Origin of the sequence: Cognatishimia sp. F0-27, assembly GCF_020667845.1 — a bacterium.
Lineage (GTDB): Bacteria > Pseudomonadota > Alphaproteobacteria > Rhodobacterales > Rhodobacteraceae > JAFMPQ01.
In genome coordinates this window covers 1-230,686 of the sequence record NZ_JAFMPQ010000001.1, presented here as the reverse complement: position 1 = coordinate 230,686, position 230,686 = coordinate 1, and the positions used below count along the sequence as shown (strand labels likewise).

The window sequence follows — 230,686 nt, the reverse complement described above, 5'->3', positions numbered from 1 at the left end:
ATTACCACTTGCCGCTGCGGACCGAACAGGGGTTCATCCTGCGCATTCCGGACGTGTTCGTGTTCGGACAATGGGCGGCGATCACCATCGCCGTGGTGTTCATCTCGATCTACGCCCGGCGCATGTCGCGGGAAATGCACTCCATGTCGGACGCGCTTGCCGCGACGCAAATGGCGCTGGCCCGCGCCCAGAAGCTCAACGATCTTGGCGGCGTGGTTGCGGCGGCGGCGCATGAACTGGGCACACCTCTGGCCACGATCAAGCTGACCTCGTCGGAACTGGCCGAGGAACTGGAAGACCGTCCTGAACTCAGGGAAGACGCGGAGTTGATCCGCGAACAGGCAGACCGGTGCCGCGATATCCTTCGGTCCATGGGGCGTGCAGGCAAGGATGACCTGCACATGCGGCAAGCGCCTTTGGTAGAAGTGATCCGGGAGGCGGCCGAACCGCATGAGGATCGCGGCAAGGAAATCGTGATCGAGGAAACCGCCGGACCCGGTATCGGCATGGCGCAGCCGCATATCTATCGTCAGCCCGAAATCATCCACGGCCTGCGCAACCTCGTTCAGAACGCGGTGGATTTTGCCCGCGCGACAATCTGGATCGAGGTGATGTGGAGCGATGAGCTGATCTCGATCCGCATTGTTGACGATGGTCAGGGGTTCCCGCCGCATCTCATCGGGCGCATTGGCGACCCGTTCGTGCGCAAACGACGCACGGAGACGGACAAGCGCGTGCGTCCCGAATACGAGGGCATGGGGCTTGGGTTGTTTATTGCCAAGACGCTTTTGGAACGCACCGGGGCCGAGCTCAGCTTTGCAAACGGGGTCGGCCCTTATTCCGGCGAACAGGACAGAACCCCGCGTCGCGGGGCCATTGTCGAGGTCGTTTGGCCGCGCAGCAAGATTGTCGCCTCCCAGGAGGAGCGCAGCAGTGGTCTTGGCGAAAACCAGCCGTTCGAAATCTGATCTGTGCGCCGCGGCGGGACGACGGTCGGCGAGCTGGCCGTGCCCGTGTCGCAAAGCGGGCGTGCGACACCGAAACGCCTCCGAGAATGGATGCGGGCCGATGGCGCTGGTCTGCGGTTGAGTGCTTCACAACGCATTACGAATTGTTGCGCTTAATCTCTTTTAACCGTCAGTTAACCATTTCACCCCACGGTTGAGTTACCGTTGTTGGTGAGGATTGTTTGAGGAAGTGCCTGTGCAGGATTTGTTGTTTGTTGGATTGGGTCTTTTGACTGGTTTCGCGGCAATATTGATCGTTTCGAAGTCCTTTCAGATCGGGGCTCCCGCCCGGCCGCAAAGCCCGGCTGCTGATCCGATCGCGATCCTCGTGCGAGGCGACACGGTGGTCGACAGCACCGTCGATGCCGATTCCCTTTTGGGCGAGTCGTCCCTGATCGGATTGGATTGGGCGGCCTTGCGGCTGCTGTTGCTCGACCGGTTCAAGGAAACGCCCGAAGACCTGCCACATATGCCGTTGAGGCTCTGGGCCGGGCAAGATGCGCAGGCGGCGCTGAACTTTCGCCCCGGTGGCGACGGCGTGGTGCATATTTCCATCGACGCACCGGAATTGTCGCACTCATTGAAAACCCGCATGCAATGGGACGAAGCGCGCAACAGCCGCCTGATTTCTGCAACGGAAGAAGCGCCTTTTGCCATGTGGGAAACCGCCGCCGACGGATCGCTGTCCTGGTGCAACGGGGCATACAGGGCTTTGATTGCCGATACCGAGGCGGCACATGGCGCAGGAGAGACGGCGGATGCCGCGCCGCAAGGTGAGGCCGCCGTGTTCACCCTCGCGCCGCCGCCGGACACCGGGGCACGGGCGGAGCGGGTTCATCGGATCGACGCCAAGGGCCGTGACCATTGGTATGAGGTGACAAGCCTTGCCCGCGCCGGAGGGGCCATTCATTTCGCAACCAATATCGACAGCCTCGTCGATGCCGAAATGGCGCAGCGCAAATTCGTCCAGACCCTGACCAAGACCTTTGCCCATTTGCCCATCGGGCTTGCGGTTTTCGATCGGGACAGGCGGCTTGTCCTGTTCAACCCCGCGCTCGTGGATCTCACCAACCTGCGGGCGGATTTCCTGACCGCGCGCCCCAACCTCATGAGCTTTTTCGATCACATGCGGGAAAATCAGACGATGCCGGAGCCCAAGAACTACGGGAACTGGCGCGAGCAACTGTCGGAGGTGATCTCTGCGGCGCATGACGATCGCTATTGCGAAACGTGGAATCTTGCCTCCGGGTTGACCTACAAGATCACCGGACGTCCGCACCCGGATGGCGCCGTGGCGTTTCTTCTGGAAGATATTTCGGCGGAGATTTCATTGACGCGGCGCTTCCGGTCGGAGCTTGAGCTTACGCAATCGGTGATTGATTGCTTCCCGGACAGCGTGGCGGTCTTTTCGCAACTGGGCGTGCTTGCGTTCTCCAATGCGGCATATCGCGATTTCTGGAAATGTGATCCTGACAGTGCCTTTGCGGAAATGACCATTGTCGATGCGACGCGCGATTGGCAAAGTCGTTGTGATCCGTCCCCGATCTGGTCCGAGATCCGCGAATTCGTCTTGACGCTGCTGGATCGGGCGGCCTGGGATGCGCATCTGCGCACCCGTGACGGTCTGGACCTGACCGTCTCGGTGATACCGGTGTCCGCAGGGGCCACCATGGTCCGGTTCAGCGAGACGGTAACGCAGGCCGCACAGACCCAAGATGAGTCACTTGTGACCGTGTAATGGTCTTGAACGGGGGGCGCGGCCGGTGACCGTCGGGTTGCCAAACCGCGCGCTTGGGGGCTGCCGGGGGGCTGACCTCGCGCTTTGGGCTGCCATCGTCAATCTCGCTCTTGCGACTGCGCGGCGCGCCGCTATCCTCGCGCCATGACCGTCGTGAATGCTTCGCCCGATACCCCGCAGAACACGGAGTCCGACCGGCTGCGCTCGGTGCGGGTGACGTTGGGCGCGCCGGAAGACACTGCCGCGCTCGCGCGGGCAATCGGTGCGGCGCTCCATCCCGGCGATACGCTTCTGCTCTCTGGCGGGGTGGGGGCAGGCAAGAGCCATTTTTGCCGTGCCTTGATCCAGTCCTTGCAGGACAGTCCGGAGGATGTGCCATCGCCAACCTTCACGTTGGTGCAGGAATACGAGACGCGGCGCGGGCCGCTTTGGCACGCGGACCTCTACAGGCTCAGCGGCCCGGATGAGGTGATCGAACTGGGGTTGGAGGAGGCCTTTCAAGAGGCGATTTGCCTTGTCGAATGGCCTGACCGGCTGGCCGAGCTTGCACCGGACACGGCGCTCGACCTGATGTTGTCGGACGGCGCAGAACCGGACGCGCGCGTGCTGCTCTTGCGGTGGCATGTGCCCCGCTGGGATGCGTTGATGGCCACGGTGGTTCCGCAATGAGGGGCTTTCTCGATCGTCTTGGGTGGGCCGATGCGCGCCAAACGCCGCTTGCCGGCGATGCCTCCGCGCGGCGCTATTGGCGCCTTTCCGAACCGGGGCGCAGTGCGATCTTGATGGTCGACCCGGGCGGAGACCTGGCGCTCTTTGCGCGCATTGCCAACCACCTGAGCGACCTGGGGCTGTCGGCGCCGCAGATTTACGGGATGGACGCGACCCAGGGACGGATGCTGATAGAAGACCTCGGCGACGGGCTTGTGGCGCGGCTGGCCGCGGATGCGGGGCGGGAAAAAGCGCTCTACCGCACCGCGGTCGATGCTTTGGTGCAGTTGCACAGGCACCCGCCAATGGCAGGGCTTGCCACGGCGACGCCGGACAGGCTGGCTGCGATGATTGCACCGGCTTTCACACATTACGCTCCCGAAGCGCCCGGTCTACGGGGGCTGGAGGAGGCCACCGGAGTGACGCATGATGTCATGGCCGCGCATGCCATGCCGTGCGACGTCATGATCCTGCGCGACTATCACGCGGAGAATATACTCGATTTGCCGGAGCGGAGCGGCGCTGCACGCGCCGGGCTGCTCGATTTTCAAGACGCGATGACAGGGCACAGGGCCTATGATCTGGCTTCGCTGATCCGCGATGCACGGCGCGATCTGCGCCCCGGTATCGCGCAGGATGCGGTGACCCATTACCTCGATCACACCGGGCTTGATGAGGCCCCGTTCCGGGCTGCGCTGGCCGCTCTGTCGGTGCAGCGCAACCTCCGCATTCTGGGGATCTTCGCGCGACTGGCGCAGTCGGGAAAACCGAAATACCTGCAGCTGATCCCGCGGGTCTGGCGCCATATTCAAACCGATCTCGACCATCCGGCCTGCACGCCGTTGCGCCCCGTGGTCGCGGCTTTGCCGCACCCGACCCAAGACCATCTCGATAGCCTGCGCGAGACCCGATGCCGAACCGTGTGACCCCCGATGCGGTTATGCTCTTCGCCGCGGGGTTTGGCACGCGCATGGGGACGCTCACCCGCGAGCGGCCCAAACCGTTGATCCCGGTTGCGGGCCGTGCGCTGCTTGATCACGCGCTGGCGCTGGCAGCGCATGTGCCGACGCGGGTCGTCAACGCGCATTACCACGCCGATCAGATTGCGGCCCATCTGGGTGGCACGGACGTGGACGTGAGCATCGAGGCACCGCAGATCCTCGATACCGGCGGCGGACTGCGTCACGCCTTGCCCAGGCTTGGCGGGGGGCCGGTCTACACGCTCAACACCGATGCGGTGTGGCGCGGGCCGAACCCGCTAAAGCTCCTTGAGGCGGCCTGGGCACCGGAACGGATGGATGCGCTCATGCTCTGCGTGCCGCTGGAACGCGCGGTGGGCCGTCATGGGGGCGGGGACTTTACGCTCGGACCAGAGGGCGACCTGACCCGGCCGGGTCCCATTGTCTATACCGGGGCGCAGATCATCAAGACCGACACGCTGGCGCAAGTCTGCGAAACGGCGTTTTCGCTGACCGTGCTCTGGGCCGAGATGGCCCGGACGCAGCGTCTCAAGGGGTTGGCCTATCCGGGCCATTGGGCCGATGTTGGTCACCCGGAGGGGATCAAGCAGGCCGAGGCGATGCTCGATGGCTGATCCGGTCATGTTCGAGCGGGACGGTCCGAGGCTCTTTGCGTTGCCGCCCGGCGTGGATTTTGCCGAACGGTTGGTCGCGGGGCTGCGCGCACGGTTGACACGGGTGGCGCCACCGGATGCGTCGGAGACAAATGCCGCGCCCGACGCGATGGCCCGGATCGAGATTTACGTCAACACGGACCGCATGGCCCGGCGCTTGCGGCAGGTGTTTGACGCCGGGCCGCCGACGTTGCTGCCACAGATCCGGCTCGTCACCGACCTTGCCGACCCGCTCACCCGCGCGCGCCTGCCGGCACCCGCATCCGGTTTGCGCCGGCGGTTGGAACTCACGCGGCTGGTGCAGAAGCTGCTCGACAACCAGCCAGACCTCGCGGCGCGTTCGGCGCTCTATGACCTGTCCGACAGTCTTGCAGCGCTCATGGAGGAAATGCAGGGAGAAGGCGTGGCGCCGGAGACCATTGCCGCGCTCGACGTGTCCGATCAATCCGGTCATTGGCAACGCGCGCAGCAGTTTTTCTCGATTGTGCAAAGCGTCATGGGGCCGGGGCAGGCACCCGATGTGCAGGGCTTCAATCGCGCGGCCATGGAAGCGCGGCTGGCCGCCTGGGAGACCGATCCGCCCAAGCACCCCATTATCGTCGCTGGCTCCACCGGATCACGAGGCACGACGGCCGCCTTCATGCGCGCGGTCGCCCGCCTGCCGCAGGGCGCGGTGGTGCTGCCGGGGTTCGATTTCGACATGCCGCAAGCTGTCTGGGACCAGCTCGACACCGCGCTCACCGGCGAGGATCACCCGCAATTCCGCTTTGCCCGCCTGATGGACAGCCTGGGCCTTTCGGCACAGCAGGTGGTCCCCTGGGATGAGGCGTCCGCTCCGGCGCCTGCGCGCAACAAGGCGCTGTCTCTCGCGTTGCGCCCGGCGCCCGTCACGCATCAATGGCTGGCCGAAGGCCCGGCCTTGCCGGACCTCGTGGACACCATGGCGGACGTCACGCTGGTGCAGGCGCCAAGCCCGCGCGACGAGGCGCAAGCGATTGCGCTGCGTTTGCGGCAGGCGGCGCATGATGGCACCCGCGCGGCGCTCATCACACCGGACCGCATGCTGACCCGTCAGGTGACGGCCGCGCTCTCGCGGTGGGGCATCATCCCGGATGACAGCGCAGGTATCCCCGCGCAGCTGACGCCGCCGGGCCGGCTTCTGCGCCATGTGGCCACCCTGTTCGAAGCGCCGCTTTCTGCCGAGGCGCTGCTGACGCTGCTCAAGCATCCGCTGACCCACGCGGGGGACCGCGATCACCCGCACGGGCTCAACACCGCTGACCTTGAGCTTTATCTCCGACGCAAAGGCTTGCCCTATCCCACCGTGGACGACCTGCGCGCCTTTGGAACCATGGCCAAGCGTGAGGCGTGGGCCGGGTGGCTGGCGGCGACGGTCTGTGGCCGCGAAGAGGGCGAGACGCTGCCTCTGGAGACATGGGTTGCGCGGCATCACGCGCTGGCCGAGGCTCTGGTTGCGGGCACCGCTGCGGCCGATCCGTCGCCGCTCTGGGACGAGAATGCCGGGCGCACGGTACGCGCTGCATTGGACGGGCTTGCCCGCGAGGCCGATGCCGGTCCTGAGATGACCGCCCGCGACTACGCTGCCCTGTTCGGTGCGATCCTGAGCCGCGAGGAGGTGCGCGACCGGGACGAAGGCCATCCCGATATCCTGATCTGGGGCACGCTCGAAGCGCGTGTCATGGACGCGGAGCTCCTGATCCTGTCCGGTCTGAACGAAGGAAGCTGGCCGGAGTCGCCGCCCGCCGATCCGTGGCTGAACCGCGCGCTGCGCCATCAGGCCGGCCTGTTGTTGCCGGAACGCAGGGTCGGGTTATCGGCGCATGATTTTCAACAGGCGATGGGCGCGCGCCGGGTCTGGCTGACGCGGTCCCTGCGGTCCACCGATGCCGAAACCGTGCCCTCGCGCTGGCTCAATCGCCTGACCAACCTGATGACCGGCCTGCCCGGCAATCGTGGCCCGGAAGCGCTGGCCGAGATGATAGGGCGGGGCGATCATTGGCTGCGTCTTGCGCGGCTCAGTGAACAGGCCGTGCCGGTTCCGCTGGAGCCGCGCCCGTCGCCCGCACCCCCCAAAGCCGCGCGTCCGCTTGAGCTTCCAGTCACGCAGATCAAGACATTGATCCGCGATCCCTACGCCACCTATGTGCGTTACGTCCTGCGGCTGCGTCCGCTCGATCCGTTGATGCGGGCGCCCGATGCGCTGTTGCGCGGAATCCTGACCCACGACATCCTCGAAACCTATGTGCGGCGCACGCTCGACGACCCATCCGCATTGACAGCGCAGGCGCTGATCAACACCGCACGCGAGACGCTGTCGGATCCTCGCAAGCTGCCTTATCCCACCGTGCGCGCGCTTTGGCATTCGCGGATCGCACGGGTGGCCGACTGGTTTGCTCGCACCGAGGCCGCACGCCAGCAGATTGCCCGCCCCGATCCGCGCAATTTCGAAACCAAGGGCGCGGCGCGTATCGACGCGCTGGGCTTCACACTGACGGCCAAGGCTGACCGGATCGATATCGACAGCCGCGGCGGCGCGCATGTGTATGACTACAAAACTGGCAAGCCGCCCACATCGGCCCAGCAGAAGTCCTTCGACAAGCAGCTGCTGCTCGAAGCGGCCATGCTCCTGCGCGGCGGATTCAACGACCTGGCCCCGTCCCATGTCGCGCGGGCGCTGTTCATCGGCATGAAGCCCGGCGACGCCGCGGAGGTGCCCGCGCCCCTTGACGAGGTTTCGCCCGGCGAGGTCTGGGAGCAGTTCGTTTTGCTCATGACCGCTTATGCGGACCCTGCGCGGGGCTATACCGCACGCGCCGCGCTTCTGTCTGACAATGACCGGGCCGATTACGATCACCTGTCCCGGTTCGGTGAATGGGACGTTGCCGCGCCCGCCGTCACGATCCCGCTGACCATGCCCGAGGATCGGGAAACGCCATGACCGATACCCTGCCCCAACCAGATGCGGCCACGCTGGCACAGCTCCGCGCCGCCGAGCCGGACCTCTCCACATGGCTGTCGGCCAATGCGGGTTCCGGCAAGACGCGGGTGCTCACGGACCGGGTCGCGCGGCTGCTTCTGGGAGGGGTGCTGCCGGAGCATATCCTGTGCCTGACATACACCAAGGCTGCGGCAACGGAGATGCAGAACCGGCTCTTCAAGCGTCTTGGCGAATGGGCAATGCTTGATGCCGATGACCTCAGGCGCGCGCTGTCGAAGCTTGGTGTGACGGACGCGCTGACCCGGGAGTATCTCAATCGCGCGCGCACGCTGTTTGCCCGTGCCATCGAAACGCCAGGCGGCCTGCGCATCCAGACAATCCACGCCTTTTGCGCCTCGCTTTTGCGCCGTTTTCCACTGGAGGCGGGGGTCAGTCCGCAATTCACCGAGATGGAAGACCGCGCCGCCGAGCGCCTGCGCGCGGAGATTGCCGATCAGATGGCGGCCGGGCCGGAGGCGGCGCTTGTCACAGGCATCGCGCCCTTCCTCAACGGGGACGACATCGAGCCGCTGACCCGCGCGATCGTTGCCGCGCGCGATGACTTTGCCGCCCGTCCCGATGCGGCGCAGATCCGGGCGGCCTACGGTCTGGCGCCGGATATGGACGCGGCGCAAATGCTGGCCGAGGTGTTCGTCGACCCGATCGTGCCGGAGCTCAAGGCGCTTGTGCCGGCATTGCAGAAAAGCGGCGCGAACGACAAGAAGCTCGCGACCGTCTTTGATGCGCTCACGGGACCGGACCTCGAAACCCAGATCGCCCTAGAGGGGGTCTTTGTATCCGGTGCCAAGACAAAAGATCCGTTCACCCCGAAGATTGGCAAGGTGCCCACCAAGGGTTTCGACAAGATCAGCGATATGACCGTTTTGCGCCCGCGGATCGATGCATTGATGGAGCGCATCGCGGCCGCGCGGGAAACCCGTCTCGCGCTGGCCGCCGCCGAACGGGACATGCGGCTGCATGCCTTCGCGCGGGCGTTCCTGCCGGCTTATGAGCAGGCCAAGCAGGTGCGCGGCTGGCTGGATTTCGACGACCTCATCACCCGTGCGTTGCATCTGCTTTCCGATCCGGTCGTGGCCGAATGGGTGCTTTTTCGGCTCGATGGGGGGATTGATCATATCCTCGTGGACGAAGCGCAGGACACCTCGCCCGTGCAATGGCAGGTCATCGAACGGCTCGCACGGGAGTTCACTTCGGGGCAGGGCGCCAATGCCGAAAAGCGCCGCACGATCTTTGTCGTTGGGGACAAGAAGCAATCGATCTACAGCTTTCAGGGCGCCGACCCGTCGGAATTCGACCGGATGCGTGCCGAGTTTGCCGCCCGGCTCGCGGACAGCGACGCGCCGCTCCAGAACAGTGTTCTGAGTTATTCCTTCCGCTCTGCCGAACCGATCCTGCGGTTGGTGGACACCACGTTTGATGGGGCCAGCGCTTCCGGTTTTGCGCCGGAGGAAAAGCACCGGGCCTTCAAGTCCGCGATGCCCGGGCGCGTCGACCTGTGGCCCGTGGTTGCACCGGACAAGGAGGCCACGGGCGAGGACAATGCGTGGTTCGAGCCCGTCGATCGCATCAGCCCGCAGCATCATTCGGTGGTTCTTGCCCGTCGGATCGCCGCCTATGTGCGCGGGCTGATCGAGAATGGGCACCCCTTGCCGGAAGAGATCGGCCAGACCGGCGATTATGCCCGCCGCCCGGTTACCGCAGGCGATGTGCTCATCCTCGTGCGGTCCCGCGGGCGGTTGTTTCACGAGATCATCCGGGCCTGCAAGGCCGAGGGCCTGCCCTTTGCGGGGGCAGACCGGCTCAAGGTGATGGAAGAACTCGCCGTCCGCGATATCGTCTCGCTCCTGCGATTTCTGGCGACCCCTGAAGACGACCTCGCACTGGCCGAAGCGCTGCGCTCGCCGCTTCTGGGTCTGTCCGAACAGGATCTCTTCGCGCTTGCCCATGGCCGCGCGCCGCGCGCCTACCTTTGGGAACAGCTGCGCAAATCCGAGGCCGCGTATCCGGAGACGGTGGCGATGCTGCGCGATCTGCGCGGTCATGTGGATTTTCTGCGGCCCTATGACCTGATCGAACGGATCCTGACCCGGTTCGATGGGCGTCGCCGGCTCACCGGGCGGCTTGGTCCGCAGGCTCAGGATGGCATTGACGCGCTCCTGTCTCAGGCGTTGGCCTATGAGCGGTCGGATATCCCGTCTCTGACCGGTTTTCTGCAATGGGCGGAAACCGATACGCTGGAGATCAAACGTGCCGCGGACAGCGCTGGTGACCGGTTGCGTGTGATGACGATGCACGGGGCCAAGGGGCTCGAGGCGCCCGTTGTCATCCTGCCGGATTGCGCGCCGCCACGGGGCAATCGTCAGCGCGACCTCTTGCTTGGCGATGCCGAAGGCGCGATGTGGAAGGCGCTCTCCGACGATCAACCGGCCCGCCAGCGCGCGGCCATCGATGCTGCGCAGGATGCCGATACACGCGAGGAAGACCGGCTGCTTTATGTCGGCATGACCCGCGCGGAGAAATGGTTGATCGTGGCGGCCGCGGGTGATCTCGGCAGGTCCGGGACCTCATGGTATGATATGATCGAGCGCGGGATGCAGGCCTCGGGCGCGGTCACCCGGACTTTTGACTGGGGCCGGGGAGAGACCGGCGAAGGGCTTGGACTTGGTGAGACGGACTGGTCCGGCTTGCCACCTGCCGAGGAGATCATCCGCGATACGCCCCCTGCGCAGGAAGGGGACACCGCCGATCCGGTCGCAGACACAGCGCTTCCGGCGCAGTTCACCCGGATGGCTGATCCGCCGGAACCCGCCCGCAAGACCCATGCGCCCTCCGATCTTGGCGGGGCAAAGGCGCTTGCGGGTGCGGATGGCGACACGACCGAGGTGGCAATGGCCCGTGGCACCGCGCTGCATCTCTTGCTGGAATGGCTTGCGCCGCTTGACGCTGAAAACCGCGCGGAGGCTGCCGACCGGCTGATCGCCGCGCCACCCTTTAGCACCGACCCGCATGCGCCAAGCTATGATCTTCTGAAAACCCGTGACGAGGCGCTTGCGGTGTTGGCCTCGCCGGATCTTGCCTTTCTTTTCGGCCCGGACAGCCTGTCGGAAGTGCCCATATCGGCTGAGCTGTCGGGGGTCGGCCGGATACACGGGGTGATCGACAGATTGATCGTCACACCCGAAACCGTGACCGCCGTGGATTTCAAATCCAACCGCACCGTGCCCTCGGAAGCTGCTCTTGTGCCGGAAGGTCTGCTGCGCCAGCTGGGTGCCTACGCGGTCGGGCTGACGCAATTATATCCGGGTCGCAGGATCGAGACCGGTCTGGTCTGGACCGCAACCAGCCACTACATGCCGGTGCCACACGAGCGCGTGACACAAGCGCTGGAGCGGGCCGCCATCTCTTGACGGCGGCGCTTCGCGTCCTTACGTCTTCTCATCTGAAACGCGCTGCCCACGCACAGCTCACTAGACACACACGGCCCGCATGCGCTGGCCGACATTCCTGGAGGTCGCCATGCCCACCGTCGCCGTTACCGATGAAACTTTCGACGCCGAAGTGAAGAATTCCGATATCCCCGTTGTGGTGGATTTCTGGGCCGAATGGTGCGGTCCCTGCAAACAGATCGGTCCGGCTCTGGAAGAGCTTTCCGCCGAATATGAAGGCAAGGTAAAGATCGCCAAGGTGGATGTTGACAACAACCCCAACACGGCGGCCCAGATGGGCGTGCGGGGCATTCCCGCGCTCTTTATCTTCAAGGATGGCGCGCCGGTTTCCAACCGCGCCGGCGCTGCTCCCAAGGCCGCGCTGCAAAGCTGGATTGAAGAGTCGCTCTGAGCGCAGTTTCAAAGCGATCCGTCTAGCGAAACGTCCCGATCTTCGCGTCGGGGCGTTTTTTTGGGTCATCTGGGCCGGAATCTCCGCTTTTCCCAATTCTGAGCGGCGCGCGGAGAGCAAAAGAAAACCGCCCCAAAAGCGCGCGTCATCCGCGCCCTGCAAAGTCCAAAAACGCGCGGAGACGTCTTCTCCCTCTCGCGCCTGGCATTGGAAATCCTGCGGGATATCCCCCCCGTCTGTTCCAAGACCGCTGTGGGGTTGGAGCGGTGCTGTGGCGGGTTTCCGGCCTGTCCTTTGGACCGGGCCTTGGCCACGGCCACTCCGCTGTCTGGACGCTTGGCGGTGCCGCCACCGGAGCCGTGATCTGGCATGAGCGGCGAATGGTCCGCTTTGACGCGAAAAAAGGGCCAGATACCGCCGTAAACGCGCCGCGCCGGGTTCCATCACCGGTGTCGCAAGCGCATTTTCTTTCAGAGGCATTGCCGCTATGCCCAGACCATCGGCTTGTTCAGGCAAGGGCCCGCCCCCATATGGCCCCAAAGACGCGAAGGAAGAGACCACATGGCAGAGCAGGAATTTCCCGGTTGGCACGGCACCACGATCATTGGCGTTCGCAAGGGCGGGCAGGTTGTGATTGCGGGTGACGGTCAGGTGAGCCTCGGGCAAACGGTGATCAAGGGAACGGCGCGCAAGGTGCGGCGGCTCTCTCCCGGTGGGCAAGACGTGGTCTGTGGCTTTGCCGGGTCGACCGCCGATGCCTTTACCCTGCTCGAACGGCTCGAAGCCAAGCTGGAGGCGACACCGGGGCAGTTGCAGCGCGCATCGGTCGAACTTGCAAAGGATTGGCGCACGGACAAATACCTTCAAAAGCTCGAAGCGATGCTGATCGTTACCGACGGCACCGACCTTTTGGTGATCACCGGGGCGGGTGATGTGCTTGAACCCGAGCACGATGTGACCGCCATCGGTTCGGGTGGCAACTTCGCCCTTGCCGCCGCGCGCGGCCTGATGGACACCGACCGGAGCGCGGAAGAGGTGGCGCGCCGCGCCATGGAGATCGCCGCCGACATCTGCGTCTATACCAATGGCAACCTGACCGTGGAAAGCATCTCCGCATGAGCGGGATGGGCTACACACGGCTTGGCAATAGTGGCCTCGTGGTGTCGCGGCTCTGTCTTGGCACGATGACCTTCACCAAGGGGGCGGACTGGATCCCCGGTGTGGCCAAGGTCGATCAGGCCGGTGCGTCGCGTATGGTCGACATGGCGCTCGACGCAGGCGTGAATTTCTTCGACAGCGCGGACGGCTATTCCGCTGGCGAAGCCGAAGAGATGCTCGGCACGGCTCTCAAGGGCAAGCGTGCCGATGCGGTCATCTGCACCAAGGTGGGTTTTCGTCAGAGTGACCGGATGACCGATGCGGGCCTCTCCCGGCACCATTTGCGCGCGTCGGTGGAAGGGTGCCTCAAGCGGCTCGGCACCGATTGGATTGATCTTCTGGTGCTGCACAAGACGGATTTCACGACGCCGCTCGAAGAGACGCTGGGCACGTTGCAAACGCTGATCGACCACGGAAAGCTCCGCTATATCGGCGTCAGCAACTGGCCCGCATGGCAGGTTGCGCAAGCGGTGCAGTTCCAGCGCGACAACGGGTTGGCTTCCTTCACGGCGGGGCAATACCTTTACAATGCCGCGAACCGCGATATCGAGCACGATGTTCTGCGTATGGGTGCCGCGCTGGGTCTTGGGCTGATGGCATGGTCGCCGCTTGCCGGGGGCTTGCTGACCGGGAAATACGATCTGTCCGATCTCGAAAAGGTCGACGGACGCCTCTCAGAAGGCGATTTCCTCCAGATTGGCGCAGAGCAGGCACGGGCCGTTCTTGGCGCGCTGGCCACCGCCGCCGAGGCCCACGGGGCCACATGCGCGCAGGTGGCGCTGGCTTGGATCCTTGCCAAGCAGCGCAGCCACACGGTGATCTTCGGGGCGAGCCGCGAGAGCCAGCTTGAAAAGAGCCTCGCCGCGGGTGCGATCCACCTGCGCGAGGGCGAGGTTGCCGCGATTGACGCGGCGCTGCCACCGGCCCGGCGCTATCCGGAATGGTTCGACGATATGATGACTGACGAGACATATACGAAGGCGTTGACATGACCGACCTGACTCCCCGCGAAATCGTTTCAGAGCTCGACCGCTTCATTATCGGGCAGGCGGATGCCAAGAGGGCGGTGGCCGTGGCACTGCGCAACCGCTGGCGGCGCAAACAGCTCGCCGATGATCTGCGCGACGAGGTCTACCCGAAGAACATCCTGATGATCGGGCCGACCGGCGTCGGCAAGACGGAGATCAGCCGACGCCTTGCCAAGCTGGCGCGCGCGCCCTTCATCAAGGTCGAAGCCACGAAGTTCACCGAGGTTGGTTATGTCGGGCGCGATGTTGAACAGATCGTGCGCGATCTGGTGGATGCCGCCATGATTATGGTGCGCGACCAGATGCGCGACGACGTCAAGGCGCGCGCCCACGAGGCCGCCGAAGAGCGGGTGATCGACGCCATCGCAGGCGACGGTGCCCGCGAGGGAACGCGGGACATGTTCCGGCGCAAGCTGCATGCAGGAGAGCTGGACGGCACCGAGATCGAGCTCGAGATCGCGGATACATCCTCGCCTTTCCCGGCGATGGAAATCCCGGGGCAACCCGGTGCGGGTGGCATGGGTATGATGAATCTCGGCGATCTCTTCGGCAAGGCGTTCTCCGGCCGGACCGTTCGCAAGCGCATGACCATCGCGGACAGCTATGACATCCTGATCGCCGAGGAGGCGGACAAGCTTCTTGACGAAGAGCAGATAAAGCTGGCGGCCCTTGAAGCGGTGGAGCAGAACGGCATCGTCTTTCTGGATGAAATCGACAAGGTCGCGACCCGTCAGGATGCCCGTGGCGGAGACGTATCCCGCGAAGGGGTGCAGCGCGACCTGCTCCCGCTGATCGAGGGCACCACGGTCTCCACCAAGCATGGGCCGGTGAAAACCGACCACATCCTCTTTATTGCATCGGGGGCGTTTCACATCGCCAAACCGTCCGACCTGTTGCCGGAATTGCAGGGGCGGCTGCCGATCCGTGTCAATCTCCGTGCTCTGACAGAGGCTGATTTCGTGCGTATCCTCACGGAAACGGACAACGCGCTGACCCGCCAATACATCGCCCTGATGAAAACGGAGGAGGTCACGGTGACCTTTACGGAGGGCGGGATTTCGTCGCTTGCCAAGATTGCGGCTGAGGTGAACCAGTCGGTCGAGAACATCGGCGCGCGGCGGCTTTATACCGTTATGGAACGCGTTTTCGAAGAGCTCAGCTTCGAGGCCCCGGACCGGGCGGGCGCGGAAATCACGGTGGATGCGGCCTTTGTCGAGGCCCATCTGGGTGAGCTCACGCGTTCGACGGATCTCAGTCGCTACGTGCTCTGACGCGGTTCCGGAAGCCTTGGCTTCAGAACCGGCCGGAAAGGGTCGCGGCGAAATTGGGCCGTGCCCCTTGTCCGTGATGGCTGGCGCAGGATGGATCGGCGCGGTATAGCCCGGAACGTGTTTGCGCCACCATCCAACAGGGGACCCGAAATGAAACGCTCCCGCATCAATGAGATCCTGAGAGAAGGCGACGCCTTCATCCGGTCTTTCGGCTATATCATGCCGCCCTTCGCCTATCTTTCGCCCGAGGCGCTGAAGGCGTCGGATCACGCGCAGATCAAGGCGCGCCGCATGGGGTGGGATATCACGGATTACGGAGCGGAGAACTTCGACGAGATGGGCTTGTTCCTGTTCACCACACGCAACGGGCTCAGTGCGGACCTGGGGCAGAAATCCGCGATGCTTTATGCCGAGAAGATCATGATCTCGCGCGAGCATCAGCTAAGCCCGATGCACCGACATGATCTCAAGGTCGAGGACATCATCAACAAGGGCGGCGGCAAGCTTGTTCTGGAACTGTTCAAATCGGACGCCACCGGTGGCATTGACCGCGACGCCCCCGTCACGGTGATGTGCGATGGCATGCCCCGTCAGCTTGAAGCGGGAGGGCTGCTCAAGCTGGATCCGGGGGAATCGGTGACGCTCTATCCCGACACCTGGCATGCGTTCTGGGGCGAAGGCGGCGATGTGCTGATCGGGGAGGTCTCAACCGTGAATGACGATCTGACCGACAACATCTTCGAGCAACCGATCGGCCGGTTTTCGAATATCGAAGAGGATGAAGCGCCGCTTCACTTGTTGGTGTCGGATTACGACGACAGGCTCTGAGCGCGCATGTCCTGCCTGCGTGGGATTGAGACCGGGGGCTGACCCTCCGAAAACGGATCCCGCGTCGATGGCTGGGGGCGCTGCCCCCAGACCCCCGGGATATTTTCAGCCCAAAGAAACACAGCGCGGCGTCGCGGAGGTGCCGGGTATCGGATCGGTGCGACCGGGTGTCTTTGCGAGGCGGGGCGGCGGCTTGGGCCCTGTGCGCGTGAGGCCGGGAGGCGGGGCGGGGTTATGGGCATTGCCGCCGCGGGAGCGGGCGGGGACCACGGGGCTTTTTCGACCTGGATATGGCCGCCAAAAAGAAACGCCCCGCATTACTGCGGGGCGTTTGCACATCATGGTGAGGTCGGTCAGCCCGTTCAGGCGAACCACCAACGCTCGATCAGGCGCGAGCTGTCCATCTGGAACACGTTGCCGATCGTGCCGGAGTTGGTCAGCTTGGTGGAATGCGCATCGACGTAGTTGGCATACATCGGAACAACCGTGCCGCCCTCTTTCGACATGATCATCTGCATCTCTGTATATTGATCGCGACGCACATTGGTGTCGAGCTCTGCGCGGGCGCTGAGCAGAAGCTCCTGGAAGCGCGCGCTGTCTTTCTCGTCCCACTGGGTGTCATTCCACGGCACACCGGCTTCGTAGGCGGTGGAGAACATCCAGTCCTCAGTGGCGCGGCCCGACCAGTAGCAGGCGCACCAGGCTTTCTTGAGCCAGACATTGGACCAGTAGCCGTCGGCCGGTTCCTGCACGACGTTGATGTCGATGCCGGCGGCTTTCGCGGAGGCCTGATAGAGCTGTGCCGCGTCGACGGCACCCGCGAAGGCTGCGTCGGAGGCGGACAGATCCACCTGAAGCCCGTCGAGACCAGCTTCCTTGAGCAGGGCCGCGGCCTTATCAGGGTCGTAGCTGTTCTGCTCGAGATCGGCGGCGTAATAGGTGTTTGCCGGGCCGATGGGGTGGTCGTTGCCGACCTTGCCGTGGCCTTGCAGGATCTTGTCGACCATTTCCTGACGATTGATGGCGTGCTTGAGCGCCTGGCGCACCTTCAGGTTGCTGTAGGGATCGAGATCCGTGAGCATCGGGAAGGTGTAGTGCTGGTTGCCGGTCACCTCGAAGATGTTGACCATGGGGTTGGCGCGCATCAGCGGCTCGGTCTTGAAATCCACGCGGTTCACGGCATCGACCTGGCCGGTCATCAAGGCGTTCATGCGTGCGGAGGCGTCGTTGATCGCGATGATCTCGACACTGTCGAACCAGCCTGCGCGGCCGTCCTTGTAGTGACCATCGACGCGGCTCAGCAAGGTGCGCACACCGGGGTCGAAGCTTTCGACCTTGTAAAGACCCGTGCCGATGCCGTTGGCAATCGCTTCCTCGATCTGACCGTCGGGGAAAATACACAGGTGATAGTCCGACAGCAGGAACGGGAAATCCGCATTCCCGGCCTTCAACACCATGGTCACTTCATGCTCGCCGGTCTTGGTCATCTCGGCGACGTTCTCGACGATCGGCTTGGCGGCGGATTTTGCGCCTTCGGCGGTGTGCATCTGCAGCGATGCGATTACGTCATCGGCACCAAACGGCTTGCCGTTGTGGAATGTCACGCCGGTCCGAAGCTTGAAGACCCAGGTCTTCGCATCAGCGGAGGCTTCCCAGCTTTCAGCCAGTTCGCCGACCAGTTCGCCATCTGCGGCCACCTCGGTCAGCGTATCAAAAACCGCGCCATGCCCGGCCATGATCATATAGCTGTCGGAGTGAGTCCGGCTGTCCCAGGTGTCCGACGTGTTCGCGCCGGCAAGGCCGAGGCGGAGGGTGCCGCCACGCTGTTGGGCGCGAACCGGCAGGCCGGTTGCCGCAAGCACACCGGCGGCGGCGCCGGTCTTGAGCAGTCCGCGTCTACTGATATTGGTCATTGTCTTCGTCTCCCTAGTGTATCGCGGCTTGCTGCCGCTGTATTGCCGCGCCTGAAAGCGCTTCGATTCCCGATATAGCTTACATAATATCTGACAGCATGACAGGGATGCGTCACATTCTCTTCAGCAAACGCTTCAGGATGGACGCCTCCGGGGTCACGGCGGTCAGCTCATTTTCTCGACAGCCGCATCCCCGATATTGTCCACGCCGCGCTCCTTGAGCAGATTGGTTAGCCAGTCAGGGTCCATTTCCGGCACGGAGGACAGCAACAGGTCGGTATAGGCATGATGTGGCGGCTTGAACATGTCGCGCTTCGGGCCTTGTTCGACCACTTCACCGTTTTTCATCACCACCACCTCGTCGGCGATGGAGCGCACGGTGGCCAGATCATGGGTGATGAACATGTAGCTCAGCTTCAGATCGTCCTGAAGCCGCGCCAGCAAGCGCAGGATGCCCTCGGCCACAAGCTGGTCGAGCGCGGATGTCACCTCGTCGCAGATGATGAATTTCGGTTCAGCCGCCAGCGCGCGGGCGATGCCGATGCGCTGCTTCTGGCCGCCCGAGAGCTCGGAAGGCAGTCGGTCGAAATACTGGTCCGCGGGCAACTCGATCTCGTCGAGCAACTCCTCGACACGTTTGCGTTTCTGTTTGCCGGTCAGCCCCATATAGAACTGCACGGGCCTGCCGATGATCTCGCCGATGGACTTGCGCGGGTTCAACGCGGTATCGGCCATCTGGTAGATCATCTGGACCTGCCTGAGCTGGTCCTTGTTGCGTTTGCGGTAATCGAGCGGCAGGGCTGCGCCATCGAGCTCGATCGCGCCGATCCGTGGCGGCAAAAGCCCGGTGATACAGCGCGCCGTGGTGGATTTTCCGGACCCGGATTCGCCCACGACCGCGACGGTGCGGCCTTCGTGGATGTCAAAGCTCACATCATGCAGCACGTCAATCTTGCCATAGGCGGCCGTCACGTTCTGGACCGAGATGACCGGGGTCGCGCCGGTGTTCACAGGCGGCTTGGCTGGCCGCTGGAACTCCCGCACGGCCCAGAGCGACTTGGTATAGTCCTGTGTCGGGTGCGCGAGCATCGTGCGGGTGTCGGCCTCTTCGACCTCGTCGCCCTTGAGCAAAACCTTGATCCGGTCGGCCATCTGCGCAACCACGGCGAGGTCGTGGGTGATGTAGATCGCGGCAGTGTCGAATTCGTCGACGATCTGGCGGATCGAGGCAAGCACCTCGATTTGGGTGGTCACGTCGAGCGCTGTGGTTGGTTCGTCAAAAATGATCAGATCCGGCCGGCACGCCATCGCCATGGCGGTCATGGCGCGCTGAAGCTGTCCGCCGGAGACCTGATGCGGATAGCGAAAGCCGATTTCCTCGGGATTGGGCAGGCGCAGCTTGCGATAGAGCTCCATTCCGTCCTTGGCGCTCTCGGACCGGCTCATGACACCGTGCTGCACGGGCGCCTCGGTATGTTGATCGATGATCTTGTGAGCCGGGTTGAAGCTGGCGGCGGCGGATTGCGCGACATAGGCGATGCGCTTGCCGAGTAGCTGCCGCTTGGTTTGCGCGCTGGCTCTGAGAACGTCGATCCCGTCAAAATGCACAGAGCCCTGCGAGATGCGGACACCGTCGCGGGTGAACCCCATGGCGGCAAGGCCCAGCGTGGATTTCCCCGCGCCCGATTCACCGATAAGCCCGAGCACCTCGCCCTTGTTCAGCGTCAGGTCGACGCCCTTGATGATCGGGGTCCAGGTCTCGTCGGAGCGGCCTTCCATGTAGATGCCGCGCATTTCGACCAACAGGCGGGACGTGTCGTCTTGCATGTCCTTACTCCTTCAGGCCCGAAGACCGGTAGAGCATCCAGTCCACGACAAAGTTGACCGCCACCGTCAGCAACGCGATGGCCCCTGCGGCCATCAGCGGCAGCGCGGCAGTCAGCGGTGAGAAGGCCGCGAAGTTGATGAATTGCGACAGGTCGCGCACCATGGTGCCCCAATCTGCCAGTGGTGGCTGGATGCCCACACCGAGAAAGCTCAGCGACGCAATCGTCAGGAAGACGAAGCAGAACCGCAATCCGAACTCGGCCAGAAGCGGCGCCGTGGCATTGGGCAGGATCTCCTTGAAGATCAGGTATCCCAGACCCTCGCCGCGCAGTTTGGCGGCCTCGATGTAATCCATCACGACGATGTTCATGCCCACGGCGCGGGCCAGACGGAAAACCCGGGTGCTGTCGATCACAGCGATGATCAAAACCATGTAGACGGTCAGAAGCCATTTCTCGGACCCGGCCCAGGCGCTGGCGATGGTCATCAGGAGCAGCGCGAAGATCAGCGACGGAATCGCCATCAGCACGTCGACCGCACGCGAAAGCACCTGATCCAGCACGCCTTGCAAGGTCGCGGCCAGAAAGCCCAGCGAGCCGCCGAGGAAGAACGCGATCAGCGTGGTGGCAAAGGCGATGCCGACGGTATTCTGCGCGCCGTAGATCAGGCGACTGAGCAGGTCGCGACCGATCTGGTCGGTGCCGAGGATATGGTCCGGATTGCCGCCGGTTGCGGCATTGCCGCCCGGCAGGGCATTGACCTGCTGGAAGATTTCCTCCTGACCGTAGGGGGCGATCACTCCGGCAAAGATCGACACGAACGCATAGATGAGGATCACGAGAATCCCGAAAGAGGCGGTCAGCGGCATCTGGCGAAAGAGCTTCTTGCTCCCCGCCGTGCCTATATTGCGCCCCAGAAGGCGGAACACCCAGGCGGCGATTGCAAAGATGATCAGGCCCTGCACGGCCCAGCGGAAGAAGGTCACACCGGCATCTGGCGTGCCCTGTTCGGTCATGACGGGCTGAAAATAGTAAAAGACCGCGAGGATCGCGAGCGTCACACCAAGGACATACCCAAAGGCCACGGCGAGGGGCATATCGCGGAAGAAGGGCTTGTTCCCGGTTGCTGTCTGTCCGGCAAAGCGAAACACCCAGCCGCCCACGGCAACGGCCGCGAGATAGAGCACAAACCAAACCATACCACTCATTTCGGATGCCTCAGACGCGGGTTCGACAGGATCGACAGGATATCCGCCGTCAGGTTCAACAGGATGTAGGCAGCGGCAAAGATCAGGCAGCAGGCCTGCACCACCGGGATGTCGCGGATCTTGACGCTATCAACGAAGAGCTGACCGATACCGGGATAGACAAAGACCACCTCGACCACGACAACCCCGGTGATCAGGTAGGCAAGGTTGAGCGCGATGACGTTGATGATCGGCGCGAGCGCATTGGGCAAGGCGTGCTTGACGATGACGCGCATCGGGCTGATCCCCTTGAGGCGCGCCATCTCGATATAGGGGCTGGCCAGAAGGTTGATGATCGCGGCCCGGGTCATGCGCATCATGTGCGCCGTAACCACCAGCGTCAGTGTCAGCGCCGGGAGGAGCGTCTTCTGCAAGCGCTCGCTGAAAGGCATTCCGTCATAGATGTTCGAGAGCGATGGCAGGATCGGGTTCAGCACGGCAAGGAACAGGATCAGGATGTAGGCCATGAAGAATTCAGGGCTGGAGATCGAGCTCAGCGTCGAGACATTGGCCGCCTTGTCGAAGGCCGAATTGCGGTAGAGCGCGGCAAGGATACCCAACCCCACCGCGAAGGGCACAGCAATCGCCGCCGTGACCCCGGCAAGGAACATGGTGTTGGCGAAGCGTGGCGCAATCTGTGCGGCAACGGTTGTGCGTGCACCGCTGTCATCCCCGACGAAACTGGCGAAATTCGCCTGTGCGAAACTGTTGCCAAGGTCGCCCTGCAAGGCGCCTCCGAGCCATTGGAAATAGCGTGTGATCGGCGGTTGATCGAGGCCGAGATCCCGGCGGATGGCCGCGACCGCTTCCGGAGTCGCGCCCTGTCCGAGAATGGCTTGGGCAAAATCGCCGGGAAGCATGTTGACCGCGGTGAAAATCACGATCGAGACGATGAAGAGCGTCAGCACGCCGAGGGCAAGACGCTGCAAAATGATTCTGAGAACCGAGTTCACTATCCCTGCAGTCTTGTTGTTATCATTACGGTAACGTTAACGGCTGCTCGGGGGCTGTAAAGCGGCCATTGGACCCGGATGTCGCTTTTTTACAATTTCTGGCGCAAATGCACCGGGAGTCCGGCGTTGAACAGCCGAGACAAATCTTGGCAAGTCGTCCGGGATCGCTCCGGCGCGCTCAGCGAGACAACACGGCAATCTGATCCATGATCCGCACCAACTCGGCGCTGATTCCGGGTTCGGACAGCGCGTGACCGGCATTCCGAATCATCCTCAGATCCGCATCGGGCCAGGCGCGGGCAAGCTCCCAGGCCGCCCGTGGCGGGCATATCATGTCGTATCGCCCCTGCACGATCACGCCGGGGATCCCGTGCAGACGGTCGGTATTGGCAAGGATCCACCCGTCATGCGCAAGGAAACCGGCATTGGTGAAGTAATGGTTCTCCAGCCGGGCAAAGGCGCGGGCATAGTCTCCGGGCGCCTCGCCGCCCTGACCGGACGAATGCACGGACGCGAGCGCGTTTTCCCATGCCGACCAGGCCTGTGCAAACTTGGTCTCGGTGCGCAGGTCACCGGAAAACAACCGCCGGTGATAGGCGGCGATGAGGTCGCCGCGCTCGTCCTCGGGTATGAGATCGCAAAAGCGCGCCCAAGGTTCTGGCCAGAATTGCCCGGCGCCCCCCCCATAGAACCAGTCCAGCTCGGATTGTGTCATCATGAACACGCCGCGCAGCACGAGCCGCGCCGCCCGCTCCGGGTGGCTGATCGCATAGACCAGCGCCAAGGTCGCCCCCCAACTGCCGCCGAACACGATGAAGCGCTCGATGCCGAGGGTCTCGCGAATGCGCTCGATATCGCCGACAAGATCCCACGTGGTGTTGTTGGTCACGCTCGCGTGCGGGCGGGAGCGGCCGCAACCGCGCTGGTCGAACAGGACGACGCGGAAGACGTCCGGGTCAAAATAGCGCCGCATCGCCGGGCTGCACCCGCCACCAGGGCCGCCGTGCAGAACGATCACGGGCACGCCGTCCGGATTTCCGCATTGCTCGACATAAAGCCGATGACCGTCGCCCATGTCGAGCGTGCGCTGGTCGTAAGGATCGATCGGCGGATAGAGATACTGCACTGCGCGCTTTTGGCTCGGGAATTTGTCCATCATCTTTCTATATTGGGTCACAGGCAGGAAAGACCATGGGGAATGTGATGTCGGGGACTGTAGACGCAAGCGAGATTGCGAAATTCGAGGCGATGGCTGCAGAATGGTGGGATCCGAACGGCAAGTTCAAGCCTCTGCACATGCTCAACCCGCTTCGGCTCGACTATATCACGACCCAGATCGCGGGAGAGTTTGACCGAGACCTGACAACACCCCGCCCCTTCGAAGGGCTGCGTCTTCTCGATATCGGCTGTGGCGGCGGGCTCCTCTGCGAGCCGATGACGCGGCTGGGCGCCACCGTGATCGGCGTGGATGCGGCGGAGCGCAATATCCCCGTGGCGCGCGCCCACGCGGCCCAATCCGGGCTGGAGATCGACTATCGCCACACCACTGCCGAGGCCATGGCGGAGTCGGGCGAACAGTTCGACGTGGTGCTGAACATGGAGGTGATCGAGCATGTGGCCGATCCGCTTGCGTATCTGACCGCCTGCCAGGCCCTGCTGCGCCCCGGCGGGCTGCATATTTGCTCGACGATCAACCGCAACCCCAAAAGCTTTGCCATGGCCATCGTGGGGGCAGAATATGTGATGCGCTGGCTGCCCAAAGGCACGCATGAGTGGTCAAAATTCATCACCCCGGAAGAACTCTACCAGCTTATGCGCGATGCAGGTCTGCACCCCGTTGACCGCAAGGGCATGGTGTTCAACCCGATCAGCTGGCAATGGCGCCTGTCCGACCGCGACCTGTCGGTGAACTACGTCACCGCGGCGCTCAAACCATGACACTGGCGGCCATGCGCGTCTGATCAAAAGTGCAACCCGGCCTCCCAAATGGGGCCGCGTCCCGTGTTTCTTTGGGCCGGAAATATCCCGGGGGTCTGGGGGCAGCGCCCCCAGCCGTCGACACGGGCGTTCAGCTGACATCCTTGTAGCTGATTTCCTTGACGTCCTTGCCGGTCTTCCCGCGGCGCACGACCAGCCGGTTGAGCGCGTTGATATAGGCCTTGGCAGAGGCAACCACCGTGTCCGTATCGGCGGACTGTCCGGTGGCGATCATCCCGTCTTCTTCCAGACGGACAGACACGGTGGCCTGCGCGTCCGTGCCTTCGGTCACCGCGTGCACCTGATAGAGCTGGAGCCGCGCGGCATTGGGATGCAGCGCGCGCACCGCCTTGAAGGTGGCATCGACCGGTCCGTCACCCTCGCAGGTGGCCGACACTTCCTTGCCGTCGATCTCCATCTCGAGAACCGCCTGCGCCGGCCCGCCCGTGCCACAGGTCACAGCGAGGTTCACAAGCTGCAACCGGTTGGTGTCGCCATCCGATGTGGCGGTCACAAGCGCAAGGATGTCGTCGTCATAGACCTCCTTCTTGCGGTCGGCGAGCTCCTTGAACCGGACAAACACGTCCTTGAGCTGGTTGTCACCGAGCTCCACACCCATCTGTCTGAGCTTGTCGCGCAACGCCGCACGTCCCGAATGCTTGCCCATGACGAGATTCGTCGCCTGCAGGCCGACATCCTCCGGACGCATGATCTCGAAGGTCTCGGCGTTCTTGAGCATGCCGTCCTGATGGATGCCGCTTTCATGCGCGAAGGCGTTCTTGCCGACGATGGCCTTGTTGAACTGCACCGGGAAGCCCGACACGGTCGAAACGCGCCGCGAGATGTGCATGATCTTCTTGGTATCGACGCCGGTCGTGTAGGGCATGATATCGCCCCGCACCTTGAGCGCCATCACCACCTCTTCGAGCGCGGTGTTGCCGGCGCGCTCGCCAAGACCGTTGATCGTGCATTCGATCTGGCGCGCCCCACCCTCGACCGCGGCCAGCGCGTTGGCGGTCGCCATGCCGAGATCGTTGTGACAATGGGTGGCAAAGATCACGTCATCCGCGCCCGGCACCGTCTCGATCAGCCGCCGGATGAGATCGGCGCTTTCGCGCGGCGCGGTATAGCCGACCGTATCGGGGATGTTGATCGTGCTCGCCCCCGCCTTGATCGCGATTTCGACCACGCGGCAGAGATAATCCCATTCGGTGCGGGTCGCGTCCATCGGCGACCATTGCACATTGTCGCACAGGTTCCGCGCATGGCTCACGGTCTGTTCGATGCGATCGGCCATTTCGTCCTGGGTCAGGTTCGGAATGGCGCGGTGCAACGGCGACGTGCCGATAAAGGTGTGAATGCGCGGCTTGGCGGCGTGTTTCACAGCCTCCCAGCAACGGTCGATATCGGGCAGTTGCGCGCGCGCCAAACCACAGATGACCGCATCCTTGGACCGCTCCGCGATCTCGGAGACGGCGCGGAAGTCGCCTTCGGAGGCGATGGGAAAGCCTGCTTCGATGATGTCCACCCCCATATCGTCAAGCAGCTCCGCGATCTCGAGCTTCTCGTCATGGGTCATGGTTGCGCCGGGCGACTGTTCCCCGTCGCGCAAGGTGGTATCGAAAATGACAACGCGGTTGGCGTCGGCTTGTGCTGATTGAGTCATGGGATTGCTCTTCTTGATGTCTTCTCGCGTGGATGGATCCGGAAAGGCCCCATCGGTGTCACTCTCGGCGCGAACACGTGTCTCCTCTGAGCGGTCGCGCCGGGACGGCCGCGCTCAGAGGCGAATTAGGAGAAGACGGGCGCCCAGCGCAAGGGGCACGCAAGCGCGTGTCGCAGCAGGGATATGGTCAAGCCTCGTCATGTGCAGACCATATCCTCCGATAACAGTTTTGAAAAGACCCCGCTCACGGCTTTGACCCGCTCTCGTTCCGGGGCATAGTTTCACAAAGGGCAAACGGCCCGACACGCAGCGCGCAACGATGCAGATGGCAGGATGGCGATGACACGGATCGGCAAGGCAATGATGCTGGCTCTCGGGCTGATGGGAGGCATGGGGCAAAGCGCAGCGCTGGCCGAGCAGGACAATATCCAGGCCTATTTCTTCGGGAACTCTCTGGTGCATCACGTCGAAAACAGCACGGGCCAGACCAATGTGCCGCACTGGATCGATGCCATGGCCGAAGCCGACGGCCGCCGCTTCGCAGTGGACGGGCAGTGGGGCTTTCTGCGGAATTTCGCAGCCGATGCGGCGCCGACGGCAAAATGGGGATTTCCCGGCGTGCAGGGGGTCTGGTCGCCCGATGACGGCCCGTTTGGCGCAGCGGGATATGACGCGGTCATCGTCACACCGGCCAACTTCATCCAGTATCAGGAACCGGATGTGCCTTATGACGGCGAGAATGCAGGCGGCGACAGCCCGTATTCCGCGGCGTTGCGCCTGTTTGACAGGATCGCGGGCCAAAGCCCCGACAGTAGACTCTACCTCTATGAAGGGTGGGCCGAGATGGCGGGGGTCGTGGCGACGTTTCCGCCGGACGAGGCAGATTTCGAACGCTATCACGCACTCAATGCCGGGTCCTATCATCGCTGGTATCGAACCCTGCTCGACGACATTGCGATCGCGCGACCGGCGCTGGAGATCGAGCTCATTCCGGTGGCTTCGGTTCTTGCGGGGTTGTTTGCCGAGGGCGGGCTGTTGTCGGATCTGGACCCGCGCGCGCTGTATACGGATGACGCGCCGCACGGGACGGAGACGCTCTATTTGCTGGCGGCGATGGTGACATACAGCGCGCTTTACGATGTGGCGCCGCCCTCTGGCTGGACACCGCCGGACGGTATCGCGACCGCCCTGCGCCAGAATTACCCGGCGATTGCAGCAGAGATCTGGCGCGCGGTGCAAAACGCCGGCCCTGCGCAGGTCCGTCCCGCGGCGCGCGCGGCGGCGGAGGAGGGACCGGCCATCGTGACAGCCCCGGACCCGGACTTGGCGGCAGAGGCCGCGGAGGCAGAAGAGGGCGGGGGCAACGCCGATGCGGCGGGCGCGGTGGACAGCGGGGCAGCGGTCGCACCCGGATTGCCGGAGCGCGCGCAGCTTGCCCTGCCGCAACCGGGCATGCGGCCAAGCGGTATCCCGGCGCTCGCGATGGGATTGAACGGGATCTCTGACTGGTCGACGCAGCACCCTTTCCTCGATCTGATGAAATCGTCGCGTGCCTGGGTTGGTCATGTGGGCGATACATGGGGCGCGGTGAGCGCCGAAGAACTGCGCAGCGCAGGGCACGTGAACCCGCAAGGCTGGCCGGTTTCCATGCCGGATGGTGTGCGCGCGCTGGAAGCGGTGTTGTTGACCGATCAGGCGCCCGAGGCGGAGCATCTGCGGGGGCGTTACGTGCTGCGCTACGAGGGTGAAGGCCCGATCCGGCTTGAAGGCCGTGCCAAGCGGGTCCGCTATGAGCCGGGGCGCATCACCTTCGATTACGAACCGGGGCCGGGTCTCGTTGCCATATCGCTGCCAGAGATCCCCAGCGACAATCCGATCCGCAATATCTCCATCGTGAAGTCCGAGCATCTTCCGCTCTACGAGGCGGGGGCGTTGTTCAATCCGTTATGGATTGAGACCGTTCAGGACATGCGCGCCCTGCGCTTCATGGACTGGATGATGACCAATGGTTCGGTGGTCCGGAACTGGCAGGACCGACCGCGCATGGAGGATGCCACGTGGACGGTCTGGGGGGTGCCGCTGGAGGTGATGGTGCGCCTCGCAAACAGGATCGGGGCCGATCCGTGGTTTACCATGCCGCATCAGGCCGATGACGATTATGTCCGGCGTTTTGCCACCCAAGTGCGTGATACGCTCGATCCCGAGCTGAAAGCGTGGGTGGAGTATTCCAACGAGGTCTGGAACTTCCTCTTTCCGCAGGCGCATTGGGCGGCAGCCCAGGCCGAGGCGCTTTGGGGAAAGTCGGATACCGGCTGGATGCAGTATTACGGATTGCGTGCAGCGCAGGTTGCCGATCTGTGGACCGGCGTTTTCGGCGATGAGGCGGATGCCCGCCTGATGCGGGTGGTGAGCACACATACCGGGTGGCCCCAGCTTGAGGAAAGCATCCTGATGGCGCCCTTGGCCTTCCTCCAACTCGGCCGTGCCCCGCAAGAGAGTTTCGATGCCTACGCGGTCACCGGCTATTTCGGCTACGAGATGGGCGGGCCGGAGATGGCGCCGCGTATAAATGACTGGCTCGACCGCTCCGAAGCCGCGGCGCGTGCGGCGGGGGAGGCCGCCGGGCTACGGCGTGTGGCGTTGCGGGAATACGTCAGGGAGCGGCGCTTTGATGCGGCCTTCACCCCGGTGGCCCGGGCGTTGAGCGAGGGTTCGCTGCGGGAACTCGTCGAGGAGGTGTTCCCGTATCATGCCGGGGCAGCCTCTCGTGCCGGGCTGACACTGGTGATGTATGAGGGCGGCACCCATGTCACAGGCGTCGGCACGGCGGTCAATGACGAGCGGCTGACCGCGTTTTTCACCGCGTTCAACTACACGCCGGAGATGGCCAAGCTCTATGAGATCCTCTTGCTGGGCTGGATCAACGCCGGTGGCGTTCTGTTCAACGCCTTTGTCGACGTGGCTCCGGCAACGCAATGGGGCAGCTGGGGCGCGTTGCGCCACCTCAATGACAGCAACCCGCGCTGGGACATGCTCATGGCCTACAACGCCAGCGCGCCGTCCAACTGGGAAGCGCGTCCGCTTTCGGCCTTTGCCAACGGGATCAACCGCGTCGTGACCAGTGGCAACCAGAGGATGATGGGCACCAGCAAGGAAGACCTGCTGATCGGCGGACCGGGCAATGACACGCTGATCGGGTCGGGGGGGGATGATATCTTGCAGGGGGGTGGTGGCTCCGACAGGGCGATCTTGCCGGGAGCGCGGGCGGATTATGCCTTTGAGCGCGATGGCGCGCGGCTGATCGCGCGCGGCCCGAGGGGAACGGTCCGGCTGGCGGGAATCGAAACGCTGGTCTTTGAGGCAACACCCGCGGAGTCCACACCGGTTTCGGAGTTCTGAGAGCGTCGCGCATCACGCGTCACGCCTTGGCTGCTGGCCCTGCGATCCGGTCTGGATCGGGTGATCCCGTGGGAGCCTGCGCCGCTGCGGCGGGGGATGCGTTGCCGATGCGCGTGAGCGGGAGCGGATCGCAATCAACTCTTGGCATGACCTGCGCTTCGAACGGCGCGCGGGCCGTGCCCGGTTAGACCCCGTTTGATCTGCCATGCGCCGCCGTCTCGGGCCGGCGCGCTGCGCCGGGGAAACGGTCGCCGTCTTTACCGTGCGTTTTCTGGCTGGCGGCCTGCTTGCTCCGCCTTGATGCGGGAGATCTCATCAACGAGGAGTTCGGCACCCAGCGCGGAGCGGTAATGCGCAACCACATGGGCGCGCCCGGCTTTCGACAGGCGCTGGAGCCGCTCTGGGTCAGCCGCGAGATCGCGGATGGTGCGCGCAAGGTCGGTCGGCTTCTTGGGTTCGACAAGGATCCCGTTTTCACCGCTGGTGATCAGTTCGCGCACGCCACCGGCATCGGTGCCGATGGTCGGCACCTCCATGGACATGGCTTCCATATAGGCCACACCGAGCGGTTCGTGCCAGCTTGCCAAAACAAAGAGATGCGCCTCTTCGAGTTTGGCCTGAACGGTGCCCGCGTCGATCGCACCAAGAAGCTTGACGTGGTCTTGCAGACGCAGCTTCTTGAGATGGGCTTCAAGTTCCTTGCGGTAGCCGGTGCCGCCATCGTCATCCTCGCCCGCGATCTCGAGCCGGACATCCACACCCTGATCGAGCAATTGGCGCATGGATGACATCACGTCCTGATGGCCCTTGACGATGTTGAGCCGGCCACAGGAAAACAGGCGGATCGGTCGGCCATGTTCGGGGGCGCTGTAGATTTTGCCGCGCTTGAGTACATCCGTGTCGACGCCCATCGGGCGGATCAGGACACGCTCCGGCAGGTCACCTGACAGCGCTTCATTGACTTCCTCAAGCAGCTTCCGGGTGATGACCGTCGCAAAGGCGGCGGCGCGCCATTTGAACCGTTGGCCGGAGCCGTAGTCGGAAAGCGGGCCATGCAGCGTGAGCGAATAGGGCGGGCCGCCCGCGCTGTGCGCGAAACGCGCCACGAGGGCGGCCCGGGCGCAGGAATGCACATGAATGTGGTCAAGCTCGTGCTTGCGTGCATAGCCGAGAAGCGCTTCGGAGGCCGGAATGGCCAGAGCCGCGTCACGTGCAAACCGCACGCCTTCGCGCATGATCCACAAAGGCAGCCCGCGCGGCACGAGTCGGGTGAGCCCGCCGATCATCTCGCCGGGATGCACGCGCCCAAGATAGGTGGTGCGGGCCATGGCCTCGTTCGACCAGTCATGCGCAATCAACCCGGCCGGCGGCTTGCGGGTCGACAGAACATGAACCTCATGCCCCATGGCTTCCAGCGCGCGCAGTTCGCGCCAGAAAAAGATGTGCGTCTGTCCCGGAAATTGCGGGACAAGATATCCGATCCGTAGAGGACGAGTCACGAGGCAGCCCGTTGTTGACCAAAGGATGAGCAGAGCGGCAAATGCCGCTGACAAGCCTAGGCGATTTCATGCTAAGGCCACAGTCGCCTGACAGATCCAACGCGTGAGTAAGGGAAAAATTTCGAGACCTGTGGTTTTACAGGAACGCATTCGCAGGGCCAGAAAGGAACGACCCAACGTCATGCAGCGATTTACGGTGATCATTCCGGCAAACAACGAGGCCGCTCTCATCGCAGGCACCCTCGATGCCGTGCTCTTGTCGGAATGGCGCCGCCCGGATCCGCTGGAGGTGATTGTCAGTGCCAATGCCTGCACAGACGAAACCGTCGGTCTTGCCCGGATGCGCGAACAAGCCTTTGCGGCGCGTGGGTGGCCGCTCAAGGTGCTGAACCGTGACGAGCCCGGCAAGATCGGGGCGCTCAATGCCGCCGACGCGGTCGCAACCGGGGACGCGCGCATTTACCTTGATGCCGACGTGACGGTATCGCCCCCGCTTCTGGCTCAACTTGCCGATCTGCTCGATGTGGCGGAGCCGCGCTATGCCTCCGGGAAGCTGTCGATCATGGCGAAGGGCCCGATTTCGCGGGCCTACGCGCGCATCTGGCGCCGGGTGCCCTTCATGCGGCAAGGTGTGCCGGGGGCGGGGCTGTTTGCCGTCAACGCGGCCGCCCGGGCGCGCTGGGGTCAGTTCCCCGATGTGATCGCAGACGATATCTTCGTGCGCCTGCAATTCGCACCGCCGGAGCGGATCGGCGCGGAAGCACCCTATGATTGGCCGATCGCCGAAGGGTTCGACGCGCTGGTCCGCGTGCGCACGCGGCAGGACCGTGGCGTGATCGAGATCGCGCAACGCTTTCCCGATCTTGAGCATAACGAAGACAAACCGGCCTTCCCCCTGTCCGAGAAAATCCGGCTGGCGAGTTCCGACCCCGTCGGATTTCTGGTCTATACCGGTGTCGCTCTGGCCTCGCGGCTGATGCGGCACCGCTCGGCGGGCTGGAGCCGTGGACGATGAGCGCATTGCGTGACCGCTTTCGCGGTCAATCCCTCTCCGCCCGGGTGTTGCGCTCGTCTGTTCTGACCGTTGGGGGCTTCGGCTTCAGCCAGGTGATCCGCCTGGCTTCGAACCTCATCCTCACGCGGCTCCTTTTTCCCGAAGCGTTCGGCCTGATGGCACTGGTCATGGTGTTTCTGATGGGGCTCGGGCAGTTTTCCGATGTCGGCGTCACGCCGGCGATCCTGCAATCGAAGCGCGGCGACGACCGGGACTTCCTCAATACGGCCTGGACAATCCAGGTGATCCGCGGGTTTGGCCTGTGGCTGGTCGCCTGTGCCGCAGCCTTCCCGATGGCCGCGCTCTATGACGAGCCGATGCTGACGCAGCTTTTGCCCGTTGCGGCGCTGACGCTGGTGATCGCGGGGTTTAAACCAACGCGTATGGATACGGCCAACCGGCACTTGATGCTGGGTCGGGTGACGGTGATCGATGCCTGCGTGCAGGTCATCGGCGTCGCGACGGCCATTGGCCTGGCGTGGCTGACCGGGTCTGTCTGGGCTCTGGTGATCTCCGGGCTTGTGGGCGGTATTGCGGAAATCATCATCAACTCAGTTGGCTTGCCGGGGGAGCGCAACCGCTTCCGCTGGGAAAAACCAGCGGCGCGCGAGCTGATCAATTTTGGCAAATGGGTGTTTCTCGCCACGGTATGCGGGTTTGTGTTTACGCAAGCTGACAAGATCCTGATCGGGAAATACCTGCCGCTGGATATCTTCGGGATCTACAATATCGGCTTTTTCCTGGCCGCCTTTCCGATGTTGCTCGGTGGAATGGTGACGCGCAAGATCCTCATTCCGATCTATCGCGAGACCCCGCCGCGCGAAAGCGCCGCCAATTTTGCACGGTTGCGCAAGATGCGCTTTGCGGTGTCGGCCTTGCTCATCGTGATGGTGGCGATTTTTGCCAGCCTCGGCGTCTGGCTCATCGAGCTGATGTATGACCCGCGCTATGCGCTCGCGGGCCCGATCGTGGTGGTGCTCGCGCTGGCACAGCTCCCGATGGTGATCGTGATGACCTATGATCAGGCCGCGCTGGCCGCCGGCGACTCGCGCGCGTTCTTCGTGCTTGCGGCGGTCCGCGCCGCCCTGATGGTTGTGTGCCTGATTGCCGGTCTCGAATTGGCGGGTCTGATCGGCGCGCTGGTGGGGCAGGGGATGGCCTTTGTGCTTGCCTACCCTGCGGTGGTCTGGCTCGCGCGCCGCATGGGCGCCTGGGACGGTTTGCACGACGCGGTTTTTGCTGTTTTTGGAGCCGCGGCGAGCATTTTGGCCTTATGGCTCAATTGGTCTGCCGTGGTTGACCTTGCGGCACGCGCGGGATGACTCGTATTGGCTCCGCTGTGGCAACAATGCTAAAATAACGACGCTTTGTTTCAGTAACTGCATAAATGCGCGCAAAAAGAGGGGTAACCCTGCCTCTTTTCGCCCCGGTTTCCTAAAAACCGCCGCATTTTATCAGCATTTCCTTTGGTGGACCCCGGTAGGACTCCAAGCGGGTGCAAGAGGAGTGACATGTCCATGACCGATCAGACGAACGGCACGGTGAGCGAGACGGATATCGCGATTGTGGGCATGGCCGCGCATTTGCCTGGCGCTGCGGATATTGCGACCTATTGGCAGAACCTCCGCGACGGCGTGTCTGCCATCCGGCGCTTCTCCGAGGACGCGCTGGAGGATGCCGGTGAGGATTCAGGCCTCATGCGGCACCGCGATTACGTGCCTTTCGGTGCGCCGCTGGATGGGTTCGACATGTTTGACGAGGGCTTTTTTGGCCTCTCGCCGAAAGAAGCTGCCATCATGGACCCGCAGCACCGCCGCTTTCTGGAAACGGCGTGGGAGGCGTTTGAAACTGCTGGTCACGTGCCGGAGAACTTCGAGGGTCCGATTGGCGTGTTTGCCGGCTGCGGCATGGGCAGCTATTTCTATTTCAACGTCTGTTCGAATCCCGACCTGGTCGAAAAGACTGGCATGTTCCTGTTGCGCCATACCGGCAATGACAAGGATTTCCTCGCCACACGGCTGAGCCACGTTCTGGACCTCAAGGGGCCGTCGATCAATCTGCAAACCGCCTGCTCGACCTCCCTGGTGGCAACGCATTACGCCTGTCAGGCCCTGCTTAATGGCGAATGTGACATGGCCCTTGCGGGCGGTGTGACCATCGAGCTGCCGCAGGGGCGCGGGTATCTCTACAAGGAAAACGAGATCCTTTCGCCCGACGGGGCCTGTCATGCCTTCGATCATCGCGCGCAAGGAACCGTCTTTGGTTCCGGCGCCGGGGTTGTGGTGCTGCGCCGGCTGGCCGATGCAATCGCGGATGGCGACCATATCTGGGCGGTGATCAAGGGCTCTGCGGTCAACAATGACGGCGCGGCCAAGGCCGGCTATCTTGCGCCATCCGTGGACGGGCAGGCCAAAGCCGTGGCCGAGGCGCAGGCCGTCGCTGGCGTTACCGCCGACACGGTCGATTACGTCGAATGTCACGGAACCGGCACCTATCTCGGCGATCCGATCGAGGTGGCCGCCCTGACGCAGGCGTTCCGCGAAACATCCGATGCGGTGGATCATTGCCGCATCGGGTCGGTGAAAACCAATATCGGGCATCTCGATACCGCCGCCGGTGTTGCCTCGCTGATCAAGGCAAGCCTTGCGCTGCATCACAAGGAGATGCCGCCCTCCCTGAGCTACGAGGCGCCCAACCCGGCGATCGATTTCGAGGGCTCGCCGTTTTCGGTCAATGACAGGCTGACCCCCTGGACTGCGTCCGCGCATCCACGGCGCGCGGGCGTCAACTCGCTGGGGGTCGGCGGCACCAATGCTCATGTGGTGCTCGAGGAGGCGCCCGCTGTTGCCGCTTCCCAAGGCAGCGACTGGCCCTTCCAGATACTGTCGCTTTCCGCGCGCTCGAAAGCAGCACTCGAAGGCAACGCCGCTGCCTTGGCCGACCACCTGCAAGCCCGGGGCGATCAGTCGCTCGCTGATATTGCCTGGACCTTGAAAACCGGACGGCGGGCTTTCGAAAAGCGCCTCGTCGTGGTCGCTGAAACCCATGCGGAAGCCGCAGACCTCCTGATGTCCGGAAATCCGCGTCGGGTGCATCTGCATGACCGCCTTGAACGGGCCGAAACCGCGTTTCTCTTTCCCGGCGGTGGTGCACAATATGCGGGAATGGCACGTGATCTCTATGAAACCGAGCCGGTCTTTGCCGAGTGGATGGATCGCGGGCTCGATCACCTCGCGACGCTGAGCGATGTCGACATGCGGGCACTGTGGCTCCCGGACGAGGCGGCCACGCAAGAGGCCGACGCGTTGTTGCAGAAACCATCGCTGCAACTGCCGCTGATCATGATCACCGAATACGCATTGGCGCAGCTCTGGATGAGCTGGGGTATCGAACCCGTTGCGCTGTCCGGCCACTCTATGGGCGAGAACACCGCGGCCTGTGTGGCGGGGGTGATGCGGTTCGAGGATTGCATCGGGCTCGTGCATTTGCGCGGACGTCTCTTCGATACGGTTCCAAGGGGCGGGATGCTGTCGGTAGCCCTGCCCGCCGATGCGCTGCGCACGCGTTTGGGCGATGCGCTCGATCTGGGTGCCGTGAACGCGCCGGGGCTGTCGGTTGTTTCGGGGCCGCAGGCGGCGCTTGACCGGTTGCAGGCAACGCTGGAAGCCGAAGATATCGACTGTCAGCGTATCGCCATCGATATCGCGGCCCACAGCCGCATGCTCGATCCCATTCTCGAGGATTTCCGCGCGTATCTGCGCACGATCCCTCTCGCGCCGCCGAAGATCCCGCTGACATCAAACCGCACAGGCGCGATGATGACCGATGCCCAGGCGACCGACCCGGATTACTGGGTCGACCATCTGCGCGGCACTGTCTTGTTCGAAGCCTGTATCGGCGCCCTTGCCAGACCCAATCGGATCCTGCTCGAAGTGGGGCCGGGCAAGGCCCTGACATCGCTGGCCCGCCAGCATGATGCGGTTACGCCCAATCAGGTGCTCTCGTCGCTGCGCCATCCCGAAGACCGGATTGCCGATGACAAGCACATGTTCGAGGTGCTGGGCCGTCTCGACGCGCTTGGTCAGAGTATTGACTGGTCCCAGGTCTGGGGCGACACGACCCGCCGTCGGGTGCCCCTGCCAACCTACGCTTTCCAGCGCGCGCGATACTTCATCGAACCGGGCACGCAGGCGCAGCGGGATGCGCCGCAATATTTGATGCGCGACGACACCATCGAGGACTGGGGGTGGGCACCGCGCTGGCGGCCGCGTTCCGCGCCCATCGAGAGTGACGTGATTGCCGGGCTTGACGAGGCGGAAAAGCAGGTCTGGCTGATGTTCATGGACGAAACCGGTTTGGCGGCGCGCGCCGCTGCCAAGCTGCGCCGGGCCGGGCATGACGTGGTCGAACTGCGCCCGGGCGACATGTTCTCGCGGCTGGCCGACATGCGTTACGTGCTTGCGCCGGAGCGCGGGCGCGAAGGCTATGATCTGTTGTTGCAGGACCTCGCCTTGCAAGGGGTTGTCCCGACCCGGATCGCCCATTTCTGGCTTGTGACGGAAGGGGAAAGCCATCGACCGGGGTCCTCGTTCTTCAATCGCGTGCAGGAGCAGGGCTTTTATTCGCTGATGTTTCTTGCGCAGGCCATGGAAGAGGAAGGGTTGCCCCGGCCGATGCATCTTTGCGTGGTCACGAACGGTGCGGCACGGGTCCATGACGAGGCGTTCACGCATCCTGCCAAATCGACCCTTGCAGGTCCGGCGCGGGTTATTCCGCGCGAACTGCCGGGCGTGACCGTCTCCACGCTCGACATTGTCCTGCCGGCCGCGGAAAGCGGGTCGGTCTTTGCTGCCGCGCGGAGGCGCGCACAGCGCGATGCTGCGCTTGACCGTCTGGCCGACCATGTGCTCGAGGATCTTCTTGCGGAGCCCAACACCGCCATCGCCGCGCTTCGGGACGGCCGCCGGTTCGAAGTGGCGATGAAGCGGTTGCCCCTGGCCACAGCCGCGCCGCAGCCGGAGACGGGTGGTGTCTACCTGATCACCGGCGGCTTTGGCGGGATCGGGCTCAGTCTCGCACGCGATTTTGCATCCCGTGACGGCAAGGTGGTTCTGGTATCACGGAACCCGTTGCCGGACCGCGCCGACTGGCCGAGTTATCTGGCCCGCCATGCCCCGCAGGATCGCACAGCGCGCCGGATCCGCGCGGTGATGGCGCTGGAGGAAACCGGGGCCGAGATCATGGTCGCCGCGGCGGATGTGTGCAATTTCGATCAGATGTCCAAGGTCCGCGAAGCGGCGGAAGCCCGGTTCGGTCCAATCACCGGCGTGGTGCATGGCGCGGGCGTGATCGCAGACGCCCCGCTTCTGGCCAAGACGCCGGCGTCAGTCGAAGATGTCTTCACGCCGAAAATCCACGGCACCGAGGTTATCGGGCGCGTCTTCCCGGATGGCGCCGTGTCATGGATCGCTCTGTTCAGTTCCTCCTCGACGGTCACGGCGCCCGCGGGACAGGTCGACTACGTCGCCGCAAACGAGTTTCTCAACGCGTTTGCGCAGGCGCGCGCCGGGGGCAAGACCCGCGTGGTTGCGATCAACTGGGGCATCTGGAACGAGGTCGGCATGGCCGCCGAAGCGGTGTCATCCCGGCGCGGTGATCTGCCGGAAGTGTCACGCGATCCGGTCGCCCTCCCGATGCTTGACAGTGGAACGTTCGATGCTGAAGGCAACCGCGTCTTCGAGGCCCGTTTCACACATCAGGACTGGTTCATCAACGAACACCGCACCCGCACGGGGGACGCGCTCCTTCCCGGGACGGGTTACCTGACATTGGCCGCCCACGCGCTTGCAGCGCATCACGAACCCGGCGCTTTCGAGATCCGTGACTTGAACTTCCTGCGCCCTCTGCGGGTGGCGGATGCAGGCGCGCGTGATATCCGGGTGCGCCTCAGCCGGTCGGACCAGGGGTACGGCTTTGCCGTTCTCGCCGATGCCACGCTCAACGGCCGCAAGGGCCATGCCCTGACCGCCGAGGCGACCGTGTCCTTGATGCCTCAGGCGCGACCGGAGCCGATTGATCTTGACGCGATCCGCGCCCGTTGCGGCGCCATTCACAAGGCCGAACCGGGCTCGAAACTCGCGGCGGCACAAGCCGTCCTGCTCGAATTCGGCCCTCGTTGGCAGGTGCTCGACAGCACCGCGCTCGGTCAAAGAGAGGGGATTGCGACGCTGTCATTGCCCGCTGAAGCCAGAGGGGATGACTGCCTGATTCACCCGGCGCTCATGGATATCGCGACCGGTTGGGCCATGGGGTTGATCGATGGCTGGCAGCCGACCAATCTCTGGGCGCCGGTGCGCTATGGCCGCGTGCGCGTGCATGCGCCGCTCGGCGATACAGTCGTCAGTTGGGTGCGCAACGCGGCTGACAACACTGCGGCCCGCGAAACCGCGAGCTTTGATGTCACGCTTTGCGCGCCGGACGGCACGGTGCTTGTGGAGATCTCGGGTTTCACGATCAGAAAGCTGGAATCCCTCGACATCTTGCAGGCAATGCCCCGCCTCACCGCCGCGGAGATCGAATTCGACGAGGCCCAGTCGGGTCAGCCACTGTCGCCAGCCGAAGAGCGGCTTGCGCATAATCTCTCGCAGGGGATTCTGCCAGTGGAAGGGGTCGATGCGTTTCACCGCGCGCTTGCGCGTGGCCGTCCGCAGCTTGTCGTGTCCTCCATGGATCTCGACGCGCTCACCCGTCAGACTGCTGCGAGCACTGCGGAGCGTGACAGCTCCCAGAGCTTCGAACGTCCGGAACTCGACAGTGATTTCGTCGCTCCGGAAACCGAGATCGAAAAAACGCTCGCAGGGTTCTGGGAGGAGCTTCTGGGTGTCTCCAACGTTGGCGTCGAAGACAGCTTCTTCGACCTCGGTGGTCATAGCCTGATTGCGGTGCGCCTGTTCGCGATGGTCAAGAAAACCTATCGGGTCGATTTCCCGATTTCTGTCTTGTTCGAAGCGCCGACGATCCGCGCCTGCGCGGCGCTGATTGCCGACCAGGCAGGCATCGCGGACCGCCCCGGAGAAGAAGGTGATACGCCGGTGCAGGCCAAGCCCGAGCGGCGGTTCAAGCATCTTGTCGCGATGCATGACGGCGATGGCGGCCCGCGACAGCCGTTTTTCCTTGTTGCCGGGATGTTCGGGAACGTGCTCAACCTCCGCCATCTTGCGCATCTTCTGGGCGCCGACCGGCCCTTCTACGGGTTACAGGCGCGTGGCCTCTATGGCGGAGAGACGCCACATGACACCATTGAGGAGGCCGCGCGGGACTACATCGCCGAAATGCGGCAGGTCCAGCCGACGGGCCCCTACATGGTCGGCGGCTTCTCCGGCGGCGGCATCACGGCCTACGAGATCGCGCATCAGCTCGAAGCAATGGGTGAGACGGTCTCTCTCGTTGTGATGCTCGATACGCCGCTGCCGCGCCGTCGTCCGCTGTCGCGCGTCGACAGGGCCATCATTCAATGGCACCAAATGCGCGAAAAGGGCCCGCTTTATCCGTTCATCTGGGCCAGGAACCGTGTGCTTTGGGAGTTCACCAAGCGCAAGGGGACGGTCGGCATGACAGACGATGCCGCGGCCTTCCACAACGCCGAGATCGAAGCTGCCTTCTACCGCGCGATTGCGTGCTACGATGCGCGCCCGTGGGATGGCCGGCTGGTTCTGTTCCGGCCGCCTCTTCAGGGGAAATGGACGGTTTCGGGGGGCAAGCTGGTCAGCTCCGAGCGGAGCTATGTCCTGCCAGACAATGACTGGAGCGGAGCGGCTCCGCAGATCGAGGTTCATGAAGTGCCCGGCGATCACGACAGCATGGTGCTGGAGCCCAATGTGCGCGTCCTCGCGGCGATGATGCGCGAGGCCATCACGGGCGCAGAGGCCGCGGCAAGCGGGAAGGGCGCGGTTGTGGATTTCCCCGGTGCCCGCGCGGCGGAATAGCCCATGCCCCGATTGCTCGTTGTGTCCCTGAACTACAAGACCGCGGAGATGACCCTCCGGTCGGTCCGTGCCGCGCTGAAGGCGATGGAGGGGCTCGACGCCGAACTGGTGATCGTCGACAACGCCTCGGGCGATGGCTCGGCCGAGAGGATCGAGGAGGCGCTTGCGCAAGGGCCCTGGGCGCAGGCCGCGCCGGTTCGCCTGATCCGGTCCACGACGAATGGCGGTTTCGGCGCCGGGAACAACATCGGGATCCGTGCGGGCCTGTCCGATGGCAGCGCGCCGGATTATGTCTACCTTCTGAATTCCGACGCGTTTCCCGCGCCCGACGCCATCGCGCGTTTGCTGGATCATCTCGAAGCCCATCCCGAAGCCGGGTTCGCCGGCAGCTATATCCATGGCGAGGAGGGTGATGCCCATGTGACGGCCTTTCGCTTCCCCTCCGTCTGGTCGGAGCTGGAAGGGTCGGTCCGCTTCGGACCCGTAAGCCGCGTTCTGGGTCACAGATCGGTTCCCATCGGCGTGCCAGAGCAAACCAGCCGCGTGGATTGGTTGGCCGGGGCGTCCATCATGATGCGGCAATCGGTGCTCGATCAGATTGGCCTGTTTGACGAGACCTTCTTCTTGTATTTCGAGGAAACGGACCTCTGCCTGCGCGCCGCCCGTGCCGGGCATGAAACCCATTACGTGCGCGACAGTGAAGTGGCGCATATCGGTTCGGTGTCCACGGGCATGAAGAAATGGGCGCGCATTCCCTCCTTCTGGCTCGACAGCCGCTGGCATTATTTTTCCAAGAACCATGGGCGCGCTTACGCGGCACTGGCCACCGTGATGCACGCCGTTGGTGGTGGGCTGTGGCGCATGCGTGTGCTTGTTCAACGCAAAACACCCGCAGATCCGCCGCATTTTCTGCGTGATCTGCTTGTACATGATGGCAAAGCGTTGCTGCGCCCCTTGCCCGGAGTGCGCCAGATGGCGGTTCCGAAGCGGACGCCCGATACGCAAGAGGTAAGAGTGGAGTAAGGTCATGGCCCTGTTTTCCTGCGTTGCGATAGGCAATGAATCCCTTCTCGTTCAATGCTGCGAGGCCGCGCTGGCGCGGGGAAACAGGCTCGATGCGGTTGTGACGCATAACGCCGATATCGCCGATTGGGCGCAGGCGCGGGGTATCCGGGTGGAGCAGCCCGGCGCGGATCTTGCGGCGCGGCTCTCTGATCTGACCTTCGACTGGCTGCTGTCGATCGCGAATCTAACCATCATTCGCGAGGACGTTCTTGCTCTGCCCGCACGCGGCGCCATCAACTTCCATGATGGGCCCTTGCCGCGCCATGCCGGACTGAACGCGCCGATCTGGGCCATGATCGAAGGCGAGACAACACATGGCATCAGCTGGCACCTGATCGAAGGTGGCGTCGATGAGGGCGATATTCTTGTAACGCAAGCCTTTGATATTACGGAAAACGACACGGCGCTGACCCTGAATGCCAAGGCCTACAGCGCGGCCATCGACAGTTTTGACCGGCTGTTGGACCAGCTCGAGTCGGGGGTGCTGTCCCGCACGAAACAAGACCTGAGCGACCGCAGCTATCACGCGCGGACAGATCGCCCCTCGGGGCATGGGATGCTCGATTTCAGACAGCCTGCCGACGCTCTTGCGCGGCTTGTGCGCGCGCTGGACCACGGACCCTATTGGAACCCTCTCGCGATTGCAAAATTCCGAAGCGGTGGCCGGGTTTTCCTCGTCGGACAGGCGGAACAGGTTTCCGGCGATGCTGCGCCGGGCACAATCCTCGGTGTCGATGGCGACAGCCTGACCGTGGCCTGTGGTGACGGGGCGTTGCGGCTATCCGCGCTGCGCGCCAGCGACGGCACGGCGCTTGATCCGGCGGATCTCGGCGGCGTTGAGGCATCGCTCGATGTGACCGATGACGCGGAAATCGAAACCGTGACGAGGCAAAAGGCCGCCATCGCGGCGCATATCGGGTTCTGGCGCAAACGCCTCAAACAGGTTCACCCCGCGCAGCTCGCGATTGCAGCACCCGGGCGCAGCATGGGCGCGCTGCAGACCGTCCCTGTGCCCAGGCCGGTCAGCGTCGGTGAAGCGGCCGTCTGGGCGCTGGACCTGATTGGTGCGGATGGGGGAGACCTCTGCTGGCGCGACCGCGCGCTTGCGGACCTGTCGCAGAGCGGCTGCATCACGCCTTGGGTGCCGATTGCAGTCGAGCCTGTGCAGATGCTGTCCGATATGCAGGCCATGCTTGAAGAGCGCACCGGTGAGGCCGCCGCGCGCAAGGGCTTTGCCATCGATCTGCCATTTCGCGACCCGGAACTCGCTGGTCTGACCCAACCCGAATTGGGCGTCTCGGATGGCGCGGGGCCGGTTCCGGGTTGCGCGTTGACGCTTGAGGTCGGGGCGGAGCCGGTGCTGCATTTCGACAGCGCACGGATTTCGGACGCCATGGCGCGGGCCTTGGTCGCGCGCCTTGAGGCGATTGTGGCGGCGGCGCGACCGAACGCGGCGCTTGCGGACTTGCCGCGCATGGGCGCACAAGAGCGGCACGACGTGCTCGAAAAGTGGAACGATACCGCCCTCGACGTCGACAAGTCGTTGACTATGCATGCCGCCTTCGAGGCGCAGGTTGACCGCACACCGGATGCCAGCGCGCTGGTTTTCGAGGATGCGCGCCTGAGCTATGCCGAACTGGACGCCAAGGCCAACGCGGTTGCGCATGTGCTGCGCGAAACGGGTGTGGGGCCGGGCATGGTTGTGGGCTTGTGCTGCAGCCGGTCCTTCGATCTGGTCGCGGGCGCGCTCGGGATCCTCAAGGCTGGCGGGGCGTATCTCCCGATGGATCCGGCCTATCCTGCGGACCGGCTTGAGCATTTCGTCAAGGACAGCAAGGCCACCGTGATCCTGACCCATGGTGCGGCCCGGTCAAGCGTGCCGGAAACCACGGCCGATACCATTTTGATAGACAGTGATCCGCGCATCGTGGCCGCTCCGCGGGAACGGCTCGATCACACGGCCTCACCCGAGGATCTTGCATATCTGATCTATACCTCCGGCAGCACCGGAAAACCGAAGGGCGTGATGGTCGAACATCGCAACGCCATCAATTTCTTCGCCGGGATGGATGCCCATATTCCGCATCAGGCTGGCGATACCTGGCTGGCGGTGACCTCGCTCAGCTTTGATATTTCCGTGCTCGAACTGTTCTGGACCACGGCACGCGGGTTCACCGTTGTGCTCGCATCCGACGAAGACCGCGCCATGATCTCCAACGGCCCGCTGCCGAAGGGCGGCACGGGCATGGCGTTTTCGATCTATTACTGGGGCAATGACGACGGGGTCGGGCGCGACAAGTATCGCCTCCTGCTCGAGGGTGCAAAATTCGCCGATGACAATGGTTTTGTCGCGGTCTGGACGCCGGAACGGCATTTCCATGCTTTCGGCGGGCCCTATCCCAACCCGTCGGTGACCGGCGCGGCGGTTGCCGGTGTCACGCGGAATATTGGCGTGCGTGGCGGTTCCGTTGTCGCCCCTCTCCACCATCCGGCACGGATCGCCGAGGAATGGGCCGTGATCGACAACCTGACCAACGGGCGCGCCGGCATGGCGATTGCCTCCGGATGGCAGCCGGATGATTTTGTGCTCCGGCCAGAAAATACGCCACCGGCCAACAAGCCCGCGATGATCGAGGCCATCACGACCGTGCGCAAGCTCTGGCGCGGCGAGCCCGTTGCGTTCCCCAAGCAGGACGGTTCCCTGCACGAGGTGATCACCCAGCCGCGACCGGTGTCGAAGGACCTGCCGGTTTGGGTCACGACCGCTGGCAATCCGGAAACATGGAAGGAAGCCGGTCGCCTTGGCTGCAATGTGCTGACGCATCTGCTTGGCCAGTCCATCGACGAGGTGGCCGAAAAGATCACGCTTTATCACGCCGCCTTGCGCGAAGCAGGGCACGACCCGCAGGATTTTGACGTGACGCTCATGTTGCACACCTGCCTTGCAGATACCCGCGAGCAGGCACGCGAAATCGCCCGCGAACCGATGAAGGATTACCTGCGCTCTGCGGCCGGGTTGATCAAGCAATACGCTTGGGCGTTTCCCGCGTTCAAGCGCCCCAAGGGCGTGAGCACGCCCTTTGAACTGGATCTCGGATCGCTGACCGAAGACGAACTGGACGGCATTCTCGATTTCGCGTTCGAGCGTTATTTCAATGACAGTGGCCTGTTCGGAACCATCGAGGATGCCGAGGCGCGCACCGCAGACCTGCATGCCATCGGCGTCACCGAAATCGCCTGCCTGATCGATTACGGCATCGCCGCGGATCAGGTTCTCGAAGGGCTCAAGCCCCTCGCGCAGGTCGTCGCCTCAAGCGCCGGTCCCGTCGCGCTGGAGCCGGACGATTTCTCGATCGCGGCACAGATTCTGCGCCATGAGGTGACGCATCTGCAATGCACGCCATCCATGGCACGCATGTTCGCCATGAACGACGAAGCCCGCGAAGCGCTTCGCCGGGTCAAGCATCTGTATCTCGGCGGCGAGCCGTTGCCCGGTGCATTGGTCGCGGAATACGCCACCATCACCAATGCCACGGTGACCAACATGTATGGGCCGACAGAGACGACCATCTGGTCTTCGGTCGCAGCGGCAACCGCAGGTGCGGGCACTGTTGATCTTGGCCTGCCGATTGCCAATACGCAGCTTTACGTGCTCGACGCGGCGGGCGCGCCGGTGCCGCTGGGCGTCGAGGGGGAACTCTGGATCGGCGGCGACGGTGTCACGCGCGGTTATTGGAACCGGTCCGAACTGACCGGGGAGCGGTTCCGCGAGAATCCGTTCCACGGTGGCCGGATGTATGGGACTGGCGATCTTGTGCGGCGGCGGGAAGATGGACGGATCGACTTTGTTGGCCGCGTCGACCACCAGGTCAAGCTGCGCGGGTTCCGGATTGAACTGGGCGAGATCGAAGCCGCACTCGAAGCGCAGCCTTCCGTCGGGCAAGCCGTTGTGCTTGCACGCGAGGATGCACCGGGCGATGTGCGCCTCGTTGGCTACGTGACGGGGAGCGGGATTGACGAAGGCGCGCTCAAGGCGTCGTTGTCCGAGCAACTGCCGTCATTCATGGTGCCGGTGCGCATCGTCCAACTTGAAGCGTTGCCGCTGACCCCGAACAAGAAGGTGGACCGCAAGGCCCTGCCCGTGCCGGATGCGATGCGCGCCCCGATACCGCCACGGGTATCCGGTGCGCCGCCGACCAGCGCGGCGGAAGCCGACAAAACCAATCCCGCAACAACCGCGCCGCAACCCCGGCATGCGGACCAGAACCCAGAGGCGGAGAGCATCGATATTGCCGCCATCGAGGTTGATATCGCGGCGATCTGGTCCGAGATCCTCGGGCGTGACGGCATTTCCGCGCAGGACAGTTTCTTCGATCTCGGCGGGCACTCTCTCCTGGCGGTTCAGGCGCATCGCGCCATTCGTGAGCGGATGGGCGCCAAGACCCTGTCCATCACGGATATATTCCGCTTCCCCGTTCTGACCGATCTTGCGACGCAGATCGCCGCCAAGGTGACAAAGCGCGCGGCCCCTGTCGCCACGGCGGACTCGGCCCGCGCGCCTGTTCCCGCGCCCGCGCGGGAGCCGGTGGCGCCGACCCCGGCGGTTGCTGCACCAACGCCAGCCACAGGGGGGGTGACGGTTGTTGAATCGGCGCCGATCCTGTCGAATGAAAGGGCCAAGGCGCGCAGTGATGCCATGGCACGTCGCCGCGAAATGCGGGCACGCAGACGCGCGTGACGCCAGACTCCTGTGCCGCCGCGATCGACCGCCTGTCCCGGGATGGATTGTTCTGGGGGATGGCGGAGATCGGCCCCGACTATGGGCTTGTTGAACCGGAAGACCGATTTGTTGCGCGTGCGATCCCTGCGCGCCGGGCGGAGTTTTCCGCAGGTCGGCACGCCGCGCGCCGCGCCCTTGCCGCCTTGGAACGCGGGTATGACGCAATTCCGGCCGGGCCTGATCGGGCGCCGGTCTGGCCGGAAGGCATCTGCGGATCGATCACGCATTCAGGCATTTGGGCGATTGCGTGCATCGGAAGCAGCGTTCGTTGGCGTGGCATCGGCATTGATCTTGAACCGGCCGACCCGCTCGATGGCGACCTGATCGACGAGGTCGCGCAGCCGCACGAATTGGGCGGCTCTCCGGACCGGGCCCGCGCTGCACGCTGTGTTTTCAGCGCCAAGGAAGCGGTATTCAAGGCGCAATACCCGGCAACGGGCCTCATGTTTGGCTTTGACGGGATTTCTGTTGACCTTTCGGCGGGTGAGGCACGTTATACGGAGGCCGTGGGTATGAACCTGTTTCCACCGGGTTGGAAGAACAATCGGTTCAGCCTTTGCCAAGCGGTGCGTGACGACCTGATCCTTTCGCTTTGCGCCGTTCCTACATGAAATCCGCTAATTTTATGAAAATGCGGCGAAAATATGTCCAGAATCCCGTGTTTGGAGACGCAGTGTTTCCATTAAATGCGGTGTTACTCGTGGCAAAATCTGGGCGAATGGCCTAAATTGCGACATGAAGATGGCAAGTTTGGAGCGGTCGCATCCCATTCCGCGGGAACCGGATGCACACTGGACTTCAGGCGCGGCACTTCCGAACGCATTGGGGGCCACTTTGCGGGAGCATTGACATGAACCAGTTTCAATCCATCGGCGAGGTGCTGTCGGCATTGCGTCGCCGGATATGGGTGATCTTGCTTGTCACGGCCATTGGGTGCTGCATCTCGCTTTACGTGGCGCTGAATAGCGTCAAGGTCTACGAGGCCACGGCTGTTGTCCAGATCGAGGATGCCAGCGTGCCAGACCAACTCGCCGGGGCCATGGCGACGGGCAGCGATTCTGCGCGTCGGGTCCGGTTGATCGAACAGCGCTTGATGTCGCGCGATAATCTCGTGAAGATCATGGAAAAGCACGATCTTTTTCGGGAAAATCCGGCATGGACCATCAATGAACGGGTGTTCCAGATGCGACAGGCTGCCCGGATCGAGGAGATCGTAAGTCCCACTCCAACCTTCACCGCGGCGGGCAATGTGCCTTCCGGGCTGCGCATCATGGTGCAGTTGTCCGATCCGCAAAAGGCAGCCGATCTTGCCAATGAACTGATGGCGTCAGTGATCGCGCAATCGCGCAACCGAAGCGTGTCTCGTGTCGAAGGCACTTTGGAGTTCTTCGAGACGGAAGAACGGCGCGTCGGAGAGCAGATTTCTGCATTGGAAGCCGACATTGCGGAGTTCAAGCGCCAGAATGCCGATCAACTCCCGGCAGGGGTGAGCGATCTGAGAGCCCAACTCAGCGACCTTCGGGATGCGGAGCTCGAAATTGACCGTGAAATCGTGTCACTGCGGGCGGATGCCCAGCGGTTGCGGGAAGATGTGCTGGCCCGGCAGGTTGCGCTCTTGAGCGAACAGAAGGCGCTTCTTGGTGAGCGGATCCTGCGCATCGAAGACCAGATTGAGGGGGCGCCGGAGGTTGAGCGCGCCTTGAGCGCCTTGGAGCGGCAGCAGACGCAGCTGCAGGAGCAATATACGGTGATCACGCGCCGAAAGGCCGAGGCGCAGATGGGCCAAATCCTGGAGGATCGGCAACAGACAGACCGGTTTGAAATTCTGGAAACCGCTCTGGTTCCCGAGGCGCCGATCTCGCGCAGCCGCAAACGCACCGCCATCATGGGCGGTGTCGCAAGTGTCATGGCCGGGATCGCGGTCGCGTTTGTGATCGAACTGATGAACCCGGCGCTGCGCTCTGCTGCACAGGTTGAGCGCGCACTGGGCCTGCAGCCTGTGGTGTCCATTCCGGCAATCAAGCGAAAGCGACGCATTGGTGGTCGGGGGCTCGGGATTGGCGTAGCTCTGATTGCCGGGCTGGCAGCTGGTCTCTGGGGGGTGCTTCAGTTGGCCGGAGAAAAAAGCGCGTTGGGAGACCTGTTGGCGCGGTGGCTTCCGAGGTCTGGTGAGGCCAACTGAGCCTCGATGGGCACGCGCAGAGCGTGCCTTCGGATTGCGTGGCAGCATCGCGTCAACCGCGTCAAAGGCCTGTGGTCAGTAACTGTAGCGCCGCAGCTGCGTTTGCTCAGCCTTGTTCAAGACCGTGCCAAGCAAAGGGGTTGATTTCCCCAAACGCCGCTCGACCTCGCGCACCTCTTTTTCCGTGGTGATCCCGCCGCCAATCACAAGGAGCACCCCGTCAAAATTCGGACGGAAGGCGATCACGTCGTCGTAATACAGTGCCGGGGGGAGATCGAAGAGCACAACATCCGGTTCATAGAGTTTCTCGATTCGGTCGAGAGACGTCGTTGTCCGCGGGTCTTGAAGCAGCTCGGACGCGTAGGGTTCGACAACGCTGTTGAAGCCGAAACCAATGTTGTGGCCAGCGTGAAAGCTGTTCTTGCCAAGACGCAAAAGCTGATCTTGTGGGGAGACCGTGCCACGCAGAAGGTCGCCCATGGGTGAGGGCGCGCGCACACCCATCAACCGGTGCAGGTTTGGCCGCCGCATGTCGCAATCCAGCAGAAGCGTACGACAGTTTTCCTGCCTGGAGAGGCTGATCGCGAGATTGGCCGCGGTGAATGTCTTGCCGCAATCCTTGCTTGGCGAGGTTATTGCCACGCGGCGCCAGCCATTGTCTTTCAGCGCTTGGAGCAGGCGCGTTCGAAGAACATCGAAGGCGGTATGCGCGGGATCGTCTCGGCTGGCGGTGATGATCTTGTTCTTTTCCAGATGCTTCAGATCAACAGAAAAGGTCGGCAGCATCTCCCATGCAGCATCCGGATCCGTCGTCGCTTTTCGCTGGGCCACGGGATTGGTCGGGAGGATCGGGTTCGTCAGTGCCAACGGCACGCGCTGACGCTCGGCCTCCTCGGCGCGCTGACGCTCGGCCTCCTCGGCGCGCTGACGCTCGACCTCCTCGGCGCGCTGGCGCGCGGCCTCCTCGGCGCGCTGACGCTCGGCCTCCTCGGCGCGCTGCCGCTCGGCCTCCTCGGCGCGCTGACGCTCGACCTCCTCGGCGCGCTTGCGCTCGGCCTCCTCGGCGCGCTGACGCTCGACCTCCTCGGCGCGCTGGCGCGCGGCCTCCTCGGCGCGCTGACGCGCGGCCTCCTCGGCGCGCTGCCGCTCGGCCTCCTCGGCGCGCTGCCGCTCGGCCTCCTCGGCGCGCTGGCGCGCGGCCTCCTCGGCGCGCTGGCGCGCGGCCTCCTCGGCGCGCTGCCGCTCGGCCTCCTCGGCGCGCTGGCGCGCGGCCTCCTCGGCGCGCTGGCGCTCGACCTCCCCGGCGCGCTGACGCGCGGCCTCCTCGGCGCGCTTGCGCTCGACCTCCTCGGCGCGCTGGCGCGCGGCTTCCTCGGCGCGCTGACGCTCGGCCTCTTCGGCCTTTTGTGTGGTGGTTTGCGAAACGCTGATGTAGCGACGCTTGAAGCGACGGATCTCACTCATGCTGCGATCGCTTTCCCGGCGCAGGCACAACACCGTCACCGCGGTCATGGACTGACCCCGACAGTGTGTGTTGTGATGCGGCGCTCTGCATGGGCTCGCTCATCTCCTGTGGCAAGACGGTTGTCTGTTTACCGCCTTTGAACCAAGCTTTGTTTAACTCCCAAAATCAGGCGACATTACGTCCGATTTGAGAGGAATTGTTTCCATTTCAAGGCGCGTCGTTTTCAGAAACCGAAGAGGTCGGCTTGCGTTATGGCCTTTTCAAGAAAGGCATCCCGATTGCCTTCCGGCGCCCAGCCAAGGTCCGCTTTCGGGCGATCGTTGATGAACGGGGAGAAATGCGCCCGGCTCTTCCAATCGGCGAGCGACGCCCGGATGGCGCCCTTACGCCCCAATGCGTAGCGTTTCAGCCCCCATTTCACGACATCGGCGGCATAAAACGCGTGCAGATTGCCCGGTGACACGTGGATCCTTGCGCCGAGCCTGTCATGGATCGCGTCAAAGTAGTTTCTGGCGGACAGCATACGATCACCCACAAGATTGTAGCTTTGTCCCGTGACGGGTGAATCGATCATCCGCACAAGCCCGTCCGCCACGTCGTCATTGAGCACAAAGGGCAGGATATTTCGCCCATGGCCCCAGATCTTCACGGCACCGGCGCCGTGCCAGCGACCGATACCCCAGTGTTGCAGCGGCCCGCCATGCCCGACCACGATCCCTGGCCGTGCGATGACAACCGGCAGCCCCATTTCGCGATGCATGGCCATCAGGCGCTTTTCGCATTCCGCCTTGGACCGGGCATAAAGGTTGCGGTCGCTCATATCGGCCGCGAACCCGGTGTCCTCGGTGATTTTCCGGGTCGGGTCGGACATGTCGTAGGAGGCGATCGTGCCGGTATATATCAAGCGGTTGACCCCGGCGGCCATGCTCGCTTCCGCGATCCGGACGGCGACGCCCACATCGTTGCGCAGCGCATCTTCCCACGTGGTTTCCAAAGCCTTTGCGAGATTGAAGACCACGTCCATGCCGTGCATCGCCTCGGTCAATGCGTCCTTGTCATGCAGGGAGACCGGGACGGTTTCCACCTGGTCGGGTAAATCAGGGAACGGGCCGGATCGGCCGCGTGACAGCACGCGCACATCGCGGCCGTCGGCCACGAGCCGTCGCGTCAGGGCCCGGCCAATAAAGCCCGTGCCGCCGATCACCATGGCTGTCGGTTTGGGTTTGCGGGTCTGGACGGCCGGTGCGGCGACGTGCCGGGCAGCGCTTGGCAGGGCATCGATCGCCGCGTCAATCGCCGTCATCACGGCGACGGCGCTGTCGGCGGCAAACCGGGGGTCGGGGGCCGTGTCTCGCCGGATCGGACCATAGACCGCGCCCATCATGCCGCGAAAACTCTGACCGTAGGGATTGCGCGTGTTGAGAGAGCGCAACTGCGTCCAGGCGTTCGAAAGACCTTCCCGCCGGTGTTGCCGGGCGAGGTCGAGCTGCCGTCGCAGGGGATTGAGGACAAGATCGGAGGCATTGTCCCGCTCCACCGAGAGTGTGTCATTGGCGTAGTCAAGCCGCGCACGAGCTGAGGAGCCACGCAGGGTTACGGAGCGGTCATCGATGACTTCGACCATGGAAAGCGAGAACGTGACATCGACATGCCCGGCACGCGCGAGGATCCGGAAGCCCTGAGGCCGCATGTCTTGCCCAGGCAGCGCAATGGGTTTGAGCGCTTCGGCAAACCGGATTTCCAGCAGTCCGAACAGATCCTGGGCGAAAGCGAACAGATGGGGCGCCAGTTCGAGCAGAAGGTTTTCGGGGCGGCGCAGAAGCCACAGGTTGTATGGGCCGGATCGCAATGGCGCGAGCGGCAGGGCCCACGTGATTTCGGCCGTTGAGATGCGCCCGTATTCGCCCTTGTAAAGTGCGGCCTTCATCCGTTCATAAGCGGGCAAGCCCAGAAAATTGTGACCCGCGGCAAAGCGCTTGCAGCTCCGCCTGGCCGCATCTGCAATTGCCTCGGTCGCCTTGGCCGACGTGGCGACGGGCTTTTCCACGAGCACATGCAGCCCGGCTTCGAGGCATTGCACCGCGAGCGTTTCGTGATGGTCGGGCGGTGTCAGGACATGCACGGCATCGCAGGTATCGGCCGCGATCAGCGCATCCACCGAGGTGAAGACCTGCGCGCCATGCGCCTCCGCAAGCCCGCGCGCGGCGGTTTCCGAAAGATCGCAGACCGCGCTCACCTGAACGCCATCGGTGGCGGCAAGCGCATCGGCATGCCAGCTTGCTATATATCCGGCTCCGATCAGGCCGACGCGAATGAGGTTTGCCATGAAGGGCCCTCTTACTTGTACTCGATGATACGCATCGGCCCACCGGACAGACGGCGCATGTGAAACCGGGCAAAGCCCAGCATATTGGGCAGCTTTGACAAGGTCAGCAGACGTGCATGGCGCCATGCTTCACCGGCGTTCAGGCCTTCCGCGATCAATCCTTTGGCGGTCCGCGTGTAATTGAGGCCATAGACGAAGAGGACCAAACCGCTCAGCGGCAGGGCAAAGACAAGACCGAGGCCAAAGGCCACCGGAAGCGCAAGACCATAGAACAGAACCCGTTTGCGTTCTGTTACGAAATAGTCGGGATGCAGATGCCCCACCTGGGCAAAGCCATGACCGGTGCGCACCGCCCGCGACCACCATTGCCCGAAGCGCAGCATGGCCGCGTCGTGGCGGGTCATCTTCACAGGGATCCGCTCAAGCGCCCAGCCGGCCTTGCGCAATCGGGTGCAGACCTCGTCGTCTTCTGCGGCGATCACCTGCGGGTTCATCCCCCCCACCGCGCGCCATGCCTCGGCGCGCACCATCATGTCACCGCCGCACGCGTCGATAAGTCCCGCCGGTCGGTGCCATTCCCAATCGCAGAGCTGGTTGTAAAGCGAGGCATCGCGATGGATCTCCGATCGCCATCCCGTGACAAGCGCCAGGGTTGGATCCTCTTGCAGCCGATCCCGTGCGGCTTCGGCGAAGCCGGGTTCGAGCGTGCAATCCCCGTCGATAAACAGCACGAATTGCGGATCCCGCAGCGCGTCAAATCCGGCATTGCGGGCTCGCGCGGCAGAAAAAGGCTGTCTCATGTCGAGCGGCACCACGGTCGCGCCGACATCCTGCGCCGCTGCAACGCTGTCATCGGTCGAGCCCGAATCCACATACACGATCTGGCGTGCCACGCCCGTCACGGACACCAGCGCCGCCTTGAGACGGTCGCCTTCATTGCGACCGATCAGAACCACATCGACCGGGGTCATCGGCGCGGCTCCGGACGTTTTGGCACGGTGGGCGCGCCGTCTTGATATTGCTCGAAGAGCATCGAAAGCCGCGCGGCCTCGGTCTGGATCGCGAAGGCCTCACGCACCCTTGCCTGCCCGGCGGCCCCCATAAGGCGCCGCAGATGAGGATCGGCCAATAGCCGCTGCATCGCCGCCGCAAGCGCCGCGCTGTCACCGGGAGGCACAAGAACGCCGCTTTGGTCCTGTTCCACCAGTTCGGCCACGCCGGCGATGCGCGTACAGACCACGGGCACACCGGAGGCAAGCGCTTCCATCAAGACCACGGGGACGCCTTCTGCGAAACTCGGCAGGACAAACACATCGGCTTCGGCCAGAAGCTCAGCCACCTCCGATTGCGAGCGATAGCCCAGAAAGGAAACCCTGTCCGCCAGCCCCAGACGGGCGCACTCGGCCTCAAGCGCGGCGCGGTCCGGACCGTCCCCCACAAGGCTCACGCGCAGCCCGGGCATGTCGAGGGCATGCAGCGCCTCCAGCAGCACCGGCAAGCCTTTGACCCCCGCAAGCCGCCCGACAAAGACCACATGCTGTCCGGTATGCGGGGCGGTGGCGTAGCGCATCGGATCCACGCCGCAATGCACGATGTGCAATCGGCGCCAGTCGTCCTGATCGGCAAAACACATCAGCTGCGACCGGCAAAATTCAGAAATACAGGCCACGAACCGCGCCCGACGGGTTTTCTCGTCAATGCGCCAATGATGCGGTTCAAAGAAAATATCCGGCCCGTGGATCGTGAAACTGTAGGGGATTCCCGACAGCGCAGAGGCCAGCATGGCCACGGTGCAGGAGGATTTTGCGATATGGTTGTGCAGATGTGTGACGCCGTGCTCTTGCAAATGCGCGGCGAGGATGCCGGCTTCCGCGAAATAAATCAGGTTGTAGAGCCGTCCCATCACGCCTTTGGACGCGGTTTTCCAAGCAAGGCGCAGAGCGGAAGCATAGCGTGCGGGATTGCGCAGCCAGCGCAGATGCGCGCCAAGCAAGGCCAGAGGGCGTTTGGCCGCATCGAGCACCTTGAAGGTGCGGGCGTGCTCTTCGCGTTGCTCCGGACCAACGAGATGCTCCGGGCCCGTGGTGCGGATGGAGCAGGTCAGCACGTCGTGACCCATGGCGCGCAGCGCGGCGACTTCCCTCTGGATGAAGGTGTCCGACGCGCGCGGGTATTCGCCAGTCAGGTAGGCAAGCTTCGGAAGGCTCATCCCGCGTCCTCGATACTGCGTTTCAGCATGGCTTCGAACGGCGCGCGATCCCTGCCGCCGAGCCGGTCCCGTAGCCGGGCGTTGGAGAAGGTCACGGGCATCATGCGGGCGCGCAGGGCGTCTTCGCGCAACAGGCCCGGCATCGATGAGCGCAGAGGGGCAGCAAGGCGCGCGGCGCCAAGCCACAGGGCATAGGGTATCGGAAGCCGCAGGCGCGGCCATCCGCTCGCGGCACGGTGAACACCGGCATAGCGTGCGCGGGTCGGCAGATCGTCATCGAGGACATTCACCGCTTCGACGCCCTCCGGATCGCGGGCCGCAGCGGCCAGCAGCGCATCGGCGAGATGATCCACATGGACCATCGGTAAAGCCCCGTCCGAGGCGACCTCCACGAAGAGTTTGCCAAGCCACAGCCCCATGAGCGCGTGCCAAGTGCGCCCCGGCCCATAGACTGCCCCGGCCCGCATCAGCCAGGCGGGCCGGTTTCGCGCGGCCACGAGCCGCTCCTGTTCGAACTTGCCCGCGCTGTAGGCGTCGCGGGGCGCTGCGGGATCCACAAGCGGGCATCGCTCCGTCACCTCGGACCCGCGATCGAGTTGCATCATGTCGTAAACCGCGATGGAACTCACCAGAACCAGCCGCGCAGAACCCGGTTGCATGGCGTCGAGCAGATGGCTGGTCGCGCGGATCGTGTCGCGGGCGATCGCCTCCTTGTCACCGCCAAGATGGGCTGCGGCGTGGATCACGGCGTCACACTCCGCGATGAGCGGGCGCAGGGCGTCAACGCTTGCAGGATCGTTCAGGTCGAGCTGCGCCGCCGTGATGCCGGGATCGTCGGACCAGCCCTCGGGGCGGTGCCTGCGGTAAAGCGCCGTAACGGCGATGCCATCCGATCGGGCGCGCCGCAGCGCGGCAGAGCCGACAAACCCGTTGGCGCCGGTGATCAGGATTCGTTTCAACGCGCCCATGGCATCGGCTCCATCGCATCGCATCGCGTGGTCATCCTTTGCGCGCCGCCGGTCTCGCCGGCATTCTGCATCGCAAGAGTGACCTCGGTCATGTGCAGGGCAAAGTCGTTGCCCAACCGGCTTGGTCGTCCGGCGCGGATCGCGTCGAGCACTTCGGCCGGGCCAAGCATGAAATTCATCGCGGCCGCCCCCCAGCGTTTGACCTTGGGGTGGGTCGGGCCGCTGAGGCGTATCCGGCGGGGCAGGGGCGACTCCAGGAGGCGCCGCCGGATCGTCATGCGCCGCGCGAAGCGCACCTTGGCCGCATTGTCCCAAGCGGCATCACAGCGCAAGACCCCCTTGTCGCCGATCACACGAATGGAGTGGTCATGCGGCGCGACGATGGAACAGGTCAGACGGGTTGTCGGCCCATGCTCGAAAAACAGCGTCGCAACCGCGAGGTCTGGTGCATAGGGGCCGCCCGTGCCCTTGTCGGGGATCGTTTCGGCGGATGCCGCGACCACGGTGCGCACAGCGCCGAACCAGCTGATCAGCCAGCCGAGGTAATAGCCGGCGTGCTCCAGCGTGCAGCCGACGCGGAATTCATCCTCCGCGGGCCAGGCTGCGCCGGATTCGGAGATCCACTTGTCATAGGCGGCTTGCGGAACAAAACCGTCATCGAGCTCGGCATAGATCGCACGCGGCGCACCGGCGACTCCGGAGCGGATCGCATGGCCCATTGTCTGCGCGGCCTCGCCGAGCGCCGAACAGGGCGCGGAGGCAAGTATCAGTCCTTCTTGTGCGGCCATCTGGTGGAGTGTCTTGGCTTCCGTCACCGTCATCGCCAGAGGTTTTTCGGAATACACATGCCGTCCCGCCAAAAGGCACAGGCGCGTGGTTTCGAAATGCGACGACGGGTTGGTGAGGTTGAGGACAAGCGCGTCCTCTTCGACAAGCGCGTCAAAGGACGCTTTGGCCGGAACACCCCAATGCGCGCAGAAGGCGGCCAGACGCGCGGGGTTGATGTCCCAGACCCCGGCAACCTCGATCCCGTCCATCGCTTGCAGCGACCGCATGTAAAGATCGGCGACAAAGCCGCATCCGAGCAAGCAGATCCTGTTCATACCGGGCTCCGGCTTCGTGACGCGCCGCGAGTGTCGAAAAAAGCCTGTGCGACGGTCGGCATGAATGTGCCGAAACGCACGCACGATTTCCCCGACGCGATGCCGCGCTGTGGCGATTTCTGACCCATTGTCCCGCGCTCTGCGCCCATGACGGTTTTGCCCACCCGTTGTTTCCACGCGCTTCGCTATTGAGCAATGATGGCCACAAATTGACCCAAAGTAAGCAAAGCGTGGAATTATGCCAAAATCAGACAAACCCTTTCCCGTTTTGGTCCGATTGTTGCCTGATTGGCACAACATACTGATGGAAGACACGATAAGACGATCCAATGGAGAATGGACGCTTTATGGAATTTGAGATTGGTGGCCGGGTCATCAGGGTCAACCTGCCAAACTGGGCGACAATGGAGGCGCGCGTGTCGGAGCGGCTTGCGCAGCGCAAGGGCTTCGCACTTGCGACGATCAACCTCGATCATCTCGTGAAGCTGCGCAGCTCGGAAGCGTTCCGGGAAGCCTATGCTGCGCAGGATTTCGTGACGGCGGACGGCAACCCGATAATCTGGATGGCGCGCATGGCCGGACGGCCTGTGTCACTGATCCCCGGGTCTGACGCGATCCTGCCGCTGGCGCGTATCGCGGCCCGGCAGGGTGCGCCCATTGCCTTGGTCGGCTCAACCGATGACACGCTGCGCGCAGCGGCCGGGTTCCTGCAATCCGAAGTGCGCGGTCTCGAAGTGGCGTGCTGCGTTTCACCGCCGATGGGTTTCGATCCGTCCGGCGCAGAGGCGGAACGGATCCTTGCGCAAGTGGCGGCATCCGGGGCGCGCATGTGCTTTGTGGCATTGGGCGCACCCAAGCAGGAAGTCTTTGCCGCGACAGGGCGGCGGGTTACACCGGAGATCGGGTTTGTTTCCATCGGGGCGGGGTTGGACTTCTTTGCGGGCAGTCAGAAACGCGCGCCTGCATGGGTTCGGAAGTTTCAGGTCGAATGGCTGTGGCGCTTGCTCAGCAGTCCCAAGCGTTTGGCGCCGCGCTATGCGCTATGCGCAACGATCCTGCCCGGTCAGATGCTGCGCGCGGTGATGATCCGGTTTCGAACAGGGCGTGCGTAACGCGCGTGCCTCTCTCGCGGAGGGCGATTCGTGCGTTCCGTATTGTCTGACGGGGGTAAAAGCGGAAACGCGTAGGAGATTTGGGCATTTTTGTGCCGAATTGCGATGATGTCGGGCGTCCTGCCCGGGCGCATTAGACGCTGTTTTTAAGACAATTTTTAATTGAAGTCCGGATTGTTCCGGCATGGCGCGACAATCTCGAGACTATGTCAAAAAGGCGTTGATCGCTGTCGCGGTTTGGCCCAAATCTGCCCGTGTTGGTGGGGGCCAACGACCCGGAGCAGCTTTGATGCGCAACTCAGTCCAAGCCTCGACCGTTTCCCATATGGAGATCGCCGTGCCTGTGGTGCGGAGTGTGATGCTCGGTTTTGCGAACGGGTCTCTTCCGGCGGTGAGCGGTTGCGTCCATGCGCCGAGCCGGAATGCGCTGCGCGTAAAGCGGATCAAACCCGCGCTCGCGGGCAAGGCGGTCGATCTCAGCTACAAGGCGGGCAAAGCCCGGCGCGATGCGCCGCCCGTCATCGACACGCATTTGTGCCGTTTTGCGCGCAGCGCGCCTGTCATGAGGTATAACTAACTCTTTTTGCTCTGGAAATTCTCTCTCTCTCTCTCTCTATCGTTTCCAGAGTTCGTTCAGGCCGGGGGGCCGAAGACGAAGGGCCGGGGGGCCCAACCAGACCGGGGCGTGCCGCAGGGCCGCCCCGGTTTTGATTTTGGGGTATCGGTTTGCGATGCGGCAGCGCAGTGGAAATGGCTCGAACCTGCGATGCACAATCCATGCACATCTTATGCACATTCCATGTGTATCGCAGGCGCAGCATTGCTTTTCGCACGCGCAGCAACGGGCCTTTCCCTGCGTCGCCGCCTGGCCATGCGTTGGAGGTGGAAGGTGGAAGGTGGAAGGCGGAGGGCGGCCAAGGCGGAGGCTGTGGTGCCCAGTGCCAAGCCCGGTGTCATGCCCGGCGCCGATGCCCGGCGTGGGGCGCGCATTTCATCGCACGCCCTATCGCCTATGCCCGCGCTGCGCAGGTTATCGCGATTCCGACGGCGTGACCCGTGAGTCGCGCTCCGGTTTGCTTGGCACTGATGGTGTGCCCCGTGCGCTTCGCCGCCGGGGCTGCGCAGGTTATCGCGTCCGGATTGCAGTGCCGGACGTCCTGCCCCGCATGGGCTGAGCGATGCGGGGCGCAGCATTCCTTGTCACAGGCGGCAGGCGGCGCTCTGAATGCCGAGCAAATGCCCAGCCGCGCGTTGCGCGCCCGGCATCAGGCGCGTGATCGGTCGCGGGGGACAGCGCGCCTCTGCGCGGATCAGCCCGCGCCCGGCAGGCCGGTCAATGCGCGGATCATCTCCTTGGCGCTGTCGGAGGACCAATCCGCATCACCGCGGAGCCGCGCGATCTCGTCGCCCTCGGGATTCAGGATCACCGTCACCGGCAGACCCAGCACCGCCATTTCGCGCGCCAGCTTGGACCCGGGGTCGCGGTGCAGCGGCAGATTCTCCACGCCGATCTCCTCGAAGAAGGCTTGCATGGCGGGCGGCGGATTGCGCGTGGTTGCGATGGTCAGAACCTCGAACGTGTCGCCGCCGAACTCTGTCTGCAATTCCGACAGCATCGGCATTTCCTTGCGACAGGGCGCGCACCACGTGGCCCAGAAATTCAGGACAACCCATTTCCCTTCCCATTGGGCAAGGTTGATCGGCTCGCCCTCGAAGGTCGTGAAGTCGTTTGAGCCGGCCTCCTGTGGTTCTGGGTGGAAGACAAGCTTCTTCATGCTTCCATCAAGCGCGGCCTTGGCGGCCTCGATGTCGGCAGAGGCCGGGTTTGCAAGCGCAAGTGCGGCGGTATACAGAGCCGCAAGAACCAATCGTTTCATTTCCCCTCCGAAGGACCGTGCATGTCAAACCCTTCCTCGAACCAGATGTGGGGCGGCCGCTTCGCCGCCGGGCCGGACGCGATCATGGAGGCGATCAACGCCTCGATCGGGTTCGACAAGCGACTTGCGGCGCAAGACATCGCCGGGTCGAGAGCGCACGCCGCCATGCTGGCAGCGCAGGGTATCATCACAGATAGCGACGCCGAGGCGATCGGCAAAGGGCTGCTCGCAGTCTTGTCAGAAATCGAAGCCGGCGACTTCACCTTTTCGACCGCTTTGGAAGACATTCACATGAATGTGGAAGCGCGGCTCAAGGAGATGATCGGCGAACCGGCGGGGCGGCTGCACACGGGGCGGTCGCGCAACGATCAGGTTGCGCTCGATTTCCGCCTTTGGGTGCGCGACCAGTTGAACGCTGCCGAGCACGGGCTTGTGACGCTGATCCAGGCCTGCCTTGGACAGGCGGAGGCCGGGGCCGATTGGGTCATGCCCGGCTTCACGCATCTTCAGACCGCGCAGCCGGTCACATGGGGGCATCACATGATGGCCTATGTGGAGATGTTCGGGCGTGACCTGAGCCGGGTGCGCGACGCGCGCGCGCGGATGAACGAATCGCCGCTGGGCGCGGCGGCGCTGGCGGGCACGGGGTTCAACATCGACCGGCACATGACCGCGGAAGCGCTGGGCTTTGACGGACCGATGGCCAATTCGCTCGACGCGGTCTCCGCACGGGATTTTGCGCTGGAATTCCTCTCGGTCGCCTCGATCAACGCGATGCACCTGTCGCGCTTTGCCGAAGAGCTTGTCATCTGGTCTTCGGCGCAGTTCCGGTTTGTCACCTTGTCGGATCGGTTCTCCACCGGCTCGTCGATCATGCCGCAGAAGAAGAACCCCGACGCGGCGGAGCTGATCCGTGCGAAGATCGGGCGCATCTTCGGGGCCAATGTCGCGTTGATGATGGTGATGAAGGGGCTGCCTCTGGCCTATTCGAAGGACATGCAGGAAGACAAGGAACAGGTGTTCGACGCCGCAGACAACTGGCTTCTGGCGCTGGCCGCGATGGAGGGCATGGTGCGCGACATGAGCGCCAACGTACCCGCGCTCGAAGCGGCGGCCGCCTCGGGCTTTTCCACAGCGACCGATCTGGCGGACTGGCTGGTGCGGGAAACCGGGCTACCATTCCGCGACGCGCATCACGTGACCGGTGCTCTTGTCGCGCTCGCCGAGAAAACGGGGCGGGATCTTCCGGAGCTGACGCTCGAAGAGATGCAGGCAGAACATGGCGCGATCACCAGCGGTATCTTTGATGTGCTGGGCGTGCATAATTCGGTCGCCAGCCGCACGAGCTATGGCGGCACAGCCCCGGTTCGCGTGCGTGAGCAGGTGGCCCGCTGGAAGGAGATCCTTGGATGAAACGCATCATTGCCGCTCTTGCGCTTCTGAGCCTTGCCGCATGCGGCGCCGATGGAGAGCCGGAACGCCCCGAAGCGCCGCCGGGGCCGGGTATCGGCGTTACGATCACGGGCAGCGCCGAAATCGGGGTTGCACGATGAAGCTGCGCTATCTGTGGCTGCTGCTCGCGCTGTGGGGTGCGGTGCATCCGATGTATTATTTCATGTCCTACATGATGGCGAATGACTGGAGCCTCTGGGCGCTGATCGACGCATGGTATGTCAATGACAGCACGCATGGGCTGGTCTGGGATCTGACGATCGCGGCCATCACGCTGACGCTATGGATCCTGTTCGAGACGATCACGCGGCGCAACTGGCTGGCGCTTCTGGCGATCCCGGCGACCTATTGCATCGGGGTCAGCTGCGGGTTGCCGCTCTATCTCTATTTCCGGTCCCGCCCCGTGTGAGCCGGCACCGTCTGCGACCAAGGGGGCATGGCTTTGGTCTTGCCGATCTGAGCCAGTCTGCGTTTACCTTGGCGTGACGGAGGCGATCGCGCGGTATCATGTTGAGACGCTTGTTTTTCACGGGCTGGCTTGCCCTTGCGCCGATGGTGGCGCTGGCGGAGACGATCACGGTGTTTGCCGCGGCGTCGCTGGGCGATGCCCTGTCCGAGGTGGCGGAGGCGTTCGAGGCCGAAACCGGGCATGACGTGGTGGTCTCTGCCGCGGGTTCGTCGGTGCTTGCGCGCCAGATCCAGCAGGGGGCGCCGGCGGATCTTTTCATTTCGGCCAATCCCGACTGGGTGGATGTGCTGCAGGATGCGGGCGACAGCGTTGCCGGCACGCGGGTTGCGCTTCTGGGCAACCGTCTGGTGCTGATCGGACCGGTGACGGACGCCGCGCCGGTGGCACTGACGCCAGCCTATGACCTGCCGGCCCGGCTTGCGGACGGGCGGCTTGCGATGGCCTTGATGCAGGCGGTGCCCGCGGGGATCTACGGGGCCGAGGCGCTGGCGCATCTGGGATGGCTCGACGCGCTGCGGCCGCGCATCGCACAGGTGGACAATGTGCGCGCCGCGCTTGCTCTGGTTGCGCTGGGCGAGGCCCGGTTCGGGATCACATACGCGACGGATGCCCGGGCGGAGCCCCGGGTGTCGGTGGTTGGCCTGTTTCCGCCCGAAAGCCACGCGCCGATCACCTATCCCATGGTGTTGATCCGCGAGACTCCGCAGGCGCGCGCGTTGCACCGCTTTCTTCAGACGCCGTCGGCGGCGGCGGTCTTTGCGGCGCACGGCTTTGCCGTGCTTGCGCGGTAGGCGGGGCGTGGGCATGGCAGGCTGGCTTGGCGAACAGGAATGGATGGCGGTGGCGCTGTCGCTCCGGGTGGCGTTCTGGGCCACGCTTCTGAGCCTGCCGGTGGGGCTTGCCACCGCCTACGTGCTTGCGCGCAAGAGCTTTCCGGGCAAGCAGATCGTGAACGGGCTGGTTCACTTGCCGCTGATCCTGCCGCCGGTGGTGACGGGGTATCTGCTGCTGCTGACCTTCGGGACCAAGGGGCCCATCGGCGGCGCGCTGGAGCAGGTCGGCATCGTGTTGGCGTTTCGCTGGACGGGGGCGGCGCTGGCGGCGGCGGTCATGGCCTTTCCGCTCATGGTGCGCGCCATGCGGCTGTCGCTCGAAGCGGTCGATCCCAAGCTCGAGGAGGCTGCCGCCACGCTTGGGGCGTCGCGGTTCTGGGTGTTCGTGACCGTGACCTTGCCGCTTGTCCTGCCCGGTATTCTGGCCGGGGCGGTGCTTGCCTTCGCAAAGGCGATGGGGGAATTCGGCGCGACGATCACGTTTGTTTCCAATATTCCCGGTCAGACTCAGACCTTGCCCTCGGCGGTCTATGCCTTTCTGCAGGTGCCGGGAGGGGAGAGTGCCGCGATGCGGCTGGTGATTGTCTCCATCGTCATCGCCATGTCCGCGCTGATCCTGTCGGAATGGCTGGCGCGGCGGTTGGCAAGACGGGCGGGTGGCGCATGACGCTTTCGGTTTCCCTGCGCCACCGTCTGGGTGGATTCCTGCTCGATTCAGAGCTCATGGCGCCTGGGGGCGTCACAGGGCTTTTGGGCCGCTCGGGATCGGGCAGGACCACCCGTGCCAAGGCGGTCGCGGGGCTGATCCACCGGAGCCCTGCACCAAGTGCAGCGCACAAGCGGCGTCCATTCGAGAGGGCTGCGATGCGGCTGGTGAGTGTCTCCATCGTCATCGCCATGTCCGCGCTGATCCTGTTGGAATGGCTGGCACGGCGGTTGGCCAGACGGGGGGGTGGCGCATGACGCTTTCGGTCTCCCTGCGCCACCGTCTGGGTGAATTCCTGCTCGATGCGCGCTTCGAGGCGCCTGAGGGCGTCACCGTGCTCTTCGGGCGCTCGGGATCAGGCAAGACCACCATTGCCAACGCGGTCGCGGGGCTGATCCGCCCGGACCACGCCCGGATCGCGGTGAACGACCGGGTTCTTTGCGACAGCGAAGCGGGGGCGTGGTTGCCGCCATCGCGGCGGCGGCTGGGCTACATCTTTCAGGAGGGGCGGCTCTTTCCGCATCTCACGGTGCGGCAGAACCTGCGCTATGGGGCATGGTTCGCGCCGCGGGGCGTGCGGCGTGAAAACCTCGCGCGCGTGGTCGAGCTCCTCGGGATTGGCGGGCTGCTCGACCGGCGCCCCGTCGCCCTGTCGGGTGGCGAAAAGCAACGGGTGGCAATCGGGCGCGCGCTTCTCTCCGCGCCGGACCTGCTTATTGCCGATGAGCCGCTCGCAGCGCTGGACGAGGCCCGCAAGGCAGAGATCCTGCCCTATTTCGAGCGGTTGCGCGACGAGGTGTCGGTCCCGATCCTCTATGTGAGCCATGCGCCGACGGAGGTGGCCCGGCTTGCGACCACGGTGGTGGTCTTGCAGGATGGCAAGACGGTGCGACAGGGCAGTGCGGCCGACATCTTTGGCGACCCGCAGCTGCGCCCGACCGGGGTGCGGGCGGTGGGCGCCGTGCTTGAAGCGCAGGTGGTTGCGCATCACGATGACGGCCTGACGGAACTGGATGCCGGTGGCGCGTCGCTGCTGCTGCCGCGCGTGCCGCAGGCGGTGGGCCAGTCCCTGCGCATCCGGATCCCCGGGCAGGATGTGATCCTGTCGCGCAGCGCGCCGGAAGGGCTTTCCGCGCTGAACAGCTTGCGCGGAACGATCACAGGCATTCGCGCCGGAGACGGGCCGGGGGCGGTGGTTTCGATCGAGACGGCGGCGGGCACGGTGCTGGCGCGCGTCACGCGGCGGTCCGCGCAGGCGCTGGACCTTGGCGTTGGGGTTGAATGCTATGCGATCATCAAGACCCTGGCCATCGCGCCCGAGGATATCGGTGGGCCCCTGCCACATGTCTGAGGCTTGAAGGCGGGCGTGACCCCGCTAGCTCGCCCCCACATGACACGTGCATTATTGATCGGCGACAGCGGCGGCATCGGTTCCGCCCTCCATGCAGCGCTCGACGCGAAGGGCTTTGACATCACGGGGCTGTCGCGCGCGCGCGACGGGTTCGATGTGACGGATGAAACCGCGGTGCAGGATGGGCTTGCGGCGCTTGACGGTCCGTTCGACCTCATGGTCGTGGCGACCGGGGCGCTCGAGATCGACGGGGCCGAGCCGGAAAAGACGCTCAAGGCGCTGGAGCCAAGGGCTTTCCTTGATCAGATGGCGCTGAACGCGCTTGGGCCGGCGCTGGTGCTCAAGCATGGGCTGCGTCTTTTGCCCCGGCGCGACAGGGCCGTCTTCGCGGCACTTTCCGCGCGGGTCGGCAGCATTGGCGACAACCGGCTTGGCGGCTGGTATTCCTATCGCGCTGCGAAATCGGCGCTCAATCAGGTGATGCACGGCGCGGCGGTGGAGCTGGGCCGGTCGCACAAGGCGCTCTGCGTGGCCTGTCTGCATCCCGGCACGGTGGCGACGCCGTTCACGCGGAAATATCTCGACCGTCACCCCTCCGTGCCGCCGCAAGAGGCCGCCGCCAACCTTGTCTCGGTGCTTGAACGGCTTGGCCCGGAGCATTCGGGCGGGTTTTATGATTATGCCTTTCGGGAGATCCCGTGGTGAGCCGGCTTGTCCTGATCCTCGGGGACCAGCTGTCGCCCGACATCGCAGCGCTGAAACAGGCCGACAAGGCGCGCGACGTGGTGGTGATGGCGGAGGTCTCGGACGAGGCGTCTTACGTGCAGCATCACCCCAAGAAAATCGCGCTCATCTTTGCCGCGATGCGCAAATTCGCCGCGCGGCTGCGCGAAGACGGGTGGGACCTGCGCTATACCGAGCTGGATGACACACAGAATGCCGGGTCCATCGTCGGGGAATTGCTGCGCCGTGCGGAGGAGACCGGGGCTTCCGAGGTGATTGCCACGGAGCCGGGGGAGTGGCGGCTGATCGAGGCGCTGAACGACGCGCCGTTGACGGTGACCCAGCATGAGGACGACCGGTTCCTTGCGTCACACGCAATGTTCGAGGGCTGGGCCAAGGGGCGCAAGGCGCTGCGGATGGAGTATTTCTACCGCGAAATGCGCCGCAAGACCGGGCTGTTGATGGAGGGCGATCAACCTGCGGGCGGGCAGTGGAATTTCGACCACGACAATCGCAAACCCGCACCCGACAGCGTCACCCATTCCGGGCCGATGCAGTTCACGCCCGATGCTGAGACCGAAGCGGTGCTCGACCTGGTCGAGGCGCGGTTTGGCAACAGTTTTGGCGTCTTGCGCCCGTTCGATTATGCGGTCGAGCCGGGGCAGGCCAAGCGTGCGCTGAGCCATTTCATCAAATACGCGCTGCCCAAATTCGGCGACTTTCAGGACGCGATGCTGGATGACAACAGGTTTCTCTACCATTCGGTGATCTCGCCTTACATCCATATCGGGCTGCTCGATCCGCTGGAGGTCTGCCGGGCTGCGGAAGAGGCATGGAAAGACGGCGATGCCCCGATCAATGCTGTCGAAGGGTTTATCCGTCAGATCATCGGCTGGCGCGAATATATCCGCGGGATCTATTTCCACGAGGGGGCGGAGTATACCCGGCGCAACGGTCTGAACCATCAGCGCAAGCTGCCGGGTTTTTTCTGGGATGCCGAGACGGATATGCGCTGCGTGGCGCGCACGGTGGAGCAGACGCGCGACGAGGCCTATGCGCATCACATCCAGCGGTTGATGGTGACGGGCAACTTTGCGCTTCTGGCGGGGATCAACCCGGCGGAGGTGCATGAATGGTATCTGCGCGTCTATCTGGACGCGTTTGAATGGGTCGAGGCGCCCAACGTGATCGGCATGAGCCAGTTTGCCGATGGCGGCGTGATCGCGTCGAAGCCCTATGTCAGTTCCGGCAATTACATCAACAAGATGGCGGATTACTGCAAGTCCTGCCGATACAAGGTGAAGGACAAGACGGGCGAGGATGCCTGCCCGTTCAACCTGCTGTACTGGCATTTCATGGAGCGGCACCGCGAGCGGTTCGAGAACAACCCGCGCATGGCGCAGATGTACCGGACATTTGACCGTATGGATGCAGAGCGCCGGGAGACCGTGCTGCGCGAGGCGGAGGCGTTTCTTGACCGGATGAGCAAGGGAGAGCGGGTCTGACCGGACCGCTTGTACGTGGGATGCGAGGGAGGGCATGGCCGGTGCGAGGCGCGCCTGGTCGGGCGCGATGAGCGGGCGTTGGGCGTCTGGTCGGGTGCGACGAGCGGGCGTTGGGCGTCTGGTCGGGTGCGACGAGCGGGCGTTGGGCGTCTGGTCGGGTGCGACGAGCGGGCGTTGGGCGTCTGGTCGGGCGCGACGAGCGGGCGTTGGGCGGGTGGTCGGGCGCGATGAGCGGGCGTTGGGCGTCTGGTCGGGTGCGACGAGCGGGCGTTGGGCGTCTGGTCGGGCGCGACGAGCGGGCGTTGGGCGTCTGGTCGGGCGCGACGAGCGGGCGTTGGGCGGGTGGTCGGGCGCGATGAGCGCGGTGAGAGTGGGCTTATTGCGTAGCAACGCCGAAGCGGGCGAGGATCGCATGCAGCCCGTCGATGAAGCGGGCCTCTGACAGGTCGCGCTCTGCGGTGGCTTGTGCGGCGGCCCCGATGCGGCGTCGCAGCCCGGGATCGTCGCACAGCCGGGTGAGCACCCGGCCCAGCTCGTCGGGCTTGTGCATGTCGACCACGAAGCCATCCTCGCCATCGGTCAGTTCCCCGGCGGATCCGCATTCGTCCGACAGGATCGGGACCGCCCCGTAGGCCATGCCCTCGCGCGGCGCCATGCCGTGCAATTCCCGGAAGCTGGGCAGGACACAGGCATCGGCCGCGGCGTAGAACGCCGCCATGTCCTGAAACGGAACGCGATCGACCAACGTGATCCAGGGCTTTTCCGAAAGCGCCTCCACCCGTTCGCCATGCGCGCGCGACGCGGCTTCGCTGGGTTTCGGCGGCGTGCCGATCAGGGTCAGATGCAACCGATCGGTAAGCCCTGCCTTTTCGATGGTTTCAATCAGGAGCGGCTGGTTTTTGCGCGCCGCGCCAAGCTTGGCCACGCAGAGCAGGTTGAGCTTTCCCTCGACGCGCGGGGCGGGCGTCTCCACCGGAAGCCGCGCCACCGGCAGCGGCAGATAGGTTGCATAGGGATCCCGTGGCCCGTCGCCCCCCGGAACCGGTGTGAAGCGTTGCAGGGGCAGCCCCTTCCAGCGCAGTTCGATCCGGCGCCAGAGCGTCGTGATCTCGGTCAGGGGTTGCTGGTTATACAGCATCATGGGCAGACCGGCGCGGCGGCCCGCACGGGCGACGCGGCGCGAGAGCGCCCATGCGTTGCGGATGAAGATCATGTCCGGGCGGGCGTGGCGGACCGCTGCCTGCACTTCCACCCGACTCGGATAGCGCCCCATCACCTGCGGCGTCACGAGGCTGTGGTCCTCGCCTTTCGCGGCCTCGTTGACCATGATGGTCACATCATGGCCGGCCGCCTGCATGGCGCGCGTCGCGACCCACATGTTGGTGTGGTAGCGCGGAAGAACAAACAGAAGCCGTGCCACAGGCTTACTCTGTCGCGGGGGCGTTGGCGGGGGGCTCTTCCTCGGTGGTCGCCGCGGGCGCGATCTGCGACGCCCCGTTGCGCGACAGGGCGCCGTTGATCCAGTCGCCCGACGCCTGGTCCCCGGAGGCATAGCGCATGGTGCCCTGTCCCTGCCGCTTGCCATTGGCAAAGGCCCCCTCGTAGACATCGCCATTGGCGTAGGTGGCCACGCCCTGCCCGTTGATTTCCCCGCGTTCCCACTCGCCCACATAGCGGAACCCGCCGGGCATGGCGATTTCGCCCTGCCCGTGGCGCTGGCCATCGCGGAACTGGCCGACATAGACGGTACCGTCGGGATAGACCGCGCGCCCGCGGCCATGGCGCTGCCCGTCGCGCCATTCACCCTCGTAGCGATAGCCGTCGGGGTAGGTCATGATGCCCTGACCGTTGTTGCGCGCGTTGGAAAACTCGCCTTCGTAGACCAAGCCATTGGCGTAGCGTGCGATACCGCGGCCTTCGATCACCCCGTCGACCCAGGTGCCTTCATAGGTCGATCCGTCGGGATAGGTGATCCGGCCGGTGCCATTGGCCAGCTCGCTTTGAAACGCGCCTTCGTAGACCGACCCGTCGGGATAGGTGACCCGGCCCTGGCCCTCGATCTGGCCGCTGATCCAGTTGCCGTCATAGCGATAGCCATCGGCCCCGATAAACGTGCCCTGTCCGTGGCGCTGGTCGTTGTTGAAGTCACCCTCGTAGGTGTCGCCATTGGCGTAGGTGACCTTGCCGCGCCCTTCGCGGCGACCGTCCACCAGCTCGCCTTCGTAGATGTCGCCATTGGGCTGGGTGAGCTTCCCGGCGCCGTCGATCTGGCCATCGCGCCATGTGCCTTCATAGATCAGCCCGTCAGGCATGGTGAGCTTGCCGGACCCGTCGCGATCCCCATCGGCAACGCGGCCTTCATAGAGCGAGCCGTCCGGATAGGTGATGGTGGCGTTGCCTTCCTTGATCCCGTTCACCCATTGCCCGTCATAGACATACCCGCCCGGAGAGGTCATCACGCCGCGGCCATGGTGCAGCGCGTTGCGGAACGCCCCTTCGTAGCGCACGCCATTGGCATAGGTGGCGATCCCCTGGCCGGTGATCTTGCCGTCGAGCCATGTGCCCTCATAGGTGCCGCCATCCGCAAAGACGATTCGGCCCACGCCTTCGGGCTTGCCCTTGGCGAACTGGCCTTCGTAGACCGACCCGTTGGGGAAGCGCGCGACCCCGTCGCCCTTGATCTCGCCCTCGACCCAGTCGCCGGTATATTCGTAGCCATTGGGCAGCCGGTAGGTGCCGGTGCCGTGCTGCAGCCCGTCCCGGAACGTGCCCTCGTAGACGCCGCCATCGTCATATTGCTTGGTGAGAACCTCACCGTCGCTTTGGGAAAGGCCGGGCGTGGCGGCGATGGCCAGCGCGATGGCAAGAGAAAGGCCTGCGGATTTCATGCTCTGGGTGCCTGACGTGAAACGTTCATTTCGGGTGCGGGAAGGGTAAAGGACGGGCCGAGCCGGGGCAATCCCCCCAAAGCGCCGGTGGCAGGGCCTCGCGCGCCTTGCGGGGGGCCTGCCGCCGGCGGCACGATGAAAGGCCAGGCGGGCCGGGTACGGGCCGGGTGCGCCGCGGCGTCAGGCGCGATGTTTGGAACGGCATGGATCCGTCCGGGAGGGGACAGTCGCAAAAGGCCCGTGACCTCGCGTGCCGAAGATGCCCCTGGGGCGGCCGCATGTTTGGGTGCGGCGGCACATCGCGGTGCCAAGGGGCCGGCGGGACAGGGGGCATTGGGACTGGGCCAATGGGACTGGGCCGATGGGTTGGGGGCTGATGGGGCAGGGGTCGATGGAACAGGCCACCGGCGCCAAGTACGCAGGGGCAAAGGGGGCCAGCCCCCTTTGGATCCCCCGGGATATTTCCGGCCCAAAGAAACAAGGGCTGCGGCACCCCCGACGCGGCGGCGCGCACTTGCCTGTGCGGGGCGATCCGGCCCGCGCGCGGCGCTGCGCCGGAGGGGCTTGGGGCCGGTGCGGCTTTCCTCTGGCGCGCGATCTGCTATGTCCACGCCAAGGCGATCCCCAAGGAGACAGGACCGATGTCCGATCGATTCCGCATCACGCTGGCGCAGCTCAACCCCGTGGTGGGTGATCTTGCCGGCAATGCCGCCAAGGCCCGCGAGGCCTGGGAGGCAGGCCGCGCCGCCGGGGCCGACCTCGTGGCGTTCCCGGAAATGTTCATCACCGGCTACAACGCGCAGGATCTTGTGGCCAAGCCGGCGTTCCACACGGCTGCGATCCGGATGATCGAGGCGCTGGCGCAGGATTGTGCCGACGGGCCGGCGCTGGCGATTGGCGGGCCATGGGTCGAGGGCACCGAGCTTTTCAACGCCTATCACATCTGCCGGGGCGGCACGGTCACGAGCCGCGTGCTCAAGCATCATCTGCCCAACGAGACCGTTTTCGACGAGGTGCGCATCTTTGACAGCGGTCCCATCGCGGGCCCTTACGTGGTTGGCGATACCCGCATCGGCTCGCCCATCTGCGAGGATGCGTGGCATCCGGACGTGGCCGAAACCCTCGAAGAGACCGGCGCGGAGTTCCTGCTCGTGCCCAACGGCTCGCCCTATTACCGGGGCAAGTTCGAGACCCGGCTGAACCACATGGTTGCCCGGGTGGTCGAGACCGGCTTGCCTCTGATCTATCTCAACATGGTTGGTGGCCAGGACGACCAGGTGTTCGATGGCGGATCCTTTGCCTTGAACCCGGGCGGCCGGATGGCGGTGCAGCTTCCGGTTTTTGACGGCACGATCAGCCATGTGGACCTGCGGCGCGGCGATGGGGGCTGGCGTGTCGAGGACGGGGCGTTTCACGAGCATCCCGATGCGTGGGAGCAGGATTACCGCACGATGGTGACCGCGCTGCGCGACTATTGTGGCAAGACCGGGTTTGGCAAGGTGCTGCTTGGGCTGTCGGGAGGGGTTGATTCGGCGCTTGTTGCGGCCATCGCGGTGGATGCGTTGGGCGCGCAGAATGTGCGCTGCGTGATGCTGCCGTCGGAATACACCTCGTCGCATTCGCTGGAGGATGCGGAGGCCTGCGCCAAGGCTTTGGGGGTTCGCTATGACACGGTGCCCATCGGGCATGCGCGCGCCGCGATCACCGACACGCTGGAGCCGCTGTTTGCCGGCACCGAAGAGGGCCTCACCGAGGAGAACATCCAGTCGCGGCTGCGCGGGCTGCTGCTCATGGCACTGAGCAACAAGTTCGGGGAGATGCTGCTGACCACGGGCAACAAGTCCGAGGTCGCCGTCGGGTATGCCACGATCTATGGCGACATGGCGGGCGGCTACAACCCGATCAAGGATCTGTACAAGACGCGGGTTTTCGAGACCTGCCGCTGGCGCAATGCCAACCACCGGCCGGAGTGGATGAAGGGGCCGGAGGGGGAGGTCATTCCGGAGCGGATCGTGACCAAGCCGCCTTCGGCGGAGCTGCGCGCGGATCAGAAGGACAGCGATTCTCTGCCCGATTACCCGGTGCTGGACGGCATCCTCGATATCCTTGTGGATCGGGACGGCTCGATCGAGGATTGCGTGGCGGCGGGGTTTGAGCGCGCGGATGCGAAACAGGTGGAACGGCTGCTGTATCTGTCGGAATACAAGCGGTTCCAGTCGGCCCCCGGCGCGCGGCTCACCAAGCGCGCCTTCTGGCTCGACCGGCGTTACCCGATTGTGAACCGGTGGCGCGACGACACTTGAGGGTTCGGCGCCGCTGACGTGGGTCCACTTGGGGATGCTCCGAGGTTTGAAGATGCTCTCGGGCTTGAGGGCGTGAAGTCGCTCGAGAGCTTGGCGCGGCTTGAGGGCGTGGCTTGCGGAGGTTGCGCCGCTTGAGGGCGGGAAGTCGAGTGCGGGCGCGGGTCCGCTTGGGGATGCTCTGAGGTTTGAGGGCGTGGCGTGCCTGAGGTCATTGCGCGGCTTGAGGACGTCGCATGGCTTACGGACGTTGCGCCGCTTGCGGACGTGGCGTGGCTTGAGAGCGTGGCGACACGAGGGAGCCTTCTGGCATTGACGGCGCGGTGATGGAGATCAGCGGCGCAGCACGCGGCCGTCGGTGATCAGCAGGCCAGCCGCGATGATGGCAAAGCCGATCCATGCTTCCGGTGTGAGCTGTTCGCCCAGAAACAGCGCGCCGAGGGCAATGGCGCAGGGCGGGATCAGCAGGGTGACAAGCATCAGGTTGGCCGAGCCCGCGCGCGGCAGGATCGCGAAGTAGAGCTGATAGGCAAGCGCGGTCGATACCACCGCGAGGGCCAGCACTGCCGCCCATACGGAACCGGGCAGGGGGCCTTGGGGCACGCCCTCTGTCAGGAGCACGATGGGGAGCATGATCACGGTGCTGGTGCTCAGCATGCCAAATGCGTTCATCAGGGGCGGCTGATCGCCGAGATGCCTTCGCGCCCAGGCGCTGGCGAGCGCATAGCTGAGCGCGGCGCCGAGGATCGCGACCTGGCCGAGGCTGGCGCTGCCTACGCCGCGCAGGGCATCCGGCCCGATGATCACGGCGACGCCGAGCAGACCGAGCACCGCGCCGCCGAGCTTGTGGGCGGTGAACCGTTCATCGACAAAGACCAGCGCCGCCACCACCACGCCGAAAAGGGCGGTTGTGCCGTTGAGGATGGCGGCGAGCCCGCTGCTGATCTGGGTCTGCCCCCAGAAGATCAGCGAAAAGGGGATGGCGTTGTTGAGCACTCCCATCACCGCATAGGTGCGCCAGATCGCCCATCCGCGGGCCATCCGCAGGTTGTGCAGACGCAGCGCGACCAGCAGGACCGGCAGGGCAAGGCTTGTACGCAACAGGACGAGGGTGAAGGGCGGGAGGGCGCGGAGCGCGATTTCCGCCAGAAAGAAGGAGCCGCCCCAGACGAGGGCGAGCAAGAAGAGCAACCCGGTGGTTGCGGCGTCGAGGCGGATCGGGGGCGTGTGCATGAGGCGACCCTACCGCCGTGGCGGGGCGCCGCAATCCGGATGATGCGCATTGGGTCTCGTGGGGCGGTGCGAGGCGACGTGGTCCGGTGTCAGGCGGATGCGGGGCCGTGCGGCCGGTGGCGATGGATGCGACGGGACCTTGCGGGTCAGACCCGTGTCGGGTCGTGCGGTTTCAGGCCCGCGGGTGGTGGAGCGCGGGGCGGGGTTTTGCGCGGTGGGGTTTGAGCTTCGGGGCCCCCGGCCGCGGGGTGCGTGCAGCCTCTGGGTGGTGGTGGCGGTCTATCGCCCGGAGCCACGGGCGTTCGGAGCCGTGGGAGCGGTCCGCGGTGCGACCGGTGTGGGCGCGCGGCTTGGGTGCGCCGGAAGCCTTGGGAAGGCAGCGGCTGTCCATCGTCCCGCAGCGGGGCGCCTGTGGGGGCGGTGCGAAACCGGGGGGTGGGGGCCGCAGGGGGCGCGTTGCCCGCAGTTTGGGACGGCGACTGTTCGCAAGCGTCCGCGGCTATGCGCGCGAGGGGGAAGCCGGTGCCGGCACCCCGGCGCGCAAGCGGTCGCCGTGTCAAGGAAGGGAACACGCTGGGGGTTTCACACCCCCAGACCCCCGTGGGATATTTCTGGCCCAAAGAAACACGGGCGCGGTTGGCCGGGGGGGCGGATGGCTCATGGGGCCGGTGGCGCATGGGCCGGGTCCCGCGCCACAAGCTCCACCGTGTTGCCATCCGGGTCGCGCGTGAAAATGCCGCGCCAGCCGATCCAGTCGAATTCCTGCACCGAGAACGGGATCCCCCTGGCCCGATACCAGTCCATGACGGCGTCCTGCTCCGCGTAGGGCAGGCTGAGCGCAAGGTGATGCAGGGAGGATGGCGCGCCTGTGACCGGGGGTGTTTTGGATCGAAAAAGCGCCAGCACGCAGGTATGCCCCGCCACGCCGTTGTGGAGATGAAAGAAATGGATCCCGTCCCGGTGCCCGTTTTCCACCGTCTCCAGCCCGATCACGTCGCGGTAAAAGCGCACCATGGCGTCAAAGTCGCGACATCGGATCGCGATCTCGCCCAGGCCTTGAACGGTGAAGCTGCGGGTCATTGTGGCTCCTCCTTGCTCGGGCAGGTCCGGGCGGTTGGCGGCGGTCCGGTCCCGTCCGGCCCGGTGGGCGGCTTGTCGCGCCGTGCTCAGGCGCGCTCCACCAGCACGGATCCGACGGAGTAGCCGGCACCGAAGGAGCAAATCACGCCCTTGTCGCCGGGCGAAAGGTCGCCGGAATGTTTGGAGAAGGCAATGATGGAGCCAGCCGAGGAGGTGTTTGCGTAGTCTTGCAGGATATTGGGTTGTTCGGACGGGGCGGGCACGCGGCCGAGCACCTTGCGGCCGATGAAATCGTTCATCGTCTTGTTGGCCTGGTGCAGCCAGAGGCGTTTGAGGTCCTGCGCCTGCCACCCGGCGGCGGCCATGTGATCGAGGATGTGGGCCGAGACCATGGGCAGCACTTCTTTAAAGACCTTGCGCCCGTTCTGCATGAACTGCATGTCCCGGCGGTCCTCCATCTGGTCGCGCGTGCGGCGCAGAAAGCCATTGTTGTTGCGGATGTTGTTGGAGAACGCTGTTGCGCAGCGCGTGCCGTGGATCGTGAAATGGGCGCCGTTTGCCTCTTCGTCCCGTTCGATCAGCACGGCCGTCGCCACGTCGCCGAAGATGAAGTGGCAGTCGCGGTCACGCCATTCGAGATGTCCCGAGCAGATTTCGGGGCTGACCACCAAGGCGCGCCGCACGGAGCCGGACCGGATCATGTCGGCGGCGGCCTGGATCCCGAAGGTGGCCGAAGAGCAGGCCACGTTCATGTCGAAGGCAAGCCCCTGCGCGTTCAAAAGCGCCTGGATCTCGATGGCGATCGCGGGATAGGCGCGTTCATGGTTGGAAGCGGCACAGATCACGAGGTCGACATCCGCGCCGCTGCGTCCGGCCATGCGCAGCGCGCTGTTGCACGCGTCAAGCGCCATTTCCGCCATGATGCCCGGCTCTTCGTCGCGCCGCGCCCGCAGTTTCGGGAACATCCGCGCGGGGTCGAGCACGCCGGTCTTGTCCATCACGTGGCGCTGTTCGATCCCCGAAGCGTTGGTGATGAATGCGGCGGAAGACGGCTGCATCGGTTCGACAGCGCCGTCGGCGATGGCCTCGGCATGCTCGGCATTCCAGCGGTCGGCATAGGCATTGAACGCGACCACCAGTTCGTCATTGGTGATGACGGCGGATGGGGTGAAGACACCGTGACCGGTAATGGCCGGCTGAAACATCGCAGAACTCCGAACAGAATGGGAATACCAAGCCTCAAGCTCTGAGAGAGGTCAAGCGCGACGGAAGGGAACCTGGGCCTGCGTCCGGGGGACCGTGGCTTGGTCGGCGCCGTGTCGAGGGCCGTCTGTTCCCGGTTATCCCGCCGGTTTCCGGCGGTGGGTCTGGAGGTCAGCCTGAGGAGACGGCGCACCAACCGGGACGGGGGCGTAGCCGGGCGCGGGAAGCGCGGTCGGGGGGCGCGTTGCGGGTTGGACCGGGGGCAGGGCGGAGCGCGCCGGGCGGGACACGGGGGGCTGGCCCCGCCGGGCAGCGATCCGGGCGTTCGACGCGCGCGGCATCTGCGGGCCGGCCCGGAACCCGAAGGATCGGAGATCAGGCCGTGACCGGACTCGGAAGCGCATCACCGGACGCGAAGGCGCGCACATTCTCCACCGCCAAAAGCCCCATCGCCGTGCGCACCTCGAGCGCTGCGGTGCCGAGATGCGGCAGGAGGGTGACCGTTTCGAGCGCGCGCAGCCGGGCGGGCACGGCGGGTTCGAACTCATACACATCAAGCCCCGCACCGCCGATTGCACGCGCTTCGAGCGCATCGATCAGAGCATTTTCGTCGACCACATCGCCACGGGAAATGTTGATGAAATGCGCATGGGCCGGCATGGCGTCGAACACGGGCTTGTCGATCAGGTGATGGGTGTCGGCGCCGCCGGGGACAGCCGCGACAAGTATGTCCACGTTTGCGGCGAGCGCCTCTGCAGTGGCGTATCGGGTGGCTGGATAGGGCAGGGTCTTTTCCGACCGCGAGGCGTAGGACACAGACATGCCGAAACCGAAATGGCAGCGATGCGCAATGGCCTGTCCGATCCGGCCCATGCCGACGACACCCAGTCGTTTGCCCGTGACATGCAAACCGAGCATCTGTGTCGGGTGCCATCCCTCCCACGCTCCGGCGCGCACGAGACGCTCGCCTTCGGCGGCGCGCCGCGCGGACATCAGGATCAGCGTCAGGGCGATGTCGGCGGTGGCGTCGGTGACAGCGCCCGGCGTGTTGGTGACCGCTATGCCATGCGCGGCTGCCGCTGCCACGTCGATATGGTTGTATCCGACACCGAAATTGGCAAGCAGCTTGCAGCGCGGCTCTGGCACGGCGGAAAAGATCTCCGCGCGATACAGGTCGCCGAGTGTCGGGATGATCGCGTCGTATTCGGCAAGCGACGCGCGCAGTTCCGCATCGTCAAGTGGCGCCGTCTCTGCGCGGGTCGTGACCTCGGCAAAGGCTTCGGCGGCGGAAACAACGGCGTGGGGCAAAGGGCGGGCAATCAGCAATTTCATGGGGCGACCCCTTTAAGCGTGAACGGGATATGTGTCTTGAAGCGTCGATGACCGGCTGCGGTGATCCTGTTGTCAGCAGAGACGGCCGCCATCCGGCACCGGACCGTCCGGCGTGACCAGAACAACCGCATCGTCCGCGTCATGGATGCCCAGGACGAGCACTTCGGACCGCACCGGGCCAATCTGCCGTGGAGGGAAGTTGACGACGCCGAGCACGCGTTTGCCGGCAAGCGTTTCGGGCGCGTAGTGATCGGTGATCTGGGCGGAGCTTTTGCGGATGCCGATCTTGGGCCCGAAATCGATCCAGAGCTTGATGGCGGGCTTGCGCGCCTCCGGAAAGGGCTCCGCGCGGGTGATGGTTCCCACGCGGATGTCGACGGCGAGGAAATCCGCAAAGGTGATCTCGTCGGAACGCTCAGCCATTGGCCAGATCCCGTGAGCGATCCGCGGCGGCGGCGACGGTATCGCGCATCAGCGGCGGCAGACCCGACTCCGTGTTCATCAACACGGACAACCCGGCCTGCGTTGTGCCGTTTGGAGAGGTCACATTGATGCGCAACTGCTCCGGTGTTTCGGTGGACTTCATGGCGAGCGCGCCCGCGCCCGCGACCGTGGCCTTGGCCAATTCCATGGCAAGGGCCGGGCTGAGTCCTTGCGCTTCGCCGGCCGCCGCAAGGCATTCGATCATGTGGAACACATAGGCCGGGCCCGACCCGGAAACACCCGTTACCGCGTCGATCTGCGCCTCCGTGTCGAGCCGAACAACGGCGCCGATGGCGGAAAGCAGCGTTTCCGTCATGTCGAGATGATGGGCGGTTGCATGCGCGTTGCCGATCATTGCCGTGATCCCCTGGCCGATGGCGGCGGGCGTGTTGGGCATGGCACGGATGATCGGCGCCTCTGCGCCCAGCGTGCGGGACAGGGTGTCAAGCGTTGTTCCGGCTGCAACGGACACAAAGAGCGTTTGGCCATTGCCAAAGCCGCGCAAGCTGGGCAACGCTTCGGTCATCATCTGCGGTTTCACGGCAATCAGGACAACCGCCGGGTCCAGCGGCATGTCGGCGTTGAGATGTGTGTGCTGGTTCTTGACCCAGTCCGAGGGGTTGGGATCGATCACCCAGACCGAAGAGGCCGGCAGCCCGTCCGAGAGCCAGCCTTCGAGCATCGCAGACCCCATCTTGCCGCATCCGAGCAGAACCAGACCGCGATGAGCAAGTTCGGAGATTTTCATGACACGCTCCTTTTGGATTGTTTCGGGCGGGCGTTTGGCCCTGTCGCGGCGACGTTAGAGCGCAATCCGAAAAGTGGGAACCGGTTTTCGGCTGCAATTGCGCGGCACGCCCGAGCGCAATCCGAAAAGTGGGAACCGGTTTTCGGCTGCAATTGCGCGGCACGCCCGAGCGCAATCCGAAAAGTGGGAACCGGTTTTCGGCCCCAATTGCGCGGCACGCCCGAGCGCAATCCGAAAAGTGGGAACCGGTTTTCGGCCCCAATTGCGCGGCACGCCCGAGCGCAATCCGAAAAGTGGGGACCGGTTTTCGGCCCCAATTGCGCGGCACACCCGAGCGCAATCCGCGAAAACGCTTCCCCCTCTTCCGATGCGCCCCGAAGATCAGTCCTAGCCGTCCAAACTCCCCGGGCTCTCAAACCGGTTTGTCCGCCCAGGGGCCAAGGCACTGCGCGATCCTCGGATGTCCGCAGCCCGGTCTGACGACAAAGCCACTTGCCGGGGGCGCCAATAGGCCACCCAATGCCCAAAGAAGAGCGGTGACCCGTTTCTTTGGGCTGAAAATATCCCGGGGGTTTGGGGGCAGCGCCCCCATCCCTTAACAATGGCTCTTTTGACAAAGCGTGATTAAGACAGGTCCCGCCAGACCAGTCCGTCGCGGATGGCGCGCAAAGAGACCCGCGTCAGGCCCGGCCATAAGCCTCGGCAATGGCCACTTTCAGCGCTTCTCGGGCGGAGCGATCGGTCCAGGACATGAGCTGAAACGCCGGGTAGTAGCGCTCTGCGGTCAGGACCGCGTTCTCGATCATCACGTCGATCTGGTCAGCGGTGGCGATATTGCCGCCCGACAGCAACAGCCCGTATTTGTAAACCATGAGCTTCTGCGCTTCCCAGTAGCTGAACGCGCCGGTCCAGCACTGGTCATTGACGAGGTTCAACCCTTCATTGAGGGTCGCCATGCGATCGTCCGGCGGTTCCATCTCGAATGTACAGATCATGCGCAGGGTCTCGTCATAACCGGACCAGGCAAGCGTGATCGAATAGGTGCGCCACTGCCCCTCGACGGCCATGGCGATCTGGTCATCGGCGACGCGGTCGAACTCCCAGTCATTATGCTCGGCGATGTGTTCGACAATGTCGATGGGATGCAGATCTTCGGTGTGAAATTGCTCGGACAGGGCCATGCCGCCACCTCGTTTTTATAGGCTCATCAGGGCTGTCTACCCCCCAGAGCTTGGCTTTTGCTCAAGGACATGCGGGCGTTCCGCGAGCCCTTACCACATATGGTGCCTGTAGCGGCGACTCTCTGTAAAGCGATATTTTCGTGCATGACCCATTAAGTTGTGGATGAATGCGCTGGACGCCCAGAATGTGGAGTCGGATCGTCCATTTGCGGCCACATCGGGCTGGCGGCTTTCTCACGCGGGGCGTTGCTTGCCGCGCCCGGGGGCGGTATCGCTGGTCTGAAACGTCCGAAACGGCCCGTCAGGGGCGGTGAGGGTGTGTGTCTCGGGGAGGAAAGAGCGATGGGCAAGCCCTGTATTATCTGCGTGGCGATCACCGGGTCGGTGCCGACCAAGGCCGACAACCCGGCGGTGCCGATCACCGTGGCCGAGCAGGTGGAAAGCACGCAGGCGGCCTTCGAGGCCGGCGCGTCGATCTGCCATGCCCATGTGCGCAATGACGATGGCAGCACCACGTCCGATCCGGAGCGGTTCGGCCAATTGGTGGAGGGGCTGCGCAAGCATTGCCCGGGCATGATCATTCAGCTGTCGACAGGCGGTCGGTCGGGCGCGGGACAGGCGCGCGGCGGCATGCTGCCGCTGCGGCCCGAGATGGCGTCCCTGTCGGTCGGCTCCAACAATTTCCCGACCCGCGTGTATGAAAACCCGCCTGATCTGGTCGATTGGCTTGCGTCCGAAATGCGGACCCATGACATCAAGCCGGAGATCGAGGCGTTCGACCTCTCTCACATTTTCAAGGCCGCCGAGATGAATCGCGACGGGCGGATTCCGGGGCGGATCTACGTGCAGTTTGTCATGGGGGTCAAAAACGCCATGCCCTGCGACAAGACCGTGTTCGACTTCTACGTGGAGACGACAAAACGGTTGATGCCGGATGCGGATTGGTGCGCTGCGGGGATCGGGCGGCACCAGCTGGAGGTCAATGAATGGGCCATTGCCGCAGGCGGCCATACGCGCACCGGGCTGGAGGACAACATCCGTCTCAACAAGGCGGAACTGGCCCCGTCCAATGCCGCGCTTGTAGCGCGGACCGTCGCGCTGTGTGAGCAATATGAACGCCCGGTGGCCAGCGCCGCGCAAGCGCGGGAGATTCTCGGTTTGCGGGCGGCCTGACAGGCGCGGAGGCGCTTTGCGGCTCCGATCCAGAACCGGAAGGCGCGTGTATCGCCCTCGCTTGGCGCGGGACGCGCGCGGTCCGCGGTCTGCGGATCTGATCCGTTCGGAATGACCAGAAGCGGCGGCGCAGACCGGCGTCTGACGCGCCGAGGGGACATTGAGCGGGCGGTATGGCCTGTGTTTGACGGCGCAGACCGGCGTCTGACGCGCCGCGGGGACATTGAGCGGGCGGTATGGCCTGTGTTTGACGGTGTAGACCGGCGTCTGACGCGCCGCGGGGGCATTGAGCGGACGGTATGGCCTGTGTCTGACGGCGCAAGCCGGCGTCTGACGCGCCGCGGGGACATTGAGCGGGCGGTATGGCCTGTGTTTGACGGTGTGGACCGGCGTCTGACGCGCCGCGGGGGCATTGAGCGGGCGGTATGGCGTGTGTCTGACGGCGCAGACCGGCGTTTGACGCGCCGCGGGGACGATGAGCGGGCGGTATGGCCTGTGTCTGGCGGCGCAGACCCGCGTCTGAAGCGCCGCGGGGGCGTGGCTCAGGCGATGGGCGCGGCAGGGTCGCAGACGGAGAGCACGCCCGGTGCAGCGTCCGGCGGGACCACGCGGAAGCGGCGCTCGGCAAAGATCGTGCCACCCGCGCGGAACTGGAAAACCCACTCTCCCGTGACAAGCTCATGCGGCAGCTCGAAACTGAACAGGTTGAGCGCGGGCGTATCCGGGTCGAGCCATGCATCCCAGCGTTGCACCGTCACGCCGGAGGGGTGGAACACCGGATGACGGACCACGACACGCGCGTCGATCGGCGCCGCATCTTCCGGCAGAACGATACGCACGCCAAAACTGAGACCCATCTCCGCCGGGACCACATCCGTCAAGACATCGAAGGTGCGATCTTGCGGCACGAGGTTGATCAACCCGCTTTCCGTGTCAGGCGCGGCTTCGCGACCCTCCGGGATCAGGCTGCAGATGACGCCATGTTCGATCAGCATCTCTGCTGCCTCGGCCGGCGCCTCCGGTCGCGGCGCCGGCAATTCCACCTGTGCGGCTACCAGTGCCGGCATCACGATCAGCGCTGCAGAGAGAAAACGGGTCCACATGGCACGGGATATAAAAAAGGCCCCAGCGCCACACAAGGCGAAGGGGCCCGATCTTCTCGATTTGGCGCGGATCAGCCGATGGCGCAGGCTTTCACGTCGTCGTCGATATGCGGCACATATTGCGCAAAATTGTCGGCAAACATCTGAACCAGCTTTTCGGCTTGCGCGTCATAGGCCGCCTTGTCTTCCCAGGTCTTGCGCGGGTCCAGCAGGAGATCCGGGACACCGGCAACCGACACAGGAACTTCAAAGCCAAAGTTCGGATCCTTGCGGAACTCGGCTTCGGCGAGCGAGCCATTGAGCGCGGCGGTGAGCAGGTTGCGGGTCGCCTTGATCGGCATACGCTGACCCGTGCCATAGGCCCCACCGGTCCAGCCGGTGTTCACAAGCCAGCAGGTGGCACCATGCTTGGCGATCTTGTCGCGCAGCAGGTTGCCATAGACCTCGGGCCGGCGTGGCATGAACGGTGCGCCGAAGCAGGTCGAGAATGTCGGCTCCGGCTCAGTCACACCGCGCTCCGTTCCGGCAACCTTCGAGGTGAAACCGGAGAGGAAATGATACATGGCCTGCGCCGGTGTCAGCCGTGAAATCGGGGGCAGGACACCGAAGGCATCGCAGGTCAGCATGATGATGTTCTTGGGATGACCGCCAAGCGCCGTCTTGGACGCGTTCGAAATATAGTGCAGCGGGTAGGCGCAGCGCATGTTCGCGGTCAGGCTGTCATCCTCGAAATCGAGCTCATAGGTCTCCTTGTCGTAGACCATGTTCTCGATCACGGTGCCGAACTTCTCGGTCGTGGCATAGATCTCGGGCTCGGCTTCTGCGGAAAGACTGATGGTCTTGGCGTAGCAGCCGCCTTCGAAGTTGAACGTGCCGCGGTCGGACCAGCCATGTTCGTCATCGCCGATCAGCGTGCGGTCAGGGTCGGCGGACAGCGTGGTCTTGCCGGTGCCGGAAAGGCCAAAGAACACCGCGGTGTCGACCGGGTTGCCCGTGGCATGGTTGGCCGAGCAGTGCATCGGCATGATGCCCTTCTCTGGCAGCATGTAATTGAGCAGGGTGAAGACGGATTTCTTGTTCTCGCCCGCGTATTCCGTGCCACCGATCAGGATCAGCTTGCGGTCGAAATTCATGGCGATCACGGTTTCCGAGCGGCAGTTGTGCTTTTCCGGATCTGCCTGAAAGGACGGGCAATTGATGACCGTGAAATCGGCCGTGTAGGTGTCGAGGTCTTCGCGGTCAGGGCGGCGCATCATGTGGCGGATGAAGAGGTTGTGCCAAGCCAGCTCCGAAACGAACCGCACGTCGATGGCATTTGCCGGATCGGCGCCGCCGGTCAGGTCCTGCACGAAATACTCGCGGCCCTTCATATGCTCGATCATGTCGTTGTAGAGCGCGTCAAAACCCTCTTCCGACATGGCGGCATTGTTTTCCCACCAGATGGTGTTGGCCACGCTCTCGGTCTTGACGATGTGCTTGTCCTTGGGGGAGCGGCCGGTGAATTTGCCGGTTTCCACCAGGAAGGCGCCGCCCTTGCCGAGGGCACCCTCACCGCGTTTGAGCGCGGCTTCGATCAGCGCGGGCTCCATGAGGTTGTAATAGACATCGCCCAGACCTTCGATCCCTTGATCCTCAAGTCTGAATTGCGGGTTGACCCGTCCGATTGCCATACGCTCTGCTCCCGTCGCGTTTCGATGCAAGAAAGTTGCGCCCGGATGGGCGCCCACGAACGGGTATTTAACATGAGGCTTCCGCCGGGGAACAGGACGGAAACGCACAGTTAGCGCAACCGGCGGCGCAACCATCTGATGTTTAGCGATAGCATGAGCGATGCAAACGGGTCACGACTGCGTCTTTTTAGTCATTCCTTTGCCAAATCGCGCTCCAATAACCCTCGATTGAAGGCCTGATTCGCAGTTTGAGATTGTTGCAATCGGCGATTTCTCGCATAGTGGCGAAAAAATTCAGGCAACCAGAGCAGTATAAGGATCAGTAAAATGTCCAAGATCGCCCTAGTGGACGATGACAGGAATATCCTGACATCGGTTTCGATGACTCTCGAGGCGGAGGGTTTCGAGGTCGAGACCTATAATGACGGTCAGGCAGCGCTCGACGCGTTCAACAAGCGCATGCCCGACATGGCCGTCTTCGATATCAAGATGCCGCGGATGGACGGCATGGACCTGCTCCAGCGGGTGCGCCAGAAATCGAAGATGCCGGTGATCTTCCTCACCTCCAAGGACGATGAGATCGATGAGGTTCTCGGCCTTCGGATGGGGGCGGATGATTACGTGAAAAAGCCGTTTTCCCAACGGCTTCTGGTCGAGCGTATCCGCGCGCTCCTGCGGCGTCAGGAAGCGGTGGCAGGCGACGCTGCCGGCGATGTGGAAGAAGCCAAGCTGATGGTGCGCGGCTCGCTGTCGATGGACCCGCTGCGCCACGCGGTGAGCTGGAAGGGCAAGGACGTGTCGCTGACGGTGACGGAGTTCCTGCTGCTGCAGGCGCTGGCCCAGAGACCGGGTTTTGTGAAGTCGCGCGACCAGCTCATGGATGTGGCCTATGACGATCAGGTCTATGTGGACGACCGCACGATCGACAGCCACATCAAGCGTCTGCGCAAGAAGATGCGTTCGGTTGACGAGGAATTTTCCGCGATCGAAACATTGTATGGTATCGGGTACCGGTACAACGAAGAGTAGAACATGGCCCTCGCGGAGCGGATCCCGGCAAACGGTGATCAGGCGAACAATCGGGACGACGGCGATGTGGTTCTGGGCGATGACTGGATCGCACCGGACAGCACCGTCGAGCAGGAGCTGCGCGACAGCCGCGCGCGGCGCGGCCTCTTTTCGCTCAATCGTTCGCCGCTGACGCGGAAGATCATCACGTTCAACCTCGTGGCGCTCAACGTGCTCGCCGCGGGGATCCTCTGGCTGAACTCATCCCGGGACACTCTGGCCGTCCAGCGCGTGAATACGCTGCAATCCGAGGTGGAGCTGATCGCGGATGTGTTCGAGGCGCAATTGCCGCTGGCCGCGCCGGCCAACCTTGGCACGGGCGACGGCATCGACGTGTCCGACACGCTTGACGGCATCGACCTGCGCGCTGGCGCGACCCTCATGATTTTCGACACGGCCGGTTTCCTGCTCGGAGAAGCGACGGGCGAGATCGATCCGATCCGCCCGGTGGTGAGCGAGGAGGAGCGCCCGACGCTGATTTCGGATTTCATCGGCACCGTTTGGGACGGGGTCGCAGGCTTGTTCGATCGTTTCGACGAAGGCGAGGCGATGATCCTCGAAGATCGTCTGCGGCGGATGATCGAAGCCGGAGACCCGGTGCAGACCCGTGTCGAGGCCGGGGCCGACGCGGATGGCAAGACGCTCTTTCATGCGCTTTCGCCGATCCAGCAGGGCGACCGTATCCTTGGAACGGTTGCGGTTACATCGACCGCCGAAGAAATCGACGCGGCGGTTGCCGCGGAACGAGAACGCGTCCTGCAGATGTTCGTGATCGCAACGCTGGTGTCCATCGGGTTGAGCCTGGTGCTGGCCTCCACCATCGCCAATCCGATTTCGGATCTGGCCGATGCGGCGGAGATCGGGCGCGACCGCAACCGCCGGCACGTTGCGCCGGGCCGGATCCGCATCCCCGACCTGACCGCGCGCCCCGACGAGATTGGCCGGTTGTCCGGCGCGTTGCGCGGCATGGTCAGCGCGCTTTATGATCGCATCGACAGCAACGAGCAGTTCGCGGCCGATGTGGCGCATGAAATCAAGAACCCGCTGGCGTCGATGCGATCCGCCGTGGGGTCGCTGCGCATGGTGCGCAAGGAAGAGCACCGGACAAAGCTGCTTGAAGTGATCGAACATGACGTGCGCCGGCTCGATCGGCTGGTCAGCGACATCTCCAACGCATCCCGGCTCGACAGCGAATTGGTCAAGGAGGAAGAGCAGAAGTTCAACCTCATCGACATGGTGACCAACATCACGGAGTTTCTCGGGCAGGATGCCCGCACCAAAGGCATCGAGTTCATCACGGATCTGCCCTCGCGACCGATCACGATCAATGGTCTGGAACCGCGGCTCGCACAGGTTTTTGTCAATCTGATCACCAACGCGATCAGCTTTTGTGAGGATGGCGATGCAATCCGCGTCTGGACCCGCCGGCGGGAAAACCGCGTTCTGGTTGTGGTTGAGGATACTGGCCCCGGCATTCCCGAGGAAGCGCTCCAGAAAATCTTCAAACGGTTCTATACCTCGCGCCCGAGTCAGGATTTCGGCAACAATTCCGGTCTCGGTCTCGCCATTTCGAAACAGATCGTCGAGGCGCATGGCGGCGTGATCTGGGCGGAAAACATCCGCCCAACGGAGGCCGATGTGACGTCGGAGCCGCTGGGCGCGCGGTTTGTCGTGGGCCTGCCCATCTGAACCATGCAGGACGCGGCGTCGGTCACGCTCCACGCGAGCACGGTTGCGGCGCCGGATTTGCGACCCGGACAGTCCGGCTGGCGGGCGCTCGTGATCCAGGGACGCTCCGGCAGTGGCAAATCGAGCCTTGCCCTTGCGCTCATGGCGCTTGGCGCGCGGCTTGTGGCCGATGACCGCACCATCATTGATCGCGACGGGACGGACCTCATCGCCCGATGCCCGCCTCCCATCGCCGGTCTGATCGAAGCGCGCGGGCTGGGTGTGCTGTCGGCGCCGATCATCGAAACCGCGCCAGTTGCCGCGTTCCTCGATCTCGACCGCATGGAAACCGACCGTTTGCCGCCCCTGCGCAGCCAATCCGCTCTGGGCATTGCGCGCCCTTTGTTGCACAATTCCGCATCGCAGCATTTTGCAGCAGCGCTCTTGCACTATCTGTCGTATGGGCGGAAGGATTGAGCATGGACCTAGACAGTAAAGAGACCAAGCGACTCGTGCTCGTAACGGGGCCGTCCGGTGCGGGGCGTGCCACGGCGATCAACGTGTTGGAGGATCTCGGCTACGAAGCCATCGACAACATCCCGTTGAGCTTGATCCCGCGCCTCGTGGACGGGTCCGACCTGACGCGGCGACCTCTGGCACTTGGCCTCGATGTGCGGAACCGCGATTTCAGCGGCGAAGGTTTGCTCGAATTGCATGCGGCGCTGGCGGAACGACCGGGATGGGTTCCCGATCTGCTCTATCTCGATTGCGACGAGGCGGTGTTGTCACAGCGCTATTCGGAGACGCGGCGGAGGCATCCGCTTGCGCCCGATGAAACGCCGGTTGCGGGCATCGCGCGCGAGAAGGTGCTGCTAGAGGATGTCCGGGCGCGCGCCGATATCCTGATCGATACCACAGCACTCACGGTTCACGAATTGCGCAGCGCGCTTGAGACATGGTTTGCCACGGACACCGGGGAACGGCTCGCCCTGTCGCTACACTCGTTTTCTTACAAACGTGGCTTGCCGCAAGGTCTCGACATGGTTTTCGACGTGCGGTTCCTGCGCAACCCGCATTGGGAGCCGAGCTTGCGCAGCGCCACCGGTCTGGAAACCCGGGTCGCCCGCTACATCGCGGAGGACGACCGCTACGAGCCCTTCCTGACCCGCGTTCTGGATCTCATTCGCTTCTTGCTGCCGGAAGCGGTGAAAGAGGGCAAGGCCCATTTGTCGATCGGCTTCGGCTGCACCGGAGGGCAGCACCGGTCGGTCGCCCTGACCGAGGCGGTTGCCGACACGCTGGCCAAGGATGGCTGGACAACCTCGATGCGGCATCGGGAACTGGAACGCAGAGGGGTTCCGGGGCTGGATGCAGGGCGCATGAAAAGGACCGGTGCGTGATTGGGATCGTCATTGTTGCCCATGGTCGGTTGGCGCAGGAATATGTGGCTGCGGTCGAACATGTGATCGGAACGCAGCAAGCCATGCGCGCGATTTCCATCGAGGCGGATTGTGACCGCAGCGACAAGCAATCCGAGATCGAAGCCGCCGCCGATGCGGTCGATACCGGTGACGGCGTGGTGGTTGTGACCGATCTTTACGGTGGGTCGCCCTCGAACCTGTCGATCAACGCCTGCAAGCTTGCCGACCGGCGCATCGTCTATGGGGCGAACCTTCCTTTGTTGCTCAAGCTTGCCAAGAGCCGTGATCTGCCTGTTGCGGAGGCGGTCCGCAATGCGCTTGACGCCGGACGCAAATATATTGACAGCCATATCGTCAGCGAAGATACGCGCTGAAAACCGGTTGCCCGACCGTGCCAACGCGGCTTGGCAGGGGTGGCAAAAGGAGTGTGAGACCATGGCCGAGACAACGACGCGCGAATTGCAGATCATCAACGAAAAGGGTCTTCATGCCCGCGCTTCAGCCAAATTTGTCGAGGTTGTCGAAGGGTTTGACGCCAGCGCGGAAGTCATGCGGGACGGGATGTCAGCCTCCGGTGACAGTATCATGGGGCTTTTGATGTTGGCAGCCGCCAAGGGAACCTCTATTGAGGTTAGGACTTCCGGTCCTGATGCGGAGGCCTTGGCCGATGCGCTGGATGCCCTCGTTGCGGACCGGTTCGGGGAGGCGTGCTGACCATCCACGGGGTTGGCGCGACGGGAGTCGACAGGGACGAGACGCGCGCGCATGGTCGAAAGCAGTTACACAATTCCCGCCGCCAAGCGGGAGCCAACGAAGGCTGACGTTCCGTATGACAAGCGGAAGATCAGCTACGCAACGACCTTCACCAACCCCTGGAAAGCCACCGTGATCCGCACCATGGAGTGGATGACGGGCAAGATCTGGTTGCTGCGTGTTGTCCGCAAGTTCGAGCGGATGGGCCCGGCCGAGGGTCAGAAATTCTGGTCGCAGGCGCTGGGCGTCATGGGGATCCGCCTGACCACGCCGCAAGAGCAGATCGCACGCATCCCGGCCAAGGGGCCTGTCATCATCGTGGCCAACCATCCGCACGGTCTGGTCGATGGGATGGTGCTTGCGGAACTCATTGGCCGTGTCCGCGAGGATTACAAGATCCTGACGCGTTCGCTGTTGACCGGGGTTTCCGAAATCGAGGAATTCATGATCCCGGTGCCCTTCCCCCACGAGGACGATGCACGCGAGCAAAGCCTCGAGATGCGTGCCCGGGCCATGCGGCACCTCAAGGACAACGGGGTGATCGTGCTTTTCCCCTCTGGCGTCGTTTCCGCGAGCGAAACATGGTGGGGCCCCGCGATCGAGAAACCGTGGAATCCCTTCACCGCGAAGATGATCCAACGCTCGGGCGCGACGGTGGTGCCGATCTATTTCCCGGGTCAGAATTCCCGCCTTTACCAGATCGCGAACCAGATTTCGGCGACCCTGCGACAGGGTCTTTTGATCCACGAAGTGGTGCATGCCTTTCACAAGCCGCAAAAACCGGTGGTTGGCGAGCCGATCACCCCGGATGAGGTCAAAGCCTTTGACGGCGGCCAGCGCGAATTCGTGACATGGCTGCGCGAGAAATGCCTGAACCTCAAGGAGCGCTGAGGCGGCACGACAGGGAGCGGCGCCGCGCGTGTGAGGACACTCTCAGCGTGTCGGCACCGGCTCTTCACCGCGATAATCGTAGAAGCCGCGCTCGGTCTTGCGGCCCAGCCATCCGGCCTCGACATATTTCGTCAGCAAGGGGCAGGGACGGTATTTTGTATCGGCCAGCCCGTCATGCAGCACGTTCATGATCGCCAGGCAGGTGTCGAGCCCGATGAAGTCCGCAAGCTCCAGAGGGCCCATCGGATGGTTTGCACCAAGCTTCATGGATTGGTCGATGGAGCGCACATTCCCCACGCCTTCATAGAGCGTATAGACCGCTTCGTTGATCATCGGCATGAGGATCCGGTTGACGATGAAGGCCGGGAAATCCTCGGCACTGGCCGCTGTCTTGCCCAGCTTGTTCACCACGGCAAGGCAGGCGTCATATGTCGGCTGATCGGTGGCGATCCCGCGAATCAACTCGACAAGCTGCATCACGGGAACCGGGTTCATGAAGTGGAACCCCATGAATTTCTCCGGGCGGTCCGTGCGGGAGGCAAGACGGGTGATCGAGATTGACGAGGTGTTCGATGTCAGGATGGTCTCGGGCTTGAGCTCCGGCACCAGCGCCTCGAAGATCTTGTGCTTGATCTCTTCGCGCTCTGTTGCGGCTTCGATCACCAGATCGGTCTGGGCCACCTCTGCAAGATGCAGGGTGGGCGAAATCCGGGCCATGGCGGCATCGCGCGCCTCGGCGGAGATCTTCTCGCGGCTGACCTGTCGGTCGAGATTGCGTTGGATGAGCGCCACCGCCTTGTCGAGCGCCGCTTGGTCAATGTCGTTGAGGCGGACGGAATAGCCTGACAGGGCCATGACATGCGCAATGCCATTGCCCATCTGCCCCGCGCCTACAACGCCAATCGTTTCGATTTCCATGACCCACTCCAGAGCTTGCACGCGCGGCAAACATAGGCCCGCCGGACCGGGCTCTGCAAGGCGGTTCCGGAAACTTATAGACGCATTGTCCCTTTAGCGATTCCGCAACGCCTTTGCGCGAATCTGTCCCCGGGTGGATTCAAATATGGTGGGTAACAATGACGCTTCATGCAGGGCGCAGTACGGCGCTTGAATATTATCCTTGCCGCTATGGTGCTTCCCGGGTGCTCTTTCGCGGGCCACGCCGGCACCTCAATGGCGACTATCTTGCATTTGTCGGTGGAACGGAAACCTACGGTCGTTTCGTTGAGGATCCGTTTCCGGCACTGCTCGAAAAACGGCTCGCAAAGGCCTGTGTCAATCTTGGTGCGGTGAATGCCGGGGTGGACCTCTATCTCAACGAGCCCTCAATTCTCGATCTCGCCTCCGAGGCCAATGTGAAAGTGCTTCAGATCATGGGTGCGCATACCATGTCGAACCGATACTATCAGGTGCATCCACGCCGCAATGACCGGTTCCTGCGCGCCTCCGATCCGATGCAGGCGCTCTATCCGGAAGTGGATTTCACCGAGTTTCACTTTGTTCGGCACATGCTGAACACGCTGCAGGAGGTGTCTGCAGAGCGGTTTTCCGAGGTGGTCCGGGAATTGCGCATGGCGTGGACAGCGCGCATGAAATCCATGCTGTCTGTTCTCAAGGGCGACGTCATCCTGCTTTGGTTTGACAGGCACGATATCCCGTCCGCCGCCAACGGGGTGTCCCCCAACGAGCCGCCTTTCATCACGCGCGACATGGTGGATGGTCTCAAGCCGCGTGTTGCCGGGTTGGTCGAGGTCACTGCGTCGCAGGCCGCGCTTCAGGCCGGGACGAAGGGTATGATTTACAACGAGTTCGAAAGCTCGGCGGCCGCAGAGGTGCTTGGCCCCATCGCTCATGAGGAAGTGACGGAGGCCCTTGAGCCGGTCACAAGCGCCATCCTTCAGGCACAATGGAAGAAGGGAGGCGCTGACTGAGCACTCACGCGGGTTTGTGGCAAGCGCGCTTGCCCGAACGAAAACGGCCTGCTCCGTGCGGGGCAGGCCGTTTCAATGCGCATGCGCAAGGCGTGGTTCAGAGCTTCTCGGTCAGTTCCGGGACGGCATCGAAAAGGTCGGCCACAAGCCCGTAATCGGCCACCTGAAAGATCGGGGCCTCTTCGTCCTTGTTGATCGCGACAATGATCTTGCTGTCCTTCATGCCGGCGAGATGCTGGATTGCCCCCGAAATGCCTACGGCAACGTAAAGCTCCGGAGCGACGACCTTGCCGGTCTGACCGACCTGCCAGTCATTCGGCGCAAAACCGGAATCGACCGCCGCGCGGGAAGCACCCACAGCCGCGCCAAGCTTGTCGGCGAGCTTCTCGATCATGGCGAAGTCCTCTTCGGAGCCAACACCACGGCCACCGGACACCACGATCCCCGCAGAGGTCAACTCGGGACGGTCGCTCTCGGCGACCTTGTCCTCGACCCATTCGGAAAGGCCGGGGTCGGCTGCGGCGCCGATCTCTTCGATTGCGGCCGAACCGGTCATCTCTGCGGCGTCAAAGGTGGAGGTCCGCGCGGTGATCACCTTCACGCTGTCGCTGGATTTCACCGTCTGCATGGCGTTACCGGCATAGATCGGACGCTCGAACGTATCCGCATCGACCACGGCGGTGACGTCGGTGATCATCATGACATCCAGCAGCGCGGCCACGCGGGGCAGGATGTTCTTGGCGTCGGTTGTCGCGGGGGCCACGATATGGCTGTAGTCACCGGCCAGCGAGACGATCAGGTCGGCAACCGGCTCCGCGAGGCGATGGCCGTAAAGCTCATGCTCGGCGATCAGCACTTTCGACACGCCCGCGATCTTGGCGGCCTCTTCGCCCGCCGCCTTGGCGGTTGCGCCAGCAGCCAACACGGTGACATCGCCGATCTGCGCCGCCGCGCTTGCGGCTTTGGCGGTGGCGTCCACAGCCAGCGTGCCATCGGTGATTTCGGCAATCAGAAGAACGGCCATCAGACGACTCCCTTTTCTTTCAGTTTCGCCACCAGCTCATCGACGGAGCCAACCATTTCGCCGGCTGCGCGGGTGGGTGGTTCCTCGGTTTTGACGATTTCGAGGCGCGGCGCCACATCGACACCGTAATCGGCAGCCGTCTTTTCATCGAGCGGCTTCTTCTTCGCCTTCATGATGTTCGGCAGCGACGCATAGCGCGGCTCGTTGAGGCGAAGGTCGGTGGAGATGACCGTGGGCATCTTGACCTTGACGGTTTGCAGGCCGCCATCGACTTCGCGGGTCACAACGGCGTGGTCTCCGTCGATATCCACATTGTTGGCATACATCGCCTGGCTCCAGCCAAGCAACGCCGCGACCATCTGGCCGGTCGCGTTCATGTCATTGTCGATGGACTGCTTGCCGCAGAGCACGAGGCCGGGCTGCTCTTCCTCGACGATCTTGGCGAGGATCTTGGCAACCGAGAGCGGTTCGATATCGGTGTGCACATCATCGGCCGCGATCACGAGGATCGCACGGTCCGCCCCCATCGCCAGAGCGGTGCGCAGGGTTTCCTGGCTTTGCTTCACCCCGATGGAAACAGCCACGATCTCGTCGGCCTTGCCGGCTTCCTTGAGGCGGATGGCCTCTTCGACGGCGATTTCGTCGAACGGGTTCATCGACATCTTGACGTTGGCGAGATCAACACCCGATCCATCCGCCTTCACGCGGACTTTCACGTTGTAGTCGATCACACGTTTGACGGGCACAAGTACCTTCATCGGCGTGGTCCTCTCTTAGATTTGCACGGGCGACAACACGCGCGCGCATCATTCCTCGATATGGGTCTTAGCGCGCCGTTCGTGAGGGAAACAGGGCAAAATCGTCACGTTAGCGCCAAAGGACGTCGCGTTTTCCATGGTTCGGCAGCCTATCGGAAATCGCGCGGCGCATTTAGCGGCAAATCCGCCTGAGCGTCTGCCAGTCATCCTCGTTCATGAGGCGTGTTTCCGGAAAGCCCGGCGGGGTTGCGCCACGCGCGTTTTCGATCCGGTCACCAAGCGTGGGATGCGCCATGAAATGCGCCACGATGCCCTCTGCGTCGCCGCCCATCGCGCGGAAGCGTTCGAACATGTCTGCAAGCGCATCGGGCCGCACCTCGGCGCGGATCAGCATCTCTTGCGCAAAGGCATCGGCGGCCGCCTCGGCGTCCTGGCTGTAATGCGCGTCAATCAGCCTTTCGGCGAGAAACAGGACCAGTGCACCGCCGGCAAAATCTCCAAAAATCAGCCCCAGAACCCCGATCGACCCCGCAGAGCGCAGCGCGTGCCGGGTTGGATCGCGGCTGACCACGTGGCCGATCTCATGGGCGATCACGGCGGCAAGCTCCTCGGGCCGTTCAGCGGTGTCGATGAGTCCTTCGAACAGGACCACGTGGCCACCGGGCAAGGCGAACGCGTTGACCAGCTCGTGATCGAGCACGTGCACGGTGATCTCTGGAAGCGGGTCGCTGTTGCGCGTGAGCCGGGCGATCATGCTATCGAGGACCGCACGCCCCTCCGGGTGCCTGCATTCGGGGATCGGGCGCATGCCCGTTTCATCGAGCGCGGCGCGGATTTGCTCCAACGTGACTTCGCCAAGCGCACGCTCGCCTTCGGGCGGAATGAAGCGCGCAAGCTGATCGGCCATCACGGGCACGAGCACAAAAATGATGAGCGCGACAGAGCACAGCGCAGCGCTCGCCCAGCGCAGAATGCGCCATCCATCCACCGCACGCACCCGCTTGTAGGGTTTCGGAAGAGAGGACAGCAATGCGCGATCCGGAAGGATCAGCCGCTCGACCGGATCGTCGGCGCGCCGGAGCACGAGGATGTCCTGCCCGGCTTGATCCGGCACCGCGCGGATTTGATCAAGCGGCCATTCATGGGTGTCGTCTCCGCAGGCGATGATGAGCATGCCGCGGGCGGCGTCGAGGCTGGCTTGAGATGGACGCACTGTTGGGGTGCGCCCGTCGAGGAACTCTCCGGCTGAGGTGAAACCGGTCATAGCGAGGCCCCAACATCCAGCGCGTCGGCAAATCCCTCCGCCTCGGTATGGGCGTCGCGCGCGCGCTGATGGACGCCATTCAGGCTTTCGGCGCCTCGGATCACGAGCCCCGATGCGTAATGCTGAAGCGTCGGCACGGTCACAAGCGCATGGCTTGCTGCGGACCACATCAGGAAGACGCCGAAATACAGCATGAGCGAGAGGGCGATCAGAACCGCGCCGCCGAGATCGTTCAAGGAGAGATCCTGTGGCGAGAGGGTCATCACGGACTCGCCGAGCATGGCCGACAGCGCGATCCCGATGGCCACCATGGGCACAAGCAGGGCAAGCGCCGTGAGACCGTAGCCAAAAACGGTAATCCAGAGGATCCGCCACGGTCTTGCCTGCAGTTCAAGCCGTGCGCCCGCGAGCCGTTTGGTCGCGGTCAGGCGCTTGAGGCTTTCGACGCGGTAGTGAAACAGCCCGTAAAAGAGCGTCAGGCCCGCGCAGAGCGCGATGGTCGATCCCCATCCAGCGAAGCCGAGCGCAATCATCCCCGCCGCTGCAAGACCGAGGCCGGCGCCAAGAAAAAGCGGTTTCATCGCGCCATAGAGCATTGTCCAGCGGCCTCCCTGGCGCAGGCGCGCTGCGCCGAAAAAGGTGCGGTCGGATTTGTATTGCTCCAGCCGGAAGGTCATCAGCGGCCAGAGCAAGCCGCCGGACAGGAGGGTGAGCGCCCAGTATCCAAGCGCCCGAAACGCGTAACCCCAAGCGCCCGGTTCCAGCCCGAAGCGCAGGCCACGCCAGCGGGTGCGCGCCAGAACGTAGCGCCGGGCGCGGTATTGCGCGAAAAACCATAGAGGAATGACGCCAACAAAACTGAGAATGTAGGCGGCCACGTTCCCGTTCAGAACGGCGAAGCTGACAAACATCAGGAGCAGGTTCACGATCCCGATGTAAAAGGCGAGGATGACAACCGCGAAGAGAAATCCGAGCAGCTTTTCGAACGGGTCCCCGACATATTCCAGGGGATGCCCGCCGGGACGGATCGCGGACCAGAACCATCGACGGATGCGGGTTTTCATCCAGAAGCGGTATATCCCGAGGGTCAGGACGGTCAGGAAACCGGATTTGAGCACCAGCCAGAACAGCCGAAGGCGCCGCCCGATGAAACTGGTGCGCAAAACGTCGGGATCATCACCTGTCAGACGCTCTCCGAAACCGGGCGCGGGGGCCGGACGCGGAGCGGCTTCCTCGTGATCCAACCCGCGCGCTCGGGACCATGGCCCGGGGAGGTTTTCGGAAGGGGTGTCCTGGGTCAAACCAATATGTCCGAACGGTCGTGTCGTGATCCTGGCGCCCCGAGCCGTGGTGCAGGCCGCCGGAGGCATGCCGCGACAATGCCGGAAGCGCGAGCCCGGGGCAAGTTGCGGCCGAGCGCTTAGCGCACGATGACATCCGCGTGCCGTGTGGCGATCAGCCTGTCATTACGCCAATGCAGAACGTATCCCCGATACGCGCCAGCAGGCCAGCCCTCAGGGGGCGCGCGGCGCCCGCTGGCGCGAAAGATCCGATCCCGGGGCGCGTCGAGCACGCTTGTGTCACGGAAGATCGGCGTGCCGTCATGCAGGATCGTGAAGTCGATCCGGTCACCGTCCTCTGGCTCGAACGCATAGACATAGAGCACCATCGCATCGGTGCGGGCGATCTCGGTCCGACGGGCGGACCCGTCGCGCACGGCGTTGAATTCCGGCACTGCGTCGGAAAAGCCCGCGGTAAAATACCCGGTGCGGGTGTAAGGGCGGGGATCAATCCAGAGGCTTTCTGGCACCGTCGCCGCCCCCGGAGCGGCGCAGGTCTCTGCCTGCGCCTGCGGATCAAAGGGGGAAATCGTCTGCCCGCCCGGGTCGATCACCGTCAGGTGCAGGTGCGGGTTGTTGGTCAGCCCGCTCAACCCGACGGCTGCGATGGGCGCGCGGGCCTCGACCGTCTGGCCGGGTGCCACGGCGACGGATCCGTTCTTCAGGTGGCAATAAAGCGTCTGATACCCGTTGGCGTGCCGGATGCGCACGGCGTTGCCGCATTCCCGTCCGGCGATATCCGCGCGGGTTTCTGCGGTTGCGGCCTGGTCGGCCATGCCGTCCCGCACGGCTTCGACGCGTCCGCCAGCGGCGGCAAGCACCGCGACACCGGAGTCCATGGCCTCGAAGGTGACCACGGAGATGTCCGTTCCGCTATGACCGTCGCGGGTTTTCAGACCACAGCGATAGTCGAGGGAGCCGGGCCCGGGGTCGATATCGACATAGTCCTCGATAACGCAGGTTTGCCCGGGGACGCAGTCGACCGGCCAATGCAGGAAAGGGTCTGCCTGCGCTGAGAGAGCGCCCGCCAGTGCCGCGACACTGCCTGCACCGACGGATTTCAGGCAGTTGCGCAATCTCCGCGGGATGCGAAACCGCAACGCATGGGTCGAACATGCAAACAGCGCCCGAGGGGCGCTGCTGCGTTCAGTGGGAGAACTTGTGGTCACTCGGCGGTCAGAAGCGGCGGCTTCTTGGACCCCAGCCGCGGGCTGTCCGGCCCGTCGAGCTTCAGTTCGAGCTTGCCATCCTTCACGGCCACTTTCACGACACCCCCTTTGGCCAGCTTGCCGAAGAGAAGCTCCTCCGCGAGCGGTTTCTTGATGTGCTCCTGGATCACGCGACCCAGCGGGCGGGCGCCCATTTTCTCGTCGTAACCACGGTCCGCAAGCCATTCGGCGGCGGGCTTGGTCAGTTCGATGGTCACGTTGCGATCCATGAGCTGCGCCTCAAGCTGAAGCACGAACTTCTCGACCACCTGCAGGATCACCGATTTCGGCAGCGGCTGGAAGCTGATCACAGCATCGAGCCGGTTGCGGAATTCGGGTGTGAACGTCCGCTCGATCGCGGCGGTGTCCTCGCCCTCGCGGCGATCGCGGCCAAAGCCGATTGCCGCCTTGGCCATATCCGCAGCGCCGGCATTGGAGGTCATGATCAGGATCACATTGCGGAAATCCACCGTCCTGCCGTTATGATCGGTCAGCGTGCCGTGATCCATGACCTGAAGCAGGATGTTGTAGACATCCGGGTGCGCCTTCTCGATCTCGTCGAGAAGCAGCACACAATGCGGGTGCTGATCGACGCCATCGGTGAGCTGACCACCCTGATCGAAGCCCACATAGCCCGGGGGCGCACCGATCAGCCGGCTGACCGCGTGCTTCTCCATATATTCGGACATATCGAAGCGCAGCAATTCGACCCCGAGGCTATCGGCCAATTGCTTGGCCACCTCGGTCTTGCCGACACCGGTCGGCCCGGCGAAGAGATAGTTGCCGATGGGCTTCTCCGGTTCGCGCAGCCCGGCGCGCGCCAGCTTGATCGCCGAGCTCAACGCCACGATGGCATCGTCCTGCCCGAAGACCACGCGCTTGAGCGTTGCCTCCAGATCCTTGAGCACTTCGGCATCGTCCTTGGACACGTTCTTGGGCGGGATGCGTGCGATCTTGGCCACGACGGCCTCGATCTCCTTGGTGCCAATGGACTTGCGCCGCTTTGACGCCGCAACAAGGTGCTGTGCCGCGCCGGCTTCGTCGATGACGTCGATCGCCTTGTCAGGCAATTTGCGGTCATTGATGTAGCGCGCGGACAGTTCCACGGCCGTCTTGACCGCATCGGCAGTGTATTTGACCGAGTGGTGATCCTCGAAATACGGCTTGAGCCCCTTGAGGATCTTGATCGTGTCCTCGACCGAAGGCTCGTTCACGTCGATCTTCTGGAAGCGCCGGGACAGGGCCCGATCCTTTTCGAAATGCTGGCGGAATTCCTTGTAGGTGGTGGAACCCATGGTCCGGAGCTTGCCGCCCTGAAGGGCGGGCTTGAGCAGGTTCGATGCATCCATCGCCCCGCCGGAGGTGGCGCCCGCGCCGATCACGGTGTGGATTTCGTCAATGAAGAGAACGGCGTCGGGATGCTCTTCAAGCTCTTGCACAACCGCCTTGAGCCGCTCTTCGAAGTCACCGCGATACCGTGTGCCAGCCAGCAGCGCACCCATGTCGAGCGAATAGATCGTGGTTTCCGACAGGACCTCGGGCGTCTCGCCCGCTACGATCTTGCGCGCAAGACCTTCGGCGATTGCCGTTTTGCCCACGCCGGGATCCCCCACCAGAAGCGGGTTGTTCTTGCGACGGCGGCAGAGCACCTGAATGCAACGCTCCACTTCGGAGTCGCGACCGATCAGCGGGTCAATATCGCCTTCCCGCGATTTCGCGTTCAGATCGACACAGTATTTCGCCAGCGCGGATTCCTTGTCCGACCCGGAGGAGGCCTGCTCCGCCTGCTCCTGCGGTTCGTCATCCTCCGACGCGCCCTGAACCGGGCGGCTTTCGCCATAGGCCGGGTTCTTGGCCACACCATGAGCGATGAAGTTGACCGCGTCGTAGCGGGTCATGTCCTGTTCCTGAAGGAAATAGGCCGCGTTGCTCTCGCGCTCGGCAAAAATGGCAACGAGCACGTTTGCACCCGTGACCTCCGTGCGGCCCGAAGACTGCACATGGATTGCGGCGCGCTGGATCACGCGTTGGAAGGCAGCGGTCGGAACCGCTTCGGACCCTTCGATATCGGTGACGAGGTTGGACAGATCCTCGTCAATGAATTCCACCAGCGTTGTGCGGAGCTCTTCCGTATCGACGCTACAGGCTTTCATCACGCGCTGTGCATCGGGTTCGTCAATCAGCGCCAGCAGGAGATGTTCGAGCGTCGCAAACTCGTGGCTGCGGGAATTTGCGAGCGCCAAAGCTGCGTGAATCGCTTGCTCTAGTGTGTTCGAGAATGAAGGCACTGGCCGTGCTCCTTCCTGTCTGGGCGGATCCGCGAGGATCAGCATTGCCTCATAGTATTAAAGTTTGGTCGATTATCCCCCGGCTTCAAGTTTTTTCTGAACAATTCGCGTTCACATTGACGGTGTGCCGCAGCCCCGCGATGCGCTTTTGATCAGAACCGGTCCTTGCGGCCTCGGATCTCGGCGAAAACCTCTGCGTCTGTGGCGGTTTCCATGCCGAGGCTGCGCTTCACGCCGGGAACACCGGCGCGCAGGAACGGGTTGGTGTGCAATTCTTCGGACAGGGGAACCTGCGCCGTGGGCCGCCCATCGGCCCGGGCCGCATCGACCGCGGTTACCCGAGAGATAAGGCGCGGGTTGTCCGGTTCAATAGTGAGCGCAAACGCGGCGTTGGCCTTGGTGTATTCATGCCCGGAATAAACCATCGTTTCAGGCGGGAGTGCGGCCAATTTGGAAAGGCTCTCCCACATCATGTCGGGCGTGCCTTCGAAAATCCGTCCGCAGCCAAGCGCCATGAGGCTATCAGCGGTAAACACCGCGCCGGCCTTCGGGTAATGGAACGCGATATGACCCAGCGTGTGGCCAGGCACGGCGATCACGTCGCAATGTCCCGCGCCGCTACCGCCCGAAAAGCCGGGGTCCAGTGCCATGGACAGAGGCGGGAGTTTCGCTTCCTCGGCCCGCGGTCCCATGACTGGGCAGTCATATTTCTCACGCAGTTCCGCCACGGCGCCCGTGTGGTCATGGTGATGATGCGTGAGCATAATCACCCCGAGAGACCAGCCGCGCGACTCGAGCGCGTCGACAATCGGACCGGCTTCCGGCGCGTCGATCAGCGCCACGCCATCGGGACCGTTGACCAGATAGGCATAATTGTCCGACAGACAGGGAACGGTCACGATGTCGAGCGATTGGGTCTCGGAAGGCATGGTCATTCCTCGCAGGCTTTGTCAGGATACCCGCAGTCAACCCCATACCGGGCCCGTCCGCAATGCATCTCGATGTCGGATCCCTTCGCGATTTCTACTACCGCAGCGCGCTGGGTCGCGCGGCGCAGAAGGTGATCCGGGACCAGATGACCGCCTTCTGGCCGGCAGAGAAGGCCAAGGGGCGCACGGTGGTGGGCTACGGATTTGCCGCGCCCTTGCTGCGCCCCTATCTTCAGGCGTCGCGGCGGGTCATCGCGTTGATGCCCGCTCCGCAGGGGGTGATGCCGTGGCCGCCCGGTCTGTCCAATGTTTCGGTGCTCAGCGAAGAAACCCAATGGCCTCTGGAAACCGGCCACGTGGATCGGCTCGTTCTGATGCATGGATTGGAAACCTCCGAGCAGCCTTCGGCCTTGCTCGACGAATGCTACCGCGTGTTGGGGCCGGGTGGGCAGGCGCTCTTCATCCTGCCAAACCGATCTGGGCTCTGGGCGCGGTCAGACGCCACGCCCTTCGGATACGGGCGACCCTATTCGCTGTCCCAGCTCGAAACCCAGCTCAAGCGGCATGATTTTGTTCCGGAGGACCATGTTTCCGTCTTGTATCAACCCCCGTCGACGCGTCGCTTCTGGATGAAAACCGCGGGCTTCTGGGAGCAGACCGGCCGCGCAATCCCGGCCATCATGGCCGGTGGGGTGATGATGGTGATCGCCTCCAAGAGGCATCCGCCGCGGCGCCGCGGCGTCGGAGAGGCGGCGCGGGTCCTCAACCCGCTGGACGTGCTCAGCCCGAAACCCGCAAAAAGCGCCAAACCGGTCTGAATTCGGGCACGCAGTCTGACCGGGGCGATGATTCTCAAGGGCGTCGTGTCGTGCCTGCGTCGCGTCGGATGAGCCCGGCGATGCGGCCGGTGTCTCTTTCCGACGAAAAGAATCCGGGGAGGCGTGACGCCCGCGATACTGCCGCGCTGCGGCGGGGCGACTCGTCTAAGCGGTGCCTCGTGCTGGTGTTTTTTGCCAAACTGGGGCGCGCACAAAGTCGCACTCAGAGACAAAGCCCCGAAAACAAGGGGTTTGGGCTCTACGACTTTCGACGTTACCATGTTGCGGGTGCGAAAAGGCTCTGCTACATCCGCCGCGACTTTTGTGTCCCGCGCACCTTGCGGGATGGGACCAGACCCTCGGATGCCCGGTGCTTCTCCGGCGCGTCACGGGGGTCATATATCGGAAGGGTGGACGTGTCTGAATCAGCCTCGATTTCCTCCGGCATTGCCGATCGCTATGCCTCCGCCGTCTTCGAAATCGCGAAGGAGGGGGGTGACCTCTCCACGCTCGAAGGCAATCTGGACGATCTCTCAGCCGCTCTTTCGGACAGCGCTGACCTTCGGGACCTGATCGGATCGCCGGTCTACGGGCGGGACGCCCAGGAAGCCGCAATCGGTGCCGTGGCCGCCAAGATGGGCCTGCTTCCCGCGATGCAGAACGCGCTGCGCCTGATGGCCCAGAAACGCCGGCTGTTCGTTGTGCCGCACATGATCGCGGGTCTGCGCGAGATGATCGCGGAAGAAAAAGGCGAGGTGACCGCAGAAGTGGCCTCCGCCACAGCGCTCAGCGCGGCGCAGCAGAAGAAACTTTCCGAGACGCTCAAGGCCTCCGTGGGCAAGGACGTCAAGATCAAAGCGACCGTTGATGAGAGCCTCATCGGCGGTCTTGTTGTCAAGGTGGGCTCCAAGATGATCGACACGTCGATCCGCGCGAAGCTCAACTCCCTCCAGAATGCAATGAAAGAGGTCGGATAAATGGGTATCCAAGCAGCAGAGATTTCTGCGATCCTGAAGGACCAGATCAAGAACTTCGGGCAGGAAGCCGAAGTTGCCGAGGTGGGCCGCGTGCTCTCCGTTGGTGACGGCATCGCGCGCGTCTACGGCCTCGACAACATTCAGGCCGGTGAGATGGTCGAGTTCCCCGGCGGCATCCAGGGCATGGCGCTGAACCTCGAAACCGACAATGTCGGCGTCGTGATCTTCGGCTCTGACCGGGACATCAAGGAAGGCGACACCGTCAAGCGCACCAACGCGATCGTGGACGTGCCCGCGGGCGACGCTCTGCTTGGTCGCGTTGTGGACGGTCTTGGCAACCCGCTTGACGGCAAGGGCCCGATCGAAACTTCCGAACGCCGCGTTGCGGACGTGAAGGCGCCGGGCATCATCCCGCGTAAATCGGTGCATGAGCCGATGGCGACCGGTCTCAAGGCTGTGGACGCGATGATCCCGATCGGCCGTGGCCAGCGGGAGCTGATCATTGGTGACCGTCAGACCGGCAAGACTGCCGTGGCGCTCGACGCGATCCTGAACCAGAAGTCCTACAACGACGCCGCGGGCGACGACGAGAGCAAGAAGCTCTACTGCGTCTATGTTGCGATCGGCCAGAAGCGCTCCACCGTGGCGCAGCTGGTGAAGAAGCTCGAAGAAACCGGCGCAATCGAATACTCGATCGTCGTGGCGGCAACCGCCTCCGACCCGGCGCCGATGCAGTTCCTCGCACCCTATGCCGCGACCGCGATGGCCGAGCATTTCCGTGACAATGGCCGTCACGCGCTGATCATCTATGATGACCTCTCCAAACAAGCCGTGGCCTATCGCCAGATGTCCCTGCTGCTCCGCCGTCCGCCGGGCCGCGAAGCGTATCCGGGTGACGTTTTCTACCTCCACTCGCGCCTGCTCGAGCGTTCTGCGAAGCTCAACGAAGACAATGGTGGCGGTTCGCTGACGGCGCTGCCGATCATCGAAACCCAGGGCGGCGACGTGTCGGCGTTTATTCCGACCAACGTGATCTCGATCACCGACGGCCAGATCTTCCTCGAGACCGAACTGTTCTTCCAGGGCATCCGCCCCGCTGTGAACACCGGTCTGTCGGTGTCCCGCGTTGGCTCCTCGGCTCAGACCAAGGCGATGTCTTCGGTTGCCGGTCCGGTGAAACTGTCCCTCGCCCAGTATCGCGAGATGGCGGCCTTTGCCCAGTTCGGCTCCGACCTCGACGCCTCGACCCAGCGCTTGCTGAACCGGGGTGCGCGTCTGACCGAGATGATGAAGCAGCCGCAGTATTCGCCGCTCACCAACTCGGAAATCGTCTGCATGATCTTTGCCGGCACCAACGGTTACCTCGACAACCTGCCGGTGAACCGCGTCAAGGAATTCGAAGACGGTCTGCTGAACCACATGCGTGGCAAGCGTCAGGATATCCTCGACTGGATCACCAACGAAGATCCCAAGATCAAGGGTGACGCCGCCGACAAGCTGAAGGCCGCGATTGACGAATTCGCCGCAGACTTCTCTTAAGGAGGTGCGGCAATGCCCAGTCTCAAGGACCTGAAGAACAGGATCGAGTCGGTCAAATCGACCCGCAAGATCACCAAGGCCATGCAAATGGTGGCCGCCGCAAAACTGCGGCGGGCCCAGGATGCGGCGGAGCAGGCCCGGCCCTATGCCGAGCGCTTCAACGCGGTCATGGCCTCGCTCGCCGCATCGGTGGGTGACAGCGCATCCGCGCCCCGGCTTCTCGCCGGGACGGGGTCCGATCAGGTGCAGTTGCTTGTGGTGATGACGTCCGAGCGCGGTTTGTGCGGCGGATTCAACTCCAACATCGTCAAGCTTGCCCGGGTGAAGATCGAAGAGCTTCTGGCAACCGGCAAGACGGTGAAAATCCTGACCGTCGGCAAGAAGGGCCGCGAACAGCTCAAGCGCGAGTATGGCGATCATTTCGTCGGTCACGTGGACATGAGCGAGGTCAAGAAGGTCGGCTACGGCAACGCGCAGGATATCGCGCGCGACGTGCTTGGCCGGTTCGACGCGGGCGAGTTCGACGTGGCAACGATCTTCTTTGCCAAGTTCAACTCGGTGATCAGCCAGGACCCGACCGCGTTGCAGGTCATCCCGGCCGCCTATGACGCGCCCGAAGCGGGCGCCGAGGAGGCGACGACGCTCTATGATTACGAGCCGGACGAAGAGGCGATCCTCGCCGATCTTCTGCCGCGTGGCGTGGCAACACAGATCTTTGCCGCGTTGCTCGAAAACGGGGCGTCGGAGCAGGGCGCGCGGATGTCCGCAATGGATAACGCGACCCGCAACGCTGGCGACATGATCGACCGTCTGACCATCGAGTATAACCGCTCACGTCAGGCCGTGATCACCAACGAGCTGATCGAAATTATTTCGGGCGCCGAGGCGCTCTAAGAGAACCGGAGACATCAACATGGCTAATGCACAAGGCAAAGTCACTCAGGTGATCGGCGCCGTGGTCGACGTGCAGTTCGACGACCACCTGCCCGAGATTCTGAACGCGCTGAACACGGAAAACAACGGGCGGAAGCTCGTCCTCGAAGTGTCGCAGCACCTCGGTGAGAACACGGTGCGTTGCATCGCGATGGACGCGACCGAAGGGCTCGTGCGCGGTCAGATCGTGACCGACACCGGCGCGCCGATCTCGATCCCTGTGGGCAACGCGACCCTTGGTCGGATCCTCAACGTCGTCGGCGAGCCGGTTGACGAGGGTGCGCCCATCGAGGCGGACGAGTTCCGCCCGATCCACGCCGATGCGCCTGCGTTCTCCGAGCAGTCGACCGAAAGCGAAATCCTCGTCACCGGCATCAAGGTGATCGACCTTCTGGCCCCCTACTCCAAGGGCGGCAAGATCGGCCTCTTCGGCGGTGCCGGCGTGGGCAAGACCGTTCTCATCATGGAACTGATCAACAACATCGCAAAGGTGCACTCGGGCTACTCCGTGTTCGCCGGTGTTGGCGAGCGGACCCGCGAAGGCAACGACCTCTACCACGAGATGATCGAATCCAACGTGATCAAGCCCGACAACCTGTCGGAATCGCAGGTGGCGCTGGTCTACGGCCAGATGAACGAGCCTCCGGGTGCGCGTGCCCGTGTGGCGCTGACCGGTCTGACCCTGGCCGAGCAGTTCCGCGACCAGTCCGGGACCGACGTTCTGTTCTTCGTGGACAACATCTTCCGCTTCACGCAGGCGGGCTCCGAGGTGTCGGCCCTTCTTGGCCGTATTCCTTCCGCTGTGGGCTATCAGCCGACGCTCGCGACCGATATGGGCGCGATGCAGGAACGCATCACCTCCACGAAATCCGGTTCTATCACGTCGATCCAGGCCGTTTACGTGCCTGCGGACGACCTCACCGACCCGGCGCCTGCAACGACCTTTGCGCACCTCGATGCCACGACCGTTCTGTCGCGTGCCATCTCCGAGCTGGGCATCTATCCGGCCGTGGACCCGCTCGACAGCTCGTCGCGCCTCATGGACCCGCAGATCGTTGGCGAAGAGCACTACCAGGTGGCGCGTGACGTTCAGGGGATCCTGCAGCGTTACAAGTCGCTCCAGGATATCATCGCGATCCTCGGGATGGACGAACTGTCGGAAGAGGACAAGCTGACCGTTGCGCGTGCACGGAAGATCCAGCGTTTCCTCAGCCAGCCGTTCGACGTGGCGAAGGTGTTCACCGGCTCTGACGGTGTGCAGGTTCCGCTCGAGGACACCATCTCCTCCTTCAAGGCGGTTGTGGCCGGTGAATACGACCACCTGCCCGAGGCGGCCTTCTACATGGTTGGCGGCATTGATGAGGTGAAGGCGAAAGCCGAGAAGCTCGCAGCCGAAGCGGCCTGATCCAGATGCTCTTCCGCCCTGCGGGCGGTCTCGCGACGCCGCCCGCAGGGACGGAGGAGCCAACCCTAGGAGATTGACATGGCAGACATGATGCAATTCGACCTCGTCAGCCCTGAGCGCATGCTCCTGTCGACGAAGGCCAAGTCGGTTCAGATCCCTGGCGCGGATGGTGACATGACGGCCATGCCCGATCATGCCCCGACCATCACGACCCTGCGCCCCGGTATCCTGACCGTGGAAACCGAGACCGGCACCGAGGAGTTCGTGGTCACGGGTGGTTTCGCCGAGATCGGTGAGACATTGTCGGTTCTGGCGGAAAAGGCGCTGCCGCGCGCCGACATGGACCAGGCGACCTATGAAGCTTTGGTCGATGAGGCCCACGAGGCATACAAACAGACCAAGGAAACCTTCAAGAACGAGCCGGGCCCGGTCGATGACGCGGTCAAGCTGCTTCAGGATATGGTTGCCGTGGGCACGCATATCGGTCTGGACCCAAAACAGCCGTCCCTCTGAACCCACAGCCGGCCTGTATCAGAAACCCCGCCTGCATGGCGGGGTTTTTCTGTTTCGGCACATGGCGAAGCAGCTTCGCCGCAAAACCACAAACAGCAAGACGCAGAGCGTCAATTTCGCGATCAAAGACGGCGCGCGACGCCATTCGGGTGACCGGATGCAGCGCGCCACGGGTTCGGCATCCGCGCCGTTTCGTGTTATCGTGCAACGTGCCGCCAAATCCTGGGCAGGCCAGATCAACGGAGACCGTCACGCATGGGAGCGCCATCGCCACCTTTCTCTGTGCCGGTTCAGAATGCCTTCGATGCCTTCCCGGCGCATAGCCGCGCGCCTTTACAGGCTTTGCGCGCGATGATCTTTGAAACGGCGGCTGACATGCCCGAGATCGGTCCGGTCGAGGAAACGCTCAAATGGGGGCAGCCCGCCTATATCACCCCCAAGACCAGGGCGGCCACAACCCTGCGTCTTGGCGTGCCCAAAACCGCGGATTACGCGCTTTTTGTTCCTTGCCAAAGCCGCGTGATTCTCGACGCGCAGGCCCTCTTCGGAGATCTGTTTCGATATGAGGGCACGCGCGGCATTCTGTTTGACGTCGGGCAAGACCCAGACCCGAACGCGCTCCGCCAAGTGATCCGGAGCGCGCTGCGCTACCACCTCAAATCCTAGAGAATGCCTTCGTAAATCGGGCCGAGTGTCTCGGTCTCGAACAGAGACGAAACCGAAGTGCCATTCCAGATGTTCAGGATGGATTGCGCAAAAAGCGGCGCGGTCGGCAAGACGCGGATGTTGGCGGCATTGGCTACCGGCTCGGTGGGTTGGATCGTGTCCGTGAGCACCAGCGATTTCATCACGGAATTTGTCACACGATCCACCGCCGGGCCAGACATGACCCCGTGCGAAATATAGGCATGGACCTCGGTGGCGCCGTGCTCCATCAGCACTTCTGCAGCCTTGCACAGCGTGCCGGCCGTGTCGCAGATATCGTCGACAATGATGCATTTCTTGCCGGTCACATCGCCGATCACGGTCATCTCGGCGATCTCGCCCGGCTTCTCCCGGCGCTTGTCGACAATCGCGAGGGGCGCATTGATCCGCTTGGCCAATTCGCGCGCCCGCGCCACGCCGCCCACGTCCGGAGATACGACCATCACATCGGAAAGCGCGCCAGCAAACTGGTTCAGAATATCGATGGCGAAGATCGGAGAGGCATAGAGGTTGTCCACGGGCATGTCGAAAAAGCCCTGAATCTGCGCGGCGTGCAGGTCCATCGTCAAAACCCGCTCAATCCCGGATTCAGCAACCATGTTGGCCACGAGCTTTGCGGTGATCGGCGTGCGCGCCTTGGTGCGGCGATCCTGGCGGGCATAGCCGAAATAGGGGATCACGGCGGTGATCCGCGCGGCCGATGACCGGCGCAGCGCATCCGCCATGATGAGAAGCTCCATCAGGTTGTCATTGGCGGGGTTCGATGTGGACTGCAGGATGAACATGTCCTCCCCGCGCACGTTTTCGAACACTTCGACAAAGATCTCCTGATCGTTGAAACGTTCCACCCGTGCATCCACCAGCCCGACGGACATGCCACGGTAGAGCGACATGCGCCGCGCGATCGCTTTTGCCAGTGGTTGGTTGGAATTGCCGGCAATCAGCTTGGGTTCGATGACGGTTGGCATGGGAAGGCTCCGGGAGTGTGACGGATTCGTGAACTTGCCGACCGCTTAGCATGGCCCTACGGTTCCGGCCAGAACCAGCACAGGACAGCACCGACATGGCCCATATCGATTACTATTTCGCAACGCTTTCGCCTTTTGCCTATCTGGCGGGCACACGGCTCGAGGAGGTTGCGGCCCGTACCGGTGCGACGATCACCTACAAACCTCTCGATATCGTCGCCTTGTTCGGACGCACGGGCGGCACACCCCCCAAGGACCGGCACCCGTCGCGACAGGCTTACCGCGCGCAGGACCTGCCCCGGCAGGCCCGCAAGCTTGGCATGGAGCTCACCCTCAAGCCGGCGCATTGGCCGACCAATCCGGCGCCGTCCTCCTATGCGATCATCGCGGCGCAGAAAGCCGGTGGCGGCGATCTTGGCGCGCTGTGCCACGGGATCTTGCGGGCCTGCTGGGCCGAAGAAAAGGACATTGCCGAGGACGCGGTCGTGCGCGAATGCCTGACCGCCGCGGGTTTTGACCCGAGCCTTGTCGACAGCGGCCTTCTGGTCGGGGCCGAGACCTACGCCGCCAATCTCGAAGAAGCCGTCGAGCGGGGTGTCTTTGGCGCGCCGTTCTACTTGGTTGACAGTGGCGAGAGCTTCTGGGGACAGGACAAGCTTGATGATCTGGAGGCGCATCTCAAGGGAGAGCTCTGATGCCAAACGCGCTTCGGGGCGGCACGGAGACGTCTTGGCAGGAAATGGGCGCGGGCGCGATGCCCGCGCTCGTTCTGCATTGCGGGCTTGGGCGGGGGGCCATGTGGCGTGGCGTGGCAGCCGGTCTTGCAGAGCGTGCGACCCTGACGGTGCCGGATCTGCCGGGACACGGGAAATCGGGGCCATGGGCGCCGGGCCGCGATGTGCACGATCAGGCGACAGACATGGCGCGGAGCTTTTTTGATAGGCCCATGCACCTGATCGGCCACAGCTTTGGGGGAACGGTGGCTTTGCGTCTCGCGGTGGAGGCGCCCGAAAAGGTCCTCTCCCTGTCGCTTGTGGAACCGGTGCTCTTTGCCGCGGCGCGCAACGATCCGGATTTTGCGGCGCATCGTGCGGCGGAGCAGGGGTTTGCCGCGCTTCATGAGGCCGGCGACGCGGAGGGTGCGGCGCGCGCCTTCAACCGCCGGTGGGGCGACGGCACGCGCTGGGACGGTTTCACGCCACAGGCGCGGGCCATGATGATCGCAAATATGCCCTTTATCCTGAACAGCCGTTCAGCGCTTTGGGACGACATACATGATATCCTGGCTCCGGGCGGGCTCGAACGGATTGCGGCTCCGGTGATGATGATCCGGGGCGCCGGAACGGTGCCCATCGTCGCGGCCATCCATGCGGGGCTGGCGGCGCGGTTGCCGAACGCGGAGGAGGTCGTGATCGACGGGGCGGGACATATGTGTGTTGCCAGTCATCCCGACGCCGTGGCGCAAGCGGTGGCACGCGGGCTCGATCACTCGCGCCGGGCGTCTCTGTCATAGCTGGCCGGGGCGGGCAGGGCCGGTCGCGCAGGCTGCGCCGCCGCATCACGGGAGGGCGGCCGGGCGGCCGGTGCGCCCGGGATGGGCGGTGTGCCCGGCGTGAGGATGTGGCGTAACAGCGCCACCGGATGCGCCTTGAGCGTCAGCCGGGTCGAGACGTAATCCTCGACCACCTCTTCGCCGAGCGTCATGGCGGGCAGATGCGCGGCGGGCTCGTCGATGGCCTCGCCGTCGATATCCTGCGCGAAAAGCGGCAATTCCGGCCCGTTGGAGAGGGCCTTGGATTCCCACAGCGCATCGCGGCGGGTCAGGCCCAGCCCGGCAAAGACATCCGCCTCCGCCAGCTTGGCCAGCAAGGGCGGCGCCAGTCCCGCGCGGCGCCAGACATCGCGCACCGACTGATAGCCATTGCCGCGCGCGGCAGGGATCCATTGGGCATCATCCTCACCGAGCCCCTTGATCTGGCGAAACCCCAGACGCAGGGCAAGCCCGCCGCGCCCGTCGGGTTCCATCACGTTGTCCCAGTAACTCGCATTGATACAGATCGGCCGAACGGTGACGCCATGCTCGCGCGCGTCGCGCACGATCTGCGCCGGGGCGTAGAACCCCATCGGCTGGGAGTTCAGAAGTGCGCAGGCAAAGATGCCGGGATGGTGCCGTTTGATCCACGCCGAGGCATAGACCAGCAGCGCAAAACTCGCCGCATGGCTTTCGGGAAAGCCGTAGGAGCCGAAGCCCTCGATCTGGGCAAAGCAGCGCTCCGCAAACTCGGCGTCATAGCCATTGCGGGCCATGCCGCGCATGAAGAGCGTGCGAAACTCGCTCACGTGACCCTTTTTCTTGAAGGTGGCAAGCGCGCGGCGCAACCGGTCGGCCTGATCCGGGGTGAAGCCCGCGCCGATTATGGCGATCTGCATGGCCTGTTCCTGAAACAGCGGCACGCCCAGCGTCTTGCCGAGCACTTGCCCCAGCGCATCGGAAGGGAAGGAGACCTCTTCCTCGCCATTGCGGCGGCGCAGATAGGGGTGGAGCATGTCGCCCTGGATCGGGCCGGGGCGGATGATCGCCACCTCGATGACCAGATCATAGAAACAGCGCGGGCGCATACGGGGTAGGAAGTTCATCTGCGCGCGGCTTTCGACCTGAAACACCCCGACGCTGTCGGCCTGGCACAGCATGTCATAGACGCGCGGATCCTCCGGCGGCAGCGTCGCGAGCGTGTGGCGGTCCCCGTGATGCGTGGCAATGAGGTCAAACGCCTTGCGGATGCAGGTGAGCATCCCGAGCGAGAGCACATCGACCTTGAGGATGCCGAGGCTGTCGATATCGTCCTTGTCCCAGCAGATGACGGTGCGGCCCTCCATCGTGGCGTTCTCGATCGGGACCAGTTCGTCGAGCCGCCCTTCGGTGATGATGAAGCCGCCCACATGCTGGGACAGGTGGCGCGGGAAGCCGATGATCTCAAAGATCAGCTTCATGGTGAGTTGCAAACGGTGATCGGTTGAATCGAGCCCGATCTCCCGCATGCGCTCGGCTTCCAGCCCGTTGGTGGAGAAAAAGCCCCAGAGCTGTGAAGACAGCGCGCCGATCGTGTCCTTGCTCAGGCCCATGGCGGTGCCGACCTCGCGCACGGCGCGCTTGCCGCGATAATGGATGACCGTGGCACAGAGCCCGGCGCGGTGCCGCCCGTAGCGTTCGTAGATATGCTGGATCACCTCCTCGCGCCGTTCATGTTCGAAATCCACGTCGATATCCGGTGGTTCGTCGCGGGCCTCCGATACAAAGCGCTCAAAGACCATCGTGCCGATCTCCGGGGAGACGGAGGTGACGCCGAGACAGTAGCAGACCACCGAATTGGCCGCCGAGCCGCGCCCCTGACACAGGATGTCGCGGGAGCGGGCAAAGGCGACGATGTCGCGCACGGTGAGGAAATAGGGCTCGTATTTCAGCTTGCCGATCAGCGCCAGTTCATGCGCCAGCAGTTTTTGCACATGCTCCGGCGCGCCCTGCGGATAGCGCCAGCGCAGACCGTCATGGGCGAGTCGCGACAGTCGCTGTGGCGCCGTTTCGCCATCGGTGATCTCGGACGGGTATTCGTAGCGCAGGCTCTGAAGATCGAAGACGCAACTCTCTGCAAGGGCCTGTGCGCGGTCGACGGCGGCGGCCTCCGGGCCCAGAAGGCGACGCATCTCGGCATCCGACCGCAGCCGTTTTTCACCATTGGCCAGCGCCGCCCGGCCCAGGTCGTCGACCCGCTTGCCGGTGCGGATGGCCGTGAGCACATCGGCCAGGGGGCGGCGGCGGCCGTGATGCATCATCGGGCAGGCGGTGGCGACGGTATCGAGCCCGAGGTCACGCGCCAGATCCGCATGGGCGGTCATGCGTGCCGCGTCCTGCCCATCATAGGCGGGCGTCAGCGCGAGGAGGCATGCGGGGAAGCGGCGCGTCAGCCGTTCCGCCTCTGTCCGCCATCCGCTCGCGCCGCGCGTGTTTCGGAGTGCCTGTGGCGGGTGCAGGATCAACCGGAGCCCTGTCAGATCAGGCGGGAGGTCCTTGACGGACAGGTCGCATGTGCCCTTTTCGGCGCGCAGACGCCCTTTGGAAATCAGCCGGCAGAGCAGGGCCCAACCCGCGCGCGTGGCGGCCAATGCCGTGATCTCGATCCCTTCCGCAAAGACCAGCCGCGCCGCAGGGATCAAGCGCGGGACATTGCGGATATCGGCAGAAGGCGGTGCCGGGCAGCCGGGCGGTGCGGGAGGGCCGATGGGGCCATCGCGGGTCTCCAGTGCATCGCGCTCGGCCACATCGCGCGCAATCTCGCGCCCGCGGGTGTGGGCGCGCACGATTCCGGCCACCGAGTTCGTATCGGCGATGGCGATGGCGCTCAGCCCCATCAGCGCCGCACGCTCCATGTACTCCTCGGGGTGGGAGGCCCCGGTGAGAAAGGTGAAATTGGACGTGATCGACAGCTCTGCAAACATGTCCCAGATTATAGTTCATGATTTGTTCTTTTTCGAGTCCTTCCCAGCGGGGTCCTGCGTCCTTCGCACGCCGCGCCGGTGGCAAATGGGCCGCGCCGTATGGTGAGCCGGCCATCAGGGACAGGCCCGCGACGGGCTGATGCGCCGGATTGGGCCCGGCAGGACGGCACGTCACCCGGGCCGAGTTTGCTTGCATATCCGCGCCGGGCCATGCGAGTTTCCCCCTTGAGGAGAGCGCCATGGAAATCGAGACGCAAACCGGTCAGACCGGCACCACCCCTGCGCAATTGCCGCAAACCATGCCGCATGGCACCCGCAATCCGGGCATGGATCTTGACATGGATTGGGTGATGCGCGCGCGGGTCAACCGCTCTGCCGTGGAACGCCGTGCCTCCAGCCTGCCGGGGCGGCGCAGCGTGAAGAAATCGCATCAAGCCGCCTGGCTTGCGCGTGCGATCAGCTGCATCGACCTGACCACGCTGGCGGGTGATGACACGCCGGGGCGGGTGCGCCGTTTATGCGCCAAGGCGCGCCATCCGGTGCGCACCGATCTTCTGGAAGCGCTCGGGCTGCAAGGCCTGACCACGGGTGCGGTCTGCGTCTATCATGACATGATCGAGACTGCGGTCGCTGCGCTGGATGGCAGCGGCATTCCGGTGGCGGCGGTGTCCACGGGGTTTCCTGCCGGGTTGTCTCCCATGTATCTGCGGGTTCAGGAGATCGAGGAAAGCGTCAAGGCGGGCGCGGCCGAGATCGATATCGTCATTTCGCGGCGCAAGGTTCTGATGGGCGACTGGCACGGGCTTTACGACGAGATGCGCGCCTTCCGGGCGGCTTGCGGGGATGCGCATGTCAAGGCGATCCTCGCAACCGGGGAGCTGGGCACGTTGACCAATGTGGCGCGCGCCTCTCTCGTCTGCATGATGGCGGGCGCTGATTTCATCAAGACCTCCACCGGCAAGGAGAGCGTGAATGCCACCTTGCCCGTGAGCCTCGTCATGATCCGGGCGATCCGCGACTACGAGGATCGCACCGGCATTCGCGTCGGATACAAGCCGGCAGGCGGCATCTCCAAGGCCAAGGATGCGCTGACCTACCTCGCTCTGATCAAGGAGGAGCTCGGCGATCCGTGGCTCAGGCCGGAACTCTTCCGGTTCGGGGCCTCGTCCCTGCTCGGCGATATCGAACGGCAGTTGGAGCATCACGTCACCGGCGCATACTCGGCGTCGTGGCGTCATGCGATGAGCTGAGCCGGGGCATGTCGATGCAGAACAACCCCTACATCCTTCTGTTCGGCCTGTTCTTTGCGCTATGGCTGGGGGCCCAAAGCTGGAAGCGGCGCAAGCTGCGCCGGGCTGTGCGCGATCTGCCGACCCGGATGCAGCGTATGCTCGGGCCGGAACCCGATTACGCGCCGCCAGCGGACGGAACGCCAGAGGAGATGCAGGACTACGCACGTCTCTATCGACATGTCGGCCGGGTGCAGCGCGTGCTCTGGGGGGCTGCTGTCCTGTGGCTGGTCTATGTCATTTTCCTTGTCATACGGGAGCAGGTCTCATGACCGTCAAAGAGATTTTCGAGACCATGGACTACGGCGCCGCGCCCGAATCGTCCGAAGATGCGCTGGCGTGGCTTGTGGATCAGGGCTCGCGGTTCGGCCATTTCATCGACGGCGCCTTTACCGCGCCCGGCACAGAGCGCTTCGAGAGCGCGAACCCGGCCAATGGCGAGGTGCTCGCCGAGATCAGTCAAGCCAGCCCAAAAGAGGTAGCGTTGGCCGTGGCCGCCGCGCGCGCGGCGCAACCGGGCTGGGCAGGCTTGGGCGGTCCGGGACGGGCGCGCTATCTTTATGCGCTTGCGCGGCTTTTGCAGAAACACGCGCGGCTGTTCGCGGTGCTCGAAACGCTCGATAACGGAAAGCCCATCCGCGAAAGCCGCGATATCGACATCCCGCTTGCGCAACGGCATTTCTATTATCACGCCGGCATGGCGCAACTCATGGAGCGCGAATTGCCGGGGCGCGCCGCTCTTGGTGTCTGCGGCCAGATCATCCCGTGGAATTTCCCGCTTCTGATGCTGGCATGGAAGGTCGCGCCAGCGCTGGCCATGGGCAATACCGTCGTGCTCAAACCGGCGGAATGGACATCGCTGACGGCCTTGCTGTTTGCCGATCTGTGCCGGCAGGCAGGTCTTCCGAAAGGGGTTGTCAATATTGTGACGGGTGACGGTGCCGTTGGTGCGGCGCTGGTCGAAGCCGATGTGGACAAGATCGCCTTTACCGGTTCGACCGAGGTTGGCCGCAAGATCCGTGAAGCGACCGCGGGGCGCGGTATTGCGTTGACGCTCGAGCTGGGTGGCAAGTCGCCCTATATCGTCATGGAAGACGCCGATATCGACAGTGCGATCGAAGGGCTTGTCGACGCGATCTGGTTCAACGGTGGGCAGGTCTGCTGTGCAGGGTCGCGCTTGCTGGTGCAGGAAGGCATCGCCGAGCGGTTTCACAGCAAGCTCCGGCGGCGGATGGACATGCTGCGCATGGGGGATCCGCTCGACAAGTGTATCGATATCGGCGCAATCGTCTCGCCAGAGCAGCGCGACAGGATCGCCCGGTTGGTCGAGAGCAGCGATGGCACGGTATATCAGCCCGGCACAGGCCCCGTGGAGGGGTGTTTCTTTCCGCCGACCCTTATCACGGGATTGGAGCCGGCATCCCCCTTGATGCAGGAAGAGATTTTTGGCCCGGTCCTCGTGGCGAGCACGTTCCGCACCCCCGAAGAGGCCATCCAGATTGCCAACAACACGCGCTACGGGCTGGCTGCGTCGGTCTGGTCGGAAAACATCAATACGGCGCTCGATATCGCGCCCCGTCTCGTGGCTGGTGTGGTCTGGGTCAACGGCACAAACATGTTCGATGCGGCCGCAGGCTTTGGCGGCCTGCGCGAATCCGGTTTTGGCCGCGAGGGCGGCTGGGAAGGCTTGATGGCCTATACCAGGCCCGAGCAAGCGGCGGAGCCAGCAGCGGCCATCGCGCCGTTCGAGGGCGAGACCAGTGAACCGCAGGCTGTAGACCGGACGGCGAAGCTCTATATCGGGGGCAAGCAGGCCCGGCCCGATGGCGGATATGCGCGTGATATCCATGACGCGACGGGCGTGCTGATCGGGCAGGCCCCGATCGCCAATCGCAAGGATGTGCGCAACGCGGTCGAAGCGGCGCGCGGGGCATCCGCGTGGTCGAAGGCAACCGCGCATAACCGGGCGCAGGTGCTGTATTACATCGCGGAGAACCTCGCCGCCCGGGAAGCGGAGTTTGCCGCACGGATTGATCGCCTTACGGGCGGATCCGGTGGCATGGCCGAGGTGCAGGCATCGGTCGACCGGTTGTTCACCTATGGTGCATGGGCAGACAAGTTTGACGGCGATGTCCGCTCCGTACCGATGCGGGCGGTGGCGCTGGCGATGCGCGAACCCTGCGGTGTAATCGGTGCGCTGTGCCCCGATCCGTTCCCTCTGCTTGGTCTGATCTCGGTGATGGCCCCGGCCATTGCGATGGGCAACCGCGTCGTGCTTGTGGCCTCTGAGCCCTTTCCGCTGGCGGCGACGGATTTCTATCAAGTCCTCGAAACCTCGGATGTGCCGGGTGGCGTGGTCAACATCCTGACCGGCTCCCACGAGGAGCTTGCCCCGACGCTTGCCGCCCATCTCGATGTGGACGCCATCTGGTCGTTTTCTTCGGCACCCGTGTCAGGCGTCATCGAAAAAGCCGCCGCGGGCAATCTGAAGCGGAGTTGGGTGACACACGGGACCGGACGCGACTGGATGGGCGCGGATGGCGACGGGCGCGCCTTTCTGGATGCGGCAACCGAGGTCAAGACCGTGTGGGTGCCTTATGGCGCGTAAGACCGCCGGGGCTGGTTGGTGAGACACCATGGCGCGTAAGGCCCCAGGGGCCTCGTCGCAGAGACAGTGGGCCTGCGCGCATGGCGTGAAATGGCCGCGTCGCGGATGCCCGGGCGCCTTAGTCCTGCCAATAAATGCGACAGCGTGCCGTGGCTATGAGCGTCTTCGAAACCCCGATCATTGAGATTTGATCCGCCCGATGCTATTTATGGAGCATCGTCGCGTTCGCCATGAGCGGGCGCTTTGCAAAAAAGGAGGACGATGTCCTGTCTTCGACAGCTCACGCGGCTACAGCCGCTGACCGGGGAACGCCCATGACGGGCCTGCCCCCGAAATCCCAAGATGGCGCAGCCGTGCTTGCCGCCATTGAAACCATTCTTTCAGACCTCAAGGCCGAAGATGTCGTGCAGATCGATCTGCGGGGCAAGTCATCCGTGTGCGACCACATGATCATCTGCTCCGGGCGTTCCTCGCGACAGGTGGCGGCCCTCGCGGACAAGATCGAGGAGACCCTCAAGCAAGAGCATGGGGTGCTTGCGCGGACCGAAGGCAAGGGAACCGGCGATTGGGTTCTCGTGGATGCCGGTGACGTGGTGATCCATATCTTCCGCCCGGAAGTGCGCGAGTTTTACCAGCTTGAAAAGATGTGGCTTCCGGTTGGCGATCATGTCGGGGCCGTGCCGCAATAACGCGGCGCGTGTCCGGCAACGCTGATGCGCGTTCATCTGTGCGTGGTGGGACGGCTGCGCGCCGGTCCCGAGCGCGATCTTGTCGACGATTATCTCCAGAGGTTCGACCGCACCGGCCGGAGCCTTGGGCTCGGTCCCGCCAAGGTTGTCGAGGTGGAGGATCGCAAGGGAGGCGGCATGGCGTCGGAGGCCACGCTTCTGCGGCGCGCCCTTCCCACAGGCGCTGTCACCTGCATCCTTGATGAGCGCGGGCAGGTGATGCCCTCTCCCAAATTTGCGGACCGATTGAGCCGGTGGCGTGACACGGGCGTATCCGACCTCGCCTTCCTCATCGGCGGGGCCGACGGGCTCGACCCAAGCCTGCGCGATGAGGCGGATTTCGCGCTGTCCTTCGGCGCCATGGTCTGGCCGCATATGCTGGTGCGCGTGATGCTGAGCGAGCAGCTCTATCGTGCCGCCTCCATTCTGGGCGGTGCGCCTTATCATAGGGCGTGACCACCGCGCAGCGTGCGTGTCCGGGGCACAGGGTGTGATCACGGGTGACGCACTCGACACGCCGAAGCGGAAATGCGAGATCGCAAGGCCGCGGCGCTTGGGTTTTGGCAGGCGGGCGGGTAGGTCTTCTGACGATGGCAGGCAAGTCCAAGAAACCGCGCAACACAGCGGCCGCAAAACAGGCGAAACGGCGGTTTCGACCGGTTCGATGGATGCTGCGCTGGGCGGTTCGGCTGGGAGGAATTGCCATGGTGCTTGTTCTGGGCCTCGTGGTGCTTTTCGCGGCGGTCAATCCGCCAACCACGCACACGATCTGGTCCGAGGCGAACCGGCTTGGTGGCGTGCAACGGAATTGGGTTGATGCCGACGATATCGCGCCGGTCATGCTGCGCGCGGCGGTTGCGGCGGAGGATGCCAACTTCTGCACCCACTGGGGGTTCGACATGGATGCGATCCGCGCCGCCATCGACTCCGGTGCGGCCCGTGGCGGCTCTACAATCTCGCAGCAGGTGGTCAAGAACGTGTTCCTCTGGCAGGGGCGTTCCTGGGTGCGCAAGGCGCTTGAAGCCGCGCTGACCCCGGCGGTCGAGGCGATTTGGTCCAAGCGCAGAATACTCGAGGTCTATCTCAATATCGCGGAGTTCGATGAGGGTGTGTTTGGCGTCGAGGCGGCGGCACAGCGCTATTTCGGAACGTCTGCCGCCCGTCTGAGCACGCGACAGGCGTCGCTGCTGGCCTCGGTTCTGCCCAATCCCAAGCAGCGCAATGCGGCCAACCCCACCGCTTTTCTAGACCGTCGCGCGCGCGCCATCGCATCGGGCGCCGCGACCATCGACGCGGATGGCCGTGCCGCCTGTTTTCAGTAGGCGCAGGGTGGCCTGTGGTGCGCGTCACGGTTGAACCGTCGCGCGTTGTGCGGCAAAGAGAACCGGACCCCTGATCGTTCGGAGACCTCATGGCCAAGCTCTATCACGTGCCGCTGTCGCCTTTCTGCCGCAAGGTCCGCCTCAGCCTTGCGGAAAAGAAGATCGAATGCGAACTGATCGAGGAGCGGTATTGGGAAAAAGACGCGGACTTCCTGCGCCGCAATCCCGCCGCCAAGGTTCCGGTGATCCGGATTGACGGAAAAACCATGGCGGAATCAGCCGCAATCTGTGAGTGGATCGAAGAGAAATATCCCGAGCCGCCATTGATGCCGCGCTCCGCCGATGCGCGCTACGAGGTGCGCCGGCTTGTGGGATGGTTCGACGACAAATTCCACAACGAGGTGACCTCGAAACTGCTCTACGAGCGGGTCAACAAGAAGGTGATGAAGGCGGGGTTCCCGGACTCGGGCAATGTGAAATCCGGCGCGAAGGCGATCAAGTATCACCTCGATTACATGGCATGGTTGCTGGATCATCGTCGTTGGCTGGCGGGCGATTCGATGACCCTGGCGGATTTTGCAGCCGCGGCCCATCTTTCGTCTCTGGATTACATCTCAGACGTGGACTGGAATCGCTCCGAGGTGGTGAAGGACTGGTATGCCAAGATCAAGTCGCGCCCGGCCTTCCGCAATATCCTCGCGGATCAGATCCCGGGGTTCCCACCGCCACCGCATTATGCGGATCTCGATTTTTAGGACGGCGGCGCGGCGCTCGCCTGCGGCATCGCCCCGCCCACCGTCCCATTTAGGCGAATCGATCAGGCGGATCCCAATGGCGGCAATCGGAGAAGAGGCGCATTTCTGACCATTGGCACCCCGATGACACGCTCAAGCGGGCGCTTGTTGCGCAGGCCGAGACCGAAGGCTTTGCCGCGTGCCGGATCTGCCGTCCGGATGCCGTGCCGCAGGTGATGGCACGGCTACGGCACTTCGTGGCCGAGGGTCGGCATGGACAGATGGGGTGGATGGCCGAGCGCATGCATTGGCGTGGCGCGCCGGACGTCCTCTGGCCCGAGGCCCGCTCCGTGATCATGCTGGCCGAGAATTACGGGCCGGATCAGAACCCGCTCGCTGATCTGGAGCACAAGACGGCAGCGACAATCTCGGTCTACGCCCGGAACCGGGATTATCATGACGTGGTCAAGAAACGGTTGAAGCGTCTCGGCCGTTGGTTGATCGACGTCTCTCGAAAACGGTGTGGCGTAGAGGCGCAGATCAAGGTCTTTGTGGACACCGCCCCGGTGCCGGAAAAGGCGCTTGCAGAAGCGGCCGGGCTGGGCTGGCAGGGCAAGCACACCAACCTCGTCAGCCGCGAGCTGGGGAGCTGGTTTTTCCTTGGAGCGATTTTCACCACTGTCGAGCTGGAGCCGGATGCGCGCGGACAGGATCATTGCGGCCGGTGCCGGGCGTGCCTTGATGTCTGTCCAACCGACGCTTTCCCCGAACCGTATCAACTCGATGCGCGGCGCTGCATTTCCTACCTCACCATCGAGCACAAGGGGATGGTGGACCCGGCATTGCGCCCGGCGCTGGGCAACCGGATCTATGGCTGTGACGACTGTCTTGCGGTCTGTCCCTGGAACAAATTTGCGGAACGCGCGTCGGAAGTGAAATACCATGCGCGCGAGGATCTGCTCCGCCCGCCCTTGGCGGAGCTTGCGACACTGGACGACGCCGGTTTCCGGGCGCGGTTTGCAGGCTCGCCCATCAAGCGGATCGGGCGCAACCGGTTTGTGCGCAATGTCTGCTATGCGATTGGCAATTCCGGTGAGGGCGCTCTCGTGTCGGTGGTTCAGCCGCTTTGTGACGACGACGATCCGGCCGTGGCAGACGCCGCCCGATGGGCCGTAGGCCGCTTGCGCGCTCCGTCCGGGTAGCCCGCAGGGGTTTCGTCATTGTTGGTGAAGCGGCCCGAAATCAGCAAAGGGCGCCGACAGAGGGAGGCGCCGACGCCCTTTGTTTCGTGCCCGGATCAAAACCGTAGTTGCCGGATACGCTACGTCTTTAAAGATAAGCCGGAATTGGCATCCGGCAAGGCAGCCTGTCATCAAACTCACGCCGATGGGAGACAGATGACAGGTGGCTTGCTTCTTGCGGATGAACGCCCACCTATTGAGGCATGTCGCATCCAAAACGCGGCCCGGATAACCAAGACCGCCATTAAGGAGGACCCGCATGGCCCGATATGAGCGCCGTCCCGAAGTGATCGAGAGCCTCACGCCTGAGCAATACCGCGTCACGCAACAAGACGGCACGGAACGCCCCGGGACGGGCGAATACCTGTCCAACAAGGAACCCGGTATCTATGTGGACATCGTGTCCGGCGAGCCGCTTTTCGCCAGCAGCGACAAATATGAGTCCGGCTGCGGATGGCCAAGCTTCACCAAGCCGATTGAGCCCGCGCATATCAATGAACTGCGCGACACATCGCTGGGTATGATCCGAACGGAAGTGCGCTCGACCCACGGTGACAGTCATCTTGGCCACGTGTTTCCGGACGGCCCCATGGATCGTGGTGGCCTGCGATACTGCATCAATTCCGCGTCCTTGCGCTTTGTGCACCGTGACGACATGGAAGCCGAGGGCTATGGTGCCTATCTCGATCAAGTGGAGGATGTTGCATGAACGGTTTGGAACGCGCAGTGCTCGCCGGTGGATGCTTTTGGGGCATGCAGGACCTGATCCGCAAGCTGGACGGCGTCGAAAAGACCCGCGTCGGCTATACCGGGGGGGACGTGCCAAACGCCACTTACCGCAATCACGGGACGCATGCCGAAGGGATCGAGATCTGGTTCGACCCGGAGCGGATCTCCTACCGCCGGCTTCTGGAGTTCTTCTTTCAGATCCACGATCCGACCACAGTCAATCGACAGGGCAACGACCGCGGCATGAGCTATCGTTCCGCGATCTACTACGTCGACGCGGACCAGAGAGCCTGTGCGCTCGACACAATTGCCGACGTCGAAGCATCGGGCCGGTGGCCGGGCAAGGTCGTGACCGAGGTGGAGCCGGTCGGTGATTTCTGGGAAGCCGAGCCGGAGCATCAGGATTATCTTGAGCGCATCCCGCATGGCTATACCTGTCACTTCCCGCGTGCCGATTGGGTTCTTCCGCGACGCGACGCGGCCGAATAGGGCCAAACGACTTGGCGGGCCTGTGACACGGCCGTTTTCAAAAGAGGCGATCCACCGCGTGTGGGTCGCTTTTTTTTGTGGGAGACTGTCGGTGTGGGTCTTTGAAACCTGTTGTGTTCCCTTGTGCCTTCACCGCACTTGGCGAGCGCATCGTGTTGTGCAAGCGCGGCCACGCAGAGAGCGGTAGAACCTGAGCCTCATCAATCGCGACACGCTGTGGCACCCATCCGCACGGCCCCGAACCTCGGGTTGACGGTCTGGTGTTTCTTTTATGCGGATAAATTGGTAACCAGTCCAAACCAATTTTCAAAAGACACAGGAGCTTTCATGCCGTTTCGCCCCGTGCAATCCGAAAAGCTCGCGCATGCCGTCGTCCGGCAGATTGAACAGCTGATCCTGCGGGGTGTTCTGCGCCCGGGCGATCGGCTTCCGGCGGAACGCGAGCTTTCGGAGCGGCTGGGTGTCTCGCGTCCCTCCTTGCGCGAAGCGGTGGGAGATCTGGAGGCGCGCGGCCTCCTAGAAGCACGCGCCGGGGCGGGAGTCTTTGTGACCGATGTTCTTGGCTCAGCGTTTTCCGACGCGTTGAAGGGACTGTTTGCCGGGCATGACGAGGCGATTTTCGACTATCTCGCCTTCCGTCGGGACATGGAGGGGTTGGCCGCCGAACGGGCCGCCGCTCAGGGAACTGATGGCGACCTCGAGGTGATCAACACGATCTTTGGCAAGATGGAAGCCGCACATGGCAAACGCAATCCGGCGGATGAAGCCAAGCTGGATGCGGATTTTCACCTCGCCATCATCGAAGCGAGCCATAATGTCATCATGCTGCACATGATGCGCTCGATGTACCAACTGCTGCGCGAGGGCGTGTTCTACAACCGGCAGATCATGTTCAAACAGCGCACCACCCGCAGCGCGCTGCTCGATCAGCACCGGGCGATCAATGACGCCCTTCAGGCGCGTGACGGCATCGCGGCGCGCGCTGCTGTTGTGGCGCATCTCAATTTTGTTGAAGACGCGCTGTTCCGAGACCGGCGGGCGGAGGCGCATGACGTGGTTGCACGACAGCGCCTTGAGCGCGAACGTCGCGGTTGAGCGCGCCCACCCGCATGTAAGACACGCGGGTGGGCGGTGTGGATCACTCGCCGGCCAGGATCGAGCCTGGAGGCGTTCCGTCATTCAGCCAGGTTTCGAGCGGTGTCATCGGGTCGAGCGCGGCGGCGTTGATCCCGTCGGGCCCCGGCAGGATGCCGCAATGGTCCAGCCCCGGCACCATGAAGAGCGCAACGTTTCCCTTGAGCGCGTCCTCGCCCCCGGCGGCCTCAGCGGCTTGTTCATACCACGCCACCGTCTTGTAGGGCGTGACGATGGCATCGGCCCAGCCATGCCAGACAATCATCTTGCCACCGGCGTCGCGGAAGGCGGAGATGTCGGGGTTATCGGCATTGTAGAACCCTGCTGATGTCGACATTCTCGCCGGATCGGCCTCGATATCGAAATCACCCGGTGTCCATGTCGGGCCGGGATCGGTGTCATAGGCCATGTAGCGTCCGAAATCCGTGGCGAAAGCGTTGACCAGCCGTCCGCCGCCATCGGCATTGCCGGTCAACCAGAGCCACCAGAACGACTCCGATCCCTCCGGAATGCCGCCGGGGTAGAGCTGCTCTCCGGCAGCGTTGCGCGGGCCTTCCCGCCATTTTGCAAGCGTATCAAGCTGCTGGTTCGAAAGTCCGAGATCACCGTAATTGACGTCGCAGGCACGAGGATCGCCAATTACGCCGTCTTCAGCCCCGTCCACCGCGTCGCATTGCTCCAGCACGGCTGCGCCGATCTTGGCCACATCGTCCGGGCCGAGGATCCAGTTGCCGTCCGCATCGGTATTGGTTTGCATCAGCCATGGATGCTTGACCCCGACCAGCCCGGTGTAATCCATCGCCGGGGCCCCGGAGATGATCCCGTCGAACATCTCGGGATAGCGCTCGGCGGCCACGTGAGCCATGCGCCCACCGGTCGAACAACCCTGAAAGATCGCCTGTTCTGAGGCGGCGCCGTAAAACGCATCGATCATCGCCTGGGCGACGCGGTTTGTTTCCCCGATGGACCGCCAGCCCCAGTCGCGTTCGGCGTGCGGGTTGTGCAGGGCCCAGCCCGCATCGGTGACACCGAGCCCGTGATGGCCGCTGTCGGACGTGGCGGTGGCATATCCGCGCTCCAGCCCGGGGCGCATGGCATTGATCCAGCCGCCGCCGGCATCCGCGCGGCCCAGGACGCCGCAAAAGCCGCCGCACCCGGATTGGTAATATTTGCCGTTCCAACCCTCCATCGGCAGCCGCACCTCGATGGAGATCGCGGGGCGGGCCGTTGCGCGCACCTCGCAATAGGCGGGCAGCGTATCGGAGGCTGGAATGACGCGCGCCGAGCTGACGGTTGTGGTATCGACGACCACGTCGCGCAGCGCGGTGCACGCTGCATCGCTGTTCTGCGCGAAGGCCGGGGCAGCGGTGCAAAGGATGATGGTGCCAAGGGCTGGTAACCGCATGAACGTCTCCTGTTTCGGGGTCAAAGGACCACAACCTTTGCTTGTTTTTCCAAACCAGTAAAGCGTCTTGTCTGCGGAGGTGGCGGGGTTGTCTACAAGATTGGCCGGCGCTGTGGGCCCGCCACGGACCATGAAAAAACCCGGGCACGCAGGGTGCCCGGGTCAGTCGTGTCAAAGGGTGATGGGGGAGAAACCGTCAGCCTTTGGTGAAGTCCGGATAGGCCTCCATGCCCAGCTCGGCCATGTCGAGACCGTTGATCTCGGCCTCTTCGTCGACGCGGATACCCACGGTCGCCTTGAGGATGATCCAGATGACCAGCGAGGTGATGAAGACGAAAGCGCCGATGGATACGATGCCGAGGATCTGTGCGCCCCAGTTGCCGGTGTAGAAGGCAACCGCCAGCGTGCCCCAGATGCCTGCAAAGAGGTGGACCGGGATGGCACCGACAACGTCGTCGATCTTGAGCTTGTCCAGCAGCGGAACGGTGAAGACCACGATCACACCACCCACGGCACCGGTCAGCAGCGAGCCGAAAAGCGACGGGGCAAGCGGTTCGGCAGTGATCGACACGAGACCGGCCAGAGCACCGTTGAGCGTCATGGTGAGGTCAGGCTTCTTGTACATCATCTGCGTCAGGATCAGGGCTGCCACCGCGCCGGCCGCTGCGGCCATGTTGGTGTTGGCGAAGATCCGGGACACGTCGGTCACGTCACCCACGGTGCCCATGGCGAGTTGCGAACCACCGTTGAAGCCAAACCAGCCAAGCCACAGGATGAATGTACCGAGCGTTGCGAGGGCGAGGTTCGAGCCGGGCATCGGGATCGAGCGGCCATCCTTGTAGCGACCGATACGAGGACCGAGGACAATGGCACCTGCGAGGGCTGCAAAGCCACCAGCTGCGTGCACGAGGGTCGAGCCCGCGAAGTCGGAGAAGCCTGCTTCCGAGAGCCAGCCGCCGCCCCACTGCCAGGATGCTTCGATCGGGTAGATGAAGCCCGTGAGCACGACAACGAAGATCAGGAACGGCCACAGCTTGATCCGCTCGGCGAGCGTGCCCGAAACGATCGACGCGGTGGTCGCGCAGAACATCAGCTGGAAGAAGAAGTCCGACCCGGCGGATGCATAGTCGAGTGCTGCATCTTCAGCGGCAAGGCCGACCGGTTCAAGCGAGGTCACGGCGAAAAACGGTCCGAGCCAGCCTTCGATCAGCCATTCGGCCGGATACATGATGCCGAAGCCCACGAGCCAGTACATGATCGCGGCGATGGAGAAGAGCGCGATGTTCTTGGTGAGCTGCATCGTCACGTTCTTGGAGCGCACGAGGCCCGCCTCGAGCATGGCGAAGCCAGCCGCCATCCAGAAAACAAGGAAGCCACCGATCAGGAACAGCAGCGTGGTAAAGATATAGGGGTTGATGTCAGGCGCCGCCGCAGCGTCGTCCTGAGCCAGGCCCAGCGACGGGAGCGCGATCAGCAACGCTGCCGGGGCAAGTGTCTTGAGAAGATGCATGGTTATCCGTTTCCCTAAAGTTTGTCCGGTTCGCGTTTAGATCGCGTCGGCGTCCGTCTCGCCGGTGCGCACCCGCACGGCTTGGCTCACATCGAGAACAAAGATCTTGCCGTCGCCGATCTTGCCCGTTTGAGCGGTGTTTTTGATGGTGTCGACGACCTGGTCGGCCATTGATGCGGCAACCACGATTTCGAGCTTGATCTTGGGCACGAAATTCACCGCATACTCCGCGCCGCGATAGATTTCCGTGTGGCCGGACTGTGACCCGAACCCCTTGATTTCGGTGACCATCATGCCGCGCACCCCGATCCCGGTAAGCGCCTCGCGCACCTCTTCGAGCTTGAACGGCTTGATCGTTGCAATGATCAGTTTCACCTTTGTCCCTTTCGGTTGGCAGGAGCGTCCTGCAGACTGCATGCAGCGACAAAGAGCGGTGAGACGGGCGATGGGGAAGGGTGATGGGCAGAATCCGGTGAGTCTTTTCAAGGCGAATGCATATTTTTTGTGCATAATTTGGGTTACGCCTAATTTTCGGGCATAATATTTGTCACGCGCGCGATGGATGGGATGTCTACATTGTCGCGAAGACGGGGTATCTTATGCCGAAACGACCCTTCGAGAATGAGAGCCAGAGCAGGCGACAGGGCATTTGATGAGCACGTCAGGACGCAAACCCAAGCGCTTGGTCGCGGAGCGCAGAACCGCGCGCAAGCCGGCCAAGGCCAAAACCCCGACAAAACCGAAGCCGGCACGGCGCCGGAAACCGGCTGCGCCCCGGCGGCGTCGCGGCCCAATTGGATGGATAACGGCCCTTATCGGATGGGTGTTGCGTCTGATCGGGCGGACCGTGCTGATCGTGACGGTTGTATGCGCGCTGCTGTTGGGGGCGGCGGTCATCTACGTGCAATCCGACCTCCCGGATGCCGATGCGTTGCTCGACGGGCGCGCGCGCGGATCGGTGACGCTGCTCGACCGTGATCAGACGATTTTTGCGCGCCGCGGCGATCAGTTTGGCGGCGCGGTGACCGCGGGATCTGTCAGCCCACACCTGCGAAACGCGGTGATCGCGACCGAAGACAAGCGCTTCTACTACCATTTCGGAGTGAGCCCGCGCGGCGTCGCCTCGGCTGTCCGGATCAACATGCGTGAAGGCCGGGGCCCGCTTCAGGGGCATGGCGGCTCCACGATTACCCAGCAGACTGCCAAATTGCTCTGCCTCGGCCGGGAATATGATCCGACCGAATGGAAAACCGAGGCCGAGTATATCGCCGATTGCCGGCGCTCGTCGCTGCAACGCAAGGGGTTCGAGGCGATCTATTCCATGGCGATGGAGGCCAAGTATACGAAGGACGAGATCCTCTCGATCTATCTCAACCGCGCCTATATGGGCGGCGGTGCCTACGGCGCCGAGGCCGCCGCTCGGGTGTATTTCTCCAAATCCGCGGCGGATCTGAACCCGGCGGAAGCCGCGATGATCGCGGGTTTGCTCACGGCGCCAAGCCGGCTTGCGCCCACCTCCGATCTTGAGCGGTCACAGCGCCGGGCGGCCACGGTTCTGCGCCTGATGAATGAGCAAGGTTATCTGTCTGACGAAGACACGGCCTACTGGCAGGCCAACCCGGCGGTTCTCTCGGCGGAAGCCAAGGCCGAACCGGGCGGCTATTTTGCGGATTGGGTCATGCAGACGGGGCCTGATTTCCTGACTCGCGACACGACAGAAGACGTCATCATCCGCACGACGCTGGACCGTGGCGTCCAAAAATCCGTCGAAGAGGCGGTGCAACAGGTTTTCTCGGAAAAGGTCCGGTCCGGGTCCAAGGCGCAGGTTGCCGTGGTGGTGATGTCAGCCGATGGCGCGGTGCGCGCGATGGTCGGCGGCCGCGAAACCAATGTCTCGGGCGTGTTCAACCGCGCCACACAGGCCGTGCGTCAGACCGGCTCTGCCTTCAAACCCTTCGTTTTCGCCACGGCTCTGGAGCTCGGATATTCTCCGTATGACCGGGTGATCGACGAGCCATTCTGCATGGATATCCCGGGCTCCGGGCGTTGGTGTCCGGAGAACTATTCCCGCAACTACAGCGGTTCCGTCACACTGACCGAGGCATTGGCGCGGTCGCTGAACGTTCCGGCCGTCAAGATATCGGAATCGGTCGGCCGTGATCTTGTTTTGCAGGTGGCGCGCGACTTCGGGATCACGCGCGAATTGACGGATACGCCATCGCTTGCCCTCGGGGCGGCGGAAGCGACATTGCTGGAAATGACCGGGGCCTATGCAGGGATCTTGAACGGCGGCTCGTCGGTGGAACCGTACGGGTTGATTGATCTCCGCCTCGTGGGGGACAGCGCCGCGCTCATGGGCGCGGGCGGCGGCATCGGCGAGCGTGTGATCAACGAAAGCGCAGCGCGGCAGCTGACATGGATGATGCAATCCGTGCTAACCGAGGGCACCGGCACGCGGGCGCGGCTCGACGGGCGTCCGGCGGCAGGCAAGACCGGCACCAGTCAGGAAGCGCGCGACGCGTGGTTTGTCGGGTTCACGGCGGAATACGTGACCGGGGTGTGGATGGGCTATGACGACAACACGCCCTTGACGGGCGTGACGGGGGGCGGCTTGCCGGCGGAAATCTGGCGCGAGGTGATGACCCGGGTGCTGGACGGTTTGCCCGTGCGACCCTTGCCAGCCGAAGCCCCGCCGGAACTGGCCGCGCCGGATCCCGCACCGCAACCGAGACAGGCACCGCAGCAACGTGACCGCGACCCGGCGGAAAGCCTGCTCAATCAGGTTTTGCGCGACATTCTCGGCGGCGGATGACGCCACAGCCAAGGATGCACATAACCGGGAACACGCCGTCCTGACGGCGCCGCATCTCAGCTTGCGCGCTTGAGATCCGCAATCATCGCGTCGATATCGCCGCGCCGCTTGTCGAGCATGGCGCCCACTTCGGCGCGCTCGGTCAGAAGCATGTTGATGCCTTCGATATACATGTTGATGAATTTCGGTTGTCCCGAGCGATCGGAGATGTGGAACGCCACTTCGAAGGGAGATTGACCGCGAAGAAAGGCGATCGTGGTCACCTCGATGTAATTCTTGCGTTGGCGCACGTCCTGAACCTCGAGCCGCCCGCCAATGAATTCCCGGAACCGCTTGCCGTATTTCCGCGCGACATAGGCGTTGAAGGTTTGCGAGAACGCCCGCCTCTGTGCCGTGGACGCGCGCCGCCCGTCATTGCCCATGGCGTAGGCCGCCACGTAGGACGTGTCGGCGTAGCGCAGAAAGATCTTCTCGAAATCCCCGATCATCGCGTTTTCGGATTTGCCGCTGTCGATGGTTCTGTTGATCTCGCCGACGAGGGAATCGACCATCGTCCGGGCCTGATTCTGGCTCAGCGCGAAAGCGGACGATGCCGGAAAACAAGTCGCCAGCCCCAGGGCAGCCGTGCCGGTGGAGAGAAATTGGCGGCGGGAGAAAGTCGAATATGTCATGGATCAAAATCCTTCGGTATCAAGCGCCAGCGGGTCTTCTTCCACTGCGCCGGTTGTCGTATCGCCAAGATCGAAACGGCGTTTTTGCAAATAGATCAGCCGCAGCTGGTCGTAGCTGTCGGTGCTCTCATACAGCACGGATTCGATGGTATCCGAGAACTGGCCGCGGTCGATGGCAGACGCGCCGGCCTGAATCACGGTTGCGGCCATCCGTGGGCGCGTTTGGAGCACGTAGCCCAGCGGGTCGGTAAAGAGATCCACGACCCGTCCCGCTGCTTCGCGCTCGGTCGAAGGGCCAAGCACAGGGAGTTCGAGATACGCCCCTTCGGGCGCGCCCCAGACATAGAGCGTCTCGCCGAAATCGGTTTCATCGCGCGGCATGCCAAGGCCCGAGGCGACGTCTGCCAACCCTCCAAAGCCCAGCGTCGCATTCACCCCGAAGCGCAAGCTGTTTGTCGTCGCCCGTCCGAGGCGCCCCTGAAGGACCTGATTGACAACCGTTTGCGGCAGAGACAGCGTGTCCGCAACGTTCAGCACCGACACTGTGACGCCTTCGGGCAGCCGCTCCGTCAGACCGGGGCCATCGCCGCGGAAGAGTCGTTCGTCGATGGCGCGATTAAAGGCGTGTACGCGGCGGTTTTCTGCTTCATAGGGGTCGTGAATACCTTGAGGGGCGTCGCCCGGGCCGGGAACCGAACAGGCAGCGAGGCCAAGAGTGACCAGGCAAAGAGCGACGATACGAAAAGAGGAAGTTGTCGAAACGGTCAAGGAACCTGTCCTTCGGGTTGGCACCGGGGGCCGCAAAGCTTGCGTCGCGCCTTACTTAATCTCATTCTCACAGGAACCAAACACAAGCGCGGTATTCCGGACCTTTCGTGTCCGAATCGCGACAGAGTAGTAAACACGCCTATCAATCGGGTGAACGGCGGGCGCATCCTGTCACACCCGGTTTGCAGGGACAAAATGAGGAGGCGGAACTCCGCCCATGGCACTGGATCCAAGAGAGCGCGGCCGCGAAGAGCTGCGCGCCGCGCGTCGAAAAAGCCGACCATATTTCTGGTTCGTTGCGATATTTTCTTTCTTTGTGAACATGTTGATGCTCACAGGGCCAATGTACATGCTGCAGGTCTATGACCGGGTTCTGGGCTCGCGTTCAGTGGAGACGTTGGTCGCGCTCTCGGTTCTCGTCCTGTTTCTCTACGCGATGATGGGCATTCTGGATTACGTGCGCGGGCGCGTCATGGGACGCGTCGCCGCGCGGTTCCAGGCATCCCTTGACCTGCGCGTCTTTGATGCGGTCCTGCGCCGTTCGGCGGTCAAACCCGATCAAATCGCGCGCACGGGCCTTCGAGACCTCGAATCGGTGCAGCGGCTAATGGCCTCACCCGTGCTCATGGCTTTCTTCGACATTCCATGGACGCCGGTCTTCCTCGTCGCGATTTTCATCTTTCATCCGTGGCTGGGTTATCTTGCGATGGCCGGTGGTCTGGTCTTGATCGTTGTGACGGTCGTCAACCAGACCATGACCAAGAACCCGATGGCCAAGGCCAATCAGGCCATCGTGCAGGCCGAGATTACCGCGAACCAGATCCGCGACGAGGCAGAGATGGTGCAGGCGCTTGGTATGCGTGGAAATGCGTTCACCCGCTGGATCGGGGCTCGCAAATCCGCGCTTGGTGGCCAGATCGGGTCCAGCGACCTGACGGGCACGTTCACCGTGATCACCAAGACGTTCCGTCTTTTCCTGCAATCGGCAATGCTTGGCCTCGGTGCGCTTCTCGTGCTCAACGGCGAGCTTAGCCCGGGTGCGATGATCGCGGGGTCCATCCTGATGGGCCGCGCACTTGCGCCCATCGAACTGGCCATCGGCCAATGGGCGGCCGTGACGAGGGCGCGGGAGGGCTGGGCCAATCTCGAGGTTCTTCTCGGCGAGACACCGATCGAAGCGGAACGCACGCAGCTGCCACGCCCGCAAGCAAAGCTCGATGTGCAACAGCTGACAGTGGTGCCGCCGGGCGAACAGCAGGCGTCGTTGCGCCTTGTGAGTTTCAACCTGACCCCGGGGCAGGCGCTTGGCGTGATCGGTCCGTCCGGCTCCGGCAAGTCGACGCTGGCGCGCGCCATCACCGGCGTCTGGCGGCCTGCGGGCGGCAAGATCCGGCTCGACGGGGCCGCGCTCGACCAATACGGACCGGATGTCCTCGGTCAACATATCGGCTACCTGCCACAGCGCGTGACGCTGTTCGACGGCACGATCTCCGAGAATATCGCGCGCCTTGCGCCGCAGCCCGACGATGCCGCCGTGGTCGAAGCGGCCAAGAAAGCGGATGCGCATGAGATGATCCTCAAGCTGCCGGATGGGTACGATACCCGTGTCACAGCAGCTGGCGGGCGTCTTTCGGGCGGACAGATGCAGCGGATCGGTCTGGCGCGTGCGCTTTATGGAGAGCCGGTGCTGCTGGTTCTGGATGAGCCCAACTCGAATCTCGACAACGAGGGCAGTCAGGCCGTCAACAAGGCAATCCGCGAGTTCAAGGAGCAGGGCAAGACCGTCATGATCATGGCGCATCGCCCGGCGGCCATTCAGGAATGCGACATGTTGCTGATGCTCGAAGGTGGTGCCCGCGCGGCCTTTGGTCCGAGGGACGAAGTGCTTAAATCCGTTGTGCAGAACCACAAGCAGATTGCCCAGAATGCAGGGCCAGGGGGTGTGCGATGACGCAACCGGCAAAGACCGGCAGAACGCTGCCGCAGAAAAAGGGCAAGCAGCCGCTTGCAAAGATCGAACCGAAGCAGGTGTCGCCGGCCGAGGCCGCGAAGCAGCGCGCGACGGTGGCCGCCGGGGAGTTTCCGCTCAGCAAATTCATGACTGTCGGTCTGATCGCGCTTCTGATCCTGGTCGGGGGCTTTGGCACATGGGCGGCCACGACCAACATTTCCGGGGCGATCATCGCCTCCGGGCAGATCGAGGTCGATCAGAACCGCCAGGTGGTCCAGCACCCCGATGGCGGTGTGGTTGCGGCGATCCAGGTCGATGAAGGCGACGTGGTGGAGGCCGGTCAGGTGTTGATCCGTCTTGATCCGACGCTGCTTCTGTCGGAACTCACCATCATCGAAGGTCAGTATTTCGAACTTGGGGCGCGCCGTGCGCGGCTCACGGCGGAACGCGACGGCATCGACGAAGTCGTCTTTTCCGATGATGTTGTGGATCGTGCAACGCGCGACCCCGAAGTGGCCGAGCTTGTGGCGGGGCAGCGAAATCTGTTCGAGGCGCGCCGCAGCTCAGTCGCCCGCGAGATCGAACAGCTGCGCAAACGCGCCGATCAGATCATCGATCAGGTCCGTGGGATCGAGGCCCAGCAAACCGCGCTCTCCGAGCAGCTTTCGCTCATTGAAAGCGAACTTGAGGATCAGCAGTCCCTGCTTGATCGTGGCCTGACCCAAGCGGCCCGCGTCACGGGTTTGCAGCGCGAACGCGCGCGGCTTCTGGGCAGCGTGGGCGAGTTGACTGCATCCAAGGCGCAAGCCGAAGGGCGCATCACGGAGATTGATATCGAGATCCTCAAGCTGCAGGAGCGGCGCCGTGAGGATGCCATTACGCAGCTGCGGGACCTGCAATTCCGGGAGCGCGAACTCGCCGAACAGCGTCGCGCGATCAAGGAAAGGCTCACACGGCTCGACATCACGTCGCCTGTCGGCGGGGTGGTCTATGGCCTGACGGTCTTTGCGGAACGGTCGGTGGTCCGGCCCGCCGAACCCGTGCTCTACGTGGTACCACAGGACCGGCCGCTCGTGATCGCGGCACAGGTCGAGACGATCCATGTCGACCAGCTTTTTGTGGGGCAGGAAGTCTCGCTGCGCTTTTCTTCGCTGGATCAACGCACCACCCCCGAGCTGTTTGGTGAAGTCGTGCAGGTTTCGGCGGATGCGTTCGAGGATGAAGCCTCGCGGGTGCGGTATTACCGTGCCGAGGTCGTGTTGAAGGATGGCGAAATCAACCGCCTGCCCTCCGGATCGACGCTGATACCGGGCATGCCGGTCGAGACATTCCTGCGCACCGAGGACAGGACACCGCTGACCTATCTGGTGAAACCGTTCATGGATTACATGTCCAAGGCGTTTCGCGAAAGCTGAGCCGATACATGACGGGGGCGCTGCCCCCATCGCGGCAAGCCGCGATTCCCCCGGAGTATTTTGGGACAGAAGAAACACGGGGGTGGGGTTTTCAAATCTGACGGCGCGTTTTAGCGTCCGGCGGAAAGGGAGGATGTGCCATGAGCCAGAACATCGACGCGCGGCTGGAAGAGCTTGGCCTGAAATTGCCGGAAGCTTCGGCGCCGCTTGCGAATTACGTGCCCTATGTGCAGACCGGAAACCTAGTGCATGTCTCGGGCCAGATCGCCATGCGGGACGGCGCGATGATCACCGGCAAAGTGGGTGTCGATCTCAGCGTGGAGGACGGGGCGGCGGCGGCGCAGCAATGCGCGCTCAGCCTGCTCGCACAAGTGCGTGCGGCCTGTGGTGGTGACCTTGGACGTCTCAAACGCGTGGTCAAGCTTGTCGGCTTCGTCAACTCCGCTTCGGATTTCACGGAGCAGGCCAAGGTGATCAATGGCGCTTCCGACACGATGGTCGCGGTTCTCGGCGAAGCGGGGCGCCATGCACGGTCCGCGGTGTCGGCGGGGGCGTTGCCGTTCAATGTTGCGGTTGAAATCGAAGGTATTTTCGAGATCTCCTGATGCCTGCCTTGCCTGCCGTCTTCCTCGAGCGCGCCATTGCGCATCGCGCCTATCACGACTTGTCAGCCGGACGACCGGAAAACTCGCGGGCGGCCATCCGCGCCGCGATCGGGGCAGGCTATGGGATCGAGATCGATCTGCAACTGAGTGCTGATGGCAAGGCCATGGTGTTTCACGACTACGATCTCGGCCGCCTGACCGGGGCGCGTGGGGCTGTCCGGCTTCGCGCGGCGGAGGACCTTGGGGAGATCGCGCTTTTGGGCGGAGATGAAGGCATTCCGACCTTGTCAGAATGCCTGTCCATCGTCGGCGGTGCCGTGCCGCTTCTGATCGAGCTGAAGGATCAGGATGGCGCCATGGGCCCTGCCATCGGCCCGCTGGAGGCGGATGTGGCCCTCTGTCTCGCAGGCTATGACGGGCCGGTTGCGGTCATGTCGTTCAACCCGTATTCGGTGGCCCGGATGCAAGAGCTGTTGCCCGAGGTGCCGCGCGGCCTGACCACGAGCGCCTTTCTGGCCGGGGACTGGCCAACCGTGCCCGCAGATCGCCGGGACGCCCTGCGGGCGATCCCGGATTTCGAGAGAGTTGGCGCGAGTTTCATTAGCCATGCCGCCCGCGACCTCGATGCCCAGTCCGTGGCCCGGGTGAAGGCGGCGGGATATCCCGTCCTGTGCTGGACCATCCGATCACCCGAGGAAGAGCGCGCGGCGCGTGCCATTGCGGATCAGATCACCTTTGAGGGCTACGCGGCCTGACGTCACGATGTTGGCGTAGCCCGTCGCTACGGTTGTCGGCAGGCCCCGGGAAAGGCGTGCAATTTTCCCAAGACCCGGGCGTTGCGGCGCTTGAACCGACCCTCAATCGGGCCAAGTAACAGCGCATCATGTCCGACACATCGCAAACAGATACACTCGAGGTCAACGTCCTGTCGTCGCTTGACGCCATCACCGAAGAGGCGTGGGATGCCTGCGCCTGTCCGGAAGTTGCCGATGGCGGGCCGCCGCATGACCCTTTCACGACCTATCGGTTTCTCAAGGCATTGGAAGACAGCGGTTCCGTCGGGCCCGGCACCGGCTGGGACGGCCATTACCTGGCGGCCGAGGCGGCAGGAAAGACCATCGCGGTCGCGCCGCTCTATGCCAAGGGTCATAGTCAGGGCGAATACATCTTCGATCACAGCTGGGCTCATGCGTATGAGCGGGCCGGCGGGCGGTATTACCCGAAGCTTCAGATCGCGGTGCCGTTCACGCCGGCGACGGGGCGGCGCTTTCTCACGGCACCGGACCACGCGCTCGACGGCATGTCGGCGCTAATCCAGGGTGCGGTGCAGCTTGCGTCCAACAACGGGCTGAGTTCCCTGCATGCAACATTCTGCACGGAAGCCGAGGCCGTGGCGGGCGAGAAGATGGGGCTTCTTCGGCGGATTACGCAGCAGTTTCACTGGCTCAACAACGATTATGCAGATTTTGACGGGTTCCTGGCGTCGCTCAGTTCGCGCAAGCGCAAGGCCATCCGAAAGGAGCGCGCCCGGGCACAGGCGTTCGGAGGGGAGATCGTCACCCTGACCGGCGCCGACATCGAGCCCGAACATTGGGACGCGTTCTGGCGCTTCTATCAGGATACCGGCGCGCGGAAATGGGGACAGCCCTATCTCACACGGACCTTCTTCGATATCGCGCAGGAGCGTCTGCGGGACGACATCGCCCTTGTCATGTGCCGGCGCGAGGGCCGCTGGGTGGCGGGGGCGTTGAATTTCATCGGTCGCGAAACGCTGTTTGGGCGGTATTGGGGTTGCGTGGAGCATCATCCCTGCCTGCATTTCGAAGTGTGCTACTATCAGGCAATCGACTTTGCCATTGCCCGCGGGATGGCGCGGGTCGAGGCCGGCGCGCAAGGTGAACACAAGCTCGCGCGGGGCTATCTGCCAACGCAAACGCACTCCCTGCATTACTTCCCCGAACCGGGATTTGCAGACGCAGTGGCGCGCTATCTGGAGGCCGAGCGGGAAGCAGTGGACGAGGAAATCGAGATCCTGACCGCTTACGGACCGTTTCGCAAGGAAACACCACAGGAGCAGGAATAATGATCACAGCGAGGAACTGTCATGAGTGAGAAGCTTTCGGAGGCCGCGCGCAAATCCGTGCTGGAGCCCCTGTTCGAAACTGGCTGGGCGGTGCTCGACGATCGCGATGCCATCACCAAGACCTATCAGTTCGACGATTTCGTCGAGGCGTTTGGCTGGATGGCGCGGGTGGCACTGTTTGCCGAGAAATGGAACCACCATCCGGAATGGTTCAACGTCTACAAGACCGTCACGGTGACCCTGACGACGCATGATGTGGGCGGGTTGTCGTCGCTTGATGCCAAGCTTGCGCGCAAGATGGATGCGCTGGCCGCGCGCTGAGCGGCAACGACCTCGACCCCGGCAAGCTGCCCCTTTTGGATGACAGGGGAAAGGATCCGTATCAAAAAAGGCCAGGCGCGCTGCCTGGCCTTTGGCGTTGGTGCGGCGCGCGGACCGGTCAGAGCGTGGCGAGCAGCGCCTCGCCGCCCGATACCTCGCAAACGCCGGGCCCTTCTTCGACATGCAGAACATTGACCGTGCCGTCCTCGACGATCATGGCATAGCGGCGCGACCGGTCGATCAACCCAACGGGCGGGGCGGAAAACTCCATGCCGACCGCTTTGGTGAATGCCGCCTGCGGGTCGGCCAACATCGTGATGCCTGCGGCCGTGGCGCCTGTGGAGTCGCCCCAGGCGGCCAAAACGAAGGGATCATTGACGGAGAGGCAGAAGATGTCTTCCACGCCCTTGTCCATGAACTGGTCTTTCGTGCGCATGAAACTCGGAACATGCGCCGTGGTGCAGGTCCCGGTATAGGCACCGGGCAAGGCAAAGATCACGACGCGGCGTCCTTGGGTCAGGGACGACAGGGCAACGGTCTCCGGCCCGTCCGATCCCATGCGGATCAGGTCGGCGTCGGGAAGCTTGTCGCCTTGAGAGATTGTCATGTAGGTCGCTCCTCTTGGAATTGCGTTTATGTCCTCTTGGGTTATAGGGTTCGACCGCAAAAGGGAAAGCGGGGGCGCAAGATGACCGATGTGATCGTTGTCGGGGGCGGGCAGGCGGCAGCGTCCTGTGTGGCCCGTCTGAGGAGCCGCGGTTTTGATGGGGCGGTGACCCTGATCGGCGATGAGCCGGTGCCGCCCTACCAGCGCCCGCCCTTGTCCAAGGCCTATCTGATGGGCGAGATGTCGCTCGATCGGCTGCTTCTGCGCCCCGAAAGCTTCTATGAGGAGGCCGGTATCGACCTGCGCACGGGATTGCGCGTGGAGGCCATCGATCGGGCGGAGCGTGTGATCGTCGCGGGTGCGGAACGGCTGCGCTACGACCATCTTGTGTTGACCACTGGAAGCACGCCACGGCGGTTGCCGGCCGCAATTGGCGGCGCGCTTGAGAATGTCTTTACCGTGCGCGGGCTGGCGGATGTGGACATGATGGCGCCGCGGATGGTCGAGGGACGGCATGTGCTGGTGATTGGCGGCGGCTATATTGGCCTTGAAGCGGCAGCCGTTGCCGTGAAGCGGGGCCTCAGGGTCACCTTGGTCGAAGCCGCGCCGCGTATTCTCGGGCGGGTGGCGTGCGAACAGACCGCCGCCTATTTCCGGGACTTGCACCGCAGCCACGGCGTCGATCTGCGCGAAGGTGTCGGCGTCGACCGTCTGATCGGGCGTGACGGGGACCCATCCGGACCGGTGGACCGCGCGGTGCTGTCGGACGACTCCGCACTGCACGTGGATCTTGTCGTGGTGGGCGTGGGGATCGTTCCGGAAACCGGGCTTGCCGAAGCGGCGGGGCTGGTCATCGACAACGGCATTGCCGTGGATGCGCAGGGGCGTAGCTCGGATCCGAGCATCTGGGCCGCAGGCGACTGCGCATCCTTTCCGGGGCCGTCGGGACGCATGCGGCTCGAATCTGTCGGCAATGCCATCGACATGGGCGAACTCGTTGCGGACAACATCCTCGGTGCCGGGCGCAGCTATGTTGCCAAACCTTGGTTCTGGTCTGACCAATATGATGTGAAGCTTCAGATTGCAGGGCTCAGTGCAGGGTTTGATCGGGTCGTGGCTCGACAGGACGGCGGAACGTCGTTCTGGTATTATGCCGGACCGTCGCTCCTCGCGCTCGACGCCATGAATGATCCGCGCGCGTATATGGTGGGCAAGCGGCTCATTGAGGCGGGCAAGAGCCCGGATCCCGAGGCCATCGCCGATCCGGAGACCGACCTCAAGGCGCTGTTGAAGGCATGATGCGGCCATGAGGATTGTGGCGGGGGCGTTTCGCGGCAGACGTCTGGCCAGCGTCGGCAAGGGCGACGCGGCGGCGCATCTGCGCCCGACAACAGACCGTGTGCGCGAAGCGCTGTTCAACGCGCTGCAGGGCGGCCGCTTTGGCGATCCGATCACCGATGCGCATGTGCTGGATCTTTTCGCCGGGACCGGTGCGCTTGGTCTTGAAGCGCTGTCGCGCGGGGCGGCGGACGTGGTTTTCGTCGATGACGGACGGGCGGCGCAGGCGCTTTTGCGCGAAAACATCGCGATGCTTGATGTGGCGGGCGTCACCCGTGTTCTGAACCGGTCTGCGCTGCGCTTGCCCGCGGCGCAGAAGGGTTGCACGCTGGTTTTCCTCGATCCACCCTATGGCAAGGGTCTTGGCGCGCGGGCCCTGTCCGCGGCTCGGGCAGGTGGCTGGGTCGCGCCGGGCGCGTTGATCGTCTGGGAGGAGAATGCGCCGCAACCGGCGCCCGAGGGCTTTGTGCTGTTGGACAGCCGCCGATATGGCGACACAACGGTTACGCTTCTGGAGGCGGGATAGAACGGCGTCTGCGCGCCGCGCGGCCCGGATCTGAAGCGGCTCCGCACACGAGACGCGAGCACGGCCGCTTTGGGCCGCGCCGGTGCGCGCAGCGGACCGGTGCGGATTCGGACGCACGCTTGCCCGGCCCTTTCCCATCGCGCTAAGGTGTCGGCATGAGCGACACAGCCCTCCCTCAGACGCGTCTTCTGCACGCCTCCGAACGACCCGCGATGCGCGATGCCTCGGTCGAGCGCCGGGCTCCGCCTCCACCGCATTCCGGCCCGGTGCTGCTGTCGGACTGTGTCACGCCGGTGGGCGGCGAAACGCTTTTGTCACTGCTCTGGCGCCGGTGGGACACGCGCGCGGCAAAGACGGTATTGGACAAAGGCCCATCCAGATCGTAGTGTCACATTCGCATATATGAATGACGTCCGCGTTTTGGGAGGAAACCAGCCATGCCGACCCCACGTCCGTCTCGCCGAGACATTCTGACAATGGCCGCTGCGGCCCCGGCGCTGACCTTGCCGGTGGCTGCGCAATCGGCGGTTCTGGCCGCGCCGGGCAGCCAGAGCAACGCCGGTTACATGCGCTTCACGCTCGGCGATGCCGCCATCACCATCGTCTCGGACGGTGCGCTGGTCCTGCCCACGAGCGGTCTGGGCGTGAATGCCGATCCGGAAGAGGTGCAAGCCTTCCTGACGCGCTACTTCTTGTCGCCCGAAGAGAACTACTCCCACACCAACCATATGGTGATCGAACTGGGGGATGCGGTGGTTCTGGTCGATGTGGGCTCCGGCAACCGCTTTGTGGATACCGCGGGTCGCCTGATGGACAACCTCTCGGCCGCGGGGATCGACCCCGACGCCATCACGCACGTGCTCATCACCCATGCCCACCCGGATCACATCTGGGGTATCCGCGACGATTTTGACGAGGCGATCCTGCCGGATGCGGCCTATTTCATGGGCCGCGCGGAGCATGACTTCTGGATGGCCGATGGCCGCGTCTCCAGCATGCCGACAGAATTGCAGCAATTTGCCGTGGGTGCGGTCAACTCGATCTCCGTCGAAGGGGCCGAATGGACGTTGCTTGACGATGGTCAGGAGATTGCGCCGGGTATTCGTGTGATCGCAAGTCCGGGGCATACCCCGGGTCACATGTCCGTGGTCGTGGAGTCCAACGGGGCGCAACTGATGGCGCTGGGCGACGCACTCACCCACGCGTGGATGAACTTTGATCGTCCCGATTGGGTCAACGCGTTTGACATGGATGCGGAGCAAACGGTGGCTTCCCGCAAACGGCTTCTCGACATGGCCGCAGCGGACCGGATCGCCGTTCTTGGCTATCACTTTCCGTTCCCCGGGGTCGGTCACGTCATGGCCGAAGGTGACGCTTATCGGTTCGTGCCCTCGGTCTGGCGCTGGTAACATCGCCGGCGCTGATTGCTGCGTGTCCGCTGTCTGTCCGGCGTTGGCAAGCGCACCGGCGCGCCGGCGCAATCCAGCACAACCGCGGCCCCCGGCCCGATCGTGCCGGGGGCCGCTCAGCCCGTCCGCGTCGCGCGTATCATGGCCGCACGGTGCGATGCCAGAAGGTGCACAAGCGCTCCAAACGCGGCGACGCCCGCCGCCGCGCCGAGGCTGATCAGACCAAACCGATCGAGGATCGCTCCGCCAAGAGCGGAGCCGAGGGCAACGCCCACATAGATCGCCGCCGCGTTGAGCGCAAAGAGAACCCCGGCCTGATCCGGGGCCAGCGACAGGATGCGCAGTTGCTGCGCCGCGGTGAAGGACCATCCGGCCAGAGACCACACAAAGACCAGCCCCATCAGCGTCCCATTTTCGAAGGGCAGGGCGGAGAACACGGGCATCAGCACAATCTGTGCGATGCAAAGCAGAGCCAGCGTCCGGATCGACCCGATCCTGTCCGTCATCCAACCGCCCAGCAAATTGCCGACAACCGCCGCAACGCCAAAGATCAGCATGACCAGCGTGATCCCGTCACGTCCATAGCCCATGGTTTCCGCCAGGAGCGGCGCAAGAAAGGTATAGAGCACATAGATCGCCCCGAGAAAGGAGGCGGTGAAGAGCACGGCGCCCATCTTCACCGGATCGACCAGGACACGCCCCAGATCGCCCAATGTGCTTGGCGGAAAGCGCAAGCCCTGTGGCACCCGGGTCCAGACCAGCCACAGACAGGGCAGCGACAGCAAGGCCACGATGAAGAACGCAGCCCGCCACCCGAATGTATAGGCCAGCCAGCTTCCTGCCGGGATGCCCAGGACCTGTGCCAACGTGATCCCGAAAAACACCGCCGCAAGGGCCCGGCCCCGCGTTTCGGGCGGCGCGAGTGCTGTGGCTATGGCGGCCGCAACGGGTGTGACAAGGCCGGCGCCTGCAGCGGCGAAGACGCGCGCGGCGTAAAGCAACCAGATGTTGTTGCTCAACGCCGCCACGAGGCTGGCCGCGCCGAAGATGGCCAGACCCCAGAACAAGACACGCCGCCGACCCAACTGCCCTGTTGTCGCCACCAAGAGCGGCGACAGCACCGCGTAAGACAGGGCATAGGCGGTCAGCAACCCGCCCGCGGTTGAGATCGACACGGCAAGCCCATCAGCCAGCGGCTCGATGATCGAGATGATCACAAACGCGCCCATGCCGATGACAAAATTGCAGGCCGACAGGATGCCAATGACGGGGCGCGTCGAGGCGGAGAGGGGTGCGGACATGAAATCTTTCTTTCACAGGGTGGGCAAAGGGTAGCGTGTTTCACCCAAAGGCACAGTGCTCTGGGCACCGTGGGATGCCCGCTCCTCTGACGCCGAACCGGACAAACTGCAACCCGGCAAGCCGAGCGCAGACCCTGTGCGCATCGGCCTGCGCCCGTCAACCCTGCCGAATGCGGTGGCGCGCATCAGCGCGGGCGCGCAGCACCGCCACCGTGCGTGTCGAAAGCAAGGCCGTCGAGATCGCGGATATAGGCCTCGAAGAAATCCGTGAATGTCTCGACCAGCGGCGGCAGTTGCTCATAGGGGGGATAGAACAGGGTCAGCCAAAGGGTCGGCAAGGCCCAGTCCGTCAGGATCGGTTCCAACGCGCCCTCGGAAACGGCGCGGCTCACAATGAAATCCGGCAGAACACAGATCCCGCCACCGGAACGCGCGTGTTCTGCGAGGAAATCGCCATTGTTCGAAACGACCGCACTGCCCGCGCGCACAAGACGCCGCGCGGTGCCCTTGCTGAATTCCCACGTCTCAGCGGCCCCGCTGCTTGAATAGGAGAGGGTATGTGCGGGGTCGATCTCCTCCGGCCGCGTCGGGCGGGGAATGCGCTCGAAGAGCATCGGCGCCGCAAAGGCATGCCGCGGGACCTCGCAGATCTTGCGCCAGATCGTGGAGCGGTCAGCAGGCGGCCCGGAAATGCGGATCGCAAGGTCGCAATCCTCTTTGATGATGTCGACAAAAGCGTCGGTCAGCATGACCTCTACCGACACGAGCGGATAGGCGAGGCGGAAACTCTCGATCAGTTGGGGCATCAACCGCACCCCCATGGACAGTGGCGCATTGATCCTCAGGCGTCCGTGGTCTGGTCGGTTGGCGCGGGCAAGCTCCTCCGTGGCCTGGTCAAACGCGGCCAGAAGCGGCGTGTAGCGCGTGGCCACGGCGGTGCCCGCCGTGGTGAGAGACACCTTGCGCGTTGTGCGCACCAGCAATTGCTGGCCGAGATCCTCTTCTAGCCGGGCAATGATCCGCGTGACCGACGCGGGCGTCATACGCAGGGAGCGGGCGGCTTTCGAAAAGCTGCTGAGCGCGGCCACTTCAAGAAACACGCGGATGGGCTTGAGATCGTCCATGATGTTATTATTGCCACTATTGCAATAGTGAATGCCATATCTTTTCTATTCCCGATAATGATGCTGCGCCCTATCTTTCGTCTAATGCAAGACGAAACGCCGCCAAGGCGGAAAGGAACACGATCATGATCACCGATATCAAAGGTCTGCACCACGTCACCTCCATGGCGGCGGATGCAAATGAAAACAATGCCTTCTTTACCAAGACGCTGGGAATGCGCCGGGTCAAGAAAACGGTCAATTTCGATGCGCCCGAAGTCTACCACCTGTATTATGGGGACGAGATCGGCACACCGGGGTCGGTCATGACCTATTTCCCGTTCGGCCAGATGCCGCGCGGCCAACGCGGAACCGGCGAAGTTGGTGTGACCGAATTCGCCGTGCCGAAAGGCAGCTTGCCTTTCTGGCAGGAGCGTCTTTCCCAGCATGGTGTCACCGGGCTGGCGCAGGGCACGGCATTTGGGGAAACACGGCTTCAGTTCGATGGCCCGGACGGCGATGGTTTTGCGCTTGTGGAATCCGAGGAGCGGGGCCGCGAGGCCTGGACCGGCAACGGCGTCGGCAGCGACACCGGTGTTCTGGGGTTCCGCGGCGCGCGTTTCACGCTGCGGGATGCGGACGCAACCGGCGAACTGCTGACCTACATGGGCTACCAGAAAGCCGAAAGCGACGGCGCGGTGACGCGCTACGTGATCGAAGGTGGCAATGCCGCGGATACGATCGACCTCGAACAGATCGCCGATGCTCCGGCCGCGGGGCAAGGTGCCGGTTCGGTCCATCACATCGCGTTTGCCGTTGAGGACAGGGCGGCCCAGCTGCGTGTGCGCGAGGCACTCATGGCGACAGGCTATCAGGTCACGCCGGTGATCGACCGCGACTATTTCTGGGCGATCTATTTCCGCACCCCGGGTGGCGTGTTGTTCGAGATCGCCACCAACGAACCCGGCTTTGACCGCGACGAGGATACCGCGCATCTCGGGGAGGCGCTCAAGCTGCCCACCCGCTACGAGCCGCACCGCGCCAAAATCGAAGGATTGCTGCCGGAAATCGCGGCATGAGCCCGGTCATCGAAGCTACGAAGCTGTATCAGGGGCTGGTCTCGGCCCCTGATCCGGGGCGTCCGGTGGTGTTTGCCTTCCACGGAACCGGTGGGAACGAGCATCAGTTTGCCGGTCTCGCACGGCAGCTTGTGCCCGGTGGCGGGGTGATCAGCCCGCGTGGCGACGTGTCGGAGCATGGGGCGGCGCGGTTCTTTCGCCGGACCGGCGAAGGCGTCTACGACATGGAGGATCTTGCCCGCCGGACGACCCAGATGATCGCCTTTGTCGAAGCGCACCGGGCCGCATATCCGGACAGCCCGGTTTATGGCTTTGGTTATTCGAACGGGGCAAACATCCTCGCCTCGGTCGTTCTGCAGCGTCCGGACCTTTTTGACCGCGTCGGACTTCTGCATCCGTTGATCCCATGGACACCGGAGCCCGTGCCGGCCATGTCGGGCAAGCCGGTGCTGATCACCGCAGGCCGGCGCGATCCCATCACGCCTTGGACCATGAGCGCGGAGTTGGTGTCATGGTTCGAAGCGCAGGGCGCTGTGGTGACGACGGTCGTTCACGAAGGGGGACATGAGCTGCGTGAAGAAGAGATCGCGGCGCTGGCCCAGCTGCTGTCCTGAAACCAGAACAGGGGGCTGCGGACCCCTTGTTCGCACTGTTGCACGCGTGCGCCTGATGATCAGCGAAGGCTCAGTTTTCCGCCCATGTCGGGTGGAAGCGGTTTGCGGGTGAGAGGGTGAAGATCTCCACCCCGTCCTCGGTCACACCGACCGAATGCTCGAACTGCGCGGAAAGAGACTTGTCGCGCGTGACCGCGGTCCAGTCATCGCCAAGCACCTTCGTCTCAGCCCGGCCGAGATTGACCATCGGCTCGATGGTAAAGAACATGCCTTCTTCAAGCTCGGGGCCGGTGCCGGGACGTCCATAATGCAGCACATTGGGCGGCGCGTGGAACACACGCCCCAGCCCGTGACCGCAAAAGTCGCGAACCACGGACATGCGGTTTGCTTCGACATAGCTTTGGATCGCATGTCCGATGTCGCCAAACGTGTTTCCCGGCTTCACCGCTGCGATCCCCTTCATCAGCGATTCATGGGTGACATCGATCAACCGTTCCGCCTTGCGCGGGAGACGCCCGGCCACATACATGCGCGAGGTGTCTCCGAACCATCCATCAACGATGACCGTGACGTCGATGTTGAGAATGTCGCCATCCTTGAGCTTCTTGTCGCCGGGAATCCCGTGGCAGACCACGTGGTTCACGCTGATACAGCTGGCGTGCTGATAGCCCTTGTATCCGATGGTCGCCGAGGTGGCACCCGCCTGCTCGACGCGATTGCGGATAAAATCGTCGAGCGCGCCGGTGGTCTGGCCGACCTCGACGAGATCCGCGACCTCGTCGAGGATTTGCGCGGCAAGCGCACCGGCGGCGCGCATCCCGGCGAAATCCTCGCGCTGATACAATCTGATGCCATCTCTGGTCAGACGGCCACTCTCTTCATGCTTCACGGCATTCCGCTCCGTCGTCTAAAGCCCAGCGCATATGTAGACTGTTGTATGCCATTTTGCCAGTGTTACAGGCTGCGTCACGCTGCTCCAATGGATTCATGGAAAACGCCCCGATTTCAAGGCATCCCTAGCAACGCTCTGATTTGTCAGTTTTTTCTTGCGCATTGACTGTCCGGATTTTCTGACAGCCTTGCGGTATGCGATTGTCGGTGAGGCCGTGCACCACCCGTCGCCATGTGCCCGGGCCGGCGCGCTTGGCGGCCTCTTCAGCGCAGAACTTTGCGAGCAGGTTGTGCGGGCCTTGGCGGAAGGCGCGTCGCGCCTTAGGCTCATGGGGTCTGACAAGAGCCTCGCGCCCGGATCGGCGCGCTCGCCCGTTCAAGAAGGAACAAGAAGGAAAAGGCCATGAGAATGATGATCATGGGAGCGATGAGACTGACGCCGGGCGTGCTGGCCCTGATGGCGCTTGTCGGCCAGGTGCTCCCCGCCGCTGCGGACGAAGCGTGCGAGGCGCGCATCCGGGCGATGTTTGACGGCGGGCCCCTCGACCCGTTTGTGCGTCCGGCCCATGAATACACCAACACGGTCAGCGCGGCCGACGGCACGGAAAAATATCGCTTTCTGGTGCGTATGGTGTCTCCGGTGCAGTCCGTGGCGGGGATTGTCGGGCAGGGGCCATTTTCCATGGTAATCGGGTCCGATAGCTGGACCGGACCATCCATCGACGGGCCGTGGACCGCGGCGAATAACGCCCTGCCAGAGGACCACATGGCCCATCAGCGCAGCCTGCATGAACAGCAGACCGCGAACCTTGAGCGTATGTCCTGCGAAGGGATGGTTGATCTGGACGATGCGCCGCATGACGTCGTGCGCTTTTTCACCAAGACCGATCCCAATCCGGATATGGGCGACGCGTGGTTTGGGTCAGACCACCGGGTCTTTATCGACCCCGAGACCAACCGCGTGATGCGATGGGAAATGACGCAATTCGTCAATTCCTTCTCGGATGGCGTGAGCGACGATCGGCACGTGTTGGTCTATCGCTACGATGACGCGATCCGAATAGAGCGCCCCTGAGCGGGTCTTTGGAGACCCTCGTCACCGTGACTGGCCGCCATGGCGTGGTGGCACCGCGCCCTTTGGCACCAGGCGCTCACCTCGTCGCCTGAAGCAGGTTGGCGGCCCCGAACTGATCGATGTCCAGCGCAATTGGAGCCCGGATCGTGACACCCTCGGGCGAAAGCGCGCAGCCAATGGCGCAAACCTCCACCCCCGCGGCAAGCGCCGCGCGCATTCCTGACGCGTAGGCCGGGTCGAGATCCTCGGCAAGGCGCATCACGTCCGTGTCGTCACGCATCACCACAAAAGCGAGCACGGCCCGGTGACCGAGCCGCGCCATGGCCGCCAGATCGCCCAGATGTTTCAACCCGCGCGCGGTGACGCTGTCTGGAAATTCGGCCTGCCCGCGGCGCCGCGAAAGTGTCACGGACTTGACCTCAAGGTAGAGGTCCGGCCGCCCCTCGGCACTCAGGAGGAAGTCGATCCGCGACCCTTCGGAATAGCGCACTTCCGGACGCACCGAGCCATAGGCGGCGAATGCCTCGATCGTGCGAGCCTCCAGCGCCTCGCGCATCACCCGGTTGGCCGCGCCTGTGTCCACTCCGATCGTCGCCGACCCGACCTGCGCAAGCCGCCAAGCATAGTCTAGCTTCTTTCTGGGGTCGTCATTGGGCTCCAGCCAAACCTTGGTCTCCGGGTCGGCCAGACCGATCATCGAGCCGGGATTGGCCACATGGGCCACAACCTCACGCCCGTCGGCCAGACGACAGTCGGCCAGAAAGCGTTTGTAGCGGCGGATCAGCCGTGCCGGCACAAGGGGTGTTTGAAAGCGCATGGCGCGCGGCCTATACCTCTGCTCAGGCTGGTTCAAGGCGCGTCCGCATGCCGCGATGCCTGAGTGACGACAACCGAAAGGAAAAGAGATGTCCAATCCCACAGCAGCGATGCTTGTCATCGGGGATGAAATCCTGTCCGGGCGGACACGGGATGCAAACATGCATCATCTGGCGCAGGAATTCACCAAGCATGGCATCGACCTGCGCGAAGTGCGGATTGTCTCGGATGATCGCGCGGCGATTGTCTCGGCGCTGAATGCGCTGCGCGCAGCCCATGACACGGTTGTCACCTCCGGCGGGATCGGGCCAACCCATGACGACATCACGGCCGATTGCGTGGCCGAAGCCTTCGGTGTGACGATCGACGTGCGTGACGATGCCCGCGCGCTCTTGCAGGCGCATTACGACCGCCAGGGCTCTGAGTTGAACGAAGCGCGCCTGCGCATGGCGCGTATCCCCGAGGGCGCGTCCCTGATCGACAATCCGGTGTCCATCGCGCCGGGGTTCAGCCTTGAAAACGTCCATGTGATGGCTGGCGTGCCGTCCGTGTTCCAGGCCATGGTGGCATCGGTCCTGCCGACACTGACCGGGGGCGCGCCGCTGCTGTCGCAAACGCTGCGCATCGAACGCGGGGAAGGCGATATTGCCGGGCCACTGGGGAAACTGGCCGACCGGTATCCGACGCTCTCCATAGGCTCCTACCCGTATCAGAAAAACGGGGTTTTCGGGTCCAATGTCGTGGTGCGCGGCGCCGACGGCGCAGAGGTGGACCGGGCGATCACCGAATTGGCCAGCCTGTTTTCCTGAACGCGGGCGCAGCGCATCCAAGGCCGAAAGGGGACCCGTGGCGCAGCTCCGGCGCCGTTTGCGCGTGGCTTCGGGCATCGCTGTGCATGGACAAGAGCCATCCGCTCGCGTCATAACCGTTGCAATGACACAGGCACCTGCACCATCACGCCGATCCGGGCCGTCGCTGCCACGTCTGATGCGGGCGATATCGGAGACGTGGCCCGCAGCGGCCACGGTCGCCGCTGGTCCGTGGCTTTTGCGCGAGGGGCGCGGGGGCGGCAAACGGGTCTCTGCGGCCACCGCGGTCTCGGATTGGCGCGAGGAAGACATCGGCGCCGCCGAGGAGGCGATGCGCCTGATGGGGCAAACACCGCTTTTTTGCCTGATGCCTGAGGAAACCCGGCTGGATGCCTATCTTGCCGCGCGGGGTTACCGCGTGGTCGATCCGGTCAATCTCTGGATCTCTCCGACCTTCGCGCTCACCGAGCGGCCCTTGCCCCCGGTTACGGCATTCACGGTCTGGGAACCGCTCGCGATCATGCGCGAACTTTGGGAAGACGCGGGCATCGGCGATGCACGGCAAGCGGTTATGGCGCGCGTCAAGGGGCCGAAAACCGGCCTGTTCGGACGGGTCAGCGATGCCCCCGCGGGAACTGGTTTTGTCGCCTTGAGCGGCGACATCGCCGTGGTTCATGCGCTTGAAATCGCGCCGGAGCATCGCAAGAAGGGTCTCGGCGGTTGGATGATGCGCGCTGCTGCGATGTGGGCGGCTGGCCATCGAGCGGATTGGCTGGCGGTGCTGTGCACCGAGGAGAATGCCGGGGCGAACGCGCTCTACGAGTCGCTGGGCATGGTGCTTGCCGGCCACTACCATTACCGTGTGCTGGAGCCCTGAACGGTGCCGGCTTCCCTGTCGGGCCAGCCCTTGGGGCATGATGCCCTTCGCGCGCTCCTTGCGGGTCTTGCCCTCCGGCGCGCTTCTTCCAACCTGCAACGAAATGATGGCCAAACGTGAAAGAGACGAGCAAACCCACAGCCCTTGACCTGCCCATGGTCGATCCACTGCCGCCGGAGACGCAGAAATACTTCGACATCTGCGAGGAAAAGCTCGGGATGATCCCGAACGTTCTCAAGGCTTACGCCTTTGACATTGCCAAGCTCAACGCGTTCACGACGATCTACAACGAGCTTATGCTGGCAGACAGCGGTCTGACCAAGCTTGAGCGTGAGATGATCGCCGTTGTCGTGTCGGCCCAGAACCGGTGCTATTATTGTCTGACCGCCCATGGGGCCGCTGTGCGCGAATTGTCCGGTGACCCAAAGCTGGGGGAGATGCTGGTGATGAACTGGCGCGTGGCCGATCTCAGCCATCGCCACCGGGCCATGCTCGGTTTTGCAGAGAAAATGACCCGGAGTTCCGCCGATGTCGCCGAATTCGACCGCGAAGCGCTCCGCGACGCGGGATTTTCGGAGCCTGATATCTGGGATATCGCCAATGTTGCGGGGTTCTTCAACATGACCAACCGGGTCGCGAGCGCGACGGATATGCGCCCCAACGATGAATATCACGCACAGGCGCGCTGACCCCTTGCAGGTGCGGCAGGCTTATCCTCTTGGGGCTGCCCGGTCCGTGCGACGCTTCTGCGCGCTTTCAGGCGTGATGCTGTCGCTCGGTGTCCATGCGGCCGCGGCGCTTGATCTCAGTGTCCCGTCGGGGGCGCGCAAGACTGCGGAGATTGCGGCCAATCCGGGTGTCTATGCGTTGCCCACGGGGGCATGGGAGGAAGAGCTTGGCCTGCCCACCCTTCGGGTCGAAGGCGGCGTGCGTATGCAGGCCTTTCGCCTCGAAGGCAGCGGGTTCACCACCTTTCAGCTTGTGGAGCCGCTGCGTGATCAGATCACCGGCGCGGGCTACCGGGTCCTGCTCGACTGTCCGGACACCAGCTGTGGCGGGTTCGATTTCCGCTTTGCCACGCAGGTGCTGCCGCCGCCCGACATGTATGTCCAGCTCAGCGATTATCATTTCCTGTCGGCTGTCGAGGACGCGACTGGCGCCGTCGTGAGTGTTCTTGCAAGCCGCGACGGCCAGACAGGATACATCCAGATCACCCGGGTGAACCCCTTGGGCATGCCGGGCACAACGGCCGCCGATGCAACGCCGCTAGCGCCTGCCGCGGCACCGGTGTCGCCAGTGATGACGGGTGCCCTTGCGGAAATGCTTGAAACACTGGGGCACGCTGTGCTCAGCGGCGTCGAGTTTGGCTCCGGCTCCACCGAACTTGTCGAAGGCACGATCCCGGTTCTCGAAGAGCTGGCGGCGTATCTCAAGGCCAATCCGCAGCGGCGCGTGCTGTTTGTCGGGCACACGGACGCGACCGGATCTCTTGAGGCAAACGAAGCCGTGTCCCTGCGCCGCGCGGCGGCGGTCACACGCTACATGCGCGAACGCCACGGTATCCCGGAAAGCCAGATCGGGGCCGAGGGGGTCGGCTATCTCGCGCCTGTGGCGTCGAACCTCTCCGCAGAGGGCCGCGAAGCCAACCGGCGCGTCGAGGTTGTTCTGGTCTCGACCGAATGACGCGCTGCGCGTCTCTTCCCGGGGCATTCTTTCGCTTCGGTGCCATCGGGCCGATGCGCGTTGTTGGGGCGCAGAGCCTTGCAAACGCCCAAGATCGCAGGCCGGAAGACGGTTTCTTTGCTGCAACGGTGTCAAACGACCATGAAAGGTCGGTTTTGGGCTTGCTCGCTTTGCGGCCGCCTATACATGCGCCCTTGCGTCGTAGAGATCGGCGCGCTCCGCGTTCCGCCCAGCCTGACACCGAGTTCAAAGAGCCCTGCCATGTCCGATCTGTCGATTGCCGAAGCAATGCCTGATCCCGAGCCCGAGCTGCGGCTGCGCGATTGCCCGGACTGGGTCTATCTGCTTCAGGAATTCGACACGTTGTACCGGTACGGCTCCGCCGGTGGCAGCGCGCTGATCCGCGCGCACCGCAAACGGGTGCGCGACCGACTGTCCGCGACGATGGCCGACAACCCGCCGATCTTGCATCGCGAGGCCCAGAGCAAGCCGGTCACGGCCCATTTCCCCCGCGCGCTGGATCTTGGCGAACGTGCGGCGATGCAGGGCATGGCGCGCGCGCTGCGCGAGGTTCGCGATGTGCTGCATTGGGAATACGGGTACGAGAAGATGCCCAAGGCGCTGGCCCGCAAATATGCCTATTGTGAAATCCTCGGACCCAAGGGGCCAATTCAGTGCGACAGGCTGATCCTTGGCTTTGTGCTCTTTGCCCCCAACACCACCTATCCGCAGCATGCCCATACCGAGATCGAAGAGAGCTACGTCTCCATTTCCGGCGCATGGTCGGAAAACAACGCCGCCGTCTACGCGCCGGGATCCCTCATCTTGAACCGGTCCGGCGACGAGCATCGGATCACGACCGGTGATCGGGATCCCTGCTTGTTGGCTTATGCCTGGACGGGACCGGAAGACCGACTCGCAGCGCCGGGGATGACCTTGCGGTCCGGGCGGCGCGGCAGCACAAGCCGCCCGCCCGCGTGATCGCCTACTCGCCGAAGGGATTGGCGAGAAGCGTGCCGTCATTGGCGTCGTGAAATGGCCTTGCATAGGCAAAATAGAGCGCGCCGGGCCAGACCGTGTCAAAGAAGTCAGCGGCCTGTGCGTCCCCGATGAGCGTGGGCAGCGTGTCCCACATGACCGATTGCGCCCGGGCGTAGCCGATCCAAACGCCGCCCTCGCGGAAAAAGGCATCGCGGATCTCTTCGAGTTGCGGCGCGCCGACCGTGCCCGTCCGCATGTCCACCCAGCTGGTGGCCAGATCGATCCGCGCAAGGCGGTTGTCGCGTTCGGCAATGCGGTGCTGTTGCGCGATCATCAGCGTTTCGATGGCCGTTTGCTCTTCATCTGACAGGGCATGGCGGCGCATGAAATCGCTCCAGCGCGCCATCATCCGCAAGCGCAAAAGGTAGAGCGGGGCGATTTCGAGCGCTCCCTGCGCTGCCGGTCGCCAACCGCTCCGCCCTTGTTCCGGGCGCAGCCCGCCGTCTAGGCCAAGCCGCTCGTGATCCAAACGCTCCGAGAGCCGCTCGACCAGGCTGGGAGGTGCAAGGCCCAGCGTCGCGCCCGCTTCTGTCTGCATCTCGCGAGGGCGTTCGATCAGCGACGCCGGCTCGCGGATACCGCTATCCGCCAAACCGTCCCCGGCAAACATCTCCGCGCGCATCCCCTCATGCCCAATGCCCAGAGCGTCCGGTTGAGCGGGTCTTCGAGCGCCGCTGTCCTCTGATACGACAATGGTGCCCTCTGCCGCGAACAAGGGACGCGCGTGGCCATAGTCCCGGATAAGAGGCTGCAAGGCGGGATCCGCCCCTGTACCGCTGCCCTCGGCCTCGGCATTGCAATTGGTCAATGTGATGGCGCAGTAATCGGCCGCTTGAGTGCCATAAGCCTTGCAGGCGACCTCCGCGCCCACGCCTGCAGGGGTCGAGACCGTGATCGACCGCCCTGCCGTCACCGTAACGCCGCCCGAGATTATGGGCGTCTCGAAGTTGCGTGTTTCTGAAAACCCACTGCTCGTGGAGGAAGACACACCGGAAACACCGTGCATGCAGCGGCCCATCCCGCGGATCCGCGCTTGCTTGCGGCAATTGTCGGTATATGCATGCGTGACGTCGAAAAAATCCTCGGGCGTGCAGGCCCAGGTCGACCAAAGGACCCGATAACGGAAACCCTCCAGCAGCGTTTCCAGCGTTTGCCCGTGGCAGGCCTTGCCGTTGGCCAACTCGCGGTTGTAAAACGCCTGCCGATTGGCACGGCAGTTGGTGGTCAGCGTATTGGCGCGTCGCAGGCATTCCTTGTTGACGGCGGCGCATTGCGCCAGCGTTGGTGGCTCTGGCGCATCTTCACCGCCATCGCCTTGTCCACCGCCCGGCGGTGGGCCGCCATCGTCCCCGGGCGTGCCGTCAATGGGATCGTCATTGGAGAAGTCATAGCCGCAGGTCGGCTCACCATTTTCGTTTTCTGGCTCGATTTCGTCCCAACCCGCGCCGCAGGCGCAAGCATTCGACCCGTCCTGGCGCGGGATCACATCCTGCCCGATACCGGTGCACCAGTCTGAATGACCGTCGATGATGATCTCTTCGCCGATGGGGTTGTTGTCATCTGCCTTTGCGTGAGGGGCGGTCAAAAGGACCGCACAGGCAAGCGAAAAACAATGCAAGAATGGGGGCCTGAAAAATCTCATGGCCGGTCTCCAATGCTGATAAAAAATATGCTGTCGTTGAGCGCCCGAAATTGGCGCAGCACGTTCAGCATAGCACAGGATCGGGTGTGAGGCAAAACCCGCCGGGAAGACCCAATCGCGCGCGAGGTGCAGACAGGGCGCGCTTCCGGTTTCTTCTGTCCGGAAATACTCAATCCGCCGGTGACACGGGGGCGCCGCGTTTGACGGGCGTGTTCGGTGTGTTTGGCGATCAACAAAAAGCGCTCCGGATCCACGATCCGGAGCGTGCAAGATGTGCCACAAGAACGGCAGAGGGATGTCTTACCAGCTGTGCGGGCCTTTTTCGGCAAAGGAATGCACAAGGAAATCGATGAAGGCGCGCACCTTGGGCTGTGTGAACCGGCCCGGCGGGTAGACCGCATAGATGCCTTGCGTCTCTACGGGAAGGTCGGGGATCGCATCTTCGACCAACCCGGCCTCCATGGCTTCGTGATAAAGATACGAGGGCAAATACGCGATACCCAGCCCGGCAATGCAGGCGTTCAGAAGCGACTGCCCGTCATTCACGGAAAGCCATCCTGCAGTGCGGACCTGCCGCTTTTCACCGGACGGTGCGGTCAGCTTCCAGACATTGCCGGAAGCCTGGTTGGAATAATGCAGCAGCTTGTGTTCGTTCAGATCGTCGATCCGCGCGGGTCTGCCGTATTGTTCGAAATAGCTCGGGGCCGCGATCATCCGCTTGGTGGTCTCGGTCAGCTTGCGGGCGCGCAGGGTGCTGTCTTCCAGCTCACCGATGCGGATCGCCATGTCGAACCCTTCGGAAATCAATTCCACATAGCGGTTGTTGAGCACCATATTGACCGTGATGTCCGAGAACTCCGCAAGGAAATCGCCCAGAACGGGGCTGAGATGATTGACGCCGAAATCCGTCGCGACCGAAATCCGCAACAGGCCTGAGGGCGCTGATTGCATCGAGGTTACAAGCGCGTCGGCTTCGCCGGCATCGTTGAGCACGCGCCGGGCGCGATCGTAATAGGCAAGACCGATTTCCGTGGGTGAGACGCGTCGCGTCGTTCGGTTGAGCAACCGTGCACCAAGGCGCGCTTCGAGCGATGACACATGTTTGGAAACCGCTGATTTGGAGATCCCCATCTTCTTGGCTGCATCGGTAAACCCGCCTTGGTCCACCACGGTGGCAAAAGCTTCCATTTCGGTCAGGCGGTCCATCTGCATCTCCTGCAAGTCATTACTTGGCATTGGATATCGCGCGCAATCACGGCGCAAATCGGGCAGGGAGAGGACAATTGCGAGAAATCAACCCGCGCTGTTTGCGGGCTGGAAACAGCGCAGGTCGGAAAACCGGTCCTGACAGAATTTCCGGATGCGCAAGAGCCAAGACCCGACCTAAAGGCGGGAGACGCATTCCCCGCGGGGCAAGACCTATCGCCTGTCCCCTTGCGCCATTTGGACAATCCGCGCGTAGGTGTCCTGATGCTCCGGCGCGATTTGGGCCGTTGGTGCGCCTGCGGCTGCGGCCAGTTTCTGCTGCAACACCAGAAACCGGTCCGAGACCACGGACCCCACGGCGGGTTGAACCGGCGGGCGCAGAGCCTCTGACAAGGGCACAAATGTTACGCCGGCCTCGATCAGTTTTCCGAAATAGTCCGATGCGACATCGGCAAAGAACGCCACGTTGTGACCAAGGGCAATGCCGACGATTTCTTCGCCAAACCACGCTTGTGCAGCCGCATGGTCATGACGGTGCTGGGCGACGGCGAAATCGAGAAAACTCTCGATGACAAATTCTCTGGCCCTTGTGTCGCCGGCTTCCGTCGCGCGCAGATAGGCCCGGTTCCATGCCCATTCATAGGTCCAGGATGTGACATCGACAGGGATCCAACGCTCCGCCTCAAGATAGGCATTGACCCGATCCAGCTTGTCTTGCGTCTCGCCCCAGTGGCAGAGCGGATGCCGGAAAAGGCGCATCGGCGCGCGCGTCAGCCACGGTGCGAGCAGGCGTTCGGCCTCGGCGATATCCGCTATGAAGGCGTCTGCCGTCACGTCGGGCAATTGGCGGTGGGCATGGGTGTGATTGGCAACGTGATGCCCGTCATTGACCCAGTCCTCAAGGATTGCGGCGCAGTCCGGGTGTTCGGCCAGCGGCCAGCTGTTGCAGAACGCGTAAACGCCCGAAATCCCGTGCGTGGCGAGCGCCTCGCGGATGGACCGGACGATACCCGCCGCACAATAGCCTGTGGGCGGATAGGACTGCGGCCAAAGTGGAAGGTCGTCCATGGTGAAGGCAAGTTTCATCTGGCACGACCTTTGCTGGCGGTATTCAATGTCCGGCCGCATCAGCCTTTCGGCTGTGGTTTGACAAGTCAAGCGGCGCCCGCCCATGGTGCCGCAAGCCGTCAGGATTGGCGCCTTTTCCATACGGCCCGCTTGCAGGCTCATGCATAATCCGCTCGCTTGAACTGGGCAGACAGGCTTTACGTGTTATCCTTTCTATTGCGTCAGGCTTTGCAGGGCGCAGTTTCTGGGAGGAAGACATGATTTTTCGAAGTGCAATGACGGCGGCGCTCTTGAGCGCCCTGGCGGTGCCGGTTCTCGCTGAAGGCCACCGCACGCCGGCCCCTGAAGGGGCCATGGTCTATTTCATCGGGTTGGAAGACGGCCAGACGGTCTCCGCGCCCGTGATGGTGAATTTTGGTCTTTCGGGAATGGGGGTCGCACCCGCAGGCACCGAGAAGGAAAACACCGGCCACCACCATATCCTCGTGAACCGGGCGCCCTTTGGCGAAATGGATGGCGATGAGGAAGCCATGTCAGACGGTCTGCCTGCCGATGACATGCACAGGCATTTTGGTGGTGGCCAGACCGAAGTGATGCTCGATCTCGGGCCGGGCCAGCACACGCTGCAGCTTGTTCTCGGAGATGCGTTCCACGTTCCGCATGACCCGCCGATCGTGTCCGAGCAGATTACCATCACGGTCGAGTGATCGAGACGGTCACCGGATCGGTTTGCGTGTGACGGACCCGGCCGCCAAAAAAAGCGCCGCCCCGGAGGGGGCGGCGCAGATCTGACGCGATAGATGGACACTCTGCGCCCGATGGCGCTTACGCGGCCTTGCGCGCGTGTGTGCCTTCTTCGACCTCTTCCACGATCTTGGACACGAAGTCCTTGAGATCGTTGGGGTTGCGGCTCGTGACAATACCGCGGTCGGTCGCCACTGGCTGATCGACGAATTTGGCGCCGGCGTTGATCATATCCGTCTTGATCGAGTGATAGGACGTCATCTCGCGCCCCTCGACGATGCCTGCCTCGATCAAGAGCCATGGGGCATGGCACACGGCAGCGATGATTTTCCCGTGGTCAAAGAAGCCCTTAATCAGTGCGATGGCATCCTTGTCCACCCGGAGCAGGTCCGGATTGATCTGACCGCCGGGAAGCACGAGCGCGTCGTAGTCGCCAACCTTTGCATCGGCGATCTTGAGATCGGCCTCGGCGTCACGCCCCCAGTCGCTGCCTTCCCATCCCTTGATGGCCTTGCCGTCAAGCGTGGCGACATGCACGTCGGCGCCCTTGGCGCGCAACTGGTCGCGCGGAAACTCCAGCTCCGATTGCTCGAACCCATGGGTGGCGATGATCAGGATCTTGGCGTTTTCGATCGTCGGCATTGTATGTCCTCCGTCTTGTGTTGGGCGGCGGGTCATCCCCGCCTGCTTGAAGGACCAACGGAGTCAGGCGCGGGGGTGTTCCACGAAATCTCGAATTCCTGCGCGGCACAAAGGGGCCTGCCGCGATCTGGAGACGCGCGGACTCCGCCCGAAGACATCGCGATGGGGTGTTCGGAAGAACCGGGGCGCTGCCCCGGACCCCGGAGTATTTGGAGACAGAAGAAACAGGGGCGCCGTGTTGGGTCCGACAGGCTCCGCGATCTCGTGTCAAAGGCTGGCGGCGAGGCGCACACCCTGATCGATGGCGCGTTTGGCGTCGAGTTCTGCGGCCACATCTGCCCCCCCGATCACGTGACAGGAGACGCCCTTTGCCTCCAACGCATCGGCCAATGACCGGTCGCTGAGCTGGCCGGCACAGAGCACGATCGTATCGCAGGCAATGACCTCCGGCTGCTCGCGTGTCTCGCCAAAGGAGATGTGCAGCCCGTCATCGTCGATGCGCTCGTAATTGACGCCGGATTTCATCTGCACCGATTTCATTTGCAGCCCGGCGCGGTGGATCCACCCGGTTGTTTTGCCCAGTCGCTTGCCGGGCTTTTCCGCCTTGCGTTGCAGCAGGGTGACCTGCCGCAGCGGTGCGTCCGGTTGCGGACCTTCGGGCGCGAGGCCTGAGCGGTGTTCTGACGGATCCGTCACACCCCATTCGCGCATCCAGTCGGGCAGGCTTTCTGTCGGGCTGTCCTTGGTGACGAGGAATTCGGAGACGTCGAATCCGATACCCCCCGCGCCGATCACCGCGACGCGCGGGCCGACCTCGGCTTTCTGCTTGAGGACGTCGATATAGCCAAGCACCTTGGGGTGGTCCTGGCCGGGGATTTCCGGGTCGCGCGGCACAACACCCGTGGCGATGATGACCGCGTCGAACCCGTCCAGATCTGCGCAGCCTGCCTCGGTGTTGAGCTCTACCGCGACGCCTGTCTCCTCCAGCATCGTCTCGAACCAGTCGACCAGCCCGTGGAACTCCTCTTTGCCGGGCACCTGCCGCGCCAAGTTGAGCTGTCCGCCGATGCGGCTGTCGCGGTCGAACAGGGTAACGCTGTGGCCGCGCTGGGCTGCGGTTATCGCGGCGGAGAGCCCCGCCGGACCGGCACCGACGACCGCGATCCGTTTCCTGTCCTTGGTTGGCGTGATCGTCACCTCCGTTTCGTAGCAGGCGCGCGGATTGACGAGGCAGGAGCTGACCTTGCCGGAGAAGGTGTGGTCGAGGCAAGCCTGGTTGCAGGCGATGCAGGGCGCGATCTGGGCTCCACGGCCCGCCGCGGCCTTTGCCACGAAATGCGCATCTGCCAGGAATGGCCGCGCCATTGACACCATGTCGGCGCAACCGGAGGCGAGCACCTCTTCGGCGACCTCCGGTGTGTTGATCCGGTTGGAGGTGATCAGCGGGACGGAGACATGTCCCATGAGCTTTTGGGTGACCCAGGCGAAGGCCGCGCGCGGCACCGATGTGGCGATGGTGGGGATGCGGGCTTCATGCCAGCCGATCCCGGTGTTGATGATCGTGGCACCCGCCGCTTCGACGGCCTTGGCCAGCGTGACAACCTCTTCGAAGGTAGAGCCATTGGGGATGAGGTCGATCATCGAAAGCCGGTAGATCACGATGAAGTCCTTGCCCACGGCCGCGCGCACGCGCTTGACCACCTCGACCGGCAGCCGCATCCGGTTTTCGTAGGAGCCGCCCCACCGGTCCTCGCGCTTGTTGGTATGGGTCACGAGGAACTGGTTCAGGAAATAGCCCTCCGATCCCATGATCTCGACCCCGTCATAACCGGCCTCGCGCGCGCGGAATGCGGCGGTGGCAATATCGGAGATCTGTTTTTCGATACCTGCCTCATCCAATTCCGTCGGTCTGAAAGGGGAGATCGGCGATTTCACGGCGCTGGGGGCGACGCAGTCGGGCGAGTAGGCGTAGCGGCCCGCATGCAGGATCTGCATCGCGATCTTGCCGTCGGCCTGATGTACGCGGTCCGTCACCATGCGGTGATTGGCGATATCCTTGTCGGAGAAGAGGCCCGCCGCACCGGGAAAGACGCCACCTTCACGGTTGGGCGCCATGCCCCCCGTCACCATCAGCGCCACGCCGCCCCGCGCGCGCTCGGCATAGAATTCCGCCACGCGGTTCCAGTCACCGGTCTCTTCGAGATTGGTGTGCATCGATCCCATGAGCACGCGGTTCTTCAGCGTGGTGAAGCCCAGATCGAGCGGTGCCAGCATGTGCGGATAGGTGGTCATGGCAATATCTCCCCTGCGGTTTTCAGGCAGCATTGGCGCAAACAGGCGCGCCTGTCAGCGAAACGTTGCGTCAGGAGCCCGGCGCCTTGCATGCCTTGGCCGGAGAGACGCGCCGGGCAGTCTTGCCTGTTACCGAGGGCCAACTGCACGAAGCGTCCGCGAACGCCATGCGCACCGCAGAGCGCGCGGGGTCTGGCTTGTGGCAAGTTCGGGCCGGTTCATCGTGACATGGGCGTCGGAACCCGTTTGGGGACCTTTCCGTTAAAGAGCCGGGCGGTGCGTGGCACTGGGCAGATCCTGCGCATGGATGGGGGCGGCGCGACCGGTGTCTGCAAAACACCGGGGTTATGGCTCACCAGCGCGTCAACGCGTCTTCGTCTTCGTCCTTTGCGGCCACCCAGGAGGCGCCCTGCGCGCCGAATTCCTTCTTCCAGAAGGGCGCGCGCGACTTGAGGTAGTCCATCAGGAATTCGGCGGCTTCGAATGCATCCTTGCGGTGCCGGGCGGCGGTGGCCACCATCATGATCCGCTCTCCGGGCGCAAGCCGCCCGTATCGGTGGATCACCAGCGCATCGCCGAGGCTCCAGCGTGCGACGGCCTGACCGGCAATCTCTTCCAACGCTTTCTGGGTCATGCCCGGATAATGCTCGATTTCCATCACGGACAGGTCGCCGCCATCGCCTGCGCGCACCACGCCGGTGAAGGTCACGACCGCCCCCAGATCGTCGCGCCCCCGGGCGAACGCATCGGCCTCGGCAGCAAAGTCGAACGGCGTTTCCTGGACCACGATACGCATTGTTTCAGCCCCCTGTCATGGGAGGGAAGAAGGCCACCTCGCGCACCCCGTCAAGCGGGGCATCAAAATCCGTCAACTCCTGATCGAGCGCCACCCGCAGCGCGGTCAGATCGGCAAAGGCCGCGTCATAACGGTCCTCCCGGGCGCGCAGCTCCTCCACGAGAGCCCGCACGGTCGCGGCGGAGGTTGTGATTTGTTCCTTGGGAAGGCCGATCCGCTCCCGCACCCAGGCAAAATACAAAACGGTCATTTGCATGCTGTCCGTCATGAGAGACTCCCGTCTGTTGCGGCGCGTCGCAGGCGCTCAGCGTGTTTCCTTGAGATAGGGCAGGGATTTCTGCAGGTAATCCCATCCTGTGATCAGGGTCAGGCCCGCTGCAATCCAGAGCAGGCCGAGGCCAAGATAGCCGGTCCAGACCATGCCTTCGTATTTCCACCACAGGCCCAGTATGTCTTCTTCGCGGCCGGCAAGGATCGCATCGATCAAGGTGGCATCCATGCCGATCACCGACATGCCGAAATAATGCTCGAACACCCCTTGGGCAAAGAGCACGGCGATGGCGATCATCTGAACCGTGGTCTTCCATTTGGCGAGCGCCGTGACCTTGAGGGTGCCGGCGGTGTCACCGAGGAATTCGCGCAGCCCGGATACAAAGACCTCTCTGAACGCGATGACCGTCGCGGGCAGGACGAGCCATGGCGACATGGAGGAATACCCGACAATCACCATCAAGGCGATGAGCACCATGGCCTTGTCCGCGATCGGGTCCAGCATGGCGCCGAGCTTGGTTTCCTGTTTCCAGCTGCGCGCGAGATGGCCGTCGAACCAATCGGTGATGGCGGCGCCAACAAAGAGGCACAGGGCGAGCCAATCCGCGAACGGACGCGAAAAATACAAGAACATGATGGCCACGCCGGGAGCGGCGAGCAGACGAATGATCGTCAGGATATTTGGCAGGGTCCAGCGCATCGGCCTATCCCTATCGCGGATCGCGAGGGCAGGGAAGAGCGCTCGAACGGTCGGTAGTGCCGCTCCCGTCAAAAACAGGATTACCGGCCCCACGGTCGTGCATGGGGCGCGGGCAAAGGGCGTTGGATGGAGCGTTGGATCCTGCGGTTCCCGCCTTTCCGCATGCGTCCCTGGTCCTGTCGGGAGGGGCCCTTGGATGGGTGCGGCGCGTGAGCGGTGGGCCGCGCGTGGTGATGACGGCCCGCAACGCCCGCAGGGCGTCAGCTGTTTTCCGACTGCCGCAGCAAGCGGTCGAGAAAGGTCTCGCGCGCCGCAGGCAGAGGCTTGCCGAACTGATCGGCTGCCAGCTTGTGTTGCAGGAAAAAGCCCGTGGTGCGCAGCGCCTGCAGGATCTCTGCGGTATCGGCGTCACCCTCGCCCAGCATGACCGGGGGCAATGGCAAAAGCCGGTCCGTCCAGGCCCCGGCCCCGGCCTCGGTGACTGCGCGGCCCGACTTCGGCGAGAGATAGACCAGCCCGTCGCGCGCGCCGGTGACGGCGCAGGCGCTGAGATCGAGCGCGAAGCCCATGTCTTCGAGCAAGGCCATCTCCCAGCGCAGATAGGCCAGCGGCCAGAGATCGGGATAGGCCATGAGGTCCAGAAGTGCTTCGGTGCGCCGGTAAAGCGCGGGATGGGGCTCGCGCTCGGGCAGGGTGAATCCCAGCAGGCTCAAGACCGCGTTCTGACCTGCGAGCATAAGCCGGTTCCCCATGGCGAGGGCCGCGCGGGAGCGTTCGGGCTCCGCGGTGAAGCTGCCGATATGGTCTTCGAGACGCGCGCGCCAACTCAGATCAAGCTGCGCCCCCGGTTGCAGATGCGGCGCCAGCTTGCGGGAGGTCCCGCCGCGCAATACGCCCTGATGTCGCCCCCGGGTTGGCGTGAAGACATCGAGGATGAGCGAAGTTTCGCCATGCGGCCTGCGTGAGAGCAGAATACCCGTGTCGCGCCATTCCATGGGGCAAAGGTGACGGCTGGCGCGCCGCGTGGCAAGGGAGGGGATCACATTTTTGATGCAAGGCGAGGGGCGCTGCCCCTCGCGCTCCCCGGGATATTTGATGCCCAAAGAAACCCGGGCGTGTCGGTGCACGGACCGGGCGTGTCGGCCGTGTTACAGGCCGGGTTCGTCCAGCAGGTGACGTCCGGCGCGATCCTCGACTTCGATTATCCACAGATCGGGGTCGCGCGCGCGGGAGCGGGCGAGCAGCGCATCCATCTCCGGCTCCGGTCCCGCGGACAGGTCGGCCCAATCGGACGCGCCGGTTTCGAGGTTCATCTGGCGGGAGAACAGCCGCGCCTGTCCGTCGAGCGTGGAGAGCTTGACGCAGATCGCCCCGCCCGTGTCGTCACCATGGGCCACGACAAATGCCGGGATGTCGGCCAGCCGCAGCCGTGCGAGATAGGCGTCGACCCAGAACCGGGCTGTCAGGCGGGCCATTGCGATCCGCCAGATCGGTTGATGCGGGGTTGTCCCCGGCGTGGCAGAAGCAGCAAGCGCATGGATCAGTGCGCCCCGTCGCGGAAATCGAGCCCCATTTCGGAGTAGCGCTCGGCCTCGTCGAGCCAGTTTTCGCGCACCTTGACCTGCAGGAAGAGATGCACCTTTCGGCCCATGAAGTCGGCCAGCTCTTCGCGGGCGGCCTTGGAAATCGCCTTTATGGTTTCGCCCTTGTTGCCGAGCACGATTCCCTTATGGCCATCGCGCGCCACGTAGATCACCTGATCGACCCGGGCCGAGCCGTCCTTGCGCTCTTCCCAGTTTTCCGTTTCCACGGTCAGCTGGTAGGGCAGTTCCTGATGCAGGCGCAGGGTCAGCTTCTCGCGGGTCATCTCCGCAGCGATCATCCGCAGTGGCAGGTCTGCGATCTGGTCCTCGGGATAGAGCCATGGGCTTTCGGGGAGCCGCGCACCGAGCCAGGCTTTGAGATCGTCGCAGCCATAGCCCTTTTCGGCCGAGATCATGAAGGTCTGGGCGAATTCGAAGCGGTCGTTCAGGGCCTTGGTCAGTGCAAGAAGCGCATCTGATTTCACCCGGTCGATCTTGTTGATTGCCAGCGCCACTGTGCGGCCCTTGCCGATATCGGTGAGTCCTTCGAGGATTTTCTCGACACCTTCGGTCACGCCGCGATGCGCTTCGACAAGCAGCACCACGATATCCGCATCGGCCGCTCCGCCCCAGGCCGCAGCCACCATGGCGCGGTCAAGGCGGCGGCGCGGTTTGAACAGGCCGGGCGTGTCGACGAAGACGATCTGTGCATCGCCTTCAAGCGCGACCCCGCGAATGCGGGCGCGTGTTGTCTGGACCTTGTGGGTCACGATCGAGACCTTGGCGCCGACCATACGGTTGGTCAGCGTGGATTTGCCCGCATTGGGCTCTCCGATCAGGGCGACGAAACCGGCGCGGGTGGTCATGGGTGTTCTCCGGATTACAGGACGAACCCCCTTAGCGCATCGCGCGGGGTGGCGCCAGCGTCGCGGGCAGGCTTGACCGGCAGCAGGTTGTCGACGACACTCAGGTCAGTCCGCACATAGTGAAAGACGTGTTTCTCATGCCCGATATTCCTGCGGACGACAGCTCGACGGCTGCCATCGTCTTTGACGGCACCCCGGTGCAGTTCACGAGCGATATCGACGGGGCGGGCGATGTGGACCGCATTCGACTCAGCGTCGCCGAGGCGCAGGATTTCCCCATCACCGTGACGATCGACAGTCATGAGGCAAGTCGTTTTCGGGCAGCGGTTCTCACCCTTGACGGAATGCCTGTCACCCTCGATCCGTTTGAGGATTACCGTGGCACGGAGATTTTTCAGGGCGGTCTACTGATAGACAGTGACTGCTTCCGGTTCGTCGGGTGCTATTCCATCGTCGAGGGCTTTCCGTTCATGGCTGATGCTGCCGGCGACTACTGGCTCGACGTCAGCCTCTCGCCAGTTGGCGACAGTCCCGATAACGGCCGCTACACCATCACGGTCTCGCCGGAATTGCCTGCCGATGAGACAACGCCGCTGCGCCTTGTGCCGGGTGATAGTGTGGCGAACACGGTCGGGTCGGTAATCGAGGAGACATCGGGGTCGTCCATCTCCATCTCGAGCGAGGCGGACTGGATTGGCGTGGATCTGCCCTCCGGCGGATCATGGCTCCTTCAGACCAGCGGCCAAGACCCTTTCACAACAATCGCGCCAGTCGAGCCGCCGCCGCATGTCGAAACGCTGTTGGTTGATGAAGGGGGCGATTTCGGGCAGCACCTGTTCCAGACGAGCGAGGCGGCATCCTTCTTCGTTGCGCTGCAGGACGCGGGGTGGGTCGGCGCGCATGAGATCTCGCTTTCTCCGGTCGTTGCGCATCCGGGCACCGACGACCCTGACGATCTTTTCGGCGATGCGGCTCTGGACTACCTTGTCGGCGGGCTTGGCGACGACACGCTTGATGGCCGGGCCGGCAATGACACCGCGCAGGGTGGCGACGGGAACGACAGCCTGATCGGCGGGATCGGCTTCGACCGCCTGGACGGCGACGCGGGCGACGACACGCTCGACGGGTTGTCGGGGTTCGACAGGCTCTTTGGAGGCGCAGGGAACGACCTGCTCATGGGGCGGTTCGGCAACGACACGTTGGAAGGCGGCGATGGCGACGACAGCCTCGAGGGCAATCTCGGCTTCGATCTGCTGCGCGGTGGTGCTGGATCGGACACTCTGGTGGGTCGCGACGGCTTCGATACGCTGGAGGGCGGGGCGGGCGACGATCGTCTGTCCGGCAATGCGGGTTCGGACCTGTTGCGTGGTGGCGAGGGCAACGACCGGTTCTTTGGCGGCATCGGGTTCGACACCATCGAAGGCGGCGCAGGCAATGATATCATTGACGGTGACGCGGGTTTTGACAGCATTCTCGGTGGCGATGGCAACGACCTGATCAGCGGCGGATCGGGGAATGACACGCTGTTTGGCGAAGCGGGCACTGACGCGCTCTTTGGTGGTCAGGGGGCGGATGTCTTTGCGTTCCGCCAGTTGCGAGAAGCGGATGGCCGGACTTTGAAATCCGCCAATATGGAGCGGATCCTCGATTTCACACCCGGGATCGACAGGCTTGATCTCGATTTTCGCCTCGTTCCGCCGGGCGACGATCCGGAGCTCTCATTGCTGGATCGGATCGAAGCGGCGGCGAGCCTCAATGAAAACGGCAATCTGCAACTGACCTTTACGCTTTTACAGGTCGAATTTGTCGGCCTTACGGAGTTTTCACAGATCGCAGGCGATTTCGACGGTCTTTAGGGGCGTCTTGACCGCGCGGGCAGGCCGTCTCAGGCCAGAAGCGCCACAAGCAGCGCGAGGATTGCAAGCCCGACCAGCGCGGCGGCAGCGCGCCACGGCGTGCGCACACCGCTTTGCGCCTCGGCTTGCCGCGCGGCAAGGGCAAGGGGCACGCCGCCGATGGCTGTGAGAAGCGCAATCGTCGCCGCGGGCCAAAGCGTGCCTTCCTGAAACCCTTCGACGGCGAAGCGCAGGGTGACGAGGCCAAGGGCCGCGTAGGCCGCCCCGAGGCCGCGATAAAGCGCCGTCAGAATGGCAAGCAGGTTCGGTTTCGGAATCGTGCCCTCCGCTGCCATCATTGCCGCGTGGTAATCAAGCGGGGCCTTCTCGCGCAGAAACCGAAGGGCGAAAAAGGCCACTCCGGCAACAACGGCGAGATGCAGGATCAGGACGACAAGGGACATGGGGTCTCTCCACGCAGAATGTCGTCACCCTGCGCGATCCGGTGGCACGCGGCAAGACAATTGTCGTCACGCGTTTCGCCGTGCGCGGCCGTCGCGCCAAAGCGTATACAGGCCGGATGCCACGATCAGCGCCGCGCCGAAGAGGGTCATGGCATCGGGGCGCTCCCCGAAGAGCACAAGCGCGATCAGAAGCGCGACGATCAGCCGGCTGTAGCGAAACGGGGCGACCACAGAAACATCGCCCGTGCGCATGGCTTGGGTGAGTGCGGTGTACGCCGCCACGCCGACAAAACCGACCAGCGGCATGAGGAGAGCGGCCCGCATGTCCGGCCAGCCCGAGGGCGCGGGGTCGACGAACAGCATGACGATCCCCGCCACGGTCACCACCGCGAAGCCAAGCACGCCAAGCTGCGTGTGATGCACCGAGATCGGGCTGGTGCGCGTCGCCAGATCCCGGCCGGCGAAACCGATCATACCAAGGATTGCAAGCCAGATCGCCGTATCGAACCCCTCCGTGTCGGGGCGCAGGATCAGCAAGACCCCCGCAAAGCCGACCCCGAGCGCCGCCCAGCGACGCGGCCCCACGCGTTCCCCCAGCACCAGCGCCGCGCCCAGCACCACCACCAGCGGTGCGGCCTGAAGGATCACGGATGTGGTCGCCAGCCCGGCGTAGATAAGGCTGAGCGCGAAGAAGAGCCGTCCGACCAGTTCGAAACCCGTGCGGATCAAGAGCGGGCCGCGCAGGTACTCGGCGGACCAGAGCGGCACACCTGCGCGCCGCGCCAGAACCGCGGAAAGCGCCATGGCGACGAGCCCGAAGACAATCGTTGCCTGGCCAGGGGAGACGGTGCCGGTGTTCACGGCGGCCTTGAACAGCGCGTCCTCAATGCCGAAGCCGAGCATCGCCAGACACATGAACAGCGCCCCGCGCAGATTGTCCGTCATGGATTGGACCTTTCATGGTCTGCGTGCGATCCGGTTTGCCGGGCGGGTCGGGCACGACCGGGCACCCTTCTTCTGCCATGCGGGCCCGTCGCTTGCTGCGTCAGCTCAGCCGGGCCAGCAAGGCGCGCGCGGCGGCCTGCTCGGCCTGCCGTTTGTTGCCCGCACTGGCGCTTTCGGCCTCGCCGGTGCTCAACCGCGCCTCGATGGTGAAAACCGGCGCATGATCCGGACCGGTGCGGGCCGCCTCGATATAGCGCGGCGGTTGCAAGCCGCGCCCCTGCGCCCATTCCTGAAGCGCGGTCTTGGCATCCTTGGCATCTTCCTCGACAGACCCGATCCGCGAGTCCCACAACCGCAAGATCAGCGCGCGCGCCGCGTCGAACCCACCATCGAGATACACCGCTGCGATCACCGCCTCCATCGCGTCACCCAGCAGCGCCATCTTGCGCCGTCCGCCCGACATTTGCTCGGATCGGCCCAGTTTCAGGGCCGCGCCAAGATCCACGTCCCGGGCGATGTCGGCACAGCTTTCCTTGCGCACCAAGGCGTTGAAGCGTGGTGCCAGAACGCCCTCGGCGGCACCGGGATCCGCTTCGAGAAGCGCTTCGGCCATCACGAGGCCCAGAACCCGGTCGCCAAGAAATTCGAGACGCTGGTTGTCTTCGCCACCCGGGCCGGAGCGCGACGCGTGGGTGACAGCCCGGCGCAGCAGACGCGGGTCTTGAAAGCGGTAGCCGAGACGCTGCATCAGGTCATGGAGATCAGCGGACACTTTCATGAGACAGCGGCTCCTGACAGACCCCGCAGCCCCCTCAGACGCGCCACCGCGACGCCGGCGCGTATGTCAGTCGATCTTTTCAAAGAACCGGTCACCGCGCCATGTCCAGAAAAACAGCATCGAGCGGCCCGCGGAGGAGAACACGACCCGATCCGCCCGACCGACGAGGTTCTCGAATGGGACGAAGCCGACACCGCCCACGATATTGGGCACACGACTGTCGGAAGAGTTGTCGCGGTTGTCACCCATCATGAAATAGTGACCCTCGGGCACCTGATAGACCGGCGTGTTGTCGGAAGACTGCGTTGCGATGTTGAGGATCGCGTGTGTGCTGCCACCGGGCAGGGTTTCGATCTGGCGTGTTTTGGAGCAGGTGCCCCCCTCGCCGACAGGGCCGTTTTCGCAGCGTGGCCGCAGGCGCTGCGGTCCTTGCGGCTCCGCAATCTCGTCAAAGGTGCCGCCATCCGCGAGCTGCACGGGCGTTCCGTTGATGTGCAGCACGCCATTGCGCATCTGCACGCTGTCGCCCGGCATCCCCACCACCCGCTTGATGAAGTCGCGCCCCGACACCGGGTGCCGGAACACGGCCACGTCACCGCGCGCCGGCTCGCTGCCAAACAGGCGGGTGTTGTCGCCATCGGCCCAGCCGCAGATGTCCGCAGCGTCGATGTCGAGGCCGATACTCGGGATGATGACCGAGGGGCAGGAGGCATAGGAATACCCGTAAGCCATCTTGTTCACGAACAGGAAGTCGCCGATCAGAAGCGTGTCCTTCATCGACCCCGACGGGATCCAGAACGGCTGGAAGAACAGGGTTCGGAACACCCCGGCAATCAGCAACGCGTAGAAGACGGTCTTGATCGTATCCCAGATTCCGCCGCCTTTTTTGGTCTCGCTCGCCATGGACTGCCCTTCTGCGCTCCGCTGCTCTTGCGGTCTACATGTCGCTCCGCTTGGGGGGTGTCAAGCAATGGTGACGCGGCGCCGGCCCGTGAACGGCATCCGTGCAGGGCCGGCGGCGGCTTTGCCCGCGCGACGCCGATCAGAAGTTGAAATCTGCTTCGGTCAGCACAACGCCGTTTGTGACAGCATCCGAAAGCAGGACGATATCGCCGCCGCCCGCGTCGACAAAGTAGCTGCGCCCTGATCCGGATACGGTAATTGTCAGGTCGGCAATCGAATTCACGCCTGTGTAGCCGGTATAATCGAGCCTGTCGGGACCGTCCTCGAAGTCGGTGATCGTATCAGCGCCTGCGTTGTTCTCAAACACGAAGCGGTCCGTTCCGCTGCCGCCGATGAGCGTGTCGTTGCCCTCTCCGCCGCTGAGGATGTCGCCGCTGCCTGCCCCGTCGAGATAATCGTCACCGTCCAGCCCGGTCAGACGGTTGCCACCGTTTGTGCCCACGATCCGGTCGCCGAAATCGGTGCCGATGACCCGTTCGATGGAAATCAGCGTATCGCCTGCTCCAGAGCCACCCGAGACGAACCCGGTGGACAGGTTGACGACAACCCGATCATGCCCCGTGCGCGAGAAATCCGCTGTGTCGAGCCCGGCGCCGCCATCGAGCGTATCGGCATCGCTGCCGCTGGCCAGCGTGTCGTTGCCGTCCTCGCCGCGGAGGGTGTCTTCGCCGTCTCTACCGTAGAGATCATTCTCCGTGTTGTCGCCCACGATGATGTCGGCGAAATCTGTTCCGATCACATTCTCCATGTCGCTGACGCGGTCGCCCTCTGCGTCGCCGCCGGAATAGAAGCCGACCCCGAGATTGACCGCAACGCGCGCGGCGCTGTCGCCATAGTTGAGCGTGTCGGAGCCGGTGCCGCCCATCAGCGTGTCAGCGCCTTCTCCTCCGTTGATGCGGTCGTTATCGGCCCCGCCGTGGATCCAGTCCGCACCGGGCCCGCCGTCGAGCCGGTCTTCACCGAAGCTGCCGATCAGCGTATCGTCACCGAACTGACCGAAAATCCAGTCGTCACCCTCAAAGCCAAAAAGGGTGTTGTCCGCCTCGTTGCCGAAAATCGCGTTGTCGAGCGCGTTGCCGCCAGCCTGCACGGTGGTGCGGTCATCCAGATTTATATTTTCGACGTTTTCGTAAAGGTGTCGAACCGTGAAGCGCACAAAGACGGTGTCTGATCCGGAATTGGCGCCGTCGAATTCGCGGATATTGGCATTCGGGTCGTCGAGAAAATAGGTGTCTTGGCCATCTCCTCCGCGGATCTCGCCGCGCGTGCTGCCACCAAGTCCGTTGAAGATGTCGCTGCCGGCGCCAAGCGAGATGCGTCCTTCGATTATGCCTTCGTTGCGGACCGTGTCGTTGCCAGATCCGAGGTCGATGGTCAGTGTGCTCTCGGCGGTGAGCAATCCGCTGTTAAAGATTTCCACGCTTCGCGAGCCGGTGTCGCGGATTGCGAAACTGCCGCCCAGTATCTCGCCAGTATTGGTGAGCCTCGCTTCGGTGAAATCGGTGTCCAGCAAGACCGCCGGCCCGGCGGTCGCTGCGAGCAATCCACTGTTGAAGATTGAAAACCCGCTGCCGCCGGATGTGGCAATATTCTTGTCGAGATCAATCGCAGCGTCTTTGCCGATGATTGACCCGCTGTTGAGGATGTCCACCTGTGTTGCCACGCTGTCAGAGCCAATCGCCACGTCGTCGAGCGCGGTGATGCGGCCATTGTTGACCAGCGTCAGGGATCCGCCTGCCGGGCCGTCATATTGAAGGGCGCTGCCGCCACGGGCTTCGATCAGGCCGTCATTGGTCACGTAGCTGTCTGTCGAAGAAAGCTGCAATGCGTTGCCCGAGGCGGCGTTGGTGGAGATCACGCCTGATGTCGTGTTGGTGATCGAGACGGTTTCCGAGGTCGAGTCGATGGCGTTGAAGCCGGTTCCACGAAACAGGAGTTGGCCCATGTTGGTGATAGTGGTGTGTCCTGTTCCTGACGTGCTGATCACTGCGGCCGCGTCGGTGACAATGGCGCCCACCGGCGTGAGGAACCCGTTTTCGTTACCGGAAAGCGTGCGCGGGGTCGTTGTAATCGTGCTGAGAAAGAAAGTGGGCATGGAAATGATCCTTGAAATGTCCGCAAGCACTTGCGAGGGAGCGGCGTAAAACGGTGGAAAACGAGTCGAGGCTTGGAAAGAAGCGTTCAGTCATGCCGCTGTTGGGACATGAGTCAACTCTCATCTGTGGATGACGTCTCTCACGCGATCCACTTGGTGGTGCGCTCTGTGCGTCAGGAGGGGCGCAACGAAGGGACGGTGCCGCCAAGGGTGGTGTCCGCCTTCCGTGTCAGGACTGCCTGGCGCGTCCGACCGCCGATGACACCCGTGCCGATATGAACCCGCAGGCTTGCCGCGCACTTTTCCGGCGCGCGATGGCGAGAGGCGTCGATGCGGATGGTGAGACCCGAGCGGCCGGATTGCAGCGCCTCGTGGATTGGTGCCGCGATGGCGGTCAGGGGAGACTGAAATGGCGCAATACCCATGAGCCGTGCCGGGAGCCGTGCCGGTGCGTTTGAGGCCGGTTGCGACCTGATTGCATCGCAGAAGGTCTTGCACCCAAACGCCGAGGCTGCCGCGCGGCGGGACAGCGGCGGTGGGTTTGGAAAGGCGGGAGGCGCACGGCGCTTGCGGGAGATCAGCTCTCGATCGGGCGCGCCTCGATCACCACGAAGGCCTGCGCCCAAGGATGATCGTCGGTGAGGGTAACATGGATGATCGCCTCATGGCCCGGCGGCGTCATGGCGTCGAGCCGCTCCTTGGCCCATCCCGTCACGGCCATCACCGGCTGGCCGGTGCGCAAATTGGACACGGCCATGTCCTTCCACGAGATCCCCATGCGCAGACCCGTGCCAAGTGCCTTGGAACATGCCTCCTTGGCCGCCCAGCGTTTGGCATAGGTGCCGGCCACATCGGCGCGGCGCTCGGCTTTGCGCTGTTCGGTTTCGGTAAAAACGCGGTTGCGAAACCGGTCGCCGAACCGCTCCAGCGTGCCGGCGATGCGGTCGATATTGGCAAGGTCGGTTCCAATGCCGAGGATCATGTCCAAGTGCCTTTCCTTGACGGAGTCGAGATCGCGGGCGTGGCAGAGCAGGGCAGGGCGCGGCTACCCTGTGACGTCAGCCGGCAAAGAGAGGAAAGGATACTCCCAATGCCCATGCCAGCACCAGACCCAGCGCGAGCCCTGCGGTCGCCGGACCCGCACGGGCTGACACCCAGCGTCCCATCAACCCGAATGTCAGCCAGAACAACACGATCACTGGCGCGATCATCGCGAGAAAGAACAGTCCTTCGGGATCAAGAAGGATTGCTGCCACCAACGAGATCAGGAAAGCCATCCGCAGAACGATGCGCCAGCCCAGCCGGGCGTGCGCGGCGGCAATCGAGTCCGAAAGCATGAAGGGGAGCGCGCCGAGTGCCAGCGCGAGAATGATCCAGACGCGGTCCCCCACTGGCCAGAAATTCGCACCATACCGGTCCAGCGCCAGCCCGAAAGTCGCCAAGGCCCACACCAGCAGCGCCAGACTTGCCAACGGGTGCGGCCAGTCGGCGCGCTGGCCGAAGCGCCACAGCAGCCCGCCCTGCAGCAATCCGTAGATGGCCAGGTGCAAGGCGAGGTAGTCCGCCACCAGAACCGGCAACACGTGCAAGTCGAAAGGGGCCGCAAGCAGCGGCGTCGCCACCATCGGCACCGCGAGAAGGATCGCGCGCCTGCGCCAGCCCATCGCGTCGGTCGCGCGCACGGGCCGCGCGGGAGCCATCAGCCGCGCCAGCGGCAGGCTCAGCGCCGTAAGCCCGGCCAGCAGCGCGAGCAGCGCCCAGCCCGTGGGGCGCACCGGCACTGTAGTCGTGCGCCCGTAAGCCGTGTTCAGCCAATCCAGCGTTGCGGCGCGCCCGGCGCGCGAATGCAGGATCGCCACATGTTCCGTGTAAGGCGCGATCATCGCCTGTCGCCTCACCGCATTCGTGGTGACCGTCTCGCCATATTGGGCCTCCGGGTCTACCATCCGTGCCGCATTGAGCGCGAATGTGCTCAGTCCCGGCTCCCAAGCGCCGGCGATGGCCAGCAGATCCTGTGGATGCCGGTCATCAATCGCCAGGGAAAACCCGGAGAGCAGAACCATGGGGCCAATCCGCGGGTCTTCCATCGCGGCGCGCACAAGCACATCCGACGCCATTGAATGGCCAAGCACGGCAACTGGCCCGTCGCGCGCGGCGGCGTCGATCACCGCGCGGGTCTGTTCAACAAGCAGCCGCGTGGTGCCGTCGAGTGCACTCACATCGCCGGACATCGGGATTTCGTGCCGACCATGCCCCAGAAAATCGAACGCCCAGGTGTCATAGCCTGCCTGTGCGAGCACCTCGGTGTAGCCGCGCATCATCTGGCGCGATCCCGCAAAACCATGCGCCACCACCACCACCGGCCCGGTTCCGGTTCCGTCATGCAGCCGCGTGACGGGTGTGCCGTCCACGGTTGTGACTGTATCGACAAGACCAGCGCGCGCGCTCTCCAGAACCCAGACGCCCCAGCCAATCGCCAGCAATGCGACAAGCGCGACGATGCCGTGTCGCAAGCGCATCACACCGGCCTCTCGATCGCGTGCTTGCCGGATGCGTGTCGCCCATGCGGTTGCGGTGCCGTTTCGGCTTCGGATCGCGGTCTCAGCGCATCCGTTGTGCGCGCCGCTCGGTCAGCGCGCCCAATGTAAAGAACAGCCGGTTGACAAGGAAGACCATGCCAAAGGTGACCGCAGTCAACCCCAGAAGGATTGGCGTGGGTATCGCTTGTGTCCCGGTCAGCACGCCCGGGATTGCTGCCTGCACGAGGAACAGGGACAATGTGAACATCGCGGCGATGCCGGTCATGCCAAGCGCCACCGCCCAAGCCGCGCCGCCCTCTGGCACCTCCCCGCCGGTGCGGACCCGGTGCCGCCCCTCCGACTGGGCCGCGGCCATCGCTGGGAACACTGTCAGCAGACCGGGGGGAATCTCGAAATCGTACAGCATCAGGCCGATGGCTCGTGCTGCCATCATCACCATGCTGACCGTGAGAAACACACCCGCATAGCGCATGAGATCGAAACCCATATGGTACCCTTTCGCCCTGCCGCGCCGGATCATGGCGCCCAAGATGAAAAGGCGGGTCAAATGCGGCGCTCCACGGGCGGCGACATGGCAGGCGGATGCCGAACTGCTGCAACTTTACGGATCCGCAGCCGGGGGTGGTTTCTGTGCATCTCGTGAGACGGGCAGCGACGCCTTGCGCAAAATCCGACTGCTGGCACGGCACAGGGGCGCCTTGCGCAGAGGCGTGCGCATCCATGCGAGCGCGAGGGTCGTGGCGGCGCATCTTTGCGCGCCTAGCTGCGGGCTTCATCCATCAGGCGACGCATTTCATGAATGGCTGGCTTGAGGCCACGGAACACCGCCTCACCGATGATGAAATGGCCGATATTGAGCTCCATCACCTCCGGAAAGGCTGCGATGGGCTGGACGGACTGATAGGTCAGCCCGTGCCCCGCATGGACTTCGAGCCCAAGGTCATGGGCAAACCGCGACATCGCCCGCAAGCGGGTCAGTTCCTCGGCCGCATCCTCCAGCCGGTCTTCGGCCAGAGCATCGCAATAGGCTCCCGTATGCAGCTCGATCACTTGCGCGCCGATGCGGTGGGCGGCTTCAATCTGGGCCTGCTCTGCCGCGATGAAGATCGAGACCCGGCATCCCGCTTCGCGCAGAGGGGCGATGAAATGGGCAAGGCTGTTTTCCTCGCGCGCCACTTCAAGACCGCCTTCGGTCGTGCGCTCTTCACGCTTTTCGGGCACGATACAGACCGCGTGCGGCTTGTGTCGCAGGGCGATCTTTTGCATCTCCGCTGTCGCGGCCATCTCGAAATTCAACGGCACGCTCAGCGCGTCCATCAGGCCGTCGATATCTGCGTCGGTGATATGGCGGCGGTCTTCTCGCAAATGCGCGGTTATCCCGTCGGCCCCGGCCTCTTCGGCCAGCTTTGCCGCGCGGATCGGATCGGGATAAGCGCCGCCGCGTGCGTTTCGCACGGTCGCGACGTGGTCGATATTGACGCCAAGGCGCAAGCGTCCGACGAATTCAGTCATAAGGCTCTCCGGCTTTGGTCCCGACGCACGCGGTCGCGCGTAACGGTGTGTTGAGCAGTCTAGGTCGCGTGGCGCCAGGTTCAAACCGGAATTTGATCAAATTACGACCGCAGATCCACGATAACCGTGAACTCAAGCTGCGACATGGTCCGGCCGTGACGGACAATGCTGGCCATATCCGCGCCATAACCGCGCCTTCCGCGACCGGAACGGTCACCGGGCATCCCTGCGGCAATCCCGAAGTCAGTCGGTGCGTCCATCAACACGCTTTTTTTTCTTGAGTGAGGCCAGCTTGGCGGCGATCGCGCCTTTGCGCCGATTCTGATACGCCGAAATCAACGGCAGCGAGATGTAGTAGCAGGCGATACCGGTCACCAGGCCAGGAATGATCCCGCCGATCATGTAGGGAAAGAACACCTCGTCGTAGAAAATCGCCAAATCGTCCCAATGGGCGACCTCATCGGTCCAAATCGCCCGGATGTTGTGCCATAGATCGCGCCACGCATAGCCGAATTTCTGCAGGATCGACCCGTGTGCGGCATTCATCTCCGTGCCAAGCAGGAAATGCCCGGTGGAGAGCGACGCCACGCCAATCGGCACATATGTGAGCGGATTGCCAAAAAAGGTCGACAGAAGGGACGCAAGCACGTTGCCACGCATCGCCATGGCAAGGAACGCTGCAATGAAGAAATGCAGCCCGTAGAACGGTGTGAAGGTGGTGAAAACCCCGGCAAAGATGCCGCGCGCAATGCGGTGCGGGGGGTCGGGAAGGCGATGCAGCCGGTGCTTGACGTAGCGCGCAGCGCGAGTCCACCCGCCACGCGGCCAGAGAAACTCCAGCCCCACGCGCCAGATTGGCCGTCTGTCTCGCCTTTTGAAAACCACGTTGGTTCCTTATGCACTCCGCCCGCGCCAGCTATGGCCGACGGCGGGGTCTCCGTCTATGGAATTTAAGTCGCACCGACGCGCGCGACACCCCCTGTCTTCTCCGGCGTTTTCCCCAACGCCCTTGCTCCAGTGACCGGTCATACCCGAGCGCTCACCTGAGCGGCGCCGCGACTCTGGTTTACCTGCAATTTGTTTCAGGACCTTTGCGCTCCTCGTGTCTTTCCTCGTTTTGCGCCGGAAAACCGCAATCGGCGGGCGGCGCGATTGTCTTTGCCTGTGACCTGAACCCGCGCCCGCTGCGCTTCTGGCCCTTGCGCTATTCGGCGGCAGCCGGAGCGTTCGCGAGTGAGGGGTCGCGGTGCCGATGCACCGACGCCACATTGCTCTCGGCTTCCAGAGCCGAGACGAGCCGATGCAGATGCTCTGCTTCGCGCAGGTCCACATCGACCTCGAGCCGGTAGAAATCCGGCTTGCGGTCCAGAAACGTCATGTTCGAGATATTGGCCCGCTGCTCGCCGATCAATGTGCAGATTCGTCCCAGCACCCCGGCATCGTTGGTGATCGTCAGGTCCAGCGTCACCGTATAGACGGGCGGATGCACCCCGTCGGCCCAATGCAGGTCGAGCCAGCGCGCCGGCTGGTCCTCGTAATCGGCCAGCACATCACAATCAATGCTGTGCACCGAGACGCCCTTGCCGCGATGCGCAAGCCCGACGATGCGTTCGCCGGGCAGGGGCTGGCAGCATGCGGCGCGCTCGAAGCCTTGCCCGTGAGCAAGGCCCACCACGGCGCGCAACGGCTCGACTTCGGCCTCGGCACGCTGGGTCAGGTTGGGATACACGGCCTCGACCACGGCACGCGCGGTGATCTCCGCAGAGCCAAGCCGGGCAAGCAGCGTTTCGGACCCGTCCACGCGCAGCGTCTTCGCGGCAAGTTCGAGCGCTTTGTCGGTGGCCTTCTTGCCGACATTCTCGAATGCGGCGCGGGCGAGCTCATGCCCCAGCTTGGCAAAGCGTTCACGGTTGGCCTCCCGCAGCGAGCGGCGGATGGCCGACTTTGCCTTGCCGGTCGTCGCAATGTCGAGCCAGGTCGCTTGCGGTGTCTGGCCCTCGGCGGTGATGATCTCGACCGATTGGCCATTCTTGAGCCGGGTCCAGAGCGGCACGCGCAAACCGTCCACCTTGGCCCCGACGCAGGCCGATCCGATCCGCGTGTGGATCTGGTAGGCATAGTCCAGCGGCGTGGCCCCTTTGGGCAGCTTCACCACGTCTCCCTTGGGCGTGAAGCAGAAAACCTGGTCTGAATACATCTCGAGCTTGACCGCTTCGAGGAATTCGTCGTGGTCATCCTCGCCGTCGAACTGTTCGGTGACCGAGGCAATCCACTTGGCCGGATCCACCGCAAAGGGGTTCGCCGCGCGCTCCCCGTCGCGGTAGGACCAATGCGCGGCGACGCCGGTTTCAGCCACCTCGTGCATCTGCCGGGTGCGGATCTGCACTTCCACGCGCTTGCCGTCGCGACCCGATACCGTGGTGTGGATCGAGCGATACCCGTTGGATTTCGGCTGGCTTATGTAATCCTTGAACCTGCCCGGAACTGCGCGCCACCGCGAATGAATCGCGCCCAGCGCGGCATAGCATTCAGCCTCCGACTGGGTAATGACGCGGAAGCCATAGATGTCGCTGAGACGAGAGAAGCCGATCTTCTTCTCCTGCATCTTGCGCCAGATCGAATAGGGCTTCTTGGCGCGTCCAAAGACCTCCGCCTCGATGCCGACCTTGTCCAGTTCGGTGCGCATGTCCGAAGTGATCCGGTGGATTACGTCGCCTGTCTCTTTCTGGAGCGTGATGAAGCGGCGAATGATCGAGCTGCGGCCCTCGGGGTTGAGCACGCGGAAAGACAGGTCTTCGAGTTCTTCCCGCATCCATTGCATACCCATGCGCCCGGCAAGCGGCGCATAGATGTCCATGGTTTCGCGGGCTTTCTGATGCTGCTTGCCGGGCCGCATGGCCCGGATCGTGCGCATGTTGTGCAACCGGTCGGCCAGCTTGACGAGGATCACCCGCAGGTCGCGGGACATGGCCATGAACAGCTTGCGGAAGTTCTCTGCCTGCTTGGTTTCGGTGCTCGAAAGCTGCAGGTTCGTGAGCTTGGTCACGCCATCGACGAGATCCGCGATTTCGCTGCCAAAAAGCTGCGACACGTCGGAATAGGTCGACCGGGTGTCTTCGATGGTGTCATGCAACAGCGCGGTGATGATTGTCGCGTCATCAAGCTGTTGCTCCGTGAGGATCGCAGCGACGGCGACAGGATGCGAAAAATAGGGCTCGCCGGACTTGCGGAACTGACCGCTATGCATTGCCTGCCCATAGTCATAGGCCGCCCGGATCATGGGTTCGTTGGTCTTGGGATTGTAGTTCCGAACCAGCGCGACAAGATCGTCGACGGCAATCATGGCGAGTTTCCCTTCTCACGGGCATCAACGGCGGGTCTGAGACATGGCGCCCGGCAGGTGGGGCGAGGCCAGCGTCCCGGACGGCGCCGCAATCAAGTATGATCGCTCAGACAGGCTCGTCCACCAAAATCAGCCACCACCAGCCGTGGACCCCCGAATGCGCGCGCAGGCGTTTTGTGGATGCCAGCCGCAGAACGACAAGGACGCTGTGCCGGGAGTTGCGCATTGTTGGGGGATGTGGGCGCAGCCCTTGCTGCGCTGAAGGGCGTCTTGCGCAGATCAAAGCCTGCGCGGCGGGAGCGTTTGGGGAGCTTGGAGGGGCTGAAGCGCGGTGCCATGCGCTTGCAGGACCTGTTCGGACGGCGCGCGGGGCGTTGATCCCTTAGCGCGCCATGCCGGTTGCACGGACCCCGTTCGGCAGAACGATCAGCCTTTGCTTTGAGCTTCCATCAACGCGCGAAGCAGCTTTTCCTCGGACAGGTCATCTTCCTGGGGTTTGTCCTGCTCGGCGCCCATGAGGATCGCCATGGCGTCATCTTCGGGCTCGTCGACCTCGATCTGGGTCTGGTTGCTCTCGATCAGACGCTCGCGCAGGTCATCCGCCGATTGTGTCTCTTCGGCGATTTCGCGCAGTGCAACAACCGGGTTCTTGTCCTTGTCGCGGTCAACGGTGAGAGCGGCACCGGCAGAAATTTCGCGGGCGCGATGGGCCGCAAGCATCACCAATTCGAACCGGTTCGGAACCTTGTCGACGCAATCTTCTACCGTTACGCGGGCCATGATGACCTCCAATTCTCGTTCGATTATCTTAGGAACGCTCGCTCCTACAGCAGCTCGCCGCAAGATACAAGGTGATTCGCGGTAAGCCTTGTCGACCGCGTCAAGGGCCGTGTCGCCCATGGCCTGAAGCAAAGGTCAGGGACAGGCGCGGGGCTCAAGACGCTGCGCTTCGGGCAGATCGGCCAGCATTTGCCGCACCGTTCTGCCGGTCAGGGGATGCACCCAGCCGGGGGCAATATCGGCCAGCGGCACCAGCACGAAGGCGCGCTCCGCCAGTCGCGGGTGAGGCAGCACAAGCTGGTCCGGTGCTTTGTGCCGCTGGTCTGTCTCGCTCAGGCTGATCCAGTCGATCAGACCATCCCTGTCGGGGCGTATCGCTGATCCGGCGCCGATCAGATCGAGATCCAGCGTCCGCGACGCCCAACGCTGCATACGTTTGCGTTCAAGGCCGGCTTCGATCCGATGCAGGGCCGCAAGCACCGCTTCCGGGCTTTGCTCCGTATCGACCGCCGCGCATGCATTCACGTAATCCGGGCCCGCGCCTGCGGGAAAAGCGGGCGTGATGAAGAAGCGGCTGAGACGCCTGATGCGCAGACCTTCACGCGCAAACGACTGCACAGCGGCCCGCACCGTGCGCGCGGGACTGCCGGCAGTCGAAGGCAGGTTGCTGCCAATGGCGATGAACATTTCTTGTCGGGACATGGCTTTGACGCTACTGTAGGAGACGCTTTCGGTGGTTGAACACCCCCTCAAAAGCGTTATTTCTTAAGCCACGCGCTGGGCGGAATTAACCACTCAACCAACACCGTCCCAACCGCGCATTTATTCGGAAGGACATTTGATGTTTTACAAAGACGAACGGCTCGCGCTGTTCATCGATGGATCGAACCTCTATGCCGCTGCCAAAGCGCTCGGGTTCGATATCGACTACAAGCTCCTGCGACAGGAATTTGCCCGCCGTGGCAAGATGATCCGCGCGTTCTACTACACGGCCTTGCTGGAAAATGACGAGTATTCTCCGATCCGGCCGCTGGTGGACTGGCTGCACTACAATGGCTTCACCATGGTGACCAAGCCGGCCAAGGAATACACCGACAGCCAGGGTCGGCGGAAGGTCAAGGGCAACATGGATATCGAACTCACCGTCGATGCCATGGAGCTGGCGCCACGCGTCGATCACATCGTGCTGTTTTCCGGTGACGGCGATTTCCGCCCGTTGGTGGAAAGCCTGCAACGTCAGGGCGTGCGTGTTTCGGTTGTATCAACGATCCGGTCGCAGCCGCCGATGATCGCCGACGAACTGCGCCGCCAGGCGGACAACTTCATCGAACTCGATGAGCTTCGCGACGTGATCGGGCGACCGCCGCGCGAGACCCAGGCCGAACGCAGCTTCGAAGTCGCGTCTGGCAAGTAGGTCGATCTCAGGAGGATCTGTTCCGAAGCTGCGCGCGGCGGTCACTCACCCATGTCGCTCAGCTCGCGAACAGATCTTTCGCCACGCCTAAAAGTAGAACACCTACGAGAAGAACGCGCCATTCAGCGCCGTAAACTTGTCCGTTTGTGCATCACGCGGCCGAATCCGCCGGTGTGTCCGCGACAGGTTGTGGCGCAGCCGTCAAATGCGTTGGAATGACGGCGCAAGGTCGCGACGCAGCGGTCGGCACATTCCCGCGTCAACCGGTCATGTCTGATTTTCGGTTTCTCGGCGGCTCAGGGTTTCCATCGTCGAGAGCGCATCCTCGACCGTGGCCACCGCGCTGTCCGGCTGTATCAGCTCGATCAGATCGGGCGCGTTATTCACTACCTGACCAGACACGATAATGAAGACTTCCGGGTGGACGATCCGCACCGCGGCGATCAGGCGGGCGAGCGCCTCGGCCGAGCGTCGTCCGCCCGAGCTGACGCCAAGGACGAGACAGCGGATCTTGTCGATCTCGGTCATGATCTCGTCATGGGTCGCGTCGATCAGAAGCTGCACGTCCCAGCCATTCTGGCGGAACAGCTCGGCCGCCATTTCCACGCCCAGTCCGTGGCGTTCCCCCGGCACCATGCTGAACAACACCGACTCGGCATGGGTGATCCGCGTTGGCGGGAGCGCCTCACGCAGCATCCGCACCAGCTCGAAAATCCGGCCAACTCCGAATGAAACTTGGGCAAAGGTGAGCCGGTTCTCATCCCAGAGCATGCCCATCCGCACCGAGGCCGCGGCGAGGTAGCGCGAGTAGAGCACGTCAAGCGTCACCCCCTTGCGCTGAATCTGCCGCATCATTGTCGATGCGACCTCGCGATCCTCGTGAATCAAGGCATTCACAAGGGCTTCGATGTCGGTTTCTTCCGGATGCTGGAGATCCGTGACGCCTTCTGCGAGCCGGGTGCGAGAGGCCATTTTCTTGACCACGTCGCGCGCAAGGCCCTCGATCACGCGGTCCGAGAACTGCGTGCGCAGGGCTTCGATACGAGCCTGCGAATTGTCAAAGAAGGCGTCGTCGAATTCAGTCATGGACGGAGTAGAGTTCTTCTCTGATCGGGTGAAGGCCAGACCCTAGTCTAGCGGAACGAAAGGCGCTTCGCATAGGGGGGCGGCATTCAACCGCAGTTCGGCAGGCTTTGGGATTTGCGGTGTTTGTGGGTGGTGTCCCGGACGGGATCGATTTGTTGCAGTGCGGCATTTCAGTGCTGGCGACGGTCAACGCTCAAATGGTGCGCCAGAACCAAGCCAGTTTGCGGCATTCTTTGCGGGCGGGGCATTCCGGGCGCGGTGAGGCGCGCCTGTTGCCTTGAGACCATGCTGCGAAGCGGGGAGGGCGCGCGGCCGTGGATCGGTCTTTGGGGGGTGCGACATGGCAGGAGGCTGCTAGGGCTGGACGCGCGGGCCTTGCTTGCTTACCTCTGGGACGACCGACGACCGACGACCGACGACCGACGACCGACGACCGACGACCGGCACGAGCGCCAAGGACCAAATGATGAGCCATTCTCCCCTCACCCTCTATCTCGCAGCGCCACGCGGGTTTTGCGCCGGTGTCGACCGCGCCGTGAAGATCGTCGAAATGGCGATCGAGAAATGGGGGGCGCCGGTCTACGTGCGTCACGAGATTGTCCATAACAAGCATGTGGTCGACGATCTGCGTGGCAAGGGTGCTGTCTTTGTCGAGGAGCTGGACGAGTGTCCGGACGACCGGCCGGTGATCTTCTCGGCCCATGGCGTGCCCAAATCCGTTCCCGCAGAGGCGGCCCGGCGCGAGATGCTCTATGTGGACGCGACCTGCCCGCTTGTGTCGAAGGTTCATATCGAAGCGGCCCGGCACCATGAGAACGGCCTGCAGATGATCATGATCGGTCACGAGGGCCATCCGGAGACCGTTGGCACCATGGGGCAATTGCCTCCCGGAGAGGTGCTGTTGGTCGAGACCGTGGAGGACGTGGCCACCGTCGAGGTGCGCGACCCCGAGCGGCTGGCCTTTGTCACCCAGACAACGCTGTCGGTGGATGATACCGCCGATATCGTCGATGCGCTCAAGGCGCGGTTCCCGGCCATTGTCGGCCCGCACAAGGAAGACATCTGTTACGCCACGACCAACCGCCAGGAAGCGGTCAAGGCCATGGCCCCGAAATGTGAGGCGATGCTGGTTGTCGGCGCGCCCAATTCGTCCAATTCGAGACGGCTTGTCGAAGTGGGGCAACGCGCAGGCTGCGCCTATGCCCAGCTGGTGCAGCGCCCCGAAGATATTGACTGGCGCGCGCTGGGCGATCTGCGCTCCGTCGGGATCACCGCTGGGGCGTCTGCCCCGGAAGTGTTGATCGAAGCGGTGATCGACGCGTTCCGCGCGCGCTTCGATGTGACGGTCGAGGTGGTCGAAACCGCGGTTGAGAATGTGGAGTTCAAAGTGCCGCGCGTGTTGCGCGTTACGGCATAGGGGCTTTCGCCAATGGCGCGGCCAAGCGATGCGGACCCTTCGGCATTTGTGTGTTTCGAGGCTATTGTCGAGCCGATGCCGTGGGGCAAATCCGTCTACACGGTCCTGCGGCTGAGCGATGCGATATTTGACAAGCTTGGTCGGCCCAAACGGGTCGAGGGTGAGATCAACGAGCACCCGGTGAACCTCGCGCCGAGCAGCGCCCCTGTGATTGACGGTATGTTCCTCTGGGCTGGCGACAGCTTACTCAAGCGCGCGGGCATTACGCCGGGAGAGCCGGTCGAGGTCAGGCTCCGCGCCGTCGATCCAAGCATCGTGGACGTCCCGCCCGATGTGGCGCGCGCCCTGCGCTCTTCGGGGGTCATTGGCGCTTGGGAGACGCTGACGCCCGGCAAACGGCGCTCGATGCTGCACTCGGTCGAAACCGCAAAGCGCGCAGAGACCCGCATGCGGCGCATCGCGGCTCTCGTGAAGACCGTCGGGGAACACGATCCCGGGTAGCGGGGCACCCAACCGGTTCATGCGATTGCTTGGGGCGCACCATCGCCCATCCCGCATCTGCGATATCCATTCGTGAAATGTGCGGTGGCGGGCGCGGCGATAGGGGAATCCAGCCGATCTGCGCGAATGCGAAGCGCCCACCCGGCTCCTTTCGGAGGCGGGCGGGGCTTCTTGTCGGGCCATTGCCCTGTGGTCACAAGCGGACCCTGAAACCTCGTGAAGATCGGCGTCATCCCATGGCGAGCCAGTATAACCCGGTGCGCTCAAATCCCTTGGGACGCCCTTGGGAAACCTCGGTGATGCACCCGAGCGGGCCGCATGGGGCGGCTGGGGCAGGGGGCATTCCCCTTTGCGGTCATCTTCGGGGCCGCAGCGTGCCTCACAATCCGCCACAAAGGTTGACGGTGTCTGGCGATGCCGCGCGCTGGACAGCGCTTGGCGCAACGGGCAAGGTGCCACGATGATCAGCGCTCAATTCCTCCTCACCGCCTTTGTCGTCGTGCTCGCTCCGGGGACCGGCGTTCTTTACACGCTCGCCATGGGCCTCGGACAAGGGAAGCGCCCGGCGCTGGCCGCGGCCTTCGGCTGCACCGTCGGGATCGTGCCGCATCTCGCGGCGGCGATGGCCGGTCTCGCCGTTGTGTTGCACAGCTCCGCTCTCGCCTTCACCGTGGTCAAGCTGCTTGGTGTGGCCTACCTCCTTTGGCTGGCCTGGCAGAGCCTGCGGTCCGGGGGCGCACTTGCCGTGACAGGCGAACCCACGCCCCAGAGGCTGGGCCGCGTGGCCCTGCGCGGGGCGCTGATCAACATCCTGAACCCGAAGCTGTCGATTTTCTTTCTGGCGCTTCTGCCGCCCTTCCTGAGCGGTGATCCGGCGCGCGCGGGCATAGAGATGGTGCAGCTTGGTGCGGTGTTCATGGCGCTGACTTTTGTGATCTTCTGCCTCTACGGGGTCTTTGCGGCTCGCGCGCGGCAATGGATCCTCGGCTCAGAACGCGTGATGGCTTGGCTCAACCGGTCCTTTGCCGGGCTCTTTGCGCTTCTGGCCGGGCGTTTGGCGCTGGAGCGCGCGTGATCGCGCCCTAGATCGGGCGATGCGCGGGTCGAATGCCCGCCTCGTCGCCGATTATGATACCTTTCAGAAGGGAACCCCATGCAGACTGTTCCGCGCTCCGCATTGATCCTTGGTCTCGCCGGTGTGATCCCCTTTGCATGGGGCGCGCTGACGCTCATGTCGGACCCGATGGCGCAATGGGGGGCAGGCACGCTTGGGCCGCGGTTCATCGGCCCGTATGTGCAGCTGTTTTATGGCGCCGTGATCCTGAGCTTCATGTCCGGGGTGCTTTGGGGCTTTGCCACCAAGGTCGAGGGCGCAAAGGCCGCGCTGGGCTATGGGCTATCGGTGATCCCGGCGCTCTGGGCGTTCTTCATGACCGGTGGCGGACCGGTCTCCGCGGGAACCAATCTCATCTTCGGATTTCTGGGCCTGCTTATTCTTGACTGGCAATTCTGGCGCTGGGGGCTTGCGCCTGTCTGGTGGATGCAGCTGCGCGTGTTGCTGACGGCCCTTGTCGTGGCAAGTCTTGCGGTCGGGGTTTTTTCCTGAGCCCGATCATGATGGCCCGCGCAAGAACGCTTGACGCGGGGGGCCGGTTCGGAAGACATGGGTTCATGACCGATCCAGAAACCATCCGCGTCTATGATGCCCGCGCAGCCGAGTATGACCGGCTTGTGGATGCTGACCGCGAAACCCCCGACGCCACGCTGGCGGCTTTTATCGCGGCCTTGCCGGAAGGGGGAACCGTGCTCGACCTCGGCTGCGGACCGGGGCGCTCCGCGATGCTTCTGGTCCGCGCGGGGATGCGGGTCGAGGCCTGGGATGCCTCTGCGGAAATGGTTGCACGCGCCGCGCGCCATGACGGGGTTGTCGCGCGCCAGGCTGTGTTCGAGGATTTGCAGGGGGACGCCCTTTTCGATGGGGTCTGGGCGAATTTCTCTTTGCTGCACGCCGACCGGGGCGCGATGGCCGATATCGTTTCCCGGATCGCCACAGCATTGCGGCCCGGCGGCGTGGTGCACATCGCGCTGAAAACCGGAGACGGGGAGGCGCGCGACCGTCTGGGGCGGTTCTATACCTACTGGCGGGAAGCCCCCCTTGCGGCGCTGCTCGAACAAGCGGGACTGAGACCGGGCCGGGTGCATCGCGGGGTGGACCGCGGCCTTGACGGCAGCGATGCGGCATGGTTCTCCATGCTCGCTCATGGCTGATCTTTTTGCATATACCGATGGTGCGTGCTCCGGGAATCCAGGTCCCGGGGGTTGGGGCGTGCTGCTGCGTGCCAAGGACGGGGAAACCGTCCTGAAGGAGCGCGAATTCAGCGGCGGAGAACCCAACACGACCAATAATCGTATGGAATTGATGGCAGCGATCACCGCGCTCGAAGAACTCAGCCGACCCTCCGAGATCACGATCGTGACCGACAGCCAATACGTCAAGAACGGCGTGACAAGCTGGATCCACGGCTGGAAGCGCAATGGCTGGAAAACATCGGCAAAGAAGCCGGTGAAGAATGCGGAGCTCTGGCAGCGGCTGGATGCGGCCCAGGCCCGCCATTCGGTAGTGTGGGAATGGGTAAAGGGCCATGCGGGGCACCCGGAAAACGAACGCGCCGATGAGTTGGCCCGGGCCGGTATGGCGCCGTTCAAGGGCTAGCACAGCCTCCGTGGCCGCGCCCCTGTAACCTCTCCCCTCCACCTGCATCAGCCGATCCGGCAAGGAGCGCGGTTGGGTCTGTCTCGCATCTGGCGCGCGCCCCCCGAGGTCAGGCGCCCCATGGCTTAACAGCGACCAGCCCACAAGAAAGCGCCCCGGAGCGCGTGCCCCGGGGCGTCAGCTGATCAGCAGACAGGGATGGATCAGTTGACGGCTTCAGCGTCCACAACATCCTTCTCGACAAGCCGTGTCGCAGGCTTGGAGATCGCAATCTTGCGCGGTTTCAACGCTTCGGGAATCTCGCGCTGAAGGTCGATATGCAGCATGCCGTTTTCATGGGTCGCACCGGTCACGCGCACATGATCGGCGAGGTGAAACCGACGCTCGAAGGCGCGTGTGGCGATCCCGCGATGCAGGTAGGTGCGGTCGGTGTCTTCATTGGCCTTGCGGGCCGATACGACAAGCGCCTGTTCCTTGACCTCGATTGCAAGATCTTCGTCGGAGAACCCCGCAACGGCGATCGAGATACGATAGGCGTCGTCCGCGGTTTTCTCAATATTGTAGGGGGGATAGGTCTGCGCGCTGACATCATTCGTCAGGACGCGGTCCATAAGATCGGCCATCTGGTCAAAGCCGACGGTTGCACGGTAAAGCGGTGCGAAATCGAAGTGTCGCATGGGAATCCTCCGTTGAGCGAACCCTGGTTAAGCGGCGCTCTCCCATCCGGGACGAGCGTCTGTTGAGATCTGCCGGGACCCTGTGCAGGCATCCCGACACAGTGTAAGTGGGAAGGCTCCGGCACGCTGTCAAGAGGGGCGCATACCAACTCTGCCAATGGGGAGGACATGGACGGTGCGAACGGCTCTTTCGAGCGGCGGGGCGATCAGGGTTTGAGGAATTTTGCGCCGGTGGCGCGCCGTGTCCCGGCCGTCATGCGCTCCAGACCGGCGCCCGGGCTGACGCTGTCGGCGAGTGTGGCGCGCAGCACCGCAAGCGGCTGCTGAAGGTCGGTCCCAAGGGATACCGGCGTGTCGCCGGACGCAGCCATGGCCGAAACAACCGAGACGATGCGCGGCTGCCCATCGGGACCAAAGCGAAAGACGGGCGAGCCCGAAGCTCCGAAATCGACACTGCAATCCAGCACAAGCACGCCGTCCTGCCGCGACAGGATCGAACAGGTCTCCTGCAGGCTCGGCGCTTCCGAGCGGTCATGGGCATAAGACACCACGCCGACGCTGCTGCCGGCTTCGGGCTGCACATCTGTCTCGAACGGCACCAGCGTCGTGTTGCGGATCGGATGCTGAAGCGTGATCAGCGCGATATCATTGCGGATGCGCGCGGTATCGGATGGTGCATCATAGACATAGCCCGGATGCGGTTCGGCCCGCCGCACACGGCGGTAGGCCGAGGCACGTCCGTTGCGCCAGCCCGCACGAAACTGGATCTCCGACGCCGGAACGCGCAGGCCCGTGCGCGGATCGAACAGACAATGCGCAGCGGTCAACACCGTGCGCTCGTCGATCAGGGCTCCGGTGCAAAACGCCTCTCCGGCGATTTCCAATCGTCCGACCGCTTCCCAGTTCCTGCCGTCCTCACGGCTTGGCAGGGACAGAAGCGGTTGCGCGATGCTCGGCGCGGCAAGGGCAATGAGAATGGCAGCTAGTCTCAGGCGCAAGGGTCATCTCCGGTGTCTCACATGTGCCCGGAATAAACCGAAGGTAAGGCGAAATTGCGGCAAATTTGATCGAATAGACCTGCATGACTGTTTCCGCTTTGGCGGTATTGCCCGTCAGTTCAGCGTATTGTTTCCGTATATCGGATCAATACAGGCTCAAGGCGGGCCGCGCCACCCGAAGGCGGCCGCCGCTCCGCCAGAACCCTCCGCGCTTAGTCCGTCACAAGCGCCGCAGGTCGCGGCCCGCCCGTGGCCCAGTCGAGCAATTCGACTGTATGGACAACCGGCACCTGCGTGCCTGACCCGATTTGCATCATGCAGCCGATATTGCCCGCGGCGATCACGTCCGGCGACTTGGCTTCCAGCGTCCGCACCTTCCGGCTCTTGAGCTGGGCCGAAATCTCAGGCTGCATCAGGTTGTAGGTGCCCGCGGAGCCACAGCACAGATGACTGTCCGCCGGCTCGACCACCTCGAAGCCCGCCTTGCGCAACAGATCCTTGGGATAGGTCTTGATCTGCTGCCCGTGCTGGAGCGAACAGGCCGCATGGTAAGCCACTTTCAGCGGGCCGGTGCCTTGCGGGTTGGCCGGGGCCTTTGCCAGAGGGGCGTTCTCGGCGTTCATGAGTTTGATCAACACCTCCGACACGTCCATCGCGATCCCGGCCACACGCGCGGCATCCTCGGCGAGATCTGTGGTGCGGAACATATGCCCGTAATCCTTGACGGTTGTGCCGCAGCCGGAGGTGTTGATCACGATGGCGTCAAGCCCGTCGCCATCCATCTCCCGCGCCCAGGCGCGGACGTTCTTGCCTGCGGTGCCGTGGCTCTCCTCTGTCTTCCCCATGTGATGGGTGAGCGCGCCGCAACACCCGGCGCCTTCCGCAACCACAACCTCCGCTCCGAGCCGCGTCAGCAGGCGGATCGTCGCGTCGTTGATATCGGTGTTGAGCGCCTTCTGCGCACAGCCGGTCATCAGCGCCACCCGCATCTTTTTCGGCGCGACAGGGGCAAAGCTCTGTGGATCGTCGTTGCGCGAGACCGGCGGAATCGTCTTGGGCGCCATCGCCAGCATGGCGCGCAAGCGTGCATCCGGGATCAGCGGCGCAAACGGCTTGGCGATCTTGGCACCCAGCATCGCCACCCGGAATCGGGTCGGATAGGGCAGGATCCGCGCCAGAAGCCAGCGCAGTGCCCGGTCATGCCATGGGCGGTCATAGTGCTTTTCGATGTATTCGCGCGCATGATCGACGAGATGCATGTAGTGCACGCCGGAAGGGCAGGTCGTCATGCAGGCCAGGCAGCTCAAACAGCGATCGATGTGCTTGACGGTCTTTTCATCGGGCACACGCTCGTTTTCAAGCATGTCCTTGATCAGGTAGATCCGGCCGCGCGGACTGTCGAGCTCGTCGCCAAGAACCTGATAGGTCGGGCATGTGGCCGTGCAGAAACCGCAATGCACACAGGTGCGCAGGATTTCGTTCGCGCGGGCCGTGCCGGGATCCTTCAGTTGCGTTTCCGTAAACGTCGTTTGCATCGGTCATTGCTCATCTGTCTGGCCCGCGCAGGGCTTTGAAGGCACGGCGCGGGGGGTGATCGGGAAAGGCCGGGTGGATGTGCACGCCTCGGCTCAGGCCAGCAATCCGGGATTGAGAAATCCGCGTGGGTCGAAACGGGCGCGCAGCCCGGCCGACAGGGTCGCAAGCGGCGCGGGCTCGGGCTGAAATACCGGCAAGCTGCGGCGCAGGGCCTCGCTGCCCCGCACAAGTGTCGCGTGCCCATCGAACGTCCCAAGACGGCTGCGCAAGTCGGTGCCTTCCTCGACCAGAGCCCAGACAAGGCCGCCGCCCCAATCCATCACGAGATCAGAGGCCCCCATCGCGTGCGTCAGCGCCGGGGCATCGGACGGCTTGCACGAGATCCGCCAGACATCACCCGTCGCGCCCTGCATCGGCGCCACGTCGCGGATCTCCGCCCAGGTCTGCGCCACGGTGTCCGGATCACGGTCGACCTCGACCTCCATACCGGCAAACAGGCCGCGCAGCGCGTCGGCACGATAGGTGACCGATTGCTCGAACCCTTCGATCCGAAGCAGCGTTTCGGCGCCCTCCGGTGCGCTCGGGAGGTGCGCCGCGCCGGTGATCTCGTAGGGCGAGCCAAGCGCGCGCGCCATCGCGGTCACCGCGTCGCCGGTTGCAAGACCGCGCAGGCGCAGCGTCGCCATGGTCTCGGGCTTTGGCAGGACCTTGAGGCTGACCTCGGTCAAGACGCCAAGCGTGCCCCAGCTTCCGGTCATCAGCTTCACGAGGTCATACCCCGTGACGTTCTTCATCACCCGACCGCCATTCTTGAGGATCTGCCCCATGCCGTCCACGAAACGCACACCGAGCATGAAGTCGCGACAGGCTCCCGCCTGGATCCGGCGCGGTCCGGAGGCATTGGCGGCCACAACGCCGCCAATCGTCGGCGTGCCTTCCGTTCCGAGCAACCCGCGGTGATCCATCGGTTCGAAGGCCAGTCTCTGGCCTTCGGCGGCCAGCGTTTCTTCGATCTCGGCCACCGGAGTGCCGGCCTTAACCACCAGCGTCAGAGCACCGGGCTCGTAAAGCGTCACACCGCGCAGCGCGCTCGTCTCCAGCAGCGCGCCGGCCACGGGTGCGCCGATGCCGCGCGTGCCGCCGCCGCGAATGTGGAAGGGGGCATTGGCCCCGGCAATCATCTCGGCCAGCGCGGCCTCTGTCTCAGGTCTGCTCACGGCGCACCCTCTTTCGTGTTTCTTCTGTCCCGAAATACTCCGGGGGCAGCGCCCCCAATGGGGGGCTACTCTGCCGCAAGCGCCACGGATCGGCGGTCCTGTGACGCCGCCAGCGGAAAGACCTTGGCCGGGTTCAACAGCCACTTGGGGTCGAACACGTCCTTCACAGCCATCTGGATTTCGAGATCGCCGGCCGCGTATTGATCATACATCAGGTCCCGTTTCTCGATCCCCACACCATGCTCCCCGGTCAGGCAACCGCCCACCTCCACGCAGAGCTTGAGGATTTCAGCACCCAGCGCCTCGCAGGTTTCAAGGTCACCGGGCTTGTTGGCATCGAACAGGATCAACGGGTGCATATTGCCGTCGCCCGCATGGAACACATTGGCGACGTCGAGACCGAACTCCTTGGACATCTCGGAAATCCGGCGCAACACATAGGGCAATTCCGACACCGGGATCGTGCCATCGAGACACATGTAATCGTTGATCGAGCCCATCGCCCCGAAAGCAGACTTGCGGCCAAGCCAGATGCGGGCCGCTTCGTCGGCATCCTTGGCTTCGCGCAGCTCCACCGGGTCATGGTTGCGGGCAATCCTGGTGATGACGGCAAGCTGCTCGTCAATTTCGGCCGGGCTGCCTTCCACTTCGACAATCAGCAGGGCCTCGCAATCGGGATAACCCGCCTTGGCAAAATCCTCTGTCGCTCGAATGCAGGGCGCATCCATGAACTCGATGGCAACCGGCAGGATACCGGCCTTGATGATGTCGGACACACAGGCGCCGGCAACCTCGTTCGAGTTGAACCCGATAAGCACGGGCCGCGCGCCTTCAGGCTTGCGCAGGATCCGCAGCGTCGCTTCGGTGACCACGCCCAATTGCCCTTCCGAGCCGCAGATCAACCCCAGAAGATCATATCCGGCTGCGTCGAGATGGGCGCCGCCGATCTCGACGATTGTCCCGTCCATCTGAACAAGCGTGACGCCCATCAGGTTATTGGTGGTCACACCGTATTTGAGGCAATGCGCCCCGCCCGAATTCATCGCGATGTTCCCGGCGATGGCGCAGGCAAGCTGGGATGACGGGTCGGGCGCATAGAAGAAATCCCGTTCTTCCACGGCACCGGTGACGGACAGGTTGGTGCGACCGGTCTGAACGCGGATCACGCGGTTGTCGTAGTCGGTGTCCAGCACCTCGTTCATCCGGGCCACCCCCAGGATCACGCTGTCGGCAGTGGGTAGGGCACCACCCGCCAGAGATGTGCCCGATCCCCGCGGCACGACCGGCACACCCTCGGCATGACAGAGTTTGAGCACATCGGCGACTTCCTGCGTCGATGCGGGCAGGACAACGGCCAGAGGCGGGCATTTGTAGGCCGTCAAGGCGTCGCATTCATAGGCCCGCGTTTCCGCCTCTTCGGAGATCACCGCGTCGGCAGGCAAAACAGAGCGCAGCAGAGCGACGATCCGATCCTTCCGGGACAGGATATCGGCATTGGGTACGGGCATTTCCATGGGCGGCCTCCTCTTGATTGGTAAGGTTATATAACCAATCTCAACAAATAGCGAGTCCTTATCCCGGAGAATGTCGGTCCCGTCTTGCAAGGCGCGTCGCGGCACGGCAGGTCAGGGCCATGGACTGGATAAAGATCATACACTTGCTCTGTGTCATGGGCTGGATGACGTCGATTTTTGCGGTGCCGCGGGCGCTGATTTACTGGAAGCGGGAATGGGAGCAGCGTGCAAGCTTTGGTCCGCTCGGCGATCTGACGATCCGGCTCTACCGGTTTTCCGCCGGGCTGGGTGTCATTGCCATCGGCACGGGCCTTTGGCTGGCGCATCTCTGGGGCTGGCCGGAGTGGAGCCTTCTGAAGCTGGGTCTCGTTCTGGCGCTGGCGGCGCATTACGGCTGGACCGGGCGCCTCGTGCTGCGCGCGCGCAAAGGCGTCTTCACCGAAAGCGACAAGTATCTCAGGATCTTCAACGAGGTCAGCGTGTTCGGTGCGATTGCGATCCTGTGGGTCGTGGTCGTGAAGCCGTTCTGATCGCGCATGACATCCCTGGACACGCTCACCTTGTTGGCCCCGGTGGATTACGCCGCCCTTGCCGTGTTGATCGGCGCGTGGCTCGGTGCCACGCTTCTGGTCGAGCATCCACCACGGCGGCGGGTGTCCGTATCGGTGCTGATGGCCGACATGCGGCGGGACTGGATGCAGGAAATGGTGACCCGTGACCCGCGTATTTTCGATTCGCAAATCGTGGGTCAGTTGCGACAGGGCGCCGCCTTCTTTGCCTCTGCGTCGATGATCGCCATCGGGGGTGGTTTTGCGCTGCTTGGCAACGCGGATCGCTTGCAGACCGTGGCGGATGACCTTGCATTGTCCGGGGAACCGTTGATCGTTTGGGAAATCAAGCTGCTGCTTTTACTTTTGTTTTCCGTGAATGCCTTTCTGAAATTTGTCTGGTCGCACCGGTTGTTTGGCTATTCTTCGGTGATGATGGCGGCCGTTCCAAACGATCCGCAGCATCCCGATGCCCCGCGTCGGGCCAGACAGGCGGCGGAAGTGAACATCCTGGCGGCGCGTGGCTTCAACCGGGGGCTGCGTTCGGTCTATTTCGGCATCGCGGCGGCGGCCTGGCTCGTTGGCGCGTCTGCCCTGCTGGCTGCTGCGGTTTTCACCCTTGGCGTCATCTTGCGGCGGGAATTCGCATCGCAGACCCGCGCGGTCCTTCTGAGCGAACGCGACGGGCGGCAATCCACGCAAACGTGACGCGGCGCGCTGGCGAATCCTTGCTACGATAGGACTATGGTTTACTCTCTGAATACAGGCGCAGTGATGGTTTTGATTGCGTCCTGCGCCTTATCCGTTGCCCGCCCTCTGCAGGCCGACCCGCCAGAAATCGTGGATGTCGATGTTTCCGTCACGAGCGGTGAAGCGCGTTTCTCGGTCACCATCGCCCATCCGGATACAGGGTGGGACCATTATGCCGATGGCTGGCGCGTCGAATTGGAAGACGGGACCGTGCTGGATACACGGGTGTTGTACCATCCGCATGTGGAGGAACAGCCGTTTACCCGGTCTCTCGGGGGCGTTGCCCTGCCCGATGGCACCAAGACGGTGCATATCCGGGCCAAGTGCTCCGTGGATGGCTGGTCAACCGATACCGTGGCGGTGCCGATCCTACCCTGACCGCCGGTTTGAACGGCGAAAGGATGCCGGGGTGACGTGCGCCTGCGGCGACACCCCACCCGCCATCCCGCAATCTGGTTCATTGCGTCGGGGTGTGGCGCCGAGACCGAGGCCCGGCGCCGCGTCTTCGATCCGAGCCGTGACCGGAAGCCGCAGCGGCGTGCGGGTCAGCTGCGGCCTTCGCGCAGCCATGCCCCGACAATCAGCCCGGACGCGAGCAGCAGCACGAGCCAGGCCGGCAGGAGCGGCGTCTGGGTCACGTCCAGCGTTTCGTAGGCGTCGCGCGGGGTGATCCCGATCCAGCCTCGCCCTGCCGCGGGGCGGCCTTCGCGCACGTCGCGCACGCCCGGCACACCCTCTTCCAGCCGCAGGATGCCGCCGCGCATGCTGGCCACCACTGGCTCAAGCCGCTCGCCCGAGGCGATGGTTTCCTCGAATTCGCGCGGGGCTGCAGGCCCAAGCCCGACAACTGTGGACTGGTCTCCTTCTTCGAGCCGGTAAAGCCCGATCTGCGGGCCATCATAGAGGGCCTCGAATCGTCCGGGGCTCACTTCTTCGAGGGTGACGGTTTCGGTCTCCCCATCCGGGCGGGTGATGGTCACGCTGCCGACGTCATCCGTCAGGGAACGGCGAATGATACGCATCCGCTGGCCCGTCGGTTCGGCCCAGAGCGCTTCTTCCTCAAGTTCGGGCTCCTTCATCATCCAATGTGCCAGACGGCGCAGCAATTCGAGTTGCGGGCCGCCGCCCTCGAAGCCGCGGTTCCAGAGCCAGGCGTGATCCGACGCAAGGAGCGCAACGCGCCCTTCACCAACCCGGTCCAGCACCAAGAGCGGCCGGTCATCCACACCGGACATGACCACATCGCCGCTTTCCGGCTCCACCTCGATCTGGCGCATCCACCGGCCCCAGCTTTCCGGACCGCCGAGATCGGCCGTCACCGGATGGCGCTGACCGAGTTCGGTCACCGCCGGGCGGAACGGTTCCTCTACCACGCGGGCCGTGGGTTCGGCGGGCATGATCTGGCTCAGCGGAGAACGGTAGATCGAATCTGCGGAGGCAAAATCCGGACCGGCGGCAACAAGCACCGCGCCGCCTTGCTCCACATAGTTGCGCACATTGTCGAGATAGATCGGCGGAAGGATCCCGCGACGCTTGTAGCGGTCAAAGATGATCAGGTCGAAATCGTCGATCTTTTCGAGGAACAGCTCCCGTGTCGGGAAGGCGATCAGCGAAAGCTCTGTGACCGGCACGCCGTCCTGCTTTTCGGGAGGACGCAGGATGGTGAAATGCACCAGATCGACGGAGCTGTCCGATTTCAGCAGGTTGCGCCATGTGCGCCCGCCGGCATGTGGTTCGCCGGACACCAGCAAGACGCGCAAACGGTCACGCACCCCGTTGATCTGCACAAGGGCCGTGTTGTTGCGATCCGTCAACTCGCCCTCTGCGGTGGGGACGGTGAATTCGATCACGTTCAACCCGCCATGTGGCAGCGTAATGGGCAAGGACAGGTCTTCGCCGACGGGGACGGAGAATTGCTGCGGTGCCTCGCCATCCACGGAGATGAGGATATCAGTCACATTCACCGCCGGGGCAGCGCCGTCATCTTCGATCCGAAGTGTCAGCTCGACCTCTTCGCCCAGAATGGCAAAGGCCGGCGCGTTCTTGACAATCAGTCGCCTGTCCCAATCCGTCTCCCGTCCAGTGAGCAGGAGATGCAGAGGGGCCGGCAAATCCGGGGCGCGCTCCAGATCGTGCAACCGCCCGTCCGAGAGTAGCACGATCCCGGCAATGCGGCCGCGCGGCTCCTCCGCCATGACCTGCGACAGCGCGGTCATCAGCTGCGTGCCGGCATCGCCCTCGCCGTCGCCCACCGGGATGCGGCGCAATTCGGTGTTCGGTCGCGACAGGATGTCGGCTTCGAGCATATCCGCGGCATCCGCCGTCACACCGGCGCGATCTGCCAGCGTTTGAGAGGCGCTTTCGTCCACCACCATGAGGACAATGTCGCTCAGAGGGGTGCGGTCCTCGATCTGATAGGAAGGCTGCGCGAGCGCTCCGACCAAGACCACGGCGGCCAGACCACGCAAAGCCCAACCAGACAGCCCGCGCCAGAGCGCCAGCACCACCCCGGCGAGGGCGATGGCGCCGAACGCGGCGATCAGCCACCAGGGGAGCAAGGGATCAAAGACGATTTGGCCGCTCATGGGGTATGTCCTGTCTTCACGGTGCGCCGGACCTCAATGGGTGCGGCAGACCCGCGTGGGGCTTTGCCCGGCGCGGTTCGGTTGGGGGCGTGTCTCACTGGCCAAGCCTGTCCAGAAGGGCGGGAACATGGACCTGGTCTGATTTATAGTTGCCCGTCAGCACGTGCATGACGAGATTGACGCCAAAGCGATAGGCGATCTCGCGCTGCCGCTCCCCGGAATAGCCGCTGCCGATTGGCACCAGCGGATTGCCACGCTGGTCCATGGCCCAGGCCGAGGCCCAGTCATTGCCACCGATCACGATGGGCGTGACATTGTCGTTCAGGTTGCGAAACGGCATGCCCTCGATAAGCTCGGCATCCGGCGGCGCGGCCTCGACCCAGACATCGCGCCCGGCATAGCGACCGGGGAAATCCTGCAACAGATAGAAGGTGCGGGTCAAAACATGGTCCTGTGGCACGGGTTCGAGCGGCGGAATGTCGAGCGGACGCGCCAGCGCCTGAAGCTTTCGGCCGTTCGGAGTATTGCTGCCAAACCCGGCAATATCGGCGTCGCGCGTGTCAAACAGGATCATGCCGCCGGAGCGCAGATAGGTGTTGAGCTTGGCGTAAGCCTCCGCCGAGGGGGTCGGCTGCTCGGGCGTGATTGGCCAGTAGAGCATCGGGAAGAAGGACAGCTCGTCTCGCTCCAGATCGACACCCACCGGATCTGCCGGCTCCACCGACGTTCGGAAAAACAGCGTTTGGGACAGGCCTTTCAGACCTGCGGCTGCGATGCGGTCAAGCGCGTCGTCCCCGGTGAGCACATGGGCCAGAACAACCTCTGCCGTTGCAGCGAGCGCCAGCGCTTCGTCGGCCGCGGCGCTGTCCTGTTGCGCCATCGCCTCTGGTGCACTCAGCAGCACGCCCATGACCACGGCAACCGCCGTGCCCGTGGCGCGGGTGCTCCGCAACCGGCCCGAGAGCGCCAGCGACGCGATCACATCGGCCAGCAGCGCAAGGATTGCCAGCGCCAGCAGCCAGCCCGCGAGCGGCGTTTCCTGCGGACGGGACAAACCCTCGACAGGGATGCGGTCGGGCCAGACCACCGGTTCGAGAGCCGTATCGGCAGTGATGACATTGCGTGCCAGCGCGCGGTCATCGCTTGTGTAGAGACCGGGGCGCAGGTCAGGGCCGAGGGCGGCGCTCACCAGAGCGTCCCCGGCAACGCCCGGCAGGGTGCCCGCATCGCGCGGAGCGCCGAAGCCATCAAGCACGCGCACCGGCTGCCAGGTTGTGCCTTCGAGCTCTGCCGCGTCCGGCGTCGTGGTCGTGGCGGACACCGCCAGCCGTTCCAGCATCTGAACGAAGAGGCCCGACAAGGGCAGGGTCGACCACTCCGCATTGGCGGTAACGTGGAACAGCACCACCTGTCCCTGACCCACGGGCTTGCGGGTCACCAGAGGCGTGCCGTCGGTCAGCTGGGCGATGACGCGTGCGGCGAGGCTCGGGTCGGGCTGCGCCATCACCTGACTGGACACCGCGACATCCGAGATGTCGAGACCGAAGAAAGGGCTTTCCTCGTCGAACGGCGCAAGCGTCTTGGGTTCACCCCAGCTCATCGCACCGCCGACGCTGCGGCCACCGGCGCGCAGGCGCACCGGAAGCAAAGGGTCTTCCCGGTCGCGGGCAATATCCGACGCGGCCAGCCGCGGTCCGGCAAAGCGCAGCAGCAATCCACCTTGTTCGATCCAGTCGACAAGCGCGTCCTCCTCCGCGGCGGAAACCCGCACCACATCGGCCATGATGATCACGTCCGGATTGGCCGGCAGGATGTCGAGCAGCGCGCCATCAAGCAGGTCCGCTGTCGGCACCAGCGCCTTGTTGAGGTAATGCAGCGGAGACAACAGCTCGAGGCCTTCTCGGTCCTCGCGGCCGGCAAGCAGCGCGATCTCCCTGCGGCGCAGGCTGTCATCGGGCATCGTCACGGCCCCGGCGCTCCGGGTGCCTTCCACCTCGAAGCGGGTGATCCGCGCGCGGAGTTCGGCGGGCACCGAGAGGTCGCTTTGCGCCCGCAGGGCGCCGGCCTCGAAGCTGATCGGTGCGCGCAGCAGAACCGCGGGGTTGCCGGCCGGGTCGAGACCATGGCCAAGCAGCGTCACAGCGCTTTCCGGACCGGGGCGCAGGCGCTGCATCGCGAGGATCAGGGTGCCGTCCTCAAACCGGGCGGGTTCCAGGGCATAGACGCTGCGCGGGCTTTCAAACACGGTGACCGTGCCACGGTTTTCCAGCGCGGCTAACATGGCTTCGCGCCCATCGCGCGCCAGACCATCCGACATCCAGTAGCTGTCGAAATCGCCCTCGGGCAGCATCGTCGTGATCTGTGCGACACTGTCCGGATCCGGTTGCCACGGCGTCGGTTCCAGCCCCGCAATGCGGGTTCTGAGCACATCAGCCGCAAGGAACCGCACCGGCTCGGGCGCGGTGAGCCGCAAGATCGCCACAGGTCGGCCCTCCCGCCCGGCGCGCGCCAGAAGCCCGTCCAGCGCATCCATCCGTGCGCGCCAGTCGCCCGCCGATGCCCAGCTTGCATCCATCACCACCAGAAGCGGGCCGCTGCCGGCCGCCTCGCGATTGGGCTCGGGGTTGAGCACCGGCCCCGAGAGGCCAATGATCACCGCCGCCACCGCGATCATGCGCAGCAACAGCAACCACCAGGGTGTGCGGTCGCTGACCTGTTCGTCGTCCTTGAGCCCGAGCAGCAGCACAACACCGGGGAACATGCGCCGGATTGGCGCCGGTGGCACAGCGCGCAGGATGACCCACAGGATCGGCAATGCGAGCAACCCCAGGAGGAGCCATGGCGTCGTAAACCCGAGAATACCAAACAAGGTCATCCGTGCCCTCCATCCATCGCCCGGTAGATCCACAACAACGCGGCCTGGACGCTTTGATCGGTATGATGGCACTGATAATGCCAGCCGGTCAGCCGGCAAAGCGCCTCAAGGCGCGCCTTGCGCTCGGCCAACCTGTCGAGATAGCGCGCCCGCAGGTCGCCCGCCTTCAGCGTTTCATGCGCCACCGAGGCGCCGACGCTTTCGAAGATGGTGCGCCCTTCGAACGGGAAGTGCTCTTCGGACGGATCGAGCACCTGCGCCAGAACACCCCGGACGCCCCGGTCCGCGGCCTTGGTAAGCGCGGCTTCCACCGCGTCGAGATCGCCGAGAAAATCGCTCACGAAAAGCGCCCGCGCGTGCGGGATCATGCCGCGGGCCTCGGGTTCGGCGTAGTCGGCTTCGCTATCGCCGGACAGGATTTCGGCGAGCCGCAACACCTGCGCTTCGCCGCGACGCGGCGGCAGCATCCACCCGGTCAGGCCCACCCGCTCGCCGCCCCGGATCAACAGAACGGCCGTGGCCAGCGCCATCAGCCGGGCACGGTCCGCTTTGGTGGGCAGGGCCTTGTCCGAGGAAAACCGCATGCTCGCGCCGGGATCGACCCAGATCTGAACCGATTGGGCGATCTGCCACTCGCGTTCGCGCACGAATTGTTCGTCGCCACGCGCCGAGCGGCGCCAGTCGATCTGGCGATAGCTGTCACCGGCGCGCATCGGGCGGTATTGCCAGAAATCGTCACCGAGACCGGCCCGCCGACGACCGTGCTCGCCAAGCAGAACGGTGCCTGCCAGCTGCTCTGCGCGCGCAAGAAGCGCGGGAAAGCGCGACGCCTCTTCCTGGGCATGCTGCCGAAGCTGGGTGACCGAGGCGGTCAAGCGGCGGCCTCTGTGCGGGCCATCGCGGCGGCCACATCGTCGATCAACATGCCGAGATCTTCGCCACGCGCGCGTGCGGAGAAGGTCAGCGCCATCCGGTGCACCAGCACGGGCCGCGCCATGTCGAGCACGTCCTCCGGCGACGGCGCCAGCCGCCCCTGAAGCAAGGCGCGCGCGCGCACGGTCAACATCAGCGCCTGTGCCGCACGCGGGCCGGGCCCCCAGGCCACGAGATCGCGCACACGCTCCGAGGCCGACGGGTCATCGGGCCGGAAGGCGCGCACCAGATCGAGGATCATCTCGACCACCGCGTCTCCCACCGGCATCCGGCGCAGCAGCGTCTGCGCCTTAATCAGGCTCTCGCCGGTGAACACCTCGTGGGCTTCGCTCTCTTCGACGCCGGTCGTGGCGAGGAGGATGTCCCGCTCGGTCTCGCGGGTCGGGTAGGGCACGTCGATCTGGACAAGGAAGCGGTCAAGCTGGGCTTCGGGCAGCGGGTAGGTGCCCTCCTGCTCGATCGGGTTCTGCGTTGCCAAAACATGAAACGGAGCTTCGAGCTGCCGTGTCTGACCGGCGACGGTGACCACCTTTTCCTGCATCGCCTGAAGCAGCGCGGATTGCGTGCGCGGGCTCGCACGGTTGATCTCGTCGGCCATCAGAAGCTGACAGAAGATTGGCCCTTCGATGAATTTGAAGGCACGCGCACCATCCGCGCCGGTTTCCAGCACTTCGGAGCCGAGAATGTCGCCAGGCATCAGGTCCGGAGTGAACTGCACCCGGTTTCCCTTGAGCCCCATCACGGTCGACAGCGTCTCCACCAGCCGTGTCTTGCCAAGCCCGGGCAGGCCGATGAGCAACGCATGCCCGCCGCACAGCAGCGCCGCCAGCGTCAGGTCGACCACCCGTTCCTGTCCGATGAAACGGGCGGTGATGGAGCGCTTGGCCTCGGCCAGGGTGTCTTCCAGAGCTTCGATCTCGGCGACCAGATCCTCGGCTTCGGCCATGTTTTCTCTCCTGCAAAAACCTATATCGTTGGTAAGAGTGTATCTCTGGTGGGGGAAATGGCAAAAGTTATGAGTGGACAAAATATCGTGACACCCTCCGCGGAGGGCATTGCCGCCTCTGTGCGCGCCGCAAAAACCGGCAAGGGCTTGCCGCCGGTGCATCTGTGGAACCCGCCGTTTTGCGGCGATCTCGACATGCGCATCGCGCGCGACGGGACGTGGTTCTATCAAGGCACACCGATTGGGCGGCCCGAACTGGTGCGTCTGTTCTCGACCATCCTGCGCAAGGACCCCGAGGGCTACCGGCTTGTTACGCCAGTCGAAAAGGTCGGGATCATCGTCGATGACGCGCCCTTTGTCGCGGTGGATTTCGAGGCCACCGGCACGGGGCGGGAACAGGTGCTGCAATTTGAAACCAATGTCGGCGATCTTGCGGAGGCGGGGCCGGATCATCCGATCCGCGTGGTGCGGGATGCCGAAACCGGCGAGCCGTCGCCCTATGTTCATATTCGCGCCGATCTCGAAGCGCTGATCGACCGGAAGAGCTTTTACAGGCTGGTGGAGCTTTGCGTGCATGCCGATCATGAAGGCGCGCAGTGGTTCGGGCTCTGGTCGGGCGGAGCGTTCTTCCCGGTCATTCCCTCTGCCGAGCTCGACGGCGGCTGAGTGCTCCGGCCCGCCCGACCATGGCGCGTGGGAGGGGCGCCGGGGCCGGGCCAATCCTTGCGTCACTCAATCGCGGAGCTTGGCATGGATCTCGTCGAGATCGAGCGGTCCCGTCGGAGCGGCATTATCGGGGTTGTCGAAGTCATAGCGGAAAAGCGCGAAATCCTGCCAGTAGATCTCCTTCATGAGATGCATGGAGAGGTCGTCGAAATAGGCGGATACGGGAAATGCGCGTTTCGGCCCGTGCCCCTGTGATTCGTTGAAGCGCGGGATCTCGGACAGCGCGACCGGGTGGCGCGGCCCGGCAGCGGCCAGAACCTCGCCCATCCCGTTGGCGAAATCCTCCACCCAGAAGATCTTGTTGTAGCGCCCGCCATTGGCGATGAAGGTCGATACATGGCCCGAGACGGAAGACCAGTGAATGTCCGGCTCCATCGGCTTGCGCCAGCGAATCGTGTCGCGGGCAAAAAGCAAGAAGCGCCTGAAGCTTTCGATCTGGTCGAACGGCGCCTTGCCATCCTCTCCCCCCACATCGACACCGTAATTCTGCATCAATACCGGAACGAGGTTGCCACGGTAGCGGCTGCCGTTGCGCTGAATGCCGCAGATCTTGTCGAAAAAGGAGGACAGGATCCGCGCATAAGGGTTGCGCACGCAAGTGAAGGCATAAGCGGTGCCGGTGGCTACACTGTCCTTGATCGCCGGGCGGCTGTGTTCAAACGCCCATTTGTGCAGGCCGTCGCGCGCATCGTGAATATCCCCGTCAAAGAACGCGCCGTGATCGGCATGGTAGAGGATTTGTCCGATCGTGGAGCAGGCGCATTTCGGCACGACGCGATAGGCCATCGTGCCGCTCTGTGTCATCCAGACGCCGGGAAACCCCATGTCACTCCTCCGCTGTGGGTGTGTCGTGCCCCTATCTGCGCGGGGAACTCTTTCGATTTGGCAAACGTGGCCGGGTTTCTTCAGTCTTCGTTCATCATGAAGGCCCTATAACCCTCTGACCGAACGAGGGAGCGTACCGGATCTGATGGCGAGGATCGCCTTCATTCTGTTGTGTCACAAGGACCCGGAAGCGGTGATCCGTCAGGTCAGCGGGCTGGCCGCGGCGGGGGATTGCGTTGCGATCCATTACGACGCCCGGGCGCCAAAAGCCGACTTTGCCCGCCTGCGCGCGGCGCTTTCCGGCATGCCGGGCGTGACTTTTGCGCGACGGCGGGTGAAGTGCGGCTGGGGGGAATGGAGCCTTGTGCGCGCAACCCTCCTGACAGTCGAGGCCGCCTTGCACGCCTTCCCGCAGGCCACGCATCTCTACATGCTGTCGGGCGATTGCATGGCAATCAAGACGGCCCAGCATGCTCACCGTCTGCTTGATGCGCGCGCCTGTGACTATATCGAGAGCTTCGATTTCTTTGCTTCCGACTGGATCAAGACCGGCTGGCGCGAAGAGCGGTTGATCTATCGTCACCTGGTCAACGAGCGCACACGCAAACGGCTGTTCTATGCCCTGTTCCACGTGCAAAAGGCGCTTGGGCTGCGCCGCGCGGTCCCGCGGGATCTGGACATGATGATCGGCTCGCAATGGTGGTGCCTGCGTCGCGCCACCCTCGAACGGATCCTCGCCTTTATCAGGGCGCGGCGTGACATCGTGCGCTTCTTCCGGACCACATGGATCCCGGACGAAACCTTCTTTCAGACCCTGACCCGGCATCTGGTGCCCGACGACGAGATCGAAAGCCGCACGCTGACGTTCCTGATGTTCTCGGACTACGGGATGCCGGTGACTTTCTACAATGATCACCACGATTTCTTGCTCGCACAGGACGCGCTGTTTGCGCGCAAGATCAGCCCTCAGGCGCATCAGCTCAAGGCCCGGCTCGAAGCGCTCTATCCGAAACGGGACGTTGCTTTTCCGGTGTCCGGCCACGGGCGCGCCTTGTACGGGTTCCTGACGGACCGGGGACGGCGCGGGCGGCGCTTTGCCGCGCGGTTCTGGGAGCGCGAAAGCAGCCTTGGTCCGGATCGCCGGCTAATGATTCTCCTGTGCAAGAAATGGCATGTGGGCAAGCGCCTGGCCGAACGCATCGGGCAGGCGACCGGGGTTCCCGCTTACGGGTATATCTTTGACGAGCTTTCCAGCCCCCTGCCGGATCTGGGCGGGATCGAGAACCGCCTCGAAAAGCGGCACCGCCACAGGCGGGCCTTGCTTCGGATGCTCTACGATCACGGTGGGCGGGATTCGCTCGTGATCTGTCTCGATCCGAGCGGGCTGGCATTGTTGCAGGATTTCGCCGGTGACCGGGCGGCGCTGCACGTGCTCGAGGTGGATTGCGTCTTTTCCGATGAGGATATTCTGGGCCATGCCAGCCGCGTCGGCCTCGTGGGGCCGCAGACGGCCCCCGCCGCAACAGCCGAGCTCCTGCCCGCGCTGCGCCGCGATCTGGCCTTTGAGAGCGAACAGATCCGGATGGCAGGGTTTGACGGGCTGTGCAGATTGCGCGAAACCGATGGGCAAGACGCTCAGGCACGGGCGCTTGCCACATTCCTCGGCATTGCGCCGGGCGCCGTGGCGGACTCCGCTGCGCTGGAGCATCTGTTTGTCGATTGAGGAAACCCGATGTCTTACACCTATGACGACCAGAATATCTTTGCCAAGATCCTGCGCGGCGAGATCCCCAACACCACCGTGCTCGAAACCGAGCATTCCCTTGCGTTTCGCGACCTTTACCCGCAGGCGCCGCAGCATGTGCTGGTGATCCCGAAGGGCCCCTACGTGACCTTCGACCACTTCGCCCAGAGCGCGTCCGACGCAGAGATCGTCGATTATGTCCGCGCGGTGGGCGAGGTTTGCCGCCGCGAAGGGGTTGCCGAAGATGGCTGGCGGTTGATTTCAAACGCAGGTCAGAACGGGGTTCAGGAAGTGCCGCATCTGCACGTCCATGTTCTGGCGGGACGGCGCCTCGGCCGGATGCTCGAAAAGGGGTGAGACGGAACCCGGGCGGACCCGAGGGTTGGGGGGCGCTGCCCCCCGCGGCAAGCCGCTCCCCCCGGGATACTTCGTGCCCAAAGAAGCCGGGTCGTTCGGCCCGGCGCGCGTTTTGGCGGCAGGATGCGCAAAAGCGGTGGCACAAGGGCCTTTGGCTCAGCGGCTGCGTGTCAGCGACAGGAATACGTCCTGCAGGTCGGCTTGTTCGGTGCGCACATCGTGGATGCGCAGGCCTGAGGCCCGCACATGCTCCAGCACCGCCTCGGCGGAGGTTTCGCGGGCGCGGTAGTTGAAGGCGATGGTGCCGTCGGGACGCCGCTCCACGGTGATGGCCTCGTTGTCCGGCGGCAGCGCCGCATCGTTTTCCGGCTCGATGACCATGGTTTTCGCATCGAGCTGTGTGAGCAGGTTGGCGGTGCTGTCGCGCGCCACGAGCTCTCCGTGGTTGATGATGGCGATCTCGTCGCACATCTCCTCGGCTTCTTCGAGGTAATGGGTGGTTAGGATGATCGTCATGCCGCGTTCGCGATTGAGTTTTCGCACATTCTCCCACAGCATCTGCCGAAGTTCGATATCGACCCCGGCGGTTGGTTCGTCCAGCACCAGCACCTGCGGATTGTGTACCAGTGCCTTGGCCAGCAGCAGCCGGCGCCGCATCCCGCCACTCAGCGTGCGGGCGTAGGCCTCGGCCTTGTCGGAAAGCCCGACCATGTCGAGAATCGCGTCCGAGCGGCGCTGCGCCTTGGGAACGCCGTAGAGGCCGGCCTGAACTTCGAGCGCGCCACGCGGGGTGAAAAACGGATCGAGGTTGAGCTCCTGGGGCATCACGCCGATGGCAGCGCGGGATTGCCGGGGATTGCGATCCTGATCCCATCCCCAGATGGACACGCCGCCAGCGGTTTTCACCACCAACCCCGCAAGAATGTTGATCATCGTCGATTTGCCGGCCCCGTTCGGCCCGAGCAGACCGAAGACCGACCCGGCAGGGACTGTCAGGTCAACGCCCTTGAGAGCCTCCTTGCCGCCATCATAGGTTTTCTTCAACCCGGTGATCTCGATTGCCGCAGTGCTCATGCGCTCTCTTGCTCCCGCCTCAGGCTTCGATCATAAGCGACGTAGTGCATTGGCGGACAAAAGGGAATGCAATGTCCATCGAGCCCCCAGAGACCAAGATTGTCGACAGCAACCGGATTGCCTGTGATGGCGGTGAGGGTGCGCTTGGCCATCCGCGCGTGTGGCTGAAAATCCCGGCTGACGAGGGCTGGGTCGAATGCCCGTATTGCGACGCGAAATACGTCCACAAGGATTTCGAGGGCAAGGTCTGATACAGTCAGCCCCGCCCGGACATTGATCCGTGCCGGGACTCGTCTTGTCCCGGCCAAACCGGCGCCTCGCATCAGCCGATCGGGATCGGTGTCGGTCCGCAGGGCAGCGCGGCACTGGGTGCGCCTTCCGCTGTGAGGTATTTCAGCACGTTTTCGCCCGACCACGCGATGATTCCGCGCCCCATGCTGTCGGTGCCACGTCCGATGGCGGTGCCGGACTGCGGATCCTGGCTATAGTAGATCGCGCCCACGGTCAGCCCATCCTCGCATTCCAACCGCGCATTGCCGGATCCGAACAGACCGCCGCTTGTCCACTCTCCTGCGCAGGGCACGCCGTCACTGCGTAAGCCGAGCACGACCCCGCTGTCCCAACCGTAGGCGCCGCCGTCGAAATAGAGCCCCTGCACGCCGATGCAGGCCAGCACCCGTGCACAGCTTTGTTGACTTCCGGGGATCAGAACGCACTCGGGCATGGCTGGGGCCGGCTGCGTGGCGCCGATTGGGGGCAGGGTATCAGCCTGTGCCCTATGGGAGGCCGAAAAGGCGCAGAGCAGAACTGGAACAATCGCGCATTTCATGGGACACCTCCAACTCAGGCTTTTGCGGAGGTGGCTATCATGGCGGATAATTTCGGAAAAGGGTGCCACCTGCACCTGATCGACGGATCGGCGTTTATCTTCCGGGCGTTCCATGCGCTGCCGCCGCTGACACGCAAATCCGACGGGTTGCCCGTTGGCGCGGTGCAGGGCTTTTGCAACATGCTCCAGCAATACATCGTCAAGGATCACGGGGCCGACGCGCCGACCCATATCGCGGTGATTTTCGACAAGGGCAGCCATACGTTCCGCAACGAGATGTATGATCTCTACAAGGCAAATCGCGACGAGATGCCCGAAGACCTGCGCCCGCAGATCCCGCTGACACGGCGCGCGACTGAGGCGTTCAACATCGCCTGCAAGGAGCTTGAGGGCTTCGAAGCCGACGACATCATCGCGACTCTGGCGGTGCAAGCGCGTGAGGCCGGTGGCCGCGTGACCATTGTGAGTTCCGACAAGGACCTGATGCAGCTTGTGGGCGACGGGGTCGAGATGTTCGACGCGATGAAGAACCGCCGCATCGACCGCGAAGGCGTCGAGGAGAAATTCGGCGTCGGCCCGGAGCGCGTCGTGGATGTGCAGGCGCTTGCGGGTGATTCGGTTGACAACGTGCCGGGCGCGCCGGGGATCGGCATCAAGACGGCGGCGCTTCTGATCAACGAGTTCGGCTCGCTCGAAGAGCTTCTGGACCGCGCCGAAGAGATCAAGCAGCCCAAGCGTCGCCAGACCTTGATCGAGAAACGCGAACAGATCGAGCTGTCGAAACGGCTGGTGCAACTGGACGAATCGGTGGCGCTCGATTTCGGGCTCGACGATCTCGAACTGCGTGACCCGGAACCCGACGCCCTGCTGGCCTTCCTTGCCGAGATGGAGTTCCGCTCGCTGAGCCGCCGTGTCGCGGAGGCACTGGGCACCGACGCGCCGGTGATCCCGGACGTTGTCGCCGAGGCGGCAGCGGCTGATGTGCCGGAGGCCCCGGCTTTCGAGGAGAGCGACTACACATCCGTCACCGACAAAGCGCAGCTTGAGGCGTGGATCGCCAAGGCCCGCGAGCGCGGCTGGGTGGCCGTGGACACAGAGACGACCGGTCTCAACGAGATGACCTGCGATCTGGTCGGCGTGTCGCTCGCGGTCGAGGCCGGGGAGGCCTGTTACATTCCGCTGGCACATCGGGAGGCCGGGGCGGAAGACCTTTTCGGCGGTGCGGCTCTGCTCGATGGCCAGATCGACATGGAGGCTGCGCTGGCCGCGCTCAAGCCATTGCTCGAAGACCCGGCGGTGATGAAAATCGGCCAGAACATGAAATACGACGCCAAGGTGCTGGCGCGCTACGGCATCGACATCGCGCCGATCGACGACACGATGCTGATGTCCTACGCGATGCATGCGGGCCAGCATGGGCATGGGATGGACACGCTCTCGGAGCGCTACCTCGGTCACACGCCAATTCCGATCAAGGACCTGATCGGCACGGGCAAAAGCCAGATCACCTTCGATCAGGTCCCGCTCGACAAGGCCGTGCGCTACGCCGCCGAAGACGCCGATATCACGCTGCGTTTGGCGCAGATGTTCAAGCCGCAGCTGCATCGCAACCGGGTTACCCGTGTCTATGAAGGCCTGGAGCGCCCGCTTGTGCCGGTGCTCGCACAGATGGAGCGCAACGGCATCAGGGTCGATCGCGATGCGCTGTCGCGCATGTCCGGCGCCTTCGCCCAAAAGATGGCGCAGCTCGAAGAGGAGATCCATGCGCTTGCGGGAGAAAGCTTCAACGTCGGCTCCCCGGCGCAGCTTGGCGAGATCCTGTTCGACAAGATGGGGCTCGAAGGCGGCAAGCGTGGCAAGAACGGCAAATATTCCACCGGCGCCGATATTCTCGAAGACCTCGCCACGGAACACGACCTGCCGCGCCGCGTGCTCGACTGGCGCCAGCTTTCGAAGCTGAAATCCACCTATACCGATGCGCTTCAGGAGCATATCAACCCCGATACGGGCCGCGTCCACACCTCCTATTCCATCGCCGGGGCCAATACGGGGCGGCTGGCGTCAAACGATCCGAACCTGCAAAACATCCCTGTTCGCTCCGAGGAAGGCCGCCGCATCCGCGAGGCTTTTGTTGCCGACGCGGGCAAGGTTCTGGTCTCGCTCGACTATTCCCAGATCGAGCTGCGCATCCTTGCGCATATGGCCGGGATCGAAGAGCTGAAAGAAGCCTTCCGCGAAGGGCAGGATATCCACGCGCTCACCGCGTCGGAGATGTTCAACGTCCCGCTCGACGAGATGACGCCCGATGTGCGCCGTCAGGCCAAGGCGATCAATTTCGGCGTGATCTACGGCATTTCCGGCTTCGGTCTGGCGCGCAACCTGCGTATTCCGCGCGCCGAGGCACAGGGCTTCATCGACCGGTATTTCGAGCGCTTCCCCGGCATTCGCGCCTATATGGACGACACGGTGGCCTTTGCAAAGGAACACAAACGCGTCGAGACGCTGTTTGGCCGGGTCATCCACACGCCGGAGATTGCCGCCAAGGGGCCGCGCGCGGGCTTTGCCAAGCGCGCCGCGATCAACGCGCCCATTCAGGGCACCGCCGCCGATATCATCCGCCGCGCCATGGTGCGGATGCCCGACGCGATTGCCGATCTGCCGGTCAAGATGCTGCTTCAGGTGCATGACGAATTGCTGTTCGAGGTCGAGGAGGGCGCGGTGAACGACCTGATCGGCGTTGCAAAAACCGTCATGGAAGGCGCGGCAGAGCCGGTGGTGAAGCTCGATGTGCCCTTGGTCGTGGATGCGGGGCAGGGGCCCAACTGGGCCGCCGCGCATTAAGGCGCGCCGGGGCGCCCGTGGCTGCGGCGCAGGCCTCGGGCCGTTGGCCTTGCGGGTCGCGAGGGTCTGGGCAAAGCTGCGGTGTGGGCGGGGTCCAACGCCGCTGCCCCTGCGGGCTCAGGCGATAAAGCGCGCCGATAGTGGGTGGGTGAGATAGGCGATGCGGCCCGCCGAGATCGTTCCAAGGATGCGCGGCGTATCGCGTTCGATGATGACCAGATCGGCTCGCAAACCGGGCGCCACCGCGCCGCGATCGGCCAGCCCAAGCAACGCGGCGGGACCATCGGAGATCAGCTTCCACGCGGCGTGCAGCGGCGCAATCCCAAGCTCTGCCAGCCGGTAGGCGGCACGGGCGGGCGCGGGATAGTGATAGTCGGAGGCCAGCGCAGTGCAGAGCCCCGCCGCAATCAGGTCATTGGCGGCGGCATTGCCCGCATGGCTTGCGCCGCGCACGACATTGGGTGCGCCAAGCACCACGGGCTCGCCGGCGTCTCGTGCCGCACGCGCCGCCTCGGCGGTTTCCGGAAACTCGGCCACCGTTGCGCCCAGCGCACGACCCGCCTTCCGCTGCGCTTCGGTGTGGTCGTCATGCGTGCCAAGGATGACGCCGCGCGCGCGCAAGCGCGCACAAAGCGCTTCGAGCGCGGCCGGCACGGCGTCGCGACGCGCGTGCAGATTCATCATCAGCGCGAGATGATCCGCCGGATTTCGTCCGGATTTCAACGCCTGCCCGGTCAGCCGTTTCGGGGTGCGCCCGGCCGCAAGCCTGTCATGCGGCAGATGGTCGTTGAGCACCACGTACCCGATGTCAAACCGCGCCACCGCGTCGAGCGCCGCTTCGAACCGGTCTGTGTAATGCGTCTCCAGACGCAATTGCAGCCGCAGGTCCACGGCCAGATCGGGCGCGGCGTCCCGCACGGCCTCGAACACCTCACAGGCAAAATCCGGCCCCCGCATCCCGCCTTCCCAGGACCAGAACTGCGCCAGCACCGCCGTGGTGATCCCGTTCGCCGCCAGCTCCGCAGCGCAGGCCCGCATGCCAGCGGCCCGTTCGCGCAGCGCGCCGCGGCGCGGGGCCATGTGGCGCTCGAACCCGTCGCCATGCGGATCGACGATCCCCGGCAGGATGTCGAACCCGCTCAGATCGATCACCCGCGCCGCTGGTTCCGTGCCAAGACTCTCACCCCGGATATGCACCGGTTCCCGCAGCCAGCCATCCGCTCCCATCACCCGCGCGCCGGTCAGCGTCAGGTCACTCATCCAAACCCTCCGGGTCCTCGATCTCTCCCGCGCCACGCTCGTCCGGATCAAGGCACAGACCAAGCATGCAGGTCACTTGCCGCGCGCTGAAATAGGACATCCAGTCGAGGTCACGCTCAAAGCGCCCGGTTTCGAGATAATGCGCAACCTGTGCCATCACGGGGGGCGATTGCATGATAAACGTGTGCGTGACCGGCATGGTGATATGAGCCGACATGCCCGCCACGCGGGTTGCCTCGACCGAAACCTTGCCGTCGTCGACGCCGGGGATGATCGCCGAGAAGGCGGGATTGAGCGATTGCGTTCCCGCGATCACGCCAAGCGGGAAATCCACCACCGGCAGAAGCGCCGGAATATCCTCCGGCCCGGTGCCAAGCTGCTGTCCCGCCGGTCCGTTGATCCATTCGAAGATCTCCCAGCCCCCGAGCTCGTCGACCAGCTCACTGCCCTGGTTGGGCGGTGCGAGCATCACGACGCTGCGCAGCTCGATGGGCCGGTTCTCGCGCAGCCAGAAGCGCAACAGGATGCCGCCCATGGAATGGGTGACGAAATGCACCGGCATCGTGCCACATTGCGCCACCGCCGCGGGCAGCACCTCCTCGGCAAGGGTCTGCACCCGGAAAGATGTGGACGGATAGTTCGGCACCACAACCGTGTAGCCCCGTGCGCGCAGGAACTCGCCCATCACCGCAAAAGAGTATTCTGTCCGCGCCAGACCGTGCAGCAGCACCACGCATTCCCCGCGATCGGCTTCTGACGCCTCCGGCGCGCGCTGCGCCAACCCGCAGGCGGGCAGGAACAGACACAAAAGCAAGATGGACAGGATCAGCCGCATCCCCATGGCATAGCGCCGCGCGCAAGGCTAGAAAAGGGCAAAGGAGAGCCCTGCCATGACGTCATTCCTCAAACCCGCGCCACGCCCGCGGGTTGCTGTGCGCGCGGTCATTCTGCACGATGACAGGCTGCTTCTGGTAAACGCGTGGCCCGGAGATCAGAGCGATTTGTGGTGCGCGCCCGGTGGTGGGGTGGAGCTTGGCGCATCGCTGCCGGAGAACCTCGCGCGGGAGGTCTGGGAGGAAACCGGCCTGCGCGTGACGGTCGGCCCGCCCTGTCTGGTCAACGAGTTCCATGATCCGGACCGCGCCTTTCACCAGATCGAGATCTTCTTTCGCTGTGCCGTCGCGCAAGGCACGCTCGATCCCGACTGGAGCGACCCGGAGAAGGTTGTCACCAAACGGGGGTTCTTTTCGCAAGAGGCCCTTGCCGGCATGCGGGTGAAGCCGACCACGCTGCCGCAGGTCGCGTGGGGGGAGGGGATCGGCTACGATCCGCTGGAGCGACTGGTGCGCTAGCGCGCATTGCGCCACCGTCGTCCTGAGCGCGGGACTGGCCTGCGTATCACGGTTTGCGCGTCGATCCCGCCTTGCCTTGGCCTCTGATCAGGGACAGTCCGACCCCGCCCAGAACCACCACCGCCGCAATCGCGAAATCGACGGTCAGCGCTTCGCCCAGAAAGAGCATCCCGCCCGCCATTGCGATGATCGGCACGGTCAGCTGCGCCACCGCGGCCACGGTGCCCGGCAGATCCGGCAAGACCCGATACCAGAGCGCATAGCCAAGACCGGAGGTCACCGCCCCGCAGACCACGGCAAGCGCGATCCCCCATCCGGTCATCGGGATCGGGTCGATCTGGACAGGCATCGCAAGCCCCACAAGCACGCCCAGAGGCGCACACAGGATGAAATTTGCCGCCGTCGCCATCAGCGGATCGGAGGCCTTGCGCCCGGCGAGCGAATAGATGCCCCAGCCGATCCCCGCGACAACCATGGCGCCAGCATGGAGCACGCTTGTCTGCGCATCGGGGCCGGGCCAGAGCAGCCACGCAAGCCCCGAAAAGGCGAGGGCCGCACCAAGCCAGCGCAGGAGCGGCGGGCGTTCCCCGCCCATCAGGCTGCCTGCGAACATGGTGATCTGCACCGTGCCAAACAGGATCAGCGCGCCAAGTCCCGCATCCAGAGTCACGTAAGCGACGGAAAAGGCATAGAGATAGAGCATCAGCCCAACCACGCCGCCGATGCGCCCCGCACCGCCAAGCCGCAGCGCCCCGCGCATCGCCACCATCAGGATACCAAGCGCCACGGCGCCCGCGATCAGACGGATCGTGCCAAAGCTGATGGCATCGATATGCGGCCCGGCCAGCGCCGCCCGGTTGAGCAGGGAGTTTGACGCAAACGCCACCATGGTCAGGGCCGTGAGAAGAAAGACACGCATGTAACGGGCTTACGCGTCCCGCGCGCCGGATGCCAGTGGATCAAGGTCGGACAGGATACCGGTCGCCCTTTTCATCCAGCAGGATCAGCCGCCCGGCATTCTCGACATAAAGATCGCAGCGCGCAAAACCGTTGACATAGTCGATGCAGACCGCGCCGGTTTCGCTGATCCGCCAATAGCCATAAGCGGTTCCGCCGTCATTGGCATAGGTGTAGGTATAGCGTCCGTCTTCGTAAAAGGCCGACACGCCATTGTCGAAAAAGGTGATGCTCTGGCCCGCAAAACGCGCCGCTGGGTCTGGCAGCGCCACATCACCGTCGCGCAGCGCGAAAGGCTCAGCCAGCGCAGCAAACGGCGCCAATACAAGCAACAGGAGCGCCGGTCGGCCAAACGGGAAACGGGGCGGGTGCATGCGGTGACCTTTCGCTTGGGGGCAGGGGGAGGGCCTGCACATCCGGGTGCCGCGGCGGCGTGACAGCGGCTTGTCACAAACCTAGCAGAGATCCGACCGCGCCGGCGATGACATCTTGGCGACCGGCGCGTGTGCCGTTGGGAAGGTCTTGGCCTGTGCCGCGTGCAGACCCGGACCGCGCCGCGCACCGGGTGGTCTCAGGCGACGAGCGTTTCCGCGCGCTTGAGATCGACGGAAACAAGCTGGCTGACGCCCTGCTCCTGCATTGTGACGCCGAACAGGCGATCCATCCGCGACATAGTCACCGCGTGGTGCGTGATGATCAGGAACCGCGTGTCGGTGCGGCGGCACATCTCGTCGAGCATGTCGCAAAAGCGCGTCACGTTGGCATCGTCGAGCGGCGCGTCGACCTCGTCCAGCACACAGATCGGCGCCGGGTTGGCGAGGAACACGCCAAAGATCAGCGCCAGCGCGGTCAGCGTCTGCTCCCCGCCCGACAGCAGCGAGAGCGTGGAGAGCTTCTTGCCCGGCGGCTGGCACATGATCTCCAGCCCGGCTTCGAGCGGATCGTCGCTTTCAACCATGACAAGATTGGCCTCGCCGCCGCCAAACAGATGCGTGAACAGCGCCGAGAAATTGGCATTCACCTGTTCAAACGCAGTCAGCAGCCTTTCCCGCCCCTCGCGGTTCAGCGAGGCGATTCCGCCGCGGAGCGTGCGCACGGCCTCTTCGAGATCGCGTTTCTCCGAGACCAGCGTGTCATGCTCCTCCTGCACCTCCTTGGCGTCTTCCTCGGCGCGCAGGTTGACCGCGCCAAGCGCGTCGCGCTGCCGCTTGAGCCGCGCCACGTCGGCTTCGATCTGGTCCGCGGAGGGCATGGCGTCTGGATCTGCATCCAGTGCCGCCAAAAGCGCCTCGGGCGTGCTGTCCTGATCTTCCGCGATGCGCTCTGCCGCGGCGGCCACGGTTTCCAGCGCGGCATCCCGGCGAGCCTCTGCGGCGGCGCGGGCCTCGCGGGCTTCGCCGGCGGCCTGCATGGCATCGCGCTCGGCGCGGGTGGCCTCGCGCAGAGCGGCTTCGCCGCGGGACAGCGCATCGCTTGCCTCGGCCTTGCGGGCCTCGGCCTTGGCGATTGAGCCGGCCAGCGCCTCGCGCTCTGCGGCAAGCCGCGCCGGCACGCCGTTGGCTTCCTGAAGTTCTGTCTCTGCTGCCGCCTTGCGGGCGGCCAGCTCGCGGGCATGGTTCTCCGCCGTCTCGAGCCGATGGCGCCAGCCCGACAGCTCCTTTGTCACGGTCTGTGCCCGCGCCGTGCGGGCGGTGGCCTCGCGCCGCAGCTCGTCATGGGCGGAGCGGCGGGCCATCATCGTCATCCGCGCGGCTTCGACCGTCATCTTGACGTCTTCTGCCCACGCCCGGGCGGTTTCCAGATCGTCGAGCCCTTCGAGCGCGCGCTCCGCTTCCTTGAGTTGCGCCCGGGCCGCCGTGGCCTCGTCATCGAACCGGGTCACGGCCAGCGTTGCGCTTTCCAGCTTGCCATCGGCCATGGCGCGATCCGCTTCGGCCCGGCTCAACGCGCGTGACGCCTGCGTGAGCTTCTGATCGGCTTCGCGCCGCGCGCTGCGGGCCGCCTGATCGGCCTGTGTCAGCTCCGTCATGCGCGCCACCAGCGCCTCATGCGCCGCGCGGGTGCCGTCGAGTCGCGCGCTCGCCGCCGCCATTTCCTGCTTCAGCGCTTCGAGCCTGTTGAGCTGTTCCAGACGGAGCGCCGCGGCAGAGGGCTGATCTTCCGCCCATGCGCGATAGCCGTCCCAGCGCCAGAGATCCCCTTCAAGCGAGACAAGCCTTTGGCCGGGGCGCAGCATTGCCTGCAAACCGGGACCGTCTTCGGCGTCCACCAGGCCGATCTGCCCCATCCGCCGTTCCAGCACATCGGGAACCGACACATGCTGCGTGAGCGCCGTCACCCCGTCGGGGAGCGGCTGGGTGGTGTCATAGGCGGGCAACACACACCAGCCGGTCGGCCCGTCTCCGGCCACTTCCGGCGCCCGCAGGTCGTCTGCCAGCGCGGCGCCGAGCGCCTTCTCGAACCCTTGCTCCACCTGAAGCCGGTCGAGGATCTGCCCGCCTTCTGCCGTGTCCCGATCCAGCAGCCGCGCCAGCGCCGTCACTTCGGCTGAAAGCGCATTCATCTCCCCTTCCGCCGCGGAGCGCTCGGCCCGGGCATCCGCCTCGCGGGATTGCGTCTCTGCCCGTGCGCGCTCTGCATCCGCAAGAAGCGTTTCCGCGCGTTCCGCCATGGCTTGCGCCGCGGTTTCATCCGCCGCCGCCTGCGTGGCGGCTTCGGTGGCGCGGATCACGGTCTGGCGCGCCTCGGTGACGGCGGCGCGGGCCTTCTCGGCTTCTGCCGCCGCCCGTTCGGCGGTCTTGGCGTGATCGGCGCGCAGGCGTTGCGCGGATTGGTGCCGTGCCGCCAGCCGCGCCACATCTTCCGTATGCTGGGCCAGGTCCGCCTCACGCGCCTGCAAGACCTCGCCCGCCTCCCGGGCGGCCTCGGCCGCGTCGGCGATCCGCTCGTCCTGTCCTTCCGAGGCACGGGCCAGTTCCCCGGCCTCCCATTCCAACGTGGCAATGCTGTCGCCGGCGTCGCGGTTGAGCGTGGCTTCGCGCTCCATATCCCGCGTCATCTGGGCAATGCGGCCGCTCAGGGTCTCGATCTGCCTGGCCGCGCGGCTTTCCTGTTCGCTCAGCGTGTCGCGCTGCACCGCGAGCCGCTGGAGGATCGCCGCCGCAACCGCTTCCTCTTCGCGGAGGGCGGGCAGGGCCTCTTCCGCGCTGAGACGCGCGGCCTCGGCCTCTCGCGCAACAGCCTCCGCCCGCGCCGCGTCCGTCAGGCGGGCGCGCAAGGCCTCTTCGGCGGCGGCCCGCATATCGTCGGCCTCGCGCCAGCGGCGGTAGAGCAACAAGCCCTCGGACCGGCGCAGCTCGGCCGCAATGGCGCGGTAGCGCGAGGCTTGCTTGGCCTGACGGGCCAGCTGCGCCAATTGTGTGGCGAGCTGTTCGACCACGTCGTCGACCCGCGCCAGATTGGTCTCCGTCGCCTTGAGCTTGAGTTCCGCCTCATGGCGCCGCTGGTAAAGCCCGCCGATCCCCGCCGCATCCTCAAGCACGCGCCGCCGGTTCTTGGGCTTGGCGTTGATCAATTCGGAGATCTGCCCCTGACGCACCAGTGCGGGGGAGTGCGCCCCCGTGGCCGCATCGGCAAAGAGCATCTGGATGTCGCGGGCGCGCGTATCCTTGGAATTGACCTTGTAGGCGGAGCCCACATCCCGCGTGATCCGCCTGACGATATCGAGCCCGTCGCTGTCGTTGAACCCCGCAGGCGCCAGCCGCTCGGAATTGTCGATATGCAGGGAAACCTCGGCGAAGTTCCGCGCCGGGCGCGTGGACGCCCCGGCAAAGATCACGTCTTCCATGCCCCCGCCGCGCATCGCGGTCGGTCGGTTTTCACCCATCACCCAACGCAGCGCTTCGAGAAGGTTCGACTTCCCGCAACCGTTGGGCCCGACAACGCCGGTCAACCCGTCCGAAATCACAAGATCGGTCGGATCGACGAAGCTCTTGAAGCCGGTCAGCCGGAGTCGGGTGAAACGCAAGAGAGGCCCTTTCGGATCAGATCAGGCGCCCAGAGTGCGGGGCAGATCGCGATTCTGTCAAGGCACCGACGCAGGATGTGGCGGCGCTACGCCTGTTTATCCACAAGATATGGCGTTTCCGGATAGGGCGGGTGGTGTCCGCACCCCTTCATGCGGGGCCTGCAACCATCGCAGTGCGCGGCACGGCGCCGCCACGCGCCCGCGCCAACGGGATCCAAAGCCCCGGCGCATCGACGGTCTGGTCCGCGGAGGGCCATCCCGCGCCGCGTGACGCGTGGTCAGAGTTTTTCGCACTCCGCGCTGCCGCGCCCGACGGAGTCGCGTGTGCTCAGATCATAGAGATCGCAGAGCAGCAGCGCCTTGCGCTTGGGGCGTTTCGGCGCTTTGCCACCGTTGCAGGACAAACCGAGCAGCACCACCGCCGGGTCGCCCTCCACCCAGTCGGTCACGCAACCCGGGCGCTCCGCCTGCGCCGCCAGCCCCGCCTTGCGCGCGACGTCTTCGAACCGAGGCAGCATTTCGGGCGATGTGCGGATCGCCTCGACCAGGTCGCCACGAAAGCGCAGCGTGAAGCGGCTGCCCTCGACGACTCGCGTCACGGGTTCCGCGCTGCGAAACCCCGGCCCGGCCGTGTCACAGCCCGCCAGCACCACGATTGAAAGGAACGCCCATCGGATCATGGCACGCAGATTGCACCATGTATGGTTAGCGAAGGATTAACGCCGGCCAGCCAACGGACTTCTTCTGCGCCCGCCTCCGCACACCGCCCGGCCTTCCCCCCCCCCGCGCGCATGCAAGACCTGCCGCAGGCGCTCCACGGGTCACACCCGGTGCGGACATGGTCGTCACCGCAAGACAATCCGACATGGCCGGGGGCAATCCTTTGTCGGCTTAGCCGCGATCAGGGCTCGCGTGCCCGATCCGCGTCTTCCACCGCCGCGACACATCCCGGAGCATCTGCGCCAGAAGGATCACGTCCGCCCCCGCAGCCACGAATTGCGCCCCATTTTCAAAATGCGCCGCGATGGCCTCATCGTTGAACCCGATGATCCCCGCCGGTTTGCCCGCCTCGGCAATCCGCGCCAATGTGCGTTTGACAACCGCGCGCATCTCCGGCGCGTCGAGATCCTCGATGAACCCCATGTCACAGGCCAGATCCGCTGGCCCGATAAACGCGGCATCGACCCCCTCCACCGCAAGGATCTCATCGAGATTTTCCAGCGCCCGGCGGCTTTCGATCTGCACGATCAGACACATCTGCGCATTGGCTGTGATGCCGTAATCGGGCTCCGTGCCCCAACAGGACGCCCGCCCGAGCGCATGGCCGAAGCCACGGATCCCCTCGGGCGGATAGCGCATCGCAGCGACGGCCGCCCGTGCGTCCTCCGCGCTGTTGACCATTGGAATGAGAAGGCTCTGCGCGCCCGCGTCCAGCACCTGCTTGATGAACCATGGCTCCGCCATGGGCAGGCGGACGATCGGTGCGCAATGCGGCGCAATCACCGCCAATTGCCGTGTGATCCGCGCCAGATCGTTCGGTGCGTGCTCCCCGTCGATCAGAAGCCAGTCAAACCCGGATCGCGCCACAAGCTCCGCGGCATAGGGATCGCACAGACCCATCCAGAGACCGACGCTGCGTGCGCCGCTGTGCAACCGGGCCTTGAAAGGATTGATGGGTGCGGGCATGGCCACGGCCTCCTGTGATTTCGCCAATCCCGACCGTAATGCCCCGGGCGCGTCGACGGAATCCCAAAAACCGCGGGCCGGACCCGACCGGGGCTTGGCGCAGCCCGCTCAACCGGCGGAGCGATGACAGACGCAGCGCCGCGCCTGACACGGCGTATGGCGTTCAGCGGAACAGCTTGAGCGCGCAATACACCGCCGAGCCGCCGAAAAAGAGCCCGGCCACGCCGACAACCTCAACCAGAGCCGGCGCGTTCGGGATGCCGCGCGCAAAGATCGCCACACACATCAAGGCAAGGCCAAACAGGCTGAACACCAGCTTGAACCAGAGCTCCTTGCGCTTGGCAGGGTCCTGCTCGCTCAAAACGTCACCTCGACTCCGGGCAGTTTCAGCGCCTTGATCAGGTCCCGCATCTCCTGACGCGCGGCGATGTTGGAAATGTTCAGTTGCTTCACGCCCACATCCCGCAGATCGAGCAGCGTCAGCCCGCGCGGAAACAACTCCCGGAACACCACGCGCTCCGAGAACCCCGGTGCAATGCGAAAGCCGATCCGCTTGGCCAGCCGCGTGAGCGCCTTTTCCATCTTCATCTTGTTCACCATCTGCTGCGCACCCAACCGGTTGCGCAACACCACCCAGTCGATCGGCTGAAGTCCCGCCTGCGCGCGCAACTGCCGCGCCGACCAGACCATCTCGGAATAGACCGACGGGCCGAGGATCTTTTCGCCGTCATTGTCGATCCGCGCCAGAAGGTCGAAATCGATGAAACTGTCATTGAGCGGTGTGATCAGCGTATCGGCAAGCGAATGCGCGACCTGGCTGAGCCGCGTGTGCGATCCGGGACAATCGATCAGGATGAAGTCCGACGCAGGCTCCAACGAGGCAACCGCGCGCGACAGCCGATGGTCAAACGCGTTTTCCCCCGGCTGCAAGCTCTCATCCGGCTCCGGCAGTTCCGCGTAAACCGGCCCCGGCAGAACGAGGCCCGAGCTTTCGAGAAACCGCCGTCGGTTATCGAGATAGCGGCCAAGGCTTTTCTGGCGCAGGTCGAGGTCAAGCACGCCCACCCGATGCCCCATCCGTGCCAGGGCTGTTGCCACGTGGATAGAGACGGTGCTCTTGCCCGCGCCGCCCTTCTCGTTGCCGACCACGATGATATGCGCCATGCCCCTTGTCCCCTGCCTGATCTCCCCGGTCTTTGCCCGGGTGTGCTGTCCCTACACCGCATCTGCCGCGACGCGTCAAGAGAGCCCGCACCCTGAAACGCCCGATAGCATCAGATCTTCCATGCAGGGTCCCGCCGCACGCCCGGCCACAACCCTTGGCGCGCGCCGGACTGTGTGGACCGGCGGAGGGGCTCGTGCCGGTCGCCCGCTTCTTTGGGCGTCAAATATCCCGGGGAGCGCGAGGGGCAGCGCCCCTCGCACCCGTCGCGCCGGGCGGATCGTCTGCCTTGACGCGACAAGAAAAAACCGCCACGGCAGGGCCGCAGCGGTTTGAACCTGGTCTCTCCGGAACGCGACCTCAGTTGAGGCGTGCGCCCACCTGGTCGATGCTCGTGTCGATAAGGGCTGCCGCATCCTGCGCCGTCATCTGCTCGGCGACGACGGTGCGCGCGGCGGCAATCGCAACGCTTGCGGCCTGATCGCGGACTTCCTTGATCGCCGCCTTTTCTGCCGAAGCAATCTGGCCATCTGCCGCGGCAAGCCGGCGCTGGATGGAGGCCTCGAGATCGGCCTTGGCCTGCTCCGCGGCGAGTTCCGCCTCCGCGCGGGCATGCGTGACGATCCGGTCGGCTTGTTCCTGCACTTCGTTGGCCTTGCGCTCGTAAGAAGCCAGAAGCGCCTGTGCTTCTTCGCGCAACGCGCGGGCCTCGTCGAGCTCGGAGCGGATCCCATCGGCACGCTTGTCCAGCATGCCCATGAGAAGGCCCGGCACCTTGAAGTAGATCAGGACCGCAATGAACAGCAAAAAGCCGATGGACACGATGAAGTCCGTATTCTTCAGAGAGAAGAACGGCTTGTCGCCCGCGGCCAGTGCCGGACCGGCACTGAGGGCCGCAATCGTGGTAAGCGTGATGAGCTTGTTCATCGTCTTATCCTTTCAGCCGCGCGTCGACGGCCTTAGCGATGGCCGCGCTGTCAGCCTTGCCGCCCAGAGCGGCCACGATGGCCTCGGCGGTGTCCTTGGCGACGATCTCCACCTGGCTCATGGCCGAGCTGCGGATTTCGGCAATCGCCTTCTCGCTTTCGGCTGTGCGCGCCGCGATTTCCGCGTCGGCCTTGGCGGATGCCTCGTCCAGCGTCGCCTTGATCTCGTCGCGGGTGGCCTGCGCGATGCCCTGCGCCTCGGCCCGTGCATCGGCCAGCGCCTTCTCATAGGCGGCTTCGGCCTCTTCGGCCTTGCGCTTGAGGTCTTCTGCGGCGGCGATGTCGTTGGTGATGGTGCCCTGCCGTTCGGACAGGACCGACGCGATGCGTGGAAGCGCAACACGGGACAGCACCAAATAGATCACAACCAGCGTGATAACGAGCCAGAATATCTGGTTCGGGAACCAGTCAAAGCACAGCTGGGGCATGCCGATGGCGCTGCCATCCGGGCCTACGCAGCTGCTGACGGCCTCTGTTGCCTCGGTGGCCATATGGTCGTCCTCCGTGGAAGCGGGTCAGAATTTGGAGTGGTTCTCGGGGAACCGGGTGGTCGGTGGCTCCGACGGGCGACGGTCCCTCGTGGGATCTGTCGTGCCGGGTCGATGCCGGGGGTGCTCATCGGCCCTCGCGGGCCGCTTCGCCGTGATCGTGCCGACCCTGACATCGGGCGGTCTGACCGGGTTGGCCGGACCGCCCGCGCGTAAGGATCGTGCGCGTGCCTTAGACGGCGAACATCAGCAGCAACGAAACGAGGAAGGCAAAGATGCCCAGTGCTTCCGCGAATGCGATGCCGATGAAGAGCGTTGCGGTCTGACCAGCAGCCGCGGAGGGGTTGCGCAGAGCGCCGGCAAGGAAGTTGCCAGCCACGTTGCCCACACCGATTGCGGCCGCGCCGGAACCGATTGCTGCGAGGCCTGCGCCGATATGTGCGAGATCGCCTTCCATGTGAATTCTCCTTACGATTGGAAGTTGATTGGGTCCGGATCGCTCCGGGAGTGTCGGGCGTGTCGGCGACAATCCTGCCGCCGGGCACGTTAGTGATGCGGATGCAGCGCGTCCTTGAGATAGACACAGGTCAGAATGGTGAACACGTAGGCCTGAATGGCCGACACGAGCACCTCGAGACCATAGATCGCCAGCACGCCGAGGATCGACAGCGGCGCCACCGCAGCGATGGCGGCAAAGCCCGCAAAAACCTTGAGAACCGCGTGGCCCGCCATGATGTTGCCGGCCAGACGAATGGAGTGGCTGACGGGGCGGACAAAATACGAGATGACCTCGATCACGGCCAGGATCGGGCGCAGCGCAAGCGGTGCGCTCGACACCCAGAAAAGCTCGAGGAACGAAGCGCCGTTCTTGATGAAGCCAAGCGCTGTCACGGCGATGAACACGCCAAAACCGAGAACCGCGGTCACCGCGATATGGGAGGTCGGCGAGAAGGACATCGGCAGCAGCGCGAGGAAGTTGGAAAACAGGATGAACAGGAACAGCGTGAAGATGTAGGGAAAATATTTGACCCCATCCTTGCCGGTCACGTCCTCGACCATCTTGTAAACGAAGCCGTATGCCAGCTCTGCAACAGACTGCGTGCGTGTCGGAACCACGGCCCGCTTCGACGTGCCCAGAACCATCAGCGCGATGATCGCGACAACCGCCAGAGCCAGCCAGAGCGTCATGTTGGTGATGGTGAACATGCCCACCGCACCGTCTCCGAAGAGCGGCTTGATGATGAACTGGTCCATCGGGTGGAACACCAGCCCGCCGCCTTCGCCGCCGTGATCTGCCGCTTCAGTCGCCATAGTCAGCCCTCTTCGTGCCTTGGTCCTCAGGCGTCTCCGCCGGACCTGTCGTCGTCTGCCTGACGCGCCGCGCGCGCCACTTGTCTCTCTTGGAACTCGCGGGCGGAGCGGATCATCACGTTGATCCCTGCCGCAAGCCCCAGCAATGTAAACAGCACCATCAGGAACGGTTGCGTGCCAAACAGTGCGTCCAGCCCGTATCCGATGCCGAAACCGATCCCAAGACCGGCCACCATCTCCGTCACCATCCGCCAGGCATGCTGTGCCTGACTGTAGTGCTCTTCCTGATCGGCCTCGTCTCGGGCGTCGGCTGCGCGGCGCGCCGCCAGCTTGGCCTCAAGCTCGGCCATTTGCCGCTTAGGATCCGGATCGCTCACACGACACCTCGCCCATCAGGGCCCATCGGGAATGTTGACAGTGTGCTATGCGTTGGACCGACCGGAGTCAACATGACAGGTGCCGCGCCGCAGCACTTTCCAACTATCTGAAAAATATAAATTTTTTAGGCAGACTGCCGAGCCTGCACATTCGGTCGCAGGGCCGGTCGGGGCATGTTGGAGGAAATGCGTTATTCAACCGAAGGGTTGAGTTTTGCCGCCGAAGCGGTCAAACACCGCGGGCCTGTCGCGCGCGATGCACGCGGCGGCAGGCACTGGATCGAAAGCATAGCGAGCATCATGCAGCCCTCTCGTCGCCCTTTGTCACGCATCCGGCCAGGTCCCAGAGCGCGGCGCGTGCCCGCGGCAAGGGCCGCGTGCAGCCCCGCCGAGAGCGGGCGCCGACCGTGACGCGGGCAACGATCGCATCGCTCGACACGGTTTTTGCCGCGCTGGCAGATCCGACGCGGCGGCAAATCCTGTCCATGCTGCTCGAAGACGATATGGCCGTGACGGATGTGGCCGAACCGTTTGCGATGTCGCTGGCCGCGATCTCGAAACACCTGACGATCCTCACGAGAGCCGGGCTCATCAGTCAGGAAAAGCGCGGTCGTGTGAAATGGTGCAAACTGGAACCCGACGCCCTGCGCGACGCATCGGTCTGGATGCAGGGGTTTGGACAGTTCGAACCCGTCAATCTCGACGCGTTCGAACGGTTTCTGGCGGCCGAGCTGGCCGATGAGTCGCGCTCAGGCGATGCCGGCCAGACGCAAGATGGCGAGCACGACCACGACAAGGCCGATGATGACGAGAATGTTGCGGACCATAACGGCCTCCCTTGATGATTAACATTTCTCTAACGTCATGCCGTGCCGGATTGTTCCGCCACGGCACGGCGTTTCTGGTCTGGATGCTCAAATACTGTGCGATATCCGCATGCGGTCCGGATCCGTCCTGCGTCACATGACGGGCCGCATCGGCACCTTGGCGACGCCTTGGCGCGCCGTGTCCCGGAGCCACGCGGTGCGTCGTGTCGCGCGCCGCAAAGCGGCATCTCCCGAGCGCGGCACATTCGGGACCGGGTGTCTCCGGAAGGTAGGAACTCCCGAACGTGGTGTTTCCGGAATGTGGGATATCCCGAACCAAGTGTCTCCGGTAGGTAGGAGCTCCCGAACGTGGTGTCTCCAAAATGTGGGATATCCCGAACGTGGTGACTCCAGATCTTCACATCTCCTGAATGTTGCCGCTCCTGAACAGGGTGTCTGCCGATCCTGAAATGTCCGAAACACCGCAGGTCCTGAACACGACATGTCCTGAACACGACATGTGTGGAACTCGGTGTCTGAAGACGTCTTGGAGGATGGCGCAGGAGGCCGCGCGAACAGCCTGTACCGCGCCGATCTGCTTCAGCGATTGCGCAACAGCATCAGCAAGGCCACGCAGGTCAGCGCGATGCCCGGCAGCACCAGCGCCGGCGGCACGCCATGTCCAAGCGCCGCCTGCCACCCGATCACCCATGTCGGGGTGAGATAGGTATAGGCCATGACCTTCGCCGAAGGGATGCGGAGCGCCGCGTAGCGCAGGATCAGGAAGGTCAGGCCCGTCGCGGCCACCGCGACATAGATCAGCGTGATCCAGACGATCCCCGGCATCGCCATCCAGTCCGTGCTGCGGATCGCCTCCCAGGCCCAGACAAACAGGATCAGCGCGCCCGCCGTCAGCACCGCCGCGCTGAAGGCAAGCGCCGGTTCGCCCCGGCTCAGCTTGGCAATCAGCGGGATATACAGCGCGTGCCCGACGCAGCCCCAGAAATAGACAAACTCGCCGCGCCCGATCTCGAAGGCGCGCAGGGCCGCGAGATCGGCTTCGAAAATCACCCAGATCGCCCCTGTCGCGCCGACCGCGATCGCCCCGGCCATCCACGGGCTTGTGACCTGACGCAGGACAAGCCACCCGAAACAGGCGGTCAGCGCCGGGTTGAGGGTGAACACCGCTGCCATGCTGACCGGATCGGCGGTCTTGAGGCCCTCGAACATCAACACGAAGTAAAGCGCGTAAAGCCCCGCCAGCACCGCGTAGCGCCACGGCGCCGCAAGCACCCGGGCGTCCACCTGTCCCATGGCCAGCGCCACCGCCCAGAGCATCGCCGCGCTCAGCGCAAAGCGCAGGGCGGTGAGCGCCGCCGGATCGACAAAGGGAGCCGCCATCCCGCCAAGCGCAAACGACCCGGCCACCAGCGCCGAGAAGCACAGCATCGCGAGATGACCGCGCCCGGCCTCGCTGATCCTCTGTGTCGCGGCGGCCTCAGCCACGTCCTGCCCCGTGCCCCAATGCGGGGTGGCGTCGGATCACCATGCGTGGTCCGCCGGATGGATGCCCGGGGCGGCGCGAAACCGGCGGCCAGCAGGGATGCACGCGGCTCATCGCGCGGAGCTTTCGCCGGTATACTCCTTGAGGTGCTTGAGAAAGGCCTGCACCTTGGCGGTGCGGTGCAGGTCCACATGGGTGACGAGCCACAGCGGTGCCGTCCAGTCCTCGCGCGGCGGGCGGATCTGCACGAGGTCGGGCTGTTGCTCCGCTTCGCGCACCCCGAAAAACCCGATGCCCGCGCCGGCAAGGATCGCGCGCTCCATCACACGGCTGTCGGTGGAGCGGAACACAACGTTTTCCCGCGGCACCGCGCGGGCGAGCCATTGCAGGAAGGGCGCGCGGTTCTCGGCGATGTCGTGGCCGACAAAGCGATGGTTTGCGAAATCCTCGTCGGTTTCGGGCATGCCCATGGCCGCGATATAGGACGCGCTGGCGTAGAGCCCGATGGCTTGATGGGTGAACGGCTGCACCACATTGTCCGGCTCATTCGGCTGGGCGCCCGCGCGCAGCGCCACATGCGCTTCGCCATATTCGAGCCGGAACACCCTGTCGCCGGTGAGATACCGCACGATCACCTCCGGGTGGGCCTCCTGAAAAGACGTCAGCGCGCCCACCATGAGCGGCGCAAAAGCCACAAGCGACGTGACCATCAGCTCACCCGAGACGTCCGAGCCCCGACCGCGGATGCGGCCTTCGAGCTGCTGGAATTGCTCGTCGGTGGTCTGCGCCACGCGCAACAGGTCCTGCCCCGCTTCGGTCGGGGTGTAGCCGCGGGCATGTCGCTGAAAGAGCTTGACGCCAAGTTGTGTTTCAAGCGCGTCGATATGGCGGATCACGGTGGCGTGGTGAACGCCGAGCGCCTCTGCGGCACCGCTGACCGTCCCTTGGCGGGCGACCTGGAACGCGGTGCGGATTTCATCCCAGTTCTTCATGGGCAGCAGTCCGTCTTCTGTGCAAATTATCACATGTCATGCGCATTTGCGGCAATTGCGTTCAAAAACGCAAGGGTTATTTCCTGACCATCGCTGCAATCGACCGGAAGCTTCCGGCGCAACAAGGATCACGACCATGACACAGACCGTTCTCCGGATCGACGCATCCGCCCGTCTCGAAGGCTCCACCAGCCGCGCGCTGGCTGACCGAACCGTCGCGCGCCTCGCGCCCGATACGGTCATCACCCGCGACCTGAGCGGGGGCATCCCCCAGATCGACGCGGCCTGGATCGCCGCCAACACCACCGCGCCGGAGGCCCGCAGCCCCGAGCAGCAGGCGCTGATGGCTCTCTCCGACACGTTGATCGACGAGCTGAAGGCGGCCGATACGGTGCTGATTGCCACCCCGATCTACAATTTCGGCGTGCCCGCGGCGCTCAAGGCGTGGATCGACCAGATCGCGCGCGCCGGGGTGACGTTTCAATACACGGCGGAAGGGCCGAAAGGCTTGCTTGCGGGCAAGCGTGCGGTGGTCGTTGTGGCGTCCGGCGGCACCGAGGTGGACAGCGCCATCGATTTCGCAACGCCCTATCTGCGGCACGTTTTGGGCTTTGTCGGGATCACCGAGGTCACCGTGGTGCGCTCTGACCTGCAGATGCTCGACGCGGATGCCTCGAAGGCGCGCGCCGAAGCCGATCTCGACGCCCTTGCCGCCTGATGTGGCCAGTCTCGGGCCGATCCTCCCCGGCATGAGACGCCGTCAAACAAAGAAACGCGGCGCCACGAGAGGCGCCGCGTTTCGCATGTGCTGGTCGGATTGAAAGCCCGCCGGTCAGAACCGACAGGCATCCACGTGCACCACGCGCTGCATGTCGAACGCTCTGGCGCAAGCATCAGGATTGCGGGACAACGTCTCCTGAACAAAGCCGCGTCGCGTGCGACATGGCGCAAACGACGGTTGCTCGCAGGACAGGCGCAGTTGAACATGCGCTCGACGTCACGCGCTTCGAGCGCTGCACAAGGGGCTTCAGCAACCGCCACGCGTCGGGCCCGATCCATGATCGTCACGTCAAGCATGGACCCGTCGACGCGTCCTCATGCTCCTTTGCCGAGGTGAGCGTGCTCGACGCCGCAATCCTCTTGGGGCAGGGCGAGGGCATCATGACCGTGAAGATGGTCAAAGACCACGAGAAGGCCGGGCAGATCCTCCACTGTTTCGAGCCGCCGCAAGAGCTGACGGTGGCGCAAAACACCCTCCTATCGCCGGAAGCCTGACAGCGGCCGGAGGTGGCTGCGGCCGGAGGTGAAGGCGTTCATGGTTGCGTCGCGCTCCGCGACACGGCGCTGTATCGCTAAGACCGGCAGTCCCGCGCAGCATCGGCCCCGCGAAGCATCGGCGCGGTCCGACAGATCGGCTTTGCCTCTGTGAAGGCCGCGACTGACAGGACCGGGACGCCCCTCGCGCAGGTCTGCCTCCCCTTGACTCACCCGCCGCCGTCCCATTAAAGGCTCCTCAAACCCCGGAAGTCCAAGCTTCCGGTCCCTTGGGCTGTGCCCGGGATCGCCCTCCGTCAGCGCGTTGCGCCCACGGGGGCAGTTTTGCTTTGTGCGCCCCGGTGGCGGGCGCGGGGCATGCCCGGTCGCGCCCGTAACGTTTGTGTCGCGCGCCTCGCGCCCTTACCTTGAGGGCGACAGGATCAGGATGAAAAGGAGGGTCCGCCCTCATGTTCGAAAATCTCTCTGAACGCCTCGGTGGCGTCTTTGACCGGCTGACCAAGCAAGGCGCGCTCTCCGAGGATGACGTCAAGACGGCGCTACGCGAAGTGCGCGTCGCCCTTCTGGAGGCGGACGTCTCGCTGCCCGTGGCGCGGCAATTCATCAAGGCGGTCGAGAAGAAGGCCACCGGTGCCTCGGTCACCAAATCCGTGACGCCCGGCCAGCAGGTCGTCAAGATCGTGCATGACGAGCTGATTGCCGTGTTGCGCGGGGAGGGGGAGCCGGGCGCGCTCAAGATCAACAACCCGCCCGCGCCGATCCTCATGGTCGGCCTTCAGGGCGGCGGCAAGACGACCACCACGGCCAAGCTTGCCAAGCGCCTCAAGGAGCGTGACGGCAAGAAGGTCCTGATGGCCTCGCTCGACGTCAACCGCCCCGCCGCCATGGAACAGCTGGCGATCCTCGGCACCCAGATCGGCGTCGACACCCTGCCCATCGTCAAGGGCGAAGACCCCGTCGCCATCGCAAAACGCGCCAAGACGCAGGCGGGCCTTGGCGGCTACGACGTCTACATGCTCGACACCGCCGGCCGTTTGTCCATCGACGAAGAGCTCATGGCGCAGGTCGAGGCCGTGCGCGATGTCGCCAACCCGCGCGAGACGATCCTCGTGGTCGACGGTCTCACCGGTCAGGACGCGGTCCACACGGCGGAGAACTTCGACACCCGCATCGGCATCTCCGGGGTGGTGCTCACCCGGATGGACGGCGACGGGCGCGGCGGGGCGGCGCTCTCGATGCGCGCCGTCACCGGCAAGCCGATCAAATTCGTCGGTCTCGGCGAGAAGATGGACGCGCTCGAAACCTTCGAACCCGACCGCATCGCGGGCCGCATCCTTGGCATGGGGGACATTGTCTCCCTTGTCGAGAAAGCGCAGCAGACGCTGGAGGCCGAACAGGCCGAACGCATGATGAAGCGCTTCTCGAAGGGTCAGTTCAATATGAACGACCTCAAGATGCAGCTCGAACAGATGATGAAGATGGGCGGCATGGAAGGCATGATGGCGATGATGCCCGGTGCCGGCAAGATGGCCAAGCAGATGGGCGATGCCGGGATCGACGACAAGATCCTCAAGCAGCAGGTCGCCCTGATCCAGTCCATGACCAAAATGGAGCGCGCCAACCCCCAGATCCTGCAGGCCAGCCGCAAGAAGCGCATCGCCAAGGGCGCCGGCATGGAGGTCAGCGACCTCAACAAGCTGCTGAAGATGCAGCGGCAGATGTCCGACATGATGAAGAAGATGGGCAAGATGGGCAAAGGCGGCATGCTGAAACAGGCCATGCGCGGCATGTTCGGCGGCAAGGGCGGTCTGCCGCCCGAGATGGCGCAGGGCATGGACCCCAAGGCGCTCGAAGCGGCTGCCAAACAGATGGCCGGCAAGGGCGGCATGCCCGGTCTTCCGGGGATGGGCGGCGGGGCCGCTTTGCCGCCGGGCCTGTCCGGCTTCGGCAAGAAGAAATGATGACGCCCACCGCCAACAGGCGCCGCGCCTGCGCCACTCCGACCTCGGTGGTGCGCGCCTCGGTCCGCATAGGACAGGCCGTCGCCCACCGCATCCCCGCCGACCACACCGCCTGACCCCTCGAAACAACGCAGCAGATCCGCCACAGACCGATGCCCGCCCCGATCCTTGAAACCAACCGCCTGCGCTTGCGCGGCCACGTGATGGCCGATCTCGATGCGCTGTGCGATCTCTTCGAGAGCGACCGCGCCCGCTACATGGGCGGCCCCGTGCCGCGCAAGGAGGCGTGGCGCTGGATCGCATCGGAGGTGGCGATGTGGGATCTGATGGGCCACGGCGCCTGGGGTGTTGAAACCCGCGGCGGCACCTTCATCGGCCAGGTCGGCCTGCTGAAACCGCCCCATTTCCCCGAAACCGAGATTGGCTGGACCGTTCTGGCCACCGGCGAAGGACAGGGCTTCGCCGCAGAGGCCGCCGCCGCTGCGCTCACATGGGCCTGGGCGGAGGGTTTCGAGACGCTGGTGAGCTACATCCACCCCGACAATGCCCGCTCCATCGCGTTGGCGACCCGGTTGGGAGCCGTCCATGATCCCTGCGCGCCCTTGCCCGCGGGAGAAACCTCGGCAGAAACCCGCGTCTACCGCCACAGCCCCGACGCGGATGGCAGCCCGGAGGCCTACGCATGACCCGCGCTGCGCGCCCCGAGCTCGTCACGGATCGTCTGTGCCTGCGTGCGCCCGATGCGCGCGATCTCGACGCGGTGACTGCCTTCTACCAGACCGAGCGCGCGGCGCTTGCCGGGGGCACCTGTAGCGCGCCGGAGGCGGTCACGCGCTTTCTCGCCCTGCTCGGCCATTGGAGCTTGCGCGGCTATGGCCTCTTTGCCGTGACCCTCAAGGGCGCGCCGGACAGCGCGGTGGGCCTTGTCGGGCCGTATTTTCCACCCGGTCGCCCGGAAACGGAAATCGGCTGGGTGCTGTTTGATGGCGCGGAAGGCAAGGGCTACGCCACCGAGGCCGCCCGTGCGGCAATCGGGTTTGCCCGCACCGCGCTGGGCTGGACGCAAATCGTGCATTACATCGACGCGCAAAACGCGGCCTCCATCGCCGTGGCCGACCGGCTCGGCAGCCGCCTCGACCCCGCCGCGCCGCGCCCTCTGCGGCGCACAGAGGGCGAAACCCTGGTCTATCGTCATAGGGCGGAGGGCGCGGCATGAGCCTCACATCCGCTCCCCGGATCGAGACCGCGCGCCTGGTCCTGCGCGGCCCCGAAACGCGCGATATCGAACCGATGATCGCGTTCCTGATGGATCGGCCCTATGCGGACGGGTTCGGCGCCTATGATACGCGCGGCGAAGCCTGGCGCTGGTTCTCCACCAATGTGGGCCACTGGCATATCCACGGGCATGGCTATTTCACCATCGAGGCAAAAGAGACCGGCACGCCGATCGGCATCACCGGCATCTGGTTCCCCGAAGGCTGGCCCGAACGCGAGCTGGGCTGGGCGCTGTTTCGCGGCTTTGACGGCAAGGGCTATGCCTTCGAGGCGGCGGTCGCGGCACGGGACTGGGCCTATGGCGCGCTGGGGCTGACAACGCTGACCTCCAACATCCTGCCCGACAACGCGGCCTCGAAGGCGCTCGCCACCCGGCTTGGGGCGGTTTACGAACGCACCTATGAAAACGTGGAAATGGGGCTCGACGAGCTCTGGCGGCATCCGGGTCCGGACGGTGGCATCGCCGCCCCCGAGACCGGCGGCATGGCGGCGGCGGCGGGGGGCACCCCATGAGCGTCGAGATCCCGATCCTGCAGACAGAGCGCCTCACGCTGCGCGGCCCGAAGCTTGAGGACCACGCCCATCTATGCGCCTATTATGCCGATCCACGCAGCAAGTGGAACGGCGGCCCCCTGGACGAGACCAACTGCTGGCGCGTGCTCATGGCCACCGCCGGTCAGTGGCAGCTGCGGGGCTACGGGCTGTGGTATGCGTTCCTGCGGGAGAGCGGTGATGTTGTCGGGTTTGCCGGCATTTTCCACCCGCATGACTGGCCCGAGCCGGAGCTTGGCTGGGGGGTGATGGCCGCCTACGAAGGCACCGGGCTCGCCTTCGAGGCAGCCTCAGCGGCGCGCGCCGCCTGCGCCACCCAACTGGGGCTGACCGCCCTGCCGAGCTTTGTCGCCGAAACCAACCTGCGCTCGCGCCGCCTCGCCGCGCGCATGGGGGCCGTCGAGGAACGCCGCGCGGTGTTGCGCGACACGCTTCTGATCGTTTACCGCCATCCCCATGGCGCCGGCCCGTCCTCTGCCACGCCGACGGGCGGTGATGATGCCGTGAACTGTCCTGCCGGAAAGGAGCGCCTGTCGTGACACCGTTTGCCCCTCCAGCCTTACGCGCGCCCCGCCTTGCGATGCGCCTGCCGCTGTCGGCCCGCCGCTGCCTTCCGGCCTCCGTCGCGCTCCGATCCGATCCCGTGGAGCCGCGCTGATGGGCCATCGCGATATTCCCGTCCTCGACACAAGGCGGCTACAACTGCGCGGCCCCGAACCGCAGGACTACCCGGACTTCAAGGCCACCTTTGCTTCCTACCGGTCACGGTTCATGGGCGGGCCACTGAATGCCTACGAGGCATGGATGCTCTACGCCGCCGAAATCGGCCATTGGGAAATCCGTGGCTTCGGCATGTGGATGATCCACCTGCGCGAGACCGACGAAACCGTCGGTATGGCGGGCGGGTGGTTTCCGGCCAAATGGCCGGAGCGCGAGATCGCCTGGATCATCTGGCCGGAATGCGGCGGCAAGGGCTATGCGCTCGAGGCCACCGATGCCGTGCGCCGCTACTATTACGAAACGCACGGCTGGGAGGGCGCCGTCAGCTATATCGACCCCAAGAACCTCGACAGCATTCGCCTCGCCGAACGGCTTGGCGCAACAAAGGATCCCGCCGCCCCGTCCATCGACGGCAATGATGCCGTGTATCGCCACCCGTCGCCCGATGCCTTGCGCGGCTCGCAACTCGCCCATGGCATCGCGATGGAAATTGCCCATTACCAGGATCCCTTGTTCAAACCGAAAGGGTTCGCCATTGACTGACCGCCATTCTCACGCATCCGCCACCCGGCAGCCGGTCTTCACGCGCGCCCGCCCCGGCGTCGCGCGCCCCCGCCGGTCACCGCGCGATGCCGCCCGCTTCTTTGGGCGTCAAATATCCCGGGGGTGCGGGGGCAGCG

At 64.0% G+C, this 230,686-nt stretch carries 209 protein-coding genes (1 of these 209 cut by a window edge); 109 read left to right on the top strand and 100 right to left on the bottom strand.

Annotation, left to right across the window (positions count from 1 at the left end):
* From regB to J1C49_RS00985, 12 genes are all read left to right on the top strand, one after another.
* A protein-coding gene (gene regB, locus J1C49_RS01040) for a sensor histidine kinase RegB (RefSeq protein WP_227443907.1) crosses the window boundary here: on the top strand, positions 1-968 show its 3' portion. Its footprint begins 430 nt before the window's first position; the window shows 968 of its 1,398 coding nt (coding positions 431-1,398); its start codon lies beyond the left edge, outside the window; its stop codon occupies positions 966-968.
* Positions 969-1,236: 268 nt separating this feature from the next.
* Complete coding sequence (locus J1C49_RS01035) at positions 1,237-2,745, top strand: PAS-domain containing protein (protein WP_227443906.1); 1,509 nt, start codon at positions 1,237-1,239, stop codon at positions 2,743-2,745.
* Between the two features lie 144 nt (positions 2,746-2,889).
* A complete protein-coding gene (tsaE, locus tag J1C49_RS01030; protein ID WP_227443904.1) occupies positions 2,890-3,414 on the top strand; it encodes a tRNA (adenosine(37)-N6)-threonylcarbamoyltransferase complex ATPase subunit type 1 TsaE in 525 nt (174 codons plus the stop codon).
* Positions 3,411-4,379, top strand: a complete 969-nt coding sequence (locus tag J1C49_RS01025) for an aminoglycoside phosphotransferase family protein (RefSeq protein WP_227443901.1) — start codon at positions 3,411-3,413, stop codon at positions 4,377-4,379. Before tsaE ends, J1C49_RS01025 begins: the two co-directional genes overlap by 4 nt.
* Complete coding sequence (locus J1C49_RS01020; RefSeq protein ID WP_227443900.1) at positions 4,364-5,047, top strand: nucleotidyltransferase family protein; 684 nt, start codon at positions 4,364-4,366, stop codon at positions 5,045-5,047. The genes J1C49_RS01025 and J1C49_RS01020 overlap by 16 nt, the downstream gene beginning before the upstream one ends.
* A 7-nt stretch (positions 5,048-5,054) precedes the next feature.
* On the top strand, positions 5,055-8,045 hold the full coding sequence (gene addB / locus J1C49_RS01015) for a double-strand break repair protein AddB (RefSeq protein WP_370639357.1): 2,991 nt from the start codon (positions 5,055-5,057) through the stop codon (positions 8,043-8,045).
* The gene (gene addA, locus J1C49_RS01010) at positions 8,042-11,512 is read left to right on the top strand and encodes a double-strand break repair helicase AddA (RefSeq protein WP_227443898.1); all 3,471 of its coding nucleotides are present in this window, start codon (positions 8,042-8,044) and stop codon (positions 11,510-11,512) included. The genes addB and addA overlap by 4 nt, the downstream gene beginning before the upstream one ends.
* 109 nt (positions 11,513-11,621) lie before the next feature.
* A complete protein-coding gene (trxA, locus tag J1C49_RS01005; RefSeq protein ID WP_227443897.1) occupies positions 11,622-11,942 on the top strand; it encodes a thioredoxin in 321 nt (106 codons plus the stop codon).
* A 561-nt stretch (positions 11,943-12,503) separates the two neighbouring features.
* Positions 12,504-13,061: an ATP-dependent protease subunit HslV gene (gene hslV / locus J1C49_RS01000; RefSeq protein WP_227443896.1), complete on the top strand. Its 558-nt coding sequence runs from the start codon at positions 12,504-12,506 to the stop codon at positions 13,059-13,061.
* The gene (locus tag J1C49_RS00995) at positions 13,058-14,092 is read left to right on the top strand and encodes an aldo/keto reductase (RefSeq protein WP_227443895.1); all 1,035 of its coding nucleotides are present in this window, start codon (positions 13,058-13,060) and stop codon (positions 14,090-14,092) included. Before hslV ends, J1C49_RS00995 begins: the two co-directional genes overlap by 4 nt.
* Complete coding sequence (gene hslU / locus J1C49_RS00990; protein WP_227443894.1) at positions 14,089-15,399, top strand: ATP-dependent protease ATPase subunit HslU; 1,311 nt, start codon at positions 14,089-14,091, stop codon at positions 15,397-15,399. The genes J1C49_RS00995 and hslU overlap by 4 nt, the downstream gene beginning before the upstream one ends.
* 150 nt (positions 15,400-15,549) lie before the next feature.
* Complete coding sequence (locus J1C49_RS00985; protein ID WP_227443893.1) at positions 15,550-16,227, top strand: D-lyxose/D-mannose family sugar isomerase; 678 nt, start codon at positions 15,550-15,552, stop codon at positions 16,225-16,227.
* 362 nt (positions 16,228-16,589) lie between these two features.
* Here the strand turns inward: J1C49_RS00985 and J1C49_RS00980 are convergent, their stop codons facing one another.
* From J1C49_RS00980 to pip, 5 genes are all read right to left on the bottom strand, one after another.
* Positions 16,590-18,140 carry an ABC transporter substrate-binding protein gene (locus J1C49_RS00980; protein ID WP_227443892.1) on the bottom strand — a complete coding sequence of 517 codons (1,551 nt, stop codon included), beginning with the start codon at positions 18,138-18,140 and terminating at the stop codon, positions 16,590-16,592.
* 165 nt (positions 18,141-18,305) lie between these two features.
* On the bottom strand, positions 18,306-19,967 hold the full coding sequence (locus J1C49_RS00975; protein WP_227443891.1) for an ABC transporter ATP-binding protein: 1,662 nt from the start codon (positions 19,965-19,967) through the stop codon (positions 18,306-18,308).
* A gap of 4 nt (positions 19,968-19,971) precedes the next feature.
* A complete protein-coding gene (locus J1C49_RS00970; protein ID WP_227443890.1) occupies positions 19,972-21,174 on the bottom strand; it encodes an ABC transporter permease in 1,203 nt (400 codons plus the stop codon).
* Entirely contained in the window at positions 21,171-22,166 is a 996-nt protein-coding gene (locus tag J1C49_RS00965) for an ABC transporter permease (protein ID WP_227443889.1), read from the bottom strand. The genes J1C49_RS00970 and J1C49_RS00965 overlap by 4 nt, the downstream gene beginning before the upstream one ends.
* A 178-nt stretch (positions 22,167-22,344) precedes the next feature.
* Complete coding sequence (gene pip / locus J1C49_RS00960; protein WP_227443888.1) at positions 22,345-23,322, bottom strand: prolyl aminopeptidase; 978 nt, start codon at positions 23,320-23,322, stop codon at positions 22,345-22,347.
* 47 nt (positions 23,323-23,369) lie between these two features.
* Between pip and ubiG the strand changes: the two genes are divergently transcribed.
* On the top strand, positions 23,370-24,104 hold the full coding sequence (ubiG, locus tag J1C49_RS00955; RefSeq protein WP_227443887.1) for a bifunctional 2-polyprenyl-6-hydroxyphenol methylase/3-demethylubiquinol 3-O-methyltransferase UbiG: 735 nt from the start codon (positions 23,370-23,372) through the stop codon (positions 24,102-24,104).
* A 130-nt stretch (positions 24,105-24,234) separates the two neighbouring features.
* Here ubiG and J1C49_RS00950 read toward each other — a convergent pair whose 3' ends face one another.
* A complete protein-coding gene (locus J1C49_RS00950; RefSeq protein WP_227443886.1) occupies positions 24,235-25,809 on the bottom strand; it encodes a 2-isopropylmalate synthase in 1,575 nt (524 codons plus the stop codon).
* 339 nt (positions 25,810-26,148) lie between these two features.
* Between J1C49_RS00950 and J1C49_RS00945 the strand changes: the two genes are divergently transcribed.
* Entirely contained in the window at positions 26,149-29,208 is a 3,060-nt protein-coding gene (locus J1C49_RS00945) for a calcium-binding protein (protein ID WP_227443885.1), read from the top strand.
* Positions 29,209-29,465: 257 nt separating this feature from the next.
* Here J1C49_RS00945 and epsE read toward each other — a convergent pair whose 3' ends face one another.
* Positions 29,466-30,707, bottom strand: coding sequence for an exopolysaccharide biosynthesis GT4 family glycosyltransferase EpsE (gene epsE, locus J1C49_RS00940; protein WP_227443884.1), 1,242 nt, complete (start codon positions 30,705-30,707; stop codon positions 29,466-29,468).
* Positions 30,708-30,888: 181 nt separating this feature from the next.
* Between epsE and J1C49_RS00935 the strand changes: the two genes are divergently transcribed.
* The 7 genes from J1C49_RS00935 (at position 30,889) to J1C49_RS00905 (ending at position 47,773) form a co-directional block, all read left to right on the top strand.
* Positions 30,889-31,722, top strand: coding sequence for a glycosyltransferase family 2 protein (locus J1C49_RS00935; RefSeq protein WP_227443883.1), 834 nt, complete (start codon positions 30,889-30,891; stop codon positions 31,720-31,722).
* Entirely contained in the window at positions 31,719-33,083 is a 1,365-nt protein-coding gene (locus tag J1C49_RS00930; RefSeq protein WP_227443882.1) for an oligosaccharide flippase family protein, read from the top strand. The genes J1C49_RS00935 and J1C49_RS00930 overlap by 4 nt, the downstream gene beginning before the upstream one ends.
* Before the next feature lie 195 nt (positions 33,084-33,278).
* Positions 33,279-39,746 (top strand): type I polyketide synthase, encoded by a 6,468-nt coding sequence (locus J1C49_RS00925; RefSeq protein WP_227443881.1) that lies wholly within the window; start codon positions 33,279-33,281, stop codon positions 39,744-39,746.
* A 3-nt stretch (positions 39,747-39,749) separates the two neighbouring features.
* On the top strand, positions 39,750-40,769 hold the full coding sequence (locus J1C49_RS00920) for a glycosyltransferase family 2 protein (protein WP_227443880.1): 1,020 nt from the start codon (positions 39,750-39,752) through the stop codon (positions 40,767-40,769).
* 4 nt (positions 40,770-40,773) lie between these two features.
* Positions 40,774-45,549 carry a MupA/Atu3671 family FMN-dependent luciferase-like monooxygenase gene (locus tag J1C49_RS00915; RefSeq protein WP_227443879.1) on the top strand — a complete coding sequence of 1,592 codons (4,776 nt, stop codon included), beginning with the start codon at positions 40,774-40,776 and terminating at the stop codon, positions 45,547-45,549.
* On the top strand, positions 45,546-46,202 hold the full coding sequence (locus tag J1C49_RS00910; RefSeq protein WP_227443878.1) for a 4'-phosphopantetheinyl transferase superfamily protein: 657 nt from the start codon (positions 45,546-45,548) through the stop codon (positions 46,200-46,202). The genes J1C49_RS00915 and J1C49_RS00910 overlap by 4 nt, the downstream gene beginning before the upstream one ends.
* A gap of 239 nt (positions 46,203-46,441) precedes the next feature.
* A complete protein-coding gene (locus tag J1C49_RS00905) occupies positions 46,442-47,773 on the top strand; it encodes a Wzz/FepE/Etk N-terminal domain-containing protein (RefSeq protein WP_227443877.1) in 1,332 nt (443 codons plus the stop codon).
* Between the two features lie 75 nt (positions 47,774-47,848).
* On the opposite strand, the gene J1C49_RS00900 is transcribed toward J1C49_RS00905, so the two are convergent.
* The 6 genes from J1C49_RS00900 to J1C49_RS00875 all read right to left on the bottom strand — a co-directional run bounded on the left by J1C49_RS00900 (position 47,849) and on the right by J1C49_RS00875 (position 55,844).
* The gene (locus J1C49_RS00900) at positions 47,849-49,285 is read right to left on the bottom strand and encodes a CpsD/CapB family tyrosine-protein kinase (RefSeq protein WP_227443876.1); all 1,437 of its coding nucleotides are present in this window, start codon (positions 49,283-49,285) and stop codon (positions 47,849-47,851) included.
* Positions 49,286-49,461: 176 nt separating this feature from the next.
* Entirely contained in the window at positions 49,462-51,564 is a 2,103-nt protein-coding gene (locus J1C49_RS00895) for an NAD-dependent epimerase/dehydratase family protein (RefSeq protein ID WP_227443874.1), read from the bottom strand.
* An 11-nt stretch (positions 51,565-51,575) separates the two neighbouring features.
* Positions 51,576-52,535, bottom strand: coding sequence for a glycosyltransferase family 2 protein (locus tag J1C49_RS00890; RefSeq protein WP_227443873.1), 960 nt, complete (start codon positions 52,533-52,535; stop codon positions 51,576-51,578).
* Positions 52,532-53,773: a glycosyltransferase gene (locus J1C49_RS00885; RefSeq protein WP_227443872.1), complete on the bottom strand. Its 1,242-nt coding sequence runs from the start codon at positions 53,771-53,773 to the stop codon at positions 52,532-52,534. Before J1C49_RS00885 ends, J1C49_RS00890 begins: the two co-directional genes overlap by 4 nt.
* The gene (locus J1C49_RS00880) at positions 53,770-54,765 is read right to left on the bottom strand and encodes an NAD(P)-dependent oxidoreductase (protein ID WP_227443871.1); all 996 of its coding nucleotides are present in this window, start codon (positions 54,763-54,765) and stop codon (positions 53,770-53,772) included. Before J1C49_RS00880 ends, J1C49_RS00885 begins: the two co-directional genes overlap by 4 nt.
* The gene (locus tag J1C49_RS00875) at positions 54,729-55,844 is read right to left on the bottom strand and encodes a Gfo/Idh/MocA family protein (RefSeq protein WP_227443870.1); all 1,116 of its coding nucleotides are present in this window, start codon (positions 55,842-55,844) and stop codon (positions 54,729-54,731) included. The genes J1C49_RS00880 and J1C49_RS00875 overlap by 37 nt, the downstream gene beginning before the upstream one ends.
* 347 nt (positions 55,845-56,191) lie before the next feature.
* Between J1C49_RS00875 and J1C49_RS00870 the strand changes: the two genes are divergently transcribed.
* Entirely contained in the window at positions 56,192-56,956 is a 765-nt protein-coding gene (locus J1C49_RS00870) for a WecB/TagA/CpsF family glycosyltransferase (RefSeq protein WP_227443869.1), read from the top strand.
* Positions 56,957-57,245: 289 nt separating this feature from the next.
* Complete coding sequence (locus J1C49_RS00865) at positions 57,246-57,533, top strand: hypothetical protein (RefSeq protein ID WP_227443868.1); 288 nt, start codon at positions 57,246-57,248, stop codon at positions 57,531-57,533.
* A 733-nt stretch (positions 57,534-58,266) separates the two neighbouring features.
* Here J1C49_RS00865 and J1C49_RS00860 read toward each other — a convergent pair.
* On the bottom strand, positions 58,267-58,833 hold the full coding sequence (locus tag J1C49_RS00860; protein ID WP_227443867.1) for a TlpA disulfide reductase family protein: 567 nt from the start codon (positions 58,831-58,833) through the stop codon (positions 58,267-58,269).
* 21 nt (positions 58,834-58,854) lie between these two features.
* Here J1C49_RS00860 and argH point away from each other — a divergent pair, with 21 nt between their 5' ends.
* From argH to J1C49_RS00815, 9 genes are all read left to right on the top strand, one after another.
* Entirely contained in the window at positions 58,855-60,246 is a 1,392-nt protein-coding gene (gene argH, locus J1C49_RS00855; RefSeq protein WP_227443865.1) for an argininosuccinate lyase, read from the top strand.
* Complete coding sequence (locus J1C49_RS00850; RefSeq protein ID WP_227443864.1) at positions 60,243-60,386, top strand: argininosuccinate lyase; 144 nt, start codon at positions 60,243-60,245, stop codon at positions 60,384-60,386. Before argH ends, J1C49_RS00850 begins: the two co-directional genes overlap by 4 nt.
* The gene (locus J1C49_RS00845; RefSeq protein ID WP_227443863.1) at positions 60,383-60,694 is read left to right on the top strand and encodes a DUF2834 domain-containing protein; all 312 of its coding nucleotides are present in this window, start codon (positions 60,383-60,385) and stop codon (positions 60,692-60,694) included. The genes J1C49_RS00850 and J1C49_RS00845 overlap by 4 nt, the downstream gene beginning before the upstream one ends.
* A gap of 98 nt (positions 60,695-60,792) precedes the next feature.
* Entirely contained in the window at positions 60,793-61,545 is a 753-nt protein-coding gene (modA, locus tag J1C49_RS00840; RefSeq protein ID WP_227443862.1) for a molybdate ABC transporter substrate-binding protein, read from the top strand.
* A gap of 13 nt (positions 61,546-61,558) precedes the next feature.
* Positions 61,559-62,254 carry a molybdate ABC transporter permease subunit gene (gene modB / locus J1C49_RS00835; protein ID WP_227443861.1) on the top strand — a complete coding sequence of 232 codons (696 nt, stop codon included), beginning with the start codon at positions 61,559-61,561 and terminating at the stop codon, positions 62,252-62,254.
* Complete coding sequence (locus tag J1C49_RS00830) at positions 62,251-62,550, top strand: hypothetical protein (RefSeq protein WP_227443859.1); 300 nt, start codon at positions 62,251-62,253, stop codon at positions 62,548-62,550. The genes modB and J1C49_RS00830 overlap by 4 nt, the downstream gene beginning before the upstream one ends.
* Complete coding sequence (gene modC / locus J1C49_RS00825) at positions 62,547-63,644, top strand: molybdenum ABC transporter ATP-binding protein (protein WP_227443858.1); 1,098 nt, start codon at positions 62,547-62,549, stop codon at positions 63,642-63,644. The genes J1C49_RS00830 and modC overlap by 4 nt, the downstream gene beginning before the upstream one ends.
* 39 nt (positions 63,645-63,683) lie before the next feature.
* The gene (locus J1C49_RS00820; RefSeq protein ID WP_227443856.1) at positions 63,684-64,349 is read left to right on the top strand and encodes an SDR family NAD(P)-dependent oxidoreductase; all 666 of its coding nucleotides are present in this window, start codon (positions 63,684-63,686) and stop codon (positions 64,347-64,349) included.
* The gene (locus J1C49_RS00815; RefSeq protein ID WP_370639355.1) at positions 64,343-65,872 is read left to right on the top strand and encodes a cryptochrome/photolyase family protein; all 1,530 of its coding nucleotides are present in this window, start codon (positions 64,343-64,345) and stop codon (positions 65,870-65,872) included. Before J1C49_RS00820 ends, J1C49_RS00815 begins: the two co-directional genes overlap by 7 nt.
* Positions 65,873-66,248: 376 nt before the next feature.
* Here the strand turns inward: J1C49_RS00815 and J1C49_RS00810 are convergent, their stop codons facing one another.
* Complete coding sequence (locus tag J1C49_RS00810; protein WP_227443854.1) at positions 66,249-67,292, bottom strand: glycosyltransferase family 4 protein; 1,044 nt, start codon at positions 67,290-67,292, stop codon at positions 66,249-66,251.
* 4 nt (positions 67,293-67,296) lie between these two features.
* Positions 67,297-68,760, bottom strand: a complete 1,464-nt coding sequence (locus tag J1C49_RS00805) for an MORN repeat-containing protein (protein WP_227443853.1) — start codon at positions 68,758-68,760, stop codon at positions 67,297-67,299.
* A 641-nt stretch (positions 68,761-69,401) separates the two neighbouring features.
* Between J1C49_RS00805 and J1C49_RS00800 the strand changes: the two genes are divergently transcribed.
* Together J1C49_RS00800 and J1C49_RS21640 are read left to right on the top strand one after the other, a co-directional pair.
* On the top strand, positions 69,402-71,063 hold the full coding sequence (locus J1C49_RS00800; RefSeq protein ID WP_227443852.1) for an NAD+ synthase: 1,662 nt from the start codon (positions 69,402-69,404) through the stop codon (positions 71,061-71,063).
* 198 nt (positions 71,064-71,261) lie between these two features.
* Positions 71,262-71,387 carry a hypothetical protein gene (locus J1C49_RS21640; RefSeq protein WP_255670541.1) on the top strand — a complete coding sequence of 42 codons (126 nt, stop codon included), beginning with the start codon at positions 71,262-71,264 and terminating at the stop codon, positions 71,385-71,387.
* Positions 71,388-71,393: 6 nt separating this feature from the next.
* Here the strand turns inward: J1C49_RS21640 and J1C49_RS00795 are convergent, their stop codons facing one another.
* From J1C49_RS00795 to J1C49_RS00765, 7 genes are all read right to left on the bottom strand, one after another.
* Positions 71,394-72,293 (bottom strand): DMT family transporter, encoded by a 900-nt coding sequence (locus tag J1C49_RS00795; RefSeq protein ID WP_227443851.1) that lies wholly within the window; start codon positions 72,291-72,293, stop codon positions 71,394-71,396.
* 657 nt (positions 72,294-72,950) lie between these two features.
* Positions 72,951-73,373 carry a VOC family protein gene (locus tag J1C49_RS00790; RefSeq protein WP_227443850.1) on the bottom strand — a complete coding sequence of 141 codons (423 nt, stop codon included), beginning with the start codon at positions 73,371-73,373 and terminating at the stop codon, positions 72,951-72,953.
* Positions 73,374-73,459: 86 nt separating this feature from the next.
* Positions 73,460-74,578 (bottom strand): beta-ketoacyl-ACP synthase III, encoded by a 1,119-nt coding sequence (locus J1C49_RS00785; protein ID WP_227443849.1) that lies wholly within the window; start codon positions 74,576-74,578, stop codon positions 73,460-73,462.
* 373 nt (positions 74,579-74,951) lie between these two features.
* Positions 74,952-75,908 carry a D-glycerate dehydrogenase gene (locus J1C49_RS00780; protein WP_227443848.1) on the bottom strand — a complete coding sequence of 319 codons (957 nt, stop codon included), beginning with the start codon at positions 75,906-75,908 and terminating at the stop codon, positions 74,952-74,954.
* Between the two features lie 72 nt (positions 75,909-75,980).
* Positions 75,981-76,331 (bottom strand): tRNA-binding protein, encoded by a 351-nt coding sequence (locus J1C49_RS00775; protein ID WP_227443847.1) that lies wholly within the window; start codon positions 76,329-76,331, stop codon positions 75,981-75,983.
* Positions 76,324-77,139, bottom strand: coding sequence for a pyrroline-5-carboxylate reductase (gene proC, locus J1C49_RS00770; RefSeq protein WP_227443846.1), 816 nt, complete (start codon positions 77,137-77,139; stop codon positions 76,324-76,326). The genes J1C49_RS00775 and proC overlap by 8 nt, the downstream gene beginning before the upstream one ends.
* A 680-nt stretch (positions 77,140-77,819) precedes the next feature.
* On the bottom strand, positions 77,820-78,320 hold the full coding sequence (locus J1C49_RS00765) for a YbjN domain-containing protein (RefSeq protein WP_227443845.1): 501 nt from the start codon (positions 78,318-78,320) through the stop codon (positions 77,820-77,822).
* Between the two features lie 342 nt (positions 78,321-78,662).
* Here J1C49_RS00765 and J1C49_RS00760 point away from each other — a divergent pair, with 342 nt between their 5' ends.
* The gene (locus J1C49_RS00760) at positions 78,663-79,493 is read left to right on the top strand and encodes a 3-keto-5-aminohexanoate cleavage protein (RefSeq protein WP_227443844.1); all 831 of its coding nucleotides are present in this window, start codon (positions 78,663-78,665) and stop codon (positions 79,491-79,493) included.
* 542 nt (positions 79,494-80,035) lie between these two features.
* On the opposite strand, the gene J1C49_RS00755 is transcribed toward J1C49_RS00760, so the two are convergent.
* Positions 80,036-80,596: a DUF3859 domain-containing protein gene (locus J1C49_RS00755; RefSeq protein WP_227443843.1), complete on the bottom strand. Its 561-nt coding sequence runs from the start codon at positions 80,594-80,596 to the stop codon at positions 80,036-80,038.
* A gap of 71 nt (positions 80,597-80,667) precedes the next feature.
* The gene (locus J1C49_RS00750; RefSeq protein WP_227443842.1) at positions 80,668-82,266 is read right to left on the bottom strand and encodes a phosphoenolpyruvate carboxykinase; all 1,599 of its coding nucleotides are present in this window, start codon (positions 82,264-82,266) and stop codon (positions 80,668-80,670) included.
* Positions 82,267-82,593: 327 nt separating this feature from the next.
* Between J1C49_RS00750 and J1C49_RS00745 the strand changes: the two genes are divergently transcribed.
* From J1C49_RS00745 to J1C49_RS00715, 7 genes are all read left to right on the top strand, one after another.
* Complete coding sequence (locus tag J1C49_RS00745) at positions 82,594-83,295, top strand: response regulator transcription factor (protein WP_227443841.1); 702 nt, start codon at positions 82,594-82,596, stop codon at positions 83,293-83,295.
* Positions 83,296-83,298: 3 nt separating this feature from the next.
* Complete coding sequence (locus J1C49_RS00740) at positions 83,299-85,023, top strand: sensor histidine kinase (protein ID WP_227443840.1); 1,725 nt, start codon at positions 83,299-83,301, stop codon at positions 85,021-85,023.
* A 3-nt stretch (positions 85,024-85,026) separates the two neighbouring features.
* Entirely contained in the window at positions 85,027-85,479 is a 453-nt protein-coding gene (locus tag J1C49_RS00735; RefSeq protein ID WP_227443839.1) for an HPr kinase/phosphorylase, read from the top strand.
* Between the two features lie 2 nt (positions 85,480-85,481).
* A complete protein-coding gene (gene rapZ / locus J1C49_RS00730; protein ID WP_227443838.1) occupies positions 85,482-86,402 on the top strand; it encodes an RNase adapter RapZ in 921 nt (306 codons plus the stop codon).
* Positions 86,399-86,797 (top strand): PTS fructose transporter subunit IIA, encoded by a 399-nt coding sequence (locus J1C49_RS00725; protein WP_227443837.1) that lies wholly within the window; start codon positions 86,399-86,401, stop codon positions 86,795-86,797. Before rapZ ends, J1C49_RS00725 begins: the two co-directional genes overlap by 4 nt.
* A 61-nt stretch (positions 86,798-86,858) precedes the next feature.
* Positions 86,859-87,137: an HPr family phosphocarrier protein gene (locus J1C49_RS00720; protein ID WP_227443836.1), complete on the top strand. Its 279-nt coding sequence runs from the start codon at positions 86,859-86,861 to the stop codon at positions 87,135-87,137.
* Between the two features lie 51 nt (positions 87,138-87,188).
* Positions 87,189-88,067 carry a lysophospholipid acyltransferase family protein gene (locus J1C49_RS00715; protein WP_227443835.1) on the top strand — a complete coding sequence of 293 codons (879 nt, stop codon included), beginning with the start codon at positions 87,189-87,191 and terminating at the stop codon, positions 88,065-88,067.
* Between the two features lie 42 nt (positions 88,068-88,109).
* On the opposite strand, the gene J1C49_RS00710 is transcribed toward J1C49_RS00715, so the two are convergent.
* On the bottom strand, positions 88,110-88,985 hold the full coding sequence (locus tag J1C49_RS00710) for a 3-hydroxybutyryl-CoA dehydrogenase (RefSeq protein ID WP_227443834.1): 876 nt from the start codon (positions 88,983-88,985) through the stop codon (positions 88,110-88,112).
* A gap of 158 nt (positions 88,986-89,143) precedes the next feature.
* Between J1C49_RS00710 and J1C49_RS00705 the strand changes: the two genes are divergently transcribed.
* Entirely contained in the window at positions 89,144-89,998 is an 855-nt protein-coding gene (locus tag J1C49_RS00705) for a DUF6473 family protein (RefSeq protein ID WP_227443833.1), read from the top strand.
* A 97-nt stretch (positions 89,999-90,095) separates the two neighbouring features.
* Here the strand turns inward: J1C49_RS00705 and J1C49_RS00700 are convergent, their stop codons facing one another.
* The 7 genes from J1C49_RS00700 to gloB all read right to left on the bottom strand — a co-directional run bounded on the left by J1C49_RS00700 (position 90,096) and on the right by gloB (position 98,815).
* Positions 90,096-91,022 carry an electron transfer flavoprotein subunit alpha/FixB family protein gene (locus tag J1C49_RS00700; protein WP_227443832.1) on the bottom strand — a complete coding sequence of 309 codons (927 nt, stop codon included), beginning with the start codon at positions 91,020-91,022 and terminating at the stop codon, positions 90,096-90,098.
* Positions 91,022-91,780 carry an electron transfer flavoprotein subunit beta/FixA family protein gene (locus J1C49_RS00695; protein ID WP_227443831.1) on the bottom strand — a complete coding sequence of 253 codons (759 nt, stop codon included), beginning with the start codon at positions 91,778-91,780 and terminating at the stop codon, positions 91,022-91,024. The genes J1C49_RS00700 and J1C49_RS00695 overlap by 1 nt, the downstream gene beginning before the upstream one ends.
* A gap of 172 nt (positions 91,781-91,952) precedes the next feature.
* Positions 91,953-93,044: a M48 family metallopeptidase gene (locus J1C49_RS00690; RefSeq protein ID WP_227443830.1), complete on the bottom strand. Its 1,092-nt coding sequence runs from the start codon at positions 93,042-93,044 to the stop codon at positions 91,953-91,955.
* Entirely contained in the window at positions 93,041-94,345 is a 1,305-nt protein-coding gene (locus J1C49_RS00685) for a DUF898 domain-containing protein (RefSeq protein WP_227443829.1), read from the bottom strand. The genes J1C49_RS00690 and J1C49_RS00685 overlap by 4 nt, the downstream gene beginning before the upstream one ends.
* A 119-nt stretch (positions 94,346-94,464) precedes the next feature.
* A complete protein-coding gene (locus J1C49_RS00680; RefSeq protein WP_227443828.1) occupies positions 94,465-95,553 on the bottom strand; it encodes a M23 family metallopeptidase in 1,089 nt (362 codons plus the stop codon).
* A complete protein-coding gene (gene clpA / locus J1C49_RS00675; RefSeq protein ID WP_227443827.1) occupies positions 95,550-97,880 on the bottom strand; it encodes an ATP-dependent Clp protease ATP-binding subunit ClpA in 2,331 nt (776 codons plus the stop codon). The genes J1C49_RS00680 and clpA overlap by 4 nt, the downstream gene beginning before the upstream one ends.
* 152 nt (positions 97,881-98,032) lie before the next feature.
* Positions 98,033-98,815: a hydroxyacylglutathione hydrolase gene (gene gloB / locus J1C49_RS00670; protein ID WP_370639354.1), complete on the bottom strand. Its 783-nt coding sequence runs from the start codon at positions 98,813-98,815 to the stop codon at positions 98,033-98,035.
* A 56-nt stretch (positions 98,816-98,871) separates the two neighbouring features.
* Here gloB and J1C49_RS00665 point away from each other — a divergent pair, with 56 nt between their 5' ends.
* From J1C49_RS00665 to J1C49_RS00635, 7 genes are all read left to right on the top strand, one after another.
* Complete coding sequence (locus J1C49_RS00665) at positions 98,872-99,627, top strand: class I SAM-dependent methyltransferase (protein ID WP_227443825.1); 756 nt, start codon at positions 98,872-98,874, stop codon at positions 99,625-99,627.
* A gap of 410 nt (positions 99,628-100,037) precedes the next feature.
* On the top strand, positions 100,038-100,604 hold the full coding sequence (locus J1C49_RS00660; protein WP_227443824.1) for a F0F1 ATP synthase subunit delta: 567 nt from the start codon (positions 100,038-100,040) through the stop codon (positions 100,602-100,604).
* On the top strand, positions 100,605-102,143 hold the full coding sequence (atpA, locus tag J1C49_RS00655; RefSeq protein ID WP_227443823.1) for a F0F1 ATP synthase subunit alpha: 1,539 nt from the start codon (positions 100,605-100,607) through the stop codon (positions 102,141-102,143).
* A 12-nt stretch (positions 102,144-102,155) separates the two neighbouring features.
* Positions 102,156-103,037 carry a F0F1 ATP synthase subunit gamma gene (locus J1C49_RS00650; RefSeq protein ID WP_227443821.1) on the top strand — a complete coding sequence of 294 codons (882 nt, stop codon included), beginning with the start codon at positions 102,156-102,158 and terminating at the stop codon, positions 103,035-103,037.
* Positions 103,038-103,056: 19 nt separating this feature from the next.
* Positions 103,057-104,481 (top strand): F0F1 ATP synthase subunit beta, encoded by a 1,425-nt coding sequence (gene atpD, locus J1C49_RS00645; RefSeq protein WP_227443820.1) that lies wholly within the window; start codon positions 103,057-103,059, stop codon positions 104,479-104,481.
* A gap of 78 nt (positions 104,482-104,559) precedes the next feature.
* Entirely contained in the window at positions 104,560-104,994 is a 435-nt protein-coding gene (locus tag J1C49_RS00640) for a F0F1 ATP synthase subunit epsilon (protein WP_227443818.1), read from the top strand.
* A gap of 255 nt (positions 104,995-105,249) precedes the next feature.
* Complete coding sequence (locus J1C49_RS00635) at positions 105,250-105,660, top strand: DUF1801 domain-containing protein (protein ID WP_227443817.1); 411 nt, start codon at positions 105,250-105,252, stop codon at positions 105,658-105,660.
* Here the strand turns inward: J1C49_RS00635 and J1C49_RS00630 are convergent.
* Positions 105,657-106,667: a ribose-phosphate pyrophosphokinase gene (locus J1C49_RS00630; RefSeq protein WP_227443815.1), complete on the bottom strand. Its 1,011-nt coding sequence runs from the start codon at positions 106,665-106,667 to the stop codon at positions 105,657-105,659. The two genes, J1C49_RS00635 and J1C49_RS00630, sit on opposite strands and share 4 nt — an antisense overlap.
* Positions 106,668-106,762: 95 nt before the next feature.
* Between J1C49_RS00630 and J1C49_RS00625 the strand changes: the two genes are divergently transcribed.
* The gene (locus J1C49_RS00625; protein ID WP_227443814.1) at positions 106,763-107,362 is read left to right on the top strand and encodes a 2-hydroxychromene-2-carboxylate isomerase; all 600 of its coding nucleotides are present in this window, start codon (positions 106,763-106,765) and stop codon (positions 107,360-107,362) included.
* Complete coding sequence (locus tag J1C49_RS00620; protein WP_227443813.1) at positions 107,362-108,180, top strand: alpha/beta fold hydrolase; 819 nt, start codon at positions 107,362-107,364, stop codon at positions 108,178-108,180. The genes J1C49_RS00625 and J1C49_RS00620 overlap by 1 nt, the downstream gene beginning before the upstream one ends.
* On the opposite strand, the gene J1C49_RS00615 is transcribed toward J1C49_RS00620, so the two are convergent.
* Positions 108,153-111,161 carry an error-prone DNA polymerase gene (locus J1C49_RS00615; protein WP_227443812.1) on the bottom strand — a complete coding sequence of 1,003 codons (3,009 nt, stop codon included), beginning with the start codon at positions 111,159-111,161 and terminating at the stop codon, positions 108,153-108,155. The genes J1C49_RS00620 and J1C49_RS00615 overlap by 28 nt on opposite strands.
* 239 nt (positions 111,162-111,400) lie before the next feature.
* Between J1C49_RS00615 and deoC the strand changes: the two genes are divergently transcribed.
* From deoC to J1C49_RS00560, 11 genes are all read left to right on the top strand, one after another.
* Positions 111,401-112,411: a deoxyribose-phosphate aldolase gene (gene deoC, locus J1C49_RS00610; RefSeq protein WP_370639353.1), complete on the top strand. Its 1,011-nt coding sequence runs from the start codon at positions 111,401-111,403 to the stop codon at positions 112,409-112,411.
* An 8-nt stretch (positions 112,412-112,419) separates the two neighbouring features.
* The gene (locus tag J1C49_RS00605) at positions 112,420-112,722 is read left to right on the top strand and encodes a hypothetical protein (RefSeq protein WP_227443811.1); all 303 of its coding nucleotides are present in this window, start codon (positions 112,420-112,422) and stop codon (positions 112,720-112,722) included.
* Positions 112,719-115,058, top strand: a complete 2,340-nt coding sequence (locus tag J1C49_RS00600) for an aldehyde dehydrogenase family protein (RefSeq protein WP_227443810.1) — start codon at positions 112,719-112,721, stop codon at positions 115,056-115,058. The genes J1C49_RS00605 and J1C49_RS00600 overlap by 4 nt, the downstream gene beginning before the upstream one ends.
* 314 nt (positions 115,059-115,372) lie before the next feature.
* On the top strand, positions 115,373-115,747 hold the full coding sequence (gene rsfS / locus J1C49_RS00595; RefSeq protein WP_227443809.1) for a ribosome silencing factor: 375 nt from the start codon (positions 115,373-115,375) through the stop codon (positions 115,745-115,747).
* Positions 115,748-115,771: 24 nt separating this feature from the next.
* Positions 115,772-116,242: a 23S rRNA (pseudouridine(1915)-N(3))-methyltransferase RlmH gene (rlmH, locus tag J1C49_RS00590; RefSeq protein WP_227443808.1), complete on the top strand. Its 471-nt coding sequence runs from the start codon at positions 115,772-115,774 to the stop codon at positions 116,240-116,242.
* Positions 116,243-116,376: 134 nt separating this feature from the next.
* On the top strand, positions 116,377-117,108 hold the full coding sequence (mtgA, locus tag J1C49_RS00585) for a monofunctional biosynthetic peptidoglycan transglycosylase (RefSeq protein ID WP_227443807.1): 732 nt from the start codon (positions 116,377-116,379) through the stop codon (positions 117,106-117,108).
* A gap of 89 nt (positions 117,109-117,197) precedes the next feature.
* Complete coding sequence (locus J1C49_RS00580; protein WP_227443806.1) at positions 117,198-117,863, top strand: glutathione S-transferase family protein; 666 nt, start codon at positions 117,198-117,200, stop codon at positions 117,861-117,863.
* A gap of 101 nt (positions 117,864-117,964) precedes the next feature.
* The gene (gene queG, locus J1C49_RS00575) at positions 117,965-119,044 is read left to right on the top strand and encodes a tRNA epoxyqueuosine(34) reductase QueG (protein WP_227443950.1); all 1,080 of its coding nucleotides are present in this window, start codon (positions 117,965-117,967) and stop codon (positions 119,042-119,044) included.
* Positions 119,045-119,342: 298 nt separating this feature from the next.
* Entirely contained in the window at positions 119,343-119,792 is a 450-nt protein-coding gene (gene msrB, locus J1C49_RS00570) for a peptide-methionine (R)-S-oxide reductase MsrB (RefSeq protein ID WP_227443805.1), read from the top strand.
* Positions 119,789-120,301 (top strand): peptide-methionine (S)-S-oxide reductase MsrA, encoded by a 513-nt coding sequence (msrA, locus tag J1C49_RS00565; RefSeq protein WP_227443804.1) that lies wholly within the window; start codon positions 119,789-119,791, stop codon positions 120,299-120,301. The genes msrB and msrA overlap by 4 nt, the downstream gene beginning before the upstream one ends.
* Positions 120,302-120,628: 327 nt before the next feature.
* On the top strand, positions 120,629-121,396 hold the full coding sequence (locus tag J1C49_RS00560; protein WP_227443803.1) for a FadR/GntR family transcriptional regulator: 768 nt from the start codon (positions 120,629-120,631) through the stop codon (positions 121,394-121,396).
* Between the two features lie 43 nt (positions 121,397-121,439).
* Here J1C49_RS00560 and J1C49_RS00555 read toward each other — a convergent pair whose 3' ends face one another.
* The 3 genes from J1C49_RS00555 to J1C49_RS00545 all read right to left on the bottom strand — a co-directional run bounded on the left by J1C49_RS00555 (position 121,440) and on the right by J1C49_RS00545 (position 124,725).
* Positions 121,440-122,840 (bottom strand): tannase/feruloyl esterase family alpha/beta hydrolase, encoded by a 1,401-nt coding sequence (locus tag J1C49_RS00555; RefSeq protein ID WP_227443802.1) that lies wholly within the window; start codon positions 122,838-122,840, stop codon positions 121,440-121,442.
* Between the two features lie 196 nt (positions 122,841-123,036).
* Positions 123,037-124,350: an ammonium transporter gene (locus J1C49_RS00550; protein ID WP_227443801.1), complete on the bottom strand. Its 1,314-nt coding sequence runs from the start codon at positions 124,348-124,350 to the stop codon at positions 123,037-123,039.
* A 36-nt stretch (positions 124,351-124,386) separates the two neighbouring features.
* Positions 124,387-124,725 carry a P-II family nitrogen regulator gene (locus tag J1C49_RS00545; RefSeq protein ID WP_227443800.1) on the bottom strand — a complete coding sequence of 113 codons (339 nt, stop codon included), beginning with the start codon at positions 124,723-124,725 and terminating at the stop codon, positions 124,387-124,389.
* 277 nt (positions 124,726-125,002) lie between these two features.
* Here J1C49_RS00545 and J1C49_RS00540 point away from each other — a divergent pair, with 277 nt between their 5' ends.
* Entirely contained in the window at positions 125,003-127,162 is a 2,160-nt protein-coding gene (locus J1C49_RS00540; protein WP_227443798.1) for a transglycosylase domain-containing protein, read from the top strand.
* A gap of 56 nt (positions 127,163-127,218) precedes the next feature.
* On the opposite strand, the gene J1C49_RS00535 is transcribed toward J1C49_RS00540, so the two are convergent.
* Together J1C49_RS00535 and J1C49_RS00530 are read right to left on the bottom strand one after the other, a co-directional pair.
* Entirely contained in the window at positions 127,219-127,833 is a 615-nt protein-coding gene (locus J1C49_RS00535; protein WP_227443797.1) for a phospholipid-binding protein MlaC, read from the bottom strand.
* Between the two features lie 3 nt (positions 127,834-127,836).
* Complete coding sequence (locus J1C49_RS00530; protein WP_227443796.1) at positions 127,837-128,601, bottom strand: VacJ family lipoprotein; 765 nt, start codon at positions 128,599-128,601, stop codon at positions 127,837-127,839.
* Positions 128,602-128,818: 217 nt separating this feature from the next.
* Here J1C49_RS00530 and J1C49_RS00525 point away from each other — a divergent pair, with 217 nt between their 5' ends.
* From J1C49_RS00525 to J1C49_RS00500, 6 genes are all read left to right on the top strand, one after another.
* Entirely contained in the window at positions 128,819-130,552 is a 1,734-nt protein-coding gene (locus tag J1C49_RS00525) for a type I secretion system permease/ATPase (protein WP_227443795.1), read from the top strand.
* Between the two features lie 146 nt (positions 130,553-130,698).
* Positions 130,699-131,967 (top strand): HlyD family type I secretion periplasmic adaptor subunit, encoded by a 1,269-nt coding sequence (locus tag J1C49_RS00520; RefSeq protein WP_227443949.1) that lies wholly within the window; start codon positions 130,699-130,701, stop codon positions 131,965-131,967.
* Between the two features lie 140 nt (positions 131,968-132,107).
* Positions 132,108-132,572, top strand: a complete 465-nt coding sequence (locus tag J1C49_RS00515) for a RidA family protein (RefSeq protein WP_227443794.1) — start codon at positions 132,108-132,110, stop codon at positions 132,570-132,572.
* Positions 132,572-133,327, top strand: a complete 756-nt coding sequence (locus J1C49_RS00510; RefSeq protein WP_227443793.1) for a glycerophosphodiester phosphodiesterase family protein — start codon at positions 132,572-132,574, stop codon at positions 133,325-133,327. The genes J1C49_RS00515 and J1C49_RS00510 overlap by 1 nt, the downstream gene beginning before the upstream one ends.
* 128 nt (positions 133,328-133,455) lie before the next feature.
* Positions 133,456-134,655: a GNAT family N-acetyltransferase gene (locus J1C49_RS00505; protein ID WP_227443792.1), complete on the top strand. Its 1,200-nt coding sequence runs from the start codon at positions 133,456-133,458 to the stop codon at positions 134,653-134,655.
* 21 nt (positions 134,656-134,676) lie between these two features.
* Positions 134,677-134,976, top strand: coding sequence for a 4a-hydroxytetrahydrobiopterin dehydratase (locus J1C49_RS00500; RefSeq protein ID WP_227443791.1), 300 nt, complete (start codon positions 134,677-134,679; stop codon positions 134,974-134,976).
* Positions 134,977-135,094: 118 nt separating this feature from the next.
* Here J1C49_RS00500 and J1C49_RS00495 read toward each other — a convergent pair whose 3' ends face one another.
* Positions 135,095-135,583, bottom strand: coding sequence for a peroxiredoxin (locus J1C49_RS00495; RefSeq protein ID WP_227443790.1), 489 nt, complete (start codon positions 135,581-135,583; stop codon positions 135,095-135,097).
* A gap of 81 nt (positions 135,584-135,664) precedes the next feature.
* Here J1C49_RS00495 and J1C49_RS00490 point away from each other — a divergent pair, with 81 nt between their 5' ends.
* From J1C49_RS00490 to J1C49_RS00475, 4 genes are all read left to right on the top strand, one after another.
* On the top strand, positions 135,665-136,882 hold the full coding sequence (locus J1C49_RS00490) for an NAD(P)/FAD-dependent oxidoreductase (protein WP_227443789.1): 1,218 nt from the start codon (positions 135,665-135,667) through the stop codon (positions 136,880-136,882).
* Positions 136,883-136,889: 7 nt separating this feature from the next.
* Positions 136,890-137,447 carry a 16S rRNA (guanine(966)-N(2))-methyltransferase RsmD gene (rsmD, locus tag J1C49_RS00485; protein ID WP_227443788.1) on the top strand — a complete coding sequence of 186 codons (558 nt, stop codon included), beginning with the start codon at positions 136,890-136,892 and terminating at the stop codon, positions 137,445-137,447.
* Between the two features lie 155 nt (positions 137,448-137,602).
* Positions 137,603-137,833, top strand: coding sequence for a hypothetical protein (locus tag J1C49_RS00480; RefSeq protein ID WP_227443787.1), 231 nt, complete (start codon positions 137,603-137,605; stop codon positions 137,831-137,833).
* A 51-nt stretch (positions 137,834-137,884) separates the two neighbouring features.
* Entirely contained in the window at positions 137,885-138,856 is a 972-nt protein-coding gene (locus J1C49_RS00475) for an MBL fold metallo-hydrolase (protein WP_227443786.1), read from the top strand.
* 116 nt (positions 138,857-138,972) lie between these two features.
* Here the strand turns inward: J1C49_RS00475 and J1C49_RS00470 are convergent, their stop codons facing one another.
* Positions 138,973-140,157, bottom strand: coding sequence for an MFS transporter (locus J1C49_RS00470; protein ID WP_227443784.1), 1,185 nt, complete (start codon positions 140,155-140,157; stop codon positions 138,973-138,975).
* A 185-nt stretch (positions 140,158-140,342) separates the two neighbouring features.
* Positions 140,343-141,281, bottom strand: coding sequence for a LysR family transcriptional regulator (locus J1C49_RS00465; protein WP_227443783.1), 939 nt, complete (start codon positions 141,279-141,281; stop codon positions 140,343-140,345).
* A gap of 125 nt (positions 141,282-141,406) precedes the next feature.
* On the opposite strand from J1C49_RS00465, the gene J1C49_RS00460 reads away from it, so the two are divergent.
* On the top strand, positions 141,407-142,339 hold the full coding sequence (locus J1C49_RS00460; protein WP_227443782.1) for a ring-cleaving dioxygenase: 933 nt from the start codon (positions 141,407-141,409) through the stop codon (positions 142,337-142,339).
* On the top strand, positions 142,336-142,953 hold the full coding sequence (locus J1C49_RS00455) for an alpha/beta hydrolase (protein ID WP_227443780.1): 618 nt from the start codon (positions 142,336-142,338) through the stop codon (positions 142,951-142,953). Before J1C49_RS00460 ends, J1C49_RS00455 begins: the two co-directional genes overlap by 4 nt.
* Before the next feature lie 70 nt (positions 142,954-143,023).
* Here J1C49_RS00455 and map read toward each other — a convergent pair whose 3' ends face one another.
* Entirely contained in the window at positions 143,024-143,842 is an 819-nt protein-coding gene (gene map / locus J1C49_RS00450; protein WP_227443779.1) for a type I methionyl aminopeptidase, read from the bottom strand.
* Positions 143,843-144,247: 405 nt separating this feature from the next.
* Between map and J1C49_RS00445 the strand changes: the two genes are divergently transcribed.
* Positions 144,248-144,919: a hypothetical protein gene (locus J1C49_RS00445; RefSeq protein WP_227443778.1), complete on the top strand. Its 672-nt coding sequence runs from the start codon at positions 144,248-144,250 to the stop codon at positions 144,917-144,919.
* A gap of 76 nt (positions 144,920-144,995) precedes the next feature.
* Here the strand turns inward: J1C49_RS00445 and sfsA are convergent, their stop codons facing one another.
* Positions 144,996-145,736, bottom strand: a complete 741-nt coding sequence (gene sfsA / locus J1C49_RS00440; protein WP_227443777.1) for a DNA/RNA nuclease SfsA — start codon at positions 145,734-145,736, stop codon at positions 144,996-144,998.
* A gap of 88 nt (positions 145,737-145,824) precedes the next feature.
* On the opposite strand from sfsA, the gene J1C49_RS00435 reads away from it, so the two are divergent.
* The 5 genes from J1C49_RS00435 to J1C49_RS00415 all read left to right on the top strand — a co-directional run bounded on the left by J1C49_RS00435 (position 145,825) and on the right by J1C49_RS00415 (position 150,085).
* Positions 145,825-146,544 (top strand): molybdopterin-binding protein, encoded by a 720-nt coding sequence (locus J1C49_RS00435; protein ID WP_227443776.1) that lies wholly within the window; start codon positions 145,825-145,827, stop codon positions 146,542-146,544.
* A gap of 124 nt (positions 146,545-146,668) precedes the next feature.
* Positions 146,669-147,421: a GNAT family N-acetyltransferase gene (locus J1C49_RS00430; protein WP_227443775.1), complete on the top strand. Its 753-nt coding sequence runs from the start codon at positions 146,669-146,671 to the stop codon at positions 147,419-147,421.
* A 155-nt stretch (positions 147,422-147,576) separates the two neighbouring features.
* A complete protein-coding gene (locus J1C49_RS00425; protein WP_227443948.1) occupies positions 147,577-148,110 on the top strand; it encodes a peroxidase-related enzyme in 534 nt (177 codons plus the stop codon).
* 46 nt (positions 148,111-148,156) lie between these two features.
* Positions 148,157-149,104: an OmpA family protein gene (locus tag J1C49_RS00420; protein WP_227443774.1), complete on the top strand. Its 948-nt coding sequence runs from the start codon at positions 148,157-148,159 to the stop codon at positions 149,102-149,104.
* 261 nt (positions 149,105-149,365) lie between these two features.
* Positions 149,366-150,085, top strand: a complete 720-nt coding sequence (locus tag J1C49_RS00415; RefSeq protein WP_227443773.1) for a dimethylsulfonioproprionate lyase family protein — start codon at positions 149,366-149,368, stop codon at positions 150,083-150,085.
* Between the two features lie 4 nt (positions 150,086-150,089).
* On the opposite strand, the gene J1C49_RS00410 is transcribed toward J1C49_RS00415, so the two are convergent.
* From J1C49_RS00410 to J1C49_RS00400, 3 genes are all read right to left on the bottom strand, one after another.
* A complete protein-coding gene (locus J1C49_RS00410) occupies positions 150,090-151,730 on the bottom strand; it encodes a hypothetical protein (protein ID WP_227443772.1) in 1,641 nt (546 codons plus the stop codon).
* Positions 151,731-152,087: 357 nt separating this feature from the next.
* The gene (locus J1C49_RS00405) at positions 152,088-152,993 is read right to left on the bottom strand and encodes a LysR family transcriptional regulator (protein WP_227443771.1); all 906 of its coding nucleotides are present in this window, start codon (positions 152,991-152,993) and stop codon (positions 152,088-152,090) included.
* 213 nt (positions 152,994-153,206) lie between these two features.
* Positions 153,207-154,079 carry a polysaccharide deacetylase family protein gene (locus J1C49_RS00400; RefSeq protein WP_227443770.1) on the bottom strand — a complete coding sequence of 291 codons (873 nt, stop codon included), beginning with the start codon at positions 154,077-154,079 and terminating at the stop codon, positions 153,207-153,209.
* 239 nt (positions 154,080-154,318) lie between these two features.
* Here J1C49_RS00400 and J1C49_RS00395 point away from each other — a divergent pair, with 239 nt between their 5' ends.
* Positions 154,319-154,768: a DUF4399 domain-containing protein gene (locus J1C49_RS00395; protein WP_227443768.1), complete on the top strand. Its 450-nt coding sequence runs from the start codon at positions 154,319-154,321 to the stop codon at positions 154,766-154,768.
* Positions 154,769-154,886: 118 nt separating this feature from the next.
* Here J1C49_RS00395 and J1C49_RS00390 read toward each other — a convergent pair whose 3' ends face one another.
* The 8 genes from J1C49_RS00390 to era form a co-directional block, all read right to left on the bottom strand.
* A complete protein-coding gene (locus J1C49_RS00390; protein ID WP_227443767.1) occupies positions 154,887-155,447 on the bottom strand; it encodes a type 1 glutamine amidotransferase domain-containing protein in 561 nt (186 codons plus the stop codon).
* 267 nt (positions 155,448-155,714) lie between these two features.
* On the bottom strand, positions 155,715-157,739 hold the full coding sequence (locus J1C49_RS00385; protein WP_227443766.1) for an NADPH-dependent 2,4-dienoyl-CoA reductase: 2,025 nt from the start codon (positions 157,737-157,739) through the stop codon (positions 155,715-155,717).
* Positions 157,740-158,091: 352 nt separating this feature from the next.
* Complete coding sequence (locus J1C49_RS00380) at positions 158,092-158,535, bottom strand: molybdenum cofactor biosynthesis protein MoaE (protein ID WP_227443765.1); 444 nt, start codon at positions 158,533-158,535, stop codon at positions 158,092-158,094.
* A gap of 4 nt (positions 158,536-158,539) precedes the next feature.
* The gene (gene moaD, locus J1C49_RS00375) at positions 158,540-158,785 is read right to left on the bottom strand and encodes a molybdopterin converting factor subunit 1 (protein ID WP_227443947.1); all 246 of its coding nucleotides are present in this window, start codon (positions 158,783-158,785) and stop codon (positions 158,540-158,542) included.
* 54 nt (positions 158,786-158,839) lie between these two features.
* Positions 158,840-159,505, bottom strand: coding sequence for a CDP-diacylglycerol--glycerol-3-phosphate 3-phosphatidyltransferase (pgsA, locus tag J1C49_RS00370; RefSeq protein WP_227443764.1), 666 nt, complete (start codon positions 159,503-159,505; stop codon positions 158,840-158,842).
* A gap of 260 nt (positions 159,506-159,765) precedes the next feature.
* Positions 159,766-160,500, bottom strand: a complete 735-nt coding sequence (gene recO / locus J1C49_RS00365) for a DNA repair protein RecO (protein ID WP_227443763.1) — start codon at positions 160,498-160,500, stop codon at positions 159,766-159,768.
* A gap of 153 nt (positions 160,501-160,653) precedes the next feature.
* A complete protein-coding gene (locus J1C49_RS00360) occupies positions 160,654-160,980 on the bottom strand; it encodes a DUF1491 family protein (protein ID WP_227443762.1) in 327 nt (108 codons plus the stop codon).
* 65 nt (positions 160,981-161,045) lie between these two features.
* On the bottom strand, positions 161,046-161,954 hold the full coding sequence (gene era, locus J1C49_RS00355; RefSeq protein WP_227443761.1) for a GTPase Era: 909 nt from the start codon (positions 161,952-161,954) through the stop codon (positions 161,046-161,048).
* A gap of 137 nt (positions 161,955-162,091) precedes the next feature.
* Between era and J1C49_RS00350 the strand changes: the two genes are divergently transcribed.
* Positions 162,092-163,810, top strand: a complete 1,719-nt coding sequence (locus J1C49_RS00350) for a calcium-binding protein (protein ID WP_227443759.1) — start codon at positions 162,092-162,094, stop codon at positions 163,808-163,810.
* Positions 163,811-163,839: 29 nt separating this feature from the next.
* On the opposite strand, the gene J1C49_RS00345 is transcribed toward J1C49_RS00350, so the two are convergent.
* The 15 genes from J1C49_RS00345 to folK all read right to left on the bottom strand — a co-directional run bounded on the left by J1C49_RS00345 (position 163,840) and on the right by folK (position 177,911).
* Positions 163,840-164,253 (bottom strand): hypothetical protein, encoded by a 414-nt coding sequence (locus J1C49_RS00345; RefSeq protein ID WP_227443758.1) that lies wholly within the window; start codon positions 164,251-164,253, stop codon positions 163,840-163,842.
* Between the two features lie 66 nt (positions 164,254-164,319).
* Complete coding sequence (locus J1C49_RS00340) at positions 164,320-165,198, bottom strand: DMT family transporter (protein ID WP_227443756.1); 879 nt, start codon at positions 165,196-165,198, stop codon at positions 164,320-164,322.
* A 100-nt stretch (positions 165,199-165,298) separates the two neighbouring features.
* On the bottom strand, positions 165,299-165,976 hold the full coding sequence (gene rnc, locus J1C49_RS00335) for a ribonuclease III (RefSeq protein ID WP_227443755.1): 678 nt from the start codon (positions 165,974-165,976) through the stop codon (positions 165,299-165,301).
* 66 nt (positions 165,977-166,042) lie between these two features.
* Complete coding sequence (gene lepB / locus J1C49_RS00330; protein ID WP_227443750.1) at positions 166,043-166,879, bottom strand: signal peptidase I; 837 nt, start codon at positions 166,877-166,879, stop codon at positions 166,043-166,045.
* 139 nt (positions 166,880-167,018) lie between these two features.
* Complete coding sequence (locus J1C49_RS00325; protein WP_227443749.1) at positions 167,019-169,034, bottom strand: calcium-binding protein; 2,016 nt, start codon at positions 169,032-169,034, stop codon at positions 167,019-167,021.
* A 173-nt stretch (positions 169,035-169,207) separates the two neighbouring features.
* Complete coding sequence (locus J1C49_RS00320; protein WP_227443748.1) at positions 169,208-169,459, bottom strand: hypothetical protein; 252 nt, start codon at positions 169,457-169,459, stop codon at positions 169,208-169,210.
* A 152-nt stretch (positions 169,460-169,611) separates the two neighbouring features.
* Positions 169,612-170,016, bottom strand: a complete 405-nt coding sequence (gene acpS, locus J1C49_RS00315; protein ID WP_227443946.1) for a holo-ACP synthase — start codon at positions 170,014-170,016, stop codon at positions 169,612-169,614.
* Positions 170,017-170,092: 76 nt separating this feature from the next.
* Positions 170,093-171,553 (bottom strand): alpha/beta hydrolase, encoded by a 1,461-nt coding sequence (locus J1C49_RS00310; protein ID WP_227443747.1) that lies wholly within the window; start codon positions 171,551-171,553, stop codon positions 170,093-170,095.
* Positions 171,554-171,635: 82 nt separating this feature from the next.
* A complete protein-coding gene (locus tag J1C49_RS00305; RefSeq protein WP_227443746.1) occupies positions 171,636-172,061 on the bottom strand; it encodes an ABZJ_00895 family protein in 426 nt (141 codons plus the stop codon).
* 272 nt (positions 172,062-172,333) lie between these two features.
* Positions 172,334-173,086 (bottom strand): pyridoxine 5'-phosphate synthase, encoded by a 753-nt coding sequence (locus J1C49_RS00300; RefSeq protein WP_227443745.1) that lies wholly within the window; start codon positions 173,084-173,086, stop codon positions 172,334-172,336.
* Between the two features lie 101 nt (positions 173,087-173,187).
* Positions 173,188-173,346: a hypothetical protein gene (locus J1C49_RS00295; protein ID WP_227443744.1), complete on the bottom strand. Its 159-nt coding sequence runs from the start codon at positions 173,344-173,346 to the stop codon at positions 173,188-173,190.
* Complete coding sequence (locus J1C49_RS00290) at positions 173,330-173,971, bottom strand: DUF2062 domain-containing protein (RefSeq protein WP_227443743.1); 642 nt, start codon at positions 173,969-173,971, stop codon at positions 173,330-173,332. The genes J1C49_RS00295 and J1C49_RS00290 overlap by 17 nt, the downstream gene beginning before the upstream one ends.
* A 319-nt stretch (positions 173,972-174,290) precedes the next feature.
* Positions 174,291-176,429, bottom strand: coding sequence for a bifunctional (p)ppGpp synthetase/guanosine-3',5'-bis(diphosphate) 3'-pyrophosphohydrolase (locus tag J1C49_RS00285; protein ID WP_227443742.1), 2,139 nt, complete (start codon positions 176,427-176,429; stop codon positions 174,291-174,293).
* 426 nt (positions 176,430-176,855) lie between these two features.
* The gene (gene rpoZ, locus J1C49_RS00280; protein WP_227443741.1) at positions 176,856-177,209 is read right to left on the bottom strand and encodes a DNA-directed RNA polymerase subunit omega; all 354 of its coding nucleotides are present in this window, start codon (positions 177,207-177,209) and stop codon (positions 176,856-176,858) included.
* A gap of 135 nt (positions 177,210-177,344) precedes the next feature.
* Positions 177,345-177,911, bottom strand: coding sequence for a 2-amino-4-hydroxy-6-hydroxymethyldihydropteridine diphosphokinase (folK, locus tag J1C49_RS00275; RefSeq protein ID WP_227443740.1), 567 nt, complete (start codon positions 177,909-177,911; stop codon positions 177,345-177,347).
* Between the two features lie 139 nt (positions 177,912-178,050).
* On the opposite strand from folK, the gene J1C49_RS00270 reads away from it, so the two are divergent.
* Positions 178,051-178,623, top strand: a complete 573-nt coding sequence (locus J1C49_RS00270; protein ID WP_227443739.1) for an NYN domain-containing protein — start codon at positions 178,051-178,053, stop codon at positions 178,621-178,623.
* Between the two features lie 267 nt (positions 178,624-178,890).
* Here J1C49_RS00270 and J1C49_RS00265 read toward each other — a convergent pair whose 3' ends face one another.
* Positions 178,891-179,709, bottom strand: a complete 819-nt coding sequence (locus J1C49_RS00265; protein WP_227443738.1) for a B12-binding domain-containing protein — start codon at positions 179,707-179,709, stop codon at positions 178,891-178,893.
* Positions 179,710-180,175: 466 nt separating this feature from the next.
* Here J1C49_RS00265 and ispH point away from each other — a divergent pair, with 466 nt between their 5' ends.
* The 6 genes from ispH (at position 180,176) to rnhA (ending at position 184,340) form a co-directional block, all read left to right on the top strand.
* Complete coding sequence (ispH, locus tag J1C49_RS00260) at positions 180,176-181,126, top strand: 4-hydroxy-3-methylbut-2-enyl diphosphate reductase (protein ID WP_227443737.1); 951 nt, start codon at positions 180,176-180,178, stop codon at positions 181,124-181,126.
* A 12-nt stretch (positions 181,127-181,138) separates the two neighbouring features.
* Positions 181,139-181,627 (top strand): YdeI/OmpD-associated family protein, encoded by a 489-nt coding sequence (locus tag J1C49_RS00255; protein ID WP_227443736.1) that lies wholly within the window; start codon positions 181,139-181,141, stop codon positions 181,625-181,627.
* 460 nt (positions 181,628-182,087) lie between these two features.
* Positions 182,088-182,702 (top strand): LysE family translocator, encoded by a 615-nt coding sequence (locus tag J1C49_RS00250; RefSeq protein WP_227443735.1) that lies wholly within the window; start codon positions 182,088-182,090, stop codon positions 182,700-182,702.
* Between the two features lie 78 nt (positions 182,703-182,780).
* A complete protein-coding gene (locus J1C49_RS00245; protein WP_227443734.1) occupies positions 182,781-183,233 on the top strand; it encodes a DUF3429 domain-containing protein in 453 nt (150 codons plus the stop codon).
* A 65-nt stretch (positions 183,234-183,298) separates the two neighbouring features.
* Positions 183,299-183,895: a class I SAM-dependent methyltransferase gene (locus J1C49_RS00240; protein WP_227443733.1), complete on the top strand. Its 597-nt coding sequence runs from the start codon at positions 183,299-183,301 to the stop codon at positions 183,893-183,895.
* Complete coding sequence (gene rnhA / locus J1C49_RS00235; protein ID WP_227443732.1) at positions 183,888-184,340, top strand: ribonuclease HI; 453 nt, start codon at positions 183,888-183,890, stop codon at positions 184,338-184,340. Before J1C49_RS00240 ends, rnhA begins: the two co-directional genes overlap by 8 nt.
* 203 nt (positions 184,341-184,543) lie before the next feature.
* On the opposite strand, the gene J1C49_RS00230 is transcribed toward rnhA, so the two are convergent.
* From J1C49_RS00230 to J1C49_RS00210, 5 genes are all read right to left on the bottom strand, one after another.
* On the bottom strand, positions 184,544-185,017 hold the full coding sequence (locus J1C49_RS00230) for an Hsp20 family protein (protein WP_227443731.1): 474 nt from the start codon (positions 185,015-185,017) through the stop codon (positions 184,544-184,546).
* A gap of 206 nt (positions 185,018-185,223) precedes the next feature.
* On the bottom strand, positions 185,224-186,015 hold the full coding sequence (locus tag J1C49_RS00225) for a serine protease (protein ID WP_227443730.1): 792 nt from the start codon (positions 186,013-186,015) through the stop codon (positions 185,224-185,226).
* Positions 186,016-186,227: 212 nt separating this feature from the next.
* Positions 186,228-187,550, bottom strand: coding sequence for a glycolate oxidase subunit GlcF (glcF, locus tag J1C49_RS00220; protein WP_227443729.1), 1,323 nt, complete (start codon positions 187,548-187,550; stop codon positions 186,228-186,230).
* Positions 187,551-187,643: 93 nt separating this feature from the next.
* Positions 187,644-188,768, bottom strand: a complete 1,125-nt coding sequence (locus tag J1C49_RS00215; protein ID WP_227443728.1) for an FAD-binding protein — start codon at positions 188,766-188,768, stop codon at positions 187,644-187,646.
* A gap of 65 nt (positions 188,769-188,833) precedes the next feature.
* Positions 188,834-190,282 carry an FAD-linked oxidase C-terminal domain-containing protein gene (locus tag J1C49_RS00210; protein WP_227443727.1) on the bottom strand — a complete coding sequence of 483 codons (1,449 nt, stop codon included), beginning with the start codon at positions 190,280-190,282 and terminating at the stop codon, positions 188,834-188,836.
* Between the two features lie 119 nt (positions 190,283-190,401).
* On the opposite strand from J1C49_RS00210, the gene J1C49_RS00205 reads away from it, so the two are divergent.
* The 3 genes from J1C49_RS00205 to J1C49_RS00195 are packed head-to-tail and all read left to right on the top strand — an operon-like array spanning position 190,402 to position 191,958.
* Positions 190,402-190,812, top strand: a complete 411-nt coding sequence (locus J1C49_RS00205; protein ID WP_227443726.1) for a CopD family protein — start codon at positions 190,402-190,404, stop codon at positions 190,810-190,812.
* 6 nt (positions 190,813-190,818) lie between these two features.
* Positions 190,819-191,538: a DUF599 domain-containing protein gene (locus J1C49_RS00200; protein WP_227443725.1), complete on the top strand. Its 720-nt coding sequence runs from the start codon at positions 190,819-190,821 to the stop codon at positions 191,536-191,538.
* 36 nt (positions 191,539-191,574) lie between these two features.
* On the top strand, positions 191,575-191,958 hold the full coding sequence (locus J1C49_RS00195; protein WP_227443724.1) for a hypothetical protein: 384 nt from the start codon (positions 191,575-191,577) through the stop codon (positions 191,956-191,958).
* 167 nt (positions 191,959-192,125) lie between these two features.
* Here the strand turns inward: J1C49_RS00195 and J1C49_RS00190 are convergent, their stop codons facing one another.
* The 4 genes from J1C49_RS00190 to J1C49_RS00175 all read right to left on the bottom strand — a co-directional run bounded on the left by J1C49_RS00190 (position 192,126) and on the right by J1C49_RS00175 (position 198,919).
* Positions 192,126-194,165, bottom strand: a complete 2,040-nt coding sequence (locus J1C49_RS00190; RefSeq protein WP_227443722.1) for a hypothetical protein — start codon at positions 194,163-194,165, stop codon at positions 192,126-192,128.
* A 94-nt stretch (positions 194,166-194,259) separates the two neighbouring features.
* A complete protein-coding gene (locus J1C49_RS00185) occupies positions 194,260-197,040 on the bottom strand; it encodes a DUF4159 domain-containing protein (protein WP_227443721.1) in 2,781 nt (926 codons plus the stop codon).
* A complete protein-coding gene (locus J1C49_RS00180) occupies positions 197,037-197,915 on the bottom strand; it encodes a DUF58 domain-containing protein (RefSeq protein WP_227443720.1) in 879 nt (292 codons plus the stop codon). The genes J1C49_RS00185 and J1C49_RS00180 overlap by 4 nt, the downstream gene beginning before the upstream one ends.
* The gene (locus J1C49_RS00175; RefSeq protein ID WP_227443719.1) at positions 197,912-198,919 is read right to left on the bottom strand and encodes a MoxR family ATPase; all 1,008 of its coding nucleotides are present in this window, start codon (positions 198,917-198,919) and stop codon (positions 197,912-197,914) included. The genes J1C49_RS00180 and J1C49_RS00175 overlap by 4 nt, the downstream gene beginning before the upstream one ends.
* Positions 198,920-198,988: 69 nt before the next feature.
* Here J1C49_RS00175 and J1C49_RS00170 point away from each other — a divergent pair, with 69 nt between their 5' ends.
* Positions 198,989-199,585: a DUF1285 domain-containing protein gene (locus tag J1C49_RS00170; protein WP_227443718.1), complete on the top strand. Its 597-nt coding sequence runs from the start codon at positions 198,989-198,991 to the stop codon at positions 199,583-199,585.
* Between the two features lie 66 nt (positions 199,586-199,651).
* Here J1C49_RS00170 and J1C49_RS00165 read toward each other — a convergent pair whose 3' ends face one another.
* Positions 199,652-200,470 carry a sulfotransferase family protein gene (locus J1C49_RS00165; protein ID WP_227443717.1) on the bottom strand — a complete coding sequence of 273 codons (819 nt, stop codon included), beginning with the start codon at positions 200,468-200,470 and terminating at the stop codon, positions 199,652-199,654.
* Positions 200,471-200,615: 145 nt separating this feature from the next.
* On the opposite strand from J1C49_RS00165, the gene J1C49_RS00160 reads away from it, so the two are divergent.
* Both J1C49_RS00160 and J1C49_RS00155 read left to right on the top strand, forming a co-directional pair.
* A complete protein-coding gene (locus J1C49_RS00160) occupies positions 200,616-202,193 on the top strand; it encodes a DUF5928 domain-containing protein (RefSeq protein ID WP_227443716.1) in 1,578 nt (525 codons plus the stop codon).
* A gap of 9 nt (positions 202,194-202,202) precedes the next feature.
* The gene (locus J1C49_RS00155) at positions 202,203-202,571 is read left to right on the top strand and encodes a histidine triad nucleotide-binding protein (RefSeq protein ID WP_227443715.1); all 369 of its coding nucleotides are present in this window, start codon (positions 202,203-202,205) and stop codon (positions 202,569-202,571) included.
* A 156-nt stretch (positions 202,572-202,727) separates the two neighbouring features.
* Here J1C49_RS00155 and J1C49_RS00150 read toward each other — a convergent pair whose 3' ends face one another.
* Positions 202,728-203,645 (bottom strand): ABC transporter ATP-binding protein, encoded by a 918-nt coding sequence (locus J1C49_RS00150; RefSeq protein ID WP_227443714.1) that lies wholly within the window; start codon positions 203,643-203,645, stop codon positions 202,728-202,730.
* Between the two features lie 71 nt (positions 203,646-203,716).
* Between J1C49_RS00150 and J1C49_RS00145 the strand changes: the two genes are divergently transcribed.
* The gene (locus J1C49_RS00145) at positions 203,717-203,896 is read left to right on the top strand and encodes a zinc-finger domain-containing protein (RefSeq protein WP_227443713.1); all 180 of its coding nucleotides are present in this window, start codon (positions 203,717-203,719) and stop codon (positions 203,894-203,896) included.
* Positions 203,897-203,967: 71 nt separating this feature from the next.
* Here the strand turns inward: J1C49_RS00145 and J1C49_RS00140 are convergent, their stop codons facing one another.
* Positions 203,968-204,369 (bottom strand): hypothetical protein, encoded by a 402-nt coding sequence (locus tag J1C49_RS00140; RefSeq protein WP_227443712.1) that lies wholly within the window; start codon positions 204,367-204,369, stop codon positions 203,968-203,970.
* A 144-nt stretch (positions 204,370-204,513) separates the two neighbouring features.
* On the opposite strand from J1C49_RS00140, the gene polA reads away from it, so the two are divergent.
* Entirely contained in the window at positions 204,514-207,315 is a 2,802-nt protein-coding gene (gene polA, locus J1C49_RS00135; protein WP_227443711.1) for a DNA polymerase I, read from the top strand.
* Between the two features lie 117 nt (positions 207,316-207,432).
* On the opposite strand, the gene J1C49_RS00130 is transcribed toward polA, so the two are convergent.
* Both J1C49_RS00130 and J1C49_RS00125 read right to left on the bottom strand, forming a co-directional pair.
* Entirely contained in the window at positions 207,433-208,575 is a 1,143-nt protein-coding gene (locus J1C49_RS00130; RefSeq protein WP_227443710.1) for an alpha-D-ribose 1-methylphosphonate 5-triphosphate diphosphatase, read from the bottom strand.
* Positions 208,568-209,410 carry a triacylglycerol lipase gene (locus J1C49_RS00125; protein WP_227443945.1) on the bottom strand — a complete coding sequence of 281 codons (843 nt, stop codon included), beginning with the start codon at positions 209,408-209,410 and terminating at the stop codon, positions 208,568-208,570. Before J1C49_RS00125 ends, J1C49_RS00130 begins: the two co-directional genes overlap by 8 nt.
* A gap of 55 nt (positions 209,411-209,465) precedes the next feature.
* Here J1C49_RS00125 and J1C49_RS00120 point away from each other — a divergent pair, with 55 nt between their 5' ends.
* Positions 209,466-209,927, top strand: a complete 462-nt coding sequence (locus J1C49_RS00120; protein ID WP_227443709.1) for an NUDIX hydrolase — start codon at positions 209,466-209,468, stop codon at positions 209,925-209,927.
* A gap of 46 nt (positions 209,928-209,973) precedes the next feature.
* Here the strand turns inward: J1C49_RS00120 and J1C49_RS00115 are convergent, their stop codons facing one another.
* The 12 genes from J1C49_RS00115 to J1C49_RS00060 all read right to left on the bottom strand — a co-directional run bounded on the left by J1C49_RS00115 (position 209,974) and on the right by J1C49_RS00060 (position 220,921).
* Entirely contained in the window at positions 209,974-210,846 is an 873-nt protein-coding gene (locus tag J1C49_RS00115) for a DMT family transporter (protein WP_227443708.1), read from the bottom strand.
* A gap of 40 nt (positions 210,847-210,886) precedes the next feature.
* Positions 210,887-211,258 (bottom strand): hypothetical protein, encoded by a 372-nt coding sequence (locus J1C49_RS00110; protein ID WP_227443707.1) that lies wholly within the window; start codon positions 211,256-211,258, stop codon positions 210,887-210,889.
* 197 nt (positions 211,259-211,455) lie between these two features.
* The gene (gene smc / locus J1C49_RS00105; RefSeq protein ID WP_227443706.1) at positions 211,456-214,911 is read right to left on the bottom strand and encodes a chromosome segregation protein SMC; all 3,456 of its coding nucleotides are present in this window, start codon (positions 214,909-214,911) and stop codon (positions 211,456-211,458) included.
* Positions 214,912-215,189: 278 nt separating this feature from the next.
* Entirely contained in the window at positions 215,190-215,591 is a 402-nt protein-coding gene (locus J1C49_RS00100) for a hypothetical protein (RefSeq protein ID WP_227443705.1), read from the bottom strand.
* A 211-nt stretch (positions 215,592-215,802) separates the two neighbouring features.
* Entirely contained in the window at positions 215,803-216,597 is a 795-nt protein-coding gene (locus tag J1C49_RS00095; RefSeq protein WP_227443704.1) for an HpcH/HpaI aldolase/citrate lyase family protein, read from the bottom strand.
* A 163-nt stretch (positions 216,598-216,760) separates the two neighbouring features.
* Positions 216,761-216,958 carry a hypothetical protein gene (locus J1C49_RS00090; protein ID WP_227443703.1) on the bottom strand — a complete coding sequence of 66 codons (198 nt, stop codon included), beginning with the start codon at positions 216,956-216,958 and terminating at the stop codon, positions 216,761-216,763.
* Positions 216,955-217,761: a division plane positioning ATPase MipZ gene (locus tag J1C49_RS00085; protein ID WP_227443702.1), complete on the bottom strand. Its 807-nt coding sequence runs from the start codon at positions 217,759-217,761 to the stop codon at positions 216,955-216,957. Before J1C49_RS00085 ends, J1C49_RS00090 begins: the two co-directional genes overlap by 4 nt.
* 358 nt (positions 217,762-218,119) lie before the next feature.
* Positions 218,120-218,686 (bottom strand): F0F1 ATP synthase subunit B, encoded by a 567-nt coding sequence (locus J1C49_RS00080; protein ID WP_227443701.1) that lies wholly within the window; start codon positions 218,684-218,686, stop codon positions 218,120-218,122.
* A gap of 4 nt (positions 218,687-218,690) precedes the next feature.
* Positions 218,691-219,236: a F0F1 ATP synthase subunit B' gene (locus tag J1C49_RS00075; protein WP_227443700.1), complete on the bottom strand. Its 546-nt coding sequence runs from the start codon at positions 219,234-219,236 to the stop codon at positions 218,691-218,693.
* Positions 219,237-219,465: 229 nt separating this feature from the next.
* The gene (locus tag J1C49_RS00070; protein ID WP_072630388.1) at positions 219,466-219,690 is read right to left on the bottom strand and encodes a F0F1 ATP synthase subunit C; all 225 of its coding nucleotides are present in this window, start codon (positions 219,688-219,690) and stop codon (positions 219,466-219,468) included.
* A gap of 89 nt (positions 219,691-219,779) precedes the next feature.
* Entirely contained in the window at positions 219,780-220,544 is a 765-nt protein-coding gene (locus J1C49_RS00065) for a F0F1 ATP synthase subunit A (RefSeq protein WP_227443699.1), read from the bottom strand.
* A 26-nt stretch (positions 220,545-220,570) separates the two neighbouring features.
* Positions 220,571-220,921, bottom strand: a complete 351-nt coding sequence (locus tag J1C49_RS00060; protein ID WP_227443698.1) for an AtpZ/AtpI family protein — start codon at positions 220,919-220,921, stop codon at positions 220,571-220,573.
* A gap of 422 nt (positions 220,922-221,343) precedes the next feature.
* Between J1C49_RS00060 and J1C49_RS00055 the strand changes: the two genes are divergently transcribed.
* Positions 221,344-221,763: a metalloregulator ArsR/SmtB family transcription factor gene (locus J1C49_RS00055; RefSeq protein WP_227443944.1), complete on the top strand. Its 420-nt coding sequence runs from the start codon at positions 221,344-221,346 to the stop codon at positions 221,761-221,763.
* A 564-nt stretch (positions 221,764-222,327) separates the two neighbouring features.
* On the opposite strand, the gene J1C49_RS00050 is transcribed toward J1C49_RS00055, so the two are convergent.
* Both J1C49_RS00050 and J1C49_RS00045 read right to left on the bottom strand, forming a co-directional pair.
* On the bottom strand, positions 222,328-223,233 hold the full coding sequence (locus tag J1C49_RS00050) for a DMT family transporter (RefSeq protein ID WP_370639352.1): 906 nt from the start codon (positions 223,231-223,233) through the stop codon (positions 222,328-222,330).
* 108 nt (positions 223,234-223,341) lie between these two features.
* On the bottom strand, positions 223,342-224,223 hold the full coding sequence (locus J1C49_RS00045; protein WP_227443697.1) for a LysR family transcriptional regulator: 882 nt from the start codon (positions 224,221-224,223) through the stop codon (positions 223,342-223,344).
* A 136-nt stretch (positions 224,224-224,359) separates the two neighbouring features.
* On the opposite strand from J1C49_RS00045, the gene J1C49_RS00040 reads away from it, so the two are divergent.
* The 8 genes from J1C49_RS00040 (at position 224,360) to J1C49_RS00005 (ending at position 230,549) form a co-directional block, all read left to right on the top strand.
* On the top strand, positions 224,360-224,941 hold the full coding sequence (locus tag J1C49_RS00040; RefSeq protein ID WP_227443696.1) for an FMN-dependent NADH-azoreductase: 582 nt from the start codon (positions 224,360-224,362) through the stop codon (positions 224,939-224,941).
* 224 nt (positions 224,942-225,165) lie between these two features.
* Positions 225,166-225,498, top strand: a complete 333-nt coding sequence (locus J1C49_RS00035; RefSeq protein ID WP_227443695.1) for a hypothetical protein — start codon at positions 225,166-225,168, stop codon at positions 225,496-225,498.
* 449 nt (positions 225,499-225,947) lie between these two features.
* A complete protein-coding gene (gene ffh / locus J1C49_RS00030) occupies positions 225,948-227,459 on the top strand; it encodes a signal recognition particle protein (RefSeq protein WP_227443694.1) in 1,512 nt (503 codons plus the stop codon).
* A 152-nt stretch (positions 227,460-227,611) separates the two neighbouring features.
* Complete coding sequence (locus J1C49_RS00025; RefSeq protein WP_227443693.1) at positions 227,612-228,145, top strand: GNAT family N-acetyltransferase; 534 nt, start codon at positions 227,612-227,614, stop codon at positions 228,143-228,145.
* Positions 228,142-228,675: a GNAT family N-acetyltransferase gene (locus J1C49_RS00020; RefSeq protein ID WP_227443692.1), complete on the top strand. Its 534-nt coding sequence runs from the start codon at positions 228,142-228,144 to the stop codon at positions 228,673-228,675. The genes J1C49_RS00025 and J1C49_RS00020 overlap by 4 nt, the downstream gene beginning before the upstream one ends.
* Complete coding sequence (locus J1C49_RS00015; RefSeq protein WP_227443690.1) at positions 228,672-229,247, top strand: GNAT family N-acetyltransferase; 576 nt, start codon at positions 228,672-228,674, stop codon at positions 229,245-229,247. Before J1C49_RS00020 ends, J1C49_RS00015 begins: the two co-directional genes overlap by 4 nt.
* Positions 229,244-229,825, top strand: coding sequence for a GNAT family N-acetyltransferase (locus tag J1C49_RS00010; RefSeq protein WP_227443688.1), 582 nt, complete (start codon positions 229,244-229,246; stop codon positions 229,823-229,825). Before J1C49_RS00015 ends, J1C49_RS00010 begins: the two co-directional genes overlap by 4 nt.
* 118 nt (positions 229,826-229,943) lie before the next feature.
* Complete coding sequence (locus tag J1C49_RS00005) at positions 229,944-230,549, top strand: GNAT family N-acetyltransferase (protein ID WP_227443679.1); 606 nt, start codon at positions 229,944-229,946, stop codon at positions 230,547-230,549.
* The last annotated feature ends 137 nt before the right edge of the window (positions 230,550-230,686 follow it).

Coding starts and splice junctions, on each gene's coding strand:
- tsaE (WP_227443904.1), top strand. CDS start 2,890: ATGACCGTCGTGAATGCTTCGCCCGATACCCCGCAGAACACGGAGTCC.
- J1C49_RS01025 (WP_227443901.1), top strand. CDS start 3,411: ATGAGGGGCTTTCTCGATCGTCTTGGGTGGGCCGATGCGCGCCAAACG.
- J1C49_RS01020 (WP_227443900.1), top strand. CDS start 4,364: ATGCCGAACCGTGTGACCCCCGATGCGGTTATGCTCTTCGCCGCGGGG.
- addB (WP_370639357.1), top strand. CDS start 5,055: ATGTTCGAGCGGGACGGTCCGAGGCTCTTTGCGTTGCCGCCCGGCGTG.
- addA (WP_227443898.1), top strand. CDS start 8,042: ATGACCGATACCCTGCCCCAACCAGATGCGGCCACGCTGGCACAGCTC.
- trxA (WP_227443897.1), top strand. CDS start 11,622: ATGCCCACCGTCGCCGTTACCGATGAAACTTTCGACGCCGAAGTGAAG.
- hslV (WP_227443896.1), top strand. CDS start 12,504: ATGGCAGAGCAGGAATTTCCCGGTTGGCACGGCACCACGATCATTGGC.
- J1C49_RS00995 (WP_227443895.1), top strand. CDS start 13,058: ATGAGCGGGATGGGCTACACACGGCTTGGCAATAGTGGCCTCGTGGTG.
- hslU (WP_227443894.1), top strand. CDS start 14,089: ATGACCGACCTGACTCCCCGCGAAATCGTTTCAGAGCTCGACCGCTTC.
- J1C49_RS00985 (WP_227443893.1), top strand. CDS start 15,550: ATGAAACGCTCCCGCATCAATGAGATCCTGAGAGAAGGCGACGCCTTC.
- J1C49_RS00980 (WP_227443892.1), bottom strand. CDS start 18,140: ATGACCAATATCAGTAGACGCGGACTGCTCAAGACCGGCGCCGCCGCC.
- J1C49_RS00975 (WP_227443891.1), bottom strand. CDS start 19,967: ATGCAAGACGACACGTCCCGCCTGTTGGTCGAAATGCGCGGCATCTAC.
- J1C49_RS00970 (WP_227443890.1), bottom strand. CDS start 21,174: ATGAGTGGTATGGTTTGGTTTGTGCTCTATCTCGCGGCCGTTGCCGTG.
- pip (WP_227443888.1), bottom strand. CDS start 23,322: ATGGACAAATTCCCGAGCCAAAAGCGCGCAGTGCAGTATCTCTATCCG.
- ubiG (WP_227443887.1), top strand. CDS start 23,370: ATGTCGGGGACTGTAGACGCAAGCGAGATTGCGAAATTCGAGGCGATG.
- J1C49_RS00950 (WP_227443886.1), bottom strand. CDS start 25,809: ATGACTCAATCAGCACAAGCCGACGCCAACCGCGTTGTCATTTTCGAT.
- J1C49_RS00945 (WP_227443885.1), top strand. CDS start 26,149: ATGACACGGATCGGCAAGGCAATGATGCTGGCTCTCGGGCTGATGGGA.
- J1C49_RS00935 (WP_227443883.1), top strand. CDS start 30,889: ATGCAGCGATTTACGGTGATCATTCCGGCAAACAACGAGGCCGCTCTC.
- J1C49_RS00930 (WP_227443882.1), top strand. CDS start 31,719: ATGAGCGCATTGCGTGACCGCTTTCGCGGTCAATCCCTCTCCGCCCGG.
- J1C49_RS00925 (WP_227443881.1), top strand. CDS start 33,279: ATGACCGATCAGACGAACGGCACGGTGAGCGAGACGGATATCGCGATT.
- J1C49_RS00920 (WP_227443880.1), top strand. CDS start 39,750: ATGCCCCGATTGCTCGTTGTGTCCCTGAACTACAAGACCGCGGAGATG.
- J1C49_RS00915 (WP_227443879.1), top strand. CDS start 40,774: ATGGCCCTGTTTTCCTGCGTTGCGATAGGCAATGAATCCCTTCTCGTT.
- J1C49_RS00905 (WP_227443877.1), top strand. CDS start 46,442: ATGAACCAGTTTCAATCCATCGGCGAGGTGCTGTCGGCATTGCGTCGC.
- J1C49_RS00900 (WP_227443876.1), bottom strand. CDS start 49,285: ATGACCGCGGTGACGGTGTTGTGCCTGCGCCGGGAAAGCGATCGCAGC.
- J1C49_RS00895 (WP_227443874.1), bottom strand. CDS start 51,564: ATGGCAAACCTCATTCGCGTCGGCCTGATCGGAGCCGGATATATAGCA.
- J1C49_RS00890 (WP_227443873.1), bottom strand. CDS start 52,535: ATGACCCCGGTCGATGTGGTTCTGATCGGTCGCAATGAAGGCGACCGT.
- J1C49_RS00885 (WP_227443872.1), bottom strand. CDS start 53,773: ATGAGCCTTCCGAAGCTTGCCTACCTGACTGGCGAATACCCGCGCGCG.
- J1C49_RS00880 (WP_227443871.1), bottom strand. CDS start 54,765: ATGCGATGCGATGGAGCCGATGCCATGGGCGCGTTGAAACGAATCCTG.
- J1C49_RS00875 (WP_227443870.1), bottom strand. CDS start 55,844: ATGAACAGGATCTGCTTGCTCGGATGCGGCTTTGTCGCCGATCTTTAC.
- J1C49_RS00870 (WP_227443869.1), top strand. CDS start 56,192: ATGGAATTTGAGATTGGTGGCCGGGTCATCAGGGTCAACCTGCCAAAC.
- J1C49_RS00865 (WP_227443868.1), top strand. CDS start 57,246: ATGCGCAACTCAGTCCAAGCCTCGACCGTTTCCCATATGGAGATCGCC.
- J1C49_RS00860 (WP_227443867.1), bottom strand. CDS start 58,833: ATGAAACGATTGGTTCTTGCGGCTCTGTATACCGCCGCACTTGCGCTT.
- argH (WP_227443865.1), top strand. CDS start 58,855: ATGTCAAACCCTTCCTCGAACCAGATGTGGGGCGGCCGCTTCGCCGCC.
- J1C49_RS00850 (WP_227443864.1), top strand. CDS start 60,243: ATGAAACGCATCATTGCCGCTCTTGCGCTTCTGAGCCTTGCCGCATGC.
- J1C49_RS00845 (WP_227443863.1), top strand. CDS start 60,383: ATGAAGCTGCGCTATCTGTGGCTGCTGCTCGCGCTGTGGGGTGCGGTG.
- modA (WP_227443862.1), top strand. CDS start 60,793: ATGTTGAGACGCTTGTTTTTCACGGGCTGGCTTGCCCTTGCGCCGATG.
- modB (WP_227443861.1), top strand. CDS start 61,559: ATGGCAGGCTGGCTTGGCGAACAGGAATGGATGGCGGTGGCGCTGTCG.
- J1C49_RS00830 (WP_227443859.1), top strand. CDS start 62,251: ATGACGCTTTCGGTTTCCCTGCGCCACCGTCTGGGTGGATTCCTGCTC.
- modC (WP_227443858.1), top strand. CDS start 62,547: ATGACGCTTTCGGTCTCCCTGCGCCACCGTCTGGGTGAATTCCTGCTC.
- J1C49_RS00820 (WP_227443856.1), top strand. CDS start 63,684: ATGACACGTGCATTATTGATCGGCGACAGCGGCGGCATCGGTTCCGCC.
- J1C49_RS00805 (WP_227443853.1), bottom strand. CDS start 68,760: ATGAAATCCGCAGGCCTTTCTCTTGCCATCGCGCTGGCCATCGCCGCC.
- J1C49_RS00800 (WP_227443852.1), top strand. CDS start 69,402: ATGTCCGATCGATTCCGCATCACGCTGGCGCAGCTCAACCCCGTGGTG.
- J1C49_RS00795 (WP_227443851.1), bottom strand. CDS start 72,293: ATGCACACGCCCCCGATCCGCCTCGACGCCGCAACCACCGGGTTGCTC.
- J1C49_RS00790 (WP_227443850.1), bottom strand. CDS start 73,373: ATGACCCGCAGCTTCACCGTTCAAGGCCTGGGCGAGATCGCGATCCGA.
- J1C49_RS00785 (WP_227443849.1), bottom strand. CDS start 74,578: ATGTTTCAGCCGGCCATTACCGGTCACGGTGTCTTCACCCCATCCGCC.
- J1C49_RS00780 (WP_227443848.1), bottom strand. CDS start 75,908: ATGAAATTGCTGATTGCCCGCCCTTTGCCCCACGCCGTTGTTTCCGCC.
- J1C49_RS00775 (WP_227443847.1), bottom strand. CDS start 76,331: ATGGCTGAGCGTTCCGACGAGATCACCTTTGCGGATTTCCTCGCCGTC.
- proC (WP_227443846.1), bottom strand. CDS start 77,139: ATGAAAATCTCCGAACTTGCTCATCGCGGTCTGGTTCTGCTCGGATGC.
- J1C49_RS00765 (WP_227443845.1), bottom strand. CDS start 78,320: ATGGCCCTGTCCGAGCAATTTCACACCGAAGATCTGCATCCCATCGAC.
- J1C49_RS00760 (WP_227443844.1), top strand. CDS start 78,663: ATGGGCAAGCCCTGTATTATCTGCGTGGCGATCACCGGGTCGGTGCCG.
- J1C49_RS00755 (WP_227443843.1), bottom strand. CDS start 80,596: ATGTGGACCCGTTTTCTCTCTGCAGCGCTGATCGTGATGCCGGCACTG.
- J1C49_RS00750 (WP_227443842.1), bottom strand. CDS start 82,266: ATGGCAATCGGACGGGTCAACCCGCAATTCAGACTTGAGGATCAAGGG.
- J1C49_RS00745 (WP_227443841.1), top strand. CDS start 82,594: ATGTCCAAGATCGCCCTAGTGGACGATGACAGGAATATCCTGACATCG.
- J1C49_RS00740 (WP_227443840.1), top strand. CDS start 83,299: ATGGCCCTCGCGGAGCGGATCCCGGCAAACGGTGATCAGGCGAACAAT.
- J1C49_RS00735 (WP_227443839.1), top strand. CDS start 85,027: ATGCAGGACGCGGCGTCGGTCACGCTCCACGCGAGCACGGTTGCGGCG.
- rapZ (WP_227443838.1), top strand. CDS start 85,482: ATGGACCTAGACAGTAAAGAGACCAAGCGACTCGTGCTCGTAACGGGG.
- J1C49_RS00720 (WP_227443836.1), top strand. CDS start 86,859: ATGGCCGAGACAACGACGCGCGAATTGCAGATCATCAACGAAAAGGGT.
- J1C49_RS00715 (WP_227443835.1), top strand. CDS start 87,189: ATGGTCGAAAGCAGTTACACAATTCCCGCCGCCAAGCGGGAGCCAACG.
- J1C49_RS00710 (WP_227443834.1), bottom strand. CDS start 88,985: ATGGAAATCGAAACGATTGGCGTTGTAGGCGCGGGGCAGATGGGCAAT.
- J1C49_RS00705 (WP_227443833.1), top strand. CDS start 89,144: ATGACGCTTCATGCAGGGCGCAGTACGGCGCTTGAATATTATCCTTGC.
- J1C49_RS00700 (WP_227443832.1), bottom strand. CDS start 91,022: ATGGCCGTTCTTCTGATTGCCGAAATCACCGATGGCACGCTGGCTGTG.
- J1C49_RS00695 (WP_227443831.1), bottom strand. CDS start 91,780: ATGAAGGTACTTGTGCCCGTCAAACGTGTGATCGACTACAACGTGAAA.
- J1C49_RS00690 (WP_227443830.1), bottom strand. CDS start 93,044: ATGACCGGTTTCACCTCAGCCGGAGAGTTCCTCGACGGGCGCACCCCA.
- gloB (WP_370639354.1), bottom strand. CDS start 98,815: ATGACCATGCCTTCCGAGACCCAATCGCTCGACATCGTGACCGTTCCC.
- J1C49_RS00665 (WP_227443825.1), top strand. CDS start 98,872: ATGCATCTCGATGTCGGATCCCTTCGCGATTTCTACTACCGCAGCGCG.
- atpA (WP_227443823.1), top strand. CDS start 100,605: ATGGGTATCCAAGCAGCAGAGATTTCTGCGATCCTGAAGGACCAGATC.
- J1C49_RS00650 (WP_227443821.1), top strand. CDS start 102,156: ATGCCCAGTCTCAAGGACCTGAAGAACAGGATCGAGTCGGTCAAATCG.
- atpD (WP_227443820.1), top strand. CDS start 103,057: ATGGCTAATGCACAAGGCAAAGTCACTCAGGTGATCGGCGCCGTGGTC.
- J1C49_RS00640 (WP_227443818.1), top strand. CDS start 104,560: ATGGCAGACATGATGCAATTCGACCTCGTCAGCCCTGAGCGCATGCTC.
- J1C49_RS00635 (WP_227443817.1), top strand. CDS start 105,250: ATGGGAGCGCCATCGCCACCTTTCTCTGTGCCGGTTCAGAATGCCTTC.
- J1C49_RS00630 (WP_227443815.1), bottom strand. CDS start 106,667: ATGCCAACCGTCATCGAACCCAAGCTGATTGCCGGCAATTCCAACCAA.
- J1C49_RS00625 (WP_227443814.1), top strand. CDS start 106,763: ATGGCCCATATCGATTACTATTTCGCAACGCTTTCGCCTTTTGCCTAT.
- J1C49_RS00620 (WP_227443813.1), top strand. CDS start 107,362: ATGCCAAACGCGCTTCGGGGCGGCACGGAGACGTCTTGGCAGGAAATG.
- J1C49_RS00615 (WP_227443812.1), bottom strand. CDS start 111,161: ATGTTTGCAGAGCTGTCGATCACGTCCAATTTCACCTTTCTCACCGGG.
- deoC (WP_370639353.1), top strand. CDS start 111,401: ATGGAAATCGAGACGCAAACCGGTCAGACCGGCACCACCCCTGCGCAA.
- J1C49_RS00605 (WP_227443811.1), top strand. CDS start 112,420: ATGTCGATGCAGAACAACCCCTACATCCTTCTGTTCGGCCTGTTCTTT.
- J1C49_RS00600 (WP_227443810.1), top strand. CDS start 112,719: ATGACCGTCAAAGAGATTTTCGAGACCATGGACTACGGCGCCGCGCCC.
- rsfS (WP_227443809.1), top strand. CDS start 115,373: ATGACGGGCCTGCCCCCGAAATCCCAAGATGGCGCAGCCGTGCTTGCC.
- rlmH (WP_227443808.1), top strand. CDS start 115,772: ATGCGCGTTCATCTGTGCGTGGTGGGACGGCTGCGCGCCGGTCCCGAG.
- mtgA (WP_227443807.1), top strand. CDS start 116,377: ATGGCAGGCAAGTCCAAGAAACCGCGCAACACAGCGGCCGCAAAACAG.
- J1C49_RS00580 (WP_227443806.1), top strand. CDS start 117,198: ATGGCCAAGCTCTATCACGTGCCGCTGTCGCCTTTCTGCCGCAAGGTC.
- msrB (WP_227443805.1), top strand. CDS start 119,343: ATGGCCCGATATGAGCGCCGTCCCGAAGTGATCGAGAGCCTCACGCCT.
- msrA (WP_227443804.1), top strand. CDS start 119,789: ATGAACGGTTTGGAACGCGCAGTGCTCGCCGGTGGATGCTTTTGGGGC.
- J1C49_RS00560 (WP_227443803.1), top strand. CDS start 120,629: ATGCCGTTTCGCCCCGTGCAATCCGAAAAGCTCGCGCATGCCGTCGTC.
- J1C49_RS00555 (WP_227443802.1), bottom strand. CDS start 122,840: ATGCGGTTACCAGCCCTTGGCACCATCATCCTTTGCACCGCTGCCCCG.
- J1C49_RS00550 (WP_227443801.1), bottom strand. CDS start 124,350: ATGCATCTTCTCAAGACACTTGCCCCGGCAGCGTTGCTGATCGCGCTC.
- J1C49_RS00540 (WP_227443798.1), top strand. CDS start 125,003: ATGAGCACGTCAGGACGCAAACCCAAGCGCTTGGTCGCGGAGCGCAGA.
- J1C49_RS00535 (WP_227443797.1), bottom strand. CDS start 127,833: ATGACATATTCGACTTTCTCCCGCCGCCAATTTCTCTCCACCGGCACG.
- J1C49_RS00525 (WP_227443795.1), top strand. CDS start 128,819: ATGGCACTGGATCCAAGAGAGCGCGGCCGCGAAGAGCTGCGCGCCGCG.
- J1C49_RS00520 (WP_227443949.1), top strand. CDS start 130,699: ATGACTGTCGGTCTGATCGCGCTTCTGATCCTGGTCGGGGGCTTTGGC.
- J1C49_RS00515 (WP_227443794.1), top strand. CDS start 132,108: ATGAGCCAGAACATCGACGCGCGGCTGGAAGAGCTTGGCCTGAAATTG.
- J1C49_RS00510 (WP_227443793.1), top strand. CDS start 132,572: ATGCCTGCCTTGCCTGCCGTCTTCCTCGAGCGCGCCATTGCGCATCGC.
- J1C49_RS00505 (WP_227443792.1), top strand. CDS start 133,456: ATGTCCGACACATCGCAAACAGATACACTCGAGGTCAACGTCCTGTCG.
- J1C49_RS00500 (WP_227443791.1), top strand. CDS start 134,677: ATGAGTGAGAAGCTTTCGGAGGCCGCGCGCAAATCCGTGCTGGAGCCC.
- J1C49_RS00495 (WP_227443790.1), bottom strand. CDS start 135,583: ATGACAATCTCTCAAGGCGACAAGCTTCCCGACGCCGACCTGATCCGC.
- J1C49_RS00490 (WP_227443789.1), top strand. CDS start 135,665: ATGACCGATGTGATCGTTGTCGGGGGCGGGCAGGCGGCAGCGTCCTGT.
- rsmD (WP_227443788.1), top strand. CDS start 136,890: ATGAGGATTGTGGCGGGGGCGTTTCGCGGCAGACGTCTGGCCAGCGTC.
- J1C49_RS00480 (WP_227443787.1), top strand. CDS start 137,603: ATGAGCGACACAGCCCTCCCTCAGACGCGTCTTCTGCACGCCTCCGAA.
- J1C49_RS00475 (WP_227443786.1), top strand. CDS start 137,885: ATGCCGACCCCACGTCCGTCTCGCCGAGACATTCTGACAATGGCCGCT.
- J1C49_RS00470 (WP_227443784.1), bottom strand. CDS start 140,157: ATGTCCGCACCCCTCTCCGCCTCGACGCGCCCCGTCATTGGCATCCTG.
- J1C49_RS00465 (WP_227443783.1), bottom strand. CDS start 141,281: ATGGACGATCTCAAGCCCATCCGCGTGTTTCTTGAAGTGGCCGCGCTC.
- J1C49_RS00460 (WP_227443782.1), top strand. CDS start 141,407: ATGATCACCGATATCAAAGGTCTGCACCACGTCACCTCCATGGCGGCG.
- J1C49_RS00455 (WP_227443780.1), top strand. CDS start 142,336: ATGAGCCCGGTCATCGAAGCTACGAAGCTGTATCAGGGGCTGGTCTCG.
- J1C49_RS00445 (WP_227443778.1), top strand. CDS start 144,248: ATGAGAATGATGATCATGGGAGCGATGAGACTGACGCCGGGCGTGCTG.
- sfsA (WP_227443777.1), bottom strand. CDS start 145,736: ATGCGCTTTCAAACACCCCTTGTGCCGGCACGGCTGATCCGCCGCTAC.
- J1C49_RS00435 (WP_227443776.1), top strand. CDS start 145,825: ATGTCCAATCCCACAGCAGCGATGCTTGTCATCGGGGATGAAATCCTG.
- J1C49_RS00430 (WP_227443775.1), top strand. CDS start 146,669: ATGACACAGGCACCTGCACCATCACGCCGATCCGGGCCGTCGCTGCCA.
- J1C49_RS00425 (WP_227443948.1), top strand. CDS start 147,577: ATGGTCGATCCACTGCCGCCGGAGACGCAGAAATACTTCGACATCTGC.
- J1C49_RS00415 (WP_227443773.1), top strand. CDS start 149,366: ATGTCCGATCTGTCGATTGCCGAAGCAATGCCTGATCCCGAGCCCGAG.
- J1C49_RS00405 (WP_227443771.1), bottom strand. CDS start 152,993: ATGGACCGCCTGACCGAAATGGAAGCTTTTGCCACCGTGGTGGACCAA.
- J1C49_RS00400 (WP_227443770.1), bottom strand. CDS start 154,079: ATGAAACTTGCCTTCACCATGGACGACCTTCCACTTTGGCCGCAGTCC.
- J1C49_RS00395 (WP_227443768.1), top strand. CDS start 154,319: ATGATTTTTCGAAGTGCAATGACGGCGGCGCTCTTGAGCGCCCTGGCG.
- J1C49_RS00390 (WP_227443767.1), bottom strand. CDS start 155,447: ATGCCGACGATCGAAAACGCCAAGATCCTGATCATCGCCACCCATGGG.
- J1C49_RS00385 (WP_227443766.1), bottom strand. CDS start 157,739: ATGACCACCTATCCGCACATGCTGGCACCGCTCGATCTGGGCTTCACC.
- J1C49_RS00380 (WP_227443765.1), bottom strand. CDS start 158,535: ATGCGTATCGTGGTCCAGGAAACGCCGTTCGACTTTGCTGCCGAGGCC.
- moaD (WP_227443947.1), bottom strand. CDS start 158,785: ATGACCGTTTTGTATTTTGCCTGGGTGCGGGAGCGGATCGGCCTTCCC.
- pgsA (WP_227443764.1), bottom strand. CDS start 159,505: ATGCGCTGGACCCTGCCAAATATCCTGACGATCATTCGTCTGCTCGCC.
- recO (WP_227443763.1), bottom strand. CDS start 160,500: ATGGAATGGCGCGACACGGGTATTCTGCTCTCACGCAGGCCGCATGGC.
- J1C49_RS00360 (WP_227443762.1), bottom strand. CDS start 160,980: ATGGCCCGCCTGACAGCCCGGTTCTGGGTCGACGCCTATCTCGCACGG.
- era (WP_227443761.1), bottom strand. CDS start 161,954: ATGACCACCCGCGCCGGTTTCGTCGCCCTGATCGGAGAGCCCAATGCG.
- J1C49_RS00350 (WP_227443759.1), top strand. CDS start 162,092: ATGCCCGATATTCCTGCGGACGACAGCTCGACGGCTGCCATCGTCTTT.
- J1C49_RS00345 (WP_227443758.1), bottom strand. CDS start 164,253: ATGTCCCTTGTCGTCCTGATCCTGCATCTCGCCGTTGTTGCCGGAGTG.
- J1C49_RS00340 (WP_227443756.1), bottom strand. CDS start 165,198: ATGACGGACAATCTGCGCGGGGCGCTGTTCATGTGTCTGGCGATGCTC.
- rnc (WP_227443755.1), bottom strand. CDS start 165,976: ATGAAAGTGTCCGCTGATCTCCATGACCTGATGCAGCGTCTCGGCTAC.
- lepB (WP_227443750.1), bottom strand. CDS start 166,879: ATGGCGAGCGAGACCAAAAAAGGCGGCGGAATCTGGGATACGATCAAG.
- J1C49_RS00325 (WP_227443749.1), bottom strand. CDS start 169,034: ATGCCCACTTTCTTTCTCAGCACGATTACAACGACCCCGCGCACGCTT.
- J1C49_RS00320 (WP_227443748.1), bottom strand. CDS start 169,459: ATGGGTATTGCGCCATTTCAGTCTCCCCTGACCGCCATCGCGGCACCA.
- acpS (WP_227443946.1), bottom strand. CDS start 170,016: ATGATCCTCGGCATTGGAACCGACCTTGCCAATATCGACCGCATCGCC.
- J1C49_RS00310 (WP_227443747.1), bottom strand. CDS start 171,553: ATGCGCTTGCGACACGGCATCGTCGCGCTTGTCGCATTGCTGGCGATT.
- J1C49_RS00305 (WP_227443746.1), bottom strand. CDS start 172,061: ATGGGTTTCGATCTCATGCGCTATGCGGGTGTGTTTCTCACGGTCAGC.
- J1C49_RS00300 (WP_227443745.1), bottom strand. CDS start 173,086: ATGACTGAATTCGTCGGACGCTTGCGCCTTGGCGTCAATATCGACCAC.
- J1C49_RS00295 (WP_227443744.1), bottom strand. CDS start 173,346: ATGGACGCACCGACTGACTTCGGGATTGCCGCAGGGATGCCCGGTGAC.
- J1C49_RS00285 (WP_227443742.1), bottom strand. CDS start 176,429: ATGATTGCCGTCGACGATCTTGTCGCGCTGGTTCGGAACTACAATCCC.
- rpoZ (WP_227443741.1), bottom strand. CDS start 177,209: ATGGCCCGCGTAACGGTAGAAGATTGCGTCGACAAGGTTCCGAACCGG.
- folK (WP_227443740.1), bottom strand. CDS start 177,911: ATGTCCCGACAAGAAATGTTCATCGCCATTGGCAGCAACCTGCCTTCG.
- J1C49_RS00270 (WP_227443739.1), top strand. CDS start 178,051: ATGTTTTACAAAGACGAACGGCTCGCGCTGTTCATCGATGGATCGAAC.
- J1C49_RS00265 (WP_227443738.1), bottom strand. CDS start 179,709: ATGACTGAATTCGACGACGCCTTCTTTGACAATTCGCAGGCTCGTATC.
- ispH (WP_227443737.1), top strand. CDS start 180,176: ATGAGCCATTCTCCCCTCACCCTCTATCTCGCAGCGCCACGCGGGTTT.
- J1C49_RS00255 (WP_227443736.1), top strand. CDS start 181,139: ATGGCGCGGCCAAGCGATGCGGACCCTTCGGCATTTGTGTGTTTCGAG.
- J1C49_RS00250 (WP_227443735.1), top strand. CDS start 182,088: ATGATCAGCGCTCAATTCCTCCTCACCGCCTTTGTCGTCGTGCTCGCT.
- J1C49_RS00245 (WP_227443734.1), top strand. CDS start 182,781: ATGCAGACTGTTCCGCGCTCCGCATTGATCCTTGGTCTCGCCGGTGTG.
- J1C49_RS00240 (WP_227443733.1), top strand. CDS start 183,299: ATGACCGATCCAGAAACCATCCGCGTCTATGATGCCCGCGCAGCCGAG.
- rnhA (WP_227443732.1), top strand. CDS start 183,888: ATGGCTGATCTTTTTGCATATACCGATGGTGCGTGCTCCGGGAATCCA.
- J1C49_RS00230 (WP_227443731.1), bottom strand. CDS start 185,017: ATGCGACACTTCGATTTCGCACCGCTTTACCGTGCAACCGTCGGCTTT.
- glcF (WP_227443729.1), bottom strand. CDS start 187,550: ATGCAAACGACGTTTACGGAAACGCAACTGAAGGATCCCGGCACGGCC.
- J1C49_RS00210 (WP_227443727.1), bottom strand. CDS start 190,282: ATGGAAATGCCCGTACCCAATGCCGATATCCTGTCCCGGAAGGATCGG.
- J1C49_RS00205 (WP_227443726.1), top strand. CDS start 190,402: ATGGACTGGATAAAGATCATACACTTGCTCTGTGTCATGGGCTGGATG.
- J1C49_RS00200 (WP_227443725.1), top strand. CDS start 190,819: ATGACATCCCTGGACACGCTCACCTTGTTGGCCCCGGTGGATTACGCC.
- J1C49_RS00195 (WP_227443724.1), top strand. CDS start 191,575: ATGGTTTACTCTCTGAATACAGGCGCAGTGATGGTTTTGATTGCGTCC.
- J1C49_RS00190 (WP_227443722.1), bottom strand. CDS start 194,165: ATGAGCGGCCAAATCGTCTTTGATCCCTTGCTCCCCTGGTGGCTGATC.
- J1C49_RS00185 (WP_227443721.1), bottom strand. CDS start 197,040: ATGACCTTGTTTGGTATTCTCGGGTTTACGACGCCATGGCTCCTCCTG.
- J1C49_RS00175 (WP_227443719.1), bottom strand. CDS start 198,919: ATGGCCGAAGCCGAGGATCTGGTCGCCGAGATCGAAGCTCTGGAAGAC.
- J1C49_RS00170 (WP_227443718.1), top strand. CDS start 198,989: ATGAGTGGACAAAATATCGTGACACCCTCCGCGGAGGGCATTGCCGCC.
- J1C49_RS00165 (WP_227443717.1), bottom strand. CDS start 200,470: ATGGGGTTTCCCGGCGTCTGGATGACACAGAGCGGCACGATGGCCTAT.
- J1C49_RS00160 (WP_227443716.1), top strand. CDS start 200,616: ATGGCGAGGATCGCCTTCATTCTGTTGTGTCACAAGGACCCGGAAGCG.
- J1C49_RS00155 (WP_227443715.1), top strand. CDS start 202,203: ATGTCTTACACCTATGACGACCAGAATATCTTTGCCAAGATCCTGCGC.
- J1C49_RS00150 (WP_227443714.1), bottom strand. CDS start 203,645: ATGAGCACTGCGGCAATCGAGATCACCGGGTTGAAGAAAACCTATGAT.
- J1C49_RS00145 (WP_227443713.1), top strand. CDS start 203,717: ATGTCCATCGAGCCCCCAGAGACCAAGATTGTCGACAGCAACCGGATT.
- J1C49_RS00140 (WP_227443712.1), bottom strand. CDS start 204,369: ATGCCCGAGTGCGTTCTGATCCCCGGAAGTCAACAAAGCTGTGCACGG.
- polA (WP_227443711.1), top strand. CDS start 204,514: ATGGCGGATAATTTCGGAAAAGGGTGCCACCTGCACCTGATCGACGGA.
- J1C49_RS00130 (WP_227443710.1), bottom strand. CDS start 208,575: ATGAGTGACCTGACGCTGACCGGCGCGCGGGTGATGGGAGCGGATGGC.
- J1C49_RS00125 (WP_227443945.1), bottom strand. CDS start 209,410: ATGCGGCTGATCCTGTCCATCTTGCTTTTGTGTCTGTTCCTGCCCGCC.
- J1C49_RS00120 (WP_227443709.1), top strand. CDS start 209,466: ATGACGTCATTCCTCAAACCCGCGCCACGCCCGCGGGTTGCTGTGCGC.
- J1C49_RS00115 (WP_227443708.1), bottom strand. CDS start 210,846: ATGCGTGTCTTTCTTCTCACGGCCCTGACCATGGTGGCGTTTGCGTCA.
- J1C49_RS00110 (WP_227443707.1), bottom strand. CDS start 211,258: ATGCACCCGCCCCGTTTCCCGTTTGGCCGACCGGCGCTCCTGTTGCTT.
- J1C49_RS00100 (WP_227443705.1), bottom strand. CDS start 215,591: ATGATCCGATGGGCGTTCCTTTCAATCGTGGTGCTGGCGGGCTGTGAC.
- J1C49_RS00095 (WP_227443704.1), bottom strand. CDS start 216,597: ATGCCCGCACCCATCAATCCTTTCAAGGCCCGGTTGCACAGCGGCGCA.
- J1C49_RS00085 (WP_227443702.1), bottom strand. CDS start 217,761: ATGGCGCATATCATCGTGGTCGGCAACGAGAAGGGCGGCGCGGGCAAG.
- J1C49_RS00080 (WP_227443701.1), bottom strand. CDS start 218,686: ATGAACAAGCTCATCACGCTTACCACGATTGCGGCCCTCAGTGCCGGT.
- J1C49_RS00075 (WP_227443700.1), bottom strand. CDS start 219,236: ATGGCCACCGAGGCAACAGAGGCCGTCAGCAGCTGCGTAGGCCCGGAT.
- J1C49_RS00070 (WP_072630388.1), bottom strand. CDS start 219,690: ATGGAAGGCGATCTCGCACATATCGGCGCAGGCCTCGCAGCAATCGGT.
- J1C49_RS00065 (WP_227443699.1), bottom strand. CDS start 220,544: ATGGCGACTGAAGCGGCAGATCACGGCGGCGAAGGCGGCGGGCTGGTG.
- J1C49_RS00045 (WP_227443697.1), bottom strand. CDS start 224,223: ATGAAGAACTGGGATGAAATCCGCACCGCGTTCCAGGTCGCCCGCCAA.
- J1C49_RS00040 (WP_227443696.1), top strand. CDS start 224,360: ATGACACAGACCGTTCTCCGGATCGACGCATCCGCCCGTCTCGAAGGC.
- J1C49_RS00035 (WP_227443695.1), top strand. CDS start 225,166: ATGGCGCAAACGACGGTTGCTCGCAGGACAGGCGCAGTTGAACATGCG.
- ffh (WP_227443694.1), top strand. CDS start 225,948: ATGTTCGAAAATCTCTCTGAACGCCTCGGTGGCGTCTTTGACCGGCTG.
- J1C49_RS00025 (WP_227443693.1), top strand. CDS start 227,612: ATGCCCGCCCCGATCCTTGAAACCAACCGCCTGCGCTTGCGCGGCCAC.
- J1C49_RS00020 (WP_227443692.1), top strand. CDS start 228,142: ATGACCCGCGCTGCGCGCCCCGAGCTCGTCACGGATCGTCTGTGCCTG.
- J1C49_RS00015 (WP_227443690.1), top strand. CDS start 228,672: ATGAGCCTCACATCCGCTCCCCGGATCGAGACCGCGCGCCTGGTCCTG.
- J1C49_RS00010 (WP_227443688.1), top strand. CDS start 229,244: ATGAGCGTCGAGATCCCGATCCTGCAGACAGAGCGCCTCACGCTGCGC.
- J1C49_RS00005 (WP_227443679.1), top strand. CDS start 229,944: ATGGGCCATCGCGATATTCCCGTCCTCGACACAAGGCGGCTACAACTG.